The sequence below is a fragment of the Niallia sp. FSL K6-0212 genome, assembly GCF_038007605.1.
Classification (GTDB): Bacteria; Bacillota; Bacilli; order Bacillales; family Cytobacillaceae; genus Niallia; species Niallia circulans.
In genome coordinates, this window is record NZ_JBBOXL010000001.1 from 403,700 (window position 1) to 634,385 (window position 230,686).

At 36.1% G+C, this 230,686-nt stretch carries 193 protein-coding genes and 5 pseudogenes (2 of these 198 cut by a window edge); 51 read left to right on the top strand and 147 right to left on the bottom strand.

Annotated features, from left to right (window positions below; genetic code table 11):
* Window positions 1-651, top strand: the 3' portion of a protein-coding gene (locus MHH96_RS01835) for a GH92 family glycosyl hydrolase (protein ID WP_047943837.1). The gene continues 1,563 nt to the left of window position 1, outside the view; 651 of the gene's 2,214 nt are visible here — the last part of the coding sequence; the start codon falls outside the window, past its left edge; its stop codon occupies window positions 649-651.
* Between the two features lie 75 nt (window positions 652-726).
* Here MHH96_RS01835 and MHH96_RS01840 read toward each other — a convergent pair whose 3' ends face one another.
* From MHH96_RS01840 to MHH96_RS01870, 7 genes are all read right to left on the bottom strand, one after another.
* Window positions 727-2,217, bottom strand: coding sequence for a response regulator transcription factor (locus MHH96_RS01840; protein ID WP_047943836.1), 1,491 nt, complete (start codon window positions 2,215-2,217; stop codon window positions 727-729).
* Window positions 2,218-2,232: 15 nt separating this feature from the next.
* The gene (locus MHH96_RS01845) at window positions 2,233-3,924 is read right to left on the bottom strand and encodes a sensor histidine kinase (RefSeq protein ID WP_047943835.1); all 1,692 of its coding nucleotides are present in this window, start codon (window positions 3,922-3,924) and stop codon (window positions 2,233-2,235) included.
* A gap of 12 nt (window positions 3,925-3,936) precedes the next feature.
* Window positions 3,937-4,551: a DUF624 domain-containing protein gene (locus MHH96_RS01850; RefSeq protein ID WP_047943834.1), complete on the bottom strand. Its 615-nt coding sequence runs from the start codon at window positions 4,549-4,551 to the stop codon at window positions 3,937-3,939.
* 70 nt (window positions 4,552-4,621) lie between these two features.
* Complete coding sequence (locus MHH96_RS01855; RefSeq protein ID WP_047943833.1) at window positions 4,622-6,088, bottom strand: ABC transporter substrate-binding protein; 1,467 nt, start codon at window positions 6,086-6,088, stop codon at window positions 4,622-4,624.
* Window positions 6,089-6,112: 24 nt separating this feature from the next.
* On the bottom strand, window positions 6,113-7,030 hold the full coding sequence (locus tag MHH96_RS01860) for a carbohydrate ABC transporter permease (RefSeq protein ID WP_047943832.1): 918 nt from the start codon (window positions 7,028-7,030) through the stop codon (window positions 6,113-6,115).
* A gap of 23 nt (window positions 7,031-7,053) precedes the next feature.
* Complete coding sequence (locus tag MHH96_RS01865) at window positions 7,054-7,980, bottom strand: ABC transporter permease (protein WP_047943831.1); 927 nt, start codon at window positions 7,978-7,980, stop codon at window positions 7,054-7,056.
* Between the two features lie 267 nt (window positions 7,981-8,247).
* On the bottom strand, window positions 8,248-9,132 hold the full coding sequence (locus MHH96_RS01870) for an AraC family transcriptional regulator (RefSeq protein ID WP_341116491.1): 885 nt from the start codon (window positions 9,130-9,132) through the stop codon (window positions 8,248-8,250).
* Window positions 9,133-9,278: 146 nt separating this feature from the next.
* On the opposite strand from MHH96_RS01870, the gene MHH96_RS01875 reads away from it, so the two are divergent.
* Window positions 9,279-10,019 (top strand): SDR family oxidoreductase, encoded by a 741-nt coding sequence (locus MHH96_RS01875; RefSeq protein ID WP_341116493.1) that lies wholly within the window; start codon window positions 9,279-9,281, stop codon window positions 10,017-10,019.
* Window positions 10,020-10,114: 95 nt separating this feature from the next.
* Here the strand turns inward: MHH96_RS01875 and MHH96_RS01880 are convergent, their stop codons facing one another.
* The 3 genes from MHH96_RS01880 to MHH96_RS01890 form a co-directional block, all read right to left on the bottom strand.
* The gene (locus tag MHH96_RS01880) at window positions 10,115-11,569 is read right to left on the bottom strand and encodes a DHA2 family efflux MFS transporter permease subunit (RefSeq protein ID WP_412973641.1); all 1,455 of its coding nucleotides are present in this window, start codon (window positions 11,567-11,569) and stop codon (window positions 10,115-10,117) included.
* Window positions 11,570-11,604: 35 nt separating this feature from the next.
* Entirely contained in the window at window positions 11,605-12,180 is a 576-nt protein-coding gene (locus MHH96_RS01885) for a TetR/AcrR family transcriptional regulator (protein WP_047943829.1), read from the bottom strand.
* Between the two features lie 349 nt (window positions 12,181-12,529).
* Window positions 12,530-12,835, bottom strand: a complete 306-nt coding sequence (locus tag MHH96_RS01890) for a hypothetical protein (protein WP_095258372.1) — start codon at window positions 12,833-12,835, stop codon at window positions 12,530-12,532.
* Between the two features lie 189 nt (window positions 12,836-13,024).
* Here MHH96_RS01890 and MHH96_RS01895 point away from each other — a divergent pair, with 189 nt between their 5' ends.
* Window positions 13,025-13,696: an NAD(P)H-dependent oxidoreductase gene (locus MHH96_RS01895; protein WP_047943827.1), complete on the top strand. Its 672-nt coding sequence runs from the start codon at window positions 13,025-13,027 to the stop codon at window positions 13,694-13,696.
* 119 nt (window positions 13,697-13,815) lie between these two features.
* On the opposite strand, the gene MHH96_RS01900 is transcribed toward MHH96_RS01895, so the two are convergent.
* From MHH96_RS01900 to MHH96_RS01945, 10 genes are all read right to left on the bottom strand, one after another.
* Window positions 13,816-15,411, bottom strand: a complete 1,596-nt coding sequence (locus MHH96_RS01900; protein WP_047943826.1) for a response regulator transcription factor — start codon at window positions 15,409-15,411, stop codon at window positions 13,816-13,818.
* A 112-nt stretch (window positions 15,412-15,523) separates the two neighbouring features.
* Complete coding sequence (locus MHH96_RS01905; RefSeq protein ID WP_047943825.1) at window positions 15,524-17,290, bottom strand: sensor histidine kinase; 1,767 nt, start codon at window positions 17,288-17,290, stop codon at window positions 15,524-15,526.
* 243 nt (window positions 17,291-17,533) lie between these two features.
* Window positions 17,534-18,139, bottom strand: coding sequence for a YesL family protein (locus tag MHH96_RS01910; RefSeq protein ID WP_047943824.1), 606 nt, complete (start codon window positions 18,137-18,139; stop codon window positions 17,534-17,536).
* Window positions 18,132-19,718 (bottom strand): family 43 glycosylhydrolase, encoded by a 1,587-nt coding sequence (locus tag MHH96_RS01915; protein WP_144579456.1) that lies wholly within the window; start codon window positions 19,716-19,718, stop codon window positions 18,132-18,134. Before MHH96_RS01915 ends, MHH96_RS01910 begins: the two co-directional genes overlap by 8 nt.
* A gap of 31 nt (window positions 19,719-19,749) precedes the next feature.
* Window positions 19,750-20,880: a glycosyl hydrolase family 8 gene (locus tag MHH96_RS01920; RefSeq protein ID WP_047943823.1), complete on the bottom strand. Its 1,131-nt coding sequence runs from the start codon at window positions 20,878-20,880 to the stop codon at window positions 19,750-19,752.
* A 68-nt stretch (window positions 20,881-20,948) separates the two neighbouring features.
* The gene (locus MHH96_RS01925) at window positions 20,949-21,830 is read right to left on the bottom strand and encodes a carbohydrate ABC transporter permease (RefSeq protein ID WP_047943872.1); all 882 of its coding nucleotides are present in this window, start codon (window positions 21,828-21,830) and stop codon (window positions 20,949-20,951) included.
* A 16-nt stretch (window positions 21,831-21,846) separates the two neighbouring features.
* Window positions 21,847-22,803: an ABC transporter permease gene (locus MHH96_RS01930; protein ID WP_047943822.1), complete on the bottom strand. Its 957-nt coding sequence runs from the start codon at window positions 22,801-22,803 to the stop codon at window positions 21,847-21,849.
* 121 nt (window positions 22,804-22,924) lie between these two features.
* Window positions 22,925-24,589 carry a sugar ABC transporter substrate-binding protein gene (locus MHH96_RS01935; protein ID WP_095258369.1) on the bottom strand — a complete coding sequence of 555 codons (1,665 nt, stop codon included), beginning with the start codon at window positions 24,587-24,589 and terminating at the stop codon, window positions 22,925-22,927.
* Window positions 24,590-25,200: 611 nt separating this feature from the next.
* Window positions 25,201-25,917 (bottom strand): GntR family transcriptional regulator, encoded by a 717-nt coding sequence (locus MHH96_RS01940; protein ID WP_235844466.1) that lies wholly within the window; start codon window positions 25,915-25,917, stop codon window positions 25,201-25,203.
* A gap of 117 nt (window positions 25,918-26,034) precedes the next feature.
* Entirely contained in the window at window positions 26,035-27,234 is a 1,200-nt protein-coding gene (locus MHH96_RS01945) for an enolase C-terminal domain-like protein (protein ID WP_047943818.1), read from the bottom strand.
* A 300-nt stretch (window positions 27,235-27,534) separates the two neighbouring features.
* On the opposite strand from MHH96_RS01945, the gene MHH96_RS01950 reads away from it, so the two are divergent.
* Window positions 27,535-28,923 carry a PTS transporter subunit EIIC gene (locus tag MHH96_RS01950; RefSeq protein ID WP_047943817.1) on the top strand — a complete coding sequence of 463 codons (1,389 nt, stop codon included), beginning with the start codon at window positions 27,535-27,537 and terminating at the stop codon, window positions 28,921-28,923.
* Between the two features lie 98 nt (window positions 28,924-29,021).
* Here MHH96_RS01950 and MHH96_RS01955 read toward each other — a convergent pair.
* The 8 genes and pseudogenes from MHH96_RS01955 to MHH96_RS01990 form a co-directional block, all read right to left on the bottom strand.
* Window positions 29,022-29,135 (bottom strand): annotated as a pseudogene (locus MHH96_RS01955) (excalibur calcium-binding domain-containing protein); the annotation flags it as partial.
* An 856-nt stretch (window positions 29,136-29,991) separates the two neighbouring features.
* Window positions 29,992-31,653, bottom strand: coding sequence for an ABC transporter permease (locus MHH96_RS01960; RefSeq protein WP_186325630.1), 1,662 nt, complete (start codon window positions 31,651-31,653; stop codon window positions 29,992-29,994).
* A gap of 3 nt (window positions 31,654-31,656) precedes the next feature.
* Entirely contained in the window at window positions 31,657-32,739 is a 1,083-nt protein-coding gene (locus tag MHH96_RS01965; protein ID WP_047944412.1) for an ABC transporter ATP-binding protein, read from the bottom strand.
* Between the two features lie 24 nt (window positions 32,740-32,763).
* Window positions 32,764-33,792: an ABC transporter substrate-binding protein gene (locus MHH96_RS01970; protein ID WP_341116502.1), complete on the bottom strand. Its 1,029-nt coding sequence runs from the start codon at window positions 33,790-33,792 to the stop codon at window positions 32,764-32,766.
* A gap of 95 nt (window positions 33,793-33,887) precedes the next feature.
* Window positions 33,888-34,652, bottom strand: coding sequence for a response regulator transcription factor (locus tag MHH96_RS01975; RefSeq protein ID WP_047944414.1), 765 nt, complete (start codon window positions 34,650-34,652; stop codon window positions 33,888-33,890).
* 7 nt (window positions 34,653-34,659) lie between these two features.
* Window positions 34,660-36,300, bottom strand: a complete 1,641-nt coding sequence (locus MHH96_RS01980) for a sensor histidine kinase (RefSeq protein ID WP_095322732.1) — start codon at window positions 36,298-36,300, stop codon at window positions 34,660-34,662.
* A gap of 338 nt (window positions 36,301-36,638) precedes the next feature.
* Entirely contained in the window at window positions 36,639-38,039 is a 1,401-nt protein-coding gene (gene treP, locus MHH96_RS01985) for a PTS system trehalose-specific EIIBC component (protein WP_328283166.1), read from the bottom strand.
* Between the two features lie 1,202 nt (window positions 38,040-39,241).
* Window positions 39,242-41,902, bottom strand: a complete 2,661-nt coding sequence (locus MHH96_RS01990) for a YhgE/Pip domain-containing protein (protein WP_186325629.1) — start codon at window positions 41,900-41,902, stop codon at window positions 39,242-39,244.
* Window positions 41,903-42,374: 472 nt separating this feature from the next.
* Between MHH96_RS01990 and MHH96_RS01995 the strand changes: the two genes are divergently transcribed.
* Complete coding sequence (locus MHH96_RS01995) at window positions 42,375-42,638, top strand: SunI/YnzG family protein (protein WP_047944418.1); 264 nt, start codon at window positions 42,375-42,377, stop codon at window positions 42,636-42,638.
* A 587-nt stretch (window positions 42,639-43,225) separates the two neighbouring features.
* Window positions 43,226-44,251 carry a CdaR family transcriptional regulator gene (locus MHH96_RS02000; RefSeq protein ID WP_047944420.1) on the top strand — a complete coding sequence of 342 codons (1,026 nt, stop codon included), beginning with the start codon at window positions 43,226-43,228 and terminating at the stop codon, window positions 44,249-44,251.
* A gap of 62 nt (window positions 44,252-44,313) precedes the next feature.
* Here MHH96_RS02000 and MHH96_RS02005 read toward each other — a convergent pair whose 3' ends face one another.
* Both MHH96_RS02005 and MHH96_RS02010 read right to left on the bottom strand, forming a co-directional pair.
* Entirely contained in the window at window positions 44,314-45,450 is a 1,137-nt protein-coding gene (locus tag MHH96_RS02005) for a glycerate kinase family protein (RefSeq protein ID WP_144544598.1), read from the bottom strand.
* 15 nt (window positions 45,451-45,465) lie between these two features.
* On the bottom strand, window positions 45,466-46,767 hold the full coding sequence (locus tag MHH96_RS02010; RefSeq protein ID WP_095329806.1) for a GntP family permease: 1,302 nt from the start codon (window positions 46,765-46,767) through the stop codon (window positions 45,466-45,468).
* Window positions 46,768-47,420: 653 nt separating this feature from the next.
* Between MHH96_RS02010 and MHH96_RS02015 the strand changes: the two genes are divergently transcribed.
* The 7 genes from MHH96_RS02015 (at window position 47,421) to MHH96_RS02045 (ending at window position 54,378) form a co-directional block, all read left to right on the top strand.
* Window positions 47,421-47,741, top strand: coding sequence for a Na-translocating system protein MpsC family protein (locus MHH96_RS02015; protein WP_047944423.1), 321 nt, complete (start codon window positions 47,421-47,423; stop codon window positions 47,739-47,741).
* 204 nt (window positions 47,742-47,945) lie between these two features.
* Window positions 47,946-48,992, top strand: a complete 1,047-nt coding sequence (locus tag MHH96_RS02020; protein WP_341118093.1) for an ABC transporter substrate-binding protein — start codon at window positions 47,946-47,948, stop codon at window positions 48,990-48,992.
* Between the two features lie 17 nt (window positions 48,993-49,009).
* A complete protein-coding gene (locus MHH96_RS02025; RefSeq protein ID WP_336044736.1) occupies window positions 49,010-49,957 on the top strand; it encodes a nucleoside hydrolase in 948 nt (315 codons plus the stop codon).
* A 4-nt stretch (window positions 49,958-49,961) separates the two neighbouring features.
* A complete protein-coding gene (locus tag MHH96_RS02030; RefSeq protein ID WP_061798090.1) occupies window positions 49,962-50,783 on the top strand; it encodes an ABC transporter permease in 822 nt (273 codons plus the stop codon).
* A 6-nt stretch (window positions 50,784-50,789) separates the two neighbouring features.
* The gene (locus MHH96_RS02035; protein WP_047944426.1) at window positions 50,790-51,578 is read left to right on the top strand and encodes an ABC transporter permease; all 789 of its coding nucleotides are present in this window, start codon (window positions 50,790-50,792) and stop codon (window positions 51,576-51,578) included.
* 12 nt (window positions 51,579-51,590) lie between these two features.
* Window positions 51,591-52,649 (top strand): ABC transporter ATP-binding protein, encoded by a 1,059-nt coding sequence (locus tag MHH96_RS02040; RefSeq protein ID WP_095322740.1) that lies wholly within the window; start codon window positions 51,591-51,593, stop codon window positions 52,647-52,649.
* A 13-nt stretch (window positions 52,650-52,662) separates the two neighbouring features.
* Window positions 52,663-54,378: an adenine deaminase C-terminal domain-containing protein gene (locus MHH96_RS02045; protein WP_341116506.1), complete on the top strand. Its 1,716-nt coding sequence runs from the start codon at window positions 52,663-52,665 to the stop codon at window positions 54,376-54,378.
* Between the two features lie 157 nt (window positions 54,379-54,535).
* On the opposite strand, the gene MHH96_RS02050 is transcribed toward MHH96_RS02045, so the two are convergent.
* The gene (locus MHH96_RS02050; RefSeq protein ID WP_047944429.1) at window positions 54,536-55,009 is read right to left on the bottom strand and encodes a hypothetical protein; all 474 of its coding nucleotides are present in this window, start codon (window positions 55,007-55,009) and stop codon (window positions 54,536-54,538) included.
* A 351-nt stretch (window positions 55,010-55,360) separates the two neighbouring features.
* Between MHH96_RS02050 and MHH96_RS02055 the strand changes: the two genes are divergently transcribed.
* Together MHH96_RS02055 and MHH96_RS02060 are read left to right on the top strand one after the other, a co-directional pair.
* Window positions 55,361-55,999 carry a hypothetical protein gene (locus MHH96_RS02055; protein WP_047944430.1) on the top strand — a complete coding sequence of 213 codons (639 nt, stop codon included), beginning with the start codon at window positions 55,361-55,363 and terminating at the stop codon, window positions 55,997-55,999.
* A 19-nt stretch (window positions 56,000-56,018) separates the two neighbouring features.
* Window positions 56,019-56,885, top strand: a complete 867-nt coding sequence (locus tag MHH96_RS02060) for a metal-dependent hydrolase (RefSeq protein WP_047944431.1) — start codon at window positions 56,019-56,021, stop codon at window positions 56,883-56,885.
* A 652-nt stretch (window positions 56,886-57,537) separates the two neighbouring features.
* On the opposite strand, the gene MHH96_RS02065 is transcribed toward MHH96_RS02060, so the two are convergent.
* Genes MHH96_RS02065 through MHH96_RS02075 form a run of 3 tightly spaced genes read right to left on the bottom strand, consistent with a single transcriptional unit; the run spans window position 57,538 to window position 62,324 of the window.
* Window positions 57,538-59,004 (bottom strand): glycoside hydrolase family 1 protein, encoded by a 1,467-nt coding sequence (locus MHH96_RS02065; protein ID WP_144544590.1) that lies wholly within the window; start codon window positions 59,002-59,004, stop codon window positions 57,538-57,540.
* Entirely contained in the window at window positions 59,005-60,447 is a 1,443-nt protein-coding gene (locus MHH96_RS02070) for a family 1 glycosylhydrolase (RefSeq protein WP_047944432.1), read from the bottom strand. It lies immediately after the preceding gene.
* Window positions 60,444-62,324: a beta-glucoside-specific PTS transporter subunit IIABC gene (locus MHH96_RS02075; protein WP_047944433.1), complete on the bottom strand. Its 1,881-nt coding sequence runs from the start codon at window positions 62,322-62,324 to the stop codon at window positions 60,444-60,446. The genes MHH96_RS02070 and MHH96_RS02075 overlap by 4 nt, the downstream gene beginning before the upstream one ends.
* Before the next feature lie 123 nt (window positions 62,325-62,447).
* On the opposite strand from MHH96_RS02075, the gene MHH96_RS02080 reads away from it, so the two are divergent.
* A complete protein-coding gene (locus MHH96_RS02080; RefSeq protein WP_047944434.1) occupies window positions 62,448-63,254 on the top strand; it encodes a MurR/RpiR family transcriptional regulator in 807 nt (268 codons plus the stop codon).
* Window positions 63,255-63,385: 131 nt separating this feature from the next.
* On the opposite strand, the gene MHH96_RS02085 is transcribed toward MHH96_RS02080, so the two are convergent.
* Window positions 63,386-64,354, bottom strand: coding sequence for an iron-hydroxamate ABC transporter substrate-binding protein (locus MHH96_RS02085; RefSeq protein WP_047944435.1), 969 nt, complete (start codon window positions 64,352-64,354; stop codon window positions 63,386-63,388).
* A 190-nt stretch (window positions 64,355-64,544) separates the two neighbouring features.
* Here MHH96_RS02085 and MHH96_RS02090 point away from each other — a divergent pair, with 190 nt between their 5' ends.
* A complete protein-coding gene (locus tag MHH96_RS02090) occupies window positions 64,545-65,582 on the top strand; it encodes a FecCD family ABC transporter permease (protein WP_047944436.1) in 1,038 nt (345 codons plus the stop codon).
* Entirely contained in the window at window positions 65,582-66,598 is a 1,017-nt protein-coding gene (locus tag MHH96_RS02095) for a FecCD family ABC transporter permease (protein ID WP_095259526.1), read from the top strand. Before MHH96_RS02090 ends, MHH96_RS02095 begins: the two co-directional genes overlap by 1 nt.
* A 57-nt stretch (window positions 66,599-66,655) precedes the next feature.
* Here MHH96_RS02095 and MHH96_RS02100 read toward each other — a convergent pair whose 3' ends face one another.
* The 5 genes from MHH96_RS02100 to MHH96_RS02120 all read right to left on the bottom strand — a co-directional run bounded on the left by MHH96_RS02100 (window position 66,656) and on the right by MHH96_RS02120 (window position 70,954).
* Window positions 66,656-67,378 carry a LytR/AlgR family response regulator transcription factor gene (locus tag MHH96_RS02100; RefSeq protein ID WP_047944438.1) on the bottom strand — a complete coding sequence of 241 codons (723 nt, stop codon included), beginning with the start codon at window positions 67,376-67,378 and terminating at the stop codon, window positions 66,656-66,658.
* Between the two features lie 397 nt (window positions 67,379-67,775).
* Window positions 67,776-68,492, bottom strand: a complete 717-nt coding sequence (locus MHH96_RS02105) for an EAL domain-containing protein (RefSeq protein ID WP_095259527.1) — start codon at window positions 68,490-68,492, stop codon at window positions 67,776-67,778.
* A gap of 246 nt (window positions 68,493-68,738) precedes the next feature.
* Window positions 68,739-69,455, bottom strand: coding sequence for a response regulator (locus MHH96_RS02110; protein ID WP_144544577.1), 717 nt, complete (start codon window positions 69,453-69,455; stop codon window positions 68,739-68,741).
* Window positions 69,456-69,686: 231 nt separating this feature from the next.
* Window positions 69,687-70,253, bottom strand: coding sequence for a TetR/AcrR family transcriptional regulator (locus MHH96_RS02115; protein WP_047944441.1), 567 nt, complete (start codon window positions 70,251-70,253; stop codon window positions 69,687-69,689).
* 2 nt (window positions 70,254-70,255) lie between these two features.
* The gene (locus MHH96_RS02120) at window positions 70,256-70,954 is read right to left on the bottom strand and encodes an MBL fold metallo-hydrolase (protein ID WP_047944442.1); all 699 of its coding nucleotides are present in this window, start codon (window positions 70,952-70,954) and stop codon (window positions 70,256-70,258) included.
* 649 nt (window positions 70,955-71,603) lie between these two features.
* On the opposite strand from MHH96_RS02120, the gene MHH96_RS02125 reads away from it, so the two are divergent.
* On the top strand, window positions 71,604-72,635 hold the full coding sequence (locus MHH96_RS02125; protein ID WP_047944443.1) for an NADH:flavin oxidoreductase/NADH oxidase: 1,032 nt from the start codon (window positions 71,604-71,606) through the stop codon (window positions 72,633-72,635).
* Window positions 72,636-72,761: 126 nt separating this feature from the next.
* Here the strand turns inward: MHH96_RS02125 and MHH96_RS02130 are convergent, their stop codons facing one another.
* Window positions 72,762-72,989: a hypothetical protein gene (locus MHH96_RS02130; protein ID WP_047944444.1), complete on the bottom strand. Its 228-nt coding sequence runs from the start codon at window positions 72,987-72,989 to the stop codon at window positions 72,762-72,764.
* A 188-nt stretch (window positions 72,990-73,177) separates the two neighbouring features.
* On the opposite strand from MHH96_RS02130, the gene MHH96_RS02135 reads away from it, so the two are divergent.
* Window positions 73,178-73,363 carry a type Z 30S ribosomal protein S14 gene (locus tag MHH96_RS02135; protein ID WP_047944445.1) on the top strand — a complete coding sequence of 62 codons (186 nt, stop codon included), beginning with the start codon at window positions 73,178-73,180 and terminating at the stop codon, window positions 73,361-73,363.
* 107 nt (window positions 73,364-73,470) lie between these two features.
* On the opposite strand, the gene MHH96_RS02140 is transcribed toward MHH96_RS02135, so the two are convergent.
* The 11 genes from MHH96_RS02140 to rfbA form a co-directional block, all read right to left on the bottom strand.
* Window positions 73,471-74,082, bottom strand: coding sequence for an AAA family ATPase (locus tag MHH96_RS02140; RefSeq protein ID WP_047944446.1), 612 nt, complete (start codon window positions 74,080-74,082; stop codon window positions 73,471-73,473).
* Window positions 74,083-74,179: 97 nt separating this feature from the next.
* Complete coding sequence (locus tag MHH96_RS02145) at window positions 74,180-75,046, bottom strand: class II fructose-bisphosphate aldolase (protein WP_047944447.1); 867 nt, start codon at window positions 75,044-75,046, stop codon at window positions 74,180-74,182.
* A gap of 27 nt (window positions 75,047-75,073) precedes the next feature.
* Window positions 75,074-75,469 carry a hypothetical protein gene (locus MHH96_RS02150; protein ID WP_053215795.1) on the bottom strand — a complete coding sequence of 132 codons (396 nt, stop codon included), beginning with the start codon at window positions 75,467-75,469 and terminating at the stop codon, window positions 75,074-75,076.
* 31 nt (window positions 75,470-75,500) lie between these two features.
* On the bottom strand, window positions 75,501-76,790 hold the full coding sequence (locus MHH96_RS02155; protein ID WP_047944448.1) for a PTS sugar transporter subunit IIC: 1,290 nt from the start codon (window positions 76,788-76,790) through the stop codon (window positions 75,501-75,503).
* Window positions 76,791-76,815: 25 nt separating this feature from the next.
* Complete coding sequence (locus MHH96_RS02160) at window positions 76,816-77,124, bottom strand: PTS sugar transporter subunit IIB (protein ID WP_047944449.1); 309 nt, start codon at window positions 77,122-77,124, stop codon at window positions 76,816-76,818.
* 47 nt (window positions 77,125-77,171) lie between these two features.
* The gene (locus tag MHH96_RS02165) at window positions 77,172-79,286 is read right to left on the bottom strand and encodes a BglG family transcription antiterminator (protein ID WP_047944450.1); all 2,115 of its coding nucleotides are present in this window, start codon (window positions 79,284-79,286) and stop codon (window positions 77,172-77,174) included.
* 545 nt (window positions 79,287-79,831) lie between these two features.
* Window positions 79,832-80,833, bottom strand: a complete 1,002-nt coding sequence (locus tag MHH96_RS02170) for an LLM class flavin-dependent oxidoreductase (RefSeq protein ID WP_095259533.1) — start codon at window positions 80,831-80,833, stop codon at window positions 79,832-79,834.
* A 243-nt stretch (window positions 80,834-81,076) separates the two neighbouring features.
* Window positions 81,077-82,096 (bottom strand): dTDP-glucose 4,6-dehydratase, encoded by a 1,020-nt coding sequence (rfbB, locus tag MHH96_RS02175; protein ID WP_328282932.1) that lies wholly within the window; start codon window positions 82,094-82,096, stop codon window positions 81,077-81,079.
* Window positions 82,097-82,951 carry a dTDP-4-dehydrorhamnose reductase gene (gene rfbD / locus MHH96_RS02180; protein ID WP_328282933.1) on the bottom strand — a complete coding sequence of 285 codons (855 nt, stop codon included), beginning with the start codon at window positions 82,949-82,951 and terminating at the stop codon, window positions 82,097-82,099.
* The gene (gene rfbC, locus MHH96_RS02185) at window positions 82,948-83,514 is read right to left on the bottom strand and encodes a dTDP-4-dehydrorhamnose 3,5-epimerase (protein ID WP_328282934.1); all 567 of its coding nucleotides are present in this window, start codon (window positions 83,512-83,514) and stop codon (window positions 82,948-82,950) included. The genes rfbD and rfbC overlap by 4 nt, the downstream gene beginning before the upstream one ends.
* A 20-nt stretch (window positions 83,515-83,534) precedes the next feature.
* Window positions 83,535-84,413, bottom strand: a complete 879-nt coding sequence (rfbA, locus tag MHH96_RS02190; RefSeq protein ID WP_328282935.1) for a glucose-1-phosphate thymidylyltransferase RfbA — start codon at window positions 84,411-84,413, stop codon at window positions 83,535-83,537.
* Between the two features lie 488 nt (window positions 84,414-84,901).
* Between rfbA and MHH96_RS02195 the strand changes: the two genes are divergently transcribed.
* Window positions 84,902-86,437, top strand: a complete 1,536-nt coding sequence (locus MHH96_RS02195) for a glycosyltransferase family 2 protein (protein WP_061798114.1) — start codon at window positions 84,902-84,904, stop codon at window positions 86,435-86,437.
* Entirely contained in the window at window positions 86,438-86,635 is a 198-nt protein-coding gene (locus MHH96_RS02200) for a hypothetical protein (protein WP_047944455.1), read from the top strand.
* A 151-nt stretch (window positions 86,636-86,786) separates the two neighbouring features.
* On the opposite strand, the gene MHH96_RS02205 is transcribed toward MHH96_RS02200, so the two are convergent.
* Both MHH96_RS02205 and MHH96_RS25575 read right to left on the bottom strand, forming a co-directional pair.
* Entirely contained in the window at window positions 86,787-87,731 is a 945-nt protein-coding gene (locus tag MHH96_RS02205; protein WP_341116532.1) for an LCP family glycopolymer transferase, read from the bottom strand.
* A 53-nt stretch (window positions 87,732-87,784) separates the two neighbouring features.
* Complete coding sequence (locus tag MHH96_RS25575; protein WP_412759307.1) at window positions 87,785-87,988, bottom strand: NlpC/P60 family protein; 204 nt, start codon at window positions 87,986-87,988, stop codon at window positions 87,785-87,787.
* A 462-nt stretch (window positions 87,989-88,450) separates the two neighbouring features.
* On the opposite strand from MHH96_RS25575, the gene MHH96_RS02210 reads away from it, so the two are divergent.
* Window positions 88,451-89,230: a CAP domain-containing protein gene (locus MHH96_RS02210; RefSeq protein WP_341116534.1), complete on the top strand. Its 780-nt coding sequence runs from the start codon at window positions 88,451-88,453 to the stop codon at window positions 89,228-89,230.
* 72 nt (window positions 89,231-89,302) lie between these two features.
* On the opposite strand, the gene MHH96_RS02215 is transcribed toward MHH96_RS02210, so the two are convergent.
* From MHH96_RS02215 to MHH96_RS02240, 6 genes are all read right to left on the bottom strand, one after another.
* The gene (locus MHH96_RS02215; RefSeq protein WP_328282938.1) at window positions 89,303-92,338 is read right to left on the bottom strand and encodes a glucosaminidase domain-containing protein; all 3,036 of its coding nucleotides are present in this window, start codon (window positions 92,336-92,338) and stop codon (window positions 89,303-89,305) included.
* Window positions 92,339-93,001: 663 nt separating this feature from the next.
* On the bottom strand, window positions 93,002-93,643 hold the full coding sequence (locus tag MHH96_RS02220; protein WP_053215798.1) for a hypothetical protein: 642 nt from the start codon (window positions 93,641-93,643) through the stop codon (window positions 93,002-93,004).
* Window positions 93,644-93,681: 38 nt separating this feature from the next.
* Window positions 93,682-94,290 (bottom strand): hypothetical protein, encoded by a 609-nt coding sequence (locus MHH96_RS02225; RefSeq protein ID WP_047944457.1) that lies wholly within the window; start codon window positions 94,288-94,290, stop codon window positions 93,682-93,684.
* A 142-nt stretch (window positions 94,291-94,432) separates the two neighbouring features.
* Window positions 94,433-95,020 carry a restriction endonuclease gene (locus tag MHH96_RS02230; RefSeq protein ID WP_144544548.1) on the bottom strand — a complete coding sequence of 196 codons (588 nt, stop codon included), beginning with the start codon at window positions 95,018-95,020 and terminating at the stop codon, window positions 94,433-94,435.
* Between the two features lie 83 nt (window positions 95,021-95,103).
* The gene (locus MHH96_RS02235) at window positions 95,104-95,565 is read right to left on the bottom strand and encodes a GNAT family N-acetyltransferase (RefSeq protein ID WP_047944459.1); all 462 of its coding nucleotides are present in this window, start codon (window positions 95,563-95,565) and stop codon (window positions 95,104-95,106) included.
* Window positions 95,566-95,620: 55 nt separating this feature from the next.
* Window positions 95,621-95,998: a hypothetical protein gene (locus MHH96_RS02240; protein WP_047944460.1), complete on the bottom strand. Its 378-nt coding sequence runs from the start codon at window positions 95,996-95,998 to the stop codon at window positions 95,621-95,623.
* Window positions 95,999-96,323: 325 nt separating this feature from the next.
* On the opposite strand from MHH96_RS02240, the gene celB reads away from it, so the two are divergent.
* Window positions 96,324-97,628: a PTS cellobiose transporter subunit IIC gene (gene celB, locus MHH96_RS02245; protein WP_341116540.1), complete on the top strand. Its 1,305-nt coding sequence runs from the start codon at window positions 96,324-96,326 to the stop codon at window positions 97,626-97,628.
* Window positions 97,629-97,834: 206 nt separating this feature from the next.
* Here celB and MHH96_RS02250 read toward each other — a convergent pair whose 3' ends face one another.
* From MHH96_RS02250 to MHH96_RS02265, 4 genes are read right to left on the bottom strand one after another with little or no spacing between them, the layout of a single operon-like run.
* Window positions 97,835-98,152, bottom strand: a complete 318-nt coding sequence (locus MHH96_RS02250; RefSeq protein ID WP_047944462.1) for a PTS lactose/cellobiose transporter subunit IIA — start codon at window positions 98,150-98,152, stop codon at window positions 97,835-97,837.
* 23 nt (window positions 98,153-98,175) lie between these two features.
* Window positions 98,176-98,481, bottom strand: coding sequence for a PTS sugar transporter subunit IIB (locus tag MHH96_RS02255; protein ID WP_047944463.1), 306 nt, complete (start codon window positions 98,479-98,481; stop codon window positions 98,176-98,178).
* Window positions 98,482-98,520: 39 nt separating this feature from the next.
* Window positions 98,521-99,840, bottom strand: coding sequence for a PTS sugar transporter subunit IIC (locus MHH96_RS02260; protein ID WP_341116543.1), 1,320 nt, complete (start codon window positions 99,838-99,840; stop codon window positions 98,521-98,523).
* 25 nt (window positions 99,841-99,865) lie between these two features.
* On the bottom strand, window positions 99,866-101,278 hold the full coding sequence (locus tag MHH96_RS02265; RefSeq protein ID WP_047944465.1) for a glycoside hydrolase family 1 protein: 1,413 nt from the start codon (window positions 101,276-101,278) through the stop codon (window positions 99,866-99,868).
* Between the two features lie 164 nt (window positions 101,279-101,442).
* Between MHH96_RS02265 and MHH96_RS02270 the strand changes: the two genes are divergently transcribed.
* The 3 genes from MHH96_RS02270 (at window position 101,443) to MHH96_RS02280 (ending at window position 104,434) form a co-directional block, all read left to right on the top strand.
* Entirely contained in the window at window positions 101,443-102,156 is a 714-nt protein-coding gene (locus MHH96_RS02270) for a GntR family transcriptional regulator (protein ID WP_047944466.1), read from the top strand.
* Window positions 102,157-102,321: 165 nt separating this feature from the next.
* Window positions 102,322-103,752 (top strand): 4-hydroxyphenylacetate 3-monooxygenase, oxygenase component, encoded by a 1,431-nt coding sequence (gene hpaB / locus MHH96_RS02275; RefSeq protein ID WP_047944467.1) that lies wholly within the window; start codon window positions 102,322-102,324, stop codon window positions 103,750-103,752.
* A gap of 223 nt (window positions 103,753-103,975) precedes the next feature.
* A complete protein-coding gene (locus MHH96_RS02280; protein WP_047944468.1) occupies window positions 103,976-104,434 on the top strand; it encodes a DinB family protein in 459 nt (152 codons plus the stop codon).
* A gap of 124 nt (window positions 104,435-104,558) precedes the next feature.
* Here the strand turns inward: MHH96_RS02280 and MHH96_RS02285 are convergent, their stop codons facing one another.
* The 9 genes from MHH96_RS02285 to MHH96_RS02325 form a co-directional block, all read right to left on the bottom strand.
* Window positions 104,559-105,539 carry a Gfo/Idh/MocA family protein gene (locus MHH96_RS02285; RefSeq protein WP_047944469.1) on the bottom strand — a complete coding sequence of 327 codons (981 nt, stop codon included), beginning with the start codon at window positions 105,537-105,539 and terminating at the stop codon, window positions 104,559-104,561.
* Window positions 105,540-105,552: 13 nt separating this feature from the next.
* Window positions 105,553-106,386 (bottom strand): sugar phosphate isomerase/epimerase family protein, encoded by an 834-nt coding sequence (locus tag MHH96_RS02290; RefSeq protein ID WP_047944470.1) that lies wholly within the window; start codon window positions 106,384-106,386, stop codon window positions 105,553-105,555.
* A gap of 48 nt (window positions 106,387-106,434) precedes the next feature.
* Window positions 106,435-107,421, bottom strand: coding sequence for a Gfo/Idh/MocA family protein (locus tag MHH96_RS02295; protein ID WP_047944471.1), 987 nt, complete (start codon window positions 107,419-107,421; stop codon window positions 106,435-106,437).
* Window positions 107,418-108,431: a Gfo/Idh/MocA family protein gene (locus MHH96_RS02300; RefSeq protein WP_047944472.1), complete on the bottom strand. Its 1,014-nt coding sequence runs from the start codon at window positions 108,429-108,431 to the stop codon at window positions 107,418-107,420. Before MHH96_RS02300 ends, MHH96_RS02295 begins: the two co-directional genes overlap by 4 nt.
* A 49-nt stretch (window positions 108,432-108,480) precedes the next feature.
* A complete protein-coding gene (locus MHH96_RS02305; protein WP_082138436.1) occupies window positions 108,481-109,242 on the bottom strand; it encodes a carbohydrate ABC transporter permease in 762 nt (253 codons plus the stop codon).
* 63 nt (window positions 109,243-109,305) lie between these two features.
* Window positions 109,306-110,232 carry a carbohydrate ABC transporter permease gene (locus MHH96_RS02310; RefSeq protein ID WP_047944486.1) on the bottom strand — a complete coding sequence of 309 codons (927 nt, stop codon included), beginning with the start codon at window positions 110,230-110,232 and terminating at the stop codon, window positions 109,306-109,308.
* A 94-nt stretch (window positions 110,233-110,326) separates the two neighbouring features.
* Window positions 110,327-111,583, bottom strand: a complete 1,257-nt coding sequence (locus MHH96_RS02315; protein WP_061798139.1) for an ABC transporter substrate-binding protein — start codon at window positions 111,581-111,583, stop codon at window positions 110,327-110,329.
* Window positions 111,584-111,643: 60 nt separating this feature from the next.
* Window positions 111,644-112,849, bottom strand: a complete 1,206-nt coding sequence (locus tag MHH96_RS02320; RefSeq protein ID WP_047944475.1) for an ROK family transcriptional regulator — start codon at window positions 112,847-112,849, stop codon at window positions 111,644-111,646.
* Between the two features lie 511 nt (window positions 112,850-113,360).
* Window positions 113,361-119,324, bottom strand: coding sequence for a lamin tail domain-containing protein (locus MHH96_RS02325; RefSeq protein WP_341116551.1), 5,964 nt, complete (start codon window positions 119,322-119,324; stop codon window positions 113,361-113,363).
* 223 nt (window positions 119,325-119,547) lie between these two features.
* On the opposite strand from MHH96_RS02325, the gene MHH96_RS02330 reads away from it, so the two are divergent.
* The 3 genes from MHH96_RS02330 (at window position 119,548) to MHH96_RS02340 (ending at window position 122,060) form a co-directional block, all read left to right on the top strand.
* The gene (locus MHH96_RS02330) at window positions 119,548-119,883 is read left to right on the top strand and encodes a PadR family transcriptional regulator (protein WP_047944476.1); all 336 of its coding nucleotides are present in this window, start codon (window positions 119,548-119,550) and stop codon (window positions 119,881-119,883) included.
* The gene (locus MHH96_RS02335; RefSeq protein ID WP_047944477.1) at window positions 119,876-120,847 is read left to right on the top strand and encodes a permease prefix domain 1-containing protein; all 972 of its coding nucleotides are present in this window, start codon (window positions 119,876-119,878) and stop codon (window positions 120,845-120,847) included. The genes MHH96_RS02330 and MHH96_RS02335 overlap by 8 nt, the downstream gene beginning before the upstream one ends.
* 334 nt (window positions 120,848-121,181) lie before the next feature.
* A complete protein-coding gene (locus MHH96_RS02340; protein ID WP_341116553.1) occupies window positions 121,182-122,060 on the top strand; it encodes a VanW family protein in 879 nt (292 codons plus the stop codon).
* Between the two features lie 67 nt (window positions 122,061-122,127).
* Here the strand turns inward: MHH96_RS02340 and MHH96_RS02345 are convergent, their stop codons facing one another.
* From MHH96_RS02345 to MHH96_RS02380, 8 genes are all read right to left on the bottom strand, one after another.
* Window positions 122,128-123,132 (bottom strand): ABC transporter permease, encoded by a 1,005-nt coding sequence (locus MHH96_RS02345; RefSeq protein WP_061798146.1) that lies wholly within the window; start codon window positions 123,130-123,132, stop codon window positions 122,128-122,130.
* Window positions 123,133-123,136: 4 nt separating this feature from the next.
* A complete protein-coding gene (locus MHH96_RS02350) occupies window positions 123,137-124,645 on the bottom strand; it encodes a sugar ABC transporter ATP-binding protein (protein ID WP_047942134.1) in 1,509 nt (502 codons plus the stop codon).
* A gap of 120 nt (window positions 124,646-124,765) precedes the next feature.
* Window positions 124,766-125,704, bottom strand: coding sequence for a sugar ABC transporter substrate-binding protein (locus MHH96_RS02355; protein ID WP_251689147.1), 939 nt, complete (start codon window positions 125,702-125,704; stop codon window positions 124,766-124,768).
* 67 nt (window positions 125,705-125,771) lie between these two features.
* Window positions 125,772-126,809: a Gfo/Idh/MocA family oxidoreductase gene (locus MHH96_RS02360; RefSeq protein ID WP_173427264.1), complete on the bottom strand. Its 1,038-nt coding sequence runs from the start codon at window positions 126,807-126,809 to the stop codon at window positions 125,772-125,774.
* A 302-nt stretch (window positions 126,810-127,111) separates the two neighbouring features.
* Window positions 127,112-128,104 carry a LacI family DNA-binding transcriptional regulator gene (locus tag MHH96_RS02365; protein WP_047942131.1) on the bottom strand — a complete coding sequence of 331 codons (993 nt, stop codon included), beginning with the start codon at window positions 128,102-128,104 and terminating at the stop codon, window positions 127,112-127,114.
* A gap of 169 nt (window positions 128,105-128,273) precedes the next feature.
* Window positions 128,274-129,257, bottom strand: coding sequence for a ring-cleaving dioxygenase (locus MHH96_RS02370; protein ID WP_047942130.1), 984 nt, complete (start codon window positions 129,255-129,257; stop codon window positions 128,274-128,276).
* A 577-nt stretch (window positions 129,258-129,834) separates the two neighbouring features.
* On the bottom strand, window positions 129,835-131,052 hold the full coding sequence (locus MHH96_RS02375; protein ID WP_047942129.1) for a cytochrome P450 family protein: 1,218 nt from the start codon (window positions 131,050-131,052) through the stop codon (window positions 129,835-129,837).
* 290 nt (window positions 131,053-131,342) lie between these two features.
* A complete protein-coding gene (locus MHH96_RS02380; protein ID WP_341116558.1) occupies window positions 131,343-132,137 on the bottom strand; it encodes a nucleotidyltransferase domain-containing protein in 795 nt (264 codons plus the stop codon).
* Window positions 132,138-132,725: 588 nt separating this feature from the next.
* On the opposite strand from MHH96_RS02380, the gene MHH96_RS02385 reads away from it, so the two are divergent.
* Complete coding sequence (locus MHH96_RS02385; RefSeq protein ID WP_141231683.1) at window positions 132,726-132,989, top strand: hypothetical protein; 264 nt, start codon at window positions 132,726-132,728, stop codon at window positions 132,987-132,989.
* 15 nt (window positions 132,990-133,004) lie between these two features.
* A pseudogene (locus MHH96_RS25580) lies at window positions 133,005-133,172 on the top strand (helix-turn-helix domain-containing protein); the annotation flags it as partial.
* A gap of 65 nt (window positions 133,173-133,237) precedes the next feature.
* Here the strand turns inward: MHH96_RS25580 and MHH96_RS02390 are convergent.
* Complete coding sequence (locus tag MHH96_RS02390; protein ID WP_061798158.1) at window positions 133,238-135,067, bottom strand: hypothetical protein; 1,830 nt, start codon at window positions 135,065-135,067, stop codon at window positions 133,238-133,240.
* A 229-nt stretch (window positions 135,068-135,296) separates the two neighbouring features.
* On the opposite strand from MHH96_RS02390, the gene vanR reads away from it, so the two are divergent.
* The 5 genes from vanR (at window position 135,297) to MHH96_RS02415 (ending at window position 140,817) form a co-directional block, all read left to right on the top strand.
* Window positions 135,297-135,989 carry a VanR-ABDEGLN family response regulator transcription factor gene (gene vanR / locus MHH96_RS02395; protein WP_047942123.1) on the top strand — a complete coding sequence of 231 codons (693 nt, stop codon included), beginning with the start codon at window positions 135,297-135,299 and terminating at the stop codon, window positions 135,987-135,989.
* The gene (locus MHH96_RS02400; protein WP_082138317.1) at window positions 135,982-137,076 is read left to right on the top strand and encodes a sensor histidine kinase; all 1,095 of its coding nucleotides are present in this window, start codon (window positions 135,982-135,984) and stop codon (window positions 137,074-137,076) included. The genes vanR and MHH96_RS02400 overlap by 8 nt, the downstream gene beginning before the upstream one ends.
* 127 nt (window positions 137,077-137,203) lie before the next feature.
* Window positions 137,204-137,965, top strand: a complete 762-nt coding sequence (locus tag MHH96_RS02405) for an ABC transporter ATP-binding protein (RefSeq protein ID WP_047942122.1) — start codon at window positions 137,204-137,206, stop codon at window positions 137,963-137,965.
* On the top strand, window positions 137,958-139,877 hold the full coding sequence (locus MHH96_RS02410) for an FtsX-like permease family protein (RefSeq protein WP_047942121.1): 1,920 nt from the start codon (window positions 137,958-137,960) through the stop codon (window positions 139,875-139,877). Before MHH96_RS02405 ends, MHH96_RS02410 begins: the two co-directional genes overlap by 8 nt.
* A gap of 10 nt (window positions 139,878-139,887) precedes the next feature.
* On the top strand, window positions 139,888-140,817 hold the full coding sequence (locus MHH96_RS02415; RefSeq protein WP_047942120.1) for a metallophosphoesterase: 930 nt from the start codon (window positions 139,888-139,890) through the stop codon (window positions 140,815-140,817).
* Window positions 140,818-140,940: 123 nt separating this feature from the next.
* On the opposite strand, the gene MHH96_RS02420 is transcribed toward MHH96_RS02415, so the two are convergent.
* Window positions 140,941-142,026: a GntR family transcriptional regulator gene (locus tag MHH96_RS02420; protein ID WP_095320877.1), complete on the bottom strand. Its 1,086-nt coding sequence runs from the start codon at window positions 142,024-142,026 to the stop codon at window positions 140,941-140,943.
* Window positions 142,027-142,365: 339 nt separating this feature from the next.
* Between MHH96_RS02420 and MHH96_RS02425 the strand changes: the two genes are divergently transcribed.
* Genes MHH96_RS02425 through araA form a run of 3 tightly spaced genes read left to right on the top strand, consistent with a single transcriptional unit; the run spans window position 142,366 to window position 146,152 of the window.
* Window positions 142,366-143,976, top strand: coding sequence for a xylulokinase (locus MHH96_RS02425; RefSeq protein WP_341116559.1), 1,611 nt, complete (start codon window positions 142,366-142,368; stop codon window positions 143,974-143,976).
* A 21-nt stretch (window positions 143,977-143,997) separates the two neighbouring features.
* A complete protein-coding gene (locus tag MHH96_RS02430; RefSeq protein ID WP_047942116.1) occupies window positions 143,998-144,693 on the top strand; it encodes an L-ribulose-5-phosphate 4-epimerase in 696 nt (231 codons plus the stop codon).
* A gap of 40 nt (window positions 144,694-144,733) precedes the next feature.
* Window positions 144,734-146,152 (top strand): L-arabinose isomerase, encoded by a 1,419-nt coding sequence (gene araA / locus MHH96_RS02435; protein ID WP_047942115.1) that lies wholly within the window; start codon window positions 144,734-144,736, stop codon window positions 146,150-146,152.
* A 118-nt stretch (window positions 146,153-146,270) separates the two neighbouring features.
* On the opposite strand, the gene MHH96_RS02440 is transcribed toward araA, so the two are convergent.
* The 4 genes from MHH96_RS02440 to MHH96_RS02455 all read right to left on the bottom strand — a co-directional run bounded on the left by MHH96_RS02440 (window position 146,271) and on the right by MHH96_RS02455 (window position 150,168).
* Complete coding sequence (locus MHH96_RS02440) at window positions 146,271-146,444, bottom strand: hypothetical protein (protein ID WP_156485407.1); 174 nt, start codon at window positions 146,442-146,444, stop codon at window positions 146,271-146,273.
* A 215-nt stretch (window positions 146,445-146,659) separates the two neighbouring features.
* Entirely contained in the window at window positions 146,660-147,004 is a 345-nt protein-coding gene (locus MHH96_RS02445; RefSeq protein ID WP_095259257.1) for a hypothetical protein, read from the bottom strand.
* 386 nt (window positions 147,005-147,390) lie between these two features.
* Complete coding sequence (locus MHH96_RS02450) at window positions 147,391-148,656, bottom strand: M20/M25/M40 family metallo-hydrolase (protein WP_061798170.1); 1,266 nt, start codon at window positions 148,654-148,656, stop codon at window positions 147,391-147,393.
* Window positions 148,657-148,851: 195 nt separating this feature from the next.
* Complete coding sequence (locus tag MHH96_RS02455) at window positions 148,852-150,168, bottom strand: CapA family protein (RefSeq protein WP_047942109.1); 1,317 nt, start codon at window positions 150,166-150,168, stop codon at window positions 148,852-148,854.
* Window positions 150,169-150,402: 234 nt separating this feature from the next.
* Here MHH96_RS02455 and MHH96_RS02460 point away from each other — a divergent pair, with 234 nt between their 5' ends.
* Window positions 150,403-151,698 carry a hypothetical protein gene (locus tag MHH96_RS02460; RefSeq protein ID WP_047942108.1) on the top strand — a complete coding sequence of 432 codons (1,296 nt, stop codon included), beginning with the start codon at window positions 150,403-150,405 and terminating at the stop codon, window positions 151,696-151,698.
* Between the two features lie 54 nt (window positions 151,699-151,752).
* Here the strand turns inward: MHH96_RS02460 and MHH96_RS02465 are convergent, their stop codons facing one another.
* Complete coding sequence (locus tag MHH96_RS02465; RefSeq protein ID WP_047942107.1) at window positions 151,753-152,037, bottom strand: hypothetical protein; 285 nt, start codon at window positions 152,035-152,037, stop codon at window positions 151,753-151,755.
* 392 nt (window positions 152,038-152,429) lie between these two features.
* On the opposite strand from MHH96_RS02465, the gene MHH96_RS02470 reads away from it, so the two are divergent.
* Window positions 152,430-153,317 carry an EamA family transporter gene (locus tag MHH96_RS02470; protein WP_095259256.1) on the top strand — a complete coding sequence of 296 codons (888 nt, stop codon included), beginning with the start codon at window positions 152,430-152,432 and terminating at the stop codon, window positions 153,315-153,317.
* A gap of 251 nt (window positions 153,318-153,568) precedes the next feature.
* Here MHH96_RS02470 and MHH96_RS25585 read toward each other — a convergent pair whose 3' ends face one another.
* The 16 genes and pseudogenes from MHH96_RS25585 to MHH96_RS02545 form a co-directional block, all read right to left on the bottom strand.
* Window positions 153,569-154,639 carry an MSCRAMM family protein gene (locus tag MHH96_RS25585; RefSeq protein ID WP_445669003.1) on the bottom strand — a complete coding sequence of 357 codons (1,071 nt, stop codon included), beginning with the start codon at window positions 154,637-154,639 and terminating at the stop codon, window positions 153,569-153,571.
* 9 nt (window positions 154,640-154,648) lie between these two features.
* Window positions 154,649-158,152 (bottom strand): annotated as a pseudogene (locus tag MHH96_RS02475) (SpaA isopeptide-forming pilin-related protein); the annotation flags it as partial.
* A gap of 26 nt (window positions 158,153-158,178) precedes the next feature.
* The gene (locus MHH96_RS02480; protein WP_341116560.1) at window positions 158,179-162,078 is read right to left on the bottom strand and encodes a collagen binding domain-containing protein; all 3,900 of its coding nucleotides are present in this window, start codon (window positions 162,076-162,078) and stop codon (window positions 158,179-158,181) included.
* 201 nt (window positions 162,079-162,279) lie between these two features.
* On the bottom strand, window positions 162,280-163,395 hold the full coding sequence (locus tag MHH96_RS02485; RefSeq protein ID WP_047942105.1) for a response regulator: 1,116 nt from the start codon (window positions 163,393-163,395) through the stop codon (window positions 162,280-162,282).
* Window positions 163,376-166,465 (bottom strand): hybrid sensor histidine kinase/response regulator, encoded by a 3,090-nt coding sequence (locus MHH96_RS02490; protein WP_095320869.1) that lies wholly within the window; start codon window positions 166,463-166,465, stop codon window positions 163,376-163,378. The genes MHH96_RS02485 and MHH96_RS02490 overlap by 20 nt, the downstream gene beginning before the upstream one ends.
* Before the next feature lie 215 nt (window positions 166,466-166,680).
* Window positions 166,681-168,000: an MmgE/PrpD family protein gene (locus MHH96_RS02495; RefSeq protein ID WP_095259253.1), complete on the bottom strand. Its 1,320-nt coding sequence runs from the start codon at window positions 167,998-168,000 to the stop codon at window positions 166,681-166,683.
* Window positions 167,993-169,135, bottom strand: coding sequence for an amidohydrolase (locus MHH96_RS02500; protein WP_321198309.1), 1,143 nt, complete (start codon window positions 169,133-169,135; stop codon window positions 167,993-167,995). The genes MHH96_RS02495 and MHH96_RS02500 overlap by 8 nt, the downstream gene beginning before the upstream one ends.
* A gap of 3 nt (window positions 169,136-169,138) precedes the next feature.
* Window positions 169,139-169,879 (bottom strand): amino acid ABC transporter ATP-binding protein, encoded by a 741-nt coding sequence (locus MHH96_RS02505; RefSeq protein ID WP_061798183.1) that lies wholly within the window; start codon window positions 169,877-169,879, stop codon window positions 169,139-169,141.
* A 12-nt stretch (window positions 169,880-169,891) separates the two neighbouring features.
* The gene (locus tag MHH96_RS02510; protein ID WP_047942102.1) at window positions 169,892-170,569 is read right to left on the bottom strand and encodes an amino acid ABC transporter permease; all 678 of its coding nucleotides are present in this window, start codon (window positions 170,567-170,569) and stop codon (window positions 169,892-169,894) included.
* A gap of 14 nt (window positions 170,570-170,583) precedes the next feature.
* A complete protein-coding gene (locus MHH96_RS02515; RefSeq protein WP_235844471.1) occupies window positions 170,584-171,381 on the bottom strand; it encodes an amino acid ABC transporter substrate-binding protein in 798 nt (265 codons plus the stop codon).
* Window positions 171,382-171,387: 6 nt separating this feature from the next.
* Window positions 171,388-171,900, bottom strand: a complete 513-nt coding sequence (locus tag MHH96_RS02520; protein ID WP_061798187.1) for a GNAT family N-acetyltransferase — start codon at window positions 171,898-171,900, stop codon at window positions 171,388-171,390.
* Window positions 171,893-173,257: an adenylosuccinate lyase gene (purB, locus tag MHH96_RS02525; protein WP_061798188.1), complete on the bottom strand. Its 1,365-nt coding sequence runs from the start codon at window positions 173,255-173,257 to the stop codon at window positions 171,893-171,895. The genes MHH96_RS02520 and purB overlap by 8 nt, the downstream gene beginning before the upstream one ends.
* Before the next feature lie 320 nt (window positions 173,258-173,577).
* Window positions 173,578-174,408 carry a transporter substrate-binding domain-containing protein gene (locus MHH96_RS02530; protein ID WP_144545694.1) on the bottom strand — a complete coding sequence of 277 codons (831 nt, stop codon included), beginning with the start codon at window positions 174,406-174,408 and terminating at the stop codon, window positions 173,578-173,580.
* A gap of 1 nt (window position 174,409) precedes the next feature.
* Entirely contained in the window at window positions 174,410-175,588 is a 1,179-nt protein-coding gene (locus MHH96_RS02535) for an aminotransferase class I/II-fold pyridoxal phosphate-dependent enzyme (protein ID WP_341116565.1), read from the bottom strand.
* A complete protein-coding gene (locus MHH96_RS02540; protein ID WP_144545698.1) occupies window positions 175,578-176,690 on the bottom strand; it encodes an iron-containing alcohol dehydrogenase in 1,113 nt (370 codons plus the stop codon). Before MHH96_RS02540 ends, MHH96_RS02535 begins: the two co-directional genes overlap by 11 nt.
* Window positions 176,691-176,938: 248 nt before the next feature.
* Complete coding sequence (locus MHH96_RS02545; protein WP_144545699.1) at window positions 176,939-178,993, bottom strand: hypothetical protein; 2,055 nt, start codon at window positions 178,991-178,993, stop codon at window positions 176,939-176,941.
* Between the two features lie 180 nt (window positions 178,994-179,173).
* Here MHH96_RS02545 and MHH96_RS02550 point away from each other — a divergent pair, with 180 nt between their 5' ends.
* Together MHH96_RS02550 and MHH96_RS02555 are read left to right on the top strand one after the other, a co-directional pair.
* The gene (locus tag MHH96_RS02550; protein ID WP_095259271.1) at window positions 179,174-179,374 is read left to right on the top strand and encodes a hypothetical protein; all 201 of its coding nucleotides are present in this window, start codon (window positions 179,174-179,176) and stop codon (window positions 179,372-179,374) included.
* The gene (locus tag MHH96_RS02555; RefSeq protein WP_047942094.1) at window positions 179,374-179,571 is read left to right on the top strand and encodes a YwbE family protein; all 198 of its coding nucleotides are present in this window, start codon (window positions 179,374-179,376) and stop codon (window positions 179,569-179,571) included. Before MHH96_RS02550 ends, MHH96_RS02555 begins: the two co-directional genes overlap by 1 nt.
* 453 nt (window positions 179,572-180,024) lie before the next feature.
* On the opposite strand, the pseudogene MHH96_RS02560 reads toward MHH96_RS02555, so the two are convergent.
* The 3 genes and pseudogenes from MHH96_RS02560 to MHH96_RS02570 all read right to left on the bottom strand — a co-directional run.
* Window positions 180,025-180,495 (bottom strand): annotated as a pseudogene (locus MHH96_RS02560) (type I glyceraldehyde-3-phosphate dehydrogenase); the annotation flags it as partial.
* Between the two features lie 164 nt (window positions 180,496-180,659).
* On the bottom strand, window positions 180,660-183,029 hold the full coding sequence (locus tag MHH96_RS02565) for an immune inhibitor A domain-containing protein (RefSeq protein WP_144545701.1): 2,370 nt from the start codon (window positions 183,027-183,029) through the stop codon (window positions 180,660-180,662).
* A 425-nt stretch (window positions 183,030-183,454) separates the two neighbouring features.
* Complete coding sequence (locus MHH96_RS02570) at window positions 183,455-183,889, bottom strand: MarR family winged helix-turn-helix transcriptional regulator (RefSeq protein WP_047942092.1); 435 nt, start codon at window positions 183,887-183,889, stop codon at window positions 183,455-183,457.
* A 183-nt stretch (window positions 183,890-184,072) separates the two neighbouring features.
* On the opposite strand from MHH96_RS02570, the gene MHH96_RS02575 reads away from it, so the two are divergent.
* Both MHH96_RS02575 and MHH96_RS02580 read left to right on the top strand, forming a co-directional pair.
* A complete protein-coding gene (locus MHH96_RS02575) occupies window positions 184,073-184,528 on the top strand; it encodes a CBS domain-containing protein (protein WP_047942091.1) in 456 nt (151 codons plus the stop codon).
* A gap of 43 nt (window positions 184,529-184,571) precedes the next feature.
* Complete coding sequence (locus MHH96_RS02580) at window positions 184,572-185,822, top strand: MFS transporter (RefSeq protein WP_047942090.1); 1,251 nt, start codon at window positions 184,572-184,574, stop codon at window positions 185,820-185,822.
* 152 nt (window positions 185,823-185,974) lie between these two features.
* Here the strand turns inward: MHH96_RS02580 and MHH96_RS02585 are convergent, their stop codons facing one another.
* The 14 genes and pseudogenes from MHH96_RS02585 to MHH96_RS02650 all read right to left on the bottom strand — a co-directional run bounded on the left by MHH96_RS02585 (window position 185,975) and on the right by MHH96_RS02650 (window position 202,118).
* The gene (locus MHH96_RS02585) at window positions 185,975-186,793 is read right to left on the bottom strand and encodes a carbohydrate ABC transporter permease (RefSeq protein WP_341116568.1); all 819 of its coding nucleotides are present in this window, start codon (window positions 186,791-186,793) and stop codon (window positions 185,975-185,977) included.
* Between the two features lie 20 nt (window positions 186,794-186,813).
* Window positions 186,814-187,731: a carbohydrate ABC transporter permease gene (locus MHH96_RS02590; protein WP_095259248.1), complete on the bottom strand. Its 918-nt coding sequence runs from the start codon at window positions 187,729-187,731 to the stop codon at window positions 186,814-186,816.
* A 59-nt stretch (window positions 187,732-187,790) separates the two neighbouring features.
* On the bottom strand, window positions 187,791-189,074 hold the full coding sequence (locus MHH96_RS02595) for an extracellular solute-binding protein (RefSeq protein WP_235844469.1): 1,284 nt from the start codon (window positions 189,072-189,074) through the stop codon (window positions 187,791-187,793).
* A 23-nt stretch (window positions 189,075-189,097) separates the two neighbouring features.
* On the bottom strand, window positions 189,098-190,555 hold the full coding sequence (gene argH / locus MHH96_RS02600; RefSeq protein ID WP_095259247.1) for an argininosuccinate lyase: 1,458 nt from the start codon (window positions 190,553-190,555) through the stop codon (window positions 189,098-189,100).
* A pseudogene (locus MHH96_RS02605) lies at window positions 190,542-190,733 on the bottom strand (amidohydrolase family protein); the annotation flags it as partial. The pseudogene MHH96_RS02605 and the gene argH, both read right to left, overlap by 14 nt.
* Window positions 190,734-190,876: 143 nt before the next feature.
* Complete coding sequence (locus MHH96_RS02610; RefSeq protein ID WP_341116569.1) at window positions 190,877-192,067, bottom strand: ROK family transcriptional regulator; 1,191 nt, start codon at window positions 192,065-192,067, stop codon at window positions 190,877-190,879.
* 201 nt (window positions 192,068-192,268) lie between these two features.
* Window positions 192,269-192,733 carry a hypothetical protein gene (locus tag MHH96_RS02615; protein WP_341116570.1) on the bottom strand — a complete coding sequence of 155 codons (465 nt, stop codon included), beginning with the start codon at window positions 192,731-192,733 and terminating at the stop codon, window positions 192,269-192,271.
* Between the two features lie 221 nt (window positions 192,734-192,954).
* Entirely contained in the window at window positions 192,955-194,955 is a 2,001-nt protein-coding gene (locus MHH96_RS02620; protein WP_328282962.1) for a methyl-accepting chemotaxis protein, read from the bottom strand.
* Between the two features lie 380 nt (window positions 194,956-195,335).
* Window positions 195,336-195,866, bottom strand: a complete 531-nt coding sequence (locus MHH96_RS02625) for a hypothetical protein (RefSeq protein WP_328282963.1) — start codon at window positions 195,864-195,866, stop codon at window positions 195,336-195,338.
* 206 nt (window positions 195,867-196,072) lie between these two features.
* Window positions 196,073-197,557: an aldehyde dehydrogenase family protein gene (locus MHH96_RS02630; protein WP_047942072.1), complete on the bottom strand. Its 1,485-nt coding sequence runs from the start codon at window positions 197,555-197,557 to the stop codon at window positions 196,073-196,075.
* 193 nt (window positions 197,558-197,750) lie between these two features.
* Complete coding sequence (locus MHH96_RS02635) at window positions 197,751-198,374, bottom strand: YesL family protein (protein ID WP_047942071.1); 624 nt, start codon at window positions 198,372-198,374, stop codon at window positions 197,751-197,753.
* Between the two features lie 109 nt (window positions 198,375-198,483).
* Complete coding sequence (locus tag MHH96_RS02640; protein WP_047942069.1) at window positions 198,484-199,377, bottom strand: carbohydrate ABC transporter permease; 894 nt, start codon at window positions 199,375-199,377, stop codon at window positions 198,484-198,486.
* Between the two features lie 13 nt (window positions 199,378-199,390).
* Window positions 199,391-200,260: an ABC transporter permease gene (locus MHH96_RS02645; protein WP_047942167.1), complete on the bottom strand. Its 870-nt coding sequence runs from the start codon at window positions 200,258-200,260 to the stop codon at window positions 199,391-199,393.
* A gap of 184 nt (window positions 200,261-200,444) precedes the next feature.
* The gene (locus MHH96_RS02650) at window positions 200,445-202,118 is read right to left on the bottom strand and encodes a sugar ABC transporter substrate-binding protein (RefSeq protein ID WP_047942067.1); all 1,674 of its coding nucleotides are present in this window, start codon (window positions 202,116-202,118) and stop codon (window positions 200,445-200,447) included.
* A 216-nt stretch (window positions 202,119-202,334) separates the two neighbouring features.
* Between MHH96_RS02650 and MHH96_RS02655 the strand changes: the two genes are divergently transcribed.
* Both MHH96_RS02655 and MHH96_RS02660 read left to right on the top strand, forming a co-directional pair.
* Entirely contained in the window at window positions 202,335-203,888 is a 1,554-nt protein-coding gene (locus MHH96_RS02655; RefSeq protein WP_095322491.1) for a response regulator transcription factor, read from the top strand.
* The gene (locus MHH96_RS02660; RefSeq protein WP_341116574.1) at window positions 203,888-205,600 is read left to right on the top strand and encodes a sensor histidine kinase; all 1,713 of its coding nucleotides are present in this window, start codon (window positions 203,888-203,890) and stop codon (window positions 205,598-205,600) included. The genes MHH96_RS02655 and MHH96_RS02660 overlap by 1 nt, the downstream gene beginning before the upstream one ends.
* 66 nt (window positions 205,601-205,666) lie before the next feature.
* Here the strand turns inward: MHH96_RS02660 and MHH96_RS02665 are convergent, their stop codons facing one another.
* The 9 genes from MHH96_RS02665 to gnd all read right to left on the bottom strand — a co-directional run bounded on the left by MHH96_RS02665 (window position 205,667) and on the right by gnd (window position 212,751).
* Window positions 205,667-206,296, bottom strand: a complete 630-nt coding sequence (locus tag MHH96_RS02665) for a bifunctional 2-keto-4-hydroxyglutarate aldolase/2-keto-3-deoxy-6-phosphogluconate aldolase (RefSeq protein ID WP_047942061.1) — start codon at window positions 206,294-206,296, stop codon at window positions 205,667-205,669.
* 19 nt (window positions 206,297-206,315) lie between these two features.
* Window positions 206,316-207,239 (bottom strand): phosphoglycerate dehydrogenase, encoded by a 924-nt coding sequence (locus MHH96_RS02670; RefSeq protein WP_047942060.1) that lies wholly within the window; start codon window positions 207,237-207,239, stop codon window positions 206,316-206,318.
* A 37-nt stretch (window positions 207,240-207,276) separates the two neighbouring features.
* Window positions 207,277-207,942: an HAD-IA family hydrolase gene (locus MHH96_RS02675; RefSeq protein ID WP_186440631.1), complete on the bottom strand. Its 666-nt coding sequence runs from the start codon at window positions 207,940-207,942 to the stop codon at window positions 207,277-207,279.
* 40 nt (window positions 207,943-207,982) lie between these two features.
* The gene (locus MHH96_RS02680; protein WP_341116576.1) at window positions 207,983-208,975 is read right to left on the bottom strand and encodes a D-isomer specific 2-hydroxyacid dehydrogenase family protein; all 993 of its coding nucleotides are present in this window, start codon (window positions 208,973-208,975) and stop codon (window positions 207,983-207,985) included.
* Window positions 208,976-209,070: 95 nt separating this feature from the next.
* Window positions 209,071-209,565: a PTS system mannose/fructose/N-acetylgalactosamine-transporter subunit IIB gene (locus MHH96_RS02685; RefSeq protein WP_047942058.1), complete on the bottom strand. Its 495-nt coding sequence runs from the start codon at window positions 209,563-209,565 to the stop codon at window positions 209,071-209,073.
* A 27-nt stretch (window positions 209,566-209,592) separates the two neighbouring features.
* On the bottom strand, window positions 209,593-210,006 hold the full coding sequence (locus MHH96_RS02690) for a PTS sugar transporter subunit IIA (protein ID WP_061799237.1): 414 nt from the start codon (window positions 210,004-210,006) through the stop codon (window positions 209,593-209,595).
* Window positions 210,007-210,083: 77 nt separating this feature from the next.
* Window positions 210,084-210,953: a PTS system mannose/fructose/sorbose family transporter subunit IID gene (locus tag MHH96_RS02695; RefSeq protein ID WP_047942055.1), complete on the bottom strand. Its 870-nt coding sequence runs from the start codon at window positions 210,951-210,953 to the stop codon at window positions 210,084-210,086.
* 24 nt (window positions 210,954-210,977) lie between these two features.
* Complete coding sequence (locus MHH96_RS02700) at window positions 210,978-211,745, bottom strand: PTS sugar transporter subunit IIC (protein ID WP_047942054.1); 768 nt, start codon at window positions 211,743-211,745, stop codon at window positions 210,978-210,980.
* A gap of 109 nt (window positions 211,746-211,854) precedes the next feature.
* Window positions 211,855-212,751, bottom strand: a complete 897-nt coding sequence (gene gnd / locus MHH96_RS02705) for a phosphogluconate dehydrogenase (NAD(+)-dependent, decarboxylating) (RefSeq protein ID WP_095259238.1) — start codon at window positions 212,749-212,751, stop codon at window positions 211,855-211,857.
* Window positions 212,752-213,198: 447 nt separating this feature from the next.
* Here gnd and MHH96_RS02710 point away from each other — a divergent pair, with 447 nt between their 5' ends.
* Window positions 213,199-213,645 (top strand): helix-turn-helix domain-containing protein, encoded by a 447-nt coding sequence (locus MHH96_RS02710; protein WP_053215658.1) that lies wholly within the window; start codon window positions 213,199-213,201, stop codon window positions 213,643-213,645.
* 234 nt (window positions 213,646-213,879) lie between these two features.
* Here the strand turns inward: MHH96_RS02710 and MHH96_RS02715 are convergent, their stop codons facing one another.
* The 4 genes from MHH96_RS02715 to MHH96_RS02730 all read right to left on the bottom strand — a co-directional run bounded on the left by MHH96_RS02715 (window position 213,880) and on the right by MHH96_RS02730 (window position 217,945).
* Window positions 213,880-214,368 (bottom strand): competence protein ComK, encoded by a 489-nt coding sequence (locus MHH96_RS02715; protein WP_095259237.1) that lies wholly within the window; start codon window positions 214,366-214,368, stop codon window positions 213,880-213,882.
* A 30-nt stretch (window positions 214,369-214,398) separates the two neighbouring features.
* A complete protein-coding gene (locus tag MHH96_RS02720) occupies window positions 214,399-214,638 on the bottom strand; it encodes a helix-turn-helix domain-containing protein (protein ID WP_061799259.1) in 240 nt (79 codons plus the stop codon).
* Between the two features lie 144 nt (window positions 214,639-214,782).
* Entirely contained in the window at window positions 214,783-217,290 is a 2,508-nt protein-coding gene (locus tag MHH96_RS02725) for a bifunctional diguanylate cyclase/phosphodiesterase (RefSeq protein WP_341116582.1), read from the bottom strand.
* A 169-nt stretch (window positions 217,291-217,459) separates the two neighbouring features.
* Complete coding sequence (locus MHH96_RS02730) at window positions 217,460-217,945, bottom strand: sigma-70 family RNA polymerase sigma factor (protein ID WP_061799277.1); 486 nt, start codon at window positions 217,943-217,945, stop codon at window positions 217,460-217,462.
* 270 nt (window positions 217,946-218,215) lie between these two features.
* Between MHH96_RS02730 and trmL the strand changes: the two genes are divergently transcribed.
* Window positions 218,216-218,686: a tRNA (uridine(34)/cytosine(34)/5-carboxymethylaminomethyluridine(34)-2'-O)-methyltransferase TrmL gene (trmL, locus tag MHH96_RS02735; protein WP_341116584.1), complete on the top strand. Its 471-nt coding sequence runs from the start codon at window positions 218,216-218,218 to the stop codon at window positions 218,684-218,686.
* Between the two features lie 58 nt (window positions 218,687-218,744).
* Here the strand turns inward: trmL and MHH96_RS02740 are convergent, their stop codons facing one another.
* The 5 genes from MHH96_RS02740 to MHH96_RS02760 all read right to left on the bottom strand — a co-directional run bounded on the left by MHH96_RS02740 (window position 218,745) and on the right by MHH96_RS02760 (window position 222,928).
* On the bottom strand, window positions 218,745-219,443 hold the full coding sequence (locus MHH96_RS02740; RefSeq protein ID WP_061799287.1) for an ABC transporter permease: 699 nt from the start codon (window positions 219,441-219,443) through the stop codon (window positions 218,745-218,747).
* Window positions 219,444-219,474: 31 nt separating this feature from the next.
* Complete coding sequence (locus MHH96_RS02745; protein WP_336044965.1) at window positions 219,475-220,398, bottom strand: ABC transporter ATP-binding protein; 924 nt, start codon at window positions 220,396-220,398, stop codon at window positions 219,475-219,477.
* 90 nt (window positions 220,399-220,488) lie between these two features.
* Window positions 220,489-221,421 carry a sensor histidine kinase gene (locus tag MHH96_RS02750; protein WP_047942047.1) on the bottom strand — a complete coding sequence of 311 codons (933 nt, stop codon included), beginning with the start codon at window positions 221,419-221,421 and terminating at the stop codon, window positions 220,489-220,491.
* Window positions 221,418-222,074 carry a response regulator transcription factor gene (locus tag MHH96_RS02755; protein WP_369989326.1) on the bottom strand — a complete coding sequence of 219 codons (657 nt, stop codon included), beginning with the start codon at window positions 222,072-222,074 and terminating at the stop codon, window positions 221,418-221,420. Before MHH96_RS02755 ends, MHH96_RS02750 begins: the two co-directional genes overlap by 4 nt.
* A gap of 323 nt (window positions 222,075-222,397) precedes the next feature.
* A complete protein-coding gene (locus MHH96_RS02760) occupies window positions 222,398-222,928 on the bottom strand; it encodes a dihydrofolate reductase family protein (protein WP_047942046.1) in 531 nt (176 codons plus the stop codon).
* A gap of 88 nt (window positions 222,929-223,016) precedes the next feature.
* Here MHH96_RS02760 and MHH96_RS02765 point away from each other — a divergent pair, with 88 nt between their 5' ends.
* Window positions 223,017-223,985: a helix-turn-helix transcriptional regulator gene (locus MHH96_RS02765; protein WP_341116588.1), complete on the top strand. Its 969-nt coding sequence runs from the start codon at window positions 223,017-223,019 to the stop codon at window positions 223,983-223,985.
* 472 nt (window positions 223,986-224,457) lie between these two features.
* Here MHH96_RS02765 and MHH96_RS02770 read toward each other — a convergent pair whose 3' ends face one another.
* The 8 genes from MHH96_RS02770 to MHH96_RS02805 form a co-directional block, all read right to left on the bottom strand.
* Window positions 224,458-225,522 carry an SIS domain-containing protein gene (locus MHH96_RS02770; protein WP_328282967.1) on the bottom strand — a complete coding sequence of 355 codons (1,065 nt, stop codon included), beginning with the start codon at window positions 225,520-225,522 and terminating at the stop codon, window positions 224,458-224,460.
* 14 nt (window positions 225,523-225,536) lie between these two features.
* Window positions 225,537-226,346, bottom strand: coding sequence for a PTS system mannose/fructose/sorbose family transporter subunit IID (locus MHH96_RS02775; protein WP_047942039.1), 810 nt, complete (start codon window positions 226,344-226,346; stop codon window positions 225,537-225,539).
* Entirely contained in the window at window positions 226,339-227,127 is a 789-nt protein-coding gene (locus MHH96_RS02780; protein ID WP_047942037.1) for a PTS mannose/fructose/sorbose/N-acetylgalactosamine transporter subunit IIC, read from the bottom strand. Before MHH96_RS02780 ends, MHH96_RS02775 begins: the two co-directional genes overlap by 8 nt.
* Before the next feature lie 83 nt (window positions 227,128-227,210).
* Window positions 227,211-227,690 (bottom strand): PTS system mannose/fructose/N-acetylgalactosamine-transporter subunit IIB, encoded by a 480-nt coding sequence (locus MHH96_RS02785; protein WP_047942035.1) that lies wholly within the window; start codon window positions 227,688-227,690, stop codon window positions 227,211-227,213.
* Window positions 227,691-227,692: 2 nt separating this feature from the next.
* Complete coding sequence (locus tag MHH96_RS02790) at window positions 227,693-228,106, bottom strand: PTS sugar transporter subunit IIA (RefSeq protein WP_053215654.1); 414 nt, start codon at window positions 228,104-228,106, stop codon at window positions 227,693-227,695.
* Window positions 228,107-228,137: 31 nt separating this feature from the next.
* Window positions 228,138-229,256 carry an ROK family transcriptional regulator gene (locus tag MHH96_RS02795; RefSeq protein WP_047942029.1) on the bottom strand — a complete coding sequence of 373 codons (1,119 nt, stop codon included), beginning with the start codon at window positions 229,254-229,256 and terminating at the stop codon, window positions 228,138-228,140.
* 520 nt (window positions 229,257-229,776) lie between these two features.
* Window positions 229,777-230,529: an SIS domain-containing protein gene (locus MHH96_RS02800; protein ID WP_144545722.1), complete on the bottom strand. Its 753-nt coding sequence runs from the start codon at window positions 230,527-230,529 to the stop codon at window positions 229,777-229,779.
* Between the two features lie 3 nt (window positions 230,530-230,532).
* Window positions 230,533-230,686 carry the end of a KDGP aldolase gene (locus MHH96_RS02805; protein ID WP_061799328.1) on the bottom strand. The gene runs 560 nt beyond the window's last position, so 154 of the gene's 714 nt are visible here — the last part of the coding sequence; the start codon falls outside the window, past its right edge; the stop codon is at window positions 230,533-230,535.

Consider the following 230,686-nt stretch of genomic DNA (forward strand, 5'->3'; position numbering starts at 1 on the left):
TTTCACGACTTCGCTGGATTAATAAATGCTTATGGTGGAAAAGAACCTTTTCGAAACAAATTAGTAGATCTGTGCAATCAAGAACCGATTTTTGATACCAAAGGCTATCGATTGGAAATACATGAAATGAGCGAAATGGCTGCAATTGATTTTGGCCAAGTTGCCATATCCAATCAGCCAAGTTTTCATCTGCCTTATTTATTTACCTATGCTGGTGATCCCGCTTCGTCTCAAGTTTTATTAAAACAATTAATGACCCAGTTATTCTCTAGTAGTCCAACTGGCTATCCTGGTGATGAAGATAATGGCAGTATGTCTGGCTGGTTTATTTTTAGCAGTATGGGCTTTTATCCTATCTGCCCTGGTACAGGGGAATATGTAATTGGAATGCCGATTTTTGATGAGATTACAATACATCTACCAAATGACAAAAAAATCGAAATTTCAACTGCATTCAACCAGCCACAATTTAATTTTGTTCATCAGGTTACTGTCAACAATGAAATTTACAACAAGCTATTTTTAAAGCATGACGTACTTATAAAAGGCTGCACCATCGACTTCCAGCTTGGTATTGTGCCGCCAAATAAAGACTATGCAGAAACAGATTTACCTTATTCCTTGTCGACAGACAGTGCCTCCCTCCTATAAATAAAAGCACACCAAAAACCTACCCGCGCCGACCAAGCCAAAGGGTAGGTTTTCTTTATATTCAAATCCACTTCCTCATTCATCAATCGGCTCAAATAATTGCTGATAGCTGTCCCTAAACTCTTTTGGAGAAATACCACAATATTTTTTAAAGTTTTTATAAAAGTAACCTGGACTCATATAGCCAATTTTTTCGGAGATTTCATTTATATTCAGCTCTGAATTCAGCAATAGATTCTGCGCTAGCTTTATGCGATAGTGATTTAAATATTGAGAAAAACTCTTATTGGTTTCTTTCTTAAAAATCTGCCCTACATACATCACATTTAAGTGGAGCCTTTCGGCAATTGCTTTTAATGTTAAATCCTCGTGATATTCTTCTTGGATGATTTTGAGGACATTTTGAACATTCATGCTGTATTCTCTTCTAAACTTCTTATACTTCAGATTGTCCAACAGATCTTTAATGATCATTTGCAGCTCTTTAAAAGAACAAGCTTTATTTATTTTCTCCACCATCTCTTCATAGATGAATTCATCCTGAACCTCAAGTTCGCGATAAATATCCATGAATACCAGGAAGATAATATAGCGAGTGTATGCAGGTGAAGCGGCGGATTCCATTAACTCCGCAAAGATTTGTTTAATCTCCGTTTGAATTGTTTCTATATTTCTTATTCCTAATGCCTTTTTAAACGCTGTGAACGATATATTCGGTACATTTTCATTTAAAACATTGGCGGTTGCCGTGTCCATAAATTGTTGCTGTCTTTCATAAAAAGAACTAAGATATAAACTACTCTTTGCATGTTCATAGCTTAAGGAAACATCAGCCATTTTCTTTACTTCTTCCCCGATTCCAAAAGTCACTTTATTTTGGCAGTATAGCACTTGGATTGATTTCATTAAGCTCTCCAGTCCCCATCTTCCACCAAAATAGATAACGACCCATTGGTCTTCTTCATAATGATGAAAAAAATATAAATCTTTATTCGTATGTAACAGCTGATGAACTTGGTCATGGAGTTTCTTTTTATAGGTAAAGATCAGCACTTGATACCTTTTCATCTCCGTACTTATATCAAAGGCAGCAAGCATCTTTTTTAAATCCATATAATCAATATCATCATGTACCCAGCGTTTGAGTAAATGTGCAAATAAATATTTTTCGCCTTGGATTCGCAGCTTTTCCTCTTCAAACTCCTTGATACACTTTTTTAACGTCTCGATTAATTCCTCTTTGTTTATCGGTTTAATTAAATAATTCTCTGCTCCCATCTGGAGACTTTCTTTCACATATTCAAACTCTTGATAGCCAGACAACACAATAAAACGGAAAAAGATGGACGCTTCTTGTGCTTGTTTTAGAAAGTCAATCCCAGAAAGGATCGGCATGGTTACATCGGTTATCACAATATCTACCTTTTGTCTTTTTACAAATTCAAAAGCCTCTTGCCCATTACCTGCTGTGCCGACAATTTCAAATCCAAGATTCTCCCAAGGAATCAACTTTTGCAAACCTCTTACAATCATATATTCATCATCAACAAGCAGAACTTTATACAAAGCTATCCTCTCCTTTTAAAACAAGATTTCGATTGTTAATCCGCCTAATGGATTGGTCTTTAACCTCATGCTGTATGTATCTCCAAAAAAGGATCGCAATCTTGCATTTACATTATGTATGCCGATAGAGGACTCTAACTGATTTTCTGAAGAAGGCGTTTTCAATAATTCGTTGATTTTCTTTAATTTATCTTCGTGTACTCCTGTTCCGTTATCTTTGATTAAAATGCAGGTATACCCATCTTGCTTTGAGACCTTTACACTAATTGTATTGTTTTTCCTTGTATGATCAATCCCATGTATAAAAAAATTCTCCACCAGCGGCTGAATAGAAAATTTAGGGATGCTAATTTCTCCAAGCTCCTTTTCTATCTGAAACCCGTAAGCGATGCGATCCCGGTAGCGCATTTGATACAAATAAGCATATTTCTCACAAAATTCGAGCTCGTGTCTGATTGTAACTACTTTCTCTTGGGTGATGCTGTTTCTTAACAAGCTTCCAAAAACATAAACAACATTCGATAATTCATCGGCCCCTTCACTTACCGCATACATACGAATGTACTCAAGTGTATTATAGAGAAAATGCGGATCAATTTGAGACTGAAGCGCCCGCATATTAGCATCCTTTTGTTTGATTTCTAAGTTATAGATATCCTCAATATTGCGATTAATGCTATCTAACATCTGATTGATACTATGAGAAATATCCTTTAGCTCCCCTTGCTTCGTCTTTTCTTCAATGCGTACTTCCATATTCCCGTTTGAAACTTGATTGGTTCCTTTTTGAATATCTTCTACTTGAATCACATATCGTTTAAACGTTTTTCGGAGCCCAAAAAGGAGAATACCGTCTAAAATAGCACTAACAAATAAAAAGAAAAACAGACTTTTCATCGATTCGTTATTTACTTCCTTTTTACTGATGAAAGCGAGCACCTCAAAGTCATTGCTTGTATGAACACTTTTAATATAATATTGTTTTTCTAAATCCTTAAGACTAATAACGGAAGACTCTTCTAAATTTGCTGCAATCTTTTGTTGGAGCACAGAGTCTTGTCTGTATTGTCCTTGATAGTATACTAGTTTTTTTGTATCAGAAATAATTGCTGCTTGAAGAGACGTTTTCTCTTTGTCATTATCTAAAATCCGTTCTAATTCTTTATCATTAAAAACAATTGATACAATTCCAATTTGTGATAAAGTATTGGGATCCTTTATTGCTTTTTGGTAGACTACTTGATTGTTGCGGATAGGAGTATGGAAATACTTCTTGCCTCCCTTGTTTTCCTTCGTTGAATAATAGACTTCTTTATAATCATTTAATGAAATGGTTACCGATTCAATATCATCATCCAAGTAATACATCTCTGTTACGATTCGCGGAAGATAAAGAAAGGCATTATTTCTTTGCTCACTTAACGATTTTTGTAAATATGCTGCTGGTTCTAACTCAAAATATTGATACATACTTGTGATCATCTCTGAGCTGGCCATTAAATTAGCAACTACTTTATCTAACTTTTTCTCATTGTCTGTCACAATATTTTCTAATTGATTAGCGACCCTCTCAACAGAATCGATTGCTGTCCTTTGCTTATCCTGGCTTGTATTATAGCTGACTAATAAAGCAAAAAGAGTAACAGCAGAAATTAAGATAATAGAATATGTTTTTAATAGTGAATTAATAAAATACTTACTTCCCAATTAGCATCATCCTTAAGATACATATACGAGTTTTTGACTAAGTCTTATAAATAGCTTATTGGAAATAAAGCTAGCTAGTATGATAAACAGCGAGATACTTCCGAATAAAATTAGGGCAGGATTAAAATAAGTAAGAACAGAAATGCCAGCGAGCAGCCCTCCTAGTTTAAGGAGTGTCCAGAAGTCCATAAAGAACAAGAGAAACGACAGCTTCCATACATCTTTTATCGCTGCTTCATATTGTGCCTCAATAAAGAGCGAAAACAGGAAGCTGATAGCAATTAAAAATAGGGCAAAGATAAGCAAGAAGTCAATGATGAGAAAGAGCAAATGATTAATTTGAAGGGAAAAATAAAGATTATAGCTTAAAATGACACCTAATAGCAAAAATCCGTAAAAGGAGAAATTGCCACGTTTATAGCTAGTCTTAAAGGTAGAAAAAACATTCTTCCATGTTAATTCCTGATGGTCCCAACGGCACTCTAAAGATAGCTTTACAATCGTTAACAATGCAGGGCCAATACCAAAAATAATCCCCCCCATTATAGTCAGCAGCCAAAAATACAGATTCAGTTTTACTACTACATAAAATCGGTTAAAAAAAGTAGTCAAAAAAGAGGCAATCATATCGCTTTTCTCCTTTCTATTATATGATGAGAAAAGGCACGTTAACTAGAGCTAACGCACCTTTTAAAGATTAGTTTTTAGAGGCTTGAAATGCATCAAATTGCTTCTGCATTTCTTCGCGGACTTTTTCATACCCCGCGCCTTCTAATTTCTCATTTAATTCAGGGATTGCTTTATCTGGATCTAATGTTCCTGTGTTTAATCCATCAAGGTATTGGCTCATTACATTCGAAATATTGGTGATTTCTGTTTTCACGGAATCTGTATTAAAGGTGAAGCCTAGAATTGGAGAGCTTGTAGCATTGGCAATATTTTCATCTCGCTCTTTGATCTGTTCGTCAGTAATAGAATCTTGAACATAAACAATCTTATTATTGCCTGTATTCCAAGCTGCCATATGATTATTTGACTTATAGCCATCTAATAATTTTACTTTGTTTTCTCCGGCCTTCTCCCACGCTTTTCCTTCTTCCCCATAAATAAGACCATTTAATAGTTCTGGATCAGAATTTAGAAGACCTAAGAACTCTACTGCTTTTTCTTTATTCTTTGAGTTACTAGAAACAACAAAGTTTGCCATTTGCGCTTGTGCTGTAGACTTAATCGGATCTGTAATCGGCATGGAAACTATTGGCTGCTCTGCAACTGTTGATAAAAGGGTATCACCATAGTCATACGGTCCTTGTGTCTCTTGGCGAACAAACCATGTACCACTATTTAATGGGTATTCCGTATTGCTTGTTGCTGCATCCTTAGCAATATATCCTTTATTGTAGTATTCATGCATAATTCGTAAGTTTTCTTGCATTTGATTATTCTCATACTGATTAATAATTTTGGCGGTATCTCCATTTAAATCCACTGCAAAAGGCATGCCATTTCCTAAGACAAAATCCATATTAGGGAGAACGCGGAATCCTTGCCCAACAGAAAATGGCATGACGTCTTTTTCGTTTTCTTTTATCACTTTCAAAAGCGGCTCAAGATCTTTGTATCCTTTCACATCAGAAATATCTAAATTATATTTATCAATATATTGCTTATTAAATGAAAACATCGTCTGTGCGTACACATTACCATTTACCGGGAACGCATAAAGCTTTCCATTCACTGTATTCCCTTCAATATAAGCTGGATCCAGCATGTCATAGGCTTCTTTCGCATATTTTGGAAGTAATTCCGTTAAATCTGCATAAGCACCTTTTTGCGCATTTGTTACATAGTTATTGGCATAGGCAATATCATAATTTTCACCAGAGGATACGATAACGGACATTTTTTTCTCATAATCGCCCCAGCCAATATACTGTAAATTAACACGAACGCCAATTTCCTTTTCCGTTTTCTTGTTAACATTCTCCATTAATGTATCAAAATTTTCCGGTTTATCACCAATTTGATACATTAATAAGGTGGTTACACCATCTTTAGAACTGTTATCTGCTGTTGAATTTCCTTTTAAACTACAGCCAGCTAACACAGTGCCAATCAGTAACATCAAAACAAGTAGAAAAGGAACTTTTTTCTTCATTTTCATATACCATATCCCCCTTTTATTTACTTACTCTTTTACCCCGCCAATTGTTAAGCCGCTAACAAAATAACGTTGAAAAAATGGATAGCTGCATGCAATCGGTAAGGTAGAGATCACAACCATCGCCATTCGCGTAGCCTCTTTTGGAATAGCGGCAAGGCCACCAGATAAGTTTCCACTTAAGCCCGCATTTTGGGTCATAAAATCAATATTGCTTTGGATTTTCATCAATAAGTATTGCAGTGGAATTAGATTATCACTTTGAATGTATAGCAGTGCATTAAACCAATCATTCCAATATCCTAGTGCGGCAAACAGGCTTATTGTTGCAATTCCTGGCACCGCTAATGGTAAAACAATTTGTGTAAAGATCCTCATTTCACTTGCCCCATCAATACGGGAAGATTCAATAATCGATTCTGGCACCTGTCTTCTAAAGAATGTTCGCATCACGATGATGTTAAACGGACTTAAAGCCATAGGAAGAATAAGAGCCCACACGGTATCTTTTAACTGTAGCATATTCGTCATCACAATATAGCTTGGTACCATTCCAGGACTAAATAACATCGTAATTAAGGCAAAGATGGTGAAAAATCGCTTATAACGAAAATTCGGCCGAGAGATGGCATAAGCATAGGTTGATGTGAATGCAACATTGATAAAAGTTCCGACAACTGTTACAAATACGGTAATAAATAAGGATTGAATAATTTGCGTTTTTAAATCAGCTAAATATGTGTACCCTTGAATACTCCACTCACTTGGCCACAATGCATATCCATTTGTTATTAAGGCTGTTTCACTTGTAAACGATATAATGATTACGAATAAGAAGGGAAAAATACAAGAGAAGGCAAACAAGCCTACCATGATATTAAAAAAGATATTTGTTTTTCGACTAAAAGTTCGGACACGAACATGCTCTATTTTTTTCTTTTTCACTGTATGATTTGGACCTCCTTTCCTCAAAACAATGCAGATTCTTCATCAAATTTGCGAACAATGAAGTTAGCGAGAACTACTAAAATACAGCCGACAACTGATTGATAAAGACCTGCAGCTGCTGTCATCCCAATATCACCTGTACTTGTCAGTCCGTTATAGATATAAGTATCTAAGACACTTGTTACTTCATATAAAGCACCTGAGTTTCTCGGGATTTGATAGAATAATCCAAAATCAGCTCTAAAAATATTGCCGACAGATAAAATAGATAGAATAGATATTAAAGGTACTAACTGCGGAATCGTGATATTTTTAATCTGCTGCCATTTCGATGCTCCATCAACCATCGCAGCTTCATAATAATCCGAGTTGATTCCCATTATACTCGCAAAATAAATGACACTATTATAGCCGACACCTTTCCATATTCCTAAGACGATTAAGATAAATGGCCAATATTTTTGTTCGTTATACCAATTAATTTCTTCCCCGCCAAAAAGAGTAAGGATACTATTCATTAATCCTTTATCTGGACTTAAAAATGCAAAGACAAAATAACTGATAATAACCCATGATAAAAAATAAGGGAATAGCATCGAAGTTTGATAAATCTTAATCATTCTTTTTGAACGCAGTTCACTGAGTACTATTGCCAAGAAAACAGCAAAAATCAACCCTAACACAATAAATGCCACATTATATAAGACAGTATTTCTTGTAATCAAGTAAGCATTATTGGAAGAAAATAAAAACTTAAAATTATCAAACCCAACCCACGGGCTTTCCCGCAAGCTTTGAAAAAATCCGCCACTTGAATAGTGGAAATTTTTAAATGCCACAACATTCCCGAATACCGGAATATAAAAAAATAAAATAAGCCAAATAGTTCCAGGCAATGCCATTAACAAAAAGGCCTTATTTCTCCACAAATTTCTTAACATGGCCATTTTTCTATCCCTCCTTTCTTTAGAAAACGCTTTCTTTTCGGTATAGCTAAATTATAATATCGAAGAGAGTGCTAACCAATAAACAAATTATAGGAAAAACTAAACGAATTATATGTTTTTTTAGGTAAAATATAAATATGATAAACAAAATCTTAAATAAGGTTACATCCTTAATATGTACTCAATCATAACGCACTTTTGAAAACTTAATGATTGTCAGCATAAAAAGAAAAACCTGCCATTTGTGCTCCAAATAGTAGGTTTTCCTTATTTCCAATTATCTTGTAATTTTTTCACATCACTTTTTGGCGGCAATCCAAACAATCTGCTATATTCTCTGCTGAACTGCGACGGACTTTCATACCCAACTTGAAAAGCTGCTTCCGCTGCTTCTAATCCTTCAGCTATCAATAACCTGCGCGCTTCCTGTAAACGAATCATTTTTTGGAACTGCAAAGGAGACATACCCGTAATCACCTTAAAATTATGATGAAAGGAAGAAAGACTCATATTCACAGCTTTAGCTAATTCCTCTACGCGAAGCGGCTCGGCATATGCCTGATTTATCAATTGAATGGTTTCTTTTATCGCCTGGGCATGAGTTCCTAAAATGGCAAATTGCTTTATCTGATCACCATCCTCCTTCTGTAAAATCCGATATAATATTTCCTTTTGATATAATGGTGCAAGAACAGGGATATCCTTTGGAGTATCAAGCAGCCTTATTAATCTAAGTAAGGCATCTGTCATTTCAGAGGTGGTTTTATTTACAAGCATCGCTCTTTTAGGAGGATCTGAAACTACTTCCTTATGATTAGCAACTGCTTCTAAAATCTGTTCTGTCGTAAATCCAAGTCTAATACATAAATATGGCTTTTCCTTCATAGCCTCTGTTATTTTCCCGCGAATAGGCAGATGCACAGATATAACTAGATACTGGCTGGAATCATAGCGAAATATCGCCTCCCCCAACATCACTATTTTGGAACCTTGTATAATGAAACAAACAGAAGGCTCGACAATAGAATGAAGCGGTTCTGTTAATGTGGATGCTCGGACAATGCTTAGATGGTTAATTTCTGTTGCGTGTGTACCATCTGTTTTAAAGTATTTTTCTACCAGTTCCGTTAACTCATTTTTATTATTCACCATATCCCCCCCTACTTTTCATACATTTTACCTCTTATTTGGAGAATTAGGCAAAGATTATACAGAAATCTTCTATCACTCTTGCTGAAAGTTTTCTTATCATTACAGTATGTTATCTAAAGACTAATAATTAGCTATGGGAGGAAGAAATGAAGCATTTACAAGATAAAGTCGCTATTATAACTGGTTCATCGAGAGGAATAGGAGCAACTATCGCAGAAGAACTTGCTCAATTAGGGGCGAAGGTGATAATTAACTATTCAAGTAGCTCAAAAAAAGCTAAAGAAGTTGTTGCAAGCATCGTGAATAAAGGTGGAGAAGCTATTGCAGTTCAAGCAGATGTCAGTAAAGTTAAAGAGGTAGAACGTTTATTTATAGAAACCCTTCAGCACTTTGGAAAAATAGATATTCTTGTTAATAACGCTGGCATAATGCACACTATACCATTAAAGGCTGTAACAGAAGAAGAATTTGATTTACATTTCTCCATCAATGTAAAAGGAACTTATTTTGCTTGCCAACAAGCGCTTCAGCATATGGAGGCAGAAGGAAGAATTATTAATTTTTCCACCTCTGTAGCAGGAATGATGTTCCCTGGTTACAGCCTATATGCAGCAACAAAAGGAGCTGTCGAACAAATTACAAGACAGCTGGCAAAAGAATTTGGTCCCAAAAAAATCACTATAAACACGATTTCACCTGGTCCTACAAATACCGAGCTGTTTATGGATGGCAAAAGCCCTGAACAATTAGAAAACCTAAAAAAACTAAACGCCTTCGGCCGCTTCGGAGAAACGGACGATATCGCAAAAGTTGTCGCCTTTTTAGCGAGTGAAGATGCTCGTTGGATTACAGGTCAGACTCTTCGCGTTAATGGTGGAATGGTTTAATTGTAAGAAAAAAAATCGATTGAAAGAATGGGATTCACACTGAAAAGTGCAAATCGATATTCCTCCAATCGATTTTTCATTATATTATTTTGCTATTAATGAGATGGATGGTCTACTTTCACTCGTTTGATAAAGAACGATAGAACTAGACCAATGATTGCAACAATAATCGCAAAGCTAAATGATTTCTGTACACCAGCTGTAAAGGCAAGCAATGGACTTAACGGGTTGGTTAAATCGGTCGCACCACTATCTATATATTCCGCTGACCCTGAAGCTAAAAGAGAAATAGCAATTGCTGTTCCGATAGCTCCACCAACTTGCTGCAACGTATTCATAATTGCAGTTCCATGTGGATATAATTCAGGCGGCAATTGGTTTAAGCCATTTGTTTGTGCCGGCATCATTACCATAGAGACACCAATCATTAATACAATCAGCAAAGCAATAATAAAACCTGATGATGTATCAATATCAATGGTAGAGAATCCAAATAATGCAAGAGTTGCTAGTGCAAGACCAGGAATAACTAACCATTTTGGACCAAATTTATCAAAGAGACTTCCCATAATTGGCGAAAGCAATCCATTAATTAAACCACCCGGCAGAAGAAGTAACCCTGCTGTAAATGTGCTTAATGCTAGCACATTTTGTAAATATAGCGGCAATAAAATCATGGATGAAAGCATAACCATCATAATCATGATGACAAGTACTAAACCTATAACAAACATTGGATATTTAAAAGCACCTAAATTCATCATTGGCTGCTCACTTCTCACTTGAAGAATAGCAAACAAAATTAATGATATTAGTCCAATGGCAATAGAAATAATTACTTCTAAGCTGCCCCATCCGCCGCCTTCTCCAGCATTACTAAACCCGTAAACAATACCACCGAATCCAATTGTTGATAAAATAATCGATAAAATATCAATCTTTGGCTTCGTTAATGTCGTTACATTTTGCATAAATATACTGCCGAAAACAAGCGCAACCACAAGCAGTGGCAGGGAAATCCAGAAAATCCAGTGCCAAGTAAGAGAGCGAAGAATTAATCCAGAAATAGTTGGCCCTACTGCCGGAGCAAAACTAATGACCAACCCCATCATCCCCATTACTTTTCCCCGTTTATGCGGGGGAATTAACACAAGAATTGTGTTAAACATAAGCGGTAATAATAGTGCTGTACCAATTGCCTGAACAACACGAGCAACCATTAAGATTGTAAAGGTCGGCGCAATTGCTCCTATAAGCGTTCCCGAAATCGAAAAAATAAGGGAAGTAATAAATAACTGTCTTGTCGTAAACCATTGTAGAATAAGTCCTGACACAGGCACTAAAATTCCAAGTGTTAATAAATAACCTGTTGTTAACCATTGTACGGTTGTTTCGTTAATACTAAAATCCGTAATAATTGTTCTTAATGCCATATTCAGTGCCGTTTCACTAAATAATCCAATAAAGCCCGCAATTAAAAAGGAGGCAATAATCGGCACCGTCTTAAACTCCGTTTTCCCAATTGTTTCGCCTTTAGCGGGAATATCCATTGTCATATTTCTTTTCCTCCTTTAAATCCAAAAAATCACTGTTTTAACAGCACTGCTATTTGATTCGAAATGCAACGCAGGGGGTTACTGCTCTTATTCGTGAGAGCAAGCATGCACCCACCTTCTATCATTGCATTTAACGTAATACCCAGTTCCTTTGCCAGTGGTTCTGCAAAGCCAAAGTCCTCTAGCCTATTTGTATAAAGCGCCTGCCAATCGGTAAAAGTAGCATCACATGCCAAGCGCAGCGTTTCATGTGTTAACGCTGTTTCAGAAGCAATCAGACTAATTTGCAAGCCTTCAAGTGCACTGCAGCCCATCTGATCAAATTCATTTGCGATAGAATTCACATGTTGTTGAAAGGCAGCTACAGGTGTTTCCCCGCTATATAAGTCTGCTTTCATTTTCTCTACTACTAGCTCTCGCATTCGCTTAATTGCTTCTAATGCAATTTCTTCTTTCCCGTTTGGAAAGTGATAATACAAGGAGCCTTTTGGAGCACCACTCTCATCAATTATTTGATTAAGACCCGTTGCATGGAATCCTTGCAGTTGAAATAGTTTCGTTGCAGTAGTTAGAATTGCTTCTTTTTTATTGTTGCCTTTTTTCATTCGATCATCTCTTCTTAAAAGTATTATAACAACTGGTCTACATAATATTAATGTGACATTCTAGAAGTGTCAAGAAAATAATAGCTGATTTTGCTTCTTTTTATGCAAAAATTACTGATTCTTTATCTATTTTTTACAGTAAAGGGCTTTCATTTATATTCTTCACCAAGATGCCTTCTGCTGCAGTTATTTCATCAAAAAAAATACTGGAATAAGTATTCCAGCCAAACAGCCCTTAGAACAATTATACGGACATATTAAATCCATTCGTCTAATTATAATGGGGCTATGTTTTTTTAAGAAAGATAAGTTGGTGGCAATCTCCCGCAGACTGAATACTTATCCTGGCTTATTGTGGTAGGAAGTCGTAAACGATTAAAGCCATTGATAAGAGGCCCACTGTCAAGAATACTAATAAGTTTCCAACAATAGAAAGGTATTTCAAGCGACTTTTTTCGCCTTTTAATCCGAATATCAGTCCGACTAAAGGGATGATAGATATACTTGCTAATATGCTATAACCGAGATAATCGTTCCCAATTCCAATGCTGAATCCTGTTTCATCATATAACTTCCCCATCATGTTAGCTAGAATAAAGACAACAATAGAAGCTAAGAAGCAATAAAAAGATATGCTAGTGTTCTTGCTTTTCATTCGCCTACTCTCCCCTTTTCCGTTGTAAATTAATGGAATTTTATATATATCATACACAAATAATGGATATATATGAAGAGAAATCAGACTGTTTTACCACAATAATTTCCTATGCTATACTCATAAACAAATTGGTTACCTTAAAGAAATACGGGGTAATGCAGATGGTTATAAGAAGGGAGATAAATTATGCGCAATAAAGAAGAGTTAAAACAAGAAATTCTTGCTGCCTATCATTTTCGTCATGCTACAAAAGAATTTGATCCAGAGAAGAAGATTCCAGAAAGTGATATGAAATTTATATTAGAAACAGCTCGTCTTTCTCCAAGCTCATTTGGTACTGAGCCTTGGAAATTTCTTGTGATTGAAAATCCAGAATTGCTGAATAAAATCAAACAATCGTCTTGGGGAGCGTATACAAAGATTCCAGCCGCCAGCCATTTTGTTATTTTATTAGCTAGAACAAAATTAGATACAGCCTATGATTCCGCCTATTTAAAAGAACAGTTTACCAATGTATCCAAGCTTCCTGCTGAAGTGATTCCAAAAATGATTGAACGGATAGAAGAATTTCAAAAGGAGGATTTCCGCTTAGACACCGATCGTTCTTTATTTGACTGGGCTTCTAAACAAACCTATATCGCACTTGGAAATATGATGACCGCTGCTGCCCAAATCGGCATCGATTCTTGTCCTATAGAGGGCTTTCATATGGAAAAAATGAATCAGTTATTAAATAAAGAAGGACTTTTAGAAGATGGCCATTTAGGAATTTCCGTCATGGTAGCATTCGGTTATCGTGCGAAAGATCCATATCCAAAAACACGCAGAGAATTTGATGATGTGGTGAAGTGGGTATAAGTTTTGTTTAAAATTGCCTAACGGAAAACTCTCCCCGCTTTAGTGACTATAATTAATGCGGGGGAGAGTAAAAAAGGATAACTAGTTCTTTATTTATACTGTCTCCATGCTTCTTGTCTTTATGCTTCCTTTATACTTCTAGACATAAGACGATATTTTCTAGGGGTCATATGCTTAACTTGTAAGAACTTTTTTATAAAATAATCGGGATTCTGAAAACCTATGTTTGTCCCTATTTGATAAATGCGGTCATCAGTTTCTTCTAAAAGCCGGCATGCTTTTTCTATTCTATATTCATTTAAGTAATCTTTAAAGGCTACTCCATATTTCTTACTGAATAATTGGCCTAAATATACACTATTTATATTATATTTATCTCCTAATTTTCTTAAACTCAATTTTTCCATATAGCGCTCTGCAATGTCACTTTCGATTTTAACTAAGATGTCTTTTGATGAATAATTCCTGATACTATATAAATAGTTTGCAAAATGTAATGAATAGGTTAAAAACTCATCCATTGAAATTTTTCCAGATAAAATATTCTTCTGATCATGAATAAAAAGGAGGGGTTCATCATTAGAAAAATTCGGTTTATTATTCTTATTCCATAGGTCTGCTAATTGATAAATTAACAGAGTAAGATTGTTTTTTATTAATTGAGGATGCAGACATTTCTGTTGAAATTCTTCGTATATTTCTTTAACAATAATGTTTATTTTTTGCTCATTATTTTCTGATATACTATCAATATATTGATTTATCCGTTTTTGAGATAAGTGATATTGCTCTAAAGAAAATACTGGTGTGTTATCGCAATAAATTATTGATTTATCGACACAATAAAAATATTCATATTCTTTCCCTAAAACTACTTTATTATAGGAATCAGTTATTTCTTCTATTTTCTGTACTGTATTTCCGATATATATTTTCACCGTGAACGGCACTTCACTAATTAATCTTCTGTGAAGTTTCTCTATATAATTTGCTCTATAAACCTCCGAGCGATTGCATTGCCAAACAACACTTACTGAGTATTCCATGTTTGTATTTTCTATATCATAAAGAATAAGGAAATTCTCTTCCTGTACCATTTTTTCTATTACTTTATAGAGCATTTTTCTCCATTTCTTTTTTTCATCTGGCATAACACGTTCCTGCCTATTTTCTTGTACAACATCCATATTAATAAAGGTATAGTTTCTAAAATTCCCATACCTTTCTTTGACAAATTCGATGTCCTTTGAGGTAAATTTATCATATAAAATATTTTTTAAATGATAATCAATAATTGCCTTGTTCTTTTTTTCTTCCTCTTTTTCTTTTCTCTTTAGTACTATAAATCGTTTGTTAATGGTTTCTAGTAAATCGATTAGCTCCTTTTCCTGTATTGGTTTTAACAAATAATCAGTGACCCGATATTGAATAGCTTTCTTCGCATATTTAAATTCATAATATCCACTTAAGATTACAAATCTTATTTCCTTATCCATGCTCTGCTTTACTTGTTTAATTAATGCTAATCCGTCCATAACAGGCATTTTTATATCGGTAAAAACAATGTCAACATCATAGTCTCGAATAATTTGAAGAGCATCTTCCCCATTTCCGGCTTCATAACAAAGTTCAAAACCGTATTTTCCCCAGTCAATCATGACTTTAATTCCTTCCCGAATATATGGCTCATCATCAACAATAAGGGCTTTTAACATTATCTATTCCTCCTAAATGACCTTTCTCCTATTCAAAATGAATTTGTGAAAGAAACACTAAACGAAAAAGTAATTAACACCTGTATTGGAAATATGCTGCCAAGCTTAATCTCTATATAATGGGTAACTTAATGTATACTTCTGTTCCAGTGTAATTCTGGCTTTCAATTTCTAATTCCCCCTCCTCTTGATAGTGCATTTTTATCCGTAAATAGGCATTTAAGATTCCTGTGCTTTCTTCCCAATTGGATGTTGTCACATCATTTTTCTCAAGGGACTCTCTTATTTTCCTTAATCTCTTTGCATCCATCCCAACTCCGCTATCTAAAATTTCAATATAAATAGCATTCTCTTGTGCAGAGACGATGATGCTAATTTCTCCTCCATTTTTCTTTTTCTCAATCCCATGAATACAGGCATTTTCCACAAAAGTTAATATCAGCATCTTTGGAATATAATGCTCCTTGCATTCCTCTTCTACATAGATAGAAAAGTTCAATCTATCTACAAAACGATATTTTTGAATATTTAAGTATCTTTGAACATATGCTAATTCTTCCTCGACAGTAACAAAATATGAATCACTCCATTTGGTCATTCTTCTAAATAACTGTGCTAATTCATTAATAACTGTTGCACTTTCTCGATCTCCATTTAGTAAATTCCTCATTCTGATGCTATCAAGCGTATTATAAAGAAAATGTGGATTTACTTGACTTTGAAGCGCATTAAGCTCTGCTTTTGTTTTGGCTAATTCTATTTTCTGCTGTTCTCTTTCTTTTTTGTACACTTCACCTAATAATTCATCGATTTTAACCACCATGAAATTATAACTCCTTATTAAATCACCTATTTCATCTTTCCCTTCATTTATATTGATTCTTTCGAATATCCCTTTTTCTACTTTCAATAAATGCTGCTCTGTTAGAGCAATTCTATCTTGAAAAGACTTATTAATAAGCAAAATAACAAGTGTGGGAAATAGAAAGTTAAAAATTATTAACACAAGTAGTACGGTTTTCTTGTTCTCAATGAGATCAAAAATATTAGTCTGATTATTAGATATATAGATATCCCATCGATCATTGATTGCTAGAAAAGAATCAGATAGATTAAATTTGGATTTTTCTTTTGATTCTAACTTTCGGAATATAGTATTCTTCTTCTCTGAACCATGATTACTAAAAATAACCTGATCATTATACGCTATTACAATATTATTACTCGTATCTTCATTTTTGATATTTGCCAATAATCGATAGTAATTAATATTTATTTTTACAATACTTTTATATCCGTTGCTTCCATTTGGTAATTCTCTTATAAAACTGATCGTTCGATTCGACTCTAACTTTGGTGGGAATTGTTTATTCTCTTCATAATATGGATATAAAACCATGTTCTGATTATTCTCTTTGTAAATTCTATACCAATTCGTATGCTCGACCGCTCGCAAATTCCAAAAAACCCCACCGTTAATAATAGTTGGATTAGTAGTGTATATTTCAATACTTTCCAATGCTTGGGATACATAAAAATTATTAATGATGTTTTCTTGAACAAGTGAAATATAGTCACTATAATAATCTACATTATCCTTATACTCCTTTTGGAGAAATTCATTGATCTTCAAATCTCTACTAATATAATTGGATACTTCCGTAATCTCGTTGAAGCTCTCATTAAGATGATATTTCAGCCGTTCTATCGTAATCTCCATTGATTTATTTTTTTGGATATCCTCATTTTCTCGAATGGAATGGATAATGACTAAATTAGTAAGAACGATAGGAATCACTACAGCTAATAAATAAATTAGAATCATTTTTTTCTTTATTTTAATATTATTCAGAAGCAGAGCAAGCAAGTTTTTTCCCATCCTTCCAAACTAAGCTCTACACAAATAGTAAAGCTAAAGGCTATTATCTATCATAATCAGAAAGAAATAATAAACAACAGCGACTGCTAGCCTACTAATTGTAAACGTTTTCTATAATGTGTATTCTACCATTTATTTACTGTTACTTTATAGATTTTCTCATAAAATCATTATTGCTATGTTTCTTTGAAGAATTAGTTATAATCTGAACTTGATCCCTCTCCTTTTTACTACAATCTCCTATTATTTTTCTTTCAAATAACTGGAGAATATATTTTCCATATAGCGACTTATCATATAGGAGAAAAAAGCTGGAATGATTACAACTAAAATTGGTAATAGCCATATACTAAATATAAAAAGCACTAGAAGTGTTAATAGAAATAGCGATTTAGGCAAATGGCTGATGGCTAAAATGGCCGCGTTTTTCCAAACAATTTTTAATGGGGACTGAAATCTCGCTATATAGGAGATAGCATAGATAAAACAACAACATGCCAAAGGGATAAGTAGAAGAAATATTGTCTGCCCTATTATAGATACAACACTCCCATTTGCTTGTGCCCCTAAAAACAGGCTATTGTAGTAAAACACAGAAATGACAGCTACAAAAAATATCCAAGTAATAGTAGCCTGGTTAAAGCTACTTTTCATCGCTTTCCAAAATTGCTGAAATATATATCCCTCTTCCTCTCTAATTGCATAGTGGGCTGCATAATATAATGCAGCCGTGGATGCCCCAATCGTAATGATAGGTAACGAGAATACTGTCCAAAGAAGACTTAAGTATAATAAATTGGCTACCTTTGTCAATCTCCTCATATATATTCCATTCATTAATCTATTCATACAGTTTCACCTTTTCTGTTATACGCATTTCTACTTCCTCGTTTACTTGCTCCAGCCATTGAAAGTCTGCATAACAAATGTTTGTAAGATCCGATTTACTAGTTACATAAACTCCCATTGTACAACCAACAAATCCTCCTGCCACTTCCGTACTTAGGATATGTGCATCTATATTCTTCACCACTTCTATTTCCTCGCCATCTTCTTGAGAATAATAGAAGTGAAGTTTTTGACAATCGCCTCTTATTTTTAAGGTTAAATTACGAGAATCCTCTACTATACGTTCTTCCAGCTTCTCTTCCCCATTATAATTTGTTATGACTCTCAATTCTCTTTTTCCATCAAACAATCCTGAGACAAAGCGAATAGAATAACGATCATTTTGCAGAATGACAAGCCCGGCTTCATCCCCATTTTGTTGAGGTATAAAATCCAGCCTCGTTTTAAGCGTATACCACATGGATTGTTGTCTAATCCCTATATAAGAAGGGGATGCAATATCTGCGATTGTATGTGGGGAAGCGTACATTCTTAACCAACCGTCTCTTTCATCAAAAACATACTTTTCTATATCAGGATTTCTTAAAAATAATAACCGCTTATCTAAAGGTTGTTCAAACAGAATTCGAGGATTTACTGTTTCTGTTGGAAAAAGTGGCAGCCTGTGCATCTGCTCTCTTGCTAACCTTCCTAATCCCGGATTAATGACTGGCCAATCACTCTCCCAGACTACTTCTGCTAGAAATGTCTCTCTGCCTAAATTGCTATATCCGTCAAAAATACGACTTGCAAGACAAGTCATATACCATTGCCCATCCGCTGTTTCCACTAAGTCGCCATGCCCTACATTACATACAGGATAATCACGTCCAAGATGCCTATGTGTAAGAATAGGGTTACATGGATTTCCTATATACGGACCATCAATTTTTTCACTTCTCGCAATCGTGACACAATGTTCAAACGAAGTGCCACCTTCTGCAATCATTAAATAATAATAACCGTTCCGCTTATATAAATGTGGTCCTTCTGGCCAGATTGCCTCTCTTAGAGCACCCTTCCAAAGTTTTGTACTGACTCCAATCAGTTTCATGGATTGAAGATCTATTTCCTGTAGCCATACCTCCCAGTCTCCATTGTAGCGCACTCCTTTGGGATTTGGCCTTGTCCCTACATAATAGCTTTTTCCATCTGTATCAAAGAATAGACTTGGATCGATTCCTTCTGCTCCTTCTAAATAATATGGATCAGACCAGGGTCCTGTTGGATCAGTTGCTGTCACAATAAAGTTTCCACCCTTCGGAACATTTGTCGTTATCATATAGAAAATTCCCTTGTTATACCTAATAGAAGGTGCAAATATTCCTTGAGAATGTGTAACATCTGATAGGGGAAGCTGCGATTTTCGGTCCAATATATTTCCGATTAATTCCCAATTAACAAGATCCTTACTATGGTAGATCGGAACACCAGGAAAATAAGAAAAAGTGGACGTAACCAAATAATAATCATCTCCAACTACACAAATAGATGGATCAGGCGAAAATCCTTTTAAAATTGGATTCTGAAAAGTCTGCACTGCCAATCATCCCTTCTTCTCAAAAATAGCACTACCATATTCTATAATTTCCGCTTAACGATAAAAACGCAAAGCTATAAAGAAAGTTATCATAATATCTTCGCTCTCCCGTTCTAAGTGGGGTATTCCAAAATTTCTCTACACACTCTTTCGCATAATCAAACTTTCCTGCTGTTGCAAGGGAACCCATCGCATTTGCTGCTAATAGTCCAACAGGATGTAACACCTTCTGCTCCACCTTTGTTCCATCTATAGCATAAACGTAATCCTCTTCCCCTTTGACTGTTTCACAAAAGAATTTTTGAATCTTTGCCACACAATTTCTTAATTCTTCGTCTTTGCCAAACCATTCGTAATCGAGCCCAATATTAGCCGCTACCCGATACGAATCACTATAAAAGTAGAAATGTTCGCTGTCATAGTAGGGGTTTCCATCATAATCGGCATACTCTGCCGTAAGCCCCGTAACTGGATGGCATGCTTTTAGCAAATAGCTTCTACTCGCTTCAGCTGCTTCCTTCCAAAAATCACGATCCTCTTCATTTGCCCATAAGGAAAAGAGTTCATAAAAGTGTGGCAAATGATAAGATGGATCAGAGTATTCTACTTCTGGAATAAATTTAATAAGCTTATTTTCAGGATTCCACATTGGGAAGCCATCATTGTTTTCTCCTTTATGAATACAATAGTGGAGAATATCTTTCGCTTCTTTTGAATACTCAAAAATTCCGTCTCCATCTCCCCAGCGATGCGAAGCAAAAAATAATGCCATTGCAAAAAATTCTTCTCCGTCGGGAGCTGGTCCATAGGAATTTTTTACTCCTTCGGGTGAAACAGACCATGCAAAATAGTTAGCATGGAGTCCAGAATCCATCCACATATATGTTTTTGTCCATTTCCATAACCGATCAAATACTTCCTTTTGATCTAATTGCACACTTAACATCATTGCATAGGACATACCTTCTGTCCTTACATCGTTATTGCCCGTATCTACCACATATCCCATCTGGTTATCTGTTTCATAATAAATTCGTTCCTCTTCCTTTCCCAAAAATAGCGTTTGCCAAATGAGCGCTAAGCGATTGTTAATTTCCTCTTCTTGATAGCCATATTTTTTAAATAAATTAGTATATTCTCCCGTCTGAAATGCTTTTACCATATTAATCTACCGAACTATCACTTCCTGATAGTAAGGCAGCTCACCTCCATCATTTATTTTTAACATCTTTATTCTTTTACTCCACCTATTGTTAGTCCACTCATAAAATACTTTTGTAAAAAGGGATAGAGACAAACAATCGGCAATGCCGTAATAATTGTGGTTGCGGCTCGTATTGATGTAGGAGTGACCATAGAAGACGAGTTTTTCATGGAATCCACATTTGCACCTTGATTCGTCACAGAAGAAAGCAGTTTCATTAATTCATATTGTAATGTAGTTAATCGATCATTAAATCCGTTGTATAACATCGCATCAAACCAAGAGTTCCATTGATATACTGCTATAAATAACGCAACTGTTGCTAAAACTGGTTTACATAACGGCATTATAATACTTATAAATATTCTAAAATGAGATGCACCATCCATTTTGGCAGATTCCACTAAACTTTCCGGTAATCCATTAATATACGTGCGGATAACTAACATATTAAACGCACTTATCATTCCCGGAATAATATACACCCAAAAGCTATTTAACAATCCTAACTTACTCATCAAAAGGTAATTCGGTATCAAACCCGCATTTAAATACATAGTAAAGATATAAAGTAATGTAATAGATTTTCTAAATACAAATTCCTTTCTGCTTAATATATAGGCTAAAAGAGCAGTTAGAAATAATTGAACGATTGTGGCAATTACCGTTCTCGCAACAGTAATAATAGAAGCTTGGATAAGCGTATCTTTTTTTAATACAGTTATATAGTTTTCAAGTGTTAATTCTCTTGGAAAGAGGTAAATTCCTCCTTTAATAGAATCTAATCCATCATTAAAGGAAACTGCTAGCGTATTTAAAATGGGGTACAGTGTTGCAAGAATAAAAAACAGTAAAAAAATCCATTTTAAAATATCAAAAAGTACATCAGAATAATAGACCTTTTTCATCACTCTCCATCCTCCTTTAGAATAGTCTTTCTTCTCCCGCTGCTTTCGCTAAGTGGTTAGCAATGAAGATTAAGGTAAGACTAATTATTCCATTAAATATTCCAGCAGCTGTAGCTAATGAATAATTATTTAAGCTAATTCCGTATTTTAATACAAAGATATCAATTGTTTGCGATACTCCTTGAACTAATCCATTGCCTAATAAATATTGAACTTCAAATCCAGCATTTAATATATTTCCAATATTGATTAACAAGAGAATAAAGATAGTTGGTTTAATTCCCGGCAGTGTAACATGCCATATTTTTCTTAAGCGATTTGCTCCATCAATAGATGCTGCCTCATACAGTTCTTCATTAATCGATGCCATTGCCGCTAAATAAATAATGCTCCCCCATCCAGTTGATTTCCATACATTTGCAAAGCCTACAATCCACCAAAAGTATTTGGGATCTGCAAAAAAGTTAATAGGTGCATCAATTATGCCAAAGACTAACAATAATTGATTAATAATGCCTGTTTCCGGAGACAAAACTTCCATTACAATTCCTGTCACGATAATCCAAGATAAAAAGTGAGGAAGATACGATACGGTTTGCATAAACTTTTTGACTGTTTTATTTCTTACCTCATTTAAGAGAAGTGCAAATCCAATGGAAAAAATGAATCCTAGCACTAGGTTTATCATACTCATTGCTAACGTATTACGGACTACATTAATGAATGTAGGATCAGAAAAGAGAAATTTAAAATTATTTAACCCCACCCATTCTTGTTCAAATATTCCTCTTCCTGGCCGATAATTTTGAAAAGCCATTAACCAGCCACTAAGAGGAGCATAATAAAAAATTAATGCATAAATTACAAATGGGATAGATAGTAACACTAATTCCTTTTGCTCTTTACATTTTTTAAATAATTTTTTTAAAGAACTTACCTTTTTCGGAGATGGCTGTACGACAGTTTCTAACATTACCGGTTTCTCCTGCTGCACCTTTTACACACACCTTTCTTTAATACGAAAGGGATTGGGAAAACGTCCTATATTTCAGGGCGCATCCCAATATTTCGTTAAATAATCATTACCAGCCTTGTTAATTAGTAGATTCAGAGACTTCAATTCTTCGTTGTACTTCCTTTGTTAAGGCATCTTCATAGGCCTTTACATCAACTTGAGAATTATAAGCATCCATGTAATCACTCCAAGCACTTTCAAACTTATCTGGTGGTGTCATAATAACTTTTGGTAACCACTGCTGCTTTACTTCCGTCATTTTTTCTTTTGAAATTCCTTCTGGTGTGCTGGCAGTCCATCCATTTGTCGCTGAATAAATAGGATACCAAGGTGCGTTTTCCTTCACTGGTGTTAAGAAATCTGTCCATTTTTTATAGCCATAAGCATCAAGAATTTTTCGATCCAAATCAGATAAAGTAGCATAGAATTCATCTGGCTGTTCACCTGGAGATACAGCATTGATTCCGTCTTCCATCATTCCAGTGTATGTCGGGAAATAATTATAATCAGAAAAATTATTCGTTACATAATTCTGGTTTTTTGCGTTTTTACGTTGTTCTTCGGTTCGATAGAATAAACCTTTATCATCTACTTCATAATCAACACCCTTTTCTCCCCAAGTCCTCATAACCATAATCTCTGGATCAAGTAAGTCATTTAGGAACTTCAAGGAGCCCTCAACATCCTTATTACTAATGCTGATGCCAAGGCCATTTGCAACATTTAATGTTGGCGGGCTAAAATATTGCGGTGTAACATTTTTATCTAAGACTAAATCAAGCGGAACATAAGTTAGATGATCTAAACCTTGTGATTTAAGAGAAGTTTCTGCATCTTGGAATTGCCAATATTGATCAACCATTCCTAATACACGCCCTGAAGAAATTTTTGCAATATATTGATCATAAGACATCGTAAAAGTTTCTGGATCAACTATTCCTTTGGCAAATTTCTCACTTAGGATTTTGTAATACTCTTTTGCTTCTGGAATTTGATCATAAACTTTTGCTTCCTTTGTTACAGGATCAATAACCGCAGCTCCGTCATTAGGATATCCCGCTAAAAATTGCGGTGGGTTTTCTAAACAGAAATATCTCCAATCATCAGACAAAATGGAAAATCCAATATTCTTCTGGCCATCCTCTGAAGTAGGATTTTCTTTAAGATAGCTTTCAATTAGATCAAAATATTCATCTAATGTGGTGATTTCAGGATAATCAGCCCATTCCAAAATACGCTTTTGAATCCAAAACGCTTCATCACTATGGTTAACTGCCATATTCTGCCCTTTAACGACACCAAATTGCGGAATAATATAAATATGGCCATCCTCATTCCTAATTTGATTCCATTGAGCATCCGTATACAAGTTTTTTATATTGGGATAATCATCTAAATAATCCTCTAATGGGATTAATGCACCAGCATTGATTAATGCAGCTGTACCATCTGATCCATCAATAAAATCAGGATATTCTCCTCCTGCAATCATTACACCGATTCGCTCGGAAGCCGTTTGTCCTGTTAACCATGTAACATCTGCTTTCGCTCCTATTTTTTCAGCAATTTTATTCATCATTCTATTATCATCCGGTAATTCTTTACCAGGCACAGCCATAAATGCAGTAAAAGTTTTTATTCCATTTTCATCCACATTTGACGATGTTTCCTTATCTGATTCGCAGCCCGAGAGCACTAATAAACCTATTAAAAACAAAGATAAAACGGATAGTATCTTCTTCATCTGTACACCTCCGGATAATTGTTCAACCAATAAAAATAAAGATGTATTTACTCCCTATAAATTAAAGATAGCAAGGTCCTTCTTATCCTCCCCCCTTTTCACTCCAAAAAAAGAAAACGCTTTCTTCATCAACCATAACAAATGTAAACAATGTTTTCATCCATACATTCTAAAGAGATTACTCAAAAAAGCCATGATTTATTTAATTTGTCTTATTTTTTTGGATTTTTCATCCAAAAATATAGAGGATTTTAATGATATGGTGAAGGAGATATGGAAGGTTGTTTTATTGATATACAAATAAATGGGAGATTTTAAAGTACTTACAGTTTGTCGACAAAAAGATATGGAAGAAGTAGAAACCCATTTTCATGCGTTGCTTGGAGCAGAGGGGGGTGAGATAGCGAGGCAGCCTGAGACCCTGCAGGCTGAAGGCAGACCGCGGCTCAGCGCGAACCCCCGGAGCGGAAAACAACACCCTAATTCAAAGACATTAATAATCTATACTTTACTCAAACTTCTATTTCCAAAATACAGGAGTTTATCTACTGTCTGAAGGGACATTGTTTACAGTCCCTATTCCTTTGGAGGAAAAAAACAAATATTTCCCCCTAATTCTTCCTATACTGATGACTATATGGATTAAATGGAGTGAAATAAGAAACGGAGTAGTCCAAATTTATCATCTCACTATATTCAAAAACGGTGCCATTCTGCAGAATTCCTCTATTAAAAATCTTCATAGCAGCTGTACCTTTTTTGCAATTAAGCAGCTCGGCATCTTCTTTACTGACATTTATAGCACTATAGGTAGTAATAAAATGAGAGATTTGATAGCCACATTGCTGGACATACTCATGAACGGAGTTTTTTACTGCTTCCTCCTCTAAATCTGGGAAATAGGCACAAGGAAGTCTTGTTGTTTCTATTTGCATTTTTTGAAAATCCACAATACGAACGCGTTTATACTCCCATACTTTTGTTTTTTTACCACTTAAGTCAAATATTTTTTCTAATGCATGATCTGCCTCTATTTTTTTAAAATAGATAATTTTTGATTGGATATCTTTAAACTTTCTTTCTGTGAGTGAATTATATATTAAAGGGCTTTTATATCGTGTTTCCTTTACAAAAATTCCTGAACCCTGAATAACTTTTACACACCCTATATTCACAAGCTTTTTTAGTGCTTCACGAATAGTGTATCTTGATACATCATAATGTTTTGCCAGTTCTCTTTCCGTTGGGATCTTTTCGCCGGCTTTGTATTTATTTTGATAAATCTTACTTAAAATATCTTCTGCTATAAAGTCTCTTTTTTTCATCATTATTACCTCTCAAACAGAATAGGTTTCATCCGCCCCATCATTCTAACATATATTTATTTCTTAAAAATAAAAGAAAGAGACAGATCCCTTTTACTAAGACCTCTCTCTTAACTTCTATTATGGTGTATGAATAGCACCGTTTGGTATTCGTGCTTGTGTCCACTCATGTTTACGATAGATAACAGGGTATTCCTTCACCATTTCCTCATCAAATTCTACGCCAATTCCCACTCTTTCAATTGGGTAAATATAACCTTCATGCACTTTTACCGAATGCGGGAACATTTTCATTGTCGTTTCATCTGGTTCCTGAATCTCTTGAATAGCCGCGCTATGAAGATGAATATTTAAATGCGTATTTACCGCCACCCCAATTGGCGTCATATCAGAAGGCCCATGCCACGCAATGCGCACACCAAAATTTTCACAAAGAGCAGCTAGCTTAAGTGCTGGGGTAATTCCACCAATTTGGGAAACATGACATCGTATATAATCAATTTGTCGATTAACGATTAGATTTCTCCATTCCATTGGATTATTAAAAAGTTCTCCCGTCGCAATAGGTGTCGTACATTGTGCTTTTAGTTGGGAAAGCCATTCATTTTGATCAGGCGGCAAAATATCTTCTAAGAAATAAAGCTTATATGGTTCCAGTTCTTTTGCCAACTGAAGGGCTTGATTTGGAAATAACCTTTCATGAACATCGTGTAAGAAGTGAATAGAATAGCCATATTTTTCACGAAGTGCCTTAAACATAGTAATGACATCTGTCATATAAATATCTGGATCAAAATATTCCCCTTCACTTAGTTCGTTCGTCAAATGCATTTTTTGATTTTTCCCACCATATTTTCCTAACTGGCAACGAATATGACGATATCCTTTTTGGATTAACTCATCTACATTGGCAAAAAGTTCATCGAGTGTTAATCCGTCAGCATGGGTATATGCGGCAATCGCATTTTTAGATTTTCCGCCTAGCAATTGATAAAGAGGCATATTAGCAAGCTTTGCTTTTATATCCCATAAGGCCATGTCGATGCCGGCAATCGCATTATTCATTACCGGTCCATTGCGCCAATAGGAATTGACCATCATCATCTGCCATAAATCTTCAATATGATTGGCATCTTTATTTAATAGTAAAGGTTTAAGATATTCGTCAAGAATGGATTGAACTGCTAAAGGCCGCTGCTGAAAGGTTGCACATCCAAATCCGTAAATCCCTTTATCAGTTTCCACTTTCACGACAACTAAATTATGCCGATGTGGATTGGTTACAAAAGATTTTATATCTGTTATGATTGTCGGTTCCACCAAAATCTCCTTCTCTCTTTGCTTCTTCTTGTCAAATCAAAGCCAATTAATACTTAAATTTAAACATAGGAAAAATGAAGCGTCAATTTGGTTAGGCAAGTCATAATATAGCGTTAATTTACCATACCAATTTTATAAAAAAATCGAATAAACGCCTTATTTTATAAGGATTTCTTCATTTTTTTGGTTTTTTTAAACCGTTTTCAAAAATGAAAGAGCTGTGCTATGATTTCCTTGTCAAATCAAAGTGCAGTTATACGTTTTCCGCATTTATGTAAAAGGAAAGGATGCTATGAAACTATGAGGGAAAAAGACACGATTTCAAAGATCATTGAATACGTTGGCGGTAACAGTAATATTAAAAAAGTTTGGCATTGTATGACTCGTTTACGCTTCGATTTATATGACCAGTCGTTAATAAAAAGAGAGCAAATAAAACAACTGGATGGAGTAATCGGAGAACAATTACAAAGCGATCAATATCAAATCATTATTGGTACGCATGTGCAAAAATTTTATACAGCAATCATCGATGAGTTAGGAATAGATGAGGATAAGTCAGAAGCACAAGAGGGTGACAAGAAAAAAGGAGTTTTTGGCAGATTACTAGATGTTGTTTCAGGTGTTTTCGGACCAATAGTTCCTGCTATTGCCGGAGCTGGAATGATAAAGGGGATATTGGCTGGACTCATTGCTTTAAATATTCTTTCCAAGGAAAGTGAAACTGTCACTATTTTAGATTTAGTTGCAAGCGGTGTCTTTTACTTTCTACCATTCTTTTTAGCAGCATCAGCAGCAAAAATCTTTAAAACCAATCAATACTTAGCTATTGCCATCGCTGGAGGATTGATGTATCCAACCTTATTGGATGCAGCTAAATTAGGAGAAATAAGTCAATTTCAATTTATCGGGTTACCGATTCCAGTTATTAATTATTCTGGTACAGTTATACCTGTTATCCTTTCGGTTTGGGCGTTAAGTCATATTCACAAATGGGTGGATCGTTTCATGCCAAATGTTTTACGCACGGTATTTACACCTACGTTGGCTCTATTTATTGCTATTCCTTTTTCTTTAATTGTCACAGGACCATTGGGTGGTTATGTCGGTAAGGCATTGGCTTATGTTATCGAACTTTTATTTGATATTTCGCCTATAGTAGCTGGTGTTGTAATGGGAGGAGCAAGACCCATTGAAATTGTATTCGGCGTGCATCATGCTATCACGCCAATCGCCCTGCAAAACTTCGCCGATAAAGGCTATGATATGTTAATGCCAATGATGTTTATGACCAATATGGCAATTGCTGGAGCAACCTTTGCTATGTTCTTTAAAGCAAAAAATAAAATGGAGAAATCGATTATCATTTCTGCAACTATATCAGCACTACTCGGCATTACAGAACCTGCTTTATTCGGTGTATTAATTAAAAATAAAAAAGCATTTATTGCATGTACAATCGGAAGTGCCATTGCTGCAACCTTCTTTGCCGCTGCTGGAGTGAGAATATATGGCTATATCCTTTCTAGTATCGTAAGTCTAGTTGCCTATGTTGGTCCTTACTTCCCATATGCGATAGCTGGAATTATTATTGCCATCGGATCCGCTTTCTTGATTGCCTACTTTACGATTAAAAAAGCTGATACTAATGATGTAAATGAGCCTGTTTCTGATACACAGAAGCTTTAAATGCTAGCTACTAAAATAGCTGTCTCTACAAAGAGACAGCTATTAATCATAAGAATGTATAGTACAATTAAAATATGTATCAATTAATGAAAGATTTCTTATCTCTCACAAGCATACCCATCCTTATCCCTATCCATTTTAGACTGATAAGCAGGATGAGAGCTTGGTACCCCATTTGGATAGACAGACCTTAATTCCGTACAATTAGCAAAATTATTATTGCTTGAATTAACAGTAGAAGCAGTTGCATTATTATTTTTTGAACTAGCAGTACTGCCAGAATTCGAAGCTTTCGTTGAAGAATTTGATGGTGTATTCGCCGCAGCCACTTTGTCTTCTAAGTTATTTACTTTTTCTTCAAGCTCCTTCTTTTCACTTTCTAAGTTAGCAATTTTTTCTTCTTGTGATTTTTTGTATTCTGCAAATTCCTTTTCTTGATTCTTGCTATCAGAGAGCTTAGCTTTTGTATCACTTAGCTCAGTTGTAAGTTTTTCTTTATCTGATTCAAGTTCTACGACTTTATTTTCAAGCTCTTTTGCTTTTGTTTTTAATTCCTTTACTTTTGACTCTAATTTGCTATTCTTTCCATTTGCCTCTTGTAATTGTCCTTGAGTTCCTGTATCAAGAAAAGAAGCCGAAAGAATCATTAATAAGAAACCACCAATTAAGGAAAAATAAAATATTTTCTTTGAAAGAATTGGATTTCTGCCTCTCACCTTGTTAAGTAAATAGATAACGAAATAAATAAGCGCAAATACCATTAATAATAATCCTATAAGTCCTAAGCCAATCATGCTGTCCTCCAAAAAATTATATTTAGGAGTCTCTTCCTATAACTTGAAAAGTAGTCATTAAGAAGTAAATCCCACCAATTTACTATCGGTAGTTTTTCCTATATTTCTATAAAATTCTTTCGACAAAATCTGCATATTCCTTTTAATTTTACTATCTCAATACAAAAAACTCCGATCTCACAAAACCAATATAACGCAGATTTGATGAGATGGGAGCCTCTTTGATTTGCATCTACTTCTCTTAAACAACTACTCGTTAATCTATAGGCAAAAGTTATAGCGTAATACTATCATTTTTAGATACTTTCATAAATATTAAGAGAGAGAGAACTGTTATTATCGTTAATATTGTAGACAGTGCTGCTGCAATACCATAATTCCCCCGAATTACCTCCGTATAAATTGCTACTGTCATTGTTTTGGTATTCACCGTATATAGCAATATGGACGTAGAAAGCTCTGAAAGCATGGTAATCCAGCTCAATATTGCTCCAGAGATAATGCCAGGCAACATCATTGGAACGGTTATTTTGATAAAAGTATTTAACCGGCTACTGCCTAAACTTTCAGCCGCTTCCTCAATAGAAGGTGGAATTTGCTGTAAGGAGGCTACTGATGATCTTATCGTATACGGCAATCTTCTAATAGATAAAGAAATAATCATAATAAACGCTGTACCAGTAATTGCGATTATTCCACTTCCACCTATTCCCGTATTAAATGATGCTAATAAGGCTATCCCTAAAACAGTGCCAGGAACAATATAAGGAATCATACTTAAACTATCAATCAATGATGTAAATAGGTTACGTTTCCTTACCGCTAAATAAGAAATAAAGATAGCAAAAATAACTACTATTACTAGGGCTAAGAAAGGTATCCTTATCGTGTTAATTATCGCTGATCCCATTCTATCCCATGCTTCTATATAACTATTAAAAGAATATCCCTCTTGAAATACCATCCCTTTTGTATTTAAAAACGAGGTATACATCAGGTAAAATTGTGGCAGCATCGCAATAAATACAATGCCATAAACTACTATATAAACAAAAAGTTTCTTAAATCCTTTCATACTTTTGGGCTGCACAGGGTGAAGCGAACTCATACTAAAAGAATTTTTATTGGACACATACTTCTGAATTAAAAATATTACTAAGGCAATAACAATTGCAATAATAGCTAAAGAAGCTGCAAATGCTGCATTTCCTCCTACCTCACTAATGAACTGCGTATAAATTAACACCGGGAAAGTTCGATAACCTTCTCCAATTAACATCGGGGTTCCAAAATCAGAAAACGCCCGCATAAAAACTAGTAAAGCTCCTGCTAAAATGGTAGGAATCAACAGTGGTAATAACACTTTGAAAAACCGAGCTATTCCTGTACATCCCATACTCTCAGCTGCTTCTAAAATCGAATTATCAATACTCTTGAAGGCACCCGTAACATATAAGAAAATCAGCGGGAACAACTGCAAAGTAAAAACTAGGGTTATTCCAGAAAATCCGTAAATATCAAATGGAGGAAAATGAAGATATTCCACTAAAAATTTAGTAATGACTCCATTTCTTCCTAATAATAGGATCCATGAGTAGGCACCAATAAAGGGTGCTGACATGGAAGCTATAATAATTAATACTTGCAGCACTTTTTTTCCTTTAAACTGAAACATGGAAAATAAATAAGCTAAAGTTATTCCAATTACTAAAGCAAAGAACGTTGCAGAAATAGAAACTTTAAAACTATTGATTAATGTTTCCGAGTAGTAACTTTTAGAGAAAAACTCAACAAAGTATTTTAATGAAAAGGAACCATTTATAAATAACGCTTGTATTAAAATCATTAATACCGGATATATAAGGAAAACGGTATACGTAAGAAGGATAAATAAGGAGGATCCGGTCCAAATATTAAATTTAAACTTGTTTCTCATTATTTACACCCCCAATAAATTACGTGAACCATCATCAGTAAATATATTGATTTTTTGTTTATTTATCGCCAGCCAGACTTCATCCCCAGCCTTCAAATCCTCTTCAAATGTTGACTCTTCACTTACTTGAATATTTTCTCCTGTATCCAGATGAATGAAATATTCCGTATTCATTCCTAGGTAGACACTATCAGTTATTACGCCACGAATAGTATCAGGATTTTGCTTTGTTCTTACATATTCCTCTGGTCTAATACTCACTCTAACTCTTTGACTATGTTCGCTGGCTAGTTCATCAAAGGGAAGATTAAAACCATTTTCGAACTCTATTGTGGCACTATCTCCAGTGGAAACTAGTTTCGCTTCTTGTATATTAGTTCTCCCAATAAAGGTAGCAACAAATTCATTAGCTGGGCGGTGATATAATTCTTTCGGACTTCCAATTTGCTGAATTACTCCATTATTCATAACTGCAATCTGATCTGAAATTGCCATGGCTTCTTCTTGATCATGGGTAACATATACGGTTGTTATTCCCACTTCTCTTTGGATATCCCTAATAGCTTGGCGCATATCAAGTCTTAATTTAGCATCTAAGTTACTTAGCGGTTCATCCATCAGTAGTACATCAGGATTTATTGCTAATGCACGTGCTAGCGCAACACGCTGCTGTTGTCCACCACTTAATTTTTCTGGTTTCCGCTCACTATATTGCTCAATTTGCATTAATTTCAAATATTGAGTCGTCCTCTGTTGGATTTCCTCTTTCGTAAGTTTTCTTTGTTTTAAACCAAATTCTACATTTTCTCTTACCGTTAAATGAGGAAAGATTGCGTAGTTTTGAAATACCATTCCAATATTTCTTTTACTTGGTTCTTTATCATTTATTCTGTTCTCATTAAAATAGAAGTTTCCTCCTTCTATTGAATTAAAACCAGCTATCATTCTCAGTAAGGTTGTTTTCCCACATCCAGATGGACCTAATAGGGTAAATAATGATCCATCTTTTATGTTCAGGGTTAGATCTGGAATTACCGCTACTCCTCCATATTCCTTTTTGGCATGCTCTATATTAATAAAACTCATTCTCTTTCACCTCCTGGCCTCTCATTATTTAGATTGAATATCAACAAATATTTCATTATAATGTTGGACAATTTCATCCTTATGCTTAATAACATATTCATAGTCTTCTGTTAATGTCTTAATATCTGCAAGCGGCTTCATATTTTCTCCGATTTCTACATCATCTCTAACTGGTCTATTAGTTGTTGATTTTGCTAGTACCTCTTGAACATCTTTAGAAATAATGAAATCAAGGAATTTTCTCGCATTATCCATATTTTTGGCATTTTTCACAACCGCTGAGTTTGCAGGTAAGAAAACCGTACCTTCTTCTGGATAAATAATTTCAACATTCGCTCCATCATTCAATAACTTCACTGTCGGATCTTCATAAGATAACCCAACTGCCATCTCTCCATCTGCCACTGTTTTATATACATTACTAGAACTAGAGTTGATTTTTCCATCTATATTTGTAAAGAGATCTTCTACATAATTCCAGGCATCATCTGAATCATATCCGCCCTTTGCAAGTAAAATATTCGTTAATTGAGAAAATGCACTTGATGAATTAACTGGATCAGCTGTAGAGATTTTTCCTTTTAACTCGGGATTCAATAAATCAGCATATCCTTTAATATCCATTCCTTTTGTCAGATCTTTATTTACAACAAGTACACTTCCATCTAAAGTAAATGGAGTAGAATATCCATTAGTATTACGATATTCCTCTATTACGTTTTCGTTTTCAGCAGAAACATATTCTTCGAATAATTCTCCATGAAGAGCATAAGTAGTATAGGTTCCTCCAAACATTACATCCGCCACTGGAGAGTCTTTTTCGCTTTCCAACTTTTTAAATAACTCTCCTGTACCAGCTTGAATTAACTCAACCTTGATTCCATATTTTTCTTCAAATGCAGGGATTGTCGCATTAATTAACCCTTCTGAATTTGGTGTGTAAATAACTAATTTATCCGATGCTCCTTCTCCCGCTTTCTCTTCAGATGAACAAGCAGTTAGTGCTAATACACCCACAACTACTAAAATGAACATTTTCCAATATCTTTTCATTTATTATCCTCTCCTTATCATTGATATGTTTAGGATAATATATAAGCAAACGCTTTCAAATGGTACTATTCTATAAATTCAGAGAAAATTCTACACTACTTTCTCTCCAAAAATTCAGTACAAGTATATCCTGTGTATTTCTTAAACACTTGATTAAAATACTTATAATCAGTGAAACCAACTTTTTCAGCTATTTGATAAATTTTATACTCTCCGCGTTGAACCTCTTCAATTGATTTTTTTATTCGATATTGATTCAGGTATTCATTAAAAGTTTGTTTGGTTTCCTCTTTAAATTTCTTATAAAGAAGAGATGAGCTATATCCCAGTTCATTTGACACTGCATTAAAAGTAAACTTTTTTGCGTAATTTTTCTCAATATATTGAATCATCTGCTTAACTAAATGATCATAATGACCCTCAAAAGATGAATGTGCTAACCCCTTAATCATATCGTCTATTTTCTGCTTTTCCTTTTGTTCCAGTTTCAATATATCTACCATTGACCCTGCTTTTCTGATAGCTTCTTTTAATTCTGATTCATTTATCGGTTTTACAATAAATTCAACTGCGTCATAAGAAATTGCCTTTTTTGCATTAGGAAAATCATTATATCCCGAGACAATAATTTTTGAAAAAATAAGATATTTTGTTTCTTCAAGCATTTGAAAGGCATTTTTTCTTGGCATATTAATATCTGTAATGACAATATCAGGCTTTAGTTCATTTATAAGTTCAATTCCTTCTTCCCCATCACTTGCTTCTCCAATTACTACGCAATTAACTGATTCATAATCAAAACCATAACGCAGCCATTTTCTTATTAACTTTTCATCTTCAATAATGAGAACTCTGTACACTTTTCTCTCACTCCCTGATTTTCATAATTACAGTCGTATGTTCCCCAGGACTTTTTACTTTGAAGTAAGAATTTGGGTACATTAATAATAATCTTCTCTTTGCATTATATAGGCCATGATGGTTCCCACTTTTCTTAAATACATTTGAATTTACTTTAACTAACGTACTATCATCTATACCTCCTCCATTATCGCTTATTTGTATCGTCAAACTTTCCCCAGTTCTGACGATATTAATTGATAAATGTAAATCTCTTCTATCTCTAAATCCATATTTCATACTATTTTCTACTATTGGCAAAATTAACAATTTCGGAATGAGGAATTCCTCTGTTTGTTCCTCTATCGTTATGTCAAACGTAAATCGCTCAAACCGTTCTTTGCAAATTTCCAAATAGTTTTTAATATAAAGCATATCGGTTTTAATGGCTGCTACTTCATTCATTTTGGAAATGCTATATCTCAAAATGGTATTTAGATTTAAGATTAATTTGTTAGCTAATTCTGTATCATAATAAGTTGCTACTCGTATCGTTTCCAATGTATTATACAGAAAGTGAGGATTAAATTGCGCCTCTAGCATTTTGCGTTCTGAGATGACATTTTCCTTTAGTAAAGAAATGTTATTTTGATTTAATTCCTCTAATTCATCGAGCATTTGATTTATATTTTCACTCAAAAATTGGAATTCATCTTTTGACTCTATCTTAAAGCGATAGTTTTTATTATTTGTTACTTTTTTCATTTCATTGGATATAAATTCCACATATCTAGAATTATTGTAAGCAATCTTTTTAGAGGAATAACGAGAAAAAAGTAATAAAAAGAAAACCAAAATCATGACGATGCTAAACGAAAAGCGCCATAATATGTTTAGTGATTCTAATTTTTTATAAACAATTAAATTCATATTTGATTCCAGCAGTCTATGTTTGGAGTAATAGTTCCCTTCTTCACTTTGGAAATTTCCATCCCTTACTTCTGAACTTACTTTTTCTAAAGATCCTTTTAAAAATTCGAATGAGCTACTGGAGAAAACATTATGATAATTATCATACAGTAGATATTGGGTTCCATTTCCTGAAGAGTTTTGCAGAAAATCATTTCCATTCATTAAAAAGGCAGCATATCCAATCGTATAGGAATCCTCCTTTATCTTTTTTAAAGATAATAAGGTATGCTCTCTTTGAGGAGTCATAAATATCCGACGTATAACTTTTTCCTCTAATGGATTATTATCTACTACCGTATTTAAGAAATAGATCAACCTAATATCTTCTTTCTTCTCGCTATCAAATAATAAATTTTTATTTTTATCCAATAATAATAACCGAATTCTGACATTCCTTTCCTTTCTGCTTAGAAGGTGATAATACTCTTCATATAAATCTCTATCAGTTAATTTTCCATCTACATATCTTGCAAATATGGTTTCGCTGTACATTTCTAAATTTTCATCAAGGTAACTAGTTATACTTTTATACTGTTTAGTAATCCTTTCCCTTTCTTCTGTTATTTCTTGGTTGATTGAATAGTAATAGTAGCCAAATAGTCCTCCAAAAATCACCAAGGAAGCCAGCGAGATAGTAATAAGCGAACTTACCATAATTTCCTTTCGTAATCTATCTTTAAATTTAAACGTTTTCAAAAAATGATTCACCCACCTTTCTCTACTAACTCCTTATTGTTACGACTACTTTACCAAGATAATTAAAAATTGGAAAGGTAATTTGAAAAACGATACTCACAAACTATTAAATACCAAAAACAGCAGAAGAGACAATTCAAGATAAATAGGATTGTTCTATGCGAATTATATGACTTTCAGGATCATATTGTAAGTCGCATATTAATGAATTCTTCACCATATAAGATAAAAAGAAGCATAGATTTCTTTTCACTTTTTTTGCTTAGTCATTTATGTAAATAAAAACAGAAGATATCAATAGGAATCATTGATACCTTCTGTTATAAATACTCTACTATTTATTGCGCCTTGCGCACTTTTGCAAATAATATTGTTAAAAGGAATGGGACGATTATTACAATGGCCATTCCAATAAAGAATGCTCCCCAATTATTAGGGAAAATGGACAGGAATCCTGGCAAGCCGCCTACTCCTATTGAAGGTGCTTTTACTGCTTGGATAGAAATAAAAGCACCAGCTATAGCAGATCCAATAATGGCCGAAATAAAGGCAAAGCGGAAGCGCAGATTAACACCAAACAACGCTGGCTCCGTAACACCAAGATACGCGGAGATAGCTGAAGTTACTGACAAACTCTTTAATTTTTCATCTTTTAATATAAACAACATGGCAAGTGCTGCTGACCCTTGAGCAATATTGGATAAAGCAACCATCGGCCATAGAAATGTTCCTCCAGTGCTTCCGATCAACTGCAAATCTACTGCTAAGAAGGTATGATGCATACCAGTAATAACAAGCGGTGCATATAATCCGCCGTATATTAATCCACCTAAAATTGGCGCAAAATCAAAGATTGCTACAACTCCATCTGTAATCATGTTTCCGATAAAAAATGTGATTGGACCTATTGCAATAAATGATACAAAACCAGTTACAAGTAAAGCAATAGGTGCTACGAATAACATTTGAAAGGAATCTGGGATTCTGTTTCTTAAGAAAATTTCTAACTTAGCTAAAACATAGGAAGCAAGCAGGACTGGTAAAACTTGACCTTGATAGCCAACCTTTTCTACTTCTAAGCCAAAAATGTTCCATGTCGGTATTTCTTCTGCCTTTCCATATCCCCATGCATTCAATAAATCAGGATGAACGAGCATTAATCCAAGCACAATCCCTAATAAAGGACTGCCGCCAAATCTAGTCATTGCAGACCAGCCGATTAAACCAGGTAAAAAAGTAAACGCTGTATTAGCTATTAAATTGATAATACTAGCAAAGTCTGCCCATTGTGGATACGCTTGAACCACCGATTGCTCAAAAAAGATACCTTCACCTGTTAAGACATTATTGATTCCCATTAGTAAACCAGCTGTTACAATCGCAGGCAAAATCGGAATAAATATATCAGCTAACATTTTTACAGCACGCTGTAATGGATTTAAATTTTGTTCTGAGGCTTTTTTGACATCATCCTTCGACCCTTCGGATGCACCCGTTTGATTGATTAACTCTTTATAAACCTTCTCCACCGTACCTGGACCAATTACTACTTGAAATTGACCATTTGTCGAAAAAGACCCTTTCACTAAATCTAATGATTCAAGCTTCTCTTTATCTACTTTTGCTTCATCTGCTAATGCAAATCGTAATCTGGTCACACAGTGCGTTGCAGCATAAATATTCTCTTTGCCGCCAATCGCTTCAATTATATTACTAACCTGCTGTTTATCTATGCTCATTTCTTACGTCCTCCTATTCTATGATGAAAGTAAATTCTATTCCAATACTAATAAAAACGTTTGCAAATCTTGTCGAATCTTGTATATACATGTCATAAAACTAATGATATAGATGTATATACAAGTTGTCAATAAAAAGGATAATACGTTTACAATAGTATTTTTTTCCATTAGATTAGAGAAATAAATCCTATTAGTAGTCCTAACACAAGCAGAAGATTAAGTAAGTAGAATAGTATTTTATTTGTTGATGATATTAAAACCTGCCAACCTTCCATAGCTGAATGGAGAAGATATTAATTCTTTTCTGTAGTATTTCAGGTATGTTTCAATAGTTTGAGTTTGGAAAGCAAATACTTACAATGGACCATTAGCCATCAGCTGTTTATGTCAAAGGAGTAGTAAAATATAGGAGAAATTACTGGAAAAAGGCTTCCCATTATGGCAAAGATGAGAGGATTCTAGCCTAAATGGGGTTTTATCAGTCAAATCTGTTGGGTTTTCAGGTAAACTTCTGTTTTATCAGCCAAAGTTAGGGGCTTTTCAGCCAAACTTCGATTTTATCAGCCAAAGTTAGGGGCTTTTCAGCCAATCTTCGATCTTATCAGCCAAAGCTAGGGGCTTTTCAGCCAAACTTCGATTTTATCAGCCAAAGCTAGGGGCTTTTCAGCCAATCTTCATTTTTATCAGCCAAAACTGGGGGCTTTTCAGCCAATCTTCATTTTTATCAGCCAAAACTGGGGGCTTTCAGCCAAACTTCTGTTTTATCAGCCAAAGTTAGGGGCTTTTCAGCCAAACTTCGATCTTATCAGCCAAAGCTAGGGGCTTTTCAGCCAATCTTCATTTTTATCAGCCAAAACTGGGGGCTTTTCAGCCAATCTTCATTTTTATCAGCCAAAGCTAGGGGCTTTTCAGCCAATCTTCATTTTTATCAGCCAAAACTGGGGGCTTTTCAGCCAAACTTCTGTTTTATCAGCCAATCTCACTGGCTTTTCAGCTAAAGTCGAATTTTTTCAGCCAACATCAGTTTTCCTTAAAGCTTACATAATTAACATAAACACTTAATAAGGCTGATTCCTTCCTTCTTTTACCCTTTTCGGCATTACATTATTCTTAAAAATAAAAGCAAAAAGACTGTTCTATCATGTAGAAACAGTCCTTCGCTTTCCATAATGGGAGATTCCTTATCCACGTAGTCCCTATTAATGTATAATCTCGCTTGCTTTTGCCTTTTCTGTCATTTTTCTTGTTCCATTTGCTAATGGCTTTTTTAAAAATAGAGCAATAATCAAAGCAATTACACTAAAGACTATAAGCATACTGATTGAAAATAGTACTTTTTCCTTTACCATCCCACCTACGGTTTCTCTTAACAGGTTGATCGCATGTGTAAATGGTAGGTAAGGATTAATTTTTTGGAAAAAAGGTGGTGCAACCTGAATAGGAAAAGTCCCTCCAGAACCAGATAGCTGCAATACAAGAAAAATAATCGCTAATCCCTTACCTAAGTTGCCAAAAACAGAAACTAATGTGTAAACAATTGTCATAAATACTAAGCTGATAAACATGCTGAACAATACGAATGCAACTGGTTCAGCTACATATGCCTTTAAGATAAACATATCTCCTAGTGTCACAATCAAGCTTTGACATAATCCAATTGTGACAAAGGTGAGCCATCTGCCAAAGTATACTTGGTTCGGTGTGTAAATCCCCTCAGGATCTCGAACATCCACGCGTAATAAAGAAATGAGCAGCAAGGCACCAACCCATAAACTCAAGGTTGTATAAAAAGGCGAATTCGCTGATCCATAATTAGGAATAGGAAATAAAGAATTTTCATTTAATACAATCGGATCTGATATAAAGTCACTTTCTTGTTGTATATCATTTTTCAACAAGGAAATAATTTCCCCTAAATCATATTCATCTTCAAATTTCCGAATAGAATCTGCCGTTTTAGTCAACGTCGCTTCTAAATTTGGCAATTCATTTTGTACCATATCTGCCGCTTTATGAACAGCATCTTCCACTCTAGGTAAATCCGTCTTAATAAATGCAGCTACTTTAGAAATATCTTGTTCAGCCGCGGGAAGATCATTACGAACAAAGTTTGCTGCTTCATGAAACTTCTCTTTCAGACTCGGAAAAGATTTTTGATAAAATTCTGCGGCATCATTAATGCCTGCTAAAACTTTGTCCATATTTTTCTTGATAAGGTTTGTTGCTTCATGAATCTTCTTTTCTATTGTAGGTAAGTCAGAATGAAGCTTTGTTAATTCTTCTTGCGCAAAGGCAAGTGACTCATCCGTATTTTTTAATATCTCTTCTAGCTTTGGTATATTCGCCTGTGCACTTTCCAAATCATTCATTGCATTTTGAGCCGAATCCTTTATCCCCTCTATAGCACGATGTATAGCTGGCTCTGTTTGCTTGTCATAACGATTCATTAGAGTAGTACTAAGCTCAATTGCCTCTTGCGACAACGCCAATAAACTGGATGCTTTCTCCTTATCCTCTGCTTGAATCGTATGTAGCAGCTTTTTTTCTTGCTGAAAATTGGTTTGTAATGCCTGTAAGTCTTTAATTTCAGACAAAAGAGCATCATCTCCATTTGGAGTTACACTATTTAGAGTAGTAAATAATGCAACGGAACGTGTTAAACTATCGATACTAGTTTGCACTTGTGCTTGCAAAGCTACTGCATTTGTTTTTGCTTCCTCTTCAGTAAGATTACCATTTTGAACTAATGCAGCAAATTGGTGAACAGCATCAGCCGTTTTCTGATGGAGAAGAAGATTTTGTTTATATACTGGCCCTACTGCATCGAGCGCTTGCCCATTTGCATCGATAAACGCCGGCAGTGTATCTGCTAATTGCTTCCCGTTATTTATCCCTTGTTCGATTTTCTCTAATGAACCACTTGCTGTTTCCAAAAATGACTGCATGTCTTCTACATTCGATAATGCTTTTGTTACCATTTCACTAATGTCAGAAAAATGAGCATCTAGCTCCATCACGCCATCCGCTAACTTTTGAATTTCTGGCGCCTTTTCCTGTAAGACTAGAATGCCTTCACCAACCTTATCTAGTTCCGGAAGCTTTTCTTCTAATAACAGGATATTTTTACTCGCTTCATTAATATCTGGAAAAGCTGCTTCTAATGTTAAAATTTTTTGTGCTTTCTTATTGATTTCAGGCAACTTACCTTCCAGTGTTACTACTTTTTCTCCTAATTCATTTATTTTCGGAACTTCTTTTTCTAATGCGAAAATTTTCTCTTCTATATTTCTAATCGTCGGCAATTCTTCTTCCAGCTTAATTCCAGCATCATTAAATACACTCAATACGGATTCACTTACCGTATGAATAAAGTTTTCCTTTACTTGCTGCACAATCGTCGAGGCACCAGTAGAAGTCATCTTTGGTGCGATTGCATTTAACTTTTCATTTACACTATAATCAATCTCTGGTTTTACTTGTTTGTCCTCTAAAATAGTTGCAATCTTAGCGGAAAAATCATGAGGGATGTACAGGCTTGCATAATACTCTCCTTTCGTAACACCCTCCTTCGCTTTTTCTTTACTTACAAATTCCCAGCCAAGCTTATCATTTTTCTTTAAGCTTGAAACAATTTCATCGCCAATATTGACGGAGGAATCGCGAATAACTGCTCCTTCGTCTTCACTTGTTACTGCAATTTTTATCCCACTCGTATTCGAATATGGATCCCATGAAGCCGCCAAATTAAACCAAGCATATAGAGATGGCAGCACCATTAAAGCCACAATTAGAAGTGCCGCAACAGGCGCCTTAAAAATACGAATCCAATCATTTCGGTAAATAGTAAAAACATTCTTCAAAAAAATCACCCTTCGTTAGTTTATGAAGATGAATAGAAAAGCATTCAGAGGAGCGATTCTTATAAAGTCTCAAACAAAAGCTTCCTCCTGAAATCCTTATCATCTTAATAACGGCAGTCATCTAGAATCCATCCTCTTTTTTCTTAGTATATATTGGAAAAAACCTAATATTTCTCTATGATACCATTTCAAGTGATTCAACTAAACATAAATGAAGAAAGGAATTCACACAAAGCGCAAGTAATCAAAACACAACAACCTGCTAAGAAAAAACACCGGAGTATCATCAGAACTTTCATTTCTATTCCACCATTTCCGTTTCTTTTTCATGCTCACCCCAAGTTATACAGAGCAATAAAACTTTGTGTTAAGACCAGTCAGTATGCTTGCTCATACTCTTTTAGAGAGTTACTTATCCCATGAAACTTTTCCCCATCATCTCCGTAAACATAGTTAAAAGGAGTGAATGGGAATGTTGGAAGTCAAAGTAACAAAGAACAATAACAAGTTACAAATAAAATGGCAGCTAAGTACCATTGAAATACTCTTATCAGATATAACAGCAGTAACAAATGATGAAACATATGCCGGGAAAGAAATAAGCGGAATACGAATTGGTCTCCCTTATGGAAACACTGACAGGATCATCATACATACCAAAACAGATAATTATATTATTTTTACAAGTATCGGAAATTTGAAGGATAAGATTTTGGATTTTATGAAGGGAAGTTAAATTTCTTTACCACCACAATATTGGCTGATTTGTGGTGTTTATTCCTATTTGAACACGCTATCATTTAATGATATAGTTTATTTTATTAATAAGACTATACAATAAATATTAAGGATTGAATCTAACTATGCTTTTGATTAACGAACTTCCTATTGAGGTAACCAAGATTTATCCGTCAAGCAGCTTTAAGGGACTGGAAATTTTATTCCGCATAGAAAATCATGATTATCACTTTCTAATTGGAAATTCTACTGAACCTTTTCCCTTGAATGTAAAACACATATTCAAAGAAAAGGATGTCTGCCCGTTTTGCCAAAAGAATATTTATGCCGCTCCATTAGGCCAGCAGATTTGTTTAGAGTTTCAGAAAAATTTACCCGTTCTTTTAAAGTATTTTCAAAAAAAGTATCCAGATATTTTTTAGAGTACTGAATTGTTTTGGTTTTCTCTCTACTTTTAATTTCCATTAAATGAAGTGCTTTCGACTATTCCTTTGCAATATAAAAAATCAAATATCTAATTCTCATATATACTATATAATAGCAAGTATTTTTCTTTCTTATTTAAAAGGTGGTGAGCCAGTTAAAATGTATGAATTAACACCCAAACAGGCACAAAAAATTGTAAATAAAATGATGAAGGATATTCCATATAATATTAATATTATGGATAAAACAGGCATTATCATTGGCAGTGGCAATAAAGAAAGAATCGGCACGCTCCATCATGGTGCAGTTGCTGCCATCAAACAAAAAAGAATAGTTCCTATTGAAAAGGATGAAGAATTTGTCAAGAAAGGAATTAATCTGCCTATTGAATGGAATAAGTCTATATTAGGAGTAGTTGGTATTAGCGGGGAGATAAAGGAAACCAGCCCTTTTGGAAAACTAGTGAAGTCAACCGTTCTGCTATTAATTGAACAGAGCATTGCTTCGGAAAAAGAAAATAGGAGAAAGAATGTAAAACAGGAATTTTTCAACTTATTAATAGACTCAAATACTATTTATACAAAGGATTTAATAGACCAGGCATCCTCCTATAATGTTCAGCTAAATAAACCAAGTCAACTAGTCTATATCGAATTTCAGAAAAACGTTGATGAGACTATAGTCAAAGATTTTCCTTTCTTTCAGCCCTATCAAACTACACTATGTGTGGTTGTGCAAGAGCCAAACAACATGGAAGAGCTGCTAGAGAATCTAGCTAAATATCAAGATATCTTTATTTCCGTTAGCAAAATAAATGATAAAATCGCGGATGGTTTTCTTCAGACAAAATTGGCATTAAAAGTACTAAAAGGGTTGTTTCTTCATCAGAAAATCATATTTTATGCTGATTGTGAGTTTATTGCCGATTTATCTTATTCTTTGCAAAAAATAAAAAAAACAGCCCTTCAGTCAGACTTGCTGGAAACAAATGATGAACTTATCAAGACACTCCAGGCTTACCTTAACTGCAATATGAATATGAATGAAACAGCCAGCCAGCTGATTGTACATAGAAATACATTAAATTATCGATTGAATCGTATTCATAAAATTACAGGGAAAGATCCTAAAAATATATTGGATCTTGTAGAACTAATCTTTATGTTAATTAATCGTATCAAGTGAAGAAGCTGCTCCTAAGTCAAAGGAACAGCTTCAGCTATATACTCGTATGAAATCAAGCAATGCTATTTTAATAGTCTTGCAATACTCTCTGCCGTTCTTGCAAGATTTTCTTTTCCTTGAGCCAGCAAAGTGTCAATCGAAGCTGCTCCAGGGACAATCCCAAAAATGGCATCAAAACCTTCTTCGTACAAAACTTCCACATCCTGACCAATACACCCTGCCAGTGCGATTACTTTAATGTCACGGTTCACACTTTTAGCTGCTTGTGAAACTCCATATGGGGCTTTGCCAAACTTTGTTTGAAAATCAATGCCGCCTTCTCCTGTAAAACAATAATCTACTGCTTTTAACTTTTCCTTTAAATTGGTATATTCGATTACGATATCTATTCCTTTCTTCATCGTTGAATGAGTGAAAGCAAGTAAACCTGCCCCTAGGCCACCTGCAGCACCTGCACCAGCTGTATCTACTATATCGATTCCAAGATACTCTTTCACCTTGTTAGCGTAGTGACGTAGGTTTCTATCTAAAATTTGGATCATCTCTGGAGTAGCACCCTTTTGGGGACCAAAGACAACCGATGCTCCATTTTCTCCACACAATGGGTTTGTGACATCCGATGCAACCAATATATGCACATTTTTCAACTGTGGGATAACATGAGAACAATCAATTGTATTAAGTTCATTTAAATAACCGCCGCCAAACAACAATTCATTTCCATCTTTATCTAAAAATTTATAGCCAAGCGCAGCGGCCATACCCGTTCCGCCATCATTTGTTGCGCTCCCGCCAATTCCCAATATAATATCTGTAATGCCTTGCTCTATACATTCCCTTATTAATTCCCCTGTTCCAAAAGTTGTGGTAATAAGGGGATTTTTTGTTTCTTTGTTAACATGATGGATTCCGCTTGCAGATGCCATTTCAATGACAGCAGTCTTACCGTCTCCTAAAATACCATACTGTGCTAAAACTGGTGTATGAAGGGGTCCTGTAACTTCCTTTATAACTAGTGTACCGCCTGTAGCGTCTACTAGTGATTGAACCGTCCCCTCTCCGCCATCTGCCATTGGAACATGGATACATTCTGCATCAGGGATTGCTCTTTTTATCCCTGCTTCCATAGCAACACATACTTCTTTTGCTGTCATACTTTCTTTAAATGAATCAGGAGCTAATAAAAATGTTTTCCCCATTGCTTCCACCTCTTTTTATAAAATAAATCCGTATAGGATAATTGCTACAATAGTCATGGTTAAGCCAACAATACTTTCATAACCTGCCACTTTCATTCTGTCTGCCATACTCATATTCATAGCGTTGCGAGTAACATGAAAATAAGTTCCATGTGGTAAGTGGTCAATCACCGTAGCGCCAGTATGTGTCATCACTGCTGCAGCTATAGGTGCTACGCCAGTATTCAAGATTGCTTCTGAGAATGAACCAGTTGCCAAAATAACCCCTGTTGAAGTAGATGCTGTAGCGGCTGCCATTAAAGTTCCTGCAATTGGAGCAAGGAATGTGCCAGAAATGCCAGATGATTCTACTAAGGCAACTACTTGTGAAGGCAAGTCTGAAGCAGTAATCAATCCACCAATAGCACCTGCACCAATAATAATTAAAATGGTTGGTGTCATTCTATTTAAGCCAGCTGTACAATAATCCAGCAGCTTTTCTTTTTTCCCTAACGCCAGCGTACCGACAACTGCCGCAAAAGGCAAAATAAACAAGGAGTCAATGTTCAATTTTGTAAGTACATCTATTCCAAGCAATGCTCCTATTGGACTAATCATCAATAGAACAATAGCAATAATTGGTGTTATTAAAGCTTTAGATAAAGACGGCAGATTGGAGGTGTTTGCATTTTCAAGTTCTTCTGCCTCCTTATCTGTCACTTTCGTTCCTTTATACTTAATTAGCGATGCAAGGACTACTGTGACAATTACACCAAAAATAGCTGGAATTAGTCCCCCTATCATTACCTGATTAACATGAAGCTCAAATCCGCCTGCAGCAGCAATTGTATTAGGATTTGGAGATATAATATTTCCTGCTTTTCCTCCTCCGGATAAAGCGACTAAGACGGCAATCTTAGAATAACCCATTTTGTTTGCCACAGACAGAGCAATTGGTGCGACAATTAATACCGCTACGGGAATGAATACTCCTACTGCTGTAATAATCATCGTTGCTAATGCTAAAGATAACATCGCCTTTGTCCCACCGAGTTTATCAACAATAAACTTGGCAATTGTTTCTGCTGCCCCAGATTCCATCATGACACCAGCAAAAACCCCTGCAGCAATAATACGGATAACTGTTCCTTGAACACTTTGTGTCCCTGACACTAAAATCGTAATTGTCTCTGAAAAATTAGCACCACCAATAAATGCTCCAACAATCGCCCCCAAAATAAGGGAATAAGTTGGGGCTAACTTAAACAAAATTAAAATGATTGCCAGCGCCAAACCACATAAAGCTCCAATCCAACTAATTTCTAACCCAGCTGCCATAAATAATCCTCCTAATCTATTAATCTTGACAATAACGGTCTATTACATTCGAATCTCTCCAAAAATCATCCTTTGTTCTGCCCTTGTTTGGTAATATTACTAAAATTGGTGTATACCCCTTATAAACCAATTGCAAATAGAACTGTTTGAATACGGTTTCATTTTATTGTATTGTAAGCCCTTTAACAATTGATAAACCAACCAAATTTCCTTGTTCATTTGCACAAAAACTAAGTTAAAAATATATAAACAGTTTCTTTATCACCCTTATAAAAAGAAGAATTTTCTTCATGCAACATTACAATCTATCATGACTACTCGCTCGCTTACACTAAAATAATGTCAAAAAATCTTCCCTCCTACTAGAAAAATAAAAGAGAATATACTAAAGTTAGGAATATATAAAATTTTATCAATATTAAAATCAATCTTCCTTTAAGCGGTTCCTGCTATGATGCTCTATAGAGAAACTGAAGAACACATTTCATAAACCTCTCCATAGTTCGTTTTTTACCATATTATTTCCTCTACAAACGACAAATTTATATTTTTTTCGCCAAAATCCGCACATTCTATTGAATTATTTAAAAATGATATGTATAATAACCAATATCAATAAGTTTGGCAGGTGATTTATCATCGATGCAAATGAAATGAAAAGATTTCTATCTCAGGTATACAATAAGATTTCAAAAGATTTGTTTGGTGCTGGAACGACATTATTGAAGGTAACGATTGATCAGAATGTGATTACACTTCAAGCGAAGCATCCACGTGCCCCTCGATCTGCTGCTCTCGAAGGAGAAGTACCGAGCCTTAAACAAGAGGTTGACTTTCATCTGTCCTTACTTTTTAAGAAAAAGCTAAAAGAACAACTAGAAGAAACGACAAATTGGAATATTGAAGCGATTCTTAGGGATTATGATTCTTTCACACAGCTTGCTTTTACAAACATTGTATTAACTAAACATTAATCTTGGATTTCTTCTTGGATTTATCTAAGCAGAACGCCACTATATACAAAAGATAAGTTTAATCTTTGTTTACAAAGAAAAGACAATCTTAAGTAGAAGGATAATTCTATTTAAGCTTGTCTTTTTTTATTATTTATAGCTTACGAGAAAGATCGTTTCCTAAAGCCTAAAAAACTAAATCATTCGGAGGGTTCTAAAATGAAAATGAAAAAATTAGTTAGTGCAGTAGCCGCATCATCCTTTTTATTATTAGCAGCATGCAGTTCCGATGACACATCAAACAGTAAAGAAAAAAAAGAAAAGCTAGTTGTTTCCACTTGGGGTTTTAATGAAGATTTCTTCCGCAGTGAAATTTATGCACCATTCGAAAAAGAGAACAATGTAGAAATCGTCTTAGATACAGGTAATAATGCAGACCGCTTAAATAAAGTGAGACAAGGAAATTCAGATGTTGACGTCATCTTTTTATCCGACTATTACGCCCAGCAAGGAATTGAAGATAATGTTTTTGAAACGATTGATCGCAGCAAGCTGACTAATCTAGACAATATTTATGAAACGGCTAAAGCTCCACTTGGTGAAGAGTACGGACCTGCCTATACCATAGCGCAATTTGGAATTGCTTATAATCCAGATGAAGTAGCAAAACCCGTTGCTTCTTGGAAAGACCTATGGAGTGCAGATTTAAAGGGAAAAATTACGATCCCTAGCATTACCTCTACAACAGGGCCAATGATGGTAGACGTGGCTTCTTTAGTTAGCGGTGAACAAACTTTTAGCGAAGATAAAGCCTTTGAACAATTAAAATCCTTAATGCCAAGCGTTGTAAAAGAATATGGTCAAACTTCTGAATATGTAAATATGTTTGCTCAAGGAGAAATTGCCGCTGGGCCAATCATGGAAATGTACTTTGCTGATTTAAAAGAAGCAGTCCCTAATGCTAAATTTGTTACACCTGCTGAAGGTGGATATGCCGTTATGAATACAGTAAACATCGTAAAAGGTTCAGACCAAAAAGAACTATCAGAAAAATTCATCAACTATATTTTAGGAAAAGAAGCACAAGAAAAATCAGCTAAAAATAAAGTAGATTCACCGGTTAATACGCAAGTCGAATTAACAGAAGAAGAAGCACAAGGGTTAACATATGGCGAAGAGGTAATCACCAGCTTGCACACATTAGATATGAAATTTATCAACGATAACTTAAAGGGCTGGATTGATCGCTGGAACCGCGAGCTAGTTCAATAATAGAAAAGAGGGTCATCATGAAAGAGAAGCTGATATTGGATGTAGACACTGGCATTGATGATGCAATTGGTATTCTACTAGCTGTAAAAAGCAAATCATTTGATATTCTAGGGATTACAACTGTTAATGGCAATGTCTCCCTGGATCAAGCAACAACAAACACATGCAAAATACTAGATTTAGTAAAAGCAAATCATATTCCAGTAATAAAAGGAGCTGCCACTCCCCTCGTACGAGCACCATTCTTCGAACATCGCATACATGGAGAAGATGGTTTAGGCGGAGCACTAAAGGAGACAGCTGTCACTCATCCAGTGAGTGATGGCTTCGCTCCTGACTTTTTAATCAATTCCATTTTAAGCTTTTCGGGCGAAGTAACATTAGTGTTTACTGGCCCCTTAACCAATTTAGCTTTAGCCGTGAAAAAATGTCCGCAAATCACGAATCACGTGAAAGAAGTTATTTTTATGGGCGGGGTTGTAAAGGGACCAGGTAATGTAACGCCAACTGCTGAATTTAACAGCTATGTTGATCCCGAAGCTGTAAAAATTGTTTTACATGCAGGCTTTCCTGCTATCACGCAAGTCGGATTAGATGTAACAAGAAAAGCATTATTAACGAAAGATCATCTTCAGTTAATAACGGATAAATCTTTACAAGATTATATTGCTCAAAGTACAAATGACTATCAACAAAAATATTTTAACCGGTACGGAGTCCATGCTTGCGCTATGCACGACCCGCTCGCTGTAGGAATTGCCCTCAACAAAGGCCTAGTACAAACAGAAAAGTATTTTGTCGATGTTGAAACAAGAAGTGAATTATGTGATGGTCAGCTCGTCTGTGATTTTCAAAATCGTCTACAAAGAGAAGCGAATTTGCATATTTCCCTACAAGTAGATGCTGATGTCTTCTTCCAGATGTTTATTGATATTTTGAATGGTCACTTTGAGGAAAGGGAGTGACGTCTTGAAGAAACGATATTTATATTTACTTTTACTGCCAGGAGTATTATTTTTAACGATATTTTTAGTAATACCTATTCTTTCAATGATGGGGACAACCTTTAATGAGGGAGGATCCTTTAGTTTGCAAGGATATATCGACTTTTTTAAGGATAAATACTTTATCGATATCCTTCTTACTACTTTACGCGTTAGTTTACTCACAACTTTTATTTGTATTTTAATTGGCTTTCCAGTTTCCTATTATATTGCGAAGCTTCCTAGCAAAAGAAAGGCGGTTCTCCTGTTATTCACGATTTTTCCATTGCTGACAAGTCCTGTTGTTCGTTCCTTTAGCTGGATGATTATTATTGGGAAAAATGGTGTGTTAAATAAAACGTTATTGAGTCTAGGGCTTATCCAAGAACCTTTAAATATTTTATATACGCCTAATGCAATTATTATCGGTTTAGTTCACCTTTTTCTTCCATTAATTATCGTAACGCTTGTTGGTGTAATGGAGAATATCGACAGTGATTTACTGCGTGCAGCAGAAAGTCTTGGTGCTTCCAAAATGGCATCCTTTATGAAAATCATTGTGCCATTATGTGTTCCCGGTCTTGTAATTGGAAGTATTTTAGTATTTGTGGGCAGCTTTACCGCATATACTACGCCTGCTTTGCTCGGTGGAAAACAACGGGTTATCTCCACTTTTCTTTATCAAAATGCAATTACCTTAAATGACTGGAAACTTGCCTCTATTGTGGCAACTATAATGATTATTTGTACCTTTATCATTATTACGATCATGAATGGTGTTGCGAAAAAACTAAATCCAAAGGGGTAAACGTGTATGCAGGAAAAACATAGAGGATTGGCCCTGTTTACGATCCTTGTTTTTATTTTTTTACTTGGGCCGCTTGTAATAATATCGATTACCTCTTTTGAGAGTGGAAGTATTCTGAAATTCCCTCCAGAAGAGTTTTCCCTTAGATGGTATGAGAATATTTTTAAAGTGGAAATGTTTTTAAGCACCTTTAAAACATCCATTATTGTATCCATAGCAGGAAACATTTTAGCATTACTACTTGGTGTACCAGCAGCCTATGCGCTTAGCCGCTTTAACTTTGCTGGCAAAGGGATCATTAATGCTATCTTCGTTTCTCCGATTCTTATTCCAGGAATCGTTCTAGGTTTCTCTTTTTTGCGTTATATTGTTGTGACCTATAACCTTCCTATTTATTTATCCTTATTTATCGGTCATACAGTCATCATGCTGCCATTTATTATTCGCGTCATTTCTTCTAGTCTGGCAAACTTTGATTTTTCCATAGAAGAAGCGGCACTTAGTCTTGGTGCGAATCGAATTGGTACATTCTTTCGTGTCGTATTGCCGAACATTAAATCTGGCATTATCGCGGCTGTCATGATTGCCTTTTTAGAGTCCTTCAACAATGTGGATATTTCGGTTTATATGACTGGACCCGGTGTCAGTACGTTCCCTATTCAAATGCTGCTTTATGTAGAGAATTATTTTGATCCTACTGTTGCAGCCATCTCTGTTCTATTAATGTTCTTAACTGCTATCTTTATGTTTGTAGTGGAAAGATTAATGGGATTGTCTTATTTCACGAAAAGATAATGGAGGATAAAAATGGCTTTATTTACTTTAGAAAATGTATCTGTTGCATATGAAAAGAAAAATATATTAGAAGATTTTAATTTAAGTATTGAAAAAGGACAGCTTGTTTCCCTGTTAGGTCCAAGCGGCTGTGGAAAAACAACGACATTGCGCTTAATTGCAGGATTTTTAGAAGCAAGTAAAGGAAAATTTATTTTTGAAGGTAAAGATTATACAAAGGTTCCTGTTAACAAACGAAATTTCGGCTTTGTTTTTCAAAACTATGCGCTCTTTCCTCATCTATCTATTTTTGACAATATTGCATTTGGCTTGCGATTACGAAAAATCAACAAAAAGGAAATCGAGAAACGCGTTTTAAATATGCTGGAGATCGTAAACTTAAGGGGATTTGAACAACGATTTCCCAGCGAGCTATCTGGTGGTCAAAGACAACGTGTGGCAATCGCAAGAGCTTTAGTAATCGAACCTGATATTCTACTATTTGATGAACCACTAAGTAATCTTGATGCAAACCTTAGAGTCAATATGAGAGTAGAGATTCGCAGAATTCAGCAAGAACTAGGAATCACTACTGTTTACGTCTCCCATGACCAAGAAGAATGCTTCTCGATTTCAGATCAAGTTGCCATTATGAATAAAGGAGTCATTGAACAGCTGAGCGACCCAGCGACCATTTATCAATATCCCGAAACAAAGTTCGTTGCTGACTTTATCGGCTTTAAAAACTTCATTCCTTTTGATAAACGAATAGATCATGAGGATCATATCGAGCTTGAAAAAGCTGGATTGATCTTCAAGGTTGATCGACATGCACATATGGAAAATCTCAATAAAAAAGTGGGCGCCATTCGTCCCGATGATTTTATGATGGAGCCAAGCATAGATGCTATCCCAACGAATGGAATGAAGGGAATCATTAAAATTACGACATTCCTTGGCAGAAGCTATCAATATGTGGTAGAAACAGCCCTCGGTGATTTCACGATTAATAAAGAAATGGTTCAGCCATTTAAAAACGGACAAGAAGTAACGGTAATTATTCCACAGAATCAAATGGTACTAGTGGAATAGAGGAGGGTTTTTCGTGCAAGTAGATACACTCGTTTTGAACGGAATTGTGTTTAATAGTTATTTTAAACAATTTAGAAAAGAAAATATCGCGATTAAAGATGGAAAGTTCTTTTATATCGGAAAAAAGGGAAGAGAATTTTTCCAAGCAAAAGAGACGGTTGACGCTGATGGAAAATATATCATTCCAGGCTTAATTGATATTCACTTGCATATTGAAAGTACGATGGTTACACCTGCAACCTTTTCCTATGGATTAATAAAGAATGGAGTAACAACTATCGTTCCAGAACCCCATGAAATGGCCAATGTTTTTGGAATTGCTGGGGTAAAAGAAATGATTAAGGCAAGCAATAATGAAGTGGTCGATATGTTTTATGGCATTCCGAGCTCTGTTCCCGCTACTGCAATGGAAACGACCGGCGGCGCAATTGAAATAGAGGATATCGAAGAACTGCTGCAGACAGAGTCCATCAAATGCCTAGGCGAAATCATGAATTACTATGATGTTCTCACAAAGCCAGATTGCAAAACCAATCAAATTCTCGACTTTGTTCGCAACAACTATCCTGAACTAATAATTGAAGGCCATGTTCCTAAACTATTAGATGATGAATTACAAGGAATTGCTTTTGCTGGCGTCGGCTCCGACCATACTCACCAGACTGTGGAAGGAATGATGGAAAGAATTGCAATTGGCATGTTTTTAGAAATTCAAGAGAAATCGATGACAAAAGAAGTAATCGACTATCTCAGTGCAAATCCAGTTAAAGAACATTTTTGCTTTGTGACAGATGATGTAATGGCAGATTCTTTTCAAAGAAGAGGCCATTTAAATGTCTTGCTGAAGAAAGCTATTGCCATGGGGATGTCCATGGAGGATGCCATTTATGCTTGCACCTATACTCCTGCACAGCGGATGAGAATGTATGATAGAGGCGTTATCGCCCCAGGCAAAATAGCTGATTTTGTAATGGTGAGTAATGTCGCAGACTTTTCCATTGATGCTGTATATAAAAACGGCCAAAAAGTTTTTGAGCGAGACCTCCCTTATGTGCAGAGAGCGGTCTCCAAACAATTTCCTGCCCCTTTCTATGAAAGTGTAAAGCTTGCTCCCTTAAAGGCAGAGGATTTTGAAGTACCTATCGAAACAGAGAAAAAGAGTGTCACTGTTCGAACGATCCATGTACAAAATGGCTCTACTTTTACAGAAGAAAGACAAGATACACTTGCAGTGGAAGCAGGAAAATTACAATGGATGAATAGCGCTTATTGTTTAGTTAAAACATTTGAACGCTATGGGAAAAATAACAATCAAGCACATGGCTTAATCGGCGGTGATATTTTAAAAAAGGGTGCTGTTGCCACCACCTACTCCCATGATAATCACAACTTATTAGTAGTCGGGAAAAATAAAGCAGATATGCAGCTAGCTGCAAATGAAGTCATCAAAAACCAAGGCGGCATCTGCTGTGTCTATAACGGAAAAATTCTCTCCATGGTGCCACTACCAGTTGGAGGCATTCTATCGGAAGAACCTTTAGAAGTCATAGCATCACAAGTAGAAGAATTAACAGATGCTTTAAAGTCATTAGGTTACGAACATTATAATGTAATCATGTCATTAAGCACCCTGTCCCTGCCAGTAAGCCCAGCACTAAAAATAACAGACCACGGCTTAATTGCAGTAAACGAAGGCAAAGTTGTTTCCTTTGAAGTACTGGGGAGATAGAAGGAGTTTTGGTATAAGAGTGAGTTGGATTTCTATTGCATTTTGGTGAATTTAAATAGATTAGGCTTCTAAAAAAGACCTATAAACCCTTTTTTAGAAGCCTCATTTTACAATTAATAATATTGATATAATAGCATTAATCTCATGAAATTAAAGTTTATACCTCTTGTGATTTTTTATCAAAAAATAAATTTAGATCGGTTTTATCTGTATCTTCTGCTAAGGCATTATGTATACTATTCTGTAATAATTGCATCTTTTGTTTTTCAAAGAAAGGAACACTAATAACATTGGTTGTCCCTGATTTTTCAATTGTAAGTATAGTTTGTACACCATTCCCAGCAATCCCTATACCTATTAGGAGTATAATCAATCCAAAAATACTGGAACTTAAAGAACCTAATCCTATAAAAAATATAAATAGTCCTAAAATAATGCGTTTAATATGATATTTTGATGATAATATAGCCCCAGAAATATTTTTTAATGGAATGCTTTGTTGATCTTTTCCTGCTGGAATAAATCCTAATATTGTGTTTGATAGATTTGTTTTCACAAACCTACTATCAACTTCGACTTTTCCCTTAATCCAAAAGAATAATAAATTCATCGAGAATACTACTTCTTTCATTTTCCCATCTCCTCTTATTAATTTCTAACAATAGTACAATATTATCATAAAATGAAATTAAATAGTATTCACTTCGGGGATTATAGTTAATTATACCCATGTAATTAGACTTATTATTTTAATAAATTGAATGGAGGTTACAAAAACATTCGAAATAGCTCCGGAAAGCATGATAATTAACTGGAAAAATCCAGTGCAACGTCGCATTTTAATGATAGACCATTTTCAACTCATTACTTTAAGTCGTACTTTACTAGTTTCGAACGTCCCTATGTTTCCTACCAAGAACTTGCTATAATGGAAGTAAAGTTAAAGATTACTTAAATTATACATGTATTGGTGATGATTTTTATGAACAGGATATTATGGGCTACTTTTATTTTTGTTGTGTTATTTGCGGGACTGGCAATAGGCAGTTCACTGGAAGTGTTAAATCAAACCACTATCAATGGCATTTTCTCCATCCTTCTTTCTGTTTTTATTATGTTTCTATTAGATAGCTTCTTGCATCTGCTGTCTAATGGTGAAACAAGCTGGAAAAAGAAGCATTATAAAAGTTTGTTAGAATGGGTTGATGATGGAGGAAACGGCGGCAGAAGGCTGGAACAAAACCTTTTGAAAGACATTAAACCGAAGTATAATCTTATAGACAACCTTGAGCTTATCAAACAGGCATTCACTAAAATCGAGAAGGAAAAAAGAGAACTCTTACTAGCTTACTTTAAGGCACAAAGAAACTCAGTTTCCCTTCCTGCCACCATTATGGCCATTTTATCTACTCTATTCGCTGGTATCCTGTTGTATTTTATTCAACACCCAGAGATATTCCGTATAGAAATTAGCGTAAATGCTGACTTTGCTTTCATTGTACAGCTATTTACTTGGATTTTCTTTTTTATCATTGTGATGTATCATCTTGTCAAAATGAATAAAAGAGCATCCACCAAAAATGAACTATTTATCGAAATATTGGAGAAACTAAAGGACTGATTGTGAGAACGGGGGAAATATGGATACTATTACACATACTTTATTTGGTATAGGAATCTATAAAAGTGTTAATAAAGAAAAAATGACTAGAAAAGAAAAATATGCCCTGCTTGTTACATCAATAGGTGCCAGCCAAATCCCTGATATTGATGTTATCTCCCAGCTCTGGGACACTACAGGGCAGTATCAGATGTGGCATAGAGGCATCACCCATTCTATTTTTCTAGCTCCTATATGGGCTTTAATCTTTTACATGATCAATCGTTTCGCTTTTAAAATAAAAGGAATTCAATCATATTATATTGCACTTCTCGCCGTTTTCATCCACAATACTAGTGATGTATTCAACGCATGGGGAACAGGTTATCTCGAACCATTTTCATCTGTTCGTTTAACTTTTGGAACAGTTCCGATTGTTGATTTAGTGATATGGTTTATCTTTTTATTAACCTTTATTGGTTCCAAAGTGTATCCTAAAATAAAGCCACATGTATTATTCCGTATTGGCTGGATTCTAATTGTACTTCATATCGCTATCCAATCTCTTCAAGGTGCTGTTTTATATAAAAACTATCAAAAGGATTATCAGGATGTTGCCCTGTCTGCCAGCTTTATCCCTTGGCATTTTACCATTATCGGAAAAAATGCTGATACGGTCGATATCATGAATGATTCCCTTCTAACAAAAGCTAATTTTGTGGATAGACTTACTTCAAGCGATGAAGTGGACCTTGATTACCTATTTGCAGAAAATCCTGCAGCTGCAACATTATACAGATGGTCACCATTTGTAGTTGTAGTAGATGACGACAATCGAATCGGCATTTATGATCCGCGCTTTTACCGAAATGGAGAATCTTTTTTGGGAGAGTATTTAGATAAATAATGTTTTCCATTGATAGCTATCGAAATAAGCTTGGACTGGTAACGATTATCTTGAAGAAGCTCACTGATGGCCCATACATGGATCTTCAGCAGGAGTATTAGATTTAGCCGTAAATGAGAAAACTCGTTATTTTCTTCGGAAAAATGGGATCACTGTAAAAGTGAAAAAGTTGAGGTCATCTTTTTTCCAATTGTGATCAAGTTCAAGTAAAGCTAAATGGAAATAGGATACTATTAAAGTTTGATGAAAACTTTGGTTATTTTGTTACAAATGTAGCTGCAACAGATCCCTATCAATGCTTTGGGAGGCTAAGTAGTCGAGCAAGAATTATTCCCTGTTTTTTCCCCTGCCCAATTAAAATTAGATATATGGGAAATTCCAGAAATTTTTAAGAATGTACTAAAATCAGTGTTTCCTGATAACGATTAATAATATCGCTGAATCTCTGCTGTAACATATAATAAATACTGGATTTCCGCTTGCAGATGTCCTCCTATTATTCCAGTAGTTTTAGTACTGTATGGTTAAAATCAAGAAATCGCCAGTTTAACCGGCGATTTCCCTTTACTTAAAAGTATCCTTTTCTAATTTCTATTGATAAAGTCAGAAGTCCTCCATTGTCATCTGCTAATATTCCTAATTACCTCTTCTATCAAAGCTCCGCCCCATTACTCTTAATTACTTTTTGGTACCAGTAAAAGGAATCTTTTTTAATTCGTTTGTAGCTTCCATTTCCTAGATCGTCTGCATCGACATAGATGAAGCCGTATCTTTTGCTCATTTGGGAGGTAGAGGCACTTACGATATCTATGCAACCCCAAGATGTATATCCCATCATCTCTACCCCCTCTTTGCATGCCAGATTCATTTGCTCAAAGTGTCTACGGAAATAATCAATCCGATAATCATCATGTACCTGACCATCCACTAGTTCATCAATTGATCCTATGCCATTTTCCACTACAAATAATGGAAGATGATAACGATCATATAAATCAATGAGGGAAATTCGCAAGCCGACTGGATCTACTTGCCAGCCCCAATCGCTAATATCCAAGTATGGATTTTTCACACTTGTTATTAAGTTACCACCAACCTTTTCCATCGATTCCTCATTAACACTTTTAATCATCGACATATAATAACTAAACGATACGAAATCTACTGTATGCTGTTTGAGAATTTCTTCGTCCCCCTCTACCTTTTCTATGACAATATTATTCTCTTCAAAATATCGTTTCATAAACAACGGATACTCGCCAAACACTTGAACATCGGAATAAAAATAATTTTCTCTATTATGCCTTTGGGCAAGTACTACATCCTCAGGATTAGAAGTTAGTGGGTAAGCAAGGGTCCTCGTTAACATACAGCCAACTTTTGCGTCTTTGATCATTTCATGCGCATATTTAGTAGCTAAACTGCTGGCAACAAATTGATGATGAAGAGCCTGATAAATGGCATTTTCTGCTTCTTTTTTGCTAGAATACTTTTCTTCTACTACACCGACAGTAGTAAAAGGATGTCTGAAAACACTATCGATTTCATTAAACGTCAGCCAATATTTTACATACTGTCCAAAGTGGTCGAAACAAACTTTCGCATAATTTACAAACATATCTACCACTTCTCTTGAGACCCATCCATCATAATGGTTGACTAAATACAATGGCATTTCATAGTGAGACAAAGTAACAAGAGGCTCAATATTTCTTTTTCTCATTTCTTTAAAAAGACGAACGTAAAAGTCAATTCCTGCTTGAATAGGTTCCTTTTCTGTACCGTTAGGAAACAATCTGGTCCAAGCAATCGATACACGTAAACATTTCATGCCCATTTCTTCAAATAATGCCAAATCTTCTACATATCGATGATAAAAGTCAATTCCTCTTCTTTTTGGATAATAGACTGTATCATCTGTTTTCATTGCTTCTTCAATTTGCTTTGGACTTACATGCCACTGGCTGACATAGTCCTTTTTATCAATATTTGGTTTATACTTGGCCACATCTGCAACCGACATCCCTTTCCCGTCTACATTCCAAGCTCCTTCTGCCTGATTGGCAGCAATTGCTCCACCCCATAAAAAATCTTTCGGAAAATAACTTTTCATTGCCATTTATCTCTCCACCTTTTCTACTGATTGAAGAAGTTCTAAGTCTTCTCCATTTGATTCAATGATTCTTTTATAATAGTAGAAACTTTCTTTTCTTATTCTCTTCAGGCTGCCGGTTCCATCGTTTTGCTTATCGACATAAATAAATCCATAGCGCTTTTCCATTTCTCCTGTTCCTGCTGAGACAATATCAATTGGTCCCCACCAAGTGTAGCCTATAATTTCACAGCCATCTTTTATTGCTTCTGCCATCATTTCTACATGTTCCTTTAAATACTGCATTCGCTCCACATCCATAATGCTGCCATCTTCCTCTACTTTGTCATGTAATCCAATTCCATTTTCCACGATAAATAGCGGCTTTTGATATCGATCTGTTAGTTCATTACAAACATATCGAAGTGCGAGTGGGTCAATTGGCCATCCCCATGGTGTTTCTTTTAAATATGGATTTTTCTTTCCTAGCAAACCACCAGTATTCCCTAGAATTTTCATCCCAGCCTCGTGAAGAGAACTTCGATAAAAACTAAATCCTAAATAATCACATGTTCCCTCTTTTATTACCTGTAGATCCTCTTCTCGAATATCAAGGCTTAAATGGTTCTCCTCTACAATCCGTTTAAAATAGGCAGGGTATTTCCCTCTAATATGGACATCACTATAAAACAACGATCTTCTTCTTAATTCGTTTGCTTCGAAAACATCTTTCGGATTACAAGTTGCTGGATAAATAGGACTTAAGGAAAGCATACAGCCGACTTGTAAGGACTTATCAATACCGTGCGCAATTTTTACAGCCTTCGCACTAGCGACAAACATATGATGGCTAGCCTGATACATATCTTGCAATTTCTGCTGCTCATCCTCTCCTTCAATATAAAGACCTGCAGCTAGCAAAGGAAGGGTATGTGTATGATTAATTTCATTAAAAGTCATCCAATATTTCACTAAACCATGATACCGTTCAAACACAACTTGAGCATATTGTTCGAAAAAGGCAATTAGCTGTCGATTTTTCCATCCTCCATATTTTTTTACTAAATGAAGGGGAGTTTCAAAGTGTGATAGAGTCACAACAGGTTCTATGTTGAAAGAACGCAAAGTTTGAAACATATCTTCATAAAAGGCTAAACCTTTTTCATTCGGTTCTGCTTCATCTCCTTCCGGAAAAATACGGCTCCATGCAATAGAGGTTCGGAAACATTTCAATCCAGCCTCTGCTAATATAGCAATATCCTCTTTATACGTATGGTAAAAATCAATTGCATCATGACTTGGATAAAATACACCATCACGAATCTCTAATGTTAAGTTATCAAAACGATTTTTTCCTACAGGTAAAATATCTGCTATGCTCAGTCCTTTTCCATCCTTTAAATATGCACCTTCCGCCTGATTAGCAGCAATAGCTCCTCCCCATAGAAATCCTGTTGGAAACTTACTCATACTGTTGCACCTCCACTATTTTTCCATTTCATTAAATGAATCATTTCTTGATCATTTGCTGTAATGATCTCCTCTTGAACTTCAGCAGTTAAGTTAGTGAAAATCATCATTGTTGTCGGATCATAACCAGCATTTTTTATTGCTTCTAGATCAAATTCACCCAGAATCTGGCCTTTTTCAACTGAATCTCCCACTTTTACTTTTGCATTAAAACCTTTCCCATTTAGCTCCACCGTATTAATTCCGATATGCAATAACATCTCTACACCGGTATTCGATTTTAAGCCGAAAGCATGACCAGTTGGGAATGCAACCTCAACTTTTCCATCAAACGGCGAATAAAGAATTCCTTTTGTTGGAACAATGGCAATACCATCTCCCATTGCTCTTGATGAAAATACCTCATCGTTCACATCATCTAAAGAAATTGCATGTCCAATTACCGGCAGCTCCATTTTACCTTCAGCTGCTTTTTTATTGATTATTGAATCTTGCTCCTCTTCTTTAATTCCAATAAAATATGTCAAAACCGCACTTAATATAAATGCACCAGCTATACCTATTACATAATAGATGAAGGTATCACCAAGAAAAGCTGGTAAAGTAGTCAATGCGGGAAACACATAGACAATTGCTTTTGTTTGCATGGCTCCCATGAAGGCTCCCATGATTCCTCCTGCTATTGCTTGAGCGATGAGCGGCCTTTTATATCTTACGGATAAACCATATACTATGGGTTCTGTTATTCCCCCTAACAATGCAGGTACAAGGGAAGTCAGTGCCAAGCTCTTTGTTCCTTTATTTCTGCTTCTTAAGTACACACCTAGTGCAACACCAGCACTGGCAAAGGTTGCAGCAGCAATCATTGGACGTAAAGTATCAAACCCATATGTTGCAAGATTATTAATCATGATTGGAACAATACCCCAATGAATCCCTAACATTACAAGGAATGTCCAACCAGCTCCAATGATAAGACCAGCTAGTAAACCACTCTTACTGCTAATTAAATTCATCATGCTTCCTAATCCATTACCTAATCCTACACCTATAGGACCAATGACCATCGCTGTAAGTGGTACCATAATTAGTAATGCAACCATTGATAGAGCAAATATTTGAATACTTTTGGGAATAAACCTCTTCAAAATTTTCTCTAAATGAGAATAAACGTAAATAGCTACAATTGCTGGGATTACCGTCCCAGAATAAGTCATTAAAACGGTTGGTATACCTAGAAAATCAACAGTAGTTCCATTTTCTGTTACGAGTCCTACAAAGTTAGGCTCTAATAGAGAGGCCACAATAGCTAATGAAACAAATTGATTTACTTTAAAAACCCTTGCAGCACTAATTGCTAGAAAAAGTGGTAAAAAGTAAAATACACTATTCCCTGCTGCTGATAGTATTTTATACGTACTGCCATCTGCATCTAATATGTGATACTGTGATAATAAAACAAGGAGAGCCTTGGTCATCCCAGCACCAGCGAGCGCAATGATGATTGGATTAAAGATAGAAGAGATTACATTAAAAAATCGAATAAGGAGATTGCCTGATTTTTTCTCTTCTGCCTCTCCCTCATTAGGATTATCCGAATCAGATCCTAAAGCACTTTTTATTTTGTATTTATCCATGATATACTGATACACATCTGCTACTTCATTTCCAATTACAACCTGGAACTGACCATTGGATTCTACAATGGAAAGAACTCCGGGTAATTTCTGAATCTTTTCTTTATTGATCTTTGCAATTGTCTCATCTTTTAATTTAAAGCGTAGTCTTGTTACGCAATGATATAAACTAATAATGTTTTGCTCTCCACCAACGCCGTCAATGATTTCTTGAGAAAGCTTGCCATAATCTTTTGACATGTTGAACGCTCCTTTTAATTTTTATGAAGTTTTCTAATTACACATTAAATATAGCAACATAGTTAACGTTTTCATTAAAATTTCGTTTTTTGGAAACCATTACATTTCAGGAGGGATTATTAGGTGGGGCAGCTAATTGTACGATTGCTTACTGTTCTTAACAATGAACGACTAGATTCAACTAACTATCATATCGCCATTACTCTATTAAATCATTATAATGAAATCTCACACTTAAGCATCTCTGAAGTGGCCAAGCTTTGCAATGTTTCAAAGTCTACGATCTCTAAGTTTGCCCGTTCTATTGGATTTGATGACTACTTTGATTTGAAGGATGCAGCCCCTTTTATAGAGAATCGCTATCAAAATGATTTGAATTACGTCTCCAATATTTTGTCTTCTATTGAAAAATTAGGGACGGAAAGCTACTTTGATGCCATTATCAAAGATATAGAAGCATATAAAAGAGAAATTGATTTAGAAGCCATTGACAGACTGGCTAAAGATATCCTACATTTCAAAAATGTTGCTTCCTTTGGCTTATTATTTTCGGAATCAGCCGCCTTTGATCTGCAATATAAATTAGCTTATAACGGGAAATTTATTGTCACTTTTCAAAGTGATAGGAAACAAGAGGAGTATATCGAAGAAGCGGAAGAAGATACATTAATTATCATTTTTTCTAACTCAGGAAACTTCTTAGAAAAACAACAGCTTCGGGCAGGAACACCAAAGAAAAATGTTTTTAAAAATACGAAAGCAAAAATCGTTGTAATCTCCTCCAATCCAAAGGTGAATGATTACGATTTCGTTCAAGATTCTATCCTCTTCCCACATCAAACAGATATCCAAACCCACTCCTTTATCTATCAAATCGTAATGGACATGCTCGTTTCAAGATTTAGATACTATAGAAGAAAGGAATCATAGGGACGATTCATATGAGGATAAATTATTTGTTTTTTAAACATATTTCATAAAAATAAAAGGCCAAGTAAAAGTATTTCCACTTCTACTTGGCTTTTTTATGGAGAAAGTCCTCGGAAGAACCATTCCTTTGCTTATTTCACTAGACTTTCTACTACGTCGTCAATGATTTGTGTATTGGCGATTGGACCGGAGTATAGCCAGCTTGTGTCAGGACCGTATTCATAAATGTTTCCTTTTTTCACAGCTGGAATATTGGACCATAGGGAATCTTTAAGCACTTCTGCTCCTTTACCGTCACTATTGATTAGGAATAGATGATCGGCATCCAATTGAGCAAGTTTTTCTAATGAAATGGCTGACCAGTTTCCTGTTGCAGTAGCGGATATTTCTTTTACTACTTCTGGAACCTTCAAGCCTAAATCGCCATATAGGACTGCTCCGCTTGATACATTCTCTCCGACAATAAATAATTGATTCGATACAAGCCAAATTGCTGCTGCTGATTCATCTTTAATAGATGCCTGAATCTTTCCTTTCGCATCTTCTGCCTTTTTGTTATAGTCTGCTAACACTTTTTCTGCCTCTGCCTTTTTCCCAATTACTTCTCCAATTGTTTGGAGCCTCGTGCGCCAGTCATTATTATTTTCTTTTGAAACAACATAGGTAGGAGCAAGTTTCGCGTATTGATCATATTTTGCCCCCTCTACTTGTGCGCCCGATGACATTAATACTAAATCAGGAGCAAAGCTGGACACTGCTTCATAAGGCAGTGAAGAGTCAATGGTTGGGACATCTTTTAACGAGTCTTGCAGATAAGCTTGAACCCCTTTTCCCTCTTTAATGGACCATTGAGCAACTGGAGTTACCCCTAATGATAGTAAATCATCTTCTAAGTATGAACCAATAATTCTTTTTGGCTCTGCCGGAACCTTTACTTCATTTCCAAGTGCATCTGTTAATGTACGTTCCGTTGCATCTTGGGAAGCGCCATTCTCTTTATTGTTATTTTCTTTACTATTATTATTTCCACATGCCGCAAGAACAGTGAAAACTAGTAGTAAACAAATAAATAATATTGATTTCATCTTTCGGTTATTCATTATGTATCCTCCTAATAGGTTATATTTCGATTATAAATGATAACGATTATCACTTTCAATAATAATATCGATTTTCAATTAATTTTATAGTAAAATTAATTGAAATGTTTCCTATATCGATTATTATTTAACCATTTACATACTATTATTTACTATTTTTCTCTCTATTTTATTAGAAAGTGGGTTCCTCATGAGTAAAAGTAACTCTTTTGAAAATGATAAAGCTGCTATATTTAGACCAAAAGCTGCCACTTTGGTTGTCTTAATTGGTCTTATAATGCTTTTCTTTTCTATTTGTATGTCCATCATTTTAGGAGTAGCCGATATTAACCTATCAACAGTTATACAAGGACTATTTCATTTTGATAGTACGTCCACCGCTCATCAAATTGTTTATCGTTTACGCCTCCCACGAGCACTTGCTGCTACCTTTATCGGAGCAAGCCTTGCCGTATCTGGTGCCATCATGCAAGGGATGACGAGAAACGCACTCGCCTCTCCTTCTATAATGGGGGTAACTTCTGGAGCTATGTTTGCCGTATCGATTGCCTTTGCTTTTCTGTCTGCTGTTTCCAATATGACTATTATGCTCTTTGCATTCATTGGCGCAGGTTTAGGGGCAGCTTTAGTCTTTTTGATTGGCGCACTCTCCAAAAGAGGATTAACACCAATGAAATTAGCGCTCGCTGGTACTGCTATCAGTGCCTTCCTTAGTTCCATTTCAACTGGAATTGCCCTTCGCTTTGATGTAGCTAAAGATATTAGCTTTTGGTATGCAGGAGGAGTAGCTGGAGTACAGTGGATTAATGTAAAATTACTTATCCCTGTGGCTATACTAGGACTAATTCTCGCTTTTTTCATTAGTAAATCTATTACTATTTTAAGTTTAGGTGAGGATATTGCTGCTGGTTTAGGCCAAAAGGTTGGTCTAGTGAAATTATTAGGTACGATTGTCGTTTTGCTTTTAACTGGGGCTGCTGTGGCAGTCGGGGGAACTATTGGATTTGTAGGACTCGTTGTTCCCCATATTGTTCGTTTTATTGTAGGATCGGATTATCGATTAATTATTCCTTGTTCGGCAGTTGTTGGTGCACTTTTGTTAGTGCTGTCAGATATCGTTGCACGCTTGATTCATCCTCCTTTTGAAACACCATTAGGAGCCATAACAGCGGTAATTGGCGTTCCTTTCTTTCTATATTTAGCACGTCGAGAAGGGAGGGGTCTGTAATGTCTTCTTTAAAATTAACGAACAAAAACATATATATTGTTAGCACTGCCTTACTTACGGCTATCGTTTTAGTCTTTGTTCTAAGTCTAAATATGGGAACCATAAAAATTAGTCCGATGGAAATGATAGAAGCTTTTACCGGTAAAGGCACCGTTCAAAACTTTAATATTCTATATAACTTTCGACTGCCTCGATCTGTAATTGCCGTTTTAATAGGAATGGGAATGGCAATTGCTGGAGCGATTTTACAAGGGGTTTCGCGTAATAGTTTAGCCGACCCAGGTATTATAGGCATCAATTCTGGAGCTGGCTTTGGCGTTATCCTTTATATCTTCTTTATTCAAGGAAGTGCTTTTCAAGCAGGTTCATTATCGGTTTATATCATGCCATTTTTTGCACTTGCTGGAGCTCTAATGGCTGCTGCACTCATCTACATCATTGCATGGAAGGATGGGGTTACGCCTGTTCGCTTAGTATTAGTCGGTATCGGCATTAACGCTGCGTTCGGTGCTTTAATCATCATTTTTCAATTGATGATGGATCCCCGGGATTTTACCCAAGCGACTATTTGGCTTTCCGGAAGTATTTGGAGCGCAAGTTGGAGTTATGTTCTTGCCCTTTTACCTTGGATTCTTATTCTTGTTCCGATTGCAATAAGCAAATTCCAATCCATTAATTTACTACAACTAGGTGATAATCTAGCAAAGGGTCTTGGTGTTTCGATCGAAAAAGAGCGAGGATTACTTTTGCTGCTTGCTGTCGGACTTTCAGGAGCATGTGTATCAGTTGGCGGAGGAATCTCCTTTTTAGGGCTTCTTGCCCCACATTTAGCAAGAATGCTAGTTGGTCCAAAACACCAACGACTCCTGCCGATAGCGGCACTAATAGGAGCACTTCTCCTGTTAACATCTGATATCATCGCCAAAAGTCTCATGGTTGGCTCAGAAATACCAGTTGGGCTCGTTCTATCCTGTTTAGGTGCTCCATATTTTATCTATCTTCTAATTAAAGAATGAGGAAGCAGAACCACGGTTCCTGCTTCCCTTTTTTATGGAAAAAGAATATCCCCCCTCTTATTGAATCAACAAGGAATGGACTTCTCGTATTTTTAATTTTGATATGTTTGCACGCTTATCCGTTCCAGAGAAATAGGCTAAATAGGATTCGCCGAATAATTCAATGCGAACAATTTTCTTTAAATTAACAAGAAAGGAACGGTGGGTACGATAAAAATACCACGGTAATCGGTCTACGAAGGAGAGAAAGGTTTCTGTCGTTTCATATGATTTCTTGATTGTATGTACCATTGTTTTTCGTGCGATTATTTCTATAAACAAAATTTCTTCTATTGGGATATAAACAAATCGATTACTTAATTTGATTAAAATCCGATTCCCCTTCCCGGTATGAATCTGTCTTCTACTCTTAGTATAAGATTCTTTTATTTTATATAAAAGGGATAGGAATGGTGATTCCATAATAGGCTTCTGCAAATAACCAACTGCTGAATAATTAAATGCTTCAATCGCCTGTTTTTTATCCTTGCCTACTAAAATAAGCTGGAAATCGGGGAGATAGTCTTTATAGGCACTATTAAAAATAGTGGAATGGATAGATGGTAAGTCATAATCAACAATTATAATATTAGGCTTCGCTCGATAAATTAATTCTAATAATTCTTCTCCAGTCTTTGCTTCTCCTATTATTTTAAAACTAGAATGGATAGCAATCAAATTATGGATAGATGAATTAATAGGTGAATCGATACAAGCTACCGCTATCGTTAGCGTTTCCATTCTTTCTCCTTTCTATATAAGACAACTACCCCCTGATGATCCATCTCATTAACTCCCTATTCACTGATGAAACTAACGGATTCACCTATACAGGAAGATTCAAAAAAAAGTATCGCATACCCTGTATTTTTCCTGTAATAGATATTCATCCAATAGCCCTTAATTTAAATGCCTCATATAACCTTATGTAAATATAACTTTATTTTATTCTTAATTTCAATGTCATTCTAATGATTCCATCCGACTTTTTATGATTCTCTTATATAAAAATAGCTGCCATAAGATGTTTGATCACATGTAAGTAATTGAGATCTAAACACAATGATACGGCAGCGTGCTTTTTCTATAAAAAACAATTATATTACTCCTTGTACTTAATAATTCATTAAAAAACTTTTTAGACCAGCATCTCTGGTTTTCCTAACAAAAATCCTTGGCCAAAAGGAACCTTCAATGCTTTAGTCATCGCTAAATCTGTCTCCTCTTCAATTCCTTCCAAGATAATTTTCATCTTTTCATCTGCAAAATCCATTAATAGATGAACTAGTTTTTGTTTTTCAGTGGAAAAAGCTAAATTGTTGGAAAAATAACGATCTAGTTTAAGATAGCTAGGAGAAATCTCTAAGATTTTCTCAAAATTTGCTATGCCTTTCCCAAAATCATCTAAAGCTATTTGAAACTGATTGTCTTTTAGAAAGGTAATCTTCTCCTTAAATAGAGAGGAATCCCATAGCTCTTCCTCTAATACTGTTTCATTTAATTCAAAGATAATCTTCCCTTTCATGGCTGGGAATTTTTCAAGTAAAGATAGAATCAGCGAATCAAATGATTCATGTATGATGGTTGATGGAAATATATTGATAAATAGTGGCTTCTTTCTTCTTGATGAAAGTATCTGGTAGTGTTCAATCGTATTGTTAATAAGAAAGGTATCTAATTCAGATAAATAATTCTCTTTTCTCGCATCAGCGAAGAAAGCTTCTAACGAGATGTCTGGCTCTTGGGATATACGCAGCAATGATTCATATCCGATAATCTTCCATTCTTTTATATTCCAAATTGGCTGATATACATGATAAAACTTTTTGCTTTTTAATCTTGTTATTATATCCACTTAGGGTATCCTCCAAAATAAACGAAAAGTCCTGATTTTTCAAATTTATCTAATCATACAAGTAAATTTACCGATTCTGTCAGTATTTGTCTATTGAACTTAACGCCATTTAGACATAATTTTAGTCATTTCTGTATGAAAAAGATACTTTTTAAACAGAACTTTAGCCATTTGAGAGTATCTACATAATATTCCATGTTTCGACATATTTATTTTTATTTAGGAGATATAAAAGTACTAGCTAACTTATAAAAGCATAGATACTCTTTCCTTTACCTCATTAATTTTCAACTTTGATATTTTCGCTTGTCTGTTTACTCCATCAAAATAGGCAATATACGTTTCCTTATAGGGACTAATCTCTGTCACCTTTTCTAGATTGATAATATAGGAACGATGCGACAGAAAAAATGTATCATCTAATTGAGGTAATAACTCTCCAATATTTTCCCGAGTCTCCACTATATCTTTGGCCGTATATATAACACATTTCTTGCCTATTTTCTCAATAAAATATATTTCTTCCTTTTTAATATAATACATGCCTTTATGATATTTAACTGGTAAATTATTGAAAGAGAACCTTTCTCTCTTGCTCGCTATCACTCGTTTTGCTTTTTCAATAGCTTTAGATAATCGAAAACTTCTGAATGGCTTGACCAAAAAATCAATAGCATCTAATTCCAATGCTTCTAATGCATCCTTCTCACCTTCTGCTAAAAAAATAAAATGAATTTCTCCCCCTAATTGGTAACATTGCTTCATGACTTCCAGTCCGTTCATAGATGGTAAATCTACTTCTGTTATTATCAAATCAGGCTTCCACTTCTGATATTGATAAACTAAATCATTGCCGTTATCACACACAGCAATAATTTCTATATCCTTATGATCCTTTAAATAATAACGAATACGAGCGATCACTCGTTTATCTTTATCGGCTATCATTACCCTAATTAACATAGTAACTCCTTTCTCTATGTTTCTATTAAATGCAACAGGATAGACTTATTTTCTTAAAACTTCTTATCAAAAATGAATGTTTTTATCATTACAAATAGGCAGATAAATAGTTAAACGACTGAACTATTTTAACATGTTCCTTTTCTTTAAACCAAACAAAAGTCATTAGTGAATACGCCTACTTTTACCATAAAAAAAGGGCGACTATAATAGTGACCCTTTCCACTTCGCTTATGAATGTTTTTCCAACCCTTCAATAAAAGTAGAAACCAGATAATGAAAGCTTTTATCCAGCTCTATCGGCATGCCAAATCCTTTTTGATTTTCAATAGAGGCAAATCCATGAAGAATGCTCCTTAGCCCGCGAATGGCATGAATGGTCTCTTCTTCGTTTAAATCATATGGCTTTAATACTTCTATTAATAATTGAATTATTTGATTAGCAGCCGTTTGAATTTCCTCTCCTTTCTTCGATGCCGATTCAATAGTTAACATGTAGAGCCCTGGCTGCTCTCTCGCATAGGTTAAGTAGGCGAAGCTTAGATTATGGATAGTCTCTGCTTTTCCACCTTCCATTATTGCGTTCTTTAATAACTGATATAGACTTTCTAATGCTCGCAATGTTAACAGATTCATGATATCGGGAAGCCCATTGATATGATTATATAGGGATGGAGATTTAACCTGAAGTCGCTTTGCTAGATTAGCTATCGTTACTTCCTTTAATCCTTCCGTATTGGCAATTTCGATTGCCATGGCAATAATATCATTATGTGTTATTCCTGCTCTTGGCGACATATTTATCCTCTTTCTTTTTTAAGTAATGATTCAATAGAAGGCTGAGCATTTTCCAGCAGATCTCCATGCCCAGTGGCTAAAAGACTAATATTTAGAGACAGCACTTTCTTCGCACTCTCAATGGCTTTCTCCTTATTCCAGGTTGCCAATGCTGGAAAAGGAAAGAAAGTCCGAAATTGACCACTTATAGCAAAGCCTCCTCTTGTATGAAAAGCATCTCCAGTAATCAAACTATTATCTCGTTTATCGAGAAAGCCAAAGCTCCCTGGTGTATGTCCTGGTAAAGAAATACTTATTAGCGAACCAATTTGATCCCCATCTTTTATTAGCACATCTGGATTCGTCTTGATATTTTTAGGTAAACCCCCTTTTAAAACAAAGGGTTCCTCTTGCTTGTCAATAGTATGATCCCCGCCTAATATGCGAGCATCTCGTACAGATATATAGACTTTCGCATCTGGTAATCTTTCTTTTAGGGCATCTAATGAGCCAATATGATCTCCATGGGCATGAGTAAGAATAATCTTCGTAATCGGTTTATTCAGTTTTTCAGCAAATAAGAGAATTTTTTTATAGCTGAAAGGCAAAGCTGTATCAATTAATGTTAATTCTTCCCCTTCCTCGACGAGATAGCAGTTCACTGGAAAAATTCTTGGCAAAAAAGTCAATTGATATAAATAATTATGGTGGATAATTCTCAATAGTCAAACCTCCTGATTAAAAAAACTAATGGTATTAGTTTCATTTTAACTAATGCTATTAGTTTTAGCAAGTCATTGTTTTTTAAATAAAAAAATACTCTTCATGTCCGAGAGTATTTTAAAAAACACCTTATTATTTGTTATCCTTTTAAATCTCTCTTTTTTTGCCGCAACGCACACACTTATTGGAGTAATAACTAAATTTATGGCGTCTTTTAAAAAAACAGATAATGGAACCTAGTCTCACTTTATCATCTCCATCCCCAATAAATAATTTGAGTATCCAATTATCTTATTCTGTGATGTTGCGCCTATGAAAGATTTAAGCCGCTCTCTATATATTGTATTCATTATATAACAACATATTAATAAGATAAAAGGTAATACTGTTAATTTACTGTATATTTTTAATATTTAAATAGTAATTTGTGCAATTACATTTCTCTTTTCTTATTTTATTTTTATCATGGATGAAATATGTAAGATTTCATCTATTAAAATAAATATTTTTTATAACAATCGATAGGATTTATTTTCAGCATCTTGTACATAATAAATCATTGGTGAAAGCATAATATTTGAATTAAATAGCGGCTGGTGGTAAGTTTTTAGACAAACATATATTTTATTGATGAAAGAAGGCAAAAATATGAAGGATCTATTTTCTCCTTTTTCTTATAAAGGATTAGAATTAAAAAACCGAGTGGTAATGCCTCCAATGTGTCAATATTCAGTGGAGAAGAAAGATGGAATTGCAACAGATTGGCATTATGTTCATTATGTAAGCCGTGCGATTGGCGGTGCTGGATTAATTATTATTGAAATGACTGATGTAGAACCAGATGGCCGTATTACAGATAACGATTTAGGTTTATGGTCTGATGAGCAAATTGCACCATTGAAACGTATTGTCGATGCTTGTCATCAATATGGCGCAAAAGTGGGTATACAAATTGCACATGCTGGTAGAAAAGCAGAAGATGCTCCACAACCAGTATCAGCATCTGCTATTCCATTTGATGATAAATCAAAAACTCCAAGAGAATTAACAACACAAGAAGTAAAAGAAATGGTAGAAAAATTCCGCCAAACAGCTGCCCGTGCAATAAAAGCTGGTTTTGATACTATCGAGATTCATGGTGCACATGGATATTTAATTCATCAATTCCAATCTGCCTATACAAATAAACGTACAGATGAATATGGTCAAGATTTGACGAAGTTTGGTGTAGAAGTCATTAAAGCGGTGAAAGCAGAAATGCCGACTGACATGCCACTAATCATGCGTGTTTCTGGTAAAGAGTATGTAGAAGGCGGATACGATATTGAAGACAGTGTTGCTTTTTCTAAAAAATACGAAGAAGCTGGAGTAGATATTTTCCATGTCAGTGCAGGTGGAGAAGGCCCAATTGCAGCTGCTGGCAGACCTGGGACACATGTTGCCTACCAAGTTCCTCTAGCTCGTGCATTTAAACAAGAACTAAATGTGCCCGTTATTGCTGTTGGAAGACTGGATTCAGCAGAACTAGCAAACTCTGTTATTGGGAACGAGGATGCAGACCTTGTTGCTGTAGGAAGAGGAATGCTTCGCAACCCATATTGGACTATCGAAGCAGCGGCGCAATTGCGCAAAGAAACAGAAATGCCAAAACAATATGCTGTTGCCTTTCCCAAAAGATAAAATTCCAAAAGTGCCTGAGAGTTGATCTCGGGTGCTTTTTTGTGGGGAATCGGAGGGAAGGTTCTTCTGTTTCCATTTAGACTTGCTATTAAATAAGGATTCCATAGAACCATCCCTCCGGTTTCTTTACATACCTGTTTTATACTTCTTTTCACTTGAGGATGTATTTTTGGTGTCATGTTTTGCCTTTTCTTCTCTTTGTTCTTCTTTTAAATCTTCCATTGGAATGGAATCAACTGTCTGCTCTATCTCAAACTTATCAAATAAACTTTCATTTTCTGTAGGGTATTGTTCTGGATTCTCCATATTCATCTGTGTCTTATTCGAAGTAGATTTTCCTTTATTCTCAGCCATCAGCGTCACCTCCCTATTTATATTATTTATACCCGGGTTTCATAGAAAGTACTCAGAGGTTCTGCTGTTTCCCATTAAGAATAACTGTAATGATGGGGACCACAAGAACCGTATCTCTATCTGCCATTAATCTCCTATTTTTTTAAAATAATTATTAGTTTATAATTATTTTAAAAGGAGGCTGAATAATGGCTAAACAAGCACTTATCAATAAACAAAAACGTACTGCTAAATATAAAGTACAAGAATATACACGATGCGAACAATGCGGAAGACCTCATTCTGTATACCGCAAATTTAAATTATGCCGGATTTGCTTAAGAGAATTAGCCTACAAAGGCCAAATTCCTGGACTAAAAAAAGCAAGCTGGTAATATAAAGGGGAATCACGAGGATGTTTTTCTAATTCCCTTTCGTGGTTCTCTTCAAAAAGAGAGACAGTAAAACGTTCTCGTCGCTTCCCCTAATGATATATATGCTCCTATTCTAAACTTAGGTACGTTTCAACATTATCTATTAAATCCGTATAATTCACATTAGTATAATCGGTCACATCCACTTCAAAAAGTCTCCCTAAATTGAATGTGTTATAACCTCTTGTTTTACATCTTTCTATGAACTCTTCATAAGTTAGTAAGTTATCTGCTTTTTCTCTATTAGTTAAATAATCTCCCTTCTTATAAGAATTAACTATATGACTTAAGTGTCTAGTTGGATCTAAGTCTCGTTTTTGCTGACGCTCATATAATATATCCAAATCTGCGATTAACCTAATGGTAATAACTTTATAGTTATAATTTCCGCTTAATTTTTCTAGATAAGTTTTTTGTTTACTGCTAAAAGGATAATCTGAAATAATGCCGTTACCTCTTTTCATTTGCTTTTCCATTATTTCATAGTATTTTTCCCATGCTATTCTTTCAATTTGTTGCTTCTCTTTTATATTACGAAAGCCGTACCTATCGAAATAGTCCTCTTTTATATCGTCTGGTGAAATCCTGACTAAACCGCCTAGCTTCTTTTTAATAATATTACTTAGAAAAGTCTTCCCAGTTCCTGGATAACCCGCTAATAAAATTAAGACCCCATTCATTTCTAATCACCTCTTCCACTATTCATACAAGAAAAAAGAGTACTTTTTTTAAATACTTGTACTCTCTTCTCGCAATAAGGAGCAATATTTGGGGTAATTATAAGACGTTATTTATAGCCCCTTCCTTATTCATGAAAATTTCTATTTTATGTTTTACAATTTCCTTTACAGCTTCATTACATGGAATAATATTGTGTCGCAGGGATTTATTTTCTTTTGTTTCATCAAAATATTTTTTTGCTGTTTTTGTCCAAGTCACCAGTAATTCTGTACCTACATTAAACTTCCGAATACCGTTATTTATTAATTCGTGAATATCGTTTTCCTTTACACCTGTTCCTCCATGAATAACTAAAGGTACATCTACTAATCTGTTGATTTCTTTCAATAGCGGTATATTTACATCTGTTTTTGATTTGTATTGTCCATGATTGGTGCCAATGGCAATTGCCAATGCATCTACTCCTGTTGCTTTTACAAATTTCAAAGCATCCTGCGGATCTGTATAAATCTTGTCACTCTCCTCCACATGAATTCCTTCTTCAGTTCCCCCGATAGTTCCTAACTCTCCTTCTACAGATACACCATGCTGGTGAGCATATTCCACTACTGCACTTGTCTTCATAATATTTTCTTTAAAGGGCAAGTGAGAACCATCAAACATAACAGATGTATACCCTTTATCTATCGCTTCTTTAATGTCATTGAAATCACGTGCATGATCCAAATGGAGAACTACATCTACCATCTCCTTAGTAGCCATAGACTTACAAACCGCTACTATGTTTTCATGCCCGATATATTTAGCCGTATCTATACTTGTTTGGATAATGATAGGTGCGCCCATTTCCTTTGCTGCCCGTATCATTTCTGGCAGCATCTCTAAATTATGTGCATTAAAGGCACCTACTGTATAATTTAGTGCCTCGGCTTTACGAGTAACTTCTTTTAATGTTGTATACATATTGTGATTTTCCTCCCTAAATAAGTATCACTTAACACCACGGGTAACATCTTTTGAAATTTGCATCAGCAGATCTATTTTATTCAAAAAAGTCTGTAAATTATCGACATCATTACTTTCCGCTGCTTCTGCTCTTTTTTTGTTATATAGCTTTAGTAATGTTTTAAAGCTTTCTCCAATTGTTTTTTTCAGCTGAAGACTTTTTTCTAGTGAAGCTATTGCATTCTCTTCATCACCAAGCTCGTAATAGGCTAAACCTATCTCTTCAAAGACCCTTGCCTGATTCTCAATAGTCAACGACTGTACTTCTATTGATTTTCTCGATATAAAACCTAATAATTCTTCTTTCTGATCCTCCGTAAGCTTCTTTTTCGATATGGTATTCTCGTTTTTATTTTTCTCTGATTTTCTTTTAAACCACATAATCATTCCCTCCAAATCCAGTTAATTCCTCTTAGAAGGCCTTCATTAATGGACCAATCAGCCATGCATATAATAAAGCAACTGTTACAGTATCTACATCTGTTGCTGTTGCATTGACAAATCCCATAGAGTTAAAAATGGTTACTAATAGTGCCGGTAATAAGGTGATAAAAAATCCGTGGAATATTCCTCCTATAATGGCTCCTCGTCTTCCACCTGTTAGATTTCCAAAAATTCCTGCTGTCCCCCCTGCAAAGAAGGCGGTTAATATCCCTGGTAAAATCATCGCTAAACCAAAGATAGGAAGAACAAACATCGCAATGATTGATCCAATGACAGTCGTAATAAAACCAACAATTACCGCATTAGGACTGTAAGGAAAAAGAACTGGACAATCAAGTGCAGGCTTTGCATTTGGAACGACACGCATAGCTATCCCTCTGAACGCCGGGACAATCTCCCCTAATAACAAGCGCACCCCTGATAACAGTACATAAACTCCTACTACAAATTGGATGGATTGCAAGAATGCATACATGATATAATTCGTGCTTCCAGAAAAAGTAGAAGCAAATTCCTCACCGGCAAAAATAGCTGTAATAATGAATAGAGGAACCATCACTGTCATTAAGGAAAGATACGTATCTTGCAAAAATTCTAATTGAGAAGGCAGCTTTATATCTTCCACTGATTTTTTCTTTTCGCCTTTTTCCCCGAATACTTTTGCTACCCCAGCTTCAAAAACATAACCAATTGTACAAAAATGTCCTAATGCAATCTCATCCATACCCGTAATTTTTCGTACAAATGGCTGAGCAATTGCCGGCATAGCGACCGCAAAGATTCCTCCAATTAAACCGCCTATCAGTATTAATGCTAATCCGCGTAAGCCAGCAAAATATCCAAAAACAGTGGTCATAGTAGCCATCCATAATATCGCTTGACCTGTAAGGAATATATATTTCCATCTAGTGAATCGAGCTATCAGAATATTAAAAACAAATATAGCTAAAAAGGTAAGTGCAATATCGCGACCTAACCCCAATTCATTCATAGCCTGACCATTAATAGCCTCTATGGAGGGAATAATCCCTTGCATATGAAAACCTTCTGTAAAAATCTCTCCGAAATACAGTAAACTTCCTACAATAATACTGGAGCCAGCTGATAAAACCATAAATCCTAACAATGTCTTTAAAGAACCCGATATAATTTGTCCAGTCGATTTTTTTTGTAAAATAAGTCCAAGCATCGCAATTAAAGCAACCGTAATAGATGCTTGCGTTAAGATATTTTGGATGATAAAGTTGATGACGCTCATTTTTATCCCTCTCTCTACCTATTTATTAAGATAGCACACCTTTTTCTCGTAAAACCGGTGTTAGTTTTTCTTCAATTTCTTGTTTTGAAACAATATTTTTCAAATAGATGATGTGAGTTTTGGAAGGATCAATAGTGAACTTTTCGAATTGAGTCTGGAAGTTTTGTGCCGTAATAATAATGTCTGGTTTTGCTGCCGCGCTTGAGGAAATGTCACTGTGATCTAATTTTGCATTTACTTTTAGTTTATTTAACACATCCTCCGCTGCCATCTGACACGCAAAGCTGCTTCCTAACCCAGCACCACAGACAAATAAAATATTTAACTTTTTCAATTAGCATTCTCCTTTAACTTTTTAATAGTTTGATAGCATTAGCAAAATCAATTTTTATTGCATGAATTCTTTTCAAACAACTCTTGCTTAAAAATAGCTAGATTATCTGCATGGATTAATCTTTCTACCTTTTGTTTATCATTTATCAAATCAACCAAGCTCTTCATTATGTTTAGATGAGAGTAAGAATCTACAGCTGCTAAGCAAAAAATAATTTTCACAGGATCATTTTCTTCATTTCCAAACATAATTGGTTCTTTCAATGTCATCACACTAATTCCTAATTCATTCACACCGTCTTCTGGTCTAGCATGCGCAAGCGCCAAGTGCTTCCCTATCACAATATAAGGACCGTATTCTTCAACAGAATGAATCATTGCCTCAATATATCTAGCTTCGATAACTTGCTCCGTTACTAAAGGGAGAGAGACTCGCTCAATCACCTCCTTCCAATCTTCACATTCTTGATGGAGTATAATATTCTTATCCCTGAGGATATCTTGTAACATTGGCTGAATCTCCCTTGTATTAAATTTCAAGCGGTGTTGTTTAAAGGTATCTACTAGGTTCAGATAGCTCTCCGCTGTTATCTTTGCACCGCACGCTTCCATTAAGGTTAGTATGTCCTGCAGCATCTTGGTTGCATCTCTTTCATTAGACACTAATCTTCTTTTTTCTTTATTTTGTTCTAAGAAAGCATCAATCTCTTTTTTATCACTTTCTCTTAATATAGGATTAAGCAAAAGGGAGGGTTTCTTAGAATAGTCAATCGGAATGGTTGAGAAAATAATGTCTACATCTAACTTGTCGATAAAAGACAGTTCATAGGAACTCAAAACAGTGACTATCTCTATATTGAATTGCTCCTTTAAATTTGCCGCCAACAGCCTTCCTGTAGAAATACCGTGATTACAGACAACTACCGCTTGATAAATATACTGCTCCTCTTGCTTCATCCGACTTGTCGATGTAGAAAAATAAATAGTCAAAAAGCCTATTTCATCCTCTGATAATGGTTTCTTTATATAACTTTCTATATGGTTACTAAATCCTGCTACCGCTTGATAGATCCAACTATAGGATTCCTTAATTGTCTCTTTTAATGGATTGAATACCTTTATGTCATTCCTTGCTCTACTGAGTAAGCCTGTAATATGTTTATACAATCCCTCATATAAATCTTCTTCTTCCAAAGAGAAAGGGATAAGTGTTACTTTCTCCACATGAATGATTAGTTGAATTGTCAATAGCTGTGCTGTAACCCAATCGAGTGAATTACTCATATCTTTCGAATCAAAAGATTCAATCGTAAAGGCAATATATTTCATTTCTGATAGGGAGGGATATAGCTTAAAGCGCTCACAAATTTGATCGATAAAATCTCTAATTTGCCCTTCCGTTAATTCTCTTTTTCCTTTTACCGTATCACTAATGGTATTGCCATCATGTATCCGTCTAATCCAAATGGCTAAAAATAAGATAACTTGATTATGATATAAAGGATTAACATCTGGGTTCAACTGCTTCAATTGCTGGTTATACAATTGTGCAATAATCTTTATCCGTTCTCTTTCCAAAAAGTTTAATACTAGCCTAGCCTCAAAATTAATTTCCTTCGGCATTCTGCTCGATAGCGTTATATAATCGAAATCTGTCCGATTATTAATGACATCAAAAAGCATCGACCGAATAGACCTTTCATCCCCTTGTAAAACAACTCCTTGCTTCGGAAGACTTACGACTTGAATACCATACTTTTTTAAATGCTGACGTATCTTACGCATATCTTCATCCACTGTACTTTTCGATACTTGTAAACGTCCTTCCATTTCATATAAGAGAGTGGTTTTACTAGTATCAGCAATATCTAAAAGTAATACTAAGAAACGCTCGTCAGGATGGTAATATTCTTTCGTTCCTTCCGCATTCATTCGCTCCAATAAGGTTTTTGCATCTCTATGTGCCAGAGTAAGCTGCATTCCCTTCCCTCTTTTTGTGGTAACCAGTGAATAATTGTTGCTTTGGAGAAACTCATTAATTAGCATTAATTCATTTCGCAAGGTTCGTTGGCTAATATGGTATTCATTACTTAAATCTTCTAAAGTTAAATACGTATTTGCCGTTAGAAGTCTTTTCAATACTTGTTTTGTGCGTTCCTTCATGAAAAGTAACCCCTTTCATAATTTGATTATAATTAACTGTTTATAAGAAGTTTAGTATATGTTTTTGCAACTTTAACTGGCAAAAATGTAAGCGATTAAATAATTATTCATATGCATAGTTATTGCATCTTCATCTCATTATCAAAAAAATATGAAATATGATAAATTACATAATTGTAGGCGTAGAAAGTGTCCAGAAAAATCGAACTGGATTATAAATAGAAAGTTCAAATGTTAGTTATTAAAAAAAGGGAGAACCATCCCTCCGCTTCCTCAAAACCCAAATAATCCCACTTTTTCCTATTACTTTACCGTTTAATCTGCTTAAAATCGTCTATATATAAGAAAAAAGGAGGCGTTATAGATGGTTAAAAATGAAGATTTAAAAAACAAAACAGTGGATCGTGATTTTAAAATAACAGAGGAACAAAAAGAGAAACAGCAAGAAAAGAAAAAAGAGGATAAAGAGAAATAATGGTAAAAAAGAGTACTTGCTCTTTCAGGAGCTAGTACCCTTTTTTATGATTTAATTTTTTGCTGAACTTTTATTTTCCCTCTACTACTTCTCTTAATATTTCATAAGAGCGTTTCTGTTTTTCAGGATCAAAAATATAAGAAACTGCCATGATTTCATCGACATTAAAGCGTTCCTGGAAAGCTGTAAGCTGGTTGCGAACGGAATCTTTGCTTCCTAAAAGAGTCACGCTAGACATGGATCTGGCCATTTCTTCTTCTTGTGGATTCCAAAGACCATCTAAACTATTCACCGGTGGCTGAAGCGGCATTTGTGTTCCCCGTACAACATTTAGGAAAAATTGATGAGTAGACGTCTGCAAAACAGCCGCCTCTTCATCTGTTTCAGCGGCAATCAAATTTAAACAAACCATCATATATGGCTTATCCAAATACTTCGAAGGTTTGAAACGCTCACGATAAATCTTGATTGCATCCGCCATATATCTCGGTGCAAAATGAGAAGCAAACACATAAGGCAGTCCTAGACTTGCCGCTAAATAAGCTGAATCAGTGGAAGAACCAAGAATATATATCGGTACATTTGTACCAACACCCGGATGTGCTTTCACATAACCTTGATCCTCTTCAGGTCCAAAGTACGTTAGAAGAGCATTAACATCCTCTGGGAACGTATAGACGGAATCCTTTTGTGACCGTCTTAACGCACTCGCAGTCAGCATGTCGGTTCCTGGTGCTCTGCCAAGTCCTAAATCTACTCGATTTGGATAAATCGTTGCCATCGTTCCAAATTGTTCGGCAACTACCAATGGAGAATGGTTCGGAAGCATCACGCCGCCAGATCCTACGATAATGCTGTCTGTATGTTCAAGCGTATGCTTAATGAGAATAGCTGTTGCCGAACTAACAAGTGTAGATGTATTATGATGCTCAGCAATCCAATAACGTTTATAGCCCATTTTCTCTGTTGCTTGAGCTAAATCCACCATTGATTCAATAGCTTCGTTAGAAGTTTGTCCCTCACGAATCGGGGCAAGGTTTAATACAGATATAGGTATATTTAAATTTGCCATTTTGCAAGATCCTTTCTTGTTTAAGTCATTCTTAATCATATCAATTGCTTAACAAGAAAAAAAATTATTTGCTTGAAGGAATAGGAGTAAATTATAAAGGAAGGTTAGAGAAAAACAAGAAAAATTTCAACCCATTACCTATCTAACAAAAATATCTCTTCCCCGTTTTTCTCAGTCTCCATGTCTTTTCTAAAAAAGACAAAAAAGCAGAAAAACTGCTTTCTCTGCTTTTTTTATTTCTATTTACAATGTATACTGTTTCTCAAAATAATTCTGATATTCCCCGCTGATGATTTGCTCCCACCATTCCTTGTTGTCTAAATACCATTGGATCGTTTGGGCAATGCCAGACTCAAATGTATAGGTTGGTTTCCAGCCTAATGCTTCTAATTTTGTTGGGTCAATCGCATAGCGTTTATCATGTCCTAGTCGATCCGTTACGAATTCGATTAAGTCTTCTGACTTGCCTAGTGTACTAATGATTGTTTTTACTACTTCTAGGTTTGTACGTTCGTTATGACCGCCAACATTGTATACTTCTCCATTTGCACCTTCATGCAGCACTAAATCAATTGCCGCACAATGATCTAATACGTGTAACCAGTCACGAATGTTTTTACCGTCTCCATAAACAGGAATCTTTTGTTCATTCAACACGCGAGATATCGTTAATGGAATTAATTTCTCTGGGAAATGGTATGGTCCATAGTTGTTGGAACAACGCGTAATATTGATTGGCAAGCCAAATGTTTCATGATAGGCACGAACAAGCATATCGGAGGATGCTTTACTTGCACTGTATGGGCTATTTGGCTGTAATGGTGTATCTTCTGTAAAGAAGGTTGTTGGATCAAAATCCAATTCACCATATACTTCATCTGTCGATACATGAACAAATTTTGTTACCCCAATTGCCTTTGACGCATCCAGTAATACTTGTGTACCTAGTACATTAGTAACCACGAAAATTTCAGGGTTGGTAATCGAACGATCGACATGGCTTTCTGCTGCAAAATGAGTAACATAATCAAACTTTTCTTTTTCAAAAAGTGCGAAAATGGCCTCACGATCTGCGATATCTGCCTTTACGAAATGATAGTTATCCTTCGCTTCGATTTCCTTATGCTTCGTTAAATCTCCTGCATAGGTTAATAAATCTAAATTATAGATATCATAATCGGGATATTTGTTGACCATATATTGAACAAAGTTACCGCCGATAAATCCTGCTCCACCTGTTACTAGTACTTTCTTTCTTGCCATTTAATTCACCTCTTCTTGTAATTCAGCGATATATCGCGTTAATGCATCCTGCCATGCAGGAAGACGAGTAAATCCATTCTTCTCTAGCTTGTCCTTTGACATCCGGGAATTCTTTGGACGAACAGCTTTAGTCGGGTATTCTTCAGTCGTAATGCTATTTACTTTCACGGCTTTTCCCGCTACTTGAAAAATTTCTTTCGCAAAGTCTGCCCATGTAGTAAATCCTTCATTAGAAGCATGATACACGCCATACTTCTCCGTTTCAGCCATATCTAGTAATAGCTTCGCTAAATCAAATGTATACGTAGGAGAGCCATATTGATCCCCGACTACATTCAATTCCTTTCTTGTTTCCGCCAAACGAAGCATCGTTTTAATAAAGTTATTGCCGTTGATGCCAAATACCCAAGAAATACGGACAATGAAGTACTTATCTAATAAGCTTTGTACAGCTTTTTCACCTTCATGTTTCGTTATTCCATAGTAGCCAACTGGATTAGCTGCATCTTCTTCTGTGAAAGGCTCTATCCCTGTTCCTTCAAAGACATAATCGGTGCTAATGTAAATAAATTTAGCATCCACGCTTTTAGCCGACGCTGCCAAGTACTTTGTCCCATTTACATTCACATCAAAGCAGACATCCTTGTTATCCTCTGCGTTATCGACTGCCGTATAAGCAGCACAATGTATGACCACATCTGGCTTTACGGTATGTATATAGTTTCGCACCTGCTCTTCTTGCGTAATATCCAGTTCCTTATGACCGACGCCAATCATATCAAATCCACGCTTTTTTCCTTCTAATACCACATCATAACCTAATTGACCGGAATAGCCTGTCACTAAAATCTTCATTTATTCTCACCAAAAGTAAAATTATTATCAGCATCTTTCAATAATGGTGCTTTTTCATCTTTTTCTGAAAGAACCGGCGTAATTTCTAATGGCCATTCAATGCCAATTTCAGGATCATTCCAACTAATTCCTCGATCACAATCAGGGGCGTATAAGTTGTCGACTTTATATTGCACTTCCACATCATCCGTAATCGTCATAAATCCGTGCGCAAACCCTTGTGGGATTAATAATTGCTTTTTATTTTCAGCAGAAAGCTCGATTCCAAACCACTTACCGAACGTAGGGCTACCTTTGCGAATATCTACCGCCACATCAAAAATAGCCCCTTTTGTACAGCGGACTAATTTTGTCTGTGCCTTCGGGTTTAATTGATAATGTAAGCCGCGAAGCGTTCCTTTTGTTGCCGAAAACGATTGATTATCTTGGACAAAACGAATATCGATTCCTGCCCTTTGGAAGATTTCCTCATTATAGGTTTCCATGAACCAGCCACGATGATCCCCGAATACTTTTGGTTCCACTACTTTTAATCCTTGGATAAATGTTTCTGTAATTTGCATCCTATGCACCTCAAATCTACTTAATATTTAATATCGCCTTTTGCCACTTTTAATAAATATTGTCCATAACCTGTTTTAGAGTAGAGATTTCCTTGTTCAATTAGCGAATCGTTGGTAATCCAACCATTGATGTAACCAATTTCCTCTGGTGCAGCAATCTTAATTCCTTGATGGTCCTCAATTGTCCGAACAAAATTAGAAGCCTCTAATAAACTTTGATGCGTTCCTGTATCTAACCATGTATAGCCTCTGCCAAGTAACTCTACTTCTAATTCTCCAAGCTGCAAGTACGCTTCATTAATAGACGTAATTTCTAGCTCTCCACGATGAGATGGCTGGACTTTTTTTGCAATATCTACTACTCGATTGTCATAAAAATAGAGACCTGTAATCGCATAATTAGACCTAGGCACTTCTGGTTTTTCTTCCACGCTTAACACTTTTCCGTCTTCATTAAATTCTACTACACCAAAGCGTTCCGGATCCTGAACATGGTAGCCAAATACGGTTGCCCCGTGTTCCTTTTGTGCTGCACGTTGGAGGATTTTTCTCATTCCGCTTCCATAATATATATTATCACCTAAAATCATCGCAACCGAATCATCGCCAATGAATTCTTCCCCTATAATAAATGCTTGAGCAAGTCCTTCTGGCTTTGGCTGCACTTTATACTGCAAGGTAATGCCAAATTGAGAACCGTCACCTAGCAGTGCTTCAAATCGAGGGGTGTCCTCGGGTGTAGAAATAATTAAAATATCTTTAATTCCCGCCAACATTAAAGTAGATAGGGGGTAATAGATCATTGGTTTATCATTAATCGGTAAAAGCTGTTTACTTGTCACTAAAGTAAGTGGATAAAGTCTTGTCCCGCTTCCGCCAGCTAGTATAATTCCTTTCATGTAAGAAATTCTCCTTTTCTTTTAAGCTTACAATTTTATTTTACCCTAAATAAATAACAACTTATATGAATGTAATCAAAAAATAATTTTTAGCTAGTAATTAATAGAAAAAAACGATGGAAATGAATGCTACATATAAAAATTAGCAATAATGATAGAAAAAGTCAAAAATCTTTATTGAATTCCTTCCTACTATGGAAAAAGATTGTATTTTCTACAAATAGAAAACCCTATTGTTGTAATCAAATTTTAAGGATATAACGTCTTCTTTCATCAAACTTATTAGTTTCCTCTATTATAAAGGATATAAATGGTAGTAATTAAAAGGAAATAGTATTATACTATTTTTGAATTAGGTAAATAGAACACTGTATAGTCCTATCATAAACTTAACTATTGTAATAAAGAAGATAATTATTTATCGCAAAAAGTGTGGTATGATAAATCTTATGAATAAAAGGAAACATGTAATTTTGGAGGGTAAGTAATTGAAAGTAACGATAGCTATTCCAATTTATAATGCGGCTCGACATTTAAATGTTACATTAGATTCATTAATGAACCAAACAATGGATGCTGCCGATTTCGAAATTATCTGTGTCAATGATCGTTCTACAGATAATAGTTTAGGTGTAATAAATGAATATCAAAAGAAGATGAGTAATTTAATCCTAATTGATCGTGTGGAAAATTCAGGCGGTCCTATGATTCCTCGAAACGATGCCATTGAAGCAGCTAGAGGAGAGTATATCTTATTTTTAGATAATGATGATTTTTTAGGTGAAGAAACATTAGAAAGATTTTATAATGCAGCAACAGAACATAAGTCAGACGTTATTTTTGGAAAATATGTAGGGGTAAACGGTCGGGTAGTTCCTCAATCTATGTTTAAAAAAGGCAATAGATACAACGCGGATATCATTGAGGATAATCTAGTGTATAGTTTAGCTCCCCATAAAATGTTCAATTTACAATTTGTTAAAGAAAATGGTTTTCAATTCCATCCCAAAGCAGTAGTTGGAGAAGATCAGCTATTTGTAATGCAATGCTTCATAAATGCTAAAGTAATAACCGTGCTATCAGACTATGATTACTATTATGTGGTCGCAAGAGGAAATGAAAATTTAAGCCTGAAATATTTTCCTGCAAATGAATTTTTCTTCTCCTTCAACCGTATTATGGAGTTTCTTGAAAATAGCAGTCTGAATGCTATTTATAAAAGGGAGCTTAAGATAGCCTTTTTAAATCGATTCTTACATGCAAGTAGATTAAAAGGCCATCTACTATCTGGTTTGCTAAACAAAGAACAGAAAAAGGATTGGTTAAATGAGACCAAATTATTTATTGATAATCATGTAGGAGATGACCTTATTGCTTCTATGCATTCTAGATTTCAATATTTACTAAAGGTAGCTAAAGAAAATGATGTGGATAAATTATTAGCCATTCATCGTCATATAAACAAAGTAACCGCAAATGACATTTCGAAAGTGGAAAACGGCTTTATCTATGCAAGGTTAAGAAAAGTTTCTAAAGAAATTTCCTATGATGAAGAACATGTTGTAAATCAATTTAACACTTCTAATGTGTTTATTTCCGAATTAGAATTTGATGATAGAACATTCACGATTAATGGGCAAATGACACAAAGTTTATTAATTAACCAGGATGTGGAATATGAACTACGTTTAGTCCACAGACCAACAGGCTTAGAAGTACATCATAAAAATCAATTCCCAGGTATACAAGATAAATTTACATTTGTGGTAGATTATCAAGAAATACTCTTTGATGAAAAGTTTGTTGGGGTTTGGGACCTATTTGTAGAGGCAACGGTTAATGGCTATGTAAAAAGAAGAAGGTTAGGCTCTTCTCGCGCTGAGTTTCTTAAAAAACATGATATTATTCCTTCTCTACATTCGTTTGGAAAAGTTTATTCTATTCAACCATTTTACACGAAACCTCTTAGCAATATTTCATTGGAAGTTAAACTTGAGGATAAAAGTAAGAAAGGGAATAAATAGATGAAAAAAGTGAAAACATTAAAAAATGTCACAACATATGCTCGTCCTTCTGTTAATGCAATTAAAGTGAACCATTATGAAGAGGCGGGAGTAGAGCTAACAGTTTGGCCAAGCATTAAAGGTTGGTACGAATTACGACCGGTCGATTTTGACGGCATCATGAATACAGAGTTCATTCAAACAAAAGATGTAAAATAAGGCTAAAAAATTATAATAATCATGGGAAAGCAGTGAGATGGATCTTTATTTCCATTTTTCGTTCATTGAGGGAATCTAAACAAGAGAACCATTCCTCTGAAAACAAAAAAGGGTGCTAACTATTCATAGTTAATACCCTTTTTTCGTCCATTTACTTTAAATTCTCTGTCAACATATCATGAACTTTTGCCTTTTCTTCATCAGGAACATTTAAATAGTATGTTTGTCCAGGCGGTGTTCCTTGTCCGGTAACCTCATACTGCTCTACTGATTTACGCACACTTCGGTAATTTTTCTGTATCGTCATCATCTGGTCAAAGGTAATATTTGTTTTTACATTTGCTCCAAGAGCGTCGAGTATTTCATTAAAATGGGTAACAGTAGATATTCCTGTAGCCTTGTCAATAATCGCACTAATAACTTTGCGCTGTCTTTCATTTCTGCCAAAATCCCCGTTTGGATCTAGGTGACGCATTCTTACAAATCCTAATGTTTGTGGTCCATTTAAAGTTAATGTACCTTTTTCATAATGATAGCCTTTTTTATAATAACCTTCATCAATCCAATCCAAATCATTTTGAACGGTGATTCCGTCTATAGCATCAACAAGATCACTTAACGCTTCCATATTGACTTGGATATAATAATCCATCTTTACACCAGTGAAATTTTCCACTGTATCCTTGGCCATTTTAACGCCGCCATAAGCATAAGCAGCATTTATTTTTGTTACTCGCCCATCTCCGATAATTTCTGTTTTGGTATCACGTGGAATACTTACCATTTGCATCTTATCATTTTTCGGATTTAGCGTCATTACAATAAGGGTATCGGATCTTCCAACATCCCCTTTTCTTTGATCTATCCCCATTAACAAAATAGAAATTGGCTTTTGATGCGAAAGCTTCTCTTCCCTTTCCTTTTTTGCTGAATTTGAATCCTCTGCAAGCGGCTCATACATTTCATTCGCTGCCTGTTCTACAGAATGAAATAAATAATAAATATAAGACCCTGCCCCTATTATAAGTATCCCGATAATCGACCATACAATAATCCATAATTTTTTCTTCCTTTTTTTCCTTACTCTCTTCTCCATTTTTTGCGCTCTCCTTCTTTATTTTTTATGGGTATTTTAAACACTTTTGTATTTTATACGATAAAAATGAGAAAATGATGAAAATTAGGGACGATATGCTCACTTCCCCTTTCTTTTGGGAACAAGAGTATCGTCTTCTCATTTTGAAACCAATAAGTGTTATCCATAAAATAAACAGCAATGCCTTTTATACTATTAGCAGAAATAAATTGATTTTCTCCCAGATAAATTCCTACATGAGAAATGGTGCCAAAAATAAGTTACCTGACTGTAGGTTGGCTCTTTGAATGACTGTCCTTGATGTTTATATTCCCGCCGACGTATTTACGGGCCATCCGCATTTATATCAAAGTAACTAGGAGACACTATGCTTAAATTTCTTTGGGTTTTATCAATTGAGGAATATACAATTTCGTATTGCCGAAGTAAAGATGAGACATATTAAAAATTATCATAACAGGATTGCTGCTTCCTTAAATGCAAAATAAGCGTATACTCCCCATCCACTTCCTTTATTTCCATCTGATGAAAAAGACTCAAGTTCCTCCTGCCATTAGTATGGATTCAGAGGGACGGTTCTAATGAGTCACCACCATACTCCAATTTATGGGAAAAGCAAACAGAAGAACAGTCTCTCTGCATTTGTTTTTAATTCCCATTTGTATTTTGATGAAAAGATGAAAAAATAAAAAAGTAAATATCTTAATAAAAGGAGCAAAATGATGAAGTTTAAAAATATATTATCAATCCTTGCTTGCATGCCTTTCCTTATGCTAGCTGGATGTAACAATAATGACCGTGAAGCTTCAGACATGAATATGGATCGTTATAATGATTCTACAATTTCTAGCTTAACAACAAATGTAAATAGTAATAAATATCCGCATACACAACCTGTAAAAATTCAAAATGCTAAATACGAATTCCGGACAATTGTCGGAACTTATGATTCAAATAATCCAAATGCAACTAATGGACAACAAGTGCAAAAAGCGACACCACAGCAACAGGCTACAGAGCAGCAACAACAAACAAATCAAGGTACGCAGCCAGGTGCTCAATCAGCTCCGCAAACAACACCTAATAATAATACAGCACCTAATAATACGGCAAAAAAAGAACCGAGTAACTTTGTGTCGGAAGTAATCGACTTAACAAACGCTGAAAGAAAAAAACAAGGACTTCCTGATTTACAAGCGTATCCAGAATTAAATAATGTAGCGGATATGAAAGCAAAAGATATGAATGACAAAGGGTATTTCTCACATACAAGCCCCACTTATGGATCTCCATTTGACATGATGAGAGACTTTGGAATTACGTACGAGTCAGCCGGTGAAAATATTGCTCAAGGACAACGCACACCAGAAGAAGTAGTAAACGCTTGGATGAATAGCGAAGGACACCGCGCAAACATTCTAAATAACAAGTATACGCATATCGGTGTAGGTTTTGATGAAGGCGGTTATGAATGGGTACAAATGTTTGTTAAAAAATAAAAAAGGGGCGGTTTTTAAACCGCTCCCTCTTCTTTTACCTATGGGTAACAGTAGAACCGTCCCTCTGCTCCCTTACTTATATACTGGAATATCTAAATATAGAACGTACGGTCTTAGGTTGTATACTTCAGACATCACCTGTACCTGTTTGGAGGCCCAGCCAATATCTGTCGCGTATTGATGCCCAGCCGCTTTAGATTTTACCATTTTTTCTGGATTCCAACGCATTTTGTATAGCGTATTTTGTACAATTCGATCGGCATTATTTCCGCCTATATAGCCATTTTCAATAAAGGCAGCTCCACCCAAAATAGCTTTATATGGAGTGTCCCAGCCATTTTTGTATGCGGCTTCTGCTCCACACTTTTCTGGACAGTCATCGTATGCACCGATACCATACATATTATAGACTGTTTTGTTATTGTACTTTATTCCTTTTGCAAGCGTGGATTTACCGTTTCCAGTTTCTAATAAAGTATGAGCCATTAAATAAACTTCATTTATGCCATACTTCTTCCCTGCATCAATAAACGCTTGTCCTTGTCCTTCTAAAATTCCCTTCCCTTTAAGGTATTGGTTTAGAATACTAACTGGAACTTGACTTGATTTCGTCAAGTCCATGAATTGGAATCTCTGCACTTTATCTTTAGAAAAATTGACTGGATCTAGATAGTACTTTACATCTGATGAAGTAGCATTACGCCAAGCATTGTAGCTTACTTCTACCCACTTGTCTTTTTCTTCTATAACCGTTAATACGGTTCCCTTTTTTACCGTGCCATAGGTATGACTTGTCGTACTTTCTTTTGAGCGAATATTTAGAGTATCAGCATTTACTCTTCCTACTCTCGCTCCCATTTTCACGAGCGAGCTATGAACAAATAGGTCTTTTCCATTATATTCAATCTTATACCATTTTTCGCTGTTAGAGGTTTTATCCCCTTTAACATTGTTATCTAAAACGAGAATGGCCGTACCGGACTTCACTTTCTCCTCCACATTTTTATCATCTTTTAACTCTGGAGAAGTTCTTAGTTTCACATCGTTTTCATTGATTGTCGCTTTGTTCATCAGTTCAAGATACTCTTTGCTCGCAAATGCCTTTTCGTTGCGGTATTTATCTGTCTGCGGTGAAACTTTCATTTGCAATGCTAATGCATCTTGAAAGGAAATATTATAGTTTGTATTTTGTATAGTCAGGTTGGTTTTAAAGGAGTTCTTTTCACTAACAGATTCTCCTTTTCCTTTTTCGACAAGCTTTATCTCAACTGCTTCAACTCGCTTAAATAAATCTTCTGTTCCGGCTTTCATTCCATTCTTTGCCCATCCCAGCCAGCCATAGGATTGAACATGTACACGATAATAGATCTCGTAGTAATTAGCAATTTCACCAGATAGGTTAATTTTTACCGCTTCTAACGGTTTGGAATAGCCTTCGATACCAGATACACCGTTATTAGTTACACTACTCAACCAATTTGTACCTTGCATTTTAGAAGAATATATAACATTTCCACTATAAGGAGAGTTTTCAAGATTAATTTTTATTGCTTCTATCCGTTTAGATTGTCCTTGTGTACCACTTAATGTGCCATTTTTCACTGTCTTTGTCCAACCATCAGATTGAACATAGGTTTCGTAAGTGACAGAAGGCTTTGTTAAAAATGGCTTAGAAGTAGAACCCGGAGCTTTTCCTCCTTTTTCTACCAATACCACATTTATTCCCTCTACTTGCTTACCTAATCCTTCTGTTCCTGCTAATTGACCATTTTTTGCCCAACCTAGCCAGCCATAACCATTTGCATTTACACGATAATACACATCATAATGCTTCGCCATTTCTCCAGATAAGCTTACTTGAATGGCCTCAACACGTTTGCCTTCTCCAGCTTTACCACTTATAGCTCCATTGGCAGAAGCATTCAACCAGCCATGTCCTTGGACATTTGTCTTATAGTTAATTCCACCTGAGTATGGAGTATTTTTTAAAGCAACCTTTATCGCTTCGATTCTCATATTCTGACCAGAAGTACCTGATAATGCACCGTTTTTCACTGTTTTTGTCCAGCCATTATTCTGAACATAAGTAGAATAAGCAACGGATAGATCTGTTATATATGGCCTTTCTGTAGGTCCAGGTGGATTTTCTCCCTTTTCTACAAGCTTAATCTGAATGGATTCCACTCGTTTCGAAAGCCCTGCAGTTCCAGCTGGTTGGCCATTTTTTGCCCAACCTAGCCAGCCGTAACTTTGAGCATGGACACGATAATATACATCATAATGCTTTGCCATTTCTCCTGTTAAGTTAATTTGGATAGCTTCTACTCGTTTACTTTTTCCTGTAGTGCCGCTTACTGCTCCATTTGAAACTGAATCCATCCAGCCGTAACTTTGAACATGTGTCTTGTACGTAATTCCACCTGAGTATGGAGTATTATTCAAGGAAATTTTAATCCCTTCCACTCGCTTACTCTTTCCTGTTGTTCCAGCAGTGGCTCCATTTTTGACTGCATTCATCCAGCCATAGCTTTGAACATGTGCAGAATAATTTACGGATAACTTGGCTACAAATGGCTTAGCTGTGGAACCAGGCGCTGCTTGTCCTTTTTTCACTAAGACAATCTCCATCGCTTCCACTCGCTTTGAAAGACCCTCTGTTCCAGCTGACTGGCCATTTTTTGCCCAGTCTAACCAGCCATAGCTTTGGGCATGGACACGATAATATACATCATAGTGCTTCGCCATTTCTCCCGTTAAGTTAATTTGAATAGCTTCTACCCGTTTAGATTTTCCAGTAGTTCCACTAATAGCATTATCTTTCACACTATTCATCCAACCATAGCTTTGAACATGAGTTTTATAGGTAATGTTCCCTGAGTATGGTTTATTTTTCAAATCAATCTTAACCGCTTCCACTCGTTTGCTTTTTCCTGTCGTTCCAGATAGCTTGCCATTAGATACACTATCCATCCAGCCATAGCTTTGAACATGTGACGAATAGCTAATCGTTGGATTTTGCGCTGCTTTGACGTTAGTAACATTTGTGCCATATATCATACCTAGTAAAATAACTACAAAAAAGTAAAAAATTTGTCTTTTTATATTCATAGATTTTCTGTCATTTCCCCCTATTAAAAAAATTCAGGACATAAAATGATAAAACTTTCATTCTTATGTCCTACTAATATTCTCTTTTTCTACAACTATTCTATCATATACGACATTATAATATTAACAATTTTAAAAAATAGGGAATTTGGAGGAGGAAATAAGAAAGGAAATAGAGAGAGTTTTTCCTTTTAATTAAGGAATGCCTGTTGTTGACAGAGAAATTGACTATGATACTAAGCCATTATTGAACTAGTTATATTAGAATCTAGTATATTTATCATTAACAAAGGGAACTACCTGCATGCACTTATGTCTGATAAGATAATGAAAGAAAATGACTCAATCTATATAATTCAAAAATGTTATCCATATTTTATTAGAGGAGCTCCACTGATGTATTCATTAAATGAATTCACCCAACAATATATAAGCAAGAATTAGAAAATAATAATCTAGAGAAAAAAACTATCATGTTTTAAACAAACAGCTAACATACTAGGTGTATAGAGATGAATTATCGACCTTTTGGAATTTAGACTTGTTAGCCTGTCATTAGGCACACACAAACGCAGCATTTGTCGTGTTTTTCTCAAATGGTTACCATCTTCAGTACGTGGTGCGATAGGGAATCAGTAGAATCTGATTCCCCTCTTCCTTTTTCTACTGTAAATTCAAGAACACATTCCCCCCGAGCATCTCTTCATAGCGTAGCTGCGCTTTTTCTCCTTTTTTCACTAACCCAGAGATATATCCTTCTTTTTCGTTTCCTACATACATTTCATAACTAAATTCAGGGTCAGTTGTACCGAGAATGTCACCACTATATATATCCCCATTTTCACTAACCATTTCGAAATTCATTATTCCGTCAATATAGAAGGACAAATCTTTTGTAGCCGATTCAGTAAACTTCACTTTTGTTTTTGCTAAAAGCCATTCATATCCATCTGGAGCAGGCTCATTGAATTCATTCATAGATTTCAATTTTTGATAAGCATCCTCTCCTCGTGTCACTTCCAATACGGTTAAATCAAATTTTATGGGAAAAGACTCCCCTTCGTCATTATATAGTTCATCATCAACCGTTACTGTCTTCTTCAATGGGACTGGATTGCTTCGAGTGCCGAGCTTTGATTTTGCTTCTTCTTTCTTATCTGACTCTTTTGTCTGTGCTTCTTCCTGACCTTCATCATCTTCTTTCATTTTTACATCCTTGGTATCTTGTCCACATCCTCCAAGAATAGCGATAATAAATAAACTAGTAAGACACAGCTTAAAAATATTGGGTAGCTTAATTTTCATGTTCATTCTCCTTACTTTTCTCTATGTAAAAACTCCTTCTATTTATCCGAATCCTCTTCTAAATCATCAGGATAAATGGTTTCATCCAAAACTTTCTTTGTAGCCTCGTCTTTTGTCCAAATCTTGACTTGATAATCATCTGGGTCTACGCCACTATACACTTGATACATCATGCCTGTTATTCCAAGGGTAAAAATAGCAAAACTATCCATACTATCTTCATATTTCTTTTTATCAACCACTAACGTAAATTCAGAAAATGCTTTATTATGCGTGATATCCTTAATAGACACATAATCATCACTCTCTTTTATTTCCTTAATGGATTCTTCTAACGAGGTTTCCATTTCCTTCATCATCTCTTTATGTTTTGCCTTAGACATTTTATAAGTAAGGGAACCATCTTCATTTTTAGTAACTTTAATGCCCTCTTTTTCTACATCCGCAATTACGGAATCAATATCTTCCCCTTCAAACAAAGAGGCTGGCAGTGTGATTTCAACATTTAAAAGACCTTTATCCACATTCACCTTTTGTTCATCTGCTTGTTTGTTATTATCCGTATTTTCCTTTTTATTCTTATCCGCTGAACAAGCAACAAGCAATATCATACATACTGCCAGAAAAGCATACGTAAATTTCCTCATAAAAAATCCCCCTCCAAATCATTTTTGACAGAACCATTTCCATTATTATTCCTTTTTCCTATTTTCCAATACATCTAAAAAAGAAGCAGAGAGATGGTTCTTCCGAATACATAACTTCAGATGAACCGTCCCTCTGCTTCCCTTAAACGAGCAATAATTCCTTCATTTCTTTTTCCTCTTTGCTCAAACTACTTAACCAGCTTTCCACAAACTTAACACCGTCGATTAATTCAACATTTAATCCTTTGGCATATTCATAAGCTGCAGATGTATAGCTGCCTGTTGTAATAACATATCCACCTTGAGCTCCTCGTTTGATTATATTCGAATGAATCAGGGCAATTGAATCAAATGGTAAATCTCCTTGATAACATTTTACTTGTCCAAGAAACAATCCTTTTTCTGTTTCATGTTCAAAGTCTACTCCAAAATCACCTGTCGGAGGAGTCACCCATGTCGATCCGCCTCTTGTCTCCTCCATAATTTCCGCAGCAAACCTTTCAAATTGGTGAGGATCTTGTTTTAAATAAATAGATGAATAGTTATTGTCTTTTTCCTCTTTACAAAACCTTAAATAAAGCCCCATTGCCAATGTCTTTTTTAACTCGTCACTTGACTCGATATGATTAGCCAGCAGAGTAGTCTGATAATCATTTTCTTTTTTAGTCCATAAGTATTTCATAAAAGCCAAGATTAAAAGAATCGCTACTATAATTTCTATGTAGAACATTTCACAACACCCCTTGCATTATTAAAGGGTAGGCAGGAATGCTGTATTTTATACCGAAATTAGGTATCCAAATCTAATCTTCGTTACTTAGTTTGCACTATTTTTCCGTTTAATAACATATCAATATGAGGAATATTGTCTTCTAAATATACATCTGATATGGCTTGAAAGCCAAAAGACTGATAAAAGTTCCGCAAATAGTCCTGTGCCTGAATTTTTATCCTCTCTTCTTTTAGCTCTTGCTTGATATAATCAATCCCGCGACTTACAAGCTCTTCTGCAAATCCTTGTCCTCTATATTCTTTCTTTACAAAAATTCTCCCTAAAGAGGCCTCTGGATATGACACCCCTGGAGGTAAAATTCTTAAATACGCAACAATCTCCCCCTGTTTTTCAGCAAAAAGATGAAACGATTCTAAATCCTTTCCATCCACCTCTAAATAAGGACAATTTTGCTCCACCACAAAAACAGCCGTTCTCTCTTTCAAAAGCGTATATAATTCCACGTTTGTTAACTCATTAAATTTCTTTATATGCCATTTCACCTGTATATTTCCCCCTCTTTAGTCCTCAGAGGAACGATTGTACTGAAGACATACCTCAGTAGTACCGTCCCTCTGCTTCCGCCATTTTCCTCCTCAGCTCAGCTGCCACCTCTGTTGGATTTTCAATTTGGAAAATGACATAGCGATACTTCTCATGGTTATCCAATTCGATGATTACGACTGGAATCCTTCCTTCGTAAGATAAAAAATACCATTCATCTTGGTATTTATAAGAGCCTTCATATATATTTAACGGCGAAATAGAAGTTCCAGGCATACGAATCATCCATTTCGGTGGATCAAAATAATCAACAAATACACTCTTAATCATGTTATAGGGCATCTTCACTTTATGCTTGAAAGTGAACAGCATCATAAATCCTCTTATCTTCAGTACAGCAGCGTCCTCTTCAAAAATAATTTCCCTGTTCATTTAACTCCCTCCTAAAGAATGTCTCTAAGTATTTACGAATTAGCAAGGATTATGTTTCACCTACTATTGTATTGTCCTAGATAACATTTTCCAAATTAAACGGAAAAAGCATAGCTGTAGTTTATAAACAGCTTGAACTAAACTGAATAGTAAAAAGATAGTTGAAAATATTTTAGCAAAAGGGAGATGGTCCAGTAAGAGTGCTTTATTCATTCCTAATTTAGTTTAGTATTGCTATCATACAGATATTTTTTACAAACAGGCTTTCGTTAAAGCTTCATTCTTTTTTGTAAGCGTTTAAAAAATATTTAGAGGAGTGTTGTTAATGGATAAATTCACTACCTTTTTAGAAAAAATATTATTGCCAATAGCCCGGAAATTAAATACAAATCGTTATCTTGGTGCACTGCGTGACGGATTTATGAGTGCTTTACCTATGATTATATTTGGATCAATCTTTGTTGTTTTAGCTAAATTGCCCTTTTTAGATAAAATCCTGAATGAGGGTGCTGTTACCTCTTATAAAAATGCGCTAGGTCCAGCTTCTGCATCTACATTAAGTATTATGGGACTATTCGTAATATGTGGGATTGGCTTTAAATTAACGCAATATTATAAAATGGATGGGCTATATGGCGGTTTCGCATCGATTGCGGCATTCATTATCTTAACTCCACAAGTATTGGAAGGCGTTTCTGGTGTTATTCCTTCTGCAGCATTAGGTGCACAAGGTCTGTTTTTAGGAATTTTCACCGCTTTCTTATCGGTTGAATTATATCGTTTCTTTTTACAAAAAAACTGGACCATAAAAATGCCAGATGGTGTGCCTGAGGCCGTATCGAAATCTTTCAGTTCTTTAATTCCTATTACCTTCACCTTAACAATATTTCTCTTAATTCGTATCCTATTTAGCTACACCTCCTTTGAAACGGTACAAAATTTTATTTTCACTGTGATTCAAAAACCTTTAACCTCTCTTGGAAGCGGGCTTGCCGCAACCATTATCGCCGTTTTAATCATTCAGTTATTTTGGTTTTTTGGACTGCATGGCCAAATCATTGTGAATTCCATTATGGACCCAATTTGGATGACTCTTTCTTTAGAAAATCTTGAAGCCTTTAACGCTGGTTTAGAGCGGCCCAATATTGTTAATAATCAGTTCATTGATACGTTCATCGTTGGAATGGGCGGAACTGGAATGACAATGGCCGTTATTCTTGGTATCTTTTTCATTACCAAAAGTAAGCAATTACGACAACTTGGGAAGCTGGGGGGAGGACCATCGATATTTAACGTAAATGAACCGATTATTTTTGGTTTGCCAATTGTTATGAACCCTTTAATTATCATTCCATGGCTTTTATCTCCAGTTGTTGTAACAATCGTTACCTATTTCTCCATGGCAACAGGGCTTGTCCCCGTATCGACAGGGGTACACGTCCCATGGACTACGCCCATATTTATCGGTGGGATGCTTGTTACTAATTCAATAGCAGGTGGAATTCTTCAACTCGTTAATTTAGCAATCGTCGTAGTAATCTGGATTCCGTTCCTTGCCATCTTAGATAAACAATACTTTCGTTCTGAAATTAAAATTCCTGCATCCAAAGAGAAGAAAATAGCAAACTAGAAACAGATAGACGGTTTAAGGGGAGTGAAACAGTCTTCTTTTTTAATGAGAATGTGTGAACAAGCTTCAAGATGAAGTAGCACCAATAATTTTAAAAAATAATAAATGCAAAGAGGATAGTATGGCCGCTATCCTCCTAAAAGGTCTTGAAATATATAGTTATCCTACTTAGCAGATACTTCAAAATAAACCCTTTATTTCCAACTTCAGTTAACGGTACTTAGTTCTTGCCTCCATTCAATCATTTCTGCAATGAGCAATTTAATTGTTTCTGTACTCATAAATTGATCTTCTGCATGCATTAATAAAATGGAGAATTCTGTTTTATTACCCGCAGCCTCATTTTTGATTAATTCACCATGAACTTTATGGCCTTCAACCAAAAGGTCTGATCCTTCCTTCATCAATGAAGCTGCACTGGAAAAATCACCGTTTTTCGCTTGAGCTAGTGCTTCTATAAACTTTGTCTTCGCCATCCCAACATTCCCAATGATTTGAAAAGCAATTAGTTCTGTTCCTTCCATTCCAATCCCTCGCCTCTTATAAACTATTTTTCTATCATTTCTAATGCGGTCTTAAGAACTGCCGCTCCGTTTACTCTTCCATAATCAACAAAATCAATGACAGTAACAGGAATACTATTACCGACTACTTTCTCTGTATTGCTTTTTAAATATCCTACCTGTGGTCCCAATAAAACAATATCTGCTTTTTCCCAGTTTTCATGTAATTCTGCATCTGAAACCGCCCAAATATTTACCTCTATGCTTTGCTCTTTTGCTGCCTGCTTCATTTTTTCTACTAAAAAACTCGTAGACATTCCTTGATTACATACTAATAAAATATTTTTCATACAAACCACTCCTCCTATAGAATAGACTGTTTTTATTCCTTATTTATTCTGCATCGCACTTACTCTCTCATCTACTTTTAAAAATGGCAGATACATAAATACTGTTATTATGATGATCAATAATTGTAAGACAGATGCTCTCCAGTCACCTCCTGTAGCTAGGAATCCTGAAATAATCGGTGGTGTAGTCCATGGGGTTTGAACAACCACGTGATTTATTAAACCTAAAGCTGTCGCAAAATAGGCAACTGATAAAGAAAAAATTGGAGCAAGAACAAATGGAATAATTAACATTGGGTTAAATACAATTGGCAGCCCAAATATAATTGGCTCACTAATATTAAAGATTGAAGGTGTTAAGGACATTTTTGATATATCTCTATAATCCTTACGTCTGCTAAAGATAAAAATAGCAATCAACAATGCAATCGTATTTCCAGACCCCCCCATAACAGCGAAGGTATCTTTAAAGGCCATATTAATTATATGGGGTATCTCTTGATGATTAGCGTATGCTAACATATTATCTTGCATGTTTTGTAATAAAAAGGGATCCAAAAGCGCTCCGGAAATAACTGCCTGATGGATACCGAATCCAAAAAACAAATTAGCGATTGAAATAATTAATAAGAACCCTGGTAAACTGGTTGTCACATAGCTTAATGGCTTAGTAATAATGGTGGATATTAAAGTATTAAAATCCATATTAAATACTTGATTTAATAAAAAGGATGCAACTGCAAAGATAATAACATTCACCATAATCGGAATTAACACATTAAAAGATTTAATAACTGCCGGTGGTATATTCCCACTGATATTGATTTGCATTTTTTTATTTGAAGATAATTTTATAAATAAATCGGTTGCAAGCAGCCCTACGATAATCCCAACAAACATTCCTGATGCGCTTGTATAACTCACAGGAATCACATTAGAAATAAGAAAGCTTTCGGTTGATCCTTCTGGTGAAAAAGTCGTTGTTAATGGTGTAACTACTATCATTGTAGAAAGAACAACTAAGATCGGAGCTATTACATTTTTATATCCCCTATTTACACATAGATGATAAGAAATGGCAACAGCTACTAAAAGTGTCATGATATTCAGTGTACCGTTAGCAATTGATACCCCAATAGATTGCCAGGTTGTTAAAGTATCAGGATTAACCAAATTCCCCATAAATCCAGCTGGCTCTAAAATGACATAATTAATCAGAGTCATAAATCCAGCTAGTATCATAAATGGCATAATCGATGCAAAGGCATCGCGTAGACTTCTTAGATGAATCTGCGCTCCTAATTTTTGTGCAACAAAAGCAAACCGATCTGCAATACCTTGCTTTGTTGAGTTATTCATGATCTATCCACCCTTTATATTTTATTTATCCCAATTTACTCGTTTCGTACTCAAATCCATTGTCCATGCTCATTTTTTTATAAAATTCTCCACTTTTCTTGATTGTTCTTTCTTGTGTCTCTAAATTAAGAGAAACTAGTCCATATCGATTTTTATAAGCATTAATCCATGACCAGCAATCAATAAATGTCCATAAATGATATCCTTTGATATGGCAGCCTGCTTGAATGGCTTTATGGACATAGGCGAGATGATCTTTAATAAACTCAATTCGATAATCATCTATAATTTGTCCATGCTCATTAAGAAATCGTTCTTCATTCGCTACTCCCATACCATTTTCAGATATAAAAGCTTCTATATTGCCGTAATTATCTCTAATGTCTATACATAAATCATAGATACCTTTTTCATAAATTTCCCATCCGCGGTACACATTCATTTTTTTCCCTGGCATATTATGAAGTTCAAAAAACCATTCTGGTAAAAAAGGGCTTTTTTTATTAATTTCTGTCAGGCGTGCCTTAACTCTTCTTGGTTCATAATAATTCAACCCTAAAATTTGAGAAGTATTTTCTGCAATTACTTTTAAATCGTTTTCTTCATATGAAGGCATCTGATTATATTCCTGCAATATTTTTACCAATTTCTTTGGAAATGTTCCTTTAACCATGGGGTCTAAAAAGCTTCTTGTATAAAAGGCATCCGCAATTTCAGCTGCTTCTACATCAAACTCATTTTGGCTTCTCGGATAAGTTGGACTTAAGTTTAATATTACTCCTATCTTAGAAGGCAGTTGCTTTTCCTTAAAAGATTGAATAGCCTTCGCATGTGCCAATATAGTATTAAATGCTGCCTGTGCACCACGCTTGAAATCTACTAAATTTGGATAATGAAAATCTTCTAAATAACTTCCTAAAATTGGCCCTAACGGCTCATTAAATGTGAACCAATGATAAACCAAATCACCAAACTCTTCAAAACAAGCAGTTGCAAAGTTCACATATGCATTAACCACTTCACGTGATTCCCATCCTCCCTTTTCTTGAAGTACATACGGCATATCAAAATGATAAAGATTAGCAAAAGGTTTGATACCGTTTTCATTCATTTCAGTCAAAAGGTCTCGATAGAAAGAAATTGCCTTTGGATTTCTTTCTCCTACTCCACCATCTGGAAACATCCTTGCCCATGAGATGGAAATGCGGAAAGAATTATGCCCTGTTTCCTTCATTAATCGAATATCTTCCTTGTATCGATTTATATGATCAGTTGTTACTTCAGGTCCAATCCCCTGATAAAAACGTGATGGTTCCGTTTTAAACCAATGTTCCCAAACTGTTTCAGCTTTTCCTGTATTACCTCTACCTTCTGCTTGCTCAGCTGACCAAGCCGTTCCCCACCAAAAATCACTCGGAAACGTTAACATTTCTTTCATAATAAATGCCTCCTTCATTCCTTTACGAACAAACTATACCACTCTTTTTAATATAAGTAAATACTTTTAATAAAAAGTATATACCTTTATTGATTTATATACTTGTTTTTAACTATATGGTATACTTATTAAATGTAAAACCGTTACAAAATGGAGGATTTAACTTGAGCCAACTACCTAAATATATGGAAATATATACAGATATTAGAGATAAGATAAATAATAACGAATATGAGATAAATGAAAAGTTACCTGACGGGGATACGCTTGCTGATTATTACAAATGCAGTAAACTGACAGTAAAAAAAGCATTAGATATTCTTGTTAAAGAAGGAATGGTTGTTAGACGTAGAGGTTCTGGAACTTATGTGAAAGGGGTTTCTACTAACGGAGAAGCTATTGCATTAGGTCCATCAGAAGGCTTATCTAACATTGTTGGAAAAGAGAACATTTCCTCAAAAATCATTCTTTTTTCGATCGAAAAACCTTCCTTAGAAATTGCCAAAAAACTTGAGATTGATGACGAATACATTTATCGAATTATTCGAACAAGGCATATTAATAATAAACCTTATTCGCTGGAACATACTTACATGCCCTTATCTATTATTACTGGATTAGAGCCAAAACATCTAGAAGGATCTATCTATAATTATATTCGCGAGGAATTAAAGCTGAAAACGCATAGCACCCATGTCTGGATTAGAGGAGACAAAGCAAATAGCGAAGATACTTCTTTACTAAAGATTCCAGACAACTCCTTCATGATGGAAATCGAAAAATTAGCCCAGTTAGAAGATGGAAGAATATTCGAATACTCGATCACACGCCATCTGCACGAGAGTTTTGTTTTTGAAACAGTTTTTGTTCATAACTAAGAAGGAAATAAAGGGGCGAGCAACCCGGAAACCTATTTTTCCAAATCAAATGAAAAGAAAAAATCCCCATCTTTATCCAATTAACTGGAACTGAGGACTATATTCATTAATAAAATAATAAAATAGTTTATATCCATTTTATTAATGAATAAGGGAGAAGAAAAAATGGGAATAGTGAATGGAAAGACATATTTATCACGAATCAGCGGTCTATCTACAGAAATTTGGTTAGATGGGGAAAAAGTCCAGGACCTCTCTAACCATCCTGCCTTTAAAGGGATACTACATTCAAAAGCTTCTCTTTATGATTTACAATGTCAGCCTAACTTAAAGGAGGAAATGACTTTCTTATCCCCACTATCCGGGGACTCTATAGGTATGTCATACTTACAGCCGAAGACAAAAGAGGATTTGCGAAGAAGAAGAAAGATGATCGAACGGTGGGCTAAGGAAACAGCAGGAATGATGGGACGGAGCCCAGATTATTTGAATACAGTAATCATGAGTTTTGCCACTTCTGCTTCCCTTTTAGAAGGAAAGGAAAATTGTTACCCTAAGCATATCCAATCCTTATACGAAGCGGCAAGAGAAAAGGATCTTAGCTTCACCCATACTTTTATAACACCTCAAGTTAATCGCTCGAGTATGTATCTAGAATATTCCAACGAGCCAATCTCTGCTCAAATAATCGAGAAAAATAATAAGGGACTAATCATTAAAGGGGCGCGGCTCCTAGCCACACAGGGTGGTCTCACCGATGAACTGTTGGTTTTCGGAGCACCCAGATTCGCGAAAGAGGAAGCATTTGCTTTTGCAATACCTTCAGACACTAAAGGAGTAAGGTTTCTATGCAGAGAATCCTATGTGGGAGGAGAATCTACTATTGATTATCCATTAAGCTCGCGATTTGAAGAAATGGATTCTATTGTTGTATTTGATAACGTCCTTGTTCCATGGGAACGTGTTTTTTTCCACGAAGATCTGGAAACTGCAAATATGTTTTTAAGCCAAAGTTCTTTTAATTCATTTGCTTATCATCAAGTTATTACTAGACAAATTGTCAAAACAGAGTTTATTTTAGGCTTAGCGGAAAATATGATAAACACAATTAATGTAGGCGAATATCAACATATCCAAGAAAAAATGGCCGAAATCATTATTGGATTAGAAACGTTGAAAGCACTAATAGAAAAGGCAGAGAACGATGCTCTCTTAAATGACCAAGGATTTATGATTCCAAATAAAACCATCCTGCTAGTTGCTAGTAATATTTTCCCAAAAATTTATCCTCGTTTTTCCGAAATCCTTCAACTAATTGGCGCCAGCGGTTTAGTATCGCTGCCAACAGAGAAAATGTTTCACTCAGAAGTTGGGAAAGATTTAAATCAATATCTCCAAGCAACGTGCAGATCTGCAGATGAACGCAATAAAATCTTTCGATTAGCTTGGGATTTAACAATGAGTTCCTTCGGCACAAGACAGACACAATATGAGCGATATTTTTTTGGCGATCCTGTCCGCCTTTCTGGATTTTTATATAATAACTACCCCAAAAGTGATTATGTGGAGAGAATTAATGAATTTTTGACAGAATGAGTTATCAACGGCTGCCCAAATGGCAAGGACTACATATGGGTAGCCCTTCTACATAAGGTTAATAACTAATGAGCGCCCCTCCCTTTTCCTCCTAAATTCAGCCGTCGCATTTTTTTGTCAATAAATCCTTCATACATTAGTCATACTTTTAACTCAGGAACAATAAAGGAATATTACAGATGGCAATCGAATATTAAATTTTAAAAGAAGGAGGAATAGAATCATGCAAAAGGTTGTGGAGGGAATAAATTATTGGATAAAAAGATTACCAGAAGAATTCAAATCTATGTCTGAAAATAGTTCTTCTCATCGTCCCATGCCAAACAAATGGTCAAAAAAAGAAATTTTAGGGCATCTTTGTGATTCAGCGATAAATAATATAGAAAGGTTTATCAAAATTCAATATGAAGAACCAGTGTATGCTATCCAATCATATGACCAAGATCATTGGGTAAAGATGCAAAATTATCAGGATAGACCACTTGATGACATAATAGATCTGTATCAAGCACTCCATAAACAAATGGTTCATATTGTGAAAAATGTTCCGCACGAAAAGCTTTCCTATCTTTGCGACATAGGAAATAATCAGCATAAAACACTAGAGTGGCTGATACAAGATTATCTTGAGCATATGGAACACCATATTCACTCTCAAATCTTAATCGAAAAATCTTATTAAAAGAAAAGACACACATCAAAATCTACATGCTATATTTATAACCCCGTTCTCCTTTTAGAACGGGGTTATAAATAGGAAGTCAATCTAAAAAAGTCATATTGTCATTTTATCAATAAAAATCTTTTTACAAAGAATAATAATTACTTAAAGTAATAGGCTCTCCATTTTCATGAGAATCATTTGCAGCAAGGGTAGCAGCTAATGTTTGAACACCATTTTCATAGGATGACAGGATTAGTTCTGGCTGATTGGCAGCAATCGCTTCAATGAAAGCTCGATCCTGGGCCTCATAATAATTCAACTTTGGTCGATACGTAGTAGTTGAAAATTCATCTGTAATCGTTATATTGGAACCGTTAAAAGCAATACGGAAATTCTTCCCTAAAATTTCTAGACCCATCCGGTGATCTGGTTGTATAAAAGAGCAGCCTAATTGGCCGATTGCCCCGTTCCTTAAAGTGAAATTGACCGAAGTGACATCTGGTATATCAATATGAGGAATATCCTTTGAAACCAATAGATTCATATTTGCATAGATTTTATCTATATCTCCTGCTAAATAGCGAATTAAATCCAAAATATGTGTGGCTTGTTCTACTAATTGTCCACCTGATTTGGATTGTTCCCGATACCATGGAGTTGGAACAAATTTTGTTAAATAATAGCTGTTAACCATCGCAATTTGTTTGCCTTGTAGATACTCTTTTGCTTTTGCCACTGTATCTAAGTACCGTAAACAGTATCCTGTAGCACAAATAATCCCAGAAGCTTTAATAACCGCAGTTTTTCTCTTTACATTATCCAGATTTAATCCAACAGGTTTTTCTACCATAATATGAATGCCCTTTTTAGCAGCCTTTTCCTCGATATCCCCATGGGCAAATGGAGGGACACATATAAAAAGTGCATCCAATGCGGTCTCTTCCAGCATCTTGTCTACATCTGTATATGCTGGAATATGATATTTCTTCCCTACAGCTGTTGCTTGGTCTTCGGATATATCACATACCGCTGCCATTTCTGCCTGTTCAATCAAAGCAATATTCTTCAAATGTACGGATCCAATCCCCCCGACACCTATAAAGCCTACACGAACTTTTCTCATACCGGACACTCCTCTAAGGGCTAACCTTTTTCAGATTTAACACGACATCCAGATGCTTGGATGTGTCTTGGGCAAGATACTCTGGCCCAAATGCATAGGCTGGTATTTCAGCGGTTACTGTATCCTTATAGCCTATGTTCTTTAATGCTTGGTACACTTTTTCCCAATTTACATCCCCTGCTAATAATGGAACAAAGCCAGTAATATTCCCAACGTTCAGTTTAAAATCCTTAACATGAACTTTTCGGATTCGCTCCCCTAATATGGCAATCCATTGTTCTGGATAGCCATATTGTAATGTATTGCCGACATCATAATAAGCGCCAATATAATCGGAGCAGAACTCATCAATATACCTTGCCATTTCTAAAGGAGAAAGTAGAAATTTATTCCATACGTTTTCGATTCCCACATGAATATTATGTTTTTCAGCTAATGGCAGAACTTTTCTTAACTCATCTTGACTACGCCTATAACAATCAAGGTAAGACGTTTCTTCATTAACTACCCCTGGGACAACTAAAACAGTGTCTGCCCCAATATATCCGGCTAACTCTATTTGTTTTTCTACCACTTTTCTCCCTTGTTCCCGCACCTTTTCATCTCGATGGGAAAGAGGGAACTTCCATAATAGATTCGTAGAAATACTGCTTAAACGTAAACGATAATGCTCAGCCATTTCTCGAATTTGTTTTGCTTCTTCCCTTGACGTATTCATTGTAAGCCCAATGCCATCTATACTTACATTGAGCTCTACTGCATCAAAGCCAGCATCATGACTGTACTTAAATACCATCTCTAATGGTGTATCATCGGGATAGCACCACTGATTAATCCCCTTTAGCATCTTTATTCCTCCCTAAATAGCATCCCTTCATACAGCTATATCTATTGATTATTTGATTCCATTCTTTTCTATCAAAACAGGCCTTTTGCTTTTCACAGATTCATAGCCTGCAAGAGCAACCACCATTGCTTTCAGGCCATCTTCCCCTGTTATAGTAGGTGCAATTCCCTTCATCACATTTGCAACAAAGTCTTCTACAAGATCTTGGTTCATATCATCTCCCCAATAATCCCATTTTGCTCCCTCTGCACTATACACCTCACTTTTCTGCGCAAAGGCATCTACTGACAATGTTCCCTTCGTCCCGATTATTTCTAATGTAACGTCTCCCCATGTTGGGAATGTCTTATTTCTTGACCAGCTACAATCAATAGAAGCAAACACATTGTTTTCAAATTCCATTGTGACGATTCCGCAATCATCTATCTCATAATCAGAAAAGAGATTATCTACTTCCGCATAGACTTCTTTCACATCTGAATTCATATACCATCGCATAATATCCACAAGGTGAACCGTATGATCCATTACAGCACCGCCGCCTGATTTTTCTTTGTCTACGAACCAGCCGCCTGGGTTAGTACCGCGATTCGTTCCTTTTATAGCAATAATACTGCCAAGTTCCCCTGTCTCGATTATATGTTTCGCTTTTGCTATTGGTGTACTAAAGCGTACAGGGAAAGCAATTTGCAGGAATACATTATTTTCTTTGCAAACTTCAATCATTTGCAATGCGTCCTTCCTATTTGTCGCAATCGGCTTTTCACATAAAACATGTTTCCCCTTCTTTGCTGCAGCAAGCACATGTTCATGATGCTTATAATTTTCGGAAGTAATGATGACAGCATCTATAGCTTGGTCTAATAGATCTTCATAGTTTGAGTAGTAATTGGTACTGTATTTCTTTGCTGCTTCTGTACCACGGATTTCCTGGTCATCTGCGATTCCTGCTAACTCTACTCCATCGATTTTCTTTAATGCCTCTGCATAGGCGTACGCATGGCCATGAGCAAAACTAATAATTCCTACTCTCATCGTCTTACCTCCATTTCTTGTTTACGCAATTCTACTACTTTTCCTTCCTTTAGTGACTCGATAGCAGCTAACGCAATTTCCATTGCTTTATACGCATCTAAGGGAGTCACAATCGATTCCTCCTTATTCTTGATGCATGAAATAAAATGTTTTAATTCTGTTATATATGGATTTTCTTTTAATGGACTTTCCGGCACGGCGACCCCAGCTGAACCTGTATTATTGTGATTAATACCTTTTACAAGCGGAGTTGATTTCGAGCTATCATAGTGAATAATTCCTTTTTTTCCAGCTATTTCAAATTTTGTTGCGAAATTTTGGTGAGCCCAAGTTCCTTCCAAATGAGCAATTACTCCGCTTTCAAAGCGCAGTGTCACTAATGCATAGTCTAATTTTGCCATCGCTCTTCCTTGGGCACTTTTGGCATAGACTCGCTCTACCTCACCGAAGCACCAGCGTAAATAATCAAAATCATGAATCATTAAGTCTAGCACTAATCCACCACTGCTGTTATAGTCTGCATACCAATCTCTAGAAGCAGATGGAAAGCCTCCGCCTCTTTTCGTATTTACAACACCTGGCTTGCCAATTTTCCCTTCTTCTATCATTCGCTTTGCGCGCTGGTATTCCGGAAAAAACCGCACGACATGACCTACAAAAAGCTTCACGCCCTTTTCCTTGCAATAGTCGATCATTTCTTTGGCGTCCCTTAAATTGCGAGCCAATGGTTTCTCACAAACAACTTGGAAACAATCATCTGCTGCTTTTATGACATATTCCTTATGAGATGGAGTAGGAACACAAACAGACACAACATCAACAGCACCAAGGCTTTCGATCGCTTCCTCATAGCTTGCAAATGCCTGAACTCCTATTTTTCTTGCCAATTCTTCCGCTTTTTCCAGGTTTTTGTCCACAATTCCAGCTAATTGAACATCATCCATGGTTGAATAAGCGAAGGAATGAGTACTCCCCATTGTTCCGGCGCCAATAACTAATGCTTTTAACATATACACACACTCCCTATTCTATTTATCAATTCTTTCTCCTTCTAACTAGCTATCTTCTAACTCCTCCAAGTGCAATCCCTGCCAGTAAATGCTTTTGCAGAAAAATAAACATGAACAACATGGGAATCGTGGACAAGACAGCACCAGCCATTAACAGCGGATAGTCCGTAGAATATTGTCCTGAGAAGGTGGAAATCCCAACAGACAATACTCTCATTGACTCAGAGTTTGTCATAACAAGCGGCCATAAGAAATCATTCCATGCTGCGAGAATCGTAAAGATTCCTAAAGCAGTAAGGGCTGGTGTCGAATTTGGTAAAATAATTCTCCAATAGATTCCAAAGTACGAACAGCCATCAATTTTAGCTGCTTCATCCAACTCTTTTGGAATGCCCATAAAGAATTGGCGCAGCAAAAAGGTACCGTAGGCACTGAAAATGCCTGGAACAATCAAAGCGAAGAATGTATCAATCCAGCCCAGCTGTGTTAATGTTGCATAATTTGGTATTAAAATTACTTGAGCAGGTACCATAAGCACGGATAGCATTAAAATAAAGAGAACATTTTTCCCAGGAAAATTTAAACGGGCAAAAGCAAATGCAGCTAAAGAACATAAAATAAGTTGACCAATCGTTCTACCTAAAGTGAGAATAATCGTATTCAGATAATATTTTAAAAAATCCACAGCTTCAAAGACGTTCCCGTAATTCTCGAAATGCCATTCCTTAGGGATAATCGTCGGCGGAACTTGCATAGATTCTCCAAAAGATTTCAGAGAGGTAGAAATCATCCAGAGAAATGGCACAATCATGATAAAAGCTCCGATAATGAGCAGTAAATGTCTAGAAACCCGCTTCAAGCAAATCCCCCCTTATTATGAATCGTAATAAACCCATTTCTTTTGGAAAATAAATTGAATAATGGTCATCAATAGAATGGCAAGAAACAAGATAAATGCTTGGGCAGAAGCAATCCCCATTTCACCATACTTAAAGCCTGATTCGTAAACGCCATACACAATAGTACGCAGTGGTTCTAGTAGCGCTGTACTATTACCAATCATGACAAATAATAAGTCGAATACTTGTAAGGAACTAATCATTCCTGTTATAAAAACAAAGAAAATAGTAGGTGTTAATAGTGGTAAGGTAATGCTAAAAAACTTCCGAGCCCTTGAAGCACCATCAATGTCGGCCGCTTCATAATACGTTTTTTCTATTCCTTGAAGTCCCGCTAAGATTAAAATGATATTATTGCCGACACTCATCCATATGTAGACGATAATAACGGATATTAAGGAAATCTTCGGGTCAAATAACCACGATGGCTGCGGAAGATGAAAGATACCTAGAATGTAGTTAATTAAGCCATAATCGGTGTTATATAGCCATTTCCATACCATCCCAACGGCGACCGGCATCGTAACTACCGGCAAGAAATACAAGGTACGATAAAAGACAATACCTTTTATTTTTTGATTCAGCATGACTGCTATAAAAATCGCTATAATGACAGTAAATGGAACGGAAATAAAGGTAAATACTGCTGTATTAATGATCGAACGAAGAAAGGAAGAATCAGTAAATAATTGGATCAAATTTCCCAATCCTACATATTCCGGCGTGGAAATACCATTCCATTTTGTAAAGGACAAAGCAAATGAGGCAAGTGCAGGAAAAATATAAAACATAAACAGCCCTAACATGGTGGGAGCAATAAATAAATAGGCAGCAATGGCTTCACGATTAAATTTCTTTCTCTTTCTTGCCACAGTCTCTGGGCTCTTCTTATTCACTACCATCGTTTCCAATCGTAACTCTCCCTTCTTTCTTGAATTTCCCCCCTTCCCTTTCCATTAGGAATCAATGAAAAGGGAAATTACATTTAAAACCAGCTTAATCCTTCTGTTCTTCTTCCAAAATCGCATTCATTTCAGCAGCAATTTTATCTAAAGCCTCATCAATCGATTTTTGTCCTAAGAAGGCACCTTGGATTTCCGTTGTTTCAATATTTTGCCATTCTGATGTTTTTTCGGAAACTGGATATGGGACTGCTTTTTCAAGCGCATCTAAGAATATTTGTAAATCAACATTCGGCAGAGAATCTAACCAAACCTTACTAATTTCCATATGGGCTGGTGTAGCAAATCCTGTCTCAGCCATCACCGTTGTTCCTTCTTTATTAGATAAGCTTTTAATTAGTTCCCAAGCCAAATCTTCATTTTTTGTTTTGCTATTCATTGCCCATCCAATACCATGGACAATGGATGTATCTACTTTTCCTTTCGGCAGGGGCGCTACCCCTAAATCCTCTCCAAGAACCTCTTCATACTCAGCTGCATGAACAGAAATTTCTGGAGTCATAGCCACCTTCTGAGACATGAACCACTGATCTGCATCTGTTTCGATTTGTGCCTGCACGGTCGGAGAAATCTTCTTTTCAATTAATCTATTCAAAAATGCAAATGCTTCTTTTGCTTCTGGTGTGTCAAATCCAGACTTTGTTTTGTCTTCACTGATGACATAACCACCTGCTTGATGCATTAAGTTATAGTAGCCTGATTGATTTCGCACAACTTGATTTAAATAGCCATAGACTCCTTCGTCCGGTTTTGTAAGCTTTGCACCAACTGTCTCTATGTCTTCCCAAGTCCAAGTTTCATCAGGGTAATCTACGCCTGCTTCATCAAACAATTTTTTGTTGTAAAATAGGCCAATAGAATCTACAAAATATGGAGCAGCATATAGTTTATCTTCATAGGAATAAAGATCCACAACGGCTGGATAATAATTTTCCTTGGCGAACTCTTCGTCTCCTTGAAGAAATGGTTCTAAATCTTTAATCAAATCAGAAGTTACATATTGATAAAAGTTGGGGCCATTCATCCAAAAAATATCTGGACCACTACCACCTCCCAGACTTGTTCGCAACTTTGTCCAGTACTCCGCAAACGGAGTATAAGTAACTTTTACATTCACATCAGGATGTTCTTTTTTGAACGACTCAATCGATGCATCAACAGCAGCACTAACATTTTCATCCCATAATGCAACTTCTATCGTTTTCTTTCCATCACCCGATGACTTCCCGCCACATGCCACAAGCATGATGGAGATCAACACAAAGATACAAAGGCTTAATAACTTTTTCATAATACCCCTCCATTTTCCCTCTAATAATGACTGAATATTCTTTTAATACCTTTCCACTCTTTATAATTGAAAACGAAATTTCCCTTGAAGAATGACCGCTGCCGCTCCCAATAAGTCAAAATCCGAACCCAAAGAAGTACTTTGAATGTTTATGTCCTCTTTTAATATAGGAATCACCATTTCAGATAATTTCTCTCTTATCTTTTTGATAAATAAGGGATTATCCTGTACGACTTCTCCACTTATTATGATTATTTCTGGATTTAGTAAGTGAATCGTATTAGAAATTGCAATCGATAAGTAGCTGATAATTTCATCAAGAATTTCGATACTTAACTTATCATTCCGTTTAATTGCTTCAATAAAAATTTCAGGGGTAAGTTTTCGGACGTCATTTTCAATTAAATTTTTTATTAACGTATCACGCCCTTTAGTTAGGATGGAGGAAACGATACTGGAATAAATAGCTGGCCAGTTTACATAGTTTTCTAGACATCCATTGTTTCCACATTCACACTTTGAACCACCTGGGACAACAGTTGTATGCCCAATTTCTCCAGAGCTTCCTTTGAATCCACGATAGATGGTCCCATTAATCATCAAACCGGATCCTACACCATCTCCTATAGTGAGATACATGATATCTTTATAGCTGTTAAAAGAACCAAAATAATATTCTCCCACCGCAAATGCATTTACATCATTATCTAAAAAGGTTGGTAAGTTAAACTTTTCTTCTATCATTTCTGTTAGCGGAACATCATAAAGCTTAAGTTTGGTGTTATAACCAATCATCCCGTTATTGGAATCTACAATGCCAGGAGTTATGATGGAAATCCCTTCGCAAAACTCTAATCGGTCATTCCCTGCGACAAACTGTTCCAATAAGTCTATCAAAAGCAAAATAATATCATCACCTTGAAGCTGATTTACTGGATGAACGTTCTTCCTTAAAATTTTTCCTTCTAAGTCCATGTCAGCCATTTTGATATAAGAATTAGTGATAGATATAGCTATAATGGAATGCTTACTCGGGTTAAAGCGAAGTAATACCGGCTTTCGCCCGCCACTGGAATGACCAACACCATCTTCAATTACCATGCCTTTACGAATTAAATCATTGACAGCTGATGTAACGGTAGTAGGGCTTATTTTTATTTCTTTTGCAACCTGACTTCTTGAAATCGGTCCTTTTTTTCGGATCGTATCTAAAATAATGGATCGATTTAATTCTTGTATGAGCTTTAAATCCCCTGTTCTTTGCACAAATGAAATCCTCTCCCTCTACTTACTTTTACCAATGACTTTAAAAAGAAATGAAAATGCTACTTGAAATGAAATATAAATTAGTTCGACTAGGATGAGTATGGTAGGAAATGAATGGGGAATCGTGGTATAGGGAAAATTCTATCAACTTACTTTTTCTAGTGTCGTTATTAAGTATGGAAAATAAATATCTTGTGTTGTAAATATGTTTTTCATAACCATCTAAATATTCGATTTTTCAAACGATAACTGTTTTTATTTCTTTTGACCTCCTTTTATAACCGTAAGATTTTAATGAAGAGCGAGATAAGTAAGGGAGCTGAAAGGTTAATATTCGTGAAGATAGTGTAGATAATTCCAATATATTATTATCATATTGAAAATAGTACATTTTATAGTTAAAGAGCGATAGTTTTAATAAATAGATTCTACCGCTCTTTATTGTTATTGATAAATGATTATTAGAATTCCCTGTAGTTAAACCGCAAATAGGAATAAATGGAACCAGATCCTATATTTCTCTACGTATTCTACTCCAGTAAGCAACTACCATTCCTCCAATTAATAACACTAATCCTACCAGCATAATTGTATAATTTGCTGTAGCTGTATTCGGGAGTATGCTGGACTGATTATTTTTTGGTTCACTTGGATTGGTAACACTTGAATTCGGCTGTGTTGGCTCTTCACTTCCTCCATCATTTCCTCCTGGAGTCGGCTGTGTTGGCTCCTCGCTTCCTCCATCATCTCCCCCTGGATTCGGCTGCGTTGGCTTCTCGCTTCCTCCATCATCTCCTCCTGGATTCGGCTGCGTTGGCTCCTCGCTTCCTCCATCACCTGGTTCTGCTGGAATTTCTGGTGCCGGCTGGCCTTTGGCAAAAGACCAAATATCGGAAGTTACTGACCCTGTATAATGATCAGAAGCTACTACGTACCAATCATATACTTGCCCTTCTTTTAGATTCTTCCATGCTATTTCAGCAATCTCGCCACTTGCTACATTTTCTTGCTTGCCGATTTCTTCCTTTGTATAAACATTTACTGCAAAGTAATCCGTAGCGACTTGTTTCTCTTGGACTGTTAAATCTAAATCAATAGCCAATTCATCTTTCAATGGATACTCTATTGGATCATAGAAATTATAATCATCTAAATATGGTGAATACGTATTAATAAGAATTCTATTATTCTTTTGATCAAAATGAAGTAGTTTCATATAGCCTTGCCCGCCTTCTGGACCACCTTGATAGTCGCCAAGCATTTGGTAGACTTTTCTATCGGCTTTTCCGTCCTGATCATCATCCACTTCACTGATTAATGTCTCCGAATCATGATAATGTCCACTTAATACAAGAAAGACATTTTCATTCTTCTCTACTATCTTCTGGAAAATTTCTTCCCCAATCGGGCTTCTATTTCCGGAAACTAATAAGTATTCATGAAAATTAAGAATGGCTTTACGATCTGGATATTGTTTTAGTACATCATTTATCCATTTCATATCCTCGTCGTTTACTCCCCAGCCCATATATACCATGATAAAGTCATTTCCACCAGCAGAAATCAAATCATAATGACCACGATTATTCTTGTAAGATTCTCCGTAAAATGGCTTATCTTTAAACCGATATTCTCCGAACCATTTAGAGAATTCTTTGTAGTCATTAGATAATTGGTTCACATCATGGTTTCCGGCAAGCACGCCATAGGGAATTTTATTTTCTTCTAACGTTCGCATATATTCATCTGCATACACCCATTGTTTCTCATCATTAAACTCGTCGACAACATCACCAGTATGCATGACATATTTAATTTTCATCTCTTCTTGTTTTTCCGCAATCCATTCTGTTTGTCGCTTATAAATATATGGATAGCTCTCTGCATAATATTGCGTATCTGACATCCAAACAAATGTATAATCATATTCATCTGGTGTGCTTGGAATTTCATCTTGAATTAACACATTAACTTTATTCGCCTCATCAGCAAATGCCCTGACATCGACGTTTGCTTTTAATGTGAAATCTTCAGGACCCGCAATTTTATATGTTAGTAGCTTCCATTTATTTTCTTGAATGCTCCAAGCATACATGGAAACCTTTCTTCCTTGCAGTGATTTTCCGTTCCACACTAGCTCCACTTTATCTTGATTACTAATAGAAGGATCGAGCGCTACTTCAAAGCGATGATAAGGGAATTTAGTACTTGAATTCGTTGTTAGATACTTTCCGTCTAAGGAAGAAATCGCTGAAACATCCTTAGCAGTTAATGCCTTTTCCCCTGCTGGTGCCAGCTCAACTGGTGGTTCTGTGTCACTAGCATTTTCAAATGATTTTACTTTACTATCCGATGCTTCATATTTATATCCTTTATAATACGTAACATCCATCGAATCATTTGTTGGATCCGTTACCTTTACCTTCAATTTCGGATTGCCTTCGACTGGTGCTGCTGTGTTATTAGCTGGTGCAATTAATTCTGGCTTATTGGGATTTTCATTTGTCACAGAGAAGGAAATATCGGATTCTCCTTTATTGCCTGCCTTATCTACTGCGACCATTTTTAAGGTATGCTTTCCTGGAGCAAGCTTGGAAGAAGCCGTATCGAATGGTACCTTTATCTCCTCTTCATCAAGGGTTACTTCCAGTGATTCTACACCAGCAAGTGTATCTTCTGCACTCGCTTCAATGGTAAAGACACCCTTATATTCTTTCTCTGCTTCTATATTTGTTTTAATTACTGGGGCTGTATTATCTACTTTTACAGTAGCAGCTGCTTCCCTTTTTCCATCTGTTGCTTTAATACTATAAGCTCCATCAGAAACAGACGTAGTGTCCCAGACATAGGCTTTTGCTTTTGACTGCTCTTCTGTTATCGTAAAAGTAAAATCTTCGAATGGACGATATGTGCCATCATCCCCCATATCGAATACTTGAGAAGGATCCGCCTTTTGAGGGTCTCTAATAACAGTACCATCAGCTAAAATTAACCTTACATTTCTTAGATTATAATCATCTCTATTTTCTTCACTTTCTTCTAATTGGAATGGAGAAGCCTTATTCCCCGAGCGAACGGTAATAATATTTTCTCCGACGGCTAATTTATTAGGGTCAATCGGAATCGTAAAAGTTTTCCAATCAGAATTATTATCCTTATCCAAAAGGTGGATTATTTCCTCTCCCATTGTAATAGCATTTTTGAAATACATATTCAAACCGCTAATATCAACAGCAAGATAAGCTTGTGTCTCTAATGTGCTGTAGGTGCTTTCCTCTACTTTTTTCCCATCAATAAAAAGTTCTACATCCGCAGCGGCTGTTTCTTTGGATACTGCTTTTAAGATTGCTTTTCCAGTTAAAATATCATCATCTTTAACATTTAAATAGATAGGTGCATTGCTTATTTCATTTTTAATAGTAATGACATATCTTTCGGATGTTACCTCATTTTGCCCATCTGTGGTAACGAAATAATATTCGATTTTCTCTTTCGCAATAAAGTTAGCTGCCGATAAAATAGTGGCATAATATTCGCTGTCGCTCGCATCTACTGTTAATAATATTTTTTCATAATCTGTTTGATCATTTGTACGATAATACAAAAGCACAGATTTAATTCCCTTATCATCGGTTGCTTTTGCTCGAATGGTTAAATCATTCATCTGCTGAATTTCTTGAACATTCGTAGCGTTGATGAGAGTTGGCGGAACCGTATCATCCTCTACATGAACTGGCTCGTTCGGCACTTGTGACGGTTCTATGGAGCCAGGTGTTCCTAATTTTGTTTTCGAACTAATTTTGACCGATTGCGTGGAGCCATCCTCCGGGAATTTATAAAGAACGCCCATATTCATTGCCGTATCTAATTGCGCTGCCTCATCATTATAATAAGCAACATTTATCTCTTCTTTTGTATTCGTGGCAATTACTAGACCACGCATACTTCCATTGGCCATGCCATCACTTTTAATACGAACAATATCTTTATTTTCGACAAGGTTTGTCCCATAATTCGCATTAAAATCAGCTACTGTTTTATCCCCATTTTGAGAATTAATCACCCAGAAGACAAGAGTGCCTTGCGGTTCGATTATCGTATCATCTGGTACAGATGGCCAAATCATATCTGTATTAGGGTCTGCATTATAGCGATATTGAATTTTATAATCCTTGAAGTTTATTGCCTTATCGGTATTATTATAGATTTCGATGTATTCATAGCCATCTGCAGTCCCGACATTAGCACTATCAGGCACTATTTCTGTAATAAGCAATTTCGGAACTTTGGTAAAATCAATATCCGTTTTCTCCACCGAAATTGTATATTCTTCGGTTTTGCTTTCGTTGATTCCATCACTAGCTGCCAAATAATAAATAATGTCTCCATCTATATCTGCTGCTGGTATAGTTGCTGAGTATTTCCCTTGCGTATCCTTTAAAAGAGATACAGATTTAAAATTTTCATCCGCTGATTTTTTATACTGTAAAGTCACAATTGGGTTTGCTGTCTCATTATCCGTTACCTTTGCTTCTACTGTAACAGCCGTAAATGCTTTTGCTGTTTTCATTGCTTGATGAGAAATGACCGGTGGTTCCGTATCTTTCGGAACATCAGGTAGATCCACTATATTAGTTGGAACTTGGTCTGCTTCTATTTTCCCAGGTGTAGGATCTGCTAATACTTTATACTTAACCATTTCCGTTCCCGCTTGAGGAAATTGATAATGAACCACTTTGCCATTATTATCATTTTCAGAACCTAAATAACTAGCTGAAATCGTGATATTCCCTTTGGCATCTTTGATTTCAAGAGCACGATTACCCCCATTCGCGAAACCTGGGAATGTTTGATCTGTAAACATTACTACTTCGTTACTTGTAAGATTTGCCCCATACTCTTTATTAAAATCAGCTAATGTTTTATTTCCATTATTAAACCAGAATACAAGCTTCTCTTTTGACTTTATTTCAGTTGCTGGTAATGGAAAGAGAATCGGCTCTCTCGAATTATCCGTATATACATAGTAGAAAGTGTAACTTGCTGTGTTCAATGTTTGGTTGGAATTATTATATAGCTCAAAGTATTCGTAATAATCTGTGCCTCCTCCCATTGAATTAGGAGCAAGTTCTGTGATTAAAAGGGGGCGATCGCTATATGTATCTTGCACTGGTTCCTTCTCTGGTTCTTTTTCTAATTCGATTGTATATTCGGATGTTTTTGATATATTCATGCCATCTGAAGCTTCCAGATAATAGACTACTTTGCCCAATGCAGCCTCTTTAGGTATGCTGGCTGTGAATTTTTGTGGTTGGGCTGAATCTTGTTTCATCTCTAATACCTTTAACTCTGTGTCTGTTTTACCTTGATAATACAAGGTAGCTGTTGGATTTTTTCTATCATCTACAATAGTGGCTTCGATAGAAATTGCCTCTCCTGCTTTCATGGTTGTTTTTGCTTCATGCGTTATGACAGGAGCTTCTGTATCTTTAGTTTCGGGATTCACTGGAACTTGCTCTGCTGGTACTTGTCCATCACTTAATGTACCTGGTGTTGGGGCAGCCTTAACTTCCTGCTTTACCATCTCTGTACCTTCAGTTGGAAAAGCATAATGAACATCTGCACCTGTATTGTCCGTTTCACCTGGTAAATAGTTTGCTGATACTACTTCCTGCCCTGCAAGGTTTTTTATTAGGACACCTCGATTACCACCATTGGCAAAACCTGAAAAATCCCCTTTAATGGAAATTACTTGTTGTTCTGTTAATGAAGTACTAAAATGCTTGTTGAAATCCTCTACTGAAAGTTCCTTGACATTAAACAAAAGAACAATGGTTTCTTGGGGTGCTAGTGTGGCTGCTGGAATAGACATTATTTTATCTGCTGTATTACCGCCTATGTATTGGTAATAAAAATAATAGCTATTTAAGTCTATTGGCTGATTAGTGTTATTATAGACCTCAATAAATTCGAAGTTATCGGTTCCTTTCGAATCAGGAGCTAGCTCGGTAATAAGTAATGGCGGTAGTTTTGTGTAATCAACAGATTCTTGTTGATTCTCTGCTTTCTCCTGATTTTGTTCCGTATTATTTGTTATTTCCTCTTTTGCTGGTTCCTTCTCTTCCGTTTCCTGAGGCTTATCCACTTCCTCTATTACTGATTCTTCCTTTTGTTCAGCAGTCAGAGTTGATTTCTTCTCTTTGGAAGTAGATGAGGATTCATTTTCATGCTGATCCTTTTCCTCTACTTTTTCTTCTTCGACTGTTTCTCCCTTCTCTTTGTCGGTTGTAGTCTCAGGTACTTCTACCGTGTTATTTTCTACTGTCTTTGGCGGGTTTTCCTCTACTTTTTTACCAGTTGGTTCTGCCGCATACATCGTTAAACCTGGAAAAATAGGAAAATAGGTTGAAAAGAAAAAAAACCCCATCACAAAGATGACCAAAGCCCTCTTTGTTATCCTCTTTTTTATAGTCACAAGCTCATTCCTCCCTTAAGGTGATTATCCTACTCAGTCAAATCATAGAGCTCCTATTTTAAGGAACCTTTAAGCAAGTATTAATAAACATAAAATTTATGTAAAGAAAGGGAAATCAGAAATTTTTAACATTTTTACTTCACCTGTCGTAGTATATATGGTAAAGTATAATTACTACGACAGACATAGTATGATAGATGAAGTATTTGGAAGGGGTGATTTTTTGATTAGCAGTGATGTCATTCGCGGATATAATGACACCATCATTCTTTTTTTACTATTAGAAAAGGATTCTTATGGTTATGAAATTTCAAAAGATATACGAACATTAACTAACGAAAAATACATTATTAAAGAAACAACCCTTTATTCTGCGTTTAATCGATTAATCAAAAATAACTATATTCATTCCTATTACAAAGAAGGAGAATTTGGAAAAAGAAGAACTTATTACACCATAACGTCAGAAGGCAGAAAATATTATCAGGAAAAATGCCAAGAATGGTTCGTAACCCAGGAAGTAATTAACTTATTTATTAAGGAGGGATATAATGAATAGCATTATAAATTATTTAGACAATGTCTTTGCCAGCTTACCAAAAACTTTAGAAATGGAAACACTGAAACAAGAAATGCTCTCAAATATGGAGGATAAATATAATGAATTAAAAAAGGCTGGAAAAATGGAACATGAAGCAATTGGGATTGTCATCTCTGAATTTGGTAATATGGATGAACTGTTAAGTGAGCTTGATCTTCCCTTAACCGAGGAAACATCATTAGAACGCCAACTTACTGAAGAAGAAGTAACAACTTTTTTACAAAAAACAGCAAAGGCAATGAATTTTATCGGTATCGGTGTGATGCTGTGTATACTTGGTTCCGCCCTGCTAATTCTCAGCCTTCAAATGTATGATCAAGGATTGCTGAACGGCATAACCGAAAACACAGCCACTTTAATCGGTGTTGCTCAATTACTTTTATTCGTAGCAATCGCTGTTAGTTTATTCATTTATAGTGGCCAGCTGTTAGAAAAATATAAATTTATGGAAAAAACAGCTAGTTTTGAGCTTTCCATTCCTTTAAAAAAGAAAATAACGGCAGAAAAAGATGCTTATCAGCCAATCTTTTTTCGTTCCGTAACTATCGGTGTAGCATTATGTATTTTATCCCCAATTGCAATACTAGTAACCTCTGGTATCAGTGATCAAGCAGCGGTTTATGGGGTCTGTCTTTTATTAGCCTTTATTGCAATAGCAGTATATCTATTTATTATTAGTGGCGGCAAAAAAGATGCATATGAAAAGCTGTTAAAAGTTGAAGACTATTCCTTCGAAAAAGAAAAAGAGGATAAAGTAATCGGTGCCTTTGCAGCGGTTATCTGGCCACTAGCTGTTGTCATTTTCTTAATTACTGGCATCGTGTATGGAAACTGGCATATCAATTGGATTATCTTCCCAATAGCTGGACTGCTAATGGCCATGTTTAGCGGTGCGTACACCATTATTAAAAAAGATAGATAGAAAAACGGTTATTGTGAAGTCATAGCCTCACAAAAACAGGTGGATATCAGCCAAACTCGAGGGCTTATCAGCCAAACTCGAGGGTTTATCAGCCAAACTCGAGGACTTATCAGCCAAACTCGGGGGTTTATCAGCCAAACTCGAGGACTTATCAGCCAAAGTAGAGAGACTATCAGCCAAAGCAGCATCCAAAAATGTCTCTCTGCTTCTTTACAATCTTCGCACTTTCCAAGTGAATACCTCTACTACCTCATTAAAATTACAATTAAGTACATTAAATAAAAAAACAAACACATATTAATGAATAACGGAGATCTTTACGGAGGTATTTCTTATGTATGTTCATTTTTTACTCGGAGTGCTGCTATTTTCTCATTCTGTACTTTTATCAGGTGATTTTATTAAAGCAACAGAAAGTATATCACAACCTAAAGTTAAGAAAGAAGAAAATTTTTTATGGAAGTCCCCTGGTTTACCTGTTATCCATACAGATGAGTTCAATAAAGTAATGGATGAAATAGATAAAAAAGTGTATATCGCACCAAAAGATGCTGCCGTCAATAAATATGGAGGGATTGTCCCTGAAGAAGTTGGTTATCGTCTGCATCGAGTTAAATTTATAGAGCAAATGTATGCACATTATTTTAATGATACTTCTAGTAACAAAGGGTACCCCCTAGAAGTGATTTATCCTAAGGTAGATAGTGAATTGTTAGAAAGTATTCGCCGCAAAAAAATAGGCAGATATATAACATCTTTTAACAAGGGAAATAAAGAACGGAGCATGAATATTTCCCTAGCTACAGAAGCGATTAATAACAGTGTCATTTTTCCAAATGAAAAATTTTCCTTTAATCAAATTGTTGGGAAAAGGACTGTGGAAAAGGGATATTTACAGGCTCCTGTAATTATTCATGGGAAATTTTCAGAAGATATTGGCGGTGGAATTTGCCAAGTTTCCTCTACCCTTTTTAATGCTGTAGATAATGCGGGATTAAATATCATTCAACGATATTCACATAGTAGAAAAATCTCTTATGTTCCGCCCAAGCGAGATGCCACCGTCAGCTGGGACGGACCAGATTTTGTTTTTGAAAATAACTACGAACTTCCCGTCCTTATTCAAGCCAAAATGTTAGGACATCATTTACTCATAGAGATCTATTCAGCAGAAACTATTTCTTATCAGCCTAGAAAAGTTCCCTATCTATAAAGGGCAAGCACAGGGACGGTTCTTGTGAGAAGGATTCAACTCTACAAGAACCCTCCCTTCATTTCCTTTAATCTTTTTTTGATCTTCTTTGTCTGATAACATCTACGAATACTGCTGCTATAATAACCACCCCAATTACGGTCATTTGAAAGTCTGCTGATACGTTCAAGAGGTTTAATCCATTGCGGAGAACGGCTATAATCATGGCTCCAATTAAGGTTCCCCATACGGTTCCAACTCCACCAAAGAAGCTGGCGCCGCCTATAATTACTGCTGCAATAGCATCTAATTCATACGAAAGGCCTGCAAGTGGAAAGGCAGAATTTACTCGCCCCACCATTACTAATCCTGCAAGTGCGGCCATAAAGCCACTTATGGAATAAACAATGATTAGGACTCTGTTTACATTAATTCCTGATAAGTGTGCAGCTTCCTTATTACCGCCAATTGCATAAATATATCTTCCTGTTTTCGTACGGGTTAAGAAAAGATGGAAGATAACATACATAATAAGAACCAATACGAAACTAACCGGAATAGGACCGACAAACTCTCTCCCCAAAAATTGAATCAAATAAGGAAAACCAGCGATTGGAGCTGCTGCTGTGATAATAAGGGCTAACCCTCTCGCTATATTCATTGTTCCTAAAGTGGATATAAACGGATGTGGTAAACGCAGCTTTGTCAGCATAATTCCGTTTAGCCAGCCAAAAAATCCCCCCACTAATAAACATACTAAAATTCCAACTACAGGAGGAACTCCCATATTCACAACCACGACTCCCATTACCATAATGGATATAGCAAGAATAGACCCAACAGATAAATCAATGCCCGCTGTTAAGATCGGCAGCAGCATCCCGAGTCCTAGTAAAGCATTAATAGAAGATTGACGAGCAATATTCATTAAGTTATTTAGTGTCAAAAATCGATCGGATAAAAACGTTAAAATAATGCTTAGTACAACTAAGCCAATAACCGCACCAAATTTATCTAAATAATATCGGAATGATTTTTTTCTTTCCTGGGCCTTAATTTCTGCCTGCACATCATTTATCGCTGCTTTTGACATACTATCACCCTCCTGTAGCTGCTTTCATAATCGTTTCTTGTGTCGCTTCTGTTCGATCTAAAGTAGCAGTTATCTTTCCTTCATGCATGACAATAATACGGTCACACATACCAAGAATTTCAGGTAAATCTGAAGATATCATTATCACAGTCGCACCGTTTTCTACCAGCTGATTCATTAACCGATATACTTCTACCTTCGCTCCAACATCAATCCCTCTCGTTGGCTCATCAAAAATAAACACCTTTGCTTTCGTTTCCAGCCATTTTGCAATCACAACTTTTTGCTGGTTTCCTCCACTTAGTTTTCTTGCATTTAGCTCCACATTATTCGGCCTGACCTGAAGCTCTTGAATATATGAATTGGCCACATTTCTAATTTGCTGAAGATTGATCAACTTTGATTTTTTTCCTTGAAAGCCCTTCATATTAGCTAATGCGATATTAAAATCAAGCGGCTGATCCAATAGCAAGCCTTCACTTTTACGATCTTCTGTAATAAAGGCAATTCCTGCATTGATAGCATCTCTCGGTGTTCGGATGGAAACTTCTTTTCCTTCTACAAAAATCTTCCCCCCATCTTTTGGATCGGCTGCAAAGATCGCCCTCGCAAGTTCTGTTCTGCCCGCACCCACCAAACCAGAAAATCCAACAATTTCTCCGTGATTAACATGAAAATTTATTGGATGAAGAGTCCCTTTCACTGTTAAATTTTCAACTCGGAACCCCTCCTTTCCTAATGGAAAATTCTTCTTCGGATATTTTTCATCTAATGACCTTCCAACCATTAACTCAATCCATTGATCGCTACTAGTTGTTTTTACAGGCAATGTCTCAATTTTATAGCCATCTCTTAAAATGGTTACTCGATCCCCTATTCGCTTAATTTCTTCCAAGCGATGGGATATAAAAACGATTGCCATTCCCTTTTTCGTTAAATTCTCAACTGTATCATATAATTGTTCTACTTCTGCCCCGCTTAAACTCGATGTTGGCTCATCCATAATGAGTAATTTTGCATCCAAAGTTAGGGCCTTCGCAATTTCAACAAGTTGCTGCTGCCCCATTCCTAATTCACTTAATTCTTTATCCGCAATCGATGGGTCCTGCCCAAGCATTCGTAAATATTCCTTCGCTTTTTCATGCATGCTTTTTCGATTTAAAAAAGATAATTTTCCCTTGTTTTTCAATTCTCTCCCTAAAAAAATGTTTTCATATACTTTAAGCTGTGGGATAACGTTTAACTCTTGATAAATCGTGGCAATGCCTATCTTCATAGAATCGACAGGGGAATTGATGGAGACTAATTGATTCTCCCAATATATTTCTCCGCCATCTTTCTCATATGCACCAGTCAAAATTTTAATTAATGTTGATTTTCCGGCACCATTTTCTCCTAATAGAACATGGACTTCTCCCGCCTTTATTTCGAGATCAATCCCTTTTAGGACATGATTATTTGAGAAGCTTTTTTTAATCCCTTTCATCACAAGCAATTGTTTCCCATCTTCCATACTTGTTCTCCTTTCTAAGCTTCTATTTCCATGTTTTCTAGTTACGAAGATATCTGTTATAAAGAACATTTATACGAATTCATCCTCAAATAGACAGTAGAACTCATATAGTTACTTTCATTATTTTGCGATTCCTTCAAGGAAATCTAATTTCTCCTGCGCATTGTCAGACGTAATGATATCAATTCCACTATCGATTCTTGATTCTACTTTTTCCCCCTTCATTGCTTTAACAGCATTTTCTACCCCTTTATAGCCCATTTCATATGGATTTTGGGCAATAGATCCAGCTAAATCTCCATCTATAATCGATTGAATTGCTTCAGCAGTTCCATCTGTTCCAATAATCGGAAGTTTAATTCCCTTCGACTCTGTCGCACGTAACGCCCCTATTGCCATATCATCATTTGCCGAAAATATCCCTTTAATATTAGGATTATTTTGCAAAATATTTTCCACTACTGAATTAGCTTTTGTTTTATCACTATCTGCAGGCTGCTCAGCCACAATAACCATTCCTGCTTCTTCTAGAGACTCTTTCGCACCTTTAATACGTTGATCCATTGCTGTATTTCCTAACGCTCCACCAAGCAGAGCAACTTCATCTCCTTTTTTTAGGAAAGAAGCAAGCAGTTTTCCGCCCTCTTTCCCTGCTGTTAAATTATCTGTACCAATAAAAGAAGTTTTTCCAGAAAAATCGGCGTCCGTATCAATAAAAAGGACCGGCACATTCGCTTGCTCTAACACTGGTACGACAGTATCTGGTTGGGTTGGAGATACAACAAGTGAACCTATCCCTTGGTTTAAAGAATCCTCAATCATGTTTACTTGTTCCATAATTTGTGACTCAGAAGCAGGTCCCACAATAGTAACATCCACACCTAAGTCTTTTCCTGCTGCCTTCGCTCCTGCTTCTACATACTTCCAGTAAGGACTACTCAATGTTTTCAATACAACCGCAACGCTTCCATCTTCCCCGCTTCCGGATGCACTCTTGCCACATCCCACCATCGCAATTACTAAACCAATAATCGTAAGCAACAAACCCAATTTTTTCATAGCATATACCCCTCTATTCTCGATTATTTTTTTTTATAGTAATGACAATAAAGATGAGCTGAACCAATTAATCTATATTTGCAATGGCACTTTCTTCCTTTGCTAATGAGACCGGTTGTTGTGTTAGATAAGAAGATCTTGCTGCATAAGAAATTTGAAGCGCTTTCAATCCGTCGTAAGCTGTAACGGAAGCATGTTTATTTTCTCGAATGCCTCGAAAGAAATCATCTAATTCTAAATAGTAAGCATCTGCGAATCTTTCTGGAAAATGAGGGAGAATATTATGTGTCTTACCTGCCTTTGTAAAGATATGAAGATTATGCTGCTGTAAGTTATCTCCTACCACTATGGTTCCTTCTGAACCAATAATTTCGGCGCGAATATCATAGCCATAGTAAGCATTTCTGCTAGCTTCAACATCGCCAGCTGCACCTGATTCGAACTCTATATAGGAAAGCGCTTGATCAATATCGTTATATTTTTCCACAAAAGGATATTTAACTACTTTCCCATTAGCGGAAACCTTGCTGATTTCGGATGCTAATAAATATCTTGCTATATCAAAATCATGAATAGAGACGTCCACAAAAATTCCGCCGCTGTTCTGAATAAAGCTTTCGTGAGGACAATCTGGATCCCTTGATATGCCTTTGAAGTAAAGCGGTTTCCCAATATCTCCAGCAAGTATCCTCTTTTTGGCTTCTGCGTATGCCGGGTCATATCTTCTCATAAAGCCTAATTGGCAATATGTATGATTCTTATCAATTAAACTAGTAATCTCTTTTGCCTCCTGTATATCAATGGTCAATGGCTTTTCCACAAAAATCTTTTTATTAGCAAAAGAAGCCTGCTTTAAAAATTCAAAATGGGTACTTGTTGGCGTAGCAATGATAACGGCTTCTATCGTCTCATCTTGAAATATCTCCTCTGCATTTGAAGTGAATTTAGGAATCTCTAACTCCCTTGCTACTTTCTCCGCTCGGATTATATCAATATCAAAAATAGCAGCGACTTCTACATGTTGAATTCTTGTTGATGCATTTACAGCATGCCAATATCCCAATCTGCCAATTCCCATAACAGCACATTTTGTTTTTTTATTCACCTAATCACTCCCTATATACTGTTTAATCTTTGAATCCCCTTAGTTCTTCATTATTGAACAGATACAACCATAAAGTATTAGAGTTATAAATCCCCTCCTTTTTCTACTTTAGATTTGGTAGTTACATAGATGATTGGTCATACCAAAAAATTTTTGGTAAAACGCTTTCTTTTGCAGCTAGGTTCATTTTAGCTGATAATCCCATTTATTGCAACATGATTTATTAAAAAAGTTCCCATGATTTTTTCATTATTTGAGTAACTATTGAGCAACTTTGATGTCAACTCATTTTACATTTCGTATCACAACGTAGAATCGCGAATGATTAATTCGGGAGTAAATAGTAGACGCTGTTTATATTTACTTGGCTGCTCCATTTCTTCCATAAGCAAATCGACTACTTTCGAAGCCATTTCCTGAACAGGCTGTGCTATAGTCGTTAATGCCGGGGTAATAACCGTTGATAAAATAGTATTATCAAAGCCAACCACCGAAAGTTTATTAGGAACTTCTATGTCTAAATTCTTCGCTGCTTTAATAATACCTGTTGCTAATAAATCATTACTTGCAAAAATAGCTGTTGGTCTATTCTCCAATGAAAGAAGCTTCATCGCAGCTTCATAGCCCCTTTGATGAGTAGCCTCTGTATAGATAACATATTCATCATATAAAGGGAGATCATATTCTCCTAAAACATCTTTATAACCTACTACCCGTTGATGATTACTTCTAATTTTCTCGGCTATCATGGCAATTCGCTGATGTCCTAGCTGCACTAAATGAGAAGTGGCTAAATAACTCCCCTGATAGTCGTCAACTCTGACGGAATGAATGGGAAGCTTAGGAATATCAGAAGCAATCAGTACAACTGGCAATTGCTGATTTTCAATCACTTCTGCCAATATATCCGTATTATGAAACTCAGAAGCTATAATTAATCCATCGACACGCTGTCTAGTTAACAAGGATAAATAATTTTTTTCTTTTTCTTCTTCATTATCAGTACTGCACATCATGACATGAAAGCCAAGTTCTCTACTTCTATTTTCTACTTTCCGCGCAACTTCTGCATAAAAGGGATTGGATATATCAGAAATAAGAAAACCAATTGTTTTCGTCTGCTTTCCCGTTAAGGCAGAAGCGACCACACTTGGTTGGAAATTCAATTCCTTCATAATGCGTTTGACTTTTTTCCGCGTTTCCTCACTAATACGTCCCGTATTATTTATAACTTTCGAAACAGTAGAAATAGAAACCCCAGCTTTCTCTGCCACTTGATAAATCGTCGTTTTCATTACACTAACCCTACTTTCCTCAAACACTATAAATTTAAATATAGTATAAGATAATCTTATTTGCCAGAGTGATGGATCTTGTGAGGACAGTAAATATATGATTCTAAATATAAAAAAGGCTGGTTCTATTGAAGTCATTAACCTCTATAGAACCATCCCTCTGTTTGCTTTACAAGTATTCTTTCTTGATTTCTATATTACTGCGCACGGTGTTTATTGGTCTTACGAGCTTTTCAATTTTTTCACGGTTTGGTTCGAGAAATGGTGGTAAGGATAATTTTTCTCCTAATGTTTCATATGGCTCGTCTCCCATAAATCCAGGCCCATCTGTTGCTAATTCAAATAAGATTTGCGGTGCAACATTGGAATATAAAGAACCAAAATAATAGCGCTCTACAAAACCGGAGTTTGGCAATTTAAAACTGCTCAAACGTTCTTGCCATTGATCTAATTCACCACGATCTTCTACTCGGAAAGCAGCATGGTGAACGGTACCAAACCCTTGTCTTGCTTGTGGAAGAATGGTGTTAAATTCTACGATAACTTGGGCACCATTTCCTCCTTCACCCATTTCAAATAGATGGAATGAACCCTCTTGAGAAGCTTCTTTCATTAAAAACACTTTTTCTAATACTTCCTTAAAGTAATCCAAGTAAGCAGTCCGAACAAATATTGGTCCTAATCCTGTAATCGCGAATTCTAATGGAACTGGTCCATTTTGCCACGGAGTCCCTGATGCAACTCCTTCATTTTTTTCATCTGAAATCAGTTGATATTGCTGGTCATCAAAATCTACGAATGACAATGTCTTTTTCCCAAACTGTTCTTGAATTCCTTTATGCTTCACTTCATACTTATCAAAGCGTTTTACCCAATATTCTAAAGCTGCATCTGTCGGCACTCGGAATGATGTTTTGGAAATCTCATTTGTGCCGTGCACTCCTTTTGGTATTCCAGGAAAATCAAAAAATGTCATATCCGTACCTGGACTGCCGACATCATCCGTGAAATATAGATGGTAGGTTTGAATATCATCCTGATTTACTGTTTTCTTAACTAATCTTAGCCCTAATACATAGGTAAAAAACTCATAAATTTTTTCGGCACTGCTTGTAATTGCTGTAATATGATGAAGTCCTTTTAACTCATTCATTATTTATTTCCTCCTATTAATTATCTCGAAATTGAGATATTTATATAAAAATATAATTAATTAAGATATCTTTAATTCGAAATAATTTTATCACTTTATTACTTTTTGGTCAATAGGAAAGAATTTCTATCGTGAAAAGAAAAAGTCACTTCTTCTTTTGTTTATAATAATGGAGGTATATAAGGATGTTTGGATATTATGACAGAAATTATTGCAGACAAACTGTTATTTACTGCGCCCTCTAAAAGTTAAAAAGGCAATAAATACATTCTGTAGAGGTGCTTATGGATTATATCAGGATGGTCCAAGTGTAGAAGAGTATAGTCAACATTGTCAGGGATTTGCTATTTTAACTAAAACAGTTGGGAAAGAAAATAGTTAGTACTACTGATTTATGAAGTTCACTGTTTTATCCTCCTCCCTTAGTAACTCAAAAAAATAGATTCAATTCGATAAAGAACTGTTTCATTAATAAGTATAGTAATGTTGGAAATACTGTTGCTTAAAAGATTTGGCAGCCCATATTGCAACCAAATCTTTTAGGCATAGTATTTATTACTTTTTCCAATTATATACTTCAAAAAGTAAGCGGAATTTCTTTTGCTCCGCGAATAATAATCCCAGGTCGCCATTCAATTGTGTTTAAATCCTCTTTTAATTTTATTTGCGGTATTTTTTTCAGCAGTTTATTAATCGCAATTTCACCTTCCAGTCTTGCGAGTGGAGCTCCCAGACAGAAATGAACTCCTTTACCAAACGCGATATGGGTATTAGCTTCACGGGTTATATCAAATGAATCTGGTTCAATAAAGTGATTATCGTCACGGTTGGCAGCTGCTAATGCTATAAATACCATATCCCCCTTTTTAATATGCTTTCCTTCAATGATGACATCCTCTGTTGCAAAACGGACATTGCTAACTTCGGCAGGACCGTTATATCTCAATATTTCTTCAATTGCACCATGAATAAGCTCAGGGTGAGATACTAATTTTTCTTTCTGTTCAGGATGTTCTAATAAGGCAAGAATACCATTCCCAATAAGATTAACAGTTGTTTCATGACCGGCAATGATTAAAACGAAAACAAGTGCATATAATTCATTTTCACTTAATACATCTCCTTCATCCTCCACACGCAGAAGATCACTAATTAAGTCATCTTGAAGATGCCTTCTTCTTTCGGCAATTAATTCCTCTAAATACTGGATAAAGGAAATCATCGCGTTTTCAGTCTTTTGAGAAAGCTCTGGATTACTAACTCCTTCCATGATCACATTCGACCATTCCCTGAATTTTTCCTGATCTTTTAAGGGAACACCCAGCATTTCGCATATAACAATAATAGGAAGCGGAAAGGCATAGTCCTCTATCAAGTTGATTTCTTGTTTATGCTCAACTTGAAAAAGTAACTCTTCTGCAATTTCCTCTATTCTTCCTCTAAGATTCTCAACCATTTTTGGTGTGAAAGCCTTTTGGATTAAACGTCGTAATCGGCGATGATCTTTCGGGTCTACACTAAGTAAGTTTCTGGAAATTATTTCTTGGTGTGGAGGCAGATTTCCTTTAATAGAAGAGTGGACAGGATAATTTGTAACAAAACGAGAGTCAGCTAACAGTTTGGCGGCATCTTTATATCTTGATATAATCCAGGCAAATTGTCCATTTGGCAATAGAAATCGATGTACCGGATCATTTTTACGAATCTCAGCATAGGCTGGATATGGATTATCGATAAATTTTGTGTTTAGGAAATCAATTTTTGAATTATTGCCATTATGGTTCAGTATAGTCATTAAATGTTCCTCCTCATTTAATTAATCTTATAATTGATTTTAACTTTTTACCCCAATTAACAAAGAAAGAATGCTGCTCGGACGATAAAGCCCATCCCCTATTGTTTGTTCTGCAACGAAACTTAAACAGCATCATAATTCCCACAACTTTATTCGTCCAGGTTAATTTCATTTCATATGAGTTTTTATTGATGACTTCTAAATTAGTGTAAGTAAATATTACCTCTAAATTCAATTTTGTAATAATATCAGTATGTTTAATATTCCTCTATCACTCTATTTAAATCTCATTACCATTCTGCTAGAACAGGGCGATTCTTATACCACCATAATTCATTATCATCAATCGATCTGCTCAAAATAGCTGCCGTATCATTTGATACATTCCAATCACAAAAATTTAAGATAGAAAATACAAAATCGTTTTTTGTATCTTCATCGAGTTTTTGTAAAAATAAATTGGCTTTATTTGCAATATCTTGCGGTTTTTGATCCAGTTCTCTGAGCGTGGAAATTAATCCCTTTTGACAAGGAAATAGTTTCTCATTGTAAGCTAGTAACATTCTTGAACCAAACAAAACAATGTCCGTGGCCGCTCTTGTTTTTAAATAGACATTATTTGTGATGATAGCCTGTTCCCAAAAATAAAAGTTATTTAGCATGAGAGCACTGTAAAATAATATTATTTTTTCTTCCTTTTCCCAGACTGGATAAATAGGGATTTTCTTAATTAGCTCAACTATTTCAGAATCATGGGTAAATATACATTGGGCTCCTACGAAGGCATTTCGAGTAGGTTCACTTCCAACTTTAGAAGCTTGGATGAGATAATCTTTTGTAAAGTATTTTATGTCAAAATAACCCTTCTCATAAGTGCAGTTATCCGTAATTACTTCTGAAAGCCTATTTTGTTTTGTAAGTTCCTCATACTTCTCATCACTAACAATTAACATGATATCTACATCAGAATCTATTCTTTCTTTACCTTTTGCAACCGATCCTCCTAAAATGGCAGCTATGATTTCTAAATTATCTTTATATATATTAATGAAATTGTTAATGGAATCTTGATGATGTTTGTACATACAATTATCACTCCCTTTTTTATTTTTTACTAACTATATTCCATCAAAGTATATGTAGTTCTTGCTGTTTTAGAAATTCCAGGAAAAAACGCCCTTTCAATAGAAGAAGATCTAATAACATTTAGCTTCATGTTATCCTGTCCTTTCTAATTTCAAATTAATTGATTGTATTGGTAAAAACACCAATAAGGAATTCGAAATATAATGTTAGCGCTTTCTTATATGTTATAACATTTTATTATTTTTCAATTAAAAAATATGGTGTTTTCATTTTATTTTTAGAACTTCTTTTTTATCATTTATATTATTATTGCAATTTTTATATAAGCTTTTATACGTGCTTAAACAATGCACATAATTTTTCTGGCGAAAATATGGACTAACTAGAGCTCTAGCGAAATGGACAAACGATTTTCAATTACTTTCTGAATTAGCTCCATTGCATTTAACACAACGCTATCTGATTGGATTCGATTTACTCCAATCGTGATTTTATGAGCTCATAACACATCGAATAAAAGAGAAGGCTTATACTTGCTTCCTTCCTTTTCAACAAATGGCAGAAGTGAAACTCTCTGGATTTCCTGCATGTCATTTAAATACTTTGTATACACATCTGTACAAACCGAATCCTTAGAGCTTTCATTTTGGGATATCCAATTAAGCTTTTTTTCATTAATTAATCTCTTAGAATCTCAAGGAATTGCAAAAGATAGCAGCTATGTGATCGCAGAAAAGGTTGTTCAGTTTTTACGAGAAAATGATCATCTTCCTCTAACAAACGATACATTAACCGCTCATTTTAACATACATGAAAATACAATATCTAAATACATGAAACTATTTTATTAATTCACCGCATTAGAGTATTTAAATTCTTATCGGTTAGAGCAAGCAAGAATCTTACTATTAAAAACAGATAACACCATTCAAACAATTTCAGAAAAATGCGGCTTCACATACAGCCAATACTTCTCAAGCATCTTCAAGAAAAAATATTGCATTTCTTCTTTAAACTACCGAAAAAAACATTAAAAAAAAAAAGCAAAAAGACGGTTCTAATGAAGATATCCCTCACTAGAACCGTCTCTCTGCTGTTCTCATCTCACCAACTGCTTGGCCAATTTCCGTTCTTCTTTATCTTTTGTTGTGCTGATTATAGTTCTAAGGCTGTGTTGTATTTCTGGTAACTGCCTTATAGCTGGGGACCATTCTGCCAACACACTTAATCCCTGCCAGCGTAAGCTCTCATTTTTAGTTTCCAGTGCTGCACGGACTAATGGAGCCCCTACACCCTCAAATTCATGTAAATCTTGAATAATATACTCTAGACAATACTGTTCTTCCAGCGATAAACTGGATATAGAAAAATGTGTTTCTGCGAAGGCACAAAGATCTTGAATAGACTGTAAATCCCTTGTTTCCATGATAGCACCATACAATATACTGTTTGTCGGCTCTTTCTTCAGCTTTTCAAATAATAGTGCCGTAATGTCTAATTGATAGAATCGAGCTATCTCCATTGCTCGGAAATCTACCTTCTCGCTCGATTGTAATACATCCAATGCCAGCTGTGACCATTTAGGGTTGTCTATGAACGGTTGAACAGCTTCTTGAATTGCCCTGCGTTCATGCGGCTTCCATTGTCCATTTAATCGCTCTTCCCAAATGTCATCTTCGGCATGAACAAATTCGCTTATTTTCATTATCGGATAAAAATCCTCCAAGCTTTCACAGTGGGTTGCGGCGTGGTGAAGGAAGCGAGTCATTACAGCACTGGCGTAAGGATATTGATCCATGCCGTCTTGATTTTCATCGTCTAATAAGCCTTCTATAATCATAGCCGCTCCCGTGTATAGCTCCTTGGAAATATTCACTTCGTAGAGCGCAACATCTAGCTCTCCCTTTACTGCACAACGATGCGCTAGGAAATCAGCAAATTTCCTATTTTCACATCCTTTTGTAAGCAGCCAATACTTCATTTCTGGCGTTTTCGCTTCCACTAGCTCAATCGCTGTCATTTTACCAATCCCTTGGACAGATTGAACTAGTTTCCATATTTGATCATTTACTCCCTTCCCTCCGCTTCTTATAGCGAATATAGCATATGGGGTAAACTCATCGTGCAAGCCGATTGTATATAAGAGCTCCTGATATTCCTCACAGTTCGTAAACCCGAGAACCAGAATAGCAAATTTAACAACATCTCTATGTGCAGCATGCTCTAATAGCCATAATGCCTCTTGCTGTGCCATGTGTTCATCCAATTCTGCTTGCCCTAACTGGTCAAGAAGCTCATCTCGATAGATGGCAATATGGTCAAAAATAATTTGATCATATGTCGCCTTTCTTGTTTTTATAGTGGGTTGTTCCAGCTGTTCTTTAAAAAGCTTCATCAGCTTACTCACAAAAAATGGCGTTTTCGGTTCATTCACGATTATATCAAATAACCCTGGCTCCAATGGTGGATTATCTTCTCCAAAAAAGTACGTATCATCTGGTAGAGTATTTTCTACTATTCTATTATTTTCTAGAACTTGTCGTTGAATAAACGGAACTATTTTCTCTTTATGGTCCCAGGGCAGAAATTCAAGTTTTTCGGATTCCTGCAGAACAGTCTCATTATCAATTTTGATGCTGCAGTTTAAACTTACGTAGCCACCAATTTTTACAGAGACTTTATGCTTTTTCCCATCTTCCAAAGTGAGGACTCCCGATAGCTTTGTATAAGGAATAATATGCGATAGTATTGATTTCCGTTTATTTTGGGCTACCGTTATCCCGTCAATGATAAGCAACTCTTCTTTCATTTGATTGATCACTTCTATCACATGTCCTTTATAATGAACGGTCCAACTCTTTTGAACCTCTTTCTCTATATCCTTTTTTAAATTCCGCATTTCATGTTTTAATTCATCTTTAAAGCCCATGCCATTCCTCCTCTTTTTTGAACACAACAAAAATGGATAGTTTAGTATATTCACCCATATCTACCCATATTTCTATTAAATACTATCTTTCCCTTTTAGGAAAGACTTTCAGTAAAAAAAGACGCAAAAGGACAGTTCCCCTCTCGTCCTATTATTTGGTATAGTAAATTTATATTTCCACTCCACATCCCTAGCATTTATCATGTTTAAACCAAAAAGGAGATAGAAAATGAGTCGAAAAATACTACTTGTTGAAGATGAAGAGGATCTGTCGAAATTATTAGAGCTATATTTAAGAAATGAAGGATACATCGTTACAACCGTTCATGATGGGCAGCTTGCCTTAGAGTATATTGAAAATACAGAGTACGATCTAGCCATATTAGATGTAATGGTACCTAATGTCGATGGGTTTGAATTATGCCAGAAAATTCGAGAAAAATACTACTATCCCATCATTATGTTAACAGCCAAAATAGAGGATTTCGATAAAATTACCGGTTTAACAATTGGTGCTGATGATTATATTACGAAACCTTTTAATCCTCTCGAGGTAATGGCTAGAGTGAAAACTGTTTTGCGTCGTTATACGAGCTACAACGAAAAAACAGGAAAACAGCAGGTCGAGGAGCATGATATTAGAGGATTAAAAATAAACAAAGCAACCCACACCTGTTCTTTATTTGGGGAACCAATCGATTTAACTCCAATTGAGTTTTCCATCCTGTGGTATTTAGCCGAAAATCAGGGCAAAGTCATTCCCTCTGAAGAACTGTTTGAGAATGTTTGGGGAGAGAAGTTTTTAGAAAACAACAATACGGTTATGGCACATATTGCGAGACTGCGAGAAAAACTCAAGGAGCCTGTCAAAAAGCCGAAATTTATTAAAACCGTTTGGGGAGTGGGGTATAAAGTTGAATAAACAAGCAAAGCAAAAGCAAATTAGCCATTATTTAAGAATTCGTTTTTTTATCCTTGCACTTTTCTGCTTTGCGGTTATATTCCTCCTCTCTGTTCTCATCCTAAAAGCAGATAGTGAGCAACTCTTTAATGGGATGTTAGGGACCGCGCTAAAATGGCTTAGTAACCGAATTTTAACCCTCGCTCCACTACTTTTTATCTTTTGTATTATTGCTATTATTTATTTTCAGCGAAGACAATTAATAGCTTATTTAGCTACCCTTTCAGCAAATTTTGAGACAATAAGCTTGGAAGAAGATCAAGAGAAAGACCGTTTCCCGCTACCAGGCATATTAAAAGATACGGAAGAGAGCATAGAAAGATTGCAATTAGCATTACGGGAAAAGGAGCAGGCCAGGAAAGAAATTGAGCAGCGAAAAAATGATTTAATTGTTTATTTAGCACATGACTTAAAAACACCTATTTCCTCCATTATCGGATATTTAACACTGTTGCGGGATGAGAGAAGCATTTCAGATGAGATGCATCAAAAGTTTATCCAAGTTACACTCCATAACGCAGAGCGGTTAGACGATTTAATCAATGAGTTTTTCGAAATTACCCGCTTTAACTTAGCTAATGTCTCGTTAAATTACAGCAAAGTGAATATTTCCTTTATGCTCGAGCAGTTACTATTTGAGCTGCAGCCAGCCTTAAAAAGGAAAAATGTAACGTATCAGTTGGACGGAAGCAAGGATGTAGAAATCGTTTGTGACACAGAGAAGATTCAACGAGTATTTGATAACCTCCTTAGTAATGCTGTGCATTATAGCTTGGAAAATAGCAGCATCATTGTTTCCGTTACGCAGGATAACGGTAATGCTGTGATTCAATTTAGCAATCAAAGTTATCCAATCGAACAAGAAAAATTAGATCGGATTTTTGAACAATTCTTTCGTTTGGATACCTCTAGATCCTCTAGAAATGGCGGCACAGGATTAGGATTAGCAATCGCTAAGCAAATTATCGAACAACATCATGGTACCATTACGGCGAAAAGCGAAGACCAACATATTCTATTCAAAGTCATCATCCCTCTCACCGTATGAATTTCGTAAGAATTTTAGAAGAAAAAAAGAAGATAATTGTTAGATAGAGCAAATAAAAAGCAGCTTATTATTCCGTATGATTAAAGTACGAAATAATAAGCTGCTTTTTATTGTTGGAGGTATGATGATGGAAATTTTACAAGTGAAAAATGTCAAAAAAGTTTATAAACCCCGGCTTGGCGCAAAGGTAGAGGCATTGGCAGATATAAGCTTCACTGTTCACAAAGGGGAGCATATTGCTATTATGGGGGAATCCGGTTCAGGGAAGTCAACATTACTCCATATATTAGCATCATTAGAGGATGTCACAGAAGGACATGTAATATTACACGGGACAGATTATAAACAAATCAAAAATGATGAAATGGCAGCATTCCGCAGAGAACATTTAGGATTTGTCTTTCAGGATTTTCAATTACTCGATCAATTTAGTCTAAAAGATAATATTTTTCTACCGCTTGTATTAGCCAATAAGTCTGTAGCAGAAATGAAAGAAAGACTTAAGCCGTTGGCGAAAACATTAGGAATAGACTCCATTTTAGAAAAGTACCCTTATGAAGTATCTGGGGGACAAAAACAAAGAGCTGCTGTCGCAAGGGCGCTTATCACATCGCCAAGCTTAATTTTAGCAGATGAACCAACCGGGGCATTAGATTCTCGCTCCGCAGATGAGCTATTGGATTTATTTCAGTTATTTCATGAAAAAGGTCAAACAATTATTATGGTCACACACAGCGTTCATGCAGCAAGTAAGGCAAGCCGTGTGTTATTTATCAAGGACGGAAAAATGGAACAAGAAATTCGCAAAACACATTCCGAGGAAGATATGATACAGAGAATCTTCGAAGTACAGGCAGCAAAAGCTGCTAGAGGTGACATTTATGGGTAAAAAAGTCTTTATCAAATTAGCTGTAACTAACATTACAACAAATCGGAAAATGTACCTTCCCTATCTACTAACCTGCACGGTTATCATCTCTTTGTACTATACCATCAATAACTTAGTGACAGACGAAACATTAAAGTCTATTTCCGGAGGGAACTTCACCATAGACGTTATGAAATTTGGCAGTCTATTATTTACGGTTCTTTCTGTCTTTTTCTTACTGTACACAAATAGCTTTATTTTGAAATGGCGGAAGAAGGAATTTGGCCTCTATCATTTATTGGGACTTGAGAGAAAACATATCCAAAGACTATTGCTGCTAGAAAATAATATCATTGCAAGCTTAACAATTACGAGTGGTATATTAATAGGCCTTATTTTCAATAAATTGGCAGGATTAGCCATGTCGGCCATCATGGATGTTCCCTTGACTGTAAGCACTATATCATTAGGAGCATGTTTCAAAACAATCGCTACGTTTTTTGTTATCTTTTTTATCCTATACTTATTTAATAAAAAACAACTCCTTTCCGTTCCTATAATCGATTTAATGAAGGGTGCCGAAGCTGGCGAAAAGGAGCCAAAAACAAGATTAATAGCTGCTATGCTTGGTGGAGTGCTTTTAATAGTTGGATATATTCTATCCTTTACCGTAAAAGACCCGAAAGATGACTTATATTCCATGCTGCTAGCTATCGGATTTGTAACGATAGCTACCTATTTGCTTTTTATAGCTGTTAGTATTGCCCTGCTAAAAGCCCTGCGCAGTAAGGAAAACCTTTATTATAGCAAAAATAATTTCACGTTAATTTCTACCATGCTTTATCGAATGAAACAAAATGCAGTTGGCCTCTCCAATATTACGATTTTAAGTACTGGAACATTGATGGTTATGACCATAACACTTTCTTTATATATGGGCATTAACACAATACTAACGAACAGTTTTCCGTATGATATAAAAATTAGCAGCAGTGGAGAATCCAATACGGAACAAACAAAGCTGAAAACCTTTATAGAAAAAAGTGCAGACGCTTTTAAAGTCAAGATTACCTCTATTACTTCTTATCAAGGAGGAAAGTTTGCTGCTGATCTAACGGGTGATGGGAAGGACGACTTTGTGTTTATTTTACCCTTGAACGACTATAACAGGTTAACAAACCAACAGGTTTCCTTGGCTGATGATGAGGTACTGCTTTTAAGGAATGAGAAAACAGCTCCACTACAAAGTATTCACTTAGCTGATCACCAATTCAAAGTGAAGAAACTCATCGAAGAGCTTCCAATAGACACCTCCTTATCTACTAACCCGGAGAATAAATGGATTTATGTTATTGCACCACTAAACAGCAGATTCACAAACCAAATTGGATTGCCCGATTCTGCGGAAAGCTTCCAAGACATCGCTTTACAAGGAGATCCAGATGCAGTGAATAAGCTTTCCCACGCAATCACTGACGAGGCAGAATCCATCGAAAATATCTATGTCGAAGCAAAATCCATTTATAAAGAATCTTTATTAGTACGATTTGGCGGCCTATTATTTCTCGGAATATTTATTAGTACTGTTTTATTCGCGGAAACAGCATTAATGATTTTTTATAAGCAGATTTCCGAAGGCTACGATGATCGTACGCGTTTTGTCATTATGAAAAGGGTCGGAATGAGCGATAGAGAAATGACGAAAACGATTCGGCAACAAACTTGGATTATGTTTTTTGCCCCGTTAGCAGTCGCTCTCTTGCATCTTACAATGGCTTTGCCACTAGTAATGAAATTAATAGGAATCGCAGCCATGGATGACTGGCTTGTGGTGATAGGATGTGGTCTTTTTGCGGCCATTGTTTTTATAATTATTTATGGATTTCTCTTTATTTTGACAGAAAAAAGCTACAAAAAAATAATCAGGCAATAGGAGAATTGAAATGAAAAAGCTAAAACCTTTTTGGGTTATAATGACAGCACTCACCTTGTTAATTATAGGAATTATTTGGGATAACAATCGCGTGGTAGTAGATAAGGTAACGATTGTCAACCACCGTTTGCCAGCAGCATTTGACCATTTCAATATTTTACAGATTTCTGATTTGAAAGGAAAGGAATTCGGAAAAGATCAGCAGAAGCTGATTCATTTAATAAAAAAGCAACAATATGATTTAGTTGTTTTCACAGGGGATTATATTTCCGAAGAAGAAAATTTACAACCACTCGAACACCTATTACAAGGAATGCCACAAAAGAAAGAAATGTACTATATTTTAGGAGACAAAGATGCTGATAATAGTACAGCAGCACTGACAAAAAGCAACCCATTTTATAAATTATTTATGAAATATGGAGTGAAGCCATTATATCCTGGTCAGGAACTAAAAAAAGGTGATGAGTCTATTTGGTTAAAAACCAATCCATATGCTGGAATAAATGAAGTAGGGGCAGATAAAATCCCCTATCACTTAATAGAAGCAAGGAAAGAATTTGAGCTTCGTTACCTACAGCAGAACGAGCCTTTCACCATTGAAATCTCGCATCGCCCTACAGAAATTGATAAAGAAAGCACTACACTCCATGATTATCGGATAACCTCTTTAAAGGATACCGATAAAGAATGGAGACATTGGGATTTGAGCATTAATGGTCATACACATGGCGGCCAATTCAAACTACCAATTATCGGTCCTCTCTATGCACCGAATTATGGATTATTTCCAGGAAAGGTAAATGTAACAGGGGTTCATACTGTAAAAAATCATACACAATATGTAAATGGTGGGTTAGGGGTAACTGGTCCATGGTTTGCTTCATTTCGATTATTCAATACTCCGAGCATTGGACTAATCACTTTAAAAACGAAATAGCTTATTTTGCAAATATAGTAAAGCTCTCCCTTTCCCCAAAATGGTTAATTACTTATATATTCCCCCAGTCCTTTTCCTTTAGGGCTGGGGAACCTTTTTGCGTGGAAACCGCCACTCTGCATCCTATATCAGACCTTTCACTGTTTCTCCTTGGATGAGTTCTGGTTGATAATAGTTTTCGTTTTTCAAATCTTTTTTGCCTTGTAGTTTCTTAATGATCCATTCTGCTGCATCGTGTCCCATTTTTTCTTGCGGATGTGTTAAAGTAGTCAACTTGATATTAGCGTTTTTTGCCATATAGGAATTGTCCTGACCAATAATCGATAATTGGTCTGGAATGGCGATGTTCAGTTTTCTGCATACATGAACAACCTCTAACGCTACCTCATCGTTATAGCAGACAATCGCTGTCATTCCATCCATGTTTTCCTGTAGAAATTCCTTTAATTTTACATTTAAATCAGGCTTTGTTTCGGTTGTAAAAGAATAAACATGCTCTGCTTGAAAACGCAGCTTTGCTTCTCCTAATGCTTTTATGTATCCCTTCATACGAAACTTTCCTTGTAAGTCATCCATTTTTGCTATAAGGCCAATTTTTGTATGCCCTTTTGCGATTAATTCATTTGTTGCAAGATAGCTAGATTTCACATCATCAAGACAGAAGAATGGCACTTCTAGTTCTTCATAATAGGCATTGACCATAATGAATGGAACATCTTGCTCTTTAAAGGATAGATAGTAAGCAATATTTGGATTGTATAAATTACTTTTTGTCGGCTCAACAATTAAACCGTCTACTCCAAATGCCAGCATCATTTCTAATGCCTTCTTTTCTTGTTCCACATCATTGTTTGTGCTTGCTAATAATAAAGAATAATCTTCTGCATTTAACCGACTTTCAATTCCTCGAATAATGGAAGGGAAGATATAATCAGATATATAGGTAGTAATAACACCAATTGTTTTCCTTTTGGATTTTCCATTCCCTTTTAATTGATAGTAGTTACTTACATAGGTACCAGATCCTTTTTCACTTCGGAGAAATCCGTCATTAGACAATTCCAAGATTGCTTTTCGCACCGTATGACGGCTAACTTTATACATTTCCTGCAAGATTGATTCAGTAGGAATTTGTTCTCCAACCTGATAATCTCCAGAAAGAATTTTACTTTTTATATCATCAATGATGATCTGATACTTTAATTTCATTTAATGCACTTCCTTCAATGTAATGACGATCTGGTATTTGTATGGTCATATTTTAGCATAACTGCTACAGAAACAAAACAATGCATATTAGTGCATACAAATTAAACACAGCTAATGCCATTTTACTTTTCCGACAATTTTTTATACGAATATACATAAATTTATATTCAGGCTAGTAGTAATAGTAATAAGGCTATTCATAATTCTTTTTATTTGTATGAACATCTATAAATACATTTGACAAATGTACGTACACATTATAAAGTATAGGTATAAAAATGATATTAATAAACACCATTATCTCCACTGATTACGAAACCGCTGTCAAGGAGGGAATATATGAAAAATAATCGAGCAAATACCAAACAAGATATTGTTGAGGGGGCAACCTCACTTGGAATTGAATTCGGTTCCACGCGAATCAAAGCTGTCTTAATTAACAACCGTTTTGAAACCATCGCAACTGGAAGTTATGAGTGGGAGAATCTTTTAGAAGATGGTTTTTGGACGTACAATTTAGTGGACATTATTACTGGTTTACAAACAGCTTATAGTGAAATGAAACAAGAGGTTGAACGAAATTATGGGGTAACTATTCGCACAGTTGGTTCGATCGGGTTTTCTGCGATGATGCATGGCTATTTAGCCTTTGATCATACTGGTGAACTACTTGTTCCATTTCGAACTTGGCGCAATACTACCACAAGTACTGCTGCAAAAAAATTAACTGATGTATTCCAATTCAATATTCCAGAAAGATGGAGTATTGCACATCTTTACCAAGCTATCTGGAATAATGAACAGCATATCCCGCGTATCGACCATATTACTACTTTATCTGGATATATTCATTGGTTATTAACTGGTCAAAAGGTCATCGGCATTGGCGATGCTTCCGGTATGTTCCCAATTGATGAAACAACGCAAGATTATAATGAATCAAAGATAGAACAATTCGATGCATTAATTGCTGCAAAAGAATACCCTTGGAAACTGAAGGATATCCTTCCAAAAGTCGCTATAGCCGGAGAACAAGCCGGAAAATTAACAGAAATCGGCGCAAAAATTCTGGATCGTTCACGGAATTTACAACCAGGTATTCCCCTATGTCCTCCAGAAGGAGATGCCGGTACAGGGATGGTTGCAACCAACAGCGTGAAGAAACGGACTGGAAACGTCTCCGTTGGAACTTCTGTTTTTGCCATGATTGTATTAGAAAAAGACCTTTCAGCCGTTCACCCAGAAATTGATATTGTCACAACTCCAGATGGATCTCCAGTTGCAATGGTCCATGCCAATAACTGTACGAGTGATTTAAATGCCTGGATGCGCCTATTCCGCGAATTTTCAGAAGCAATGGGACAAAAGGTAGAAATGGACAAATTGTTCCATGTTTTATTAAACACTTCTTTGAAAGCGGATGCAGATGGTGGCGGATTGCTAAGCTACGGCTATTTTTCAGGTGAAAATATCACTGGTTTAGAAAGTGGCCGTCCCTTATTCGTCCGTTCGCCAGAGAGCAATTTTAATTTAGCAAACTTTATGAGAACCCATCTCTTTACGGCCTTTGGAGCTTTAAAAATCGGAATGGATATTTTGACCAAACAAGAAAATGTTACCATAGACAGCATCTTAGGACATGGCGGTTTATTCAAAACGCCTGTCGTGGGACAAAAAATTGTGGCAGCTGCAATGAACACATCTGTCTCTGTCATGGATACTGCTGGAGATGGCGGCGCATGGGGAATCGCTATTCTCGCTTCTTATATGTTAAATAATAACGAGCATGATAGTTTAGAAGATTATCTCGACAAAAGAGTATTTAAAGAGGTAGATAAACAGACGATTTATCCAGACCGCTTTGACGTAGAAGGCTTTGAAGAATTTATCGAACGCTATAAAAAAGGGCTAGCAATCGAAAAAGCTGCAATCGAAAATTTGATTCTCTAAAGGATAATTGGAGGGATTTACATGTTAGAAAAGCTGAAAGAGGAAGTTTTTCTCGCAAATTTGGAATTACCTAAGCAGGGACTCGTGAAATACACATGGGGAAACGCCAGCGCCATTGATCGCGAAAGTGGTTTATTCGTGATTAAACCTAGCGGGGTTGATTATGAAACAATGCAGCCAAGCGATATGGTCGTAATAGATTTAGAGGGAAATGTTGTAGAAGGAACGTTGAATCCCTCCTCTGACACAGCTACTCACGCTGTTCTTTATAAACATTATCAAGAAATCGGCGGAATTGTCCATACTCATTCCACTTGGGCAACCATTTGGGCTCAGTCAGGACTTGATCTTCCCGCTCTGGGAACTACACACGCTGATACTTTTTATGGTGCTGTACCATGTGCTCGCTTTTTAACACAAGAAGAAATTGATCGTGGTTATGAAGCAGAGACTGGTAAAGTAATCATTGAAACTTTCGAAGAACGGGGATTAGACATCTTAGCAATCCCTGGCGTTTTGCTGCATGGTCATGGTCCCTTCACTTGGGGAAAAGATGCTAAATCAGCTGTTATGAACAGTGTCGTGTTGGATGAAGTGGCCAAGATGAATTTATTTACAAGAGAATTAAACCATTTTTCCAAAGAATTGCCGCAGCGTATTTTGGATAAACACTATTTACGAAAGCATGGAAAGAATGCTTATTATGGTCAAAAGTAATATTAAGCTACTAAACTATTATTAGAAAGAGGGAAATAGCATGTCAACTAATAAAGTATTTTGGTTTGTTGTAGGATCCCAGCATCTATACGGCGAAGAAGCGTTAAAGGAAGTCAAAGCCCATGCACAAACAATGACAGACACTTTAAATGAAAGTGGTCTGCTCCCTTATCCGCTTGTTTTGCAAGATTTAGCAGTGAGCGCAGATACCATTACAAAGATGATGAAAGAAGTTAACTACCGAGATGAAGTAGCTGGTGTTATCACCTGGATGCACACTTTCTCCCCTGCGAAAATGTGGATTCGCGGCACCAAGCTATTACAAAAGCCCTTGCTTCATTTAGCAACACAATACAATGAAAGCATTCCATGGGATACAATTGATATGGACTTTATGAATCTAAATCAAGCAGCTCATGGGGACCGAGAGTACGGTTTCATTAATGCACGTTTGAAAAAACAAAATAAAGTAGTGGTTGGCCACTGGCAGCGCGCAAAAGTACAGCAGCAAATTGCTGATTGGATGGACGTAGCTGTCGCTTATAACGAAAGCTTTCAAATTAAGGTTGCGCGATTTGGCGACAACATGCGTAATGTCGGGGTGACAGAAGGAGATAAAATCGAAGCACAAATACAATTTGGCTGGACCGTTGATTATTTTGGAATCGGCGACCTTGTTCAATATGTAAATGAAGTAAACGAAAATGAAATAAATGATTTATTTGCACAATATGAAGAACTATATGACTTTGACTACGGAAGCTATAATAAGGAAGATTGGGAAGCTAGCGTAAAAGTGCAGGCAAGCTATGAAATTGCCATTAAACGCTTCCTTGATGAAGGTGGATACAACGCTTTTACCACAAACTTTGAGGATTTATATGGCATGAAACAGCTCCCTGGTCTTGCTGTCCAGCGTTTAATGGCGCAAGGCTATGGATTCGCCGGCGAAGGCGATTGGAAAACCGCTGCACTTGATCGCCTTCTAAAAGTAATGAGCCATAACGAGTCAACAGGCTTTATGGAGGATTACACCTATGAATTAGCAGTTGGTCAAGAAGCCGCACTTCAATCACATATGCTCGAAGTCGATCCAACTTTAGCAAGCAATAAACCGAAAATTATTGTATCTCCATTAGGGATTGGCAATCGCGAGGATCCAGCTCGATTAGTATTTGATGGAAAAGCAGGAGATGGAGTTGTTGTTTCCATGGCTGACTTCGGTACTCATTACAAGCTTTTAATCAATGAAGTATCCGCATTCGAACCAACCGTTCCAGCCCCAAATCTTCCAGTAGCTCGGGTATTATGGAATATCAAACCAAATTTTCAAGACGGCGTAAAGGCATGGATCGAAAACGGTGGCGGCCACCATACAGTCGTTTCTCTAAACCTAACAACCGATCAAATTATCACCTATGCAAAACTAGTTAATTTAGAATATGTCGTGATTAAGTAATGACCTCGGAGGGACGGTTCTAGTACTCCCCGCCCTCCACTTCACAAAAAGGACGGTTCTTGTGATTATTATAAATTCTCACAAGAACTGTCCTTTTGCTTCTTCTACTCTCATTTATTCAACTATTTCCTCCTGGACCACTACTTGAATTAACTCGATTATAATGGACTATTTCTCCTAATTTATCTGCTTGTTTATTTTCGTCAGGTGCAGTCATTCCAGATTTCTTTGCGAAAAATAGTACAAGTCCCACCACAATTACCACTGGGGCAAATAGCCATAAAAATATCATTTTTACACCTCCACATCTATTGTTTAACAATTGCTACTTAAGAATACGTTTTAAAGAGCTAATTAGTTTCATTTATTTGGAAAAATATTTTATAGTCGATTCTTGTATTTTTTCCACCTATGCCGTCGGTTAGACTTATATATTTTAACTCCCAAAAAAGCCACAACTCCATTTAGAATAGCTCTTTTTCTCCATTTCACTTTTCCTTTATTTTCTTACTTTACTTTTTCGATGCTTATTATTTCTGTTAAAGAAATCAATATGATTTGATGCTCTCCGTTGCTATAATAAACCAAAGCTCCCTCTTGTTCTCCCTTTTTCCAACCATATGATTGTATGGCTTTTGCATATCCAAAGGGAATACCATGTTCTTCTGATGCGCTTGACCATTTATAAGTTTTTGTCGTTTCATTTCCTCTAATTATTTCAGCATTTCTAGGAACGGGGAAGCCGAAAAAATCTTTGGAAGATTGATAAGGAAAATAGATAAATAAATAATAGCAGCCTCCTATTAACAGAATTACTAAAGCAAATATCAAAACTACTTTTTTCTTCAACATGCTTTCCCTTTCTAAAGCATTTATTTTAAAATCCTAATATTTATATTCATCATAATATTAACAAAAAAACTTTACTTATTAAAAGTACTAAAAAAAATCAGATTAATCGATAGTTCTTCAACTACTGCTTAATATGTATGCATAGCACCATTCTATCAAGAAGAGCCCTTTTATTATTAGCGATCCCTCTTGCATACCGTAACGAATTTTTGACGAAAAAGAGTCACTTCCCCATTATTGATCAATCGGATTTTCTTCTATTGCGACTAATTCTCCATCTGCTCCTAAGCCTTTCAAATGGATCTTGCCACTACTTCAGCCGTTTCTTTAATACCTCGATTAGCTACACTTGGCTGCTTACCAAAGTTAAGCAGCCATTTAAGATTTTATTTACCTTTCTCCAATAGTGGAGCGGTAACCTGTTCTAATCCAACTAAGCCGAGAATTGTTAATAATATTTTTTGTGCCCCAGTATAAGCGCCGGCAGGGTTATAATATTCCTGCAATGTATGGAATCCTCCACCTTCCCCACCGCCGCCGAGCGTTAAGGCTGGAATCCCTAAATGAATAGGAACGTTCGAATCAGTGCTACTCGCCTGATCTAGAATCGGTTCAAACCCTAGCGCTGCTGTCGCACATTGAGCAGCTTGCACAATGACACTATTTTTATCTTGTGATCCCGCTGGACGATCACCTACCTTTTCTATCTGAAGACTAACTTGTGCTTCCACATTCCAGCGAGCATTTTCTTCTTCTTTTGCTTGCTCCATCAAATGTAAAAATTTACTTTCGATTATTTCAAGTTCTTCTTGTGAATTCGAACGTAAATCAACTAGCATTTCCGCTGTTTCCGCAATCGTATTAACAGATGTTCCTCCCTTTATCATGCCTACATTAAACGTCGTCTTTGGTTCAATAGGTGTCGCTAGGTCAGAAATTTTGGCAATTGCTCGCCCTAATGCATGAATGGGACTTGGAATACCGAAATTCCCAAAGCTATGCCCACCAGGTCCTTTAAATAAAACATTAAATCTTTTGCTTCCTGTGCCTAAATAAGTGATACGACTTGGATCCCCAGGCTCAATCGAGATAAAACCATCTATATCTTGACGACTTTCAAATAATGATTTCACCCCTCTTAAATCTCCCAGTCCTTCTTCCCCCACTGTGGCACCAATAATAAGATCCCCTTCTGTCTTTATCCCCGCCACAGCAAGCGCTCGAATAATGGTTAAAACAACAGCTAACCCTCTTCCATCATCACAAATCCCCGGAGCATAAATTAATCCGTTTTTGCGGACTGCCTTTACATTTGTCCCTCTTGGAAACACGGTATCTAAATGAGCACAAACAACTAAGGAAGGACCTTTCCCGCTTCCTGGCAGCACACCAAAAACATTTCCTACTTCATCTGTAGTTACTTCCCTAACACCTAACGCTTCTAATCTCTTTTTATACCATTCTCCTTTTTCCTTTTCTTCAAAAGTTGGTGCCTCTATTTCCGTCAGTTCAATTTGTTCCTCAGTTGTTGCTTCATTATCCTCTTCTAAAAACTCTAGTGCTTTTTGGACTTGCTCATTCTCAGCAAGTAGTTTATATACTTGCCCCACCTTCTTGGTAACCCCCTCTGTTTTCTGCTCAACATTTGTCATGAAATCTGCACTCCTCTCTCACTTTTTAATCAATCATATAAATGAAAAGCAACAACATGTTTATCGTTAATTTGTAATTTCCGAAGGCACTTCCTGCTTACATCGATCCATTCTAAATGGACATCTTATATTGAAATACACTCCTTATTAAGAACTTAAAAGCTTTTTCCTCTATTTTAAAAATATTCTGTCTTTTCAAATTGCGGTTGTATGCTCTTTTAAACGAATGATCCCTATATTTCCTTCTAGATTGATTTGCGTACCATATGGCTCAGAAAGTTTAGCAAGTCTTTGCAATATGTCCTGATTATCGGATAGAACCGGCCAGCCTCTTTCATATCTTTTCTTCCCATAGCCTAATTCCACTGGGTAGAGCTTTAGTTCTGATAATTCACCTTTTTCCATTGTCCAAACTGGAATAACCGATTCCCAAATTTTATGATTTGTCCCAAACCCAATTGTGTTATTTTTACTTCTTTTATCTAGTGCATCTGCGACATTATCCGTATGACTTAATTGATACTTTTCATAAAAGTCTGTTGGTAAATAAGGTACAGTGTCATTTTGAAAAATAAAATTACCTAAGCTGTAAAATATCGGACGATTTTTATAAATTTCTATTCCTCTTAATACATGCGGACCGTGACCAATGACAGCATGTGCTCCTTCATCAATGCATCTTCGAGCAAACTTCTCCAAAAACTGAGCAGGTAGTTCCTTATCTCCTTTTCTCATTTCGTGAGCATGAATACTTACAATAATATAGCGAGCTTGTCTTTTGGCCTGTTTAATACTTCTTATGATCCGTTCCATATCTCTTTCATCCGGTGTAGTCGTTTGTCCTTCTTCTTTGCTTTCTTCGAATAAGTAGTCTCCAAAAGAAAAAATCTCATCGGTTCTTCTTAAAAGAAAGCCTTCTTTAATGGATAATTCTTGAGCTGCATTTATATAAGTGGTTGAGGCTATTTGCTTTAAAGTATTCATATTTTCAGGTGTAATCTGGTGGGTGGTTTTATAACGTAGTGGATTAATGCCAGGTCTTCCCATCATATCTGGGCGTTGCTCTCCTGCTACCCATGACTCATGAAAGGTGGATGTGGCTGATATTAAGGCAACTCTGCCAGGATCTGTCTCTAGATATCTGGGTTCACTCGCATAGGCCAAATTCTGTCCAGCACCTGCATGTACAAAGCCTGACTTATTTAAGTATTTTTCTGTCGCTTTCAATCCATCAATAGAATAATCCAAGGTATGATTATTCGCCCATGCAAGGGTATTAAATCCATAATTCTTTAAATCAGACAGAAGTTCTGGAGACCCCATCGCCCAAGTACCTCCACTTTCTGCTCCGGGAATACCTTCATTATGATGAAGTGTGACTTCTAAATTCGTAAATCGAAAATCAGCTTGATTAATAATTCCAGCAATTTCTTTATAGGATGCAGTTTTGACTGGAAGCTTACGTGTGATAAAGGAATCACCAGTCGCCGCAAATGTAATGATATCTTGCATTTTTCCTCCCCCTTTATTCTTTTGTTAAATTCGGAATATTTCCTTAATTAACCCTTAAATTAAAGTATAGAGAGACAAAATATCAAAGTCAATAACACATGTTAAAAACCCTGTAAGATTATCTGACATAATTTTTCTCTCCAATTATTACAGAATTATTACGGAAATTCAGTTTGCTCATTATTTATTTCCTATAGTATACTCGAGGAAAAAATAGTCGGAGGCAATGCAATCATGAAAGCAAAAGCTGGGCTGCTCGGCCCAAAAGACTCGGTCCAGAAAATAATGAATATCGCTAAAGAATTCCAGCCCACTCTAGAAGTTATTCCATGTATTTATAACGAACCAAGTGACTCGGTAGCAATTGTAGAACAAAAGCAGCAATTTGTTGATTTTTGGATATGTACAGGATATACCCCTTACCATTTGACGAAAAAATTTCACCAGCAGCAATTATTTTTTTATCCACGGTTTAATCAAGGCGCTATTGCCATCATCCTATTAAATATTCTTTATAAGGATGGAAAAAACATTGAAAAAATTAGTATCGATAGTTTTTTTAAACAGCAATTTATCGACCTTTATCAGGAAAACCATATTCCTTTAGACCAATTACATTTATTACATAATGTCGGACTCTCAACCAATGACATTGTTGAATATCATACTAATCTCTTTCGGAATAGGAAAGTAGATATTTGCATCACCTCCCTTCGCTCCGTTTATGACAAGCTTGTTTCGCTGAATATTCCTGTCTATCGAGTGACTGCCACAAAAGAGAATATTAAACAAACGATTAGCGAAGGGTTTGAAAAATGGGAAAAGCTCCATTTCCGTAATTCCCAAATTGCAGTCATGATGATAAAAATTGGGGAAATGATGGATACAGCTGCAAAGGATTCGATTTCCTATGATTTACATCGATTAAATTTAAAAATCCAAAATTCCGTATTAGATTTTGCTGAATCTGTTTCAGGGTCTTTTATTACGACAGGTATCGGCAGCTTTATTATTTTCTCGACAAGGGGCTCGATTGAAAGAAACGGTCAACAAGGAATTTCCCTTCTTTCTCAGATAGAGCTGCTTACAGATTCTAAAGCAAATGTCGGAATTGGTTATGGGGATACCGCCATGATTGCGGAGAAAAACGCCATTCTAGCACTGGAACATGCAGAGGCATATGGAACCTATACCGGTTTTCTTGTCGATGATATAGGAAATATTACTGGTCCACTTCAGCAAAATCAAACCATAGGATTTAATTACAGGGTGACAGATGAAGAGCTTAGCAATAAACTCAAAAAAGCAGGAGTGACTATTAGCACCTATAACAAATTGATCTCTATCCAAAAAAATACTGGAAAACATGCAATAACTGCATCAGACGTAGCTGAATGGCTCAAAATGACACCAAGAAATGCTAGAAGAATACTGACAAATTTAAAAGAACAAGGACTAGCCAAAATAATCGGCGAAGAAGTTCCTCTTACAAGAGGAAGACCAAGAAAGATATATCAGATTGGTACATAAAAGGACGGTTCTTATGAGTCGGATGATCTCACTAGAACCCTCCTTCTGCTTCCCTTAATTACTGATCACTTCTAAAAGTTTGTTAATATCTTCTGTAGAAGCCGCATAGAGATGGACATGATTATTCGATCTTACTGCGAAATAGACATTGTTCTTTTTACCTGAGTATCCGTATTTTAATAGATTTGAATATTGCTTGGAACTTAGCTGCACTTGCAGATGTATCCCATTTGAATAATCCCCTCCCGCTCCATAGAAATTAGTATTCTGTACCTGATTTACATGAAGCTCATTTACAATTCCATCAACACCTGAAAACGCTTGATCATCAGAACACATTTCAATTCACTCCTCAAATTCTTTTTCTCCCCTTATTGTACTCCACATAGATTCGAAAAAACCTTATTTGTGTACTAATTCACATACATTTCATAAAGGGAAGCAAGAGAAGTTCTTCCGTTTCCCTTTTTAGCTAAAAAAGATTATTTTGAATTTTTCTCTTAACATGTTTCTTGTTTTTATCCTTAGTTAAATGCCCACGCTAGAACTTATCCTCTTTTTCTCTTTCTAACCCTTTGACAACGAGCAGGCTTGTTCTTATAATAAATGAGGAATGTAATAATAAAACCTGATGTAGGACGTGGATTTTTCTAGAGGAAACTCTATTTTCGCCACACGATTGTCTTTTGACAATTGTGTGGCTTTTTATGTTGAAAAGGAGGAAATTTATTTTGGCAAAATGGAATTATGCTTTAATCGTTTTTTTAGGTGGCTGCTGTTACGGAATTTTGTCTACATTTGTTAAACTTGCCTATGCTGCTGGATTTTCGGCAGCTGAAGTAACAGGTGCACAATATTTATTTGGTACAGCCATTACATGGATTCTTGTATTACTTACAAAGAAATATAAAGTAACGTTCATGCAAGCTATTAAACTCTTATTATCTGGTATTCCGTTTGGGATGACAGGAATTTTCTATTATCAATCCTTACAAACAATAAATGCTTCCCTTGCAATTATTTTACTGTTTCAATTTGTTTGGATTGGCACGCTTTTCGAAATGGTTATTTATAAGAAAAAGCCTACAAAGGAGAAGGTCATCTCGATTATTATTCTTCTATTCGGCTCTGTTCTCGCAGGAGGCATTTCTTTAGAAGGGGGCATGGATATTTCCTGGCAAGGTGCCGGTTGGGGATTACTTTCTGCCTTCACCTTTGCTACTTTTATTTTTCTTAGCGGATCTGTCGGAAAGAACACTGCTCCTCTCCTAAAGAGCGGCCTTCTTTCCGTAGGTGGCTTATTCGTTGTTTTTCTAGTATTTCCACCGGTTTATTTAATGGATTTCTCTACGTTAATAGGGGTAGCACCATATGGATTGCTGCTTGGAGTTTTCGGTGCAGTTCTTCCGCCTCTGCTCTATTCTATTGGAATGCCACAAATTGGACCGGGACTTGGCACTATCTTAACAGCTTCTGAGCTTCCTGTAGCTGTCTCGATGTCTGCACTCGTTTTAGGAGAACAGGTTGGCATGCTGCAATGGATCGGTGTTGCCTTAATATTAGGAGGAATCGCTTTTAGTAATGTTCGACTATCCAAAGCAAAAATAGCTTCCTATTAAGGGACATTCTACCGATTCCCTCTAAAGACCTATTAAAACGAATAAGAGGATATATCTTTATAAAAGTAATTAATGGGTATTAATTACTCCTATGAAATCGAGTGTCGGGAAAATAGCACAGAAGGAATCCCACTAAAGAGAACTTACATCGACTAGATGGTTGCTATCTCTAGCACACTAAAAAAAGCAGCTGACAATTCAGCTGCTTTCTCTATTATTAGCTTACGTTGAAGATAGTAGATTTCTGTTTCTTAATTTCCTCTTTTTCTAATTCTAATTAAAACAGAAAAACCTATTAAGAGCACTCCTGCTAAAATGTAATTGAAGTAACTTGTTGCTGTATCAGGAAGCGTCTTTCCAGGGTTATTTTTCGAACCAGAAGAATCTTCCCCTTTAGTACCACTCTCATCGTCAGACTCTTTCGTTGGTTTCTGTTCTCCGGAAACTATCTTTTCGTTTGCTACTTTAACAACAATTGGTTCTTGCTGCCCTTTGGTAATTTCAAACATGATTGGCTCTGATAACTTCTTATAGCCATTAGGTGCTTTCGTTTCAAATAAGAGATATTCACCAGGCAATAAATCTATTAATTCTAAACTGCCATCTCTCCCGCTAATTCCCTCTTCCATGATGATATTACCTTGTTTATCAGTTAACTTGAAATGTGCATTTTCTAATGGTTGATTTGTTTTCTCGTCCACCTTCTTCACTATTGCACTTCCCAGTATTAACTTATTAGTGACCATAAGTTCTAATGTCTTCGCCTGTCCTTTTTCGATAGTGAAGTCAATCGGATCACTATTTAACTGGTAGTAAGCTGGTGCTTTCGTTTCTACCATTTGATACTTCCCTGGTTTTAAGCCTTCGATGCGGATTTTTCCATCCTTATCTGTCTTTAAGCCTTCTTGGAGTACTTTCCCTTCTATATCTTGAAGAACAAACTCCGCTCCTTCTAAGACAAGGTTTTTGTCATCTGCATCAACTTTCGTTAATTCTACCGAACCTGGTATTAAGCTATTCTCGGCTACTACTTCCAATGCTTTTGCTTGCCCTTTTTCAATGGTAAAGGTAATCGGCTCACTGTTCAATTGATAGTAAGCTGGTGCTTTCGTTTCTACCAATTGATACTTCCCTGGTTTTAAACCTTCGATAAGGATTTTTCCATCCTCATCAGTCTTTAAGCTTTCTTGGAGTACTTTCCCTTCTGTATCTTGAAGTTCAAACTCCGCCCCTTCTAAGACAAGGTTTTTGTCATCTGCATCTACTTTTGTTAATTTCACTGCTCCTGCTGTTAATTCATTAGTTGCTGTGATTGGTACCATTTTTACATCAGCTAATGTTTTACTCTTGGAGATAGTAAAAGGGATTGGCTGCTTATTTAAATCATAGTTTTTCGGCGCTTTCACTTCCACAAACTGATAATCACCTGGTTTTAAATTTTCTACCAGAATTTTACCTGCTTTATTTGTCACTAAGCCTTCGATTAAAACATTCCCTTGGCTATCTTTCAGCACAAATTCCGCATTACTTAATGGTAAGTTTTGTTGATCGGCATCCACTTTTGTTAGTTCCACCGAACCAGGTATTAAGCTATTCTCGGCCTTCACTTCCAATGTCTTCCCTTGCCCTTTTTCAATCGTGAAGACAATCGGATCGCTGTTTAACTGATAGTAAGCTGGTGCTTTCGTTTCCACCAATTGATACTTCCCTGGCTTTAAGCCATCGATGTGGATTTTCCCATCCTTATCTGTTATTAACCCTTCTAGAAGGTTTTTCCCTTCCATATCTTGAAGCGCAAACTCTGCTCCTCCAATAACAAGATCGTTCTTATCTGCATCTACTTTTGTTAACTCTACTGCTCCTGGTGTTAATTCATTTGTTGCTATAACTGTCACTTTCTTTACTTCTGCTGCTGTACTGCTTTTTGAGATTGTAAAAGGAACAGGCTTTTTATTTAAATTATAATTTTTTGGTGCCTTTACTTCTACAAACTGATAATTTCCTGGTTTTAAATTTTCAACTAGGATTTTACCTGATTCATTTGTTACTAATTTCTCAAACAGGATATTGCCTTTATCATCTTGAAGGACAAACTCAGCCCCACTCAGATATTGCTCTTGTTGATCAGCATCTACCTTCGTTAATTCTACTGAACTAGTAATTAAACTGTTCTCGGCCGTTATTTCTAATTGTTTTTCTTGTCCTTTTTCAATTGTGAAGACAATCGGATCACTGTTTAACTGGTAGTATGCTGGTGCTTTCGTTTCTACCAATTGATACTTCCCTGGTTTTAAGCCTTCGATTCGGATTTTTCCATCCTTATCTGTCTTTAACCCTTCTTGCAGTACTTTCCCTTCTGTATCTTGAAGTGAAAATTCTGCCCCTTCTAGGACAAGATTCTTATTGTCCGCATCTACTTTTGTTAATTCTACTGAACCTGGTATTAAGCTATTCTCCGCTACTACTTCCAATGGCTTCGCTTGTCCTTTTTCAATCGTGAAGACAATCGGATTGCCGTTTAACTGATAGTCAGCAGGTGCTTTCGTTTCTACCAATTGATACTTCCCTGGTTTTAAGCCTTCGATTCGGATCTTTCCATCCTCATCTGTCTTTAACCCTTCTTGCAGTGTTTTTCCTTCTGTATCTTGAAGTTCAAACTCCGCTCCTTCTAAAACAAGGTTCTTATCGTCTGCATCTACTTTTGTTAATTCTACTGAACCAGTTATCAAGCTATTTTCAGCTTTTACTTCCAATAACTGTTCTTGCCCTTTTTCAATCGTAAAGACAATTGGGTTATTGTTTAGTTGATAATAAACTGGCGCTTTCGTCTCTACCAGCTGATACTTGCCTGGCTTTATCCCTTCAATTAGAAGTTTTCCATCTTTATTTGTTTTTAAGTTACCTAGTATCGTATTACCTTCGATATCCTGCAGCGAAAACTCAGCGTTTTCTAAACGAAGGTTCTTATCATCTGCATCTACTTTTGTTAACTCCACTGAACCAGTGATTAAACTATTTTCAGCTGTTATTTCCAATGCTTTCGTCTGTCCTCTTTCAATGGTGAAAACAATTGGTTTTTTGCTTAATTGATAGTAAGTTGGTGCTTTCGTCTCTACTAGTTGATACTTCCCTGGTTTTAAGCCATCGATGTAGATTTTTCCATCTTTATCTGTTTTTAATCCTTCTTGCAGTGTTTTTTCTTCCGTATCTTGAAGTTCAAACTCCGCTCCTTCTAAAACAAGATTCTCATCGTCTGCATCTACTTTCGTCAGCTCAACTGAACCTGGTGTTAGTTCGTTAAATGCAGAAACGGTTACTACTTTTACATCTGCGGCTGTTTCGCTTTTAGAAATAGTGAAAGCTACGGGTTTCTTATTTAAAACATAATCTTTCAGCGCCTTCACTTCTACAAACTGGTAATTTCCTGGTTTTAAATTTTCTACTACAATTTTTCCTTCTTTATTTGTTACCAATTTTTCGAACAAGATATGACCGTTATCATCCTGAAGGACAAACTCGGCTTCACTTAAATATTGATCTTGTTGATCAGCATCTAATTTCGTTAATTCTACCGATCCAGTAATAAGGCTATTCTCGGCAGTCACTTCCAATGCTCTCTCTTGTCCTTTTTCGATTGTAAAAATTATTGGCTTTTCATTTAATTGATAGTAAACTGGCGCTTTCGTTTCAACCAATTGATAGCTGCCTGGTTTTAAGCCGTCAATGCGAATTTTCCCTTCTTCATTTGTCTTTAATCCCTCTTGCAGCGTTTTTCCTTCCTTATCTTGAAGTTCAAACTCCGCTCCTTCTAAGACCAGATTGTGATTGTCCGCATCTATTTTTGTTAATTCGACTGAACCCAATGTTAGTTCATTCGTTACTACCTTCAATAGTGGTTTTTCTTGTCCTTTAACAATAACAAAACTAATTGGGCTTTCCACTTTTTTATAGCCAAATGGCGGTTTTGTTTCAACGAATTGATAGTTGCCTGGTTTTAAGCCATCAATGAATATTTTTCCTTCTTCATTGGTGATTAGTCCGCTTTTGATGCTATTACCTTCTTGATCTTGTAATTCAAATTCAGCGTCCTTTAATGGCATCATATCATTATCCGCATCTACTTTAAGAAGTTCAACCGCTCCAAGAATTAATTCATTTTCAACTTGAATGGATAGTACTTCCGTTTGCCCTCTTTCTATCTCGAAAATAACTGGTTCCTTCTCCAATACATATCCAAAAGGAGCCTGTTTTTCGATGAATTGATAAGTGCCTGGTACCAGATTTTCTACTAAAATTTTTCCTTCTTCATCTGTTATAAGATCAGACTTGATTATATTTCCATCTTTGTCTTGCAGCTCAAATACAGCATCTGCTAAAACAATCGAATGATCATCCTTCTCTACTTTTGTCAGTTCAACAGAGCCTGGGATCAACGTATTTGCTGCTGTCACTTTTACTTGTTCTGCATCAGCTGCTGTCTTACTCTTGGAAATCGTAAAGCTGATTGGTTCACTATTTAATTGGAAATCAGCTGGTGCTTTTACCTCTATAAACTGATATTTTCCTGGTTTTAATTGATCAACCGTTATTTTACCAGATTTATCTGTTACTAGTTTTTCCGCAATTAGTTCCCCTGCTTCATTGCGGAGTTCAAACTCTGCTCCTGCTAATGCTTCCTTTGAATCAGCCTGATTCACTTTTGTTAATTCAACGGAACCCTCAACTAACTCATTATAGGCTGTTACCTTAACTGGATCTGTTTTACCATCTTCAATCGTAAAGTCAATGGGCTTAGAATCCAGCTTATAATAATCAGGTGCTGTAGTTTCTATAAACTGATAAGATCCAGGTTTAAGATTTTCTACAAAAAGGAGCCCTTTTTCATCTGTTTCGCTAACGGCGTTTGCTTGTCATCCATATCTAGTTTCGTTAACTCTACAGAACCGAGTTTTTTATTTTTTGCTACTAGTTCTATCGCCTTCGTTTGATCTTCCTTAATAGTAAAAGCTATCGGTTCCTCATTAAGCTCATATCCATTAGGTGCTTTCGTTTCTATAAACTGGTATTCTCCAGGCTCTAGGTTGTCTCTAAATACCTTGCCTTCCCCATCTGTTGTCAATGTTTCTAATTCAACAAACTTATCGTCAACCTTCTTCAACAACTTAAAAGTAGCTCCAGCCAATGTAGTATCTGTTGAGGCCATATCCACTTTCGTTAACTGTACGGCTTTGATTATTTTTTGGTTCTTTATCGTTATTTCGCTATTCTCTTTTTCAATTGTTATATTTTGTTCTCCATTAATGCCTGCTAAATATCCTTCTGGTGCTTTATCTTCTTTTAAGACATAATCACCAAAAAGCAGTTTGTCAAAAAGGATTTCTCCCTTGTCATCAGTGACCGCTGTTTTTAATGTAATGCCACTCTGCTTATCAACGAGTGAAAAAGTAGCTCCCTGTAGTTTTTCCTGACTGCTTGCAGCGATTTTAACAACTTTCAAGTTTGCAAGTACGCCAGTTCCATCTCCCATACCAGCTGTTCTTTTGACTATAACCGCCTTCTTAGTTGAAGTAATGTCACCTGGAGTAATTTGTTTCCCCGTAATATGGACATCATTACTAACCGTATCATTTACATTCGCTTGAATAAAAGACTGATATTCTAATATATACGGTTCATTAATTTCCTTTGTAAATACTATTTTAAAGGAACTAGGTTCTTCTTTTAGTTGAAGAGAATAATCCTCTCCTCTAACTAGCTCTTCCCCTCTTGTTACATTCCCTTTCGAATCTACATTAGTTGAGTAAAGATGAAAAGAGTCCTTTAATAACATTTGGTTTGGACTAGGAATATCCTCAATTATCGCATCAACGATTCGAGATTGGGCAAAATTGATATTTACTTTCCAATCAATTAGCTTTCCGGATTGCGTTCCATCCTTCGTAATATATGTACCACCATGCGGGATACTTACAGATGCAGATAATTCTGTTTCCTTTGTTCCACCATCATATAAATTAGCCCTATTATCATATTTCGAATTTACTAACGCTAAATCTTTTAAACTAGTTTTATAGGTAATATAATAGGCGGATTGAATTTCCTCTTTAAATTCAATTCTAAATCCTTTATTCTCCTTTTCATCTTTTGGGTATGATATAGAATAGTCATCACTTGAAACTAGTTCCCCTTTCTCTGTTCCATTGGAACCACCTGTTAAGTTCATTTTATAGACTTCAATAGACCCATCTACTAAGCGCTGGTTTCCTAAAATATAATCCTCTACTACCGCATTGCGCAGCAGCTTTTCATTATAATTAATTCCAACGTTCCACGTAATTTCTTTCGTAATTGCATCATAATTCCCATTTTTAAAGCCATTGGATTGAGTAAAACTGTCCGGAGTAAACCTAGATACTACTTCTTTTTCCGCTTCTTCACCATTTTCATCAATCCATGTCAATACACCCTTATTTTCAAGGTAATTATGCGTTTTGTCTTGTCGTTTTTCATAGTCGAAGAATGTCTTGTATTTTATAGTCGTCATGTGATCGATCTGATGCAAAAGCTTAATGGAAAATTTTGCATCACTTGTTTCAGCAAGCGTATAGTCTTTGCCTAATTCTAATGTGTTTTCTCCACTTTTTATAACTAGACTATCCTTGTCTAAAGTCAATCCTTCATTTACAAATATATCTACTAAATTAACATTGTTCATCTCATACTGATCGTGATTAAATGTTATGGTCCAGTCAATACTCTTATCTTTGTAATTAGGTGTTCCATGTGATTTAAATAAGATACGCTGCCCAATATTCCTTGAAGCCTCTTTTGTTTCATTGGGGGATATAACTGTATTTTTAATCGTTTCTCCCTCAAATACACGGTCAATCGCTTTAGTCTGATATACTATTTTGTAAGCTGTCTGGATATCGTTGTTAAAACTTAACTTGAACCCATTTTTATTATCTTCGTTTATTTCTTGTAGCGTGTATGATGATGCGGGAATTTCTTCTCCCACACTTTCTTTGCCGTCTTCATCTATTGTGACATTGTAAATCTTCAATGATTCCTTCATTAAGGATTGACTATTTGTAAATAGATCTTTTAAAATAGCTTGATCCTTCTTAATTGCTTTTTCGTTGTAATTATATTTGATTTCCCAACTAATGCTTTGCTTATCTGCATCATAGCCAGTCGAACTTTTCTCTAGATGACTTCCTCTATTTACACTTACAGATGCTGCTGCTTCACCCTTCGGATTATTATTTGAAAGAAGGATGGCTTTATTATCAAATTTCTTCTGATTTTCATCTGTAATAGTAGTTTCATAAACTAATCGATAAGCTGTTCCTATTGTATTTTTAAACTTAATAGTGAAATCTTTGTTATCCTCTGCTTTTCCTATTTCATATAAGGATGGATCTACTTCATCCCCTAACGTCATTTGACCATTCAATTTTGTATTAAAATGAAATAATTTTATAGAACCAGCTTTTAATTCTTGGCCTGTTTGAATGGGATCACTTAAAACAACATTCTCCAGATTTTCTAAAGATTTATTAAAATCAACCGTCCATGAAATGCTATTAGCATTATATGCTTTATTTGCGAGCCCGCTTTTTGTCACTGTTGGTCCATTCGGAGTGTATTCAATGGGAATCTTTATTGAGTTACTGTCTTTAATAGGTGTAATAGTGACTGTTTTTTCTTCATTGACAACAAGCTCTTCACTTAACTTTGTCCATACTTTAAGCGTGCCTTCTATATTAGAATATTGTTCAATAAATTCATTAAATACAATAGTTGCTGTTCCATTTTCCGCTACCGAAAAATGACCAATAACTTGATTATTGAATCGTATTTCCTCTTTATCTACTATATTATAAACCTCTAGCTCCTCAGGTAATGTAAACGTGAAGGTAGCCCCATCCTTATAACCATGGCCATTTTGAAGTTTCCACGTATAATCAACACCAATGTAGGAGTTCTTATTAGGCCTTTCTAGATTGTTTCCATTCTCATCCTCGTAAGTAAGCTCTGCTTTTACAAGGATGTTCTCTTCTATATTTGAACTTTTAATTTCCCTTATATTTACTTCTTTTCTTTCATTTTCTAGTGGTAAATCAGTTATATCCTTTTCTTGTTGACCACTATCACTAGGTTGCTCTTCTTTTAACGCTTCTTCTGTTTCAGGAGCTTTCTCCTGACCTGAGCTATCCTTTTCTTCTTGGCTTTGGATAGATTCTAAACCAACCTCAATAACTTTACTTCCTTCCCTTAAAGTAAATGGAATAGAGAGAGACTTCTCGTCACCCTTTATCTTTTCTGCATTTAGCTTTACTGGTACAGAAAGCAATCCGTTATAAGCCTCTGTAGTTTCTTCCTCTGCGTTAATATGGAGAGTGACAATCCCTTGGGTGGTGATACTATATTCTCCAACTGATTGATTATCACTTGTTACTAAAGGTCCTTGCTTCTCTTCAGTCACTGTTAGCTCTGAAGGTATTTGAAATGATAATCCTTTACCCTCTGATACATCGATATCAGCAAGAGACCATTGATATTTCAAATCCAGTTTGGAGTCTAACGTAACTTTATTTGCTAGATTAACAGCATTCCCTTGCTCATCCAATAGATTCACATCTATTATCGGATTATCATCCAGTTCTATTGCTAATACTGATGAAGGTAAAAGAATGCTGCTCATTACTGTTTGCATAATAAAAACAAACAGTAGAAAACTAATACTTATCCTCTTCAACCTATTTTCTCCTTTCAATATATATTGCTAGATAAACAAATACTCAAGATTAGCTTTAATTCTTATCTATAGGAATAATAAACTCTCAAATGTATTAATTTTTATTTGTCTATCTAAAACCTTATATATATTATCAGGACCTTCTGAACAAATTCTGAACAATAAAAAGGATATCCCATCCATTCGGGACATCCTCTTTTTCTAAAGCTTCACTATATATTGCTGATACAAATCAAATAACTCCTTGGGTAAAGGCAAATCTAGATCACTCGACCACTTTTCTTGAAAATATTCAAAAAAGCGAATTAGCTCCTGCTTACTTTCTTGTTCCCCCAAATATCTAATAGCATATGCGAGATATTTTTCACTATATGGCTCCATCTCTACTAATTTTTCTAAAGATTTTATAATAATGCTGCTTGATTTTTCTACACGCTCAAGTTTTCCCTCAATATATTGTTCTAAAAAATTTACAAACTGGGATTTTATTTGCTTTTGTTTCCCGATGGCCCATTCGAAATCTTCTTCCTCCAAGTAATCACCTTTATAGAGAGAGAGAACTTCTTCTATCATTTCCTCTGATACCACTTTTTTAGCAAAAATCTCTAACAACCGATCTATATCACTTTTAATAATGCAATCAAATTTATAATGATCATTTAAAAAGACGATGGGATCTTCTAATCCTAATATTTTGAGTGTTTTCCTTAATTGATAGATAGAAGTGTGCAATAATGTTAAGGATTTATCTATTGGAATATCTGTCCATAAGTTGTCAATAATTTTTGTCTTATGCACTAATATCCCCTTGTGCTGCCAAAGATAAATAAACAGCTCCTTAACCTTTTTGGTCCGCCACTTCACAACACTTTCATCCTGATCAAGCAGTTGAAATCCTCCCATCACGTTTGCATATAGGGATCTCTGTTTCTTATCAGTTAAAACTTGTGAATCTGCTCGTCCATAAATACGCAGTTTATCAAAAGTTTTTTTCAATCTAGCAATAGTGACAGGTTTTATTAGATAATCTATTGCATTTACTTCAAATGCATCTAACGCATACTGATTATAGGCAGTAACGAAGATAATATCCATGTGTGTCGGCAAAGCGAGTAGCTTTGCTGCAAATTCTAGACCATCCACTTCTCCCATTTCAATATCAAGAAAAACTACATCCACATTTAATTTCGGTAGCTCCCGATAGGCTTCAAGCGGATTGGTAAATGTCTTCACAATATTTACATTCGTTAATCTATTAAGTTGGCGTACTAATACTTCGATCGCCCACTTTTCATCATCAATTATTATGACCCTCATTCCTTCTCACCTCTGGAAGTATGATGATTATTTTAGTACCCTGATGTTCTGTAGACTCGAGTAAGAGTTTTGAATTTTTAAGCAGTTTTAGCTTCTTTAAAGCGTTGGAAAAGCCCATCCCATTACTCTTACCTTGAAGTAACCTATTCCTTGACTCTTCGTTCATTCCTTTTCCATTATCACTTATAATAATGTTAACTATTTTTGGTTCCACTCTTTTTATTATGATAGAAATCACACCTTTTTTCTTGTAAGAAAATCCGTGCTGAACTGCATTTTCGACAAGAGGCTGAATAGTTAAGGCCGGAATTTCCATCTGAATATCTTCTTCTATATCAAACTTCACCTGTAAGTCTTCGCCAAAGCGCAATTGTTCAATTGCTAGATATGCCTGAACCAATTCCATTTCTTCTTGTATAGAGATCAGGGTTGGTTTTCGATATAAATCAAGTTTTCCGCGGAAATAAGTGGATAAATGATATAACCCTTCTCTGGCTCTTTCCATGTCCCTATAACTTAAACCGATGATACTATTTAATGTGTTAAATAAAAAGTGTGGTTTTATTTGGGCATAAAAGTAATTAAGTTCATTGTTTACCGCCTGTTCTGCGGCATTTTTCATCGTTAAAAGCGATGTCACTCTTGCATTTAATTCTTCTGGCTCAATAGGTTTTCGCAAAAAATCATTGGCTCCTCTGATAAAGGACTTTGTTAAATCTGCTATTTGCCCTGAAGCCGTTAAAATTAAAATTGGTAATTCGACTAAATGATATTCTTCTCGAATGATGTTACAGAGGTCATAGCCATTTATTTCGGGCATCATTAAATCTGCCACCAATAAATCTATTTTTCTTTCTTTGATTATTTCCAATGCCATGTTTCCATTATCTACTGCAATTATACTATGGTTAAGCAGTTTTAACAGATTAACAACCACTTTTAAATTTGCATGTTCATCATCGACAACAAGTATGGTATAAGGACTTTTGCCATTTTCGATTAAAGGCAGCGGAAGTTGTAACTTTTCCTTGTTTTCTTGAGATTTAACGATAGACTCCTCTGGACGGACTAGTGTTTCAACTGGCAATTTCTCCCCTGTACTAGCTAAAGGAAGGGTAAAGGAAAATTGAGAGCCCTGTCCCACTTTTGATTTCACAAAAATTTCGCCACCGGATTTTAAGACCAGCTGCTTCGTAATAGCCAGCCCTAATCCCAGTCCATCTGTTCCTCGGTTGATTGTTCTTTCACTTTGGTAAAATGTCGTAAAAATTTGCTCTAGCTCTTCTTCTTTTATTCCCATTCCTGTATCCGTAACAGTGATTTCCATTTTATTATTAATGACATCTGCCGTGATAGTGATTTCACCATTGTCCGTGTACTTAATAGCATTCGAAATTAAGTTATAAAAAATTTGGATAAGCCTAGCCTCATCGACATACACATTGGGCAGATGGGCATTTATCTTGTTGGAAATCGTAATATTTTTATTTACAGGAACCAAAAGATACATCTCTTTTATGACTTCATCTATTATTTTTAAATTTAAACTTTTTGGGAATAATGCAATATTATTTGTTTTTATATCAGAAGCATTTAATAAATCTTCCACTAAATTTGCTAAACGCTTCCCAACATTATGGATCAGTGCTAGGCTCTCCTGATGCTTTATAGAAAGTGGTCCTTCCTTGCCCTCTAGCATCAGCCTAGATAAATTTAAAATTCCATTCAAAGGAGTTCTAAGTTCATGAGAAGTTTTTATTAGAAACTCATCCTTCAATTTATCCTGTACTTGCAGACTCTCTGATAGTTTTTCTATTTTAATAAAAGCCTGATAAAATCGTAGTCCCATATATAAAGCAAGGCCAATCGTCATAAATAAAAATAGAATAAGAGGGATTCTGCCTATTTCTGTAGCAAAGAGAAAATTAACCCCAAGCACAAGACCATAACTGATAAACGATGACACAATGATAATAAGATACTGGGAACCTTCTGATTTATTTACTAGAGCCTTTATCAAAACAAATCCTATATACACATAGGCTGGTGCTACTAATAGGACAATCATTATTTGTTTGGTGAAAATAGGAAGGAACCATAATAGATTTGCACTAACACCTGGAACGCCATATAATAATCCGTCTATCATAAGCAGAATGCTGATAACCTGAATCACCTTTTGACTAGTAAACTCCTTAAAACACCCATGGATAAACCATAAAAAGAAGAGCAAAGCACTATGAAATAATAACAGCTGTATATTGGATAACAAGTAAACACTTATGCTAGGAATAACTAGCTCGATTATCTTTTCATTGATAAAAGCTACATATACCCCTTGAAGAATACAAAAAAGACTAAAGTATAATTGATGGATATCCCTCATTCGATAAAAAAAGCTAAAAAGATAGAATACCCCTAAGACTAAATAACCGCCTAATAATAAAGTTTCAATTGTTCTATCACTTTCTCTGCTTGTTAATATTTGAGTTGCCGATCCAAATTCTATTGGTTGTATTACTCCGCCTCGCAGCGGTTGATTATGACTTGCTGCTTGAATAACAATTTCGATCTTATGATTTTCGCTTCTTCCTATACCGATATATTTTCGAATATATGGACGATAGTCTGATTTATCTTTCGATGGGTTGCCACTCTCTCCTGCTTCTATCCCATTGATAAATAACTTGCTGGCATGATTGACAGCATTTACTTTTATACCATAAAGACCATCTTTCGGAACTGTAATTGTAATTCGGTAAGTTCCCGCAATAAAAGGAGCCTTACTCTTATTATCACTCCATAATCCAGGGACGTATCTTAACTCCCTCTCATATGAATCAAATATATTCTTGTTTGGAATTGGAGTAATCAGTTGATTTTTATAAAATTCCCATTCCCCATTTAAGTGAATGATATCTTTATTATCAAACGATACAGATGTAAGATTTATTTGCCCATTAGAGATTTTTGCTTCTCTAGTATGATTCGACCAACTAGAATAGACAATGCTTATAATAGAAAGGATAAAGATACAACATGCTATAATAATTCCAATTGATTTTTTCATTTAGTCACCTCAAAATTCTAGTTCTATTATACCTTGTTATTCTTTCATGCAGCAGCCACCTGGACAAATTTCTAAAATAAAAAAGGTCCCTAAAACATTGGGACCCATTGCATGTTCAAAGAGGGAAAAGAATGAATTTTATCTCTTAAAGATATTCTCCTGCTCAAAAAGACAGTTCTTGATGGCCAAATGACCTCACAAGAACCGCCCCTCTGTTACCAGCCTTCTATTCCTGCAGCATAGTACTTATTTAAAGTATTGGCTTGTTCGCCTAATAATGTGTTTGCTTTATTGGCTAAATCCTTCATTTTAAGCGGCTTAGCTGGTGAGCCTGTTGGTGCATCTACTCTAGATACCAACTGTTGACCATCTTTTAACATTACTTTAGCTATACAATATCTTCCTTTTGGATAACTAATTTCTTTTACGGGAATTGCAGGATCATGCTTTCGATGAATTTTTTTTATTCCTTCTTGAATATCATCGGCAATTTGATTGACAGAAAAATTTTCAATAGATAATGCTTCACCCCGCAATAATAAAGCTGCACAGTATTCTACACTAAAACGCCCCTGTTCTCCATTCTTCGGGCGCGTGTAAACTAATGCAGCATCACCATTGGGAGGGAAATACAAATCAACAGAAGCAACCTCATCAATGGAAAAATTTCTTTGTGCCTTTATATTCTGAATGGCCTCAATGGCATGTGCATTTGCAGAACAACATGGATATAATTTGAACCATAATCCAGGTTTATCTATAGTCCAAGGTTCTCCCCATTTTTCAAAAACCTCGTATGGATTTCCTCTCTGCTCCACATACATAGAAAGTAAACCATTTTTTGCTTGAATGGTATTATTACTTCCGGCGATTCCCTTATCAACAAAATGAAGAATCTGCCAAGCACTTTGGGCAGTTAGACCAGCATGCAGCGGTTTCACCATTGTTCCAAATTGACTCCGAGAACCACTTAATTTGGATACGCATAAATTAATAGCTTGCGAAAATTTCTCTGTTTCGAAATGTAAATAATGGGCTCCAGCTGCAACTGCTCCGTAAATTCCCGCAGTCGCAGTTGTATGGAACCCTTTTTCATAATGCTGGGCACCTAATAGTTGAGCAAAACACTTCATCGTCTCTATTCCTATTAAATAGGCTTCATAGAAGCGGTCTCTATCACGCTTCTTTTCTATTAGGGCATGTAATAAGCTCAAAATAATCGCAGACGGATGTCCTCTAATCTCAGAATGAACATCATCTAAATCTAATGCATGTGCAGAATACCCATTAATTAAACAAGCATCAAAAGGGTGAACCTTTGAATCCGTGCCGATTATTGCTGCTCCCTCTCCAGCAGGATAAATAGCAGTACGTAAAACAGTGGAAAAGTTTATATCGAACCTCACACTGGCAAAACACGCCAGAAAATAATCGAATACTCCCTTTTCCAAATTCTTTTTTGTCTCATTAGTAAGCTCCTTGTAAGACGGGGAGGATTGAATCAAGTCAACTATCGCTTTTGTTAAATCAGTCATTTTTCAAAAGGTTCTCCGCTAGCTTAGCAAAAAATTCAGCAGCCACTTTAATGGCCTCTTCCTGTAAATCAAACTTAGGGTGATGCCATTCTTGGGGTCCATCCACTCCCATCCAAACGAAAAATCCCGGAATATAATTTTGATAAAACGCAAAGTCCTCTCCACCGGCACTTGGCACAGCATCGACGACATTATACCCTGCATCCAAAACTGTGGCTCGGACAATATCTTCATAATCTTGATGATTGTTTACCACGGGAAGATAATCATCCCAAACAAATTCAACCGAACCACCATTTCCCTCTGCAATAGACGCCGCTAGCTTTTTCATTATTGTCGGAACTGCCTCACGAGCTTTAGGCTGAAATGTTCGAACAGTACCTTCTAGTTTGACTTCATCTGGAATGACATTCCATGTATTTCCTCCATGGATGCTTGTGATACTGACTACTACATTATCAAACAAATCCATTCTTCTTGCGACAATTGACTGAACTGCTGTTACGTATTGACTAGCCATAACAATCGGATCAATAGCACGATGTGGTATACCAGCATGACCTCCGACACCGATAAACCTTAAACTAAATTTATCTACACTTGCCATAAGTCCACCTGATTTTACCCCTATCGTTCCTACTGGCAAATCAGGTTTGTTATGCATTCCAAAAATTGCTTCTACTCCTTCTATTGCTCCTTTTTCTACAAATTTCTTTGCACCTTGAGCAATTTCCTCGGCAGCCTGAAAAATAAATCTTACATTTCCATGTAATTTGTCCTTTTGACTATTGATTAGAATCGCTGCTCCTAAAATAGCAGTTGTATGGAAATCATGACCACAGGCATGCATTTTCCCTTCATTTTTTGATTTAAATGCAACATCTGTTTCTTCTATTATCGGCAAGGCATCAATATCTGCCCGAATAGCAATGGTTGGTCCCGCAAACGCTCCCTTTATTTCCGCAACAACTCCTGTTTCTAGACCAAGTTCAACAATGGCAATACCCTGTTCTGTTAACCATTTTTTGATTAATTCCGTTGTATGAAATTCTTCAAAAGCTAGCTCTGGATGCTCATGCAAATATCTTCGTTTGACAATTAAATCGTTTAATAGTTCAGGAGACATGTTCATGATTTATTATTCATCTCTTTCTAAAGTTTTTAAAAATTGTTTTGTTCTTATATTTTGTGGATGATGAAATAATTCTTTCGGCTCATTTTCTTCAATGATATTTCCATCTGCCATAAAAATCACTCTGTCAGCCACTTCTTCCGCAAATTTCATTTCATGGGTCACAATAATCATGGTTGTATTTTGTTGTGCAATATCTTTTATAACTTGCAGCACTTCTGAAACCCATTCTGGATCAAGTGCTGAGGTTGGTTCATCAAATAAAATGGCATGTGGCTTAACAGCGAGCGCTCTAGCAATGCCCACACGTTGTTGCTGTCCGCCTGATAATGTGGCAGGGTATTGGTGAAACTTATCCTCAAGCCCTACCTTCACTAAAAGTTCTTTCCCTAATTTCTCTGCATCTTGTTTATTCATTTTCTTAGCAACAATCAAGGATTCCGTAACGTTTTGCAAGGCAGTTTTATTTTTAAAAAGGTTATAGTTTTGAAACACCATCGCTGTTTCCTGGCGAAGCTGATGAATATCTTTCCGCCCCATTTTTTGTACATTTACATTTGTCTCGCCTATTTGAATAACCCCTTCATCAGGCAGCTCTAATAAATTCAAACACCGGAGCAATGTTGACTTTCCAGATCCAGACGGTCCGATAATAGCCAACACTTCTCCACGGTTAACTTTTAAATTAACACCATCTAATACTATATTCTCTCCAAACCTCTTTTTTAGATTTGTAACAGCTATCATCCTACTACTCCTTTATGATAAATACGGTTTTTCCATTCTTTTTTCAATAGCCCGCTGAACGAAAGTAACAAGAATAATTAACACCCAGTAAAGCAGCGCTAAAGCCAAATAGGTTTCAAAAAATTTAAGAGAACTAGCAGCAATTATTTTCCCTTGGGCGAAAAGCTCCACTACTCCTAAAGTAAACGCTAATGAGGTTTCTTTAATTAAACCAATAAAAATATTACTTGTTGCAGGAATAGCATTTCGCGTCGCCTGAGGTAGAACAATTCGACGAAAGGCTTGCACTTTTGTCATTCCAACTGATAAACATGCTTCCACCTGTCCTTTATCAACCGAATTCAGTGCAGCACGGAATATTTCTGCTAAAAATGCTGCTTGTTTTAAACTAAGCCCTAAGATCGCTGCTGTTATAGCCGTCATCGCACTTAGAGCTGGAAAGATTTGTGGCAGCCCATAATAAATTAAAAATAATTGAACCAGTGTTGGAATGGCACGAAAAAACGAAATATATACAGCGGCAAGCTGCTTTAATACTGGGATATTCGATCTGGATATCACAGCTAAAATCAATCCGCCAATGATGGCAAAAACCATGGATAGAACAGCAAGAAATAAAGTAAGCGGTATGAATTCCAACAGTTCTGGTAATATATCAACTAAATATGGAAAATCTAAATTAAGATTCATACTGGTCCTCCAAACTATTCCTTAACGGTGATATCCTCGTCTGCAAAATATTTCTTCGATATTTCTGTTAAGGTACCATCCTCACGTAATTTTTTTATTTCAGCATTAAATGCTTTTGCCAAAGCTTCTCCATCTTCATTTTTAAGGAACGGAAAAGCAACATCTTCATACACAAATGGCTCCCCTACAAACTTCAATGGCAAATTTCCTTTTTCAATTTCTGCGATCAAAGAAGATTTAGAGTTAACATAACCATCGACACGTTTATTAATCGCATCATTCATTGCACCATCACGGTTTTCATATGTTTTAGGGATGATGTCAGGATCGAAATTTTCTAAGTTCTTCACATTATTCGAACCTAATACTCCGGATACTGTTTTGCCCTTTAAATCATCTAAACTATCATATGCATTGTCTTTATTTGTAACAATGGTAGCACCTGCATAGGCATACGGCTCTGAAAACTGATACTTTTCTTTTCTTTCATCTGTAACAGCAACAAAGTTTGCCACTGTATCAATTTTTTTGGTTTCTAATTGCCCCATTAAACCTGCAAAGTCTGATCTAACCCACTCCACTTGATAGCCTAAATTTTTTGCGATTTTCTCTAATACTTCTATATCAAAACCTACTAATTTACCATTTTCCTCATATCCATTTGGATAACTTTGTGCGGTTGAACCTACACGGAGTGTTTTTTGCTCCTTTGAGGATCCCCCATTTTCTGTTTTATTATCGTTTCCGCTGCAAGCAGATAATAATAATAAAAATGCTATACTCATGATTACAGTCAGTTTCTTCCACATTATCAATTCCTACCTTTTCTTATATGATTTTGCTAAAAGTAATTTTTCTAAATAGATGGTAATATGACCTTTCCCTAAATCCGTTTCTCCAACCTTTTTGTATCCCCGTTTTTCATACATTTCTCTAAGCCAAGGATGCTCCTTCGCCGTGCCCAGCGATACAGATGGACAATGAAGTGTATCTCTTAAAAAACTTTCCTCCACATAATGAAGGATTTTGCTTGCGTATCCTTTTCTTTTTTCTTCTGGAGCAACAGCAACCCACCAAATATGGGGAATTTCAAATGGACCAGGATGACTGCTCCATGGCATGCGAACAGAAGCAGTTGCAACCATTTTGCCTTCATCTCGTAAATAGAAGCATATATTTTCCTTGATATTCTTTTCTACCAATTCTGCATCTGCTGTTGCAGCAGCAAAGTGAATTCCCAGCTCTCGAATAGAGGCATATCCTCTTAGAGATAGATCAAGTAATTCGGGAATATCTTTGGAAGTTGCTTGATGAAAAGATAAATTACTCACTTAAAAGTCCCCCATTTCTAATCGAAGCAATTACTTCATCTACCTTCTCACTAGCTAAGCCAATATATTGACTTGGATCTAATAACTGATTAATTTGTTCTTCTGTCAATACAGCAGCCACCTTTTCATTCTGACCAAGCAATCTTTTAAATGGAGTTTTTTGTTCAGCAGATTCCATTGCGATTTCATATATAAGATGATGGGCAGTTTGTTTACCTATTTTTTCTGATAAAGCAAACATGACACGTTCTGATAAAATCAGTCCACCTAATCGCTCCAAGTTTTTCAGCATGTTTTCAGGTTTCACTACAAGCCCTTCCAGAACGGTTAGCATACTTTTCAATTGAGAGGATAAATATAAACAAATTTCTGGTAAGGCTATCCATTCACTTCTCCAGCTCATCGCATCCCTTTCATGTTCCATCACTAATGATTCATGCAGCAAGGCAACACTATGTAAGACAGGTTTTGTCAGACTGGCAATTCCTTCAAAAATAGCTGGATTACGTTTATGCGGCATCGTAGTTGAGCCCACATTTCCTGCTGAAAACGGCTCTTCCACTTCGTCGATTTCTGTCCGCATTAAGTTATAGAATTCATTTCCCAGCTTTCCTAATGAACCACTTATTAGCCCTAGCGCTGAGCCATACTCCGAAATTCGGTCACGTGAAGAATGCCAGCAAATCTTTGGCGCATTAAGTTCTAAAATTTCTAATGCCCGTTCTTCAATTTTTGGTCCTATACTTCCTAAAGCGGCGTATGTACCAACACCACCAGCAAGAACACCTGTGAAAATACGCGACTGGACGCTCTTTAATCTATCTAGATGACGTTCAAACTCACTCAAAACGACTGCGAGCTTAAAGCCAAATGTGGTTGGCAGTCCTTGCATTCCGTGTGTTCTTGCTGGCATCGGCGTTTTCTTATACTTAGATGCTAAACCAATTAGAAGCTCTGCTACTTTTTTTGTATCTCTTCTTATGATTTCATCTGCTTCCTTCAATTGAAGAATCATCGCTGTATCCGTTACATCCTGTGTTGTTACACCATAATGAACATATTCTCCATAATCGCCTGATAGTTTCTGCAAATGGTTAACTGTAGCCATTAAGGAATGTTTTAGTTTAGCAGACTCCTTTGCAATTTCTTCAATATCAAAATTTTCTATTTTTGCAGCGTCCTTTATAGCTCTTCCAGCTTCCTTTGGAATGATTCCTAACTCACTTTCTGCTAATGCTAATGCTGCTTCTACATCCAAAATCTTCTGTAATCTATTTTCATCATCCCACACAGAACGCATTTCTTCTGTACTAAAATTGTTCTGCAGCATTTTTAAAGCTACTACATGTGAACCCATTTCCTATCCTCTCCTAGTACCAATATTATTTAAATTATCAAATAATTAATTCCAACAAAACTAATCCGAATTATTGACTATTCTAACATATTCCAAGTGGTTAATCCCACACTTTTTTTCAATTATTTATAATTTTCATTTGATTGCATTTATTAGATTATATTTTTTAGTGTTGCAGGCATTTATAATTGAGCAAAAAAAGACGTTCTAAACTCGCAATTTAAAACGGCAAAATGTAATTAGGCTCCTTCTACACGAAGAAGCCTATACACTATTTAATAGAAATTCTTTTCCTTCTACTTAATCAATTAAACTTCTCGTTAATCCTCAGAGGTAATATCATCTGCATAATATTTTTCTGAGATTTTAGCTAGTGTTCCATCCGCTCTCAGCTTTTCTATTTCTGCATTAAACACTTTTCTTAATGCATCCCCCTGTTCTGTTTTTGCAAACGGGAAACCAATTTCTGATTTCTTTAAGTCATCTTCTAATATTTTCAGTGGTAATTTCGATTTATTTATTGTTGCTTGCAAAATTGGCTTTCCTTGGACATAACCTGCTACAGCACCCTTAATTGTATCTGATTGTGGACCATCTCTTGTTTCATATTGTCTGACTTCAATATCTAATCCGTTTTTCTTCACATAATCTTCTAGTACATTAATTTTATTTGAGCCCAATACACCAGCAACTGTTTGTCCATTTAAATCTTTTACAGAATCATAAGGACTATCTTTAAGAACAGCAATCCCTGTACTTGTATAAGAATAAGTTGTCGAGTAATTATATTGTTCTGCCCTTTCCTCTGTATATTCAAAGGCATTAGCAATCGTATCCAGTTTTCCAACTCCAAGCTGCCCTACTAACCCTTCAAAGCCTGCCAGTGTCCATTGCACTTTATACCCTAAATTGTTTGCAATCGTTTCAAGTACTTCTACATCAAATCCGATTAATTTTCCATCCTCTTGATAAGAGTTTGGAAAACTTTGACCAGTTGCGCCAACGCGAATAACTTTTTCATCTGAAGTTTCGCTTTTACTAGCAGTTTTCGTTGATTCTTCTTGAGAATTAGTAGAATTACTACAAGCAGCTAATAGATTTATAGAAATAACAAAAATAAGAAGTGCATTAAGCTTTAGAAAGTTCTTCATTTTAATACCCCCGCTTCCTTAGTAAAAATCTCTTTATTCGCTCAAATGATTCTTTCAATTGTTCCAAAGAGGTCACCAAACTAATGCGAATCCATCCCTCTCCGTTTTTGCCATATATACTGCCCGGAACCACGGCTACCAATGCCTCCTCTAGTAATTGGTCGGCAAATTCAATCGAATTTATTGGTAACGGGACTTTAGCCCAAAGGAAGAATGTACCTTGTGGGGCAACATACTCCCAATCTAGTGTTTTTAAAAAAGATTCAACTAACAATTGCCGCTCATGATATAACTCTCTTAAAGCATTACGTTCGGCCTGCTGATGTAATAGAGCAAACACAGATGCATCCTGTATTCCACCAAAAACACCGCCAACGGCATTTTGTAAATAGGCGCTTAGATGTTTAATAAGCGATTCATTCCCGACCGTAAATCCACTCCGCCAACCAGCCATATTAAACGTTTTGGAAAAGGTGTAAATTTCCACTCCTACTTCAACTGCTCCAGGAATAGATAAAAAACTGATTGGCTTTTCATCCGTATAGTAGATATCTGCATAAGCAAAATCATGAATGACTGCAATTTCGTATTTATTGGCATATGTAATCGTTTCTTCGAAAAATTCCCTTGTGGCATTTGCACCTGTTGGATTGTTCGGATAATTTAAAAATAAAATCTTTGCTCTTTGACTGACCTCTTCTGGGATGCTTGAATAATCAACTAAAAAATGATTTTTCTCGCTAATCGGCACGAAAAACGGTTCTCCACCTGCCAACTCAACGGCCGCTTGGTACCCAAAGAAACCAGGATCAGGAACTAACGCGATATCCCCGGGGTTTAAAAGGGATTGTGCTAACCCAGACAAGGCGATTGTAGAACCATTCATGATCGCAACCTGATTAGGCGAAAGATTTGCTCCATACTCCTTTCGGTAAAAAGCCACAATGGCTTCTTTAAACACTTGTTTTCCTCCATATGGTGGATAACCATGGTTGTTCTTATCATGGATGGCTTCTTGCATACACTCCACAATACGGGGGAATGTTGGCTGATCCGGATTTCCTCTTCCCAGGTTAATTACCTGCTTAGCTGATTGCTGGAGTTCTTTTATCCGTTTGTTTTGAACGACTAAATATTTCGGCTTTAATTTTCCCAGACGTTCCGAGCAATCAAAATACATTTAACCCCACCTCATTTTCCGTAATAAATGCTTCTAATTTTTGCAGACCATCTATTACGCTTTGCTTGGTTAGCTCCATTGGCAATGCATAAATTCTAGAGGATGGTCTTAAGATTTGATCAGCCATTTTATCAAGGTCCCCTTTCTCAGGGGATAAATGCAAATCTCTCCAGCATATTGGCAACTTCAATTTTTTGTATAAAGGAACTAATTGTTTTATTTCTTCATAATTTTCTTCTAAACTCAACTGGAATAATATTCCATACGCAACAAGACTGCCATGTAAATGTCCCTTTTTCCCCAAACTGACATATCCGTAATTAAAGGCATGTGCGCCAACGCTTTGCCCAAATTTCCCTCCTAAACCACCAACAAGACCGGCTACTGCATAAATCGTATCAATCATGCGGGAGAAATCTGCATTGCTCTTTTTAGCTTCAGCTGCTTGAACAGCAGCTTCCCCCCATTTTAAAATATTATCTCGACATTGCTTAGCAGCAGTATGAGACAGTTCCAATAGAATGGATATTTCTTCACTTGTTAATTTATTAAAACGAATTTTACTTTCATACCATTTAGCCAAGGTATCACCAATACCAGAAGTTAAATGCTCGATTGGTGCATTTACTAATAATTCTGGTTCAACCATTACCATATAATTTGATTGACTATGCCGTATCGTACCAAGATGGTCTCCTTCAGCAGAATAAACAATGCTGATTGGAGTAAAGCTAGCACAGTTGGAAGGCAATGTAGGAATTAAGATACAAGGTATTTTTGCTTTACTAGCTACCGCCTTTACCGTATCTAAAAGCTTACCTCCTCCAACTCCTATTATGGCATCATGCTGATGGTGTATGACTTCGCTCCCTATTCGGTCTATTTCTTCATAGCTACATTCACCAGCAAACAAAATTTTTTTATAGGGATGCTGAAATTCAGTTTCGGGCCAATATGGTTGAACTGCCTGCCACGACTTTTCCCCATGAATTACTAATGGAAATTGTAAATGGTTATCTTCCAAAAACTTCGGTAGTGTATTAATTACTCCTGAATAATGATAATAATTTTGAGGGCCAAAACGATGCACTAAATCGATCAATGATTAACCTCCTGAACCTTCCCTTTATCTTGTAAAGAGTTTAATTTTCTATTATTCTAATACACTTACTCGGAATTAGCAACCGCACTTTTCTGAATTTTCTAATCTATAGCAACTTTAAAAATCTTAGAGCGACTAGTGACTAATAGTTAAAAAAAAAGAGCTCTTTCTCCTTTTTCCTTTCTTCTTTTACAATAGCAATATGCAAAAGGAAGTAAAAAAGAAGTGCTCTTTATACAATAACTTGATTATTTTCTTAAAAAACGATGATTAAACCCATTTTTATCGAAAGCTAGCCAGCCTAAATTATTCTTTGTATCAATCAATGAACCATTCGACAATACTTGATGGGCAATTATTTCTTTCCACAGAAAAGGGACATCTGCTTCCTTTTCTTGAATTAAATAATCATGTCCGCAATAGCGGGATATTTTCTTTTCCTTCGTACGACTTTGTCTAAATTCGAGAATTCTTTTTAATGTAAAACCAGATAATCCTTCAAAAGACTGATTTTTAATGGGGCTGCTTGTAAATTGATGTAGAATCCGTTTTTGTTCTTGCTGGAAATATACTTCTACTTCGATGGCAGAGGCCATATGAGCATCACCAGAAAGAATAAGACATTCACTTGGGTTCCATTCTGCTATTTGTTGATGAAAAAAGGAGAATCCTCTGCCGTTAAATTTCCACCATTCTAAATCTAAGCTTTTTTGTAGCGATGGAAGGACCGCAGTAAGGGGCATGATGACATTTTTTAAAAAGGATTCAATCAAATGAACGCCATATAAGGGGGTAGCAGAGATAATGACTAACGGTGTTTGCTGCTGCCATCCACTTGATAATAAGAGTTCCGATAAATAATCCCATTCTTTTTTGCGGATTAAATTCGGGCCATTTGTCCGCTGCTTCAACATACTACCCACAACATAGGTTCGTTCTTGTGGATAGGCCCGTTTTGTCCGAGTGTCTAATACAAGGCTTCTTGGATTGGTTGGCGCAGCAAAGCTCCATGCACGAAAAGTTAACATCATATGCAGCCATTCTGTATGTGTCAGTGTATTTACCGTTAGTCTTTTGGTATACTTGCTGATTTTGCGAGAAAAAGAAGCTGGGAAAGCATCTGGATTATTCCCCCATCCTTGAAAAGCCCAGTAGGCTGTTAATGCATTGGCGATAACATGGTTTCCAAGCGGAGAACAAGCTACTTTTTCCCGCCATTCTTTCGTTATATTCCAATCATCTGTTACATCATGATCATCGAATATCATATAGGTGGGAATATTCGCCAACATGCGGCGTATCTTTGGCAGAGATTGTTGGAATGAGGTTATGTCTTTTTGCTGCTGACCGTATGCTCTTTTTAAGCTGCTTACTTTTCTTTCATACTCTTTTGCCTGATCTGCCCCTGTCTCTATATAAATCTGGTTATCTTCTAAATAGTTATCGAAGTCTTTTAGATACCCTGCCTCTTTTGCTATCTCCCATATCTCCGTATTCCAGCTTAAGATATAAATCGCTGCATACTCGCCCATGGACAGAAGGTGATTATCCGCTTTTCGCGAAGTAAATTGGCAGTATTCCTTTACCATTTCTCGTCTTCCATTTATCTGGCTGATGGTAATATCAAAAGCATTATTTTTATCATCCTCTGCCTCGCACAATTCCTTTAATGGTTCTTCTTTTCCCATTAATAGCTTGCCTAATGCGAATAAAATGAGGGCAGCTGGCGCTGGAACATCATCGGCATAAATTTGATCCCCTGTCAAAAAGAGGGCACTCGGCCTTTTTTCTAGCTGAAAGTATTCCTCCTGTAGTTTGGCATCTCCGAGGCTAAGAGCATCCTTGCCATTTCCGTGCAGTTTACGGCAGGAACCATATAAGAAGTTTTTTTCAACTGTTGCTGGAATGAAGAAAGTGGGATATTGTAAGTTTCCATAACAAATAGAGACTGGACTATCAGATGATAATAATCCAAAATCACTTAAGTCATAGCTTGTTTTGTCTTTTTGAAACCCTAGATTGTATCCTAACAATGTTTGGGTGGGAAAGTTTTGGGAGATAGGCTGAAGTTTGATTAAATAAATATATAAGTTTTTTCCTAATCGGCATACTTGTATATCTGACTGAATGTCAAACGGCTGATATTCATGCTCTTTTGTCGTTTGATTGAAGTGAATTACATATAGATTGGCGTTCAATTGATATTCTCCACTTAAAGCTATCCAAAGATAAGCTGATGTTTCCTCCACTCTGCGCACCAATGGCCCAGCTAAAATAACCGGCAGATCCATCGTTACCACCATCCATTCCTGTTCTCCTACAGCCTATTCAGAAAAAGAAGAGAATATGTTTGCAGAAAAACTGTCCTTCTGAGGTGAACACCCTTTGGCTTCTGTCTTTTTATGGTGCCTGACACCCAATTGATGTTATGATGAGGGAGTAACCTTATTTCGATAATAATGGAGGAAAAATCCGTGAACGATATGAACAACGATATGCAGACAAAGGAACAAGAAGGTAAAAAGAAAATTAGCTTACAAGAAGCCATGAAGCAGCAGCTGGCAAATAAAGCACAGCAAGGACAAGGTGGAAAAGCAAGTTTGAGCGGCAATCAAAAAATGCAAAAAATGAAAAGCCAGTTAACCAAAAAGCCAAATAACCAAAGAAAACGCATGGGTGTATAATGAACGGTCAGAATCGCAAAGACATAACACCAGGCACGCCTGTTGAAATAGTACTAAAACAAGATCAAAGAACCGGGAAACGAACAGCAGGCATTGTAAAAGATATATTAACCAAGTCTTCCTTCCATCCCCATGGAATTAAGGTTCGCCTAGAAGATGGACAAGTAGGTCGTGTACAGTTAATTAAGGAAAAATAAAAAAGGGAAGGGGATGTCCCATATGCTACAAATGAAAAAAAGGTACAAAAAACATCCCTGCACAAAATTTGCATGAAAAGTGTCGAATAAAAAATGACCGCCCTGACTGGTCATCATTTTGATATTTCTTTTGCATTTATAAAGGATGGGAGCTTCATCTAGGCTAAACCGTTACCGCAGGGTAACGGTTCCTTCCCAAAATAAAACAGCCGCTTTGAATACATAAGAACCTCCTATCCTAAAGCCGCAAGCATATATACAAAAAGAGGGTGCATTAATTACACCCTCCTAATTTATTAAGTTATGGCGGCTTTGATTTAGCTCAAAAATGCCATTTGCTTTTAACACGCAGTGATCCAACTTCCCAATGCGGAATCCAAGCGTGTATTAAAAGACAATAGATATTGAGGACTTCTCATAAGTTCTTAGTGCCATATCTTTTTAAGCCACAGATTATAGTTCGGCAAAATATTTAATAGTTCTAACCATTTGGTTTGTATACGAATTCTCATACCATGCCACAACTTTCACTAAAGACTTCCCATCAGGAAGTGAGGTAACCTTTGTTTGTGTAGCATCAAATAATGAACCATATGTTATACCAATTATATCTGAGGATACCAACTGTTCTTCTGTATATCCAAATGAATCGGAAGATGCCGCTTTCATAGCAGTATTTATATCATCTTTCTTTACCGTCTTATTGACGACAGCGACTAACTCTGTCACCGAGCCAGCCGGTACTGGCACGCGCTGAGATACACCGTCTAATTTGCCCTCTAATTTTGGAATGACCAGTCCTATTGCTGTAGCTGCACCAGTAGAAGTTGGTACAATATTTAAAGCCGCTGCACGTGCTCTTCGCAAGTCACCCTTTGCATGTGGGCCGTCAAGGGTCATTTGGTCACCTGTATAAGCATGAATCCATGCTCTCCATTTTTTTCTTTATAAGTGGAATTTCAATACATATTTCCACCAGCTACTTTCGGATAGAATCAACAGAATAGAAAAGCAAGAGGAGAAAAACGAGCCTTTTTCTCCTCTTGCTTTATATTAGAGACTTTTCGGACAGCCTCTTCTATTTATTATTATTTATATAATAATACTTTTCCTACTGTACCGTCTTTGCTCTCACCAACTATACGAATTTTCAAGCCGGTGGATGGAATATTGCGTCCTGCTTCTAGATTTCCTTGGTTGCTGTAGTCAGCACTATCATCAAATAGTGGAGTTCGTTTTGTAAAATTATCTTTTAATGTAGTTCCGTTAATAGCAGCATAATCTAAAAACATTTTATTAGATTTAGCTAAACTAAAGGCAGCATCATTTAATTGATATCGGGTAGCTCCTACAGTTCCATCACTCCAGTAGTTTGTATGCTGGTCTGCATCGACTACTCCTAAATATCCGTCTCCAGGATGCGCCCCCGTCCAGTTATCACTATATGATTCATCCACATACCAAACGACAAGACCTGGATCATAACTCATGAGACTAGCACCACGGCGAATATGCGCAAGACCCTCATCTACTCCATTTTGTGATCTCCATTCTAATAAATAATAATGTTTTGAATAAAATTTTCCTTCATCTTTCTGAAAGCCTTCTAATGCAAAGGAAGAATCCCCTTCTGCATTATCTGTTAATATTTCCGCTCCATTAGCTGTCACTTTAATATCATCCACATAGAAACCAGGATTAGCAACTGCCACGTCGGTCCAATAATTAAATTCAATTTCGACCTTTTGTCCCGCATATGCACTTAAATCAAAGACTCCATCCACCCATTCACCATTGGTACTGCCTGTAATCCCATTTCCTGGATTTTGGTCGTTGGGATTTTCGCTTGTGGTAATATTTCCTTTAATCGTCTCGCCATTTACCTTAATAGATGCATAATCCCATTCAGCCTCGATGTCGTACCATGTTTTAAAGGTCAACTCGGCACTTGTGGCATTAGTCAAATCTACTGCTGTCTTCATAGAATGATCGATATTATTTCCACTACCACTAAAGTATTCATATTTCCCGCTTGCCGGTGTGTTTACATCTGTTGTTTTATCTGGAAGATTAATACGCACTGCGTCATTATTTATTCCTTTTGTTACCGCTTCGTCCAGCAGTAGTTCTGTTCCTTTACTTGTAATTTCATCCGCATTTAACGTAGTGCCGCTTAACCAATTTCCCCCATGGGCACCTTGCAAATATTCCTTAGCATATGCACTAAATCCACTCGGCTCCGTACCTGGAATATCTCCGGCCCAGCTGCCACTAGCCATGATAGACCAGTAAGCCACAGCCTCACCGCCGCCAGTATATTGCGTATCATATTCATCTGGTAATCCTAAATCATGTCCGAATTCATGCGCAAAAACACCTGCCGCACCATCTTCTGGTTCAATGGTATAATCATATGCACCAAGCAAGCCACCGAAACGATCGCTATTAGATGTAGCTCCTGGCACTGCAACTAGGTTTCCTAAGTTCCAACGATGAGACCAAATAGCATCTCCCCCTAAGGCACCTCCACCAGCTTCTTCACCAACTCCTGCATGGATAACCATTAAATGATCGATAATTCCATCTGGTTCGTTATATACACCATCGCCATCATAATCATCACGATCCCATACATCGTACTCACTTAAGTCTACATTTGGATCTTGTGCAGCTTTTGATAATGCTTCATAGACTAATTCACGAGGACGTGCATCACTATCATCTGGCCCAGGATAATTTCCTCCATAATAAGCGGCCTCATGATCAGCTGTGTACCAGCCAGCAACTTCCCCTTCTACCGAATAACTGCCACCAGATTGCTCTTCATAAAATTGTTTCATGGAGACAAGATTTTCGCCGTTCGGACCTTCATAACCATCTTCGCCAAAAATCATATTTTGAAAGTGCTCATGTGTGTAATCTTCATAGAACATATCTGTCTCATCTTTTGTAATCGAGCTTTTTTTATAATCTGGAAAATCTATCGCTAAAACGAGAACCTTATCTTCACGAACTTCCCCTTCATACGCTTCCTCTTTGACAGAATCAACTGTATTTTTCTTTGCCTGTCCTAATTTATTTCCTTTTCCCTTTTGGAGACTATGATTAGATGTTTCATTTTCTCCCTTTGTTTCTAATTTTGATAAGGCTTTCGGCAGTTTATCCTTTGTTTCTTTTTTAGCTCCTTCTGCTTTGCCTTGTAAATACTTTTGTAAGGCTTTTTCCGTTTCACCGGTACTTGCATTCTTTGCTAACTTTCCCTCTTTTTTCAGCATTTCAATAATCCGCTCATCATTGGCAATGCCTAAATCAATAGGAGCTCCACCGTAACTGGAGACAACTTCTTTATATGCTGCTTCTGCAGCGGCTTTCTCAGGAGGATCATATAACCCTAGTGAGAGAGTACTAATTCCAAGTACTGCTGCTAGTGCTGTTTTTTTAAGTTTCTTCTTTACCACCAAAAAATCCCCCTCTGATCACAATATGTAATATTACGAGACTTAATATTCTAAATTGATAGTCAATTCCCCTTTTTATTTTCTCAAAATAGTACTTTTATATCAGAAAATTAATTATTTTCAAACTTCAAATCCCGCACTAATCCCCAATCGTGCTTCCCCTATATATCAGAGCACTTCCATAACTAAGGAATATCAACATTAAATCTCCAGCAAATAATCTTCTTTTGCTTTTCAAACTATATAAAAATATTAATAAAATAGACATAAAGGAACCTCTCTCTAACGGCCCTATAAAAATCATGCAAAAAACGCAAATAGCCTCCAATTACACTTGTCTCCCAATAGAAAAGGGGAAGGTGAAAATACCTTCCCTCTTAAGCAAGCACTTCTTTTTCCAAATGCCTATTCTCTTATTAAATCAGTCATATATGAACATTCATCGCAGACTGATTATATTTTTTTAATAACTTGGCAAAAGTCTCACGGTCTTCTTCTGTCCAACATTTAGTAACTTCTTCCACTCTGCTTTTTCTAAACTTCTTTTCCTTTTGAAATTCTTCTAATCCTGTTTCGGTTATCTGGAGCGTATAAGCCCTTCCATCTGTTTCATCAGGAATTCTCAGCAAAAAGCCCTTTTGCTCCAACGCAGCCGCCTGTCGACTTACAGTAGAAACATCTAATTGAAATTCAGTTGCTAACGCTTTAACACCGGCAGGTCCTGATGTCACTATTTCATGCAATAACAGGTATGCTGACCGATCCAGACTGCCAGTTTTTTTATGAGAAGAGGTATGGGTAACCCTTCTTATCAGTATAGATAATTCCACTTCAAGTTCTTCCAGCGATTGTTCATCCATTGATTAACTACCTCACCGTTTCCAATATTTCTATAAGATATGATAGCATACTTGATTAAAGATTTGTAAGGAGGAAGGAATCCATCTGGCTATAAAAACATTTGACGTTTCATCATATAGTTGTATAATACAATTATATGGTTTCGTTATACAACTACTTGTCCAAAAAAGGGGGAAAGATAAATGTTAGCCCATGATATTATGGTAAGCCAAGTATATAAAGTGAAGGAAAACGACACCGTCCGTTCTGTCATCGAAAAATTCATTCAATATAAAATTAGCGGTCTTCCTATCGTTAATGACCGCAATGAGATTGTCGGTTTCATCAGTGATGGAGATGTACTGCGATACATTGGTAAACATGATGATCATATTATCGACAGTATTTATTATACGGTTGTCATTAAAGGGGATGATGAAGACTTTGAACATAGATTGCAAAGTCTCTTACATTTGAACGTAATGAAAATTGCGAAAAAAAGGGTTATTAAAGTGTCTTGGGATGAAAATTTAGAAAAGATTGCTGCTCTGTTAGGTAAAAAGCAAATAAAAAAAGTCCCCGTTGAAAAAAATGGAGTTTTAGTAGGCATTATTAGTCGCGGTGATGTTATAAGGAATTCTTTTAAAGAATTAATCTAGTCTATAAAAACAAAGGGAGTAAAAAAATAAAGGGGAGAATGAAATGTCATCTTCACAATCTGTATCAGCAGATTCAACCAAAAACAATTTAAATACGAAAACAGAAGCTAGTTTATTAAAACAGCCTAAAGCAGTATGGGCTGTATTTTTTGCGGGGATTATTGCCTTTATGGGGCTGGGTCTCGTAGATCCGATCCTTCCTGCTATTGCCGAGAAACTTCATGCCTCCCAAAGCCAGGTAACGCTGCTTTTCACTAGCTATAATGCCGTGATGGCTGTAGCAATGCTAGTGACTGGGATGATCTCCTCCAGACTTGGAATTAAGTGGACACTTATCTTGGGGATTGTTATCATTGCTATTTTCTCCTGCCTAGGCGGACTATCAAATGGGATTTGGTCGCTTGTTGGTCTTCGCGGAGGTTGGGGACTTGGTAATGCCCTGTTTGTAGCAACTGCTTTAGCGGCAATTGTGTCCCTATCAAACAGTGGTACTGCTAAAGCAATTATTCTTTATGAAGCAGCGATTGGACTTGGTATCTCTGTCGGTCCACTACTAGGCGGATGGTTAGGAGCCATGAGCTGGAGAGGTCCTTTCCTAGGGGTAGCTGTTTTAATGATCATTGCCTTTTTCGGTATTTTCATTTTAATGCCAAAAAATACTTCCATGAATACAACGAATACAGTTAAACCTAAAACTTCCCTGGCAGATCCGTTTAGAGCATTAAAACACCGCTCCTTACTAGTTTTAGGGATTGCCGCAGCATTATATAATTTTGGATTTTTCACGTTGTTAGCCTATGCACCGTTTGTAATGGGCTTAGACGAACATGGACTTGGCTTTGTATTCTTGGGCTGGGGTATTTTATTAGCTGTCACTTCTGTTTTTATGGCACCAAGATTGCAGGAACGTTTTGGAACCGTAAAATCAATGTGTGCAATGTTAACCTTGTTTGCAGTTGTATTAGTTGCTATGGGAATTTGGACAACAACCCAATGGGTTATCATCGCAGCAGTTATTTTCGCTGGTGCCTTATTAGGAAATAACAATACGCTTATTACAACTGCCGTAATGAATGCTGCTCCTGTAGAACGATCTACCGCTTCAGCAGCATACAGCTTCTTGCGCTTTATAGGTGGAGCCATTGCACCTTTCACAGCAGGAAAGTTAGCAGAAATATTTAATCCATCTGTCCCATTCCTTGTTGGAGCTGGATTTGTATTAGTTTCCGTATTATTTATCTGGTTTAATAGCAAACATGTCCATCATGTGGATGCAATGGGTTCTGGTCATTAATCAACATCTACCAATAATCATAAATAATTCCCATCTGTCTAAGTATAGATGGGAATGGCAGCAGAGGGACAGTTGTACTACTTCCCTCTAATGCTTGTGATCAGCCTTTAATCAAGTTTGTCTAACTGGAAAAACTTCTTTTCCACTTCCCCTTACTTCAACCCCGTCAACGTTATCCCCTTAATAATATGGCGTTGGAAGATTAAGAAGACGATGATTAGTGGTACAACAGCGATGGTAGCTCCTGCCATGACGATTTCCCAGTAAGTTTGGTTTTCACCGGAGAAAAAGGCAAGGCCGACTGGCAGTGTTCGCATTTCTTCTGTCTCGATAACGATTAACGGCCACAAATAGGCATTCCAGTTTCCTAAAAATGTGAAAATACATAGCGCTGCTAATGCTGGATATACTTGTGGAATGGCGATTTTAAAGAAAATTTTAAACTCATTTAAGCCATCAATTCTTGCAGCATCGAGTAAGTCATCTGGAATAGACTCCATAAACTGTTTCATAAGAAAAATACCAAAGGCAGAAATTACGCCTGGAAACATAATCCCCCAATACGTATCAACCCAGCCTAAGTCAGTAGACATGATATACCAAGGAATAATCAGCATTTCGGTAGGAATCATTAAGGAACTTAAGATGAATAAGAAAATAATACTCTTGCCAACAAAGGAAAATTTAGCAATAACATAACCAACAAGGGTATCAAATAATGCAACACTTATAGTAGTAATAACTGCCACGATAAAACTATTTAAAAACCATTTACTAAACAGGGTATCCACCATGATCTTCCGATAATTCTCTAATGTAGGGTGGTCGGCAAGCAGCTTCAGTCCATATACTTCCGTCGGCGGCTTAAAGGATGTGGATACCATCCAAATAAAAGGGAACAGCATTAAGATAGCCCCAACGGTCAAGAGAATATAGACGATTGATTTTTTTAAATAGTTTCTTTTCTTCAACTCCTCACCCCCATAAAAAACTAGTACTCAAATTTCTTTGTCAAAACTTTCATTTGAATGATTGTGATAACTAAAATAATCAGAAATAAGATAACTGTTGCAGCAGAAGCGAGACCCATATCAAAGTGCTGGAAGGCTAATTCATAAATATAAAGAACAACGGATATAGTAGAATGAAGTGGTCCACCCTGTGTCATATTTTGCACTTGGGTAAAGGTTTGTAAGAAACTAATACTGCCAATGACTGCGGAAAATACAATGGTTGGATTTAGTAAAGGCAAGGTAATATGAATAAATTTTTTCCAACCATCTGCCCCGTCAATTTCCGCAGCTTCATAGAACATTTTGGGAATATTCTCAAGTCCTGCTAGGAAAATAATCATTTGAAAACCTAGCCCTTGCCAGATCATCGTTAAGATAATAATATAAATTGCTTGATCAGGTGATTTAAGAAAGAGCTGGGCTTCCAAGCCAAACTTCATGAGAATATCATTCACAATGCCGTTGTTCATTAGAATCCATTTAAACACCCAGCTTACCGCAACAATACTTGTCACATAGGGAATGAAATAAATAGCGCGAAATACCCCGACAAATTTATTAATCCTTTGCAAAAGCAGCGCTACTCCTAATCCACACATCAGCTGTCCTACTACACCAAAAACGACATAGATAAATGTATTTATTAGTGATTTACGAAAGACTTCATCTTTAAAAAGGGCTACATAATTATCCATCCCTACAAATGGTTTATCCTCTGATAGAATATCCCATTCCCGAAACCCGATATTGAATGTATAAAGTGTTGGCAAAAACCGAATCGAAATAAAAAAAAGAAGAGGTATCAGCAAGCATGTATATACAAAGATATATTTTTGTTGCTTTAACGTAAATCTAGCAGTCTTTTTGGAGACGGCAGAATGGTTCTTCCCAGACATGAAAACCCTCCTTTCTGAATAAAGAAAGACGATTACCGCCTTTCTTTATTCCAGTATCTTTACTTTTTACTCCAATAATCATCGTATAGCTTTTGTGACTTAGCTGCGAAATCATTGTAGGCATCTTCAATTGAAACTCCATTTAGCAACACTTCATTCACTGCATCAATAACATATTGTCTTTGTGCTGTTTCGTCGACATAGAATTGTGCATTAGCATATGGAAGCTGTTCGATGAATGGTCCGTATAATGGATCGTTTACATATTTATCTTGTGTTGCGACCGCTTCTTTTGCTGGCAATTCTCCTACCTCGTCAATCCAGCGTTCCATCACTTCATCACTTGTTAAAAACGCTAAGAATTTTTTAGAAGCTTCTAATTTCTCTCCTTCTACTTTAGCCGTAATGCCATTTGCCCAGAACGAAGATTGTGTAGCCTTTTCTTTATAAGATGGCAGTGGCGCAACCCCATAATTTAAGTCAGGTGCATCTGTCGCCAATGTACCTAAGCGGAAGGAACCGTCAATATTCATCGCCGCATTCCCTGTCTTAAATGCTGTTACATCATCTGTATAAAAACCACTTTCGCCAACTTTATGTTTGGATCCGAATTCCACTAAATACGTAAATGCTTCTAAACCAGCAGGTGTATCATCCCAAAGAATTTGCTTACGATCCTCACTCAATCCTTGACCGCCAGCTTGATAGACAAGAGCATCATAAAACCAGTTGTTCAGCTGTGCACCAATTTCATACGCCATCCCCTCTGTTACAAGCTTTCCGTTTTCTCTTACTGTCAGTTTTTTCGCATAATCTACTAATTCATCCCATGTTTTTGGCGGACTATTTGGATCCAGGCCTGCTTTTTCAAAAAGATCTTTGTTATAAAATAGGGCAAGAGTACGAACCGCAGTCGGAATGGCCCAATATTTATCGTCCAATTTTGCTGCATTTACTAAGGAGAAGTATTCACTTTCGATTTTATCCACTGGAAATGTATCCTCAGGAAGAGGCTGTAAATAGCCTGAATCAATATATTTTGGCAGCCAGCCATAATATAAATTGATAACATCGGGACCTCTTCCAGCTGGAACTAGTGTAGCAACCTTCTCATTGTATTGCTCATATGGAAAAGTTGTCTGCTTTACTTTAATTCCTGGGTTTTTATCTTCAAACTCTTTAATAAGCTCATCCATTAAATCCACTTTCGCCTTATAGGCATATTGCCAATATTCAATTGTTACCGTACCATCTGCTTCCCCGCTAGAATCCTTTCCCTTCGAACAACCAACAATAACCATTGCTATGGCTAGAAAAAGAAATACACTTAAAAACTTTTTCAATAGAACCCCTCCTATTAAACAAGTTAGTTATTATTGCGAAGCAGCTGCTTATAAGAAGTAAATTTGTTTCTATATATTGCTACTTCTTTTGAAAAGTCAGCAAGCTTTTGAATGGACTTTATTCGCTGTCTCTCTGTTTCTTTTGGGTTAGGACCTCCAAAAGCAGAGCGAACCATAACAAAATGAAAAGGATTAATCGCAGTTTGATATTGTTCTTCTGTTAAAGGAAGATGTGTTCCTAATATCTCCTGAGAAATTTGCTTGACTAGTTCAGCAGAACCATCTTTTATTTTTTTCCTAGAACTAGCTAATCGCTGAACCAAAATGCTGACAATCTGATGGGCATCGCGGAAGGATAATTGGCACTCCCTAACCAGTACATCCGCTAATTCCGTTACGGTGGAAAAGCCTTCTGAACAACGGGTCAGGAGTTTATCTACATTCACCTCCATCGTTTTAAGAATTTCTGTCAGCAATTCGATAATTTGATAAGAGTGAGAAAAGCCATTGATAAGAATAGGCTGGATATCATCCCCAATATCGACGATGTCCCCAAAAGGTGTGTTGTGGGACATCATAAAAGCAGCATTTACTTCCCCAATTGTCCGACTAATGAGAGATTTCGTATGTTCTAAAGATGAAGGGTTGCGTTTTTGAGGCATGATGCTCGATGTTTGCACTAAGCTTTTATCTAATCTGATTGCTTCTACTTCATTTGTCGTAAAAAACAAGAGATCATGAGTAAAACGCGATAAGGTACTTAAAGTAATCTTGATCACACTAGCTATTTCCAGCATATAATCAGCAGCACTAATAGAATCATAGGAATTCTCCATTGGTTTATCAAAAGCTAATTGGGTTGCCACAAATGAACGATCAATTGGAAAACCAGAAGTCCCTAAAGCAGCAGCTCCCATTGGGGACTCATTGATTCTTCTTAAAAGAGTGAAACCACGTTCCAAGTCCCTTTGTAAACTACAATCGATGGCTAACAGATAGTGGGCTAAGGTAGTCGGCTGTGCTTGCTGATTATGGGTATAGGCTGGCATAATCGTTAGTTCATGCTCTTTTGCCAAACGTAACAATACCTTTTTTAACTCTACAAGTAAGGTAAGAAACTGCAGGAGCTTTTCTCTAGATACCATTCGATACATGGTTGCATCCATATCATTTCGACTAAAGGCAATATGCATATTTCCAACAAGCACCTCGCCGATTTCCTTTTTCAAATCTTCTTCTAGCATAAAAAATAAGTCTTCATAAAGAGGATTATAGTTTTTGGGATAACCTTTTGCTAATATCGCTTGATTCGCTTTAATGATTTTTTGGGTATCTTCTATTGTTAAGATTTTTTGGCGGGCTAGCATAGTAGCATGGGCGATGTTAATCTCTAATAAATAGGGAAGGTAATGTTGTTTCGTAAAATCATAGATGGGTTCTAAGATATGGTTTACATAGACTTGGGATCTACTGTCTGGCATTATACTGCTTCACTCCCTTCTCTAAATGGAGAAAACGGCGAGCATTATTTTCAAATATAGTTTCGATAGCATCCTCCTGCATATTTATCTCTCTACATACTCTTACTTGTTCTTGTAAATACCGATTGGAAAAACCTCTCGGAAATCCTTTTGAATCTGTTCCAAATAAGATTCTTTCTAATCTTTCTGCATTGTATTGATCGCCCGTTTTTGATCTTTTGATAAAGCTGCTCCCTTCTTTAGCTGGCAAATGACCATGTATATCAATCACTTGAAAATCATTTTGAACGAGCATGTATATCTCCCTTCTAATCTATTTTTTCAACTAGATAATAATTCATGTTTTTTCATACCTAGAACCGCTGCACCTAATAAGGATGCTTGAGGCAGCTTTGTCAGCATAACCTCTGTCCTGCTTTGAATGGGTAAATAATGGTTAATTTTGGCTTGTAATTTAGGGAGAAACCAATATCCTGACTTCGATATTCCTCCCCCTAGAATAATGCATTCTGGATTGAGCAATGCTGCTATGTTAATTAAGGAGACAGCAATATGATCTAATGCCTCATTTATGACTTTCTTTGCAAATGCTTCTCCTGCGATAGCCTTCTCAAAGATTTCCTCTGCACTATACTCCTTTTCTTGCTTAATCTCTAGACCTCTTTGATACTGCTTTACTATAGATGGGCCGCCAGTATGATTTTCCAGAAAACCATAGCCTTCGAAAATGGATTCAAAGCCTTCGGTTGCCTGGTCTTTATTGGTAATCATATAACCCATTTCTCCAGCGGCAAATTGACTGCCGCGAAATAACTCTCCATTTATAACAATTCCACAGCCGACTCCTGTACCTATTGTTACTAAAACAACATGTGCTTTATCTTTAGCCGCTCCTTTCCAGCATTCACCTAGTACCGCCATATTCACATCATTTTCTATGTATATTGGGAAAGAAAAATGTTCTGTCATCTGCTCCCTTAATGGATAATGCAGCCACCCTAAGCTTGGTGCTTCGATCACTATTCCTTGTTCAGAATCCGTCATACCCGGTGCACCAATCGCTAAAGACAACACCTTCGTATGACTAATATTCTGGTCTGATAACATGCTGTTTACTTGATCAACAAGCAATTGGACAAAATTCCTCTTCAACGCTTCTTGCGTGTCGATTTTGCGGTGAAGAATAAATTTACCATCTAAATCCATAATTGCTATTTCGGTCGTCGTTCCTCCAATATCAATGCCAATCGTATATTTGTATTCTTTGGCAAACAATAAATGGACAGGTTTTCTCCCCCCTTTTTTTGCCGTCTTTTTGCTTTCTTTTTCAATAATCCAGCCTTCTTCCACCAGCTCATCTACCAATGCTGATATAGTCGGTTTACTCAGCTTCAATCTTTTTGCCAAACTCGCTCTTGAATAAAGCTTATTTCCCTCAATAATTTCTTGCAGCACTTTTCTCTTATTGATTATCTTCAAGTAGGTGGGAGTTCCTGATTGCAAAATACTCATTCATTCCTCCAATCATGACAGTTAGTAAACCTTCCTTACTTCTTAAATAGCTTATGATTGACTAGAATGTAATATGTTTTAAAGTATTCCGAAATTTTTTGTGAACTTTCCCTTATTTTAGTTAAGGTGCTTTTAAAGAATCGTTGTTTTCCTCGTTCCTTTACTTGAATATTAGAAAAACACCATTTAAAAAATGGCGTTTCATTTCGTAAATATATATATTACTTTTCTTATGACCAATCCAATGATTACGCCTGGTAACACAAAAAGCATTGGTAAAAAAATAGGGCCGATTAGATGCCCAAATAAGAAAACCTCTGATGAATAGATTAATCCTACTGTTACAAAATAAGCTGCAAACACAAACGGAAGAAATAGTAAGGGAGAATTTTCTCCTTCCTCATCAGCATCCTTTACAGCATCCCACATCGCAAAAAAATAAAGACATGGATAAAACATAAGCCATTTCAGATTAACTTCCTCTAAAGATGCGGAAGTATGTCCATGAAAGCTTAAAATAATGGCTTTATTAAAGTTAGCTTGTATGTTCACAACTAACTCAAGTAAGATAAAAATAATTCCTTTTATATATTTCTTATTAAGTAGTTGTCCAAAGCCAGGCAAAGCGATGGACCATAAAAGTTTTTCAAATGAATTCTTATTCACATCTTTCCCCGGCCACCTTTTTAATAGATAAAGTAATTGAGCGTACAGCTTAGTGATCTGCATCTACTGAGAATATAATCCATGGTTTTGCGAAAGAGTTTGAAGTTAGTATTTGCAAAAAATATAAATTTTAGCCATCAAAGTCCCAAAAGTGAGATTCTCCTGCTTCCTTCATAAAGAGTATAAAAAAAGGGACGGATGAGAACCGTCCCCTTTTTTTCCTATATTGTAAATTTTGTGATCGTTTTTTCTAATTCAGCTGCTAAGTTTTTGAGGCTTTGGGCAGCTGAGGAAATTTCCTCTATTCCTGCTAGTTGTTCTTCTGAGGCTGCGGCAACTTCTTGTGTGCTTGCCTTTGTGTTCTTAGTAATAGTAGAGATTTGATTAAAGGAAGCAGATACCTCTTCTGCGCCTGCTGAAATCTCTTCTGAAGTGGCAGACATATTGGTAATATTATCAGAAACTTCATATGTCAATTCTAAGATTTCCATAAATAGTTCTCTTGAATTATTAGCAATCAATACACCGCTTTGAACTTCATCCATGACTGCATTCATTGATTCGCTCGTTTGTTTAATCTCCCCTTGAATTTTCGTTACTATCCCAGCAATTTCTTGAGAAGAACGCTGTGATTCTTCTGCCAGTTTCCGAACTTCATCGGCAACTACTGCAAATCCTTTCCCATGCTCTCCAGCTCTAGCTGCTTCAATTGCCGCATTAAGCGCAAGCAGATTTGTTTGATCAGCTATAGAAGTAATAACTTCCAATATTTTTACAATATCCTGTGATCTTACAATAAGTGATTTCGTCAATTCATCTGAGTTTTGAACCGATTGTTGAATTGTATTCATCTGGGTAATATTTTTTTCAACAGATTCCTTACCAGTTTGGGCTTTATTCAATGTTGAGCTCGCCTTTTCAGAAATAGTCGCCGAAGCCTCTGCAATTTGCTGTACTCCTTGTGCCACTTCATCAAGCGCTTCTGTGCTTTCGGTCACCATTTCCGCCTGATCGGCTGCTCCTTCAGCAACAGTTTGAATCGATTCCGTTATTGCTACACTTGTTTGATTGGATTGATCTGCACTCACAGCCAATTGCGCAGATGTTTCTGCTGTATGTTCAGAGCTTTCCTTCAACTGTTTAATCAATTCCCGCAAGCTATGTTTCATCGAATTCGTATTTTCCGCCAACTGGCCAATTTCATCTCTAGAGTGAACAGCTACATCCTTGCTTGTAAGATCTCCCGCTGCAACTAAACGAAGCTGAGCAACAATATTTCGGATTGGTTTTGTCATCCCGTTTGCAATCCAAATTGCTACACCAATTATCAGCACAGAAACCACTGCTATAATAATAATAGTAATACTCTTTATACTCTTTGTAACTTGTAATATATCATCGAAGGAAGTAAATAAATAAATCCCTAAACCAGCACTTTTTAGTGGAGCATAAGTAACTAGTTCTTCTTCTCCGTTAACATTTGCGTTCTTATTACCACTGGCTGTTTTTCCCTCCTCAAATATATCCATTACTTTTTGGGAAAATCCTGCTTCCTTAATTGTCTTACCGATTAAATCTGCATTAGGATAATATTGGATGATATCATTACTATCAATTAAAACAGGATATGTGCTACTATTTTGAGAAGTCTCATTTTGGAAAAATTGCTTTATAAGACTTTCAAAGTTAACGGTAGCAGATACAACTCCCACTACTTCTTTATTGGCATTTATAATCGGAGTGGCTATTGCAAGAACCCGATTCCCTGTTGAATTGGATACAAGTACATTCGAAACACTTTGTTCTCCTTTTATCCCTTTAATAAAATAATCTCTTTTTGATAAGTCTAGTTTACCAACTAGACTAGGGTCTGTATGTGCTTCCACCATCCCATTTTTTCCGATAACTACAACTGATTCATAAGTTGGATCTTGCTCTTTAACTATATTAATTTGTTTACTGCGAGCTGCAAGATCTCCATTAATAATCGTATCTGATTTCGAAATAAGCGTTAACTCATCCAAACGTTTTTGAATCCATTCCTCCATGTTTTCAACAGTAGAAGCTGTTTGATTACCAAGCCATTCCTCTTCCTTGTTTAACGCATTATTACTACTTACATAATAAATAATACTAGAAGCTATTATTACTGGTATAAGACCAATTAATAAAAAATACAAAATAAATTTTGTTTTAATCGATCTGTCTTTACTTTTTTTCATCCTTCCTCGTCTCCTTTATGCATCTCTATTTAGTATCATAAAACATATAACTATACTGCTTAATATACATATCGACAAAATTTGACGTATATCAATACTTTCGACAACCGTTTTCGACATTTTTCTACCGAATTAGTCTTCAGAGAGGCTGTTCCACCTATTCCCTATTATTTTCGAGAAACATTCAACCATATAACGCTTATTCTCTTCTCGATGATATTACTTCCCTGAATGAAAAATTACTTTCATATTAGCTTTGGCCCGACATTCATCAATCGCGAGAAATGTCCCTAAGTAAACCAAAAAAGAAGCATAGGAAGACTCCTAAGCTTCTTTAATCTTTAATAAGGGAAGCAAAAAGACTGTCCCTACGATTCCATTTATTCATAAGCATCTACTTCAACTGGCAGTTTAACATTATCCTTCGGGAAAGTCGCATACCATACCCAGAGGTTATCTTGAAGGAAAAACTTATTTGGCTGGATATTGCCCTCACTAGTAATAATGATGGTTTTGGCGTTATCTTCGGCAAATCCATAAATAATGGAAAAATTCTTTTCGAGCTTATTATTTGCCTGCCAGGTAATAGAACCTCTCTCTTGTCTCTCTTCTTGAAACTCCTGAAATTCTATTATAGGATAAATAATTTTTTGAAAGTCAGTAAATTCTTTATTAGTAAGTACAGGAACAATCCCCGACCTATTTTCCGCAAAAACGATACGGGACTGCGCATCAAACAACAGGATTCGTTTGCAATCACCAAATTGTTCCGATACTTCTTCACATACCCTTTCTTCCAAAGATGATGTAGGAGGAATAAAGACAGTTTTAGTTGGATTTGGATGCATCGCAATAAGGTAAATAACAAAAATGGTCAGAGCTAGCATGACTATCAAAAGAATGTTCTTCATTACATGTTGCCCTCCCTTCTTCCTTCCTTATTACTATGTCTCGTGAAAATGAAATACACATTTATACAGAGTACTCTTTCCATTAATCCTAGTATATGAACAAAAAGAAGCTGACTTCAAAAGTTGTTCTTAAACGACTTTTGCGTCAGCCACTACTTGCTATATCATGCGATTAAAAAGCAATAAGAACCGTCCCTCCGATTCCCTTATTGCATAGAAACCCATACACTCTTTACTTCTGTGTAGTTGTTTAGGGCATAGGAGCCCATTTCACGGCCGATCCCTGATTGTTTGTATCCGCCGAATGGAGAGGCTGCATCGAATGTATTGTAGCAGTTGACCCAAACTGTTCCTGCGCGGAGTTTGCTGGCGATGTAGTGGGCATTAGCAACATCTCTCGTCCAGACGCCTGCTGCTAAGCCATATTCACTGTTATTTGCACGTTTAATCAGCTCATCTAAATCGTCATATGGCATTGCCGAAATAACAGGTCCAAAAATTTCTTCCTTGGCAATCGTCATCTCATCTCGTACATCGGCAAAAACAGTTGGGGAAACAAAGTATCCTTCCTCACGTGGATTAAAACCACCTGCGACTAGCTGCGCGCCTTCGTTTAACCCTCTTTCAATATAACCAAGAACTCGTTGTTGCTGTTCAGCAGAAACAAGCGGTCCAATTTCTGTATCAGCGTGGATACCAGCACCTTGCTTCATTTTTTTCGCTTGATCTGCCATATCGGCAACGACATTATCAAAATGTTTCTTTTGAATAAAAACTCTAGATCCGGCACAGCATACCTGTCCTTGGTTGAACATAACACCATTAAATGCACCTGGAATAGCTTTTGTTAAATCTGCATCTGGCAGGATAATGTTCGGTGATTTCCCACCAAGCTCCAATGTAACTCTTTTCAATGTTTTAGAGGCATTCGCCATAATCATTTTTCCAACTTCCGTAGAACCAGTAAAAGCAATTTTATCTACTAAAGGGTGATCAACTAGCGGCTGGCCAGCTGTTTCCCCAAATCCAGGAACAATGTTCACAACCCCATCCGGGAACCCCGCTTCCTGGATTAATTCTGCTAAATAAAGAGCAGATAACGGCGTTTGCTCAGCTGGTTTTAATACCACTGTACATCCGGTTGCAAGAGCCGCTCCGAGCTTCCACATTGCCATTAACAGCGGGAAGTTCCAAGGGATAATCTGCCCAACTACTCCCACTGCTTCATGGCGTGTATAATTAAAGTATGGACCATTAACTGGAATCGTTTGTCCTGTAATTTTTGTACACCAACCCGCATAATAGCGCATATGCTCAATGGCTAATGGAATATCCGCATTAGTTGTTTCGCGAATCGGTTTCCCATTATCTAACGTTTCTAATTGGGCAAGCTCCGCACTGTTTTTCTCCATCAAATCGGCCAGTATGTACATAAGACGACTGCGCTCCGAAGCACTCATTTTTGACCAAGGTCCTTCGTCGAAAGCTTTCCGTGCCGCTTTCACCGCTAAATCAATATCTTCTGGACCTGCTTCATATACACTTGCCAAAACCTCATCTGTCGCTGGATTATAACTGTCGAATGTTTTTTGTGTTTGACTCTCCACAAATTCACCATTAATAAATAACTTTTTCTTACCACTTAGGAACTTTCCAACCTTTTCTTTCAAAACTACAGTCTGTTGGTTCATCGAATTCCTCCTTAAAAAGTAGATAATTTAATGGTCAGGCACTAATAATGGAAAACGCTTACAAAATAATGTTAACACTGTGGAAATAGAGATACAACTAATAAAAGAAGAAATATTTCGAGGGTTTTTGACATGTTTGACGGCATTTGACAAGTAACGACAAGGGCGGCGAAAAAGAGGGATTATTCCCTCTTCACCTCTCATATCCTTCATAAATATTGAGAATGATAAAGGTAGTTATATAAGCAAATAAGGAAAAACCAATAAATAGACTAAAGTATAAAAGAAAGAAAAAGGAATAGACTGATATTCCCAAAGTTATAATAGGAGTCCCAGTAACCATTAGGACGGAAATTGTCTTAAAAGGGTGAACTAGTGCTATTTTCCAAGTGTTAATGATTGAATCCTTTACTGAATCTTTAAATCTTGCAACATAAGGAAATATAAAGCTAAACAATATTATATAAGCAAAAGAAAAAAGTCCTAGACTTATCTTAACAAGAAAAACTAAGTTTCCTGTATATTGATTCAGGTAATAGTAATCCATATACAAAATAATGCCGGCTGCTAATAAAATCAACCATATGATCGTACACTGTTTAAAGTTTTTGTGAAAGGCAGCGGCATATGCTTTAACGATTGATACATCTTCATTTTTAGCCATTTTTATTGTTATCGAATACATAGCTGTTAGTGCAGATCCTATTGTGACAATAGGCAAACAAGAAAGGAGAAATAGAGCATTTAGTAGGAATAAATTAACTATTTTTTCTAAAAATCGATAAAAGGGTCCGTTCCATTCAAAAATATTGTTCACTGTAAATCCTTCCCTTCCAAAGATCAGAGGTTATCGGTTTCATTAAAACTACAAGAATCAATGAAACCGATAACCTTATTACTTTTTTCTTTTAATCAAATCAATAAGGCTATTCTTTCACTGAACCTACTACAATACCAGTGATAAAGTATTTTTGAAGGATTGGGTAGATTAATAGCAAAGGAACACATGAAACAACAATTTTTGCTGCATTAAGATTCTTGTTAGATACTTCTCCTGCATTTGCTAGGTCACTTGAAGTTGCTCCAGCTTTTAGCATTTCCTCAATACTGATTGTCAATGACTGGATATATGTCATTAATGGATAATTAGTTACTTTTGTCATATAAATCAACCCTGAGAAAAAGTCGTTCCAGTTTCCGACGATACTAAATAGAGCAACTGTCGCCAAAGCAGGCATCGATATCGGTATATATACTTTAATAAGTACCTGCAATGGGTTGGCACCATCCATAATTGCTGCTTCCTCTAGTGATTTGGGAACGCCGATAAAAAAGTTCATTACAAGGATAATGCTGAAAACCTGAACAGCTCCTGGAAGAACTAGTGCCCAAATCGTATTCAACATATCAAGGTTTTTCACAACCAAATAGGTTGGAATCATTCCACCATTAAACAGCATGGCAAAAATAAGCAGATTCATATAGATTCCTCTGCCTCTAAATTCTCTTTTGGTTTTTGAAAGAGGATAGGCCATTGTAACAATTAATACCATGTTAATAACCAAGGACAAAATTACCCTCTGAATGGAAATACCAAAGGAGCGCCAAAATTGACTATCATCCATAATCATTTTATATGCCTCTAAGGTCGTATTAATTGGTGTTAGACCAACCTTATTACTAGCTACTGCATCGCCTCCGCTAAATGATATCGCTACAATATTCCACAATGGAAGCAAACAAGTAAGGGCAAGGAAAATAACGATTGCATAAATAGTTAATCTGCCACATTTTGCAGAAAAGCTCTTATTTTCTATCATATGTTCTCCCCTCCTAAAATAATTTGCGATCCGTATATTTTTTTGCTGCATTATTTGCTGATAGAATCAGGATAATTCCAATTACCGATTTAAATAAACCTACTGCAGTACCAAAGCTATATTCTCGCCCTATTAATCCCACTCGGTAGACATAAGTATCCAATATATCACCTGATTCATATACCATTGGGGAATAGAGATTATACACTTGGTCAAATCCAGCATTTAAAACGTTAGGCAAACTTAATACGGCCAACAACAGGATAATTGGCAGCATACCTGGAAGGGTAATGTTCCAGATGCGTTTCCACCAATTCGCTCCATCTATGCTTGCTGCCTCATGAAGCCCAGGATCAATAGCAGTTAATGCCGCCAAATAAACAATCGAATTAAAACCAAACTCTTTCCATACGTCTGTCCCTATCAGCAATGGTTGAAATAGTTTATTACTTCCAAGGAAATTCTGCTTATCTATGCCAAAAAAGGCTAGAAGCTGATTGATTGTTCCATCTAAGCTGAACATATTAACAACCACAGATGCTAGTACCACCCATGAAAGAAAGTGTGGTAAGTAAACAATTGTTTGAATAGATTTTTTCAGCAGTTTCAATCTGACTTCATTTAATAAAATGGCAAAAACAATAGCCAACAGAGATCCTAAAACGATTTTTCCAATAGCGATAACAATTGTATTTCTGAATAGTTTCCCAATATCAGGTAAAGAGAACATATACTTGAAATGTTCGAAGCCTACAAATTCTGAAGCCATTATTCCTTTTGCGGGTACATAATCCTGGAATGCCATGATTACCCCAAACATTGGAACAAACGTAAAGATAATCAAAAAAATCATCCCAGGAAGCAACATCGAATGATAAAACATCTCTTCTTTCGTTACTATTCTTTTTGATTTTTTCCTTTTGGCGCTAGGTAATGAATTTTTACCATTTTCTATTTTCAAATGCGGCTGCTGAAACATATTATTCCTCCCTACCATTCAGCTGTTCTAATAATATCTTTCCTTCTTAACAGAAGGATTCCATGATTAGAACAGCTTTAAATTTATATTATTTATCAGCTAACTCTTCTTTTATCTCAGCAGCTATTTCGTCTCCTCCTTGTTTCTTCCAATTAGCTACAAATGTATCAAAATAATCTAACGGTTTATTACCTGTTACAATTTTAATAAAATCTTCTTCTTCTAGTTTCAAAAGATTAGCACCCTTTTTCTCCATAGTTGGGGTGTTACCGAAAAATACTGGAGTAGTCCAATTGAATTGCTCTTCTTTTGTGAATTTATCAATCAAACTCATTCCGAGCATTCTAGAATGATATTTTGCCCACTCGGAAGTCCCTGCTCCTTCTGGATCATTCTGATATGCCATTATACTTTCCGTGTCAATTTTTAAACCAGCAGTAGGAATATCATCTATGGAAATTTTCCCTTCCACTGCTTCTTGAATATATTTATATTCATCTATAATATTGGTGGATTTATAAACTTCGATATTAAATGGCCTTGTGGAACCGTCCACTGCTAACTCGCCATATTTATAGATTTCTGGATAATCTTTCTGTAAGTCATCCGCATTTACAATTTCATCATAGAATAAGTTTAAAATTTTTATTGCTAATTCTGGATGCTCATAATCCTTTCGGACAACAATAAATTGACCTGTTGGGTTACTATGAAATACATTCACTTTTCCGTTTTCCCCTTTTATTCCATAAGCGGCAAACTCAGCATTCTTATCCATTCCCCTTACTGTTGATAATCCCCAATCTGGTATATGCCATGGTCCCGTAACTATCCCAGTTTGACCATTTGTAACAAGCGCCATAATATCATCCCATGTTCTTGTTCCAAACTGAGGATCTATGATACCTTTTTTAAACCAATCTGCCATTACCCCTAATGCTTGTTTCGTCTCTTCAGTTGTAGAACCATTGACAATATTTCCTTTATTATCTTCTAACCACATTCGAGGATGAGCATTGAACACTCCGGCAATGCTAGTCATATTCATGCCGCTTCCCCCGTAATCACCTGCATTTAACCAAGAAGCAAAAGGTATACCCACTGGCTTTCCTGTAGCACCTGGATCATTATCGACAAATGCCTTTGCTGTGCTCTCTAACTCATCTAAAGTAATTTGTCTATCTCCATCTGCATCTAATTTAATACCTAACTTTTCCACCCAATCTTTCCTAATCCACACTATATTTGGTGCAGAATCGCCAATTGTACCTGGAATAGCCATCAATTTTCCATCAAATGTTGCATCTTCTAGCGTTTTGTTATCATACGTACCATAAACCCCTTTTATGAAATCGCTTGCATTTTTATCATATACTTCTGTCAAGTCAGCAATTAGGTCATTTTCCACTAGCTCTTTTAGTTCTTCACGACTATCTACACGCATCATATCTGGTAACTCACCTGAGGCGATTGCAAGTGCTACTTGTCGATTATAGTCCTCACCTTCTGCTTCGAATTGATCCACTATTTTAGCATCTAGTTTCTCTTCTACTAATCTTGTGTATGCATTGTTTTCATAGGTGTCTCCTTCAGGCAATTTAGAATTGGCTGCGGTTACTCTCCCCATCTTAATAATAGTTTTCCCATCTTCTGTCACACTCTCACTAGATGAAGAATTATCCATACATGCAGTTAATGACAGTGTTAATGAAGCTGCCATTAATCCAAATGCCGCACGCTTACAAAATGTTTTGTATTTCATAAAATGTCCTCCCCCTTTTTATATAAGTTAAAAACAAGTTTTTTAAGGAATCTTACATGTTACCAAAATATAGTTAAAGTTTACTGGATTAACAAAGAGATGAATATATTAAATAAACCGTTTTCATGTACTTTTTTCCGGAAATTTTTCTGTTGATCATTAAAAAAAAAGACAATATGTTATAATCAACTAGAATTTTAGTCAGGAGGTATTACTATGCATCGTATATTAATAGCAGATGATGAAAAGGACGAACGTAGCGTTATTCGGTTTCTTCTTGATAAATTTCAATTTCAACTCGATATAGTAGAAGCAGCTAATGGAAAAGATGCCATCCACTTATTAGAGAAAGAATCAATTGATATCTTATTTACAGATGTGAAAATGCCTTTTGTCAATGGCATAGATTTAGCTAAAGTGGCCAAATCGATAAATCCCAATATCCAACTTATCTTTTTTAGCGGCCATGACGATTTCGATTTTGTCAAAAATGCTTTGTCGCTGCGAGCCGTTGACTATATATTAAAACCAGTTAATCCAAATGAATTAAAACAAACGATAGCATCTGTTATCAAAAATATGGAACAACGAAATCAGGAGCTGAAGAGAGAAAAATCGAATATTGCTTTCCTTAAAAACCATCTATTGTATCGATTATTGAATGGCACTTCCATAGATATATTAAAAAATGAATACCCTTTCATAGATATGGATTATTTATATGCATACAGCCGAATGATACTTATGCAATTTGAAGAACCTTTATTTGATAAATTGCTCAAAGAAGAGACCTCCCTCCTTTTCACACAAATCAAGCAATGTATGGAAGGAATGTCTTTTGACTATCTTCATCTAAATCCCTATCAATTATTACTCTTATTAAAGAAGCCGATAGAGCATACAGAAATAAGATTAATTGCCAAGAATATTCATCAGCAGATTCACTCCGCTCTTGGGATACATGGTTATTTTTCTATTAGTGAAGAAGTAGAAGCCCCAGAAAAAATTCCTGAACGATTTAAACAAATCGAATTTTATTTAGAAGATCGATTTTTCTATAAAGATAACTATCTTTATCCGATTGAATGTGGAAAGTTTGAACAAGAGGAATATTTAGAGCAGGATGAAAATTTTCTGCTATCGATACAGAATGCCATTCAATATGTAGATACATTTAGCTTTCGAATTAGCATAGATGCCCTTTTTCAAAAATATCATAGCAAAAAACAAATATCGCATATTTATGTACGTTATTTATTTTCACGATTGCTTCAGATTTTATGTAATGCCCTACCGGAGTACAAAGAAACGATATTAAATAAAAAAATATCAGCTATTTATAAATGCACTCATTTTTCAGAAATAGAACAAATAATAGAAGAAGTAAAAAGGGGTGTCTTATCCTTCCTAGAGAAAAAGGAAAAGTCACCTAAACATGTCATTCATATTGTAATGCAATATATCCATGAACATTATGCTGAAGACTTAAGCCTGAATATTCTTGCTGATAAAGTATACTTATCACCGCGTTATTTAAGTGATGTATTTATTCAAGAAACCGGTTCTGGGATCAACAAATATATAAAACAGGTTCGAATGGATGCGGCCAAGAACTTACTAATTCATACAAATATGAAAATCAATGATATTTGCAAGCAAGTAGGATATCAGAATATTTCCTATTTTGTCCGCAGTTTCCGCGAGAGTTTTGGTCTAAGCCCTGAAAAATTCAGACAATCAAATGGAAATACGAAAGAGAAGACGAATTAATGAATAAACTATCCCAATGGTTTAAAGATTTAAAATATCGAAGAAAAATATTGGTAATCTGCCTTCTATCCAGTTTATTGCCTGTTACTGCATTAGGAAGCTATTGCTACTTTCAAATTCAAAAACTATTAATCAATCGAGAAAAGGAAGTTTTAGAAGAAACCTTACATCAGGCTATTCTCAGTCTCGATTATAAAATTAATTCCTATAATGATGCCCTGAATCAAATTGTTTGGAATCAAAATATAAAAAGCGGGTTAACCGTTAATTATGACAATAACTTTGATATGTATACGATGTATCGAAATCATCTCAAGCCACTTATCTTCAATGTAAAGAATTCACAAACCGATATCAATCGGATAACAGTTTATAGCAATAACAATACATTATTCCCACATGGGACCTTTCTTCGACCTCTAACAGATGTAGAAAAATTAGAATGGTTTCCGGAAGTTATCAAAAATGCTTCCGCCCATTTAATCGTTTCTTCTGATAAAAACTCTTTTGAAATGGCTAGTAAAATATTTGATTATAATGGAAATAATATAAATATTGTCTACATGAATATCCATTATCAATCTTTCTTTAATCCATTATCCAACCTATTTGAGAATTCCTATGGACTCATTATTCTGGATGAGAAAAAGCAACCTGTTTACAATCATCAAAACTTTAATAAAAATAAACAATCTTATACACTCTCTGTAGACGAGTTATTAAACAAAATCAATAATGGATCGCTGAAAAACGAATATGTATACAAAAGTGCTAAATTTCAATCAAACGAGTGGACAGCTTATTTATTTCGACCATTTGATATCGTATCTCAATCTACTTCACCTATTATGACTTGGGTAATTATCGTTATTATCTTATGTATCTTTACTCTTTATCTTTCTATTTTTTTTCTTTCAAAGGTTGTTGTTCGTCCATTGGAGTTGCTTGCAGCAAATATGAAGCAAATTGAAAAAGGAGACTTAACTGTGACTGTGACCCATTCCTCTCAAGATGAAATTGGTGATGTAATTGGACAATTTGGAGACATGGTTCACAATCTGCAAGAAATGATTAATGAAGTTTATAAAAGTAAAATTGCTCAGCAAGAATATGAAATGAAAGCATTACAGGCACAAATCAATCCACACTTTTTTTATAATAGTCTTTCTCTGATAAATAGTAAGGCTATCCTTGTGGGGCAAGAAGACATTAGCGAGATGGCACAACTCCTTTCTACATTTTATCGTACTACCTTAAACAAAGGGAAAAATATGATTACCGTTAAAGACGAGATAGAAAATACGATTTCTTATATGAAAATACAGCAGATGATGCACAGTAATTCCTTTGATCTTTCAATTATTGTGGACGACCAAATTCTTGGACATACGATGATTAACCTCCTACTGCAACCATTAGTAGAAAATGCTATTAATCACGGAATAGACCATAAAGAAGATAGAGAGAGAGGATTAGTAACGATTATTGGAAAACAGGCAGATAATGATCTCCTATTTACTATTTCAGATAACGGCAATGGCATGGAACCAGAAATACTAGAAACCATTCTAACTACTAAAACTGCAGGATATGGCGTACAGAATGTTCATCATCGAATTAAGTTGGCTTATGGGGAAGCCTATGGTTTATCTTATACTAGCAAGCTAGGAAAAGGGACAACGGTAGAGGTACGAATACCAAAGATTTTATAAATGATATGGCAGAGGACGGTTTTTTATGGAAGATATTGCCCGCACAAGAACCGTCCATCTGCTTCTCTACTTCACAATCGCTACAAACTTTTCTGCTTCGCGGGTTACTGCTTCGTAATCGCCTGTGGCTGCTCCTTTTGTTAGGCTGGAGCCTGTTCCTATAGCATAGGCGCCATTTTTGATCCATTCAGCTGCGTTTTCGACAGTAACGCCGCCGCTTGGCATAAAGTTCCCTTGAGGAAGAGGTCCTTTAAAATCTTTCACAATACTTGGTCCAAAGGCTCCACCCGGGAATACTTTGATAACATCTGCACCAAGTTCTATTGCTGTTAGTGCTTCGGTTGGTGACATAACGCCAGGCATAACAGCAACTCTGTAGCGGTGGCACATCGTAATGACTTCCGGGGACAGATTTGGTCCTACTATAAATTTTGCTCCTGCCAAAATAGCAAGTCTTGCTGTTTCCGGATCTAATACTGTTCCAGCTCCAACGATAACATCCTCTCCTGCATATTTATCAGCTAGTTTTTTGATCACATCCAATGCGCCAGGAATTGTCATGGTTAACTCTAAAAATTTAATGCCGCCTTGCCGGATCGCTTCACTTACATGCAGCCCTTGTTCTATATTTTGCGCTCGAATTACTGCTACAATCTTTTCCTCTTTCATTTTTGCTAAAACTTCTATTTTATCCATAAAAGATCACCTTTTCCTTTTATTTAAAATTAGCAAGGATATTTTCAACTGCCATTAAGCTCATTTTATTGACTGCATCCACACTAGAGGCAGCAGCATGTGACCCGATAATCATATTATCCAGCTCCAGCAGTTCCTTCTTTTCTGGTGGTTCCTTTTTGAAAACATCTATTCCAGCTCCCCAAATTTTCTTATCCCGCAGAACATTATAAAGGGCATCTTCATCAATCAGTTCTCCACGAGCTGTGTTGACCAATACAGCCGTTTCCTTCATCATGCTGAATTCTTTCTCACTAAATAGATTGGTTGTTTCTGGAGTTGCTGGTAAGTGAAGAGTTATAAAGTCACTTTCATTCACAAGATGTTCCAGTTCCACATAAGTCACCTTGTATTTTTTAGCAAACTCATTATCTGGGCAAACATCGTAAGCTAGAATATCCATGTCAAAGCCATGGGCTCTCTTAATAACGCCCTTTCCAATGGCACCAGTCCCAATCACACCAAGTGTTTTTCCGTATATACCAATACTTGTTTTTTTGCTCCAATCCATTACACGGCATGATTGATCGATTTCTACTATTCTTCTCGCAATCGCTAACATTAGAGCGAAAGTAAAATCCGCAACAGAGTCAGCGTTGGCATTTCGAGTAATCGTTACTGGAATGTTGTTGACTTTGCAATAGTCGACGTCAATATTATCTGTTCCAACGCCATATTTTGAAATAACCTTTAACCGTTTCGCCTCTGCTAGGACATCAGCATTCAATGGATCCACGCCAACAATAACTGCATCTACATCCACTATTTCTTTTTTCATTTCTTCTTCCGTCATGATTCTACCATATGGGTTAGTAACCACTTCAAAGCCATGAGCAGTCAATATTCGGCTTGCCTCCTCACTGTATTTTCCAAAAGATCTGGGAGTAATGAGTACTTTCGGCATTTGTCTCCCTCCTCCTCTCGTTTCCTAATTTTAGGTATTATACGAATCGTAAATATTGTTCAACTTCCGCCAAATCCCGAAAAATTTTAGGTTTAAGCTTACGAATTATAGCTGTTTCCTTCACAAAATCAGGGATAAAAATTGCTGGAATACCAGCAAGATAGGCCGCTTGTATACCAGCGGGGGAATCTTCCAATACAAGTGCCTCTTTCGGACTCACCTTTAATCGAGTACAAACTTCAAGGAAAATATCAGGACTTGGCTTTCCACTTGGTACTTCCTCTCCCGAAACATATAAATCAATGAAAGGAAGTGTGTCTGATAAAGTTAGAAATCGATGGATTACTTCTCTCGCACTTGATGAAGCTACAGCCATCTTTATGCCCTGAGACTTTAAAAAGGAAAGTAATTCGTCCAATCCTGGCTTTTTAAAATGAGGTCCTCTACTAAACGAGTATTCTAATTCATGCTTTTTTAAACGCATATATGCCCGCCACTCTTGCACAGGTTGATCTGGACCATAATAATCAGCCATTTTTCGAACAATATCTTGATTCGTTATGCCGATAAACTGTTCAAATAGAGTCCTTTCAAAAGAAAAGCCATAATGGGCAGCTGCCATTTGCCACGCTTGATAGGCTAACTTTTCCGTATCAAACATTAAACCATCCATATCAAAAATAACTAACGATGGAATCTCCAAACTAATTCTCCTTTCAATCAATACAACGCTTAGGACAAAATCATCCTTGAAACAACTCCACATTGACCACATTGTCCGGTCTCTCTTTTTTAAGCGTTCTTTCTATGTCTGACACTACTTTCTCTCCCATTCCTCTTAAGCATTCCATTGTATAGGCGGAAGTGTGCGGGGTCACCAGAACATTTTCATATTGGAAAAAGGGATGGGTTTTATCCACTGGTTCCCCTTCTAAAACATCTGTTGCGAGCCCTGCAATTTTGCCGCTCTCCAATGCCCGCAATACAGCATCCTGCGCCCACAATTCGCCACGTGCCGTATTAGTGAGATACACCCCTTCTTTCATTAAAGAAAATTCGTGATCAGACAGAAGATGGTAGCTTTCCTCATTAACAAATGCATTTAATGAAATAATATCGGACTGTTTTAATAATTCTTCTAAAGAAACACTTTCCGCACCTTTTTGTTCCAGTTCCTCTTTTGTTTGATAGGGGTCATATGCTAGTAATCTAGCATTAAAGCCATCCTTGAAAATCTCGCCAACTCTGCTTCCTATATTCCCTAATCCAATTACACCAACTGTTTTCCCATTGATTTGATGTCCAACAAATTGAGCCCGATCTGCCCAACGGCCTTCTCTTGCTGCCGTTGCTGCTGGATATGTTTTTCTCACTACTGCTAAGAGGTTAGTAACTGCATTTTCCGCTACAGCATCTCTTTCTACTAATGCAGATACAATGGTCACAATCGTCCCTTTTTCTGTTGCAGCTTCTATATCAATGTTGTTATAGCCAATCCCATGTCGGGAAATAATCAGTGTTTCGTCCTTTTGTTCAAAGAATTCCCTCGTAAAAAAAGGAGTAACGCTGGATATAATGATCGTAAATCCCTGCAATTTTTCAGCTAGCTCTTTTCCCGAAATATTTACAGGGAAGGTAAATCTTTTTATCTCTCCAATGCTTGCAAGACGTTCTATTTGATCAGGGAATCTTTCTCCAAAACTACTTGAATTTACAATTGCAATTTTGTTTGCCATTGCTTTGTTCCTTTCCGCTTAAATTGTGCATTACTGAACATATGGGGAAGGAATGAAATCACCTTTTAGAAAACGGTACTTTCATTCCTTGAGAACTATTTCTTAATCGTTTTTAACCCATCCATCAATGGAACTTTTTTGCTGTCTGGAACCGTTTGGAAAAATATTTCGATTCCTTTGGCATCTAACGACTTTAAATGATCAACATCTGTTTCTGTTAACGCAACGGTAGGGATAACAAATTGTGCCTCTCCCTTTTTTGAAACGCCTCCTATATTCAGCCTAGTAACAGGTAACCCCTGTTCCACAACTTCCTTCACACTAGCAATATATTTAAAAAGTAGGACAACGTTATCTTTTCCAAACTGATCTCTATTCCATTTTTCAACTACTTCTTGATTGCTGTATACCTGAATCTTCAATCCAGAAGAAGAGTTTGTATTTATATAAATATCTTTCATAAATTCATCAGATGCTGTTTCGTTGTCAATAACATAAAGGGCATTAGTCCCTAAACCTTTTGACCATTTTGTCATTACTTGTCCATGAATTAAGCGATCATCTACTCTTACTAAATTGATTTTCCCCATGCTGGCCTCCTTTTTCATATTAGATATTTATTTCTTTAAGAAATTCCGATTCAAATGATGAATTCCACTTGTACCTGTTCCCTGCACTGTTTCGATTAAATTATTGGTATCTTCTACTGTTTGGTAGAAAGTTAATAATTCAATTAACATCGGCATATTGATACCGGTTAATATGTGTAAGTCATACTTGCTTAATAACGATAAAGATACATTAGAAGGGCTGCCGCCCAATAAATCTACAAGTAAAATGGTTTCCAAGCCGTTTTTCTCATTCTCTTCCATTATTTTACTTGCATCCTCACGCAAATCATCTACTGATTCACCTGGTCGCAGTGCTAAAGCTCGTAAATTTCGCTGAGGTCCCATAATCATTTCTGCACTTTTAATGAGCTCGATGCCGAATTCCCCATGTGTAATCACCAAAATTGCTCGATTTTCCATACACCTGCTCCTTTACTTTGGGATAATCTTATCAACTTTTTCCTTACCTATATAATCACTTCTCAAAAATAATAGATTTATAAAACTTTGATTGCACCGAGTACAATTAATGTACCAGTTAGCCATAATAATCCTTTGGTAATATTAAAGCCTTTTTTATCGAAGTATAAGTAAACACCTAATACGGTTAATAAAGGCAGTAACCCTGGTAAAATCGAGTCTAAAATATCCTGCAGCACGAATTGTTTTTCTGATAGAGTAAAGGATAGTGAGCTGCTTACTTTTACATAGGACCCTGCCAAGATGCCCATCATAAACAATCCAAGAACAGATAATGCGTCAATCATCGTTTTAATACGGCTTCCTGCTAAAATTTCTTTGGCTGCATTACGTCCCAGCCCGTAGCCCATTCTGACAAAATAATAGCCATAAAGAAATGTTACGAGCGTGAAACCAAGGAACGGAAATAATGCTCCAAGAGGACTGCCTGCCATCGCCCATGGCAAGGCGATTGCTATAAAAATATACTGGACAGTACCGGAGTCAATCGCATCTCCAATCCCTGCTAGAGCTCCCATCAATCCTACTTTTGTATTGTTAATCATGTCTGGACTCGGCGCTTCTTCCTCTTTTCCTTCAGCAAGTGCTTTCGCGCGGGATTCTTCAAGGGATGCTGTAATACCAGTCAATGTACCTCCGCCCCAAATGGCTTGCGTGTTAAAAAATAATAAGTGCCTTTGGTACGCCTCACTTAAATCTTTTTTATCTTTATATAATTTTTTCAGAATTGGCGTCATTCCAAATAAAAAGGAAGGAGCCACCATTCTATCAAAGGTATGCGGGATCTCATTTGCCCACCACCATCTTGCCCAAGCCTTAAGCAAATCTTTTTTTGTAATTGGCTCAGGGTAATTCTCTGGACTTTGTTTCTTTTCTTCTGCGCTCATCAATCAACCCACCTTTTTAAGTTCTTAAGCTGCTTCCTTCCCTCTCGTGAATAATACATACAGACCAGCAAGAATAGCACCGAAAATCGCATACGTTACCGTATTAATCTGTAAGTCTTTTAAAGCAACACTCATGAAGTATGCTAGAAAAAAGAATAAAAGCAGTTCCTTTTTACCGATAACATGCATAATAACGGCAATACCCAGAGCAGCAAGACCGCCGCCAACTACTTCAAGCACGTGGATAATTGGACCATCGCTAATTGAATTAACAAAATCAGCAACAACCGGAGCTCCATAGTAAAGAGCAATAAACACTAATGGAACATAAAGAATGAAACTTATGACAATCGGGATAATGATGACAGATGTAAATATTCCTCTGTCATTTACATCTGCTGCATATTTATCTAACACCCGTAATGCAAACGTATTCAAAAAGAAGCGGAATTGATAAGCATAACTACCTAGTATTCCAACTGGAACTGCGATAGCCACTGCTTTTTCCGGTGTAAAATCCCCTAATACAGCTACTGTTACAGCAATAGCTGCCGCGATAGCAGGCTCACTTGGTAATGCACCTCCTGGCGCAACTGCGCCCATATAAACTAATTGAATTGCCGCTGTAATAATCATCGCTTCTGTTATATGTCCTGTTACAATTCCAACAACTAACCCTGTCATTAACGGGCTAAAGCGCAATGTTAAAGTTGCATAGCCTATCCCTCGGGACATAACGATTGCAACCCAAATGGCGATTATTAGTGCTTGACCAATGGATAGTGTTGCCATTTGTCTTATCACTCCCTTATATTTTTAAAAATGTTCATAATTGCACAAATTACTACAACACTGTCCTCCTTCCGCAGAAAAATATGAAATAATTATATAAAATATAAAATTACTTCCTAATCACACGGTGGCCGCCAAATTCATTACGGAGAGCAGCAACCACTTTCGCAGAAAAACTGTCCTCTTCCAGTGATCGGTTTCTCATCATAAGCGACAAAGCAATAATGGGAACAGGAACTTCTAAATCTAATGCTGTTTCAACTGTCCACTTTGCCTCACCCGATGATGCTACCATTCCACGAATTTTTTCGAGTCTGGCATCTTTTTGGAAGGCAGATTCCATTAATTCCATAAGCCAGCTCCGAATGACAGAACCATTATTCCAGACAGCAGCGATTTTAGCTAAATCAAAATCATACTGACTTTGATTCAGCACTTGAAATCCCTCACCAATTGCTTGCATAAAGCCATATTCAATTCCGTTATGAACCATTTTTAAGAAATGACCGCTGCCAGATTCTCCTGCATATAAGTAACCATCTTGAGTAGAAACACTTTTAAATATTGGTTCTATTCGTTCAAAAATTTCCTGACTGCCTCCAATCATTAAACATGCACCCTGGTTGGCGCCTAAAATTCCCCCTGATGTGCCGACATCTAAGAAATGAATGCCCTTTTCCTCAGCTAAGGCGGCACGGCGGATAGAGTCTTTATAATTTGCATTTCCTCCATCAATGACAATATCATCCGCTTTCATTTTTTCGAGCAGCTTTTCTATCACGATTTCACTTGGTTTTCCTGCTGGTACCATTACCCATACTACTCTTGGAGATTGCATATTTATAAGCATTTGATCTATACTTTCCACAATATGTATCCCATTTTCATTCGCTCTATTTCTAGCATCACTAGATTCGTCAAAACCATAGACAGAATGATGATTGTTTGCTAAGTTTAACGCAAGGTTAAATCCCATTTTTCCTAAACCAATCATTCCAATTTGCATCAAACCACTCCTTGTTTACAAACAGCTTATTCTTTGTAAATGCTTGTGACTTTGAAAAAGTATTACCATTTTTCTTTAATCTTACATTCAGATTATTTTATGCATGAATCTACTTTTTTTCGTGTACAATTGCTAGGTTAATAGATAAATGGGCATAGCTTCCCTACGCTTATCTGCTTCGCTCATCGAGCATCCTAGAAATGATGTACCAAATAAATCGGAACTTATTTATATGTCAGACAGCTCTTACAACTTTCCGGTCCATTCTAAGCTTAACTACCGGAAATTTACTACTATTTTTTCACAAAGTGATATTTACTAGCTAGAACACCGGTGGGCAAATATCATTTGTTAATTCAAATTATACACGTTTTTTCGAGTGAGTCAACCGAAAATAGACGAAATTTCGTATAAATACATTTTTTCGTGTGAAGGGAGTTTAAATTAGTGAAAAAGATCGAACATATTGGGGAACGTATCAAATTATTAAGAGAAAAACACGGATTGTCGCAAGCTGCTTTTGGAAAAAGAATTGGGGTATCTTCGGGAAATGTTGGAGACTGGGAAAGTGAGAAAAAGAAATCATTACCTGGAGCTAAGGCCATTTACACCATTGCGAAGGAATTTGAGGTATCTGCTGATTGGCTGCTTGCTGGAGAGGAATTTTTAGGAGATTCATCCTTAAAAAGCGGAAATATAGTAATCCAAGATGACAAACCATCAATCAGCACTAGTATAATAAAAGAACGAGAATCCATTAATGAACATGCAGCCAACGAAACACTAACAGAAGAAGCAAAAGAACTAGTTTCCATATTTAATGATTTAAATGAACGAGATGCTGCCGAATTATTAATGATTGCCCGAATGAAACGCGATTTTGAAAGTCGGTAACGGTCGACAATTCTTGTACTGGCATTCGTTACCAAAGGGGGAATGGTTCTACCCAGTCATATCTTATGCCTATAACAGGGTAACAGTAGAACCACCCCTCCGATTCTCTTATATCCTCTCCTGCTAGATTTCAGACATTTCCTAATCCTTTGGAAAGAGGGATAAACTGTTCTATATAAATAATGGGACCTCATAGAAACCTGTTCCTTTGAACCCACTATTCATTATAAGAGCCTATTGCCGGATATCCTTTCTATCTTCCATTGATTTTCTTACCCTCCATGATTTGATAATCTGTGTCTCTAGGATATAGGGAGATACTTCCGTAAAGATTTTTTCTCCATTTTTAAAAATGATAGCGCTTTTAAATTTTTCATTGTGTTTTACTGGGTGTATGTGATCGATATGCTCGGTGAAGATCCATTGACAGTGAAATTGCCTAGGAGCATGGGTGGGAAATGCATATATATTTCTTGGGGGGTTAATTGGCATAGGCAGTCTTTTCTGCATTCCTAATTTATATGTAATAGAACGACGTCTTCCATCAAAATCAGAACCTCCAATTAATAGATTCTCCTTGATTATGTCAAAGGGAGTTTCTTTGACATACACAGTCCGATCTACTTCTTTTACCACTGTGCCATATTCGATTGCTTCCATGGGCATGATGGTCATCGTGCGTTCATTGGCAATATATTTATTTAAAATACACTCTTTCTTCATCTTTAACACTCCTTCTTTTTCACACACTTTTTAATCTAGTTCCTCCATCGTCTCTTTAATAAGAACTGCATCCAGCTGTAAATCAAGTACTTCACAAATTTTGTATAGGGTACTTACTTTTGGTTCCTTTTGCCCTCTTTCAATTTGACCAAGGTGGGCATAGTGTAAGCCTGTTTCATCCGCAAGCTCAAACTGAGTGAGCTTTTTCTGTAACCTCCTCTCTTTAAGTAATTTATAATCAATACAACTTTTTTCCCCTCTTGTTTTCAACTTTATCACCTCCTTTAGAACTATTATGAAGGAAATGAATAACCAGTAAAACTTCCTATAGGTAGGAATTTGTTAACATTTTGTTAATTTTTAGGAATCAACTGTAAAACAGAAAAAAGACGGTTCGATGGAAGGTCATTGACCTCACAAGAACCGTCCCTCTGCTTCCGTTAAAAATGAAAGTATTTCGCTTGGTGGAAGGGGTTTGCTATATAAGTAGCCTTGTAGGTTAGTGCATCCTTTGCTTTTTAGGAAGTCGGACTGCTCTTGGGTTTCTACTCCTTCTGCAATCACATTCATACCTAATTCCGATGCAAGGATGATAATCGCTGAAACAATGGCTGCATCTTCCTGACTAGCAGGAAGATGACTAATAAATGACTTATCAATTTTAATCGTATCTGCTTGAAACTGTTTTAAGTACATGAAGGAAGCATATCCCGTTCCAAAGTCATCAATGGAGACTTTTATGCCCATGCTCCGCAATGTAGAAACCATATCTCGAACGAGAAATTCATGGTTAGATAACACACTTTCTGTTATTTCTATTTCTAGGTATTCAGAAGAAATCTTATATTCCATCAGTTTTTTGCTCACTAGTGCAGCGAAATCTTGTTTTAAGAGCTGTTTAATCGATACATTGATGGCGATGGGGATTTTTATATTTAACTTTTCCCATTCTTTTATTTGAGCACATGCTTTATTTAGAATCCACTCACCAAGCAGTAAAATAAAGTCACTTTCCTCCGCTAGGGAAATAAAGGATGCAGGACTGATTACCCCTTTCTCTGGCGAAATCCACCTAATTAATGCTTCCACTCCAATAAAATTACCTGTTTCTATATTCACTTTAGGTTGGTAATAAAGAACAAACTCGTTTTCTTTCAGTGCTTTTTTTAGATTGCTCTTTAACTGAAAAGCAGTGACAGCATTTTCATTCATTTTTGGATCATACAAATTAAAGGCATTGCCACCCACTTTCTTCATACTATACATAGCAATATCAGCATTCTTCATCAGTTCCTCAAACGTTTGGCCATGTTCCCCACTAAGACTTATACCGATGCTTCCATGGGTGGAAAATTCTTGACCATCTATAATGATCGGTTCTTCAATTGCTTGGAGAATTTTAGCAGCTAATGCACGTAACATGGATTTGCTAATATAATTACTAATTAATATAACAAATTCATCCCCGCCCATTCGTGCCACCACATTCTTTTCACCAATGGCTTCTTGAATTCGTTTCCCTACTTCTTGTATTAACCTATCTCCTGATGAATGACCAAAAGTATCGTTATGTGGTTTTAAGTTATCTAAATCTAAAAACATAACTGCAAGGTGGCTCGTTTCTTGTAAGCGCTGCGAGAAGATCTCCTTTAAATACCGCAAATTCGGCAGATTTGTTAAACTATCATAATTTGCTAGATATTTAATCTTTTCTTCATGGAAATGGCGTTCCAAAGCAATTCCTGTCAAATGACTAAAATCTTTTAACATTTCAATATCAGAATCCTTTGGTTCCAATGGTTCCTTATAATAAACAGCAAATGTTCCTAATAAGGAATCTTTAGATAAGATAATGGGCAATGACCAGCAGGAACGCAATCCATTCGCGAGTGCAATTGCCCTCCAATTTGACCAAGATGGATCTGTTTCTATATCCGCTGTAATTTTTAATTCCTTCGTGTATGCTGAATGGCCACAGGAGGCAAAATTCTCTCCTACAGGAAACTTATCAATTTTTTCAATGAATGTAGAATCTAGCTTTGGACCATAGCCAAAACGCAGCCAATTATGCTCATCTTCATAATACATAATCGAACAAATTCCTTTTAAAAGTTCTTCTACGCTTTCAGTAATATATTCAATTATTTGTTCTAATGGTTCACCCACGGCAATTCTCGATAAAATAGCCTTTTGTTTCTTTTGCAGTTCCTCAATGCTTTTCTTTTCTGTTATATCTTGGGCGATTCCATGTATACCGATAACTTGATCATTTAACTTCAATGGAATCGTGGTCAATTTGATATCCCGGATTTTCCCATCTTTTCGAATGATTTGCGACTCAATCCCTTGAGTCATTCCACAACAGACCTTGTCAAAACGCAGCAGCACTTTCGGAAGTTGTTCAGGTACGATTAAATCACGGAAATTTAATCTCGTTAATTCCTCCTTTGTATACCCGCTGATTTCTTCTGCAACTTTATTAACATCTAAAAAATTGCCTTCCTTGTCCAAAGTATAGACTCCATCTGGGTCATGTAGAAATAGAGATTTATATATTTGTTCACTTTTTTCTAATTTCGTAATGTCTCGTCCAAATACGATTAGATTTTGACGATTTCCAGCTGAATCAAATATCGGTACCTTAATTATCTCAAATATACGCTCTGAGTTTTGGAAAAAAAACGACCCTTTTACTTCTATCTGTTTTCCTGTCTGCCAAGCTTGGAGATCACTTTTCACAAAGCCAGGCACATACGCAGCAATATGAGGATATAGCTCTCCTAATTCCTCGTCTGTTTTCCCTTGATATTTCTCTATATTAAAAAGTTCCAATGTGTTACGATTCGCTTCTATCCAGCGGCCTTCTTTATCCTTTAAAATAATAATATCAGGACTTGCATTAATAAACGGTTCTAATTTCATAGCTTTCTCCCTATTTTTACGGTCATATACAATCCATTATATAGGTTCAGTAAAATTTGGACTATATGAATTCTCGAACAATTTATTAAGTGAAGGATGATCCATCCAAATAAAAGATTCTCATAATCAATAGGGATGTTATTCGTAGTGGTTAGTCATCGCTTTCTCTCTAGAATTCCAATATCCGCTTCAACTTCTCCTTCGCTGTTTTCCGCCACCATTTCACAGCAGAAGGCGATACTCGTTCTTTCTGTGCTATTTCTTTTACAGTTAGCTGATGAACAAAGGTGGCTATTACCCAAGTTGTCTCCCCCTCAGATAGTTCCTTGCAAAGACCTTTTATATAGTCCTCTTCTTCTCGGTATAGAATAGGACTTTCCATCAGCGCCCAAAACTCTTCACTTGGGTAATCATTCCTTTCTGCCTCTCTTGTCCGCCGCTTCAATTCATCAAGAAATCTTCCTTGCATATGTCGATATAAGTAATTGCTGTATTTACCCTTTTCCTCCTTAAACTGACTCATCGTTTCCCAAATGCTTATTAAACCAATTTGAAAAAACTCTTGCTTGTCTTTATAAATCAGCAACTTTTTTATCATATGGTGGATCATCGGAGTAAACTCCTCTACTAATTGCTCGTAATTCTTCCCTTCCACATTCGTTTCCTTCCAGAAAAGCGCCTTTCCTTTTTATTCCTAGGTACCTTTACTTTATGGAAAAATAAGGAGACTTTCGACAGAAGAAAAGATACGATAGAATACAAAAAATACAAGTAAAATTTAGAATTGACGTCTAACTTGAAGGTAGAGTGAGGGTTATTTGATAAATAGCCCTATTTTAAGAGGCTGTTATCCTTTAAATAAATCTGCCGCTGCCTCAAAATATGCTATAATTCGAAAGGGAAAATATAAATAGAGGTGACATTCATGGCCATACACGTTGTCTTGTATCAGCCAGAAATTCCGGCTAATACTGCCAATATTGCACGTACTTGTGCAGGAACAAATACAGCGCTGCATTTAATTCGACCACTTGGTTTTTCAACCGATGAAAAGATGATCAAACAAGCAGGTCTAGATTTCTGGGAGAACGTAAATATTACCTATTACGATTCATTAGACAATTTTTTTGTGAAAAATCAAGGCGAATTTTACTATATTGAAACATTCGCTGAAAAAACCTATACAGCCTATGATTTCACTGACCAATCAAAGGACTATTACTTCATATTCGGAAAAGAAACAACGGGCTTGCCAAAAGACTTACTAGAAACACACAAAGACCATTTTCTACGAATTCCAATGACCGAACACATTCGATCCCTAAACCTTTCCAATACAGCAGCAATACTAGTATTTGAAGCATTACGACAACAAGGATATTCACAAATAAAATAAGGAAGCAGAATCTCCTCTGCTTCCCTTTTTTCATTAGTTTTCTTGGAGCCTGAAATAATTACTGTAAATCAATTGAATCCATCTTGCGTATAGTCATGTTAACAATGCCAATTGCAACAATTGTTAAAGTAATAGGGATATAAATAATATTAGCCAAGGAAAAGTCCGTCCCGATCGAGGAACACATAATCATAACAATCAACAGAGAGGAACCAATTGTTGCAGGGGTTGAATAATTTCTCATCCCAAAATAGAGAGGCACAAGCGATGCACCTGCAGTTGCCACATTAAATACCAATATATTTAATAGCTCGGAACGAAATTGATTAATCGTTACATTCATTTCAATTGTTAGATGAAATACTTGATTTAGCCCGAGAAAACTCAGAATGACAAACAGATTAGAAATAATCAACGTCACGAATGTCATAATAAAAATCAAGACAATCTTTGCGCTCATTATTTTTTTCCGATCTATTGGGTAAGAAAACAAAACAAGCGCAGTTCGATTTTTGAACTCATCTATGATGACCTTCGAAATTAGCACAGAAGCAAAAACAACAAATACGCCACGAACCATTGTTCCAGCAACCATGGAATAATCCGCAAAGCTTTGAAAGGATTCCTCTCCTTCCATTATTTGCTCGAAAGTAATCATGCATAATAACCCAAGAATAACGATATTAGCAATAATAGCTCCTTTAATAAACCAACCTAATTTATGTTTTCTAAGCTCCAGCTTGATTAAATGAAACAAAATATATCCTCCTATTATCATTAAAAGTTAATTAATGATTGATTTTTTCCAATCCAACTTTCTTTATAAAATACTCTTCTAATGAGGTTTGTTTCTTTGTCATAGACTCTACATCAATATCCTCTACTATCAACGTTTTCGTTATTTGTGATGGAGTAATGGCTGTATCATAAATACGAATCACCTCATCATCGATCACTTTCAAATTATTCATATTCAATTTATTGTGTAAAACAAAAGCTGCTTTGCGCTGATTATTTGTTACTAATTCTAGATAATCGGTATTTTTCGCCTTTATAGAATCCATCGTTGCTTCTTCGATAAGTTTACCGTTTTTTATCACACCAATCGTGTCTGCAATTTGTTCAATTTCACCGATTATATGACTAGAAACCAAAATGGTCATTCCATATTCTTTATTAAGGATATTAAACAATTTTCTCATTGACTTAATCCCAGCTGGATCTAGCCCATTAATCGGCTCATCTAAAATTAATAATTCCGGCTTAGTGATAATTGCTCTGGCAACACATAAACGCTGCCTCATCCCCAAGGAAAAGTCTTTTGGTTTCAACGTTTCCACATTTTCAAGGCCAACCCACTCTAACGCTTCCTTAATTGCTTTTTTGTTATGGTAACCCATGTACTCACAATGTAGTTCTAGATTTTCTAAAGCAGTCATTTTCTCATAAAAAATCGGATACTCAATCATGCTGCCAATTCTCGTCAGGTAATCATAGGAATTCGGAAGAAGGGGCTTTCCGAAGATTGTAATACTACCTTGTGTAGGCTTAATCATATTGGTCAGCATCTTCATAATCGTAGATTTCCCTGCACCATTAGGACCAAGAAATCCATATACTTCTCCTTGTTTAATATGAAGGGAAACCTGGGATACGACTTCACGTCCTTGTATGGTTTTGGTTAAATCTTTTGTTCGTACAGCATAGTCCATCTAAATCCTCCTCATTTACTATCTGTCTTCATTTTAGCTCCTATCCCTTGCTTTTTTCTGTCTTAAATCTTACAAAAACCTTAAGATTCCTTACCCATTCATTCGCCTAAAGGTAATGTAAAATGAAGTTTTTTCATATGGAATAGAATGCACGGAAATTTCTCCGTGCATCTCTTCGACTAGCCTTTTGGTAATAGTCAGCCCTAAACCACTGCCTTGAAATGCTTTATTTCTCGAATCGTCAAGTGTAAATAGACGCTCAAAGATATTAGCTTGGTCAGCTTCGTCAATTCCCTTCCCGCGATCAAACACTTCTATATAAACCTGCTGTTCATCAAAATGCAGGCTTAATCCAATTACCTTCCCATCGAGACCATAACGGAGCGCATTCGAAAGGAGGTTATGTAAAACACGATTTACAGCTTCCTCATTTCCCAGCGCAAAGACAGACTCATCAGGGATATCAATCATTGCCTCTAGCCCTTTGGCTCTTATCCAATCATGGAATGTTAAGATATTTTTCCTGCATAGTTCAGATAAATTTACTATTTCAAGGGGAATTTCTTTATCACCAGACTCAAGCTTTGCGAGATCAAAGAATGTATTCATTAATTGAATAAGCTCCATTGTTTTGTCATGCACCTGACTTAATAATTGCACTCTTTCTGTTTCTGTAATGGGAAAATCTTTCTGAAACATTTCAATATAACCGGCAATTACCGTAAGAGGTGTTTTTAAGTCATGGGAAATATTTGCAAGCATGCGCTTCATGGAATGTTCCATTTTGATAAATTCTCGGGACTTTTCGTGACGATCATCTAATACTTGATTGATGTTTATAAGGAGATCTTTTAATTGTTGATCATTTGAGACCACGAGAATTCTTTCATTCGTTTGCCTCTGCAGAATTTTTTTTAGTTTGTTTGATATATATGCTATATGTTGATCCCGATTTTTCCTTTGTCGATATTGATAGACGTTAAAAATAAGAAGAACCAAAATAATACTGATCCAGATAATCATTCAAACTCCCCTAACTTATAACCAATCCCCCATATTGTTTTGATATAAGTAGGATCAGAGGGATTATCCTCAATTTTTTCGCGCAATCGTCTCATATGGACATTAATAACATTATCATCACCAAAATAATCATCGCTCCAAACAGAACGATAAATTTGTTCCTTTGTAAACACTTTCTTTTGGTTGCTAAAAAACAAAAGCAGGATTTTCCATTCTGTCGCTGTCAAATTAATTTCCAAACCATTCTTCCATACCCGATGATTTTCTTTATCTAATTCCAATTCATAGACTTTCATCCTTGATGGCTTAGATTCTTCACGGCTTTTGTCAGCGTACTGCGTCGATCTTCTAATCGCTGCTTTTACTCTTGCAGCTAGTTCAATCATGGAAAATGGTTTTGTAATATAATCATCTGCACCAAACCCTAATCCTAAAGCTTTATCAATCTCTGTGTCTTTCGCTGACATGATGATAACAGGAATATAACTAGTTGTTCTGATACTTTGAAGAACATCCATCCCACTCAATTTCGGTAACATGATATCTAATAAAATCAAATCATAACGCTTTTCCTTAAACATTTGTCCTGCCGTCTTTCCATCAAAAACACATTCCACATTAAATCCTTCATTATGTAAATATCTTTTTACCATATCACTAATCGCAAGATCATCTTCCACAAGTAAAATAGTTTTTTGCACCTAGACTCCCCCTCTCTTATTTCCCTACATATAAGAGCTAATTATTCTATAAAACATTTATTTACCTTTTATACTACTATAAGTAGTATAAATTAATAATGGCATTTATATGGAGTTTACGAAAAGTACACGTGAGAAAAGATTCCTTTTGCTTAAATTCCTATCCTATTTGGACATAAAAAAACTGCGCCTCCCGTTGTTAGATGTATCTAACAATTGGGGCGCAGTAAAGGGACCGGGTTTAAGATATTTCAACTTTTTTTTAGCCCAATCTCTTACCTTCTTCTTTCATAATGAACCTCTACAAACTGGTTGAAACATTTTGTTCCTTTTAAGATCAAGTCCACTTGATAATCAGCTTCTTTAAATAAAGGAACTCCTTCTCCAATTATCGCAGGGGCGATGGTAAGAATGAACTCATCTATTAACTTTTCTTTAAGAAAAGAGTGTAATAGTTCTCCCCCGCCAACCATCCATATATTCTTTCCCTCTTGTTTTTTTAATTTATTTGCAAACTCGATGATATCATCCTTTATAAATGTCACCTCGTCTGTATCCTTGTGTTCCTGTCTCGAAAAAACATAGCATTCCTTATTTTTATAAGAAAAATCGTTCGTATGATTGATAATCCAATCATATGTTTTTCTTCCCATTAGAATAGTATCTATCGTTTCGTAGAATGCAGAAAACCCATTATCTCCTTCTCCCTCTACTTTAAATAACCATTCTAATGATTCATCCTTCCCAGCAATATAACCATCTAGACTTGTTGCTGTAAATAATACGATATTCCGCTGTTTTTTCATATACATTCCTCCTAAAACGTTCGATGGTTATAGTATAATATTTAATAATGACACCTTTTGTCATATATATAATTTTAGAGGTGGTTGTATGCGGGCTGATCGGTTGATATCCATTTTGCTCCTGTTACAAAATAGAGGGAAAATGACAACAAAAGAATTAGCGAAGGAATTAGAAGTTACAGAAAGAACAATCCATCGGGATATGGATGCTTTAAGTACAGCAGGAATACCCATTGTAGCAGAAAGAGGGAAAATGGGGGGATGGACATTGCTTGACCAGTATCGTACGAACTTAACTGGATTAAAGTATGATGAAATGTTGTCTTTGCTTATTTCTCCTTCTGTTCAATTGCTATCCGACCTCGGATTAGCAAAAGAATGGCATGATGCCCGCCAGAAAATGGTTGCTGCACTCCCGAATACTTTTCGACAAGGTTCCCTCGATGTCTGGAACCGAATTCATATAGATACAACCGCATGGAAACAACCAGCGGAAAAACTTGTTTCCTTTAAAATAATCCAAGAAGCAATTTGGAAAGAAAAAGTACTGCATATTCAATATGAGCGAGCTGACGGAAAAGTAGTTTTTCGAATGGTCAATCCTTTAGGATTAGTAGCTAAAGGCAGTACTTGGTACTTAATTGCCTCCTCAGACGAAAAGATACGAAATTATCGAGCATCCAGACTCCTGTCCTTAGTGATGACAGAGGAAGCTTTTACTAGACCAATCGACTTCAATTTAGAGAAATATTGGCTGGAATCCACACAAACTTTTATTAGCTCTCTTCCTGAATATAAGGTAGAAGTGGAAGCATCGCCATCGATTATTCATAGAATGAAATTCACCACACGTTTTGTGCAAATCGAAAGAATAGGAACACCAACTGCAGAGGGATGGCTCCCTGTAAGCCTGCGCAGTGATACAGAACAAGAAGCAATTGCCTATATTTTAGGCTTTGGCGATCAAATCAGAGTCATCTCCCCTTCCACGCTGAAACAGGAAATTTACCAAATGGCGAAGAAGATAGTTGATTTTTATAATCTGCAAATGATGTAAGGGAGCGCTGCTACCGCTGAGAAAGAAACGATAGAATAGGCAAAGTGAGGTAGCATTTAGAAGGATAAAGAAGGATCTAGAGATTACCTTATATGATAATTTCCCAAACATAGAAAGACGGAGTTTACGCAAATAGGACGAATTCCGTCTCTTGCATTTTTGATTGGTGTACAGAGACACATTGTATTACTAACCCTTCAATTTAAATCTCTATTTATATTCCATTTATAGAAAATATATGTGGAGAAAAAAATAAACAAATCTAACTCTATTAACCTCTCTTCTTCTATTCCTCGAATCAAGCTCTCACTCCCTGCCATCATATTTTCTCTATTTATATCAAAAAATAAGGAGCAAAAACTAAAAGTACAGAATCACTCCTTAAAATAGATAGGACATCTTTAAATTCAAAAAAGCCTATCTTCCTTTAGGTTAGAAAGATAGACTTTTACTGATCAGCTATTGCTAATCTTTATATTTTCCCACTCAATTTTTTGCTTTCTAATTTCATATGGAATTTCGGATCTTTTGGTGTACTTGGATTAATTCCTTTTAAAGCAGGGATTATTGCACATATTAACTGTACTGCTATTGGATACACAAATGAATGATACAAATAATTATCTCCATTTTCTATCACCAAATTCTTATCCTCAAAACCATCTACCTTACTGCCAATGATATAGATATTATCTGTCCAGTCTGATAGAACGCTAATTAATTTATTTACTCTCGGCTCTTCTCCTGTATGCAAGAATATAATCGTAGAATCTTCATTAATTGCGTTATAGATTCCATGAATAAATTCTTCAAATTCATAACCAGTTACAGGAATACGCATCGTCTCTAATAATTTCAAAGCACCTTCTAAAGTATCCCCATATAATTCATTGGTGCCGACAATTCTTATTTCTTTTGCATTTTTTAGTTTTTCACTATTCTTTTGCACCCAGTCTTCCGCAGAATAGTAAATATCTAGAAAGGCATCGCTTGTTTTATTTAATATTTCCATCACTTGCTTCGTTTCCTCACTACTCAATTTCCCATTTTCTTCTCCAATATAAAGAGCTAAAAGAAGCAAATTTAATTTTGTGCAATAAAATCCTTTTGTTTTTGCACCTGCTTTCTCTTCCCCACATTGAACAGTCAGTACATAATCGGCAATTTCATCAATTAGTGCATTATCTGTTCCCGCCATGGATGCTATGATACATCCTGACTCTTTGGCTAATTTCATAGAATTGTAGGTAGAATAACTACTTCCCCCTTGCGAGATTCCAATAAAGAGAGTATTTTTTGTGTCCTTTGTTAATAATTCCTTTGTAATTTGAAAAGGATAATAAGCTTCTACAGATAATCCAGTTAACTCACGCATTTTTTGTTGAACTTGCGCCCCTGAATGATAACTAGTTCCAGATCCTGTAATAATAATTCTATTAATCTCCTCTTTTTTAACAGTAGAAAAAAGCTCACTTGATAGTGCAATTATTTCCTTCATTTTTGCTGGGGTTTCTTTTAAATAATCTGTAATATTCATTAATAATCTCTCCTTTATAATATTCCAATCCAATGTATAATTATTCCAATAAAAATAGTCGCAATTGTCATCTTAGATATGCTTACTTTTTTTCTAATCATCCAAAAGACAACAAATGTTACTAATATTGGCAAAAGATTAGGCAAAATTTGATTCAATATGTCTTGAATTACTACTTCTGCTCCATTTACGCTAAATTTCAATGGTGTGGTGATATTTAACATAGTTGCTACCATTGCTCCCACTACAAGTAAACCAACTGTAGTAGCCATTGCCATAATTTTGTCCATCAGGCCTTCTTTTTGTATTCTTTCCAATGAATTCACACCAACAGAATAACCAAACTTTAATCCAAAAATTCTTACTAATAAATTGGGAACATTATAAAGCAGCAAAAACAGGATTGGACCAATCAGATTGCCATGCTCTGCAAAGGATATACCAATACCCGCGGCAATTATCCTCAATGTTCCCCAAAATAATGAATCTCCAATACCAGCTAACGGTCCCATAAGCGCTGTTTTTACCGCATTAATCGAACCAGTGTCAAAATCTTTATTATTTGCATTTTGTTCCTCCATCGCTGCACTAATTCCGGCAATAGTAGGAGAAACAACTGGTGTTGTATTAAAAATTTCCAAATGTCTTTTTAAAGCTTGTGCCTGTTCTTCTTCCTTTTCATATAATCTCTTGATTACCGGGATCATCGTATAACAAAAGCCGAGATTCTGCATTCTCTCATAGTTAAAGGCACCCTGCAGAGCAAATGACCGCCAAAAAACGCTTTGCAAGTCCTTTTTACTAAGCTTCTTCCCCTCACTCAAAGTTAATCTCTCCCTCCGTTAAATTATTACTTTCGTCCTTCTTCTTTCCAGCATCGTTATTATCAATGAAAAAGTTTAATAGAATTGCTAAACATACCCCCATTAACGCTATTGCCATAACATCAAGTTCTAGATAGGATGCCGCTAAGAAACCAATAAAGAAAAATACGGCCATTTTTTTAGAAAACAGCATATCCATCAAGAGAGCAAATCCAATGGCTGGCAACAGGTTTCCGGCAATAGTCATTCCCTCTAAAATCACTTTTGGAACTGAATTAATTAGATACGTAACTTTATCTGCCCCAAATAAAATTGCTAAAAAGGTTGGAACAAACACACTTAGGAAAAATAAAGAGATAGGTATCCACATCATGAGGGTAACTTTTTTAAAATCAGCTTTTTGCGCGTAATGATCAGCTTTATGTACAAAATAAGTATTAATTACCCTTACAAGTACACCTAGTGATTGAGCTAAAACTGCAATAGGAACTGCAAGTGCCAAGGCAACTTCCGGACCCTTTCCAGAAATTATCGCAAAAGCAGTACCCAAGACTCCTCCTGTCACAACATCGGGTGGTGTAGATGAACCGATGCCAGCAATCCCCATCCAGATTAATTCTAGTTGCGCACCAATAATAATCCCCGTCTTAAAATCACCAAGAACTAATCCAACCAATGCACCTAATACCAAAGGGCGTTCTAACATCAAGACTCCGAATAATCTGCTATCCAATATTCCTATACCGGCTATTAACCCCAATAATATTGCCTCATATAACAAAAATCTCGCCTCCCCTTATTCTTACTACCATTTTCTTAGATATGATGACGACCATTGTTCGTAGATCTTGATGAAATATTTTTTCATTTTAGTAAATCACTGAATGATTGTTTTTTATCTCTTGGCAATATTCTGAAATCTAAATTTATACCTAGCTGCTCTATTTGTTTCAGGTTATTGATATCTTTTTCGCTGACTGCAACTAAATCAGTCAATTTTTTCTTCCCTTCTTCGTATCTTAGCCCCCCAATATTTATCTCACTTATAGCACCTTGGGAGTTCTTAGCAACTTCTAGTGCATCATCTGTATTTCTTACCAGAACTAATACATTACTTTTTTTCGCTTCAGCAAATTTACTAATTATTTCTCCAGATTCTGCAACTCCTCTAATATATAATTTCACATTATTAGGTTTAGCCAAATCGAGAGCCATTGCTTTTACTTTGTCATTTTTCGCTTCGTCATTTACCACAAGAATAACATTTGCACCAACAGAAGGTGACCATCCAAAAGCAACTTGCCCATGGAGAAGACGATCATCAATCCTGAATAAAGAAATCATTTTCACACCACTCCTTTTACTAATTCATTGATGTATTTAATCCCATTTCTTCCTTCTTTAATAGATTCAGTTAATATCGCTTCCAATGAATCTTCGTTATATGAAGTCATAATGGTAGTCAAAATCATAGGAAGATTCACACCCGAAACTAAATGAAATGTTTCATTTTCTGGTAAACTCAATAATATTTCAGAACAAATATTATTGACACTTCCCCCATACACATCTGTGAAAATAACAAGATCTGTTAAAGTATCGCTATAAATTAACTCTGTTAATTCCTTCTTTCCTACTTCTCCTGATTTTGATTTTGTCATACAAAAATAACTCATTTGGTGGTTTGTACCTATAATTAATTCAGCAGTCTCGATTAATGACTTGGCTAACTCACCATGTGTTGCAATAATGATTCTCACTATTCATCCCTCCATAAGATGGCTTTTTGTGTTACTGATTTTCTATCTGTTTAAACATAAACGCTATCGCACCAAGTGCTCCAGCATCCCCTCCAAGCCTAGCCAGACTTATTTCTGTTTTTATTGGAGTAAGGTTTGTAACTAATTCACTTATTTGATTGATTACTATATCCATCGATTCGGAAACATCTCCACCAATAATAACTCTTTCAGGATTTATTAGATTTGTTGCATTAGCGATAAAAACAGATAGTTCAATAACAAAACTATCTACGATAGAAATCACTTGTTCCTCTCCATGGGAATACTTTTGAAACAAAACTTCAGGGGAATAACCTGACTCTGCCAATGCAACTCCAGATACTTTTGATTCGAATACACCTGGTTTTCCCATCAGGTTAAACTTGCCATTTTCAAAATCACTCCGGCTTATTTGATAGGCAATCTCACCTGCTTGGTAATCATGACCATAAACTAGATTCCCTTCGTTAATAACTGCGCTTCCAACACTCTGCCCTATTTCAATGAATAAGAGATTTTTAATCCCTGAAGGATCCAGCCACATTTCGCCTAGACCTGCACAATTGACATCATTGTTTATGAAAGTGGGAAAAGGAAAATGCGGTTTGAAAATTTCATGAAGGTTAAGATTAGTCCAATTTAAAGCTTTTGCCCGAAATACTATTTCTGAATTAGCTCTACCAGGCACCCCTATGCCCATCCCTAGAATTTTTTCCTCTGGTATAGCAGATTCTTTTATGCTCTGTTTGACAATACTGATAATTTCTTCTACTTGATTCGTTAGCTTCACCTTTTTTTTAAAGATTATCTTTCCAACTAAATTGGTAATAATGATCAAAATTCTTACTCTATCAATGTCTAACCCAATACCATAGGCTGAATCCGTGTTGTATCCTAACATTAATGCAGGTCTCCCACCACCTTTTACTGGACTTTGTTCTCCCATCTCAATTACTAACTTTTTTTCTAACAATTCTTCCACAATAGATGAAACCGTTGACTTACTTAGTGATAATTTCTTCGCAATTTGAGCTCTGCTAATTAACTTTTCTGTTTTAATTTCTTCCAATATCAATGACCGATTAATTTTTTTTATCAAGTCATGATGTGCTGCAACTTTGTTTTTCATAATGCTTTATCCTATCTCCAATACTAGTTTGTAAATCCTTAAAAATTTCTATTATTTTTTACACTTTAATTAGTTTTGTTACTGGACTAATTATTTGTATTATCGCATGAGTTTTCTGACATTTCAATATTTTTTAAAAAAAATTCTGATCATTCTACGAATTTTATTAGTATTTTTTAGTTGCGGGGGAAGATATCAGGGAACTTAAGGGATATATCAGCTAAAACGAGGAGGATATCAGCCAAAGTAAGGGGTATATCAGCTAAAACGAGGAGGATATCAGCCAAAGTAAGGGATATATCAGCCAAAACGGGGAGCATATCAGCCAATGTAAAGGGTATATCAGCCAAATGGGGGAAGAAAATTTATTTTGAAGATTCCTTTACTGAATTATCTTTATTTATACTAAAATAGGGCTCTCTCATACAGTAGAGAGAAGCCCTGTTAAAAGTTAATAAAAGAGACTTTCTTATAGAGTTAAAAATTCTTTTTTCATGCCAATGATTAGCTGCCTCGTTACTTACTCCTCTTTCATATTTAAAGTTAGTAACGGGATTCTTTTTTCATATTTTTTTACTAATGATTCATTATGATCGTCAGATCCTTCTATATTTCCACTTAAGAAAACTGGTGGTTCAAAATCATGATCTGCCATGATTTTAATTGCCTCTGCGAAGATACTATTAAGAATAGTCGCACCAATAACAGTAGAAGTCGGGGCAAATGGTACCTTCACCTTATCGTAGCTTAAGATTGCATCTCCTTTAGCAGAATGATTATTTATCACTAAATCGACTGAATTAAAAAGATGGCTGCCGCTTTTATGACGTGAAGGCTGGCTTTGGGAATATTCTAATGAAGTTATCCCAATGACAAAAGCGCCTTTTTCTTTCGCATATTGCGCTACATCTACAGGGACAGGATTTCGCCCAGATGTGGATAACACAAAAACGATATCATTTGGCTTAATCTCATATTCCTCTATAAAGTTTTGTGCATAATCATTTTTGCGCTCCAGCTGGGAAGAATGCATTGCCCCTTCGTGAAGCATTAGCGGTTCGAATAAGATTGGTTTTAGGGGTACCAATCCACCAGCGCGGTAAAAAACCTCTTCTGTTAAGATATGCGAGTGGCCACATCCAAACAATTGAATAATACCATCATTTTCAATGCTGTCTGCGACTTTCTCCGCAGCCAATTGCAATTGCGCTTTTTCCTTTTCTAAAACGAGCTGCAGTAGATTGCTTACTTTTTCAAAATAGTTCGTTAGCATAAGTTAAGCCCCCAGTTTATTTAGTATTTGTGCAACTTCCGTCGGAATGGTTTTCCCTGTTGCTTGGTCAATTGTGGAACCAAATATATGCGGCATAAAAAATTCTATTTCTATTTTCTTTACTGCATCAATGATTGTCTTTATATTGAACGCACTT

Excerpts from the sequence above, each read along its gene's own strand:
- MHH96_RS02365 (WP_047942131.1), bottom strand. The coding sequence starts at position 128,104 with ATGAAAACGACGATTTATCAAGTGGCAGAGAAAGCTGGGGTTTCTATT.
- MHH96_RS02255 (WP_047944463.1), bottom strand. The coding sequence starts at position 98,481 with ATGAAAAATATTTTATTAGTATGTAATCAAGGAATGTCTACGAGTTTT.
- MHH96_RS02355 (WP_251689147.1), bottom strand. The coding sequence starts at position 125,704 with ATGAAAAAATTGGGTTTGTTGCTTACGATTATTGGTTTAGTAATTGCG.
- MHH96_RS02150 (WP_053215795.1), bottom strand. The coding sequence starts at position 75,469 with ATGTGGTTTAAAAGAAAATCAGAGAAAAATAAAAACGAGAATACCATA.
- MHH96_RS02130 (WP_047944444.1), bottom strand. The coding sequence starts at position 72,989 with ATGGCTGAGAATAAAGGAAAATCTACTTCGAATAAGACACAGATGAAT.
- MHH96_RS02115 (WP_047944441.1), bottom strand. The coding sequence starts at position 70,253 with ATGTCGCCAAGAGCAGGAATAACACATAATGATATTATTGCCATGGCA.
- MHH96_RS02345 (WP_061798146.1), bottom strand. The coding sequence starts at position 123,132 with ATGTCAAAAGCAGCGATAAATGATGTGCAGGCAGAAATTAAGGCCCAG.
- rfbC (WP_328282934.1), bottom strand. The coding sequence starts at position 83,514 with ATGCAAATTACAGAAACATTTATCCAAGGATTAAAAGTAGTGGAACCA.
- MHH96_RS02550 (WP_095259271.1), top strand. The coding sequence starts at position 179,174 with ATGAACAACGATATGCAGACAAAGGAACAAGAAGGTAAAAAGAAAATT.
- MHH96_RS02295 (WP_047944471.1), bottom strand. The coding sequence starts at position 107,421 with ATGAGAGTAGGAATTATTAGTTTTGCTCATGGCCATGCGTACGCCTAT.
- MHH96_RS02405 (WP_047942122.1), top strand. The coding sequence starts at position 137,204 with ATGGAAATTTTACAAGTGAAAAATGTCAAAAAAGTTTATAAACCCCGG.
- MHH96_RS02455 (WP_047942109.1), bottom strand. The coding sequence starts at position 150,168 with ATGCAAGATATCATTACATTTGCGGCGACTGGTGATTCCTTTATCACA.
- MHH96_RS02375 (WP_047942129.1), bottom strand. The coding sequence starts at position 131,052 with ATGACTATACTGAACCATAATGGCAATAATTCAAAAATTGATTTCCTA.
- MHH96_RS02070 (WP_047944432.1), bottom strand. The coding sequence starts at position 60,447 with ATGAGTAAGTTTCCAACAGGATTTCTATGGGGAGGAGCTATTGCTGCT.
- MHH96_RS02795 (WP_047942029.1), bottom strand. The coding sequence starts at position 229,256 with ATGAAAAACAAAGTTGCAGCACATCATGACTTGATAAAAAAAATTAAT.
- vanR (WP_047942123.1), top strand. The coding sequence starts at position 135,297 with ATGAGTCGAAAAATACTACTTGTTGAAGATGAAGAGGATCTGTCGAAA.
- MHH96_RS02350 (WP_047942134.1), bottom strand. The coding sequence starts at position 124,645 with ATGGAAGATGGGAAACAATTGCTTGTGATGAAAGGGATTAAAAAAAGC.
- MHH96_RS02025 (WP_336044736.1), top strand. The coding sequence starts at position 49,010 with ATGAAAGAGAAGCTGATATTGGATGTAGACACTGGCATTGATGATGCA.
- MHH96_RS02010 (WP_095329806.1), bottom strand. The coding sequence starts at position 46,767 with ATGGCAGCTGGGTTAGAAATTAGTTGGATTGGAGCTTTATGTGGTTTG.
- MHH96_RS01900 (WP_047943826.1), bottom strand. The coding sequence starts at position 15,411 with ATGTTAAAAGCCCTTATTGTTGATGATGAGCCATATATTCGGGAAGGA.
- MHH96_RS02440 (WP_156485407.1), bottom strand. The coding sequence starts at position 146,444 with ATGATATTTTTATGGCTATTTGCCCCAGTGGTAATTGTGGTGGGACTT.
- MHH96_RS01940 (WP_235844466.1), bottom strand. The coding sequence starts at position 25,917 with ATGATGAAAAAAAGAGACTTTATAGCAGAAGATATTTTAAGTAAGATT.
- MHH96_RS02570 (WP_047942092.1), bottom strand. The coding sequence starts at position 183,889 with ATGGATGAACAATCGCTGGAAGAACTTGAAGTGGAATTATCTATACTG.
- MHH96_RS01875 (WP_341116493.1), top strand. The coding sequence starts at position 9,279 with ATGAAGCATTTACAAGATAAAGTCGCTATTATAACTGGTTCATCGAGA.
- MHH96_RS01905 (WP_047943825.1), bottom strand. The coding sequence starts at position 17,290 with ATGGGAAAAAACTTGCTTGCTCTGCTTCTGAATAATATTAAAATAAAG.
- MHH96_RS02670 (WP_047942060.1), bottom strand. The coding sequence starts at position 207,239 with ATGCCGAAAGTACTCATTACTCCCAGATCTTTTGGAAAATACAGTGAG.
- MHH96_RS02485 (WP_047942105.1), bottom strand. The coding sequence starts at position 163,395 with ATGAGGGTCATAATAATTGATGATGAAAAGTGGGCGATCGAAGTATTA.
- MHH96_RS02055 (WP_047944430.1), top strand. The coding sequence starts at position 55,361 with ATGAACAGGATATTATGGGCTACTTTTATTTTTGTTGTGTTATTTGCG.
- gnd (WP_095259238.1), bottom strand. The coding sequence starts at position 212,751 with ATGCAAATTGGAATGATTGGTTTAGGAAAAATGGGATTTAACCTTGCG.
- MHH96_RS02430 (WP_047942116.1), top strand. The coding sequence starts at position 143,998 with ATGTTAGAAAAGCTGAAAGAGGAAGTTTTTCTCGCAAATTTGGAATTA.
- MHH96_RS01965 (WP_047944412.1), bottom strand. The coding sequence starts at position 32,739 with ATGAGTTTTATTAATATAGAGCATGCCAAAAAGGAATATGGAGGAGTA.
- MHH96_RS02305 (WP_082138436.1), bottom strand. The coding sequence starts at position 109,242 with ATGATTGTGCCATTTCTCTGGATGATTTCTACCTCTCTGAAATCTTTT.
- MHH96_RS02700 (WP_047942054.1), bottom strand. The coding sequence starts at position 211,745 with ATGGCAACACTATCCATTGGTCAAGCACTAATAATCGCCATTTGGGTT.
- MHH96_RS02545 (WP_144545699.1), bottom strand. The coding sequence starts at position 178,993 with ATGGTGGTAACGATGGATCTGCCGGTTATTTTAGCTGGGCCATTGGTG.
- MHH96_RS02285 (WP_047944469.1), bottom strand. The coding sequence starts at position 105,539 with ATGAGAAAAGTTCGTGTAGGCTTTATAGGTGTCGGGGGGATTGGATCC.
- MHH96_RS02770 (WP_328282967.1), bottom strand. The coding sequence starts at position 225,522 with ATGAATATTACAGATTATTTAAAAGAAACCCCAGCAAAAATGAAGGAA.
- MHH96_RS01865 (WP_047943831.1), bottom strand. The coding sequence starts at position 7,980 with ATGGCCATGTTAAGAAATTTGTGGAGAAATAAGGCCTTTTTGTTAATG.
- MHH96_RS02765 (WP_341116588.1), top strand. The coding sequence starts at position 223,017 with ATGCGGGCTGATCGGTTGATATCCATTTTGCTCCTGTTACAAAATAGA.
- MHH96_RS02065 (WP_144544590.1), bottom strand. The coding sequence starts at position 59,004 with ATGGCAATGAAAAGTTATTTTCCGAAAGATTTTTTATGGGGTGGAGCA.
- MHH96_RS02555 (WP_047942094.1), top strand. The coding sequence starts at position 179,374 with ATGAACGGTCAGAATCGCAAAGACATAACACCAGGCACGCCTGTTGAA.
- MHH96_RS02040 (WP_095322740.1), top strand. The coding sequence starts at position 51,591 with ATGGCTTTATTTACTTTAGAAAATGTATCTGTTGCATATGAAAAGAAA.
- MHH96_RS02575 (WP_047942091.1), top strand. The coding sequence starts at position 184,073 with ATGTTAGCCCATGATATTATGGTAAGCCAAGTATATAAAGTGAAGGAA.
- MHH96_RS02425 (WP_341116559.1), top strand. The coding sequence starts at position 142,366 with ATGAAAAATAATCGAGCAAATACCAAACAAGATATTGTTGAGGGGGCA.
- MHH96_RS01890 (WP_095258372.1), bottom strand. The coding sequence starts at position 12,835 with ATGAAAAGCAAGAACACTAGCATATCTTTTTATTGCTTCTTAGCTTCT.
- MHH96_RS02015 (WP_047944423.1), top strand. The coding sequence starts at position 47,421 with ATGAAAAGATTTCTATCTCAGGTATACAATAAGATTTCAAAAGATTTG.
- MHH96_RS02300 (WP_047944472.1), bottom strand. The coding sequence starts at position 108,431 with ATGTTAAAAGCATTAGTTATTGGCGCCGGAACAATGGGGAGTACTCAT.
- MHH96_RS01880 (WP_412973641.1), bottom strand. The coding sequence starts at position 11,569 with ATGGATATTCCCGCTAAAGGCGAAACAATTGGGAAAACGGAGTTTAAG.
- MHH96_RS02800 (WP_144545722.1), bottom strand. The coding sequence starts at position 230,529 with ATGCTAACGAACTATTTTGAAAAAGTAAGCAATCTACTGCAGCTCGTT.
- MHH96_RS02200 (WP_047944455.1), top strand. The coding sequence starts at position 86,438 with ATGAAAAAAGTGAAAACATTAAAAAATGTCACAACATATGCTCGTCCT.
- MHH96_RS02645 (WP_047942167.1), bottom strand. The coding sequence starts at position 200,260 with ATGTTTTATCATTCGATGTTGCTTCCTGGGATGATTTTTTTGATTATC.
- MHH96_RS02750 (WP_047942047.1), bottom strand. The coding sequence starts at position 221,421 with ATGATTATCTGGATCAGTATTATTTTGGTTCTTCTTATTTTTAACGTC.
- MHH96_RS02370 (WP_047942130.1), bottom strand. The coding sequence starts at position 129,257 with ATGAATGAGTTAAAAGGACTTCATCATATTACAGCAATTACAAGCAGT.
- MHH96_RS02385 (WP_141231683.1), top strand. The coding sequence starts at position 132,726 with ATGTCATTTAAATACTTTGTATACACATCTGTACAAACCGAATCCTTA.
- MHH96_RS02315 (WP_061798139.1), bottom strand. The coding sequence starts at position 111,583 with ATGAAAAAGTTATTAAGCCTTTGTATCTTTGTGTTGATCTCCATCATG.
- MHH96_RS02060 (WP_047944431.1), top strand. The coding sequence starts at position 56,019 with ATGGATACTATTACACATACTTTATTTGGTATAGGAATCTATAAAAGT.
- MHH96_RS02170 (WP_095259533.1), bottom strand. The coding sequence starts at position 80,833 with ATGGCAAATTTAAATATACCTATATCTGTATTAAACCTTGCCCCGATT.
- MHH96_RS02005 (WP_144544598.1), bottom strand. The coding sequence starts at position 45,450 with ATGGGGAAAACATTTTTATTAGCTCCTGATTCATTTAAAGAAAGTATG.
- MHH96_RS02755 (WP_369989326.1), bottom strand. The coding sequence starts at position 222,074 with ATGGTAAAAAGATATTTACATAATGAAGGATTTAATGTGGAATGTGTT.
- purB (WP_061798188.1), bottom strand. The coding sequence starts at position 173,257 with ATGGGTTCACATGTAGTAGCTTTAAAAATGCTGCAGAACAATTTTAGT.
- trmL (WP_341116584.1), top strand. The coding sequence starts at position 218,216 with ATGGCCATACACGTTGTCTTGTATCAGCCAGAAATTCCGGCTAATACT.
- MHH96_RS01930 (WP_047943822.1), bottom strand. The coding sequence starts at position 22,803 with ATGTTAGAAACTGTCGTACAGCCATCTCCGAAAAAGGTAAGTTCTTTA.
- MHH96_RS02415 (WP_047942120.1), top strand. The coding sequence starts at position 139,888 with ATGAAAAAGCTAAAACCTTTTTGGGTTATAATGACAGCACTCACCTTG.
- rfbA (WP_328282935.1), bottom strand. The coding sequence starts at position 84,413 with ATGAAAGGAATTATACTAGCTGGCGGAAGCGGGACAAGACTTTATCCA.
- MHH96_RS02000 (WP_047944420.1), top strand. The coding sequence starts at position 43,226 with ATGTATGAATTAACACCCAAACAGGCACAAAAAATTGTAAATAAAATG.
- MHH96_RS02310 (WP_047944486.1), bottom strand. The coding sequence starts at position 110,232 with ATGGTAGTGAATAAGAAGAGCCCAGAGACTGTGGCAAGAAAGAGAAAG.
- MHH96_RS02685 (WP_047942058.1), bottom strand. The coding sequence starts at position 209,565 with ATGGGGAAAATCAATTTAGTAAGAGTAGATGATCGCTTAATTCATGGA.
- MHH96_RS02280 (WP_047944468.1), top strand. The coding sequence starts at position 103,976 with ATGCAAAAGGTTGTGGAGGGAATAAATTATTGGATAAAAAGATTACCA.
- MHH96_RS02090 (WP_047944436.1), top strand. The coding sequence starts at position 64,545 with ATGAGTAAAAGTAACTCTTTTGAAAATGATAAAGCTGCTATATTTAGA.
- rfbD (WP_328282933.1), bottom strand. The coding sequence starts at position 82,951 with ATGAAGATTTTAGTGACAGGCTATTCCGGTCAATTAGGTTATGATGTG.
- MHH96_RS02220 (WP_053215798.1), bottom strand. The coding sequence starts at position 93,643 with ATGAAAATTAAGCTACCCAATATTTTTAAGCTGTGTCTTACTAGTTTA.
- argH (WP_095259247.1), bottom strand. The coding sequence starts at position 190,555 with ATGCCAGACAGTAGATCCCAAGTCTATGTAAACCATATCTTAGAACCC.
- MHH96_RS02655 (WP_095322491.1), top strand. The coding sequence starts at position 202,335 with ATGCATCGTATATTAATAGCAGATGATGAAAAGGACGAACGTAGCGTT.
- MHH96_RS02110 (WP_144544577.1), bottom strand. The coding sequence starts at position 69,455 with ATGTTAATTAGGGTAATGATAGCCGATAAAGATAAACGAGTGATCGCT.
- MHH96_RS01870 (WP_341116491.1), bottom strand. The coding sequence starts at position 9,132 with ATGGTGAATAATAAAAATGAGTTAACGGAACTGGTAGAAAAATACTTT.
- MHH96_RS02145 (WP_047944447.1), bottom strand. The coding sequence starts at position 75,046 with ATGTATACAACATTAAAAGAAGTTACTCGTAAAGCCGAGGCACTAAAT.
- MHH96_RS02530 (WP_144545694.1), bottom strand. The coding sequence starts at position 174,408 with ATGAAGAACTTTCTAAAGCTTAATGCACTTCTTATTTTTGTTATTTCT.
- MHH96_RS02075 (WP_047944433.1), bottom strand. The coding sequence starts at position 62,324 with ATGTCAAAAGATTATGGCAAGCTTTCTCAAGAAATCATTGACGGCGTT.
- araA (WP_047942115.1), top strand. The coding sequence starts at position 144,734 with ATGTCAACTAATAAAGTATTTTGGTTTGTTGTAGGATCCCAGCATCTA.
- MHH96_RS01920 (WP_047943823.1), bottom strand. The coding sequence starts at position 20,880 with ATGGTAAAAGCATTTCAGACGGGAGAATATACTAATTTATTTAAAAAA.
- MHH96_RS02505 (WP_061798183.1), bottom strand. The coding sequence starts at position 169,879 with ATGATAGCTGTTACAAATCTAAAAAAGAGGTTTGGAGAGAATATAGTA.
- MHH96_RS02625 (WP_328282963.1), bottom strand. The coding sequence starts at position 195,866 with ATGAAGAACATTCTTTTGATAGTCATGCTAGCTCTGACCATTTTTGTT.
- MHH96_RS01960 (WP_186325630.1), bottom strand. The coding sequence starts at position 31,653 with ATGAGAAACAAGTTTAAATTTAATATTTGGACCGGATCCTCCTTATTT.
- MHH96_RS02250 (WP_047944462.1), bottom strand. The coding sequence starts at position 98,152 with ATGGAAGGAACAGAACTAATTGCTTTTCAAATCATTGGGAATGTTGGG.
- rfbB (WP_328282932.1), bottom strand. The coding sequence starts at position 82,096 with ATGGCAAGAAAGAAAGTACTAGTAACAGGTGGAGCAGGATTTATCGGC.
- MHH96_RS02785 (WP_047942035.1), bottom strand. The coding sequence starts at position 227,690 with ATGATTTCTTTATTCAGGATTGATGATCGTCTTCTCCATGGGCAAGTT.
- MHH96_RS02580 (WP_047942090.1), top strand. The coding sequence starts at position 184,572 with ATGTCATCTTCACAATCTGTATCAGCAGATTCAACCAAAAACAATTTA.
- MHH96_RS02510 (WP_047942102.1), bottom strand. The coding sequence starts at position 170,569 with ATGAATCTTAATTTAGATTTTCCATATTTAGTTGATATATTACCAGAA.
- MHH96_RS02715 (WP_095259237.1), bottom strand. The coding sequence starts at position 214,368 with ATGAAGAAAGAGTGTATTTTAAATAAATATATTGCCAATGAACGCACG.
- MHH96_RS02690 (WP_061799237.1), bottom strand. The coding sequence starts at position 210,006 with ATGGAAAATCGAGCAATTTTGGTGATTACACATGGGGAATTCGGCATC.
- MHH96_RS01895 (WP_047943827.1), top strand. The coding sequence starts at position 13,025 with ATGCGCAATAAAGAAGAGTTAAAACAAGAAATTCTTGCTGCCTATCAT.
- MHH96_RS01950 (WP_047943817.1), top strand. The coding sequence starts at position 27,535 with ATGAGGGAAAAAGACACGATTTCAAAGATCATTGAATACGTTGGCGGT.
- MHH96_RS02140 (WP_047944446.1), bottom strand. The coding sequence starts at position 74,082 with ATGAATGGGGTCTTAATTTTATTAGCGGGTTATCCAGGAACTGGGAAG.
- MHH96_RS02340 (WP_341116553.1), top strand. The coding sequence starts at position 121,182 with ATGTATGTTCATTTTTTACTCGGAGTGCTGCTATTTTCTCATTCTGTA.
- MHH96_RS02410 (WP_047942121.1), top strand. The coding sequence starts at position 137,958 with ATGGGTAAAAAAGTCTTTATCAAATTAGCTGTAACTAACATTACAACA.
- MHH96_RS02445 (WP_095259257.1), bottom strand. The coding sequence starts at position 147,004 with ATGTTGAAGAAAAAAGTAGTTTTGATATTTGCTTTAGTAATTCTGTTA.
- MHH96_RS02590 (WP_095259248.1), bottom strand. The coding sequence starts at position 187,731 with ATGTCTGGGAAGAACCATTCTGCCGTCTCCAAAAAGACTGCTAGATTT.
- MHH96_RS02390 (WP_061798158.1), bottom strand. The coding sequence starts at position 135,067 with ATGGGCTTTAAAGATGAATTAAAACATGAAATGCGGAATTTAAAAAAG.
- MHH96_RS02610 (WP_341116569.1), bottom strand. The coding sequence starts at position 192,067 with ATGAGTATTTTGCAATCAGGAACTCCCACCTACTTGAAGATAATCAAT.
- MHH96_RS01995 (WP_047944418.1), top strand. The coding sequence starts at position 42,375 with ATGTTGGAAGTCAAAGTAACAAAGAACAATAACAAGTTACAAATAAAA.
- MHH96_RS02165 (WP_047944450.1), bottom strand. The coding sequence starts at position 79,286 with ATGAAGGAACGCACAAAACAAGTATTGAAAAGACTTCTAACGGCAAAT.
- MHH96_RS02290 (WP_047944470.1), bottom strand. The coding sequence starts at position 106,386 with ATGCTAAAGGGGATTAATCAGTGGTGCTATCCCGATGATACACCATTA.
- MHH96_RS02125 (WP_047944443.1), top strand. The coding sequence starts at position 71,604 with ATGAAGGATCTATTTTCTCCTTTTTCTTATAAAGGATTAGAATTAAAA.
- celB (WP_341116540.1), top strand. The coding sequence starts at position 96,324 with ATGGATAAATTCACTACCTTTTTAGAAAAAATATTATTGCCAATAGCC.
- MHH96_RS02680 (WP_341116576.1), bottom strand. The coding sequence starts at position 208,975 with ATGGCAAACAAAATTGCAATTGTAAATTCAAGTAGTTTTGGAGAAAGA.
- MHH96_RS02745 (WP_336044965.1), bottom strand. The coding sequence starts at position 220,398 with ATGGACTATGCTGTACGAACAAAAGATTTAACCAAAACCATACAAGGA.
- MHH96_RS02640 (WP_047942069.1), bottom strand. The coding sequence starts at position 199,377 with ATGATAGAAAATAAGAGCTTTTCTGCAAAATGTGGCAGATTAACTATT.
- MHH96_RS02725 (WP_341116582.1), bottom strand. The coding sequence starts at position 217,290 with ATGAAATTAGAACCGTTTATTAATGCAAGTCCTGATATTATTATTTTA.
- MHH96_RS02035 (WP_047944426.1), top strand. The coding sequence starts at position 50,790 with ATGCAGGAAAAACATAGAGGATTGGCCCTGTTTACGATCCTTGTTTTT.
- MHH96_RS02210 (WP_341116534.1), top strand. The coding sequence starts at position 88,451 with ATGATGAAGTTTAAAAATATATTATCAATCCTTGCTTGCATGCCTTTC.
- MHH96_RS01910 (WP_047943824.1), bottom strand. The coding sequence starts at position 18,139 with ATGAATAGATTAATGAATGGAATATATATGAGGAGATTGACAAAGGTA.
- MHH96_RS02620 (WP_328282962.1), bottom strand. The coding sequence starts at position 194,955 with ATGAAAAAAAGTAAAGACAGATCGATTAAAACAAAATTTATTTTGTAT.
- MHH96_RS02760 (WP_047942046.1), bottom strand. The coding sequence starts at position 222,928 with ATGAAAAAACAGCGGAATATCGTATTATTTACAGCAACAAGTCTAGAT.
- MHH96_RS02095 (WP_095259526.1), top strand. The coding sequence starts at position 65,582 with ATGTCTTCTTTAAAATTAACGAACAAAAACATATATATTGTTAGCACT.
- MHH96_RS01925 (WP_047943872.1), bottom strand. The coding sequence starts at position 21,830 with ATGAAAAAGGTCTATTATTCTGATGTACTTTTTGATATTTTAAAATGG.
- hpaB (WP_047944467.1), top strand. The coding sequence starts at position 102,322 with ATGGGAATAGTGAATGGAAAGACATATTTATCACGAATCAGCGGTCTA.
- MHH96_RS02240 (WP_047944460.1), bottom strand. The coding sequence starts at position 95,998 with ATGAACAGGGAAATTATTTTTGAAGAGGACGCTGCTGTACTGAAGATA.
- MHH96_RS01970 (WP_341116502.1), bottom strand. The coding sequence starts at position 33,792 with ATGAAAAGATATTGGAAAATGTTCATTTTAGTAGTTGTGGGTGTATTA.
- MHH96_RS02205 (WP_341116532.1), bottom strand. The coding sequence starts at position 87,731 with ATGGAGAAGAGAGTAAGGAAAAAAAGGAAGAAAAAATTATGGATTATT.
- MHH96_RS02695 (WP_047942055.1), bottom strand. The coding sequence starts at position 210,953 with ATGAGCGCAGAAGAAAAGAAACAAAGTCCAGAGAATTACCCTGAGCCA.
- MHH96_RS02335 (WP_047944477.1), top strand. The coding sequence starts at position 119,876 with ATGAATAGCATTATAAATTATTTAGACAATGTCTTTGCCAGCTTACCA.
- treP (WP_328283166.1), bottom strand. The coding sequence starts at position 38,039 with ATGAGCATAGATAAACAGCAGGTTAGTAATATAATTGAAGCGATTGGC.
- MHH96_RS01935 (WP_095258369.1), bottom strand. The coding sequence starts at position 24,589 with ATGAAGAAGATACTATCCGTTTTATCTTTGTTTTTAATAGGTTTATTA.
- MHH96_RS02265 (WP_047944465.1), bottom strand. The coding sequence starts at position 101,278 with ATGAAAGAAATGTTAACGTTTCCGAGTGATTTTTGGTGGGGAACGGCT.
- MHH96_RS02630 (WP_047942072.1), bottom strand. The coding sequence starts at position 197,557 with ATGAACCAACAGACTGTAGTTTTGAAAGAAAAGGTTGGAAAGTTCCTA.
- MHH96_RS02420 (WP_095320877.1), bottom strand. The coding sequence starts at position 142,026 with ATGAAATTAAAGTATCAGATCATCATTGATGATATAAAAAGTAAAATT.
- MHH96_RS02020 (WP_341118093.1), top strand. The coding sequence starts at position 47,946 with ATGAAAAAATTAGTTAGTGCAGTAGCCGCATCATCCTTTTTATTATTA.
- MHH96_RS02450 (WP_061798170.1), bottom strand. The coding sequence starts at position 148,656 with ATGACAAATGTTGAGCAGAAAACAGAGGGGGTTACCAAGAAGGTGGGG.
- MHH96_RS02460 (WP_047942108.1), top strand. The coding sequence starts at position 150,403 with ATGAAAGCAAAAGCTGGGCTGCTCGGCCCAAAAGACTCGGTCCAGAAA.
- MHH96_RS01885 (WP_047943829.1), bottom strand. The coding sequence starts at position 12,180 with ATGAAAAAAGGCAACAATAAAAAAGAAGCAATTCTAACTACTGCAACG.
- MHH96_RS02650 (WP_047942067.1), bottom strand. The coding sequence starts at position 202,118 with ATGAAATACAAAACATTTTGTAAGCGTGCGGCATTTGGATTAATGGCA.
- MHH96_RS02085 (WP_047944435.1), bottom strand. The coding sequence starts at position 64,354 with ATGAATAACCGAAAGATGAAATCAATATTATTTATTTGTTTACTACTA.
- MHH96_RS02660 (WP_341116574.1), top strand. The coding sequence starts at position 203,888 with ATGAATAAACTATCCCAATGGTTTAAAGATTTAAAATATCGAAGAAAA.
- MHH96_RS02260 (WP_341116543.1), bottom strand. The coding sequence starts at position 99,840 with ATGAATAACTCAACAAAGCAAGGTATTGCAGATCGGTTTGCTTTTGTT.
- MHH96_RS02050 (WP_047944429.1), bottom strand. The coding sequence starts at position 55,009 with ATGAAAGAAGTAGTATTCTCGATGAATTTATTATTCTTTTGGATTAAG.
- MHH96_RS02225 (WP_047944457.1), bottom strand. The coding sequence starts at position 94,290 with ATGAGGAAATTTACGTATGCTTTTCTGGCAGTATGTATGATATTGCTT.
- MHH96_RS02495 (WP_095259253.1), bottom strand. The coding sequence starts at position 168,000 with ATGACTGATTTAACAAAAGCGATAGTTGACTTGATTCAATCCTCCCCG.
- MHH96_RS02215 (WP_328282938.1), bottom strand. The coding sequence starts at position 92,338 with ATGAATATAAAAAGACAAATTTTTTACTTTTTTGTAGTTATTTTACTA.
- MHH96_RS02665 (WP_047942061.1), bottom strand. The coding sequence starts at position 206,296 with ATGGATAAAATAGAAGTTTTAGCAAAAATGAAAGAGGAAAAGATTGTA.
- MHH96_RS01855 (WP_047943833.1), bottom strand. The coding sequence starts at position 6,088 with ATGAAAATGAAGAAAAAAGTTCCTTTTCTACTTGTTTTGATGTTACTG.
- MHH96_RS01850 (WP_047943834.1), bottom strand. The coding sequence starts at position 4,551 with ATGATTGCCTCTTTTTTGACTACTTTTTTTAACCGATTTTATGTAGTA.
- MHH96_RS02135 (WP_047944445.1), top strand. The coding sequence starts at position 73,178 with ATGGCTAAACAAGCACTTATCAATAAACAAAAACGTACTGCTAAATAT.
- MHH96_RS02465 (WP_047942107.1), bottom strand. The coding sequence starts at position 152,037 with ATGTGTTCTGATGATCAAGCGTTTTCAGGTGTTGATGGAATTGTAAAT.
- MHH96_RS02155 (WP_047944448.1), bottom strand. The coding sequence starts at position 76,790 with ATGAGCGTCATCAACTTTATCATCCAAAATATCTTAACGCAAGCATCT.
- MHH96_RS02490 (WP_095320869.1), bottom strand. The coding sequence starts at position 166,465 with ATGAAAAAATCAATTGGAATTATTATAGCATGTTGTATCTTTATCCTT.
- MHH96_RS02380 (WP_341116558.1), bottom strand. The coding sequence starts at position 132,137 with ATGTACAAACATCATCAAGATTCCATTAACAATTTCATTAATATATAT.
- MHH96_RS02535 (WP_341116565.1), bottom strand. The coding sequence starts at position 175,588 with ATGTATTTTGATTGCTCGGAACGTCTGGGAAAATTAAAGCCGAAATAT.
- MHH96_RS25585 (WP_445669003.1), bottom strand. The coding sequence starts at position 154,639 with ATGGTACCAATCACAGCAACTAATGAATTAACAGCAGGAGCAGTGAAA.
- MHH96_RS02230 (WP_144544548.1), bottom strand. The coding sequence starts at position 95,020 with ATGTTCTACATAGAAATTATAGTAGCGATTCTTTTAATCTTGGCTTTT.
- MHH96_RS02100 (WP_047944438.1), bottom strand. The coding sequence starts at position 67,378 with ATGGAAACGCTAACGATAGCGGTAGCTTGTATCGATTCACCTATTAAT.